We start from the raw sequence: 230686 nt of genomic DNA on the forward strand, positions 1-230686 counted from the left end.
GCTCACGGGCTGGAGAAAAAAGATCTATTTTCTCCTCATGAAATGAAATAACGAAATTCTCCCCTATAACTATGGATAGCTGACTGCTGCGGAAATATTCGGAATCCGGATCTATTGTAAGAAGTTTCAATATCAAAAAGAGTTTGTCATCATACTCTTCCATTTTCGATCGTTGGCCGGTATGGACAATATCTTCAAGTGCAAGAGCGTGAATACCGAAAATATCGCCGATTCCCTTGATAAGTGCGGGGGCATGGAGTCCATAGACACTTATCCATGTAACAGTTTTCGAAGCCAGAAATTCCCTGCAGTCCTCAGGGGTATCTGTTTCAATTTCCCTGAGGCTTACAGAATCAAAATCCATGATATGGATATGAGGATTATCGAGTTTTTGCTGTCCGACAAAAACAAGATCGTCCGGAGACTTTCCTACTTTGTTCTCGGTGTTTTTCAGAAATCTAGCCATGATATCTCCATCGCAAGTAACTCACGAGCAATCAAATAATTACAGTCACACGACCTTAAATAACAGACAGTTTTTTAGGAGGTAACTGTAATGCAAAGGTTGCGTAAAACATTATCTGATTACCATCGAAACTCAGTGTAAAAAAATACGGTGTTAGACTACTCACGCGACATTTCATAACTAACCGTATCTTCGTCATGATTGAGTGAATGAATTTTGAAATATCCTATATTCCTTACTCGTTACATCTGCCACATGACACTAATTACTTCCGTGCATTCGGGTATCAAATCGTAAAATCAGATATCCCAGAGTTGCACTCAACATAGATCCGCATATAATGCCGATTTTTGCGTATTCAATAAATTCCGGCCTCACAAACGACAAGTTTGAAATAAACAGAGACATCGTAAAACCGATACCTCCAAGAAAACCAATTGCAAGAACCCTCAGCCATGTGAATCCTTCAAAAAGTGGTAACCGAAGCAACTTTGCTGCAAGGAATGTCGCAAGAAATACCCCAATAGATTTACCGAAGACCAAGCCTGCCCCAACCCCGATTGAGATCGGGTGAAGTAATGCTTCAGAGATATTTACACCCCTAAGAACAAGACCAGTATTTGCCAAAGCAAACAACGGCAACACTATCAGTGATACCCACTGCGTATGTACAAGTTCAAGTCGCTGCAAAGGCGTCTCTACCTCAGTACAAGCCACATCTATAGCCTGAACAGCATTAAGGTGAGCGCGATTCAGCATGATATCGCTATTGGTCATATTATTTGCCCTGATAGTATGCAGATGGTTTTCAAGCACATGCATAAATATTTTCATATCATACTTGCCTTTAGCAGGGATAAACATTGCAACAATTACCCCTGCAACAGTTGCGTGCAACCCTGATACCGAAACAATCCCCCACAATATTGCGCCGACAAAAAGATATGGAATAGCGGAGCGAACCCATAAACGATTCATAATTCCCAAAACGATCATTACAGGAATAATACCTGCCAGATAGGTCAAATTTATCTCTGGTGTGTAAAACATTGCGATAACCACTACCGCCCCAAGATCATCGGCGATTGCAAATGCTGTGAGAAAAATTCGTATACTAAAAGGTATTCGCGAACCAAGCGTAGCGAGTACAGCAAGTGAAAATGCGATATCTGTGGCCATAGGTATTCCCCACCCCTTGGCCTCTGGAAGCTGCTGGTTGAACATATGAAAAATAAGGGCAGGAACAATCATCCCACCCGCAGCAGCACATATGGGTAGCATTGCTTTTTTGGTGTTTGATAAGGCACCTACCAGAAATTCCCGTTTTATCTCAAGGCCGACTGTGAAAAAGAAAAATGTCATAAGGACATCATTCACCCAGTGCTCAAGCGAAAGCGACAATGAAAATTTGCCAACTCCGATTGTAAACATCAGATGCCAGAAATGTTTGTATGTTTCCGGCGAAATGTTTGACCAGATGATCGCAATGATAGCTGCGGCAAACAATAAATAGCCACCGTGCGATATCTTGTGAAAGAACTTCTGGAATGTGCTTGATCGAAGGTGCTCCGGTGTTACCATTTGCTCAGGAACTGAATTATGGGTATCTGCTGTTGTCTGCATTGGAATAATTCCCAAAATGATTGATGTTTTTGCTCAGAACAGTCCTTCTATATTTAAGATATCCTCACATATACTAAAAATCTAATCCAGGCAAACGTGTAAATTGTTTTTTTGATCGTGACATAACATAAACCTCAAGTATACAGACGCTGTGATTGACATTTTTCTCTCCAGATTACAGGAGTTTCTTGTAATCACTCAACTAAGAGCATTACAATAGATATAACAGGATAACATCAAAAGACCACCATCTGTGTTTTATGTAAAAGTACTATTTTCGACCAGCCATCGTACCGCATTAATCCTTTAACATTGCAATTCATACCTATGTATTCGATGTGTTTGAAAGAGGGGTGAACCAAATAATGCCATCACAGATACAGCATGAAACTCCGCCTTACTGGCAGTATGTACCCGTTGGTGATTATCAAATACCAGCTACTCCGGTCACACAAAGTGCGCGAGAAAGACTTCATTTTTTCCGCAAACTTTTTGAACGAAATTCGCAAGACAAAAATTCTGTTTTCATTGAAAGCGAAACACTTAATCCACTACCTTCATGCGAGGCAAATTGTATTATTCCGGAACCGGACTGGTCTGATGCAGCCACAGTGCTTTTAAATGCCTTAGAAAACTGGCTCATTGATGGTGTCAAAGAAGGACGAAGTGTCGTTCTGGTTTTTCCGCCTCACAATGGCCTTATTGAAACGCTCAATATCCTTGCTCAACATTTGTCTTGGCGCGTTGTATCATCTCCTTCACCTGAACTGATCGCTGATGGGGGTGACAGTTGGCTTGGAGACCTATGTGCAGATCTCGGCCCCTGGATTTTACCATCCCTCGGAAAAATATATCTTCGCAATGCTTCTGGTCTTAAACTTGTCCGGCAATTTTTTCATACCATCTGTTCGGATAGCCCCGGACCTGGAATTATTGGTTGCGACAGTTGGGCCTGGGCATATCTTTCACAATTATGGAATGGCAGAAAACCACTCCTACTGACCTTTCAATCGTTTGATCAGGATCGGTTAACAACACTTCTGCAAAAATCTGCAGGTGGTACAGATTTGAATAGGAGAAATTTTCGCCAGACGGATAATGGCCGAAATATTTTAAAACAATCTTCCGAAAATCAATCAGCTGAAAGTTCGAGTAATTTTTTACAAATCCTCGCTGCCCACAGTCGTGGAAACCCTGGTATTGCCTGTAATATTCTACGTTCAGCCTTACGTGCGACACCTGGTGCTTCAATGTCTTCCGATACACGTTCAGAGGAAGGTGACACTCAATTCAATGACCTCTGGGTCACCCCATGGGATACGATCAATCTCCCTGCGATATATGCAGAAGCTGGACATGATGAAGCATTCGTACTCCAAACCCTGCTTTTGCATAACGGACTCCCCTTACACACCCTAGCCCAATTACTTCCTGTCTCTGCCGGACAGGTCACGAAGACAGTCTATACACTTGAAGATAATGAACTCATATATCAAGTTAACGATATCTGGCAGGTTACTCCACGTGGCTATCCTGCCGTGCGCCGTTTTCTGGAAACCAAAGGCTACCTTGTAGATCAATTTTAGGAGACAGTATGAACGGTTCTGTTAATCCCTCAGATTTATTCAACGCCATTAGTCAGGCGAACATACTGACAATTATTCTGATTCTTGCCGGATCCTGGCTATTGATATCGCTGAGTGAACGGTGTATACCGTGGTTCGCCGAAAAGGCCCCCAGCCGTTTCAGGTTTTCTATACTTTCATTGGTTCCGCTGCTCCGTCTGGGGATTATAGCAGGTGCTCTCACCCTTATCGTTACAAGTGTTATTGAGCCGACTGTAGAGAACCTTCTCGTCCTTGTCGGTGCGCTGGGCCTGGGCCTGGGCTTTGCGTTTAAAGACTATATCAGTAGTTTGCTTGCAGGTGTTGTAACGCTTTACGAGGCTCCCTATCGGCCAGGTGACTGGATCGAAATCGATGGCGCTTACGGCGAGGTAAAAGCCATAAACATGCGCAGTGTTGAGATTGTCACTCCTGATGACACAGTGGTGATTATTCCGCACATGAACTTGTGGAACAAATTTATTTTTAATGCAAACGATGGTGGACAGAATTTACAATGTACAGCGGACTTCTATCTCCATCCTCGTCACGATGCAGAACACGTGGTAAGTATCTTGGAAGATGTCGCCTTAACAAGTGCCTACCTACAAATTAAACAACCAATTAAGATTGTTCTGGTTGAAAAACCATGGGGGACCCATTATCGGCTGAAAGCATACCCGGTAGATCCCCGACAACAATTTGCCTTTGTTTCTGACTTAACCATTCGAGGAAAGGCAGCGCTCCAAACTCTAGGGATTACCTTTGCGGCTGTACTACCTCCAAGTTCCCTTGCTGATTAACCTCTAAACTTCCAAACAACCACTGCGGTCGTTGAATGATCGTTATGTATATATCCTTAATTATGAACCTAAATACGAGGTCATTATGAACTCACCAGCATCATCCTGGGAAATTCTCAGTAAACTCATTTCTACTGAAAATATCCCGGAGCTATCAAAATATATCGATACGCTGAGTGCACCTGAAACAGCGCGAGCAATTTCACGGCTTTATCCAGCTGACCAGCAACGACTGCTTGCTATGCTTAGCCCTGAAGACGCTGCAGATCTCATTGAGGATATTCCTGAAGAACAGGCTGCAGATCTTGTCGAAGAGATGAACTCTGAACAGGCAGCAGCAATTATGGAGGAGTTGTCCAGTGATCACGTGGTAGACGTACTCGCTGAGATGGGTGATGAGGCATCCCAGGCAATTCTTGACAAGATGGACCGTGAAGATGCTGATGAAGCACGAATGTTACTTGAATATCCTCCAGATTGTGCCGGTGGTCTGATGATTTCAGAGTTTCTGGCTTACAACGCTGACGCTACTATTCAGGATGTCCTTGATGATCTCCAGACAAACAGTGAAGAATATGCGGATTATCACGTTCAGTATTTCTATGTGGTCGAACGTAAAGAAAAACTGGTAGGGGTGCTCAGGGTACACGATTTGCTTTTCCCTGCCAGATCAACGTGTTTACGCGACGTCATGATTCCTGCTCCACTCAGGATGCAGGATAATGCCTCTCTTAGAGAACTACAGGAATTTTTCGATGAACATCCACTATTCGGCATCCCGGTTGTCGATGACAGTCAGCGACTTGTCGGAGTTGTACTGCCAGCGGCAGTTGAAGATGCGGCGGACAAAAAGAAGACATCCACGTTCCTGCGTATCAGCGGTATTATCGGCGGTGAAGAATTTCGTACAATGCCTCTCTACTCGCGCTCCGGCAGGCGTTTATCCTGGTTAAGTATGAATATCGTCTTAAATATTATAGCCGCAAGCGTCATTGCTCTCTATCAGGACACTCTTGCTGCAGTCATTACACTTGCAGTATTCCTGCCTATGGTAAGCGACATGAGCGGTTGTTCAGGAAACCAGGCTGTTGCAGTTTCTATGCGGGAGTTATCGCTGGGGCTGGTTCGACCGGGTGAGTTGCTCTGGGTGCTGGCAAAAGAAGCGAGGGTTGGATTGATTAACGGTGTTGTCCTTGGTGTCCTGCTTGGTTCTATAGCGTATTTATGGAAAGGAAACCCCTGGCTTGGAATTGTTGTTGGTGGTGCACTTGCAGCAAACACTCTCGTTTCTGTGACCTTAGGCGGCATGCTGCCCCTGTTGCTCAAGAGACTCAAACTCGATCCGGCTTTAGTTTCCAGCCCTCTGCTGACAACAGTCACCGATATGTGCGGATTCTTTTTTGTTCTGAGTTTTGCCTCTGCAGTATTGCCACAACTGATCGGCATGTAGGAAGAAGAACGGGATTAGAGCTTTCGAGGCTCCAATCCCGTTCTTCTTTATCAGTATCTATGCCTTAGCATCACCTACTCGGCCAGCCATTTGAGCTCATACAAATCTGTTCGGCGACTGGATGCATTACGGACACTTCCCTGTGAACGAATTTCTTTCACGAGATCAAGATCGAGATCAGTGATGAGCGTTGTCTCGATGCCAGGCGTTGCTTCAGATGCGATAGCATCGTGTGGAAATGAAAAATCCGAAGGAGTGAATATCGCAGACTGCGAGTACTGAATTCCCATAGTTTCAACTTTAGGAATATTGCCGACACTTCCGGAAATTGCCACAAAACACTCATTTTCAATTGCCCTTGCCTGAGCGCATCGTCGAACCCGAAGGTAACCGTTTTGGGTATCAGTCCAGAACGGCACAAACAGCATCTTCAGCCCTTTTAACACCTGGAGTCGTGCAAGTTCCGGGAACTCAACATCATAACAGATGAGTATGCCAATCTTACCCACATCGGTATCGAAGACTTTCAGATCATGTCCACCTGTAAATCCCCAGTGTTTCTCTTCATCCGGTGTGATATGCAGCTTGGACTGGTAGTCCCAGGTGCCATCTCGGCGGCAGAGGTAACTGACATTATACAGCTTGCCGTCATCCCGGAGCTCCGGCACACTACCGGTGATGATATTGATGTTGTAACCAAGGGCCATTTCCACCATAGCCTGGCGCAGATCTTCGGTATATCCTGCAAGTTGACGCATAGCCTCTGCAGGGTTATTTCCTTCATATGTGTGAATGAGCGGCGCATTGAACAATTCAGGAAACAGGATAATATCAGATTTATAATCACTGACAGTATCAACAAAGAACTCCACCTGCTGCATGAAATCATCAAATGAATTAAATCGTCGCATCTGCCACTGAACAACACCAATTCTCGCAATGGACTTTGTTCTACCGATCAGCTTGGTTTTCTTCTGATAGTAAATGTTGATCCATTCAAGAAGAACGGCATGCCCACGTGAATGGTGATCTTCAGGCCAGTAATTATCCAACAGGTTTCGAACATGAAAATCGTTGGATATCTGAAATGTAAGGACTGGATCAAACAACTCCCTGTCCTTTACCTTGAGAATATATTTCTGGGGTAACATTTCACTTGAGTATTTATGATATCCCGGAATCCTGCCACCAATAAGAATGCCCTTCAGGTTCAGGTTCTCTGCAAGCTCCTTACGTGCATCATACAGGCGCCTGCCAAGGCGCATCCCCTGATAATCGGGGTCAACGAATATTTCTATACCGTAGAGATAATCACCTTCACTGTCATGGGTTGTATATTTCCCACCGCCGGTAATCTGCTCATACGAATGGTTATCACCAAACAGGTTAAAATTCACAATGAGTGAAAGAGCAATCGCTACAGGTTTACCGTTATCCTCAATACACACCTGGCCTTCGGGGAAGGTCTGAATAAGTCGAGAAATCGGTTCTTTTTCCCATGGAGCTGCTACCTCTTTATACACCCTTCCACTAATATCTCTCAGTGACGCGTAATCGTCGATATTAAGGTGACGCACCTTTAACTTATGTTCTGTATCATTAGACATCGTACTTTCCTTTATGCACGTCTTTAACTACCAACACCATTGGACTATGGCAGTGTTGCTCATAGTTTTATTCAAGCTGGTAAATGCTGCTCTTAGCAATGTAAATCAGCCTGCCGCTATCTCTTTTATGAAAATTACGTGAATAACGCAGACTTTAAGAATCTGTTGATGCCCCTGCCACATACGTGTTTCGATTTCTAGCGGGATATGCCAGCACTTGATCAGTTGGGAAAAAGAGTTTTCCGATTTCGGAAAGACTGTCCATAACGTGAAGTCCTATAAACCGACCTTAGGTGGAATAAAATCTGACTGCTCAAAATCTGATGTCAGTTCTTCAACAATCTGACCTGCATCAGGGTCACCTTCCAGAACAGCGATATGAAAAAGTGCATCTCCCTGATAGACTAAAGGCAGCTGGAGACGACCAATAATGACACCTGAAACAGGAGCAGTAATTTTTTCCTCGGTCTCCCCATAGGGATCATGAACAATAGCAATGACATCACCTTTTACAACCTGTGCCCCAATTGCGGCGCGTCGTGAGAGGATACCGCTAATTGGCGATCGGACCCATTTAGACAAGCTTGAAGGAAATACTGCGTGGCTTCGTCTTGAGGCCTTTGCCGGTAGCATGCCGATGGAGCGCATAACAGAGACGATCCCGCGTAAACCTGTGCGGATTGACAGCTCATCGAACCGTAACGCCTCTCCCGCCTCATATAAAAGCATTGGAATACCCAACTCTGCGACTGCTTCCCTAAGCGATCCATCCCGTAGCTTGGAGTGCAGCATTACGGGTGCTCCAAATGCCTGCGCAAGCCGTTTCGTTTCTTTGTCTTTAAGTGATGCACGAACCTGCGGCAGGTTGAATCGATGGTTGGAACCGGTATGAAGATCTATTCCATGCGTACATTTTGAGGCAATTTCAGTCATGAAAAGATCTGCAATACGGGAGGCCAGCGAACCGGACACTGAACCGGGAAAAACCCGATTCAGATCACGCCTATCCGGCAGATATCTAGAGTGGTTGATAAAACCAAAACTATTAACCACAGGGATTGCTATAAGCGTCCCCTTGAGGCTGGCCAAAGTTTTTCGCTTAAGAAGCCTGCGAATTATCTCAACCCCGTTAATCTCGTCACCATGCAGAGCTGCAGATACAAATAGTCTCGGTCCCGGTCTTCTGCCATGAACCACATGGGCGGTCAGTGACATCTGTGTGTGTGTGTAGAGATGCGCGACCGGCAACTCTACAAGTTGCTGACTGCCTGGAACAATAACAGCATTACCGATACGAAACGATTCTTGTTTCACCCTTTGCTCCGTGTGCGGGTTCGTCCTACGCGAGCCTGCTTTTCAATGTATTCGATAATCCCGCCTGCAACATCTTTATTAGTAGACTTTTCGATACCTTCAAGGCCTGGTGATGAGTTTACTTCCATTACCACCGGACCATGATTTGACCGTAGAATATCTACACCTGCAATGCTAAGGCCCATAATTTTGGCGGAACGAACGGCTGTAGAACGCTCTTCAGGTGTCAGCTTTACAATGCTTGATTTGCCACCTCTATGGAGATTAGAGCGAAACTCACCTTCAGCCCCCTGCCGCTTCATTGCAGCTATTACCTTATCGCCAACAACCAGGCAACGCAAATCAGCACCTCCAGCTTCCTTTATGAACTCCTGAACAAGAATCTGCACTTTTAAGCCACGAAACGCTTCAATAATACTCTCAGCAGCATTCTGTGTCTCAGCAAGTACAACTCCAATTCCCTGAGTACCTTCAAGAAGTTTTACTACGAGCGGTGCACCGCCAACCTGATTGATCAGATCCTGAGTGTACATAGTTGAATGGGCAAAGCCTGTAACCGGCAGGCCAATACCTTTTCTGGCAAGAAGCTGCAAGCTGCGCAATTTATCGCGAGATCTACTGATAGCAACTGACTCATTGAGACTGTACACTCCCATCATTTCGAACTGTCGGACAACTGCAGTTCCATAAAATGTAACTGAAGCACCAATTCGTGGAATAATTGCATCATATCCGGTTAATTCTTCACCTTTATAATGAATAGTCGGTCTTTGGGATGCGATGGTCATATAGCAACGCAGTGTGTCGATTACACGGACTTCGTGTCCTCGTTCATGACCGGCTTCGACTAAGCGTTTGGTCGAATATAAGTCTTTATTTCTCGATAATATTCCAATTTTCATACTTTCCTCTTTTTATATATTCTTCCTAGTTCACGACCACCGCAGAAAGACGCTTCCGAATCTACAAGAAAACGACCCGCAAGAGCAGTTCTTCCCAACAACATGCGGAATTTCATATTGTCCCTGTTAGTAAGAGTAGCTTCTATTGGCCATCTGATATTTTTGAAAGACACCTCAACCTGAATGACATAACGCAATTCACTATGGCCACCTGAGTCTGTAACAACACGCTCATCCACTATGGGAGCTTCACAGATTATTTCAAATCTGCTGTTTCTTTGAAGCGGGTGAATCCCAAAGCGTACCATCTTTTCACCATCACGGTTAAACCGCTCTGTGAAAAATGCATGAATCGCTGAGGTGCGGGCACCTGTATCTATTTTAGCCTTAATTGCAGGGACGTTTAGAGTCGGCAACTCCAACCATTCGCGCCAACCAATTATTTCAAAACCACTTCTCATAATCAAACCTATCTACCATAGACATTTAAGGAGGTTGATTAAGTATCTCACAACCACTTCATTTAACAACACATTTCTGGACTCTCCTACAAGAGTTCGAGACATAACACAAACCATAAGCTATTGACTCATCAGAGTAAATCTCTAGTCTTTAAGGAAAAAGGGCTGAGTTTCTACCAGTTTTCTCAGGTAAGGGCAATTCGTTTTTTCAGCAAATATGATAAGTGGTTAATCAACCGTTATTTTAATGATTTTAAATACACATTCATTACTACTATATAATCAGGATAGTCCAAACAATCTCCCCCCCCCCCTCTATCATAAATACGCCTATATACCTCGACATTTTTATTGCTATACATACACTTACACTAACCCGTATTTCTCATTAGCATCAGCAGGTTTTCCGCAACTGCAACGGTATGAACCATTTGAGGTAGTGTACTACAGCGGCATGGCTTATTCTTAGACCTGCGAAAAAAATATAATAAAAAATCAGGTAATACGTCTGTCTAAAGATTTAACGCGAAATATTTTACGGCCAGAATTTTGAAAACCATTATATGCTGGCTCGCTTGCCACTGCTTTTTCTGATTTATATCATTTTTATGGCCCCGCTTCTAAAACAGTGATTACACTGTCTCATTTATATTGCTCCCAAAATCTTGAAAGGATTACGTATGACAAAACATAAGGAGACACTGCTGTTAGTTGATGACGAAGCACCGCATCGAACCATGTTGAAGGTTAATTTACAAAGTAACGGTTACCGGATACTTGAGGTTAGTGATGGGGATGAAGTTCTGCCTTTTCTTGCAAAAAATCGTGTAGATCTCATTCTCCTTGATCTAAAAATGAAACGGATGGATGGGATAACAACCCTCTCAGCCCTTCTACAAGCCGGTTATAGTTGCCCAGTGATCGTACTTACAGCATTTTCGTCAGTTGAAAGTGCTGTCGATGCAATGAAGAAAGGTGCTTTTGATTATATCACAAAACCGGTTGATATTGACGAATTACGATTAACTATCGCGCGGGCATTGAATTTCCAAAACCTCAAGGAAGAAAACGAATCACTCAAAACACGATTGAATGACCAGTTCCAATTCAGTAATATTATCGGCAAAAGCCCTGCAATGCAGGAAATGTTTTCAACTCTCGCAATGGTCGCTCCCACCGATGCCACAGTTCTTATCACCGGTGAATCCGGAACAGGTAAGGAATTAGTTGCCAATGCTATTCATCACAACAGTCCGCGCAATAACGGCCCGTTTATTAAGCTGAACTGCGCCGCCCTTCACGAAAATCTACTTGAAAGTGAACTATTCGGACATGAGGCAGGATCTTTCACCGGCGCTACCAGTCGTCGTAAAGGCCGCTTCGAATTAGCACATAAAGGCACACTATTTCTTGATGAGATCGGTGATATGAGCATCTCTACCCAGACAAAAATCCTGAGAATTCTTCAGGAGGGGGAATTTGAGCGGGTTGGGGGCACTACGACCAATACTGTAGATGTTCGTTTGCTGGCAGCAACACATAAAGATCTTGAAGCAATGATTTCCACAGGCGAATTCAGGCAGGATCTCTTTTTTCGTCTATCCGTGGTACCAATTCACATCCCTGCGTTGCGTGAACGAAGTATTGATATCCCTGAGCTGGCCAGTTTTTTCTTAAACCATTACGCAGCAAAAAATCGTAAGGATATTAAAGGAATTCATCCAGAAGCATTGAACCTGCTTATGCATCACACCTGGCCGGGGAATATCCGCGAACTTGAAAACACCCTGGAACGTGCTGTGATACTTTGTCTAGGCGAACAGATTACACCGCATGAATTACCACCACAGTTTTTCACAGGTGATATACAAACCAGACCAGCACTACCTGCCAACAGCGAGTTTACCCTCCGCGATATGGAGCGGGAGGTTATTCGGGCTACGCTTGAAAAAAACGGCAATAATAAAAGCCTTACATCTAAGAAACTAGGCATTGCCAGGCAGACTCTCCTGAACAAAATTAAAGAGTATAAGCTGGAATAAGGAGCAAGCACCGAACGATTTTTCAAAAAAAAAGCAGCCTACGTCTTTTAAAAGAGCTTGGGTTGCCAGGGGGCTGTCCAAGAATGACATTTTGGTCAAACATCCTATTCTCGGATCCCCCTCCTCGGTTAATGCCAGAATAATGTTTACAGTACCCTTCTGTACTTTTTATTCATTCCCTGAATGACCTACCTTTTTACTAATCCACTGATTCGCTTCTGTGTCTCGTCGGTTATTAATAATTCTTTAAAAACCTTAAGTTCTTCATTCACAAGATGTTCAACATCAGGCTGAGAAGCACGCATAAGTGCCTTTGTTGCAAGAAGAGAAGCTAATGGTTGCTGTAGAATTGGAGTGATATATTCTTCTGCAACTTCTACAGCCTTTCCCGGCTCTGCCACCCTATTTATCAGCCCCCAGGAATACGCTTCATCAGCGGAGAAAAAACGGCCGGTAAACAATACCTCTCTTGCCATCTTCTGACCTATTGCTCCAGGGAGAAAAACACTTGAACCACCCTCGGGGCAAACACCGAGGTTTGCAAATGGCAACCTGAACTTCGTTTTGCCAGAGGCTACAACGATGTCGCAATGCAGCAAAATTGTAGTGCCAATTCCGACTGCAACTCCTTCCACAGCCGCAATCAAAACTTTTTTAATGTTTGCAACACAGGCAAAAATCCCCTGAACACATTCCATCACCTGTTGCTGTTTGCCTCCAACCAAATCCGACAGGTCATTCCCCGCTGTGAAAATGCCCCCTTCTCCCTGTAAAACAATAACATTGCATTCAGGAGAAGCATCTGCACTTTGCAGAGCAGATATTAGTTCTTTGTAGGTTTGAATCCTGATCGCATTCAGTTTATCGGGTCTGTTTATTGAAATTCTGGCAACCTTATTTTCAATAGTCAGGCGGATGTCCTCATACTGTTCAACGTTCATTGTATTCCTCCGTAATGTATGAAATTGCAGGAAACATATAAAAGAATCTGTTTTTAAAAGAGAATATCTCTGAAAACATACTTCGAATATGACAAAACGCAAACTGTTAACGTCAACGTCAACACAATTAATGTTTCAGCTGGTGCGATTTGTTCTACAATTTTTATATTCTCTCCAACCTTCGTTCCTGATGCTGTGTTCTTTACCGATCGCTACTAATACGCATTTCATTCATATTCACTGCACATTGAGCACGTACAAAGGGATAGGCGCAATGAAATGAACCTCTCGTTCAACCAGAAGGCAAATCCTGTCCTGGGAACTTATCTATTAAGGAGCATGAAATGAATATTTGGAGAGGAATACCTATTACAATTATTATCATGAAATTTTCTGTATTTTCTATAGCCTGTGCCCATGCAAACCCAATTAATATGATGGAGAATCGAGTGGTCTCAGATAGCACTCAGCCTATCATTTCAAATCCGGCAGTTATCTATGTGAATCAGGCCAGCAAAGCAACATCACCCGATGGATCTTCGTGGGACACAGCCTATCAAACTCTAGCAGAAGCATTGCAAAGTAACGTATCCGGTAAAGAAGAAATATGGGTTGCACAAGGCACGTATTACCCGACAGAAGAATCAGATCGTAACGCGAGCTTTACCCTTCAATCTAATATTGATGTGTATGGTGGATTCAGCGGTCATGAACAGTTCAGGCGCCAACGTAACTGGATAAAAAACATCACAATTCTCTCGGGTGAAATCGGTGACACATCTGTTATGACCGATAATGTCTACCACGTTGTTGTCGGAGCAGATGATGCAATCCTTGACGGATTTGTAATACAGGATGGTTACGCGATTCTGGCAGAAGGTGAAACCGACAGTAGCGGCAGCCTTGTTGAAGTTCCCGCCGAGGCAGCTGCAATGGAGATCTTGCGAAGTGTAACCAATATCCGCTCATCCTCAGGAGGCGGACTGCTCAACGTTCATGCAGCCACTGCTACTAAAAATTGTATATTCCGAAACAATTACGCATCTAAAGGCGGTGCTGTCTACAATATGGTTACAACGTCATGGGACCCTGATGACATAGACAATACGGTGGTTGAGAATACTCCGACCTTTGAAAATTGCGCTTTTGACAATAATCACGCCACTGCGCGTGGAGGCGCAGTTACCAATGATTTTTTCACATCATCGACATTTGTAAACTGCGTCTTTTCAAACAATACATCCAAAGCCAAGGGCGGTGCTCTTTATGCTGATATGGGTAGCCCGGTAATGCTGATGAATGTGCTATTTCTTAAAAACGAAGCAGAACGTGGAGGTGCACTCGTCGCAGATGGCGTTTCTCCACATCGGATTGTGTATACAACCTTTATAGAAAACAGAGCATACGATATTGGTGCCGCGCTCTACCAGGGCACATATATGGGTGAACAAAATGATGGCCTGCCATATATAGGTAATGAAGTCCATCTCTATAGATCTGTTCTTATCGGCAACGAGAGTGAATCCTCAAACACCTCTATCAGCAACTGGCATGATGGCCTCGCCCTGTATGATGATGAGTCAGTAATTGAAACAGTTGACGGAAGCCTTATTGCAAATGCCTATATCAACCCGGAATCATATGTCTCGAAAACTGACGTTGGCTGGCACCCGGGAAGGCGAGTTAATATTGAATACTGGACCGAATTTTTCGAACAGGACGTTAACCGCACATATACAGCATTTAATTACGACACCAGGAGCCTGGATGGTATAGCCGAAGTAATTTATGTAGATCACGATGCCGCAGGTCTGGCCGATGGTACTTCCTGGTCAAATGCATTCACCACTCTCAATGAAGCGCTCAATATCGCTACTTCAGGTTCGGAGATTTGGGTCGCAGCAGGGATATACACACCGACCAGAGGCTCAGATCGGGCCGCAACCTTTGTCATGAAGGAAGGCGTTACGATTTTAGGTGGCTTTGTCGGACTAGAAACACACATTGAGGATCGTGATTACGATCGTAATCCAACAATTCTCTCCGGTGATATAGGTGTACACGATGACAATTCAGACAACTCGTACCACGTACTATTTGGTGCCACAGGCGGCGTACTTGATGGCTTTATCATTCAGGACGGTAACGCAAACGGCGATTTTCACCATAGCCGTGGCGGCGGACTACTCTGCTATAATTCAGCCTCACCTGATATAATTAACAGCACATTTACAACCAACAGTGCTATTGAAGGCGGAGCAATCGCAGCCTACTCACATTCTGCCCCCACACTTATTAACTGCAATATTACCGAAAACTCAGCAGAAAAAGGCGGGGGAATGCTCTTTCGAACCGGCCCTGACAACGAAGAAGATGGAGTAAAAGTCCTGGATACCAATATATTTGACAACACAGCCACAGATCGTGGCGGTGCAATGTATATCGATTATGGCGCATGGCCTGGTTTTGCAGACTGCACAATTGTCGGAAACACAAGCACTGGCAATGGTGGAGCTGTCTATGTAGATAACAACTCGTCTCAACTCTCTTCAATTGAAGCACGATTTACTTCATGTGCTCTTTCGAACAACTCTTCAAATCAGCGTGGTGGTGCATTTTCAATTTACGAAGGGAATGTTTTCCTGAACAACTCAACAGTTACTGAAAATTGTGCAGAGCTTGGAGGTGGCGGTATTGCCCTTAACTATATGGGACGATTTGTTAACGTGGACGACTTGACCACCATCACAAACAACACCAGCACATCCGGTGCGACTGATATTGATGACGAAAGTATACCAGAAAGATAACAAAAAGGACTGAGGTTATAGGGTTCAGGACTGAGGAAATTGCATTGAGAATACAATAAACTCCTAAAAATACTTACTCCTTTGCCTCCCTCACATTTCGATGCTGAGATTTAGGGGGGGATCATATAAATATTTTTTGTAACTACTTACAAGGGAAACGACTTGGTTTTATAAATCTTATTATTTGTAGCCACTTACAGGGTGACGAAGATTTTCCCAAGCAGATTGGTGAAGCCTATGTCATACGTAAGCCAGGCTGATCGCGGAAATATTTGGTGCCCTGTGAGCAGTTACTATTTTTTTATCCTGCTCTCCCCTACTTCCATAATTCCTCCCTATTTGCTGCTAAATTCATCGCTATAACTCAAAGCATCAAAGCAAAACATCGCATTTGATCTCGAAATGAAAAATCGTATCAAAAAAATAAACACAATCTGTACAGTTATACGAAAAATGATCCGGCATGTCAGGGCCCTCGGTACCGCCTTTCTTCTCCCCCTCTCTCTCTCAGGTACCGAGGGTCCTCGATACGGAAATAAACCAGCTCAAAAACTGAGTCAGTATGTATAAGGAATGCACCAATGAATAAACACACTTTAGCCAAACTCGTCTGGCCACTTTTTTTACTTGCTTCAATTCAATTAGCAGGCTGTGCCACGAATAGCAATCAGGACAACTCGCGTGATCAACAGGGGCCACCCTCTATGGGCGGCCGAGGCGGTATGCATCAGGGTCCTCCTTCGGGAAATCGTGATAATCAAAATGACAAGCAGGAAGATCGCGAACCTCCGGAAGAGGCATTTACAGCATGTGAAGGCAAACAGGTTGGAGACAACGTTGAATTTACCACTTCTAATGGTCAACTGCTTCAGGCAACCTGTCAGGATTACAACGATCATCTGGTCGCTATGCCGGTAAATAAAGATAGCAACAGAATCCACCGTTAACAAAAAGGTCAGACACAATGACAACACAAAGGAATACAAAGAAACGTGTATTTAACATACGCCATCCACTGATTATCACTACTTCAACACTTATGCTTGCTCTGACTACCGTTACCCCTACGACTGTTATGGCACGCCCTCCCGGTTTTCAGATGAGGCAGCTGCCTCTAGGTCACCATATAGTGCATGTAGGATCACTGGTTTTCTATTTCCTTGATGGTGTATTTTTCAGGAGAGCTCCTCATGGTTTTGTTGTTGCACCAGCCCCAATTGGCGCGGTTGTACTGACTATTCCACCAGAGTCGCTCCGTGTAACGGCAGACAAGACGGTCTTCTTTACCTATGACGGGGTGTATTATCAAAAAGTCCCTGAGGGATATATGGTAGTCGAACGCCCCTCAAAGCCGCATGCTCCCCTCATCGCAAAGGGTACTCAAATTCGTGTTGCTGTTGATATTCTTAACGTTCGCTCAGGGCCTGGCCTTGAACATTCTGTAGTCAGACATGTTAAGCACGGAGAAATACTCACCATTGAAGCATCGCAGATAGATTGGGCTTTTGTAAAACTGCCCGACTCATCATTTGGCTGGATTAAATTGAAATATGCTATTCCAGTAGAACCCGCTGCAATGGGTTAAAACAAACCTGCCAAATTTCCCGGTATCTTCCTTGATTTCACCATCTCAGGTGCCGGGGAGTTTGGTTAGGTTGTACGTAATACATGTCGATTTGACGGCAAACCTTACATTACACAATGTTCACAATGATATGTAATCACATCATATTGCATATTCGATTAGGCTGCACTGTCCGTAACCTGAAAATGAGGTGCTATATGATAGATTGTGTGTTGCGGGCATCAGCGCTGATGATCGCAATCTGGATAGTCTAACTGCCTGTTATTTTTTATAGTAATAACAAACAACATAACTCTAACTAAGCAACTCACTGATAACTCAAAACAGGATACATCCTATACGACAGACATCTGTCATAAATACTGGCTGGCATGAATAATCGCAGCAATCTGAGTTCCATATTTTCTCCTTATTTGCTGCTCATTTCTGACAGATCAATTAACGCATTGATGTATCTGAAAAATACAGATATCCAATGTGCAATCCAAGGATTACAGAAAGGACACTCGTCCTCAGAGGAGACAGATTCAGTTGGTGCCAGGCGATTGAAAGTAACTGAAGTTCTGACGAAGCTGAATACCACCCAAAGAAGTACTTCCTCTTGTTACTGTAATTCTCATCTCTCCTCTTTCCCCCGACCTCCCTTCCCCTCCTCTCCTGACAAAGGAAATGGTAGGATAATGACTTTTCCAGCATCCTGCCATTTCCTCATTTCCTTCATAATTCCTGCATGTTTTGCCACTAACAACCTCACATAAGCATAGAAAACAGATCCCGGGCCTTTACCAAACCGAGGAGGCTATCCGAAAATGCACTTTTACCCCACTTCTTCGTTATTTAGAAAAAATAATGCTCGAAATATCAAATATATGACTGCGCTTATTTTTTAGAAATGCCTCGATTTGTGAGAAAATCGCTATTGTCGGACAGCCTCCCAGGGGGGGCTTTTGTAGTTCAACACCTTTACTTGTGAGTTTTTATGATGTCCTTCAAGACCATCCTTACAACCAGTAGTCTTATATTCGTAGTTGCATATTGTACCGCCTGTAAACAGGTGCCTAGCAATGTGACAGATGCAGCTGCTCCCGAACAGATACAATCAGCAGTTCAGAAACCGCTGATCGAGGAAACAGTGGAAACTCAATTGCCCCTTACTCTGCCGGTACGATACCAGGTTCCTGAGTATACGATCGGTGCTGAAACTCTTGATACGTTATTTGAAGAAGAGACACCATTACTTAGGGTTGGAGCATCTATTCGTTCAACCCGTGGGCCCCAACCGCTCTGGGATATTTTGAAAAGATTGGCTTCTCTTAAAAAGATGAACGTTTCATGGGCAAGTGATGTTGATCAGAATGTGCTTGTGGATGTTGATATCAGCGCTAACGATGATTTTTATGATTCGATCGATAACCTTTTGCGTCAGGTTGATTACTTCCATCAGATGAAGGGCAATACCATTGTAGTTAAGTACAAAGAGACCAGACGTTTTCATATTGCCATGCCCTTTACCACACAGACCTACAAAACAGGAGCTGGTGGCAATGTGCTTGGCAGTGATGATACATCTAACAATATCGACGGAACAATTGAGTTAAAGAGTTCTGGTAACGAGTTTGATATCTGGAAAAATATTCAGGCAAATATGGATGCTATCCTTGGTACCTGGAATACATCCACCTCTGAATCAGAAGAGATCACGACAGCGCAGAAAGAAAATAGCAGCGATAAAGAACAGGATACTGCTGAGACTCAAGTAGCAACCCGTCAGCTCTCTAGTGGAGGGAGCATGTATATCATTGATAAACCGATCGGAATGGTTACAGTCACGGCGCCCCGCCCATTGCTTGAAAGATTGGAAACCTACTTTGATGCCTTACGCAACGAACTCTATAAACAAATTATTATCGAAGCAAAAATTATCGAAATTCAACTCAATGATTCTTCAAGTATAGGCATAAACTGGAGCAGTGTGCTTAAAAACTTTTCGGTAAGCGGCACTGTCGAATTTGCTGGAGATACCGGACAGATATATCCGTTTCAGGATCGGTTTGTATCAAAGGTAACACTTGACACTCAGGATTTCAGCCTGTTCCTTAATGCTCTTCAGGAACAAGGCGATACCAAGGTATTATCTAATCCAAAAATAAGTGTTATGAACGGCCAGCCCGCCCTCATTACTGTTGGCCAGAATGTGACCTACGTCGACTCCATTGAATCTGAAGTCGACTCTGACACTGGCACCACGAGTTACACCGTTGAAACAGAACGCATACTTTCAGGAGTTGGTATGGCGCTCACTGCTACGGTTCTAGGCAAAGATCATATCATTATGAATCTTGTGCCGGTAACATCCGAACTAGAAACACCTATCGAATATCTCACTGTTGGATCAGATGGCGGCCAGGTCGGCCTTCCTGTAGTTAATGTGCGGGAGATGAGTACCACTGTGCGCATGAAAAGCGGTGAGGTTCTCGTCATTGGTGGCCTTATCAGTAACACTGACGATACAACCGGTGAGTTTGCTCCTGTTTTAGGTGATATTCCCCTGGTGAAATACCTCTTCGGTTACGAAGAGAAGGTTTCAAGTAAACGCGAGTTGATCATACTTTTAAAAGCACGAATTACAAACTGGTCGCCCGAACACTGATGTGATTATCCATGAATAGTAGCCCCCCACCGCTCATCGCCTATCGCAAAATTGCAGCTGTTTGATATATACAAGCACTGCAATTTTGTATTTTCGATTGCTTTCAACCTTCAAAAATCGAGGTATCACCTTGGCTCAGGTCAACCAGGAGGCTTTCCGATATTAGCTATTTCTTCTCAAATCGAGGAATTTTGATAATGACAAGCGGAGTCATATGTCTGATATTTCCAGCATTATTATTATCGAAATGACGAAGAGTTGGGGTGGATAAGCGCAGACTTCGAGAGGGCATTGTCGAACAGCCTCCTAAGCATTGCTCCAAACCTGATTTGTCTGATATGTCCCATTAACAACATCTTTATAGATTCGTGAACAGCCAGCCCTCCGCAGAAACTCTTCTTGAGCATCCGGATTTTATCTTTGGTACTCACGCGAGCATATCTGAATCATGTTCCCATAAAATGAGACATCATTTTAACAGCATGTCACTTATACCTGCAAGGGACCTTAACAGGAAGAAAGTAATAGATTGGAATATTGAATAACGACAGACATTGGAGTTGGCAATATTAACGTTGGCATAAATGGCGAGTTTCAGCGAGTCCGAGCGGAACGAAATAGAGTGGTTTTAAAAGTCTTGTTTAGCAAGTTTGAGGAAACCCTTACGGGGGTACTCCACGAACTGAAGATCTCTACTCTGAGAGTTATCACGCTAAATTCTTCTAGTCCTCGTGAAGGTTACACTTGGCAATCTGCTGCCCTGTGTTTGCCCAGAGGAGGACTACTAAACTGGTGACTATTCGCTCGCTCTCACCATCAGCACAGGCGTAGTACCCCCTCGCATTACTTTGTCAGCAATACTGCCAAAAGCAAAACGGCTAATTCCGCCTCTTCCATGCGTTGACATAGCAACCAGGTCGGCATTTACTTCTTCTTCGGTCTTGATAATCTCATCAGCCGGATTTGTACTAACTGAAACTTTACATATGACGGTAAGCTTTTCATTTCGCAGACCGTCACTCACTTTGTTGAGATAGTCTGTTGCCCCATCCTTCATTTTGGTTAGTTCGTCCTCAGTATAGGGAATCGAGACCACCTCTCCCCCTCCTTGTAAATTGAGATCGTGTATGACTTCTGTAATGACATGAAGCAGGGTGATTGTAACCTTTTCCCCTGGGGCCATTCTGGAAATCAGCCCCTCAACGTAGGAAAGAGCGCTTTCGCCTAATTTAGAGCCATCCAATGGTATAAGTATTCTCTCAGACATATCTCACCTCTTTTATAATGGGATAATGTGGGGTGGGCAATCTGAAGCGTGACAGGGTAGAATCAGGTCTATGAGTTATGAGCCACAGCCCACCCACCATGAAAATGCTTAAAAAATGCTTCGTTCTACACATACCCAGGTCAACGCGGGACCGATTATTCCCAGTAGAGTATGGGTGGATGATAGTAATGATCCTTCTCGTCCGGTAATATTTCAGCCAGCTGGCAATGTGAATAGTGTAACAAACTCGATGGTAATTTAGGAGTATGCTAAGCTAAATTGTAGCATTCGGATAACGCGTAATGCAAGGCAACAACACCAGAACGCACAATCGTGTACGGCCTGTGACACAATGGTTAAGGTGTGATGGCAAGAAAATGACCGAGAGCTGGTGGCTAAGGTTCAGAGCGGCCTGAATAGGCAGCTACGAATATAGTTCAAGTGGTACGAGAAAATTAGGGTTATAAAAAGTAATCCAACCTGCTGGCCGCCTCCCTGACTGGTGATTACGTATCATCTTCTTTGAACAGAAGTAAAAGTACCTACCTACACCGAGAGATTATTTTAATAACACCATTTCAACGCCGACCAGAATCAGTATGATGCCGAATAGTTTTGTCAATAATGCTTCAGGAACCTGCATAACGGTATGGGCTCCCAGATATGCGCCAATTGTTAGACCAACGGAGGCGAATACTGCAAAAGGTATATTGACATGACCGGCTAAGTAGTATTTCCACACGGCAAAGAAAAACACTGGCGGCAGCATTATCGCCAATGTTGTCCCCTGAGCCTGATGCTGCGTCATGCCAAAGAAATAGAGCAGAGCTGGAACGAGAATAATGCCTCCTCCTATACCCAAAAATCCGCTAAACACCCCTGCAATCAAGCCAACTGCAAAATGAAGAATGTGCATATCCCCGTCCTCTTTTTCAATGAAATATCGCTGACAAATAAACCGGTCCTGGTGTAGGCAACATAATCATTTTGATCAGCGATCGTCCGAATATCAACACTGTTTACCAAATCATGAAGCTCCATCGACCTGACAGACCATAAGATGAAAGGAATCGCTAAGGAAAGCAGCCTGCATGGTCTGCAAGAGACAATAAATGCGGAAATTTTTCGTAGCCAAGTCCTGGGCTACGGTAGAGCAAGAAGAGGGAAGGCGTCATGATCAGTATAGATATCCATCAGATGTTGCGCGTCATTCTGCTGGAAACTCGAATGACCCTGAAGGCCACTGACCGGTCCGCAACTCAGTTGGCAGCTGCAAGACCATGGCTGCCATGTGTTATGGCTCCCAGATCCTGGTGTCGACAGGAGTACCTGACGATAGAAGAGCCACGTGTTACCGGAAACTGCAAGGGGTAAGGGGCGAATACATGGCCCACAGGGTTGTCGTTGACGGCAACCTTGAAGACACAGAAATAACCTCAGATGCTCCTTTTTACACCTGAGGTTAAGGTGTTCATGGATAGTATCGAATCTTGGATTTTTGATTTTTTGTTAGGATTTGGTGCCAGCAGGAATCTAGAGCAACAGTAAACATGGAAAGATCGCCGTGATGACTTAGACTTTTAGGTAATCCTTTGGAAATCTCTTTTTGGTAGTTACTCCAATTCTAACCATTTCCATTCAGAGATAACGATCTACCTTGTCAGGAATAAGGTGAATTTGCCTAATTTTTAAATATTTAACATTGCCCCAATACTAACCGCCTCCCTTAAAAATCCAACCAAGCATCAGGAGCCCGACTGCGGCGATCCAGCTGCCTGAGACCCGTACCGCCATTAGTGCCCAAGCAGCCCTAAGGGAGACGACGACGGCAGATGTTATGGAGATTAGGATAAAGAGCGTTGTCATGATACCCAGGAGGCCCGGTATACCCGGTCCGTTTACCATTGCCATACCATTATACAAGCCATGGGTGAGGCCGACAACTATAACCAGTATGGTAATAAGGGAACTGGGCAGGCTCAGGTCGGCAGCTATAAGTGCGCCCAATAGAAGAAACGAGATGAACGGCAGTTGCAGGGTCTGGTCGACTGATATTGTTATTCCGGCAAGTCCTCCTGTCAGCCAGGCTAACGGGAAGAAGAATAGCACCATTCTCCCCTGATCCTTGCCGCGCAACCCTGCATAGAGCGCTATGGCAATTGCCGGTATCAGGTCCTCCGGGGTCAGCAGCAGATGCCCGATGCCGTCGTAGACCGGCCCCATGCCGGTCGTCACCAGGTGAGCAGTGGCGTCACAAGGAACGAGCAACAGGGCAAACGGCGCTGCAAAGATAGATAATATTGTTTTTGCATCACTTGACCTCTTCATGAAACTGCCTGCCACAGAAAAAAAACTCCCATCGCCGCTATAAACGCACCGGAACCTCGCAAGGCAAGTTTTCCGACGGGCCAGCGATGGATCAGGCCGATGACAATACCGATACCATGCAGGCAGCCGGTGGCAATCACAAACCCCATACTGTAGAGTATACCGCTCTGCCCAGCCGGCAATTCAGTACCATGGGCATGACCGTGAAAAACGGCAAAGCAGCCGACAAGGAAGGCTGCCAAATACAGTTTTGCTCTTACCTCGCCGAAGATCATTATCCCAAGCACGATTGCGGAAACGGCAATACCGATCTCAATCCCTGGAAGCGGAATGCCTAAGAGTCCCATCATCGCGCCAAGGGACATCACCAGGGGAAAGGTAATCGGCAGGATCCAGATGGCGGGATTGCCAAGCTGCGCACCCCAGAGACCAACGGCGATCATTGCCAGGACATGGTCTAGACCGGACCAGGGGTGTTCGAGACCGGTTACGAAACTAACCGCCTGACCCTGCTGAACATGGGCATGTACAGAGTTTGGAAAAGTAACATATACGACTAGCGCAAAGAGCCATATAAAACAATGGACAGATCTTAGATGCATATTCACCCGCTCACCCTCCCAGAAGAATAATAGTACGTTGAATGGTCCAGAACGCCCCCAAACTCCCCACCGTATAGCCTGGCATTGCCGTAACCCAGCGCGGCCAACGGATCTCAAGCGTCCTGAACGACCATACAAGAGCAAGGGCGAGAAACACAAAAGTTAATTGCCCAAACTCGACACCGATATTAAAACAGAGCAGAGCCCATGGCAGTTCGGCCTTCGGCATCCCGGTTGTGGAGAGTCCACTGGCAAACCCAAACCCATGGAGCAAGCCGAACACAAAGGCAACGATCCAGGGATATCTGATAGTCAGGCTTGTTTCACCCCGCCAGGAACGGACAATCTCCGGCCCCAGGAAGAGGATGCTAAGTGCCACGGCGGCGTTTAACGGTGGCAAAGGTATGCTGGCATAACCAAGGGTGGCAATGGCCAGGGTAATGGAGTGGGCGACAGTAAAGGAGGTGATGGTCTTGATAAGCATCATCCTTCCCTTTACAATCAAAAACAGGCCGAGCACAAAAAGAAGATGATCAATCCCCATAAGGATATGGTGGAACCCCAGACCGATATATTCCTTAACTGTCGCAAACCATGTCCGCTCGCCCCGTAACTCGACAAACGGCGTTGTTGGCCGAACAACGGCCGTCATCATGGTGGTATCCAGCCGGGTCAAACGCACATAAACATCAGTTATGGTGGATTCTAGCCCGGGAAAACGAAGCTTTGCTCCTTCAATACTTTCCGGGCCGACATCAACCACCCTTTTGAAAACGATCGCATCTACCGTGCGCCGCTTGGTCGGCTGGACAATGTTCTGCCAATTATCCGGCAGTACCAGACTCGCGGGGTGGGGTTCTCCGTAATAGATCGGCGCCTTCCAGGTCACCTCGTACTTCTGAGGAGCCAGTTGTGTGATTTCCAGAGTACCGGGCTGGGATTCATGTCCAAAGGCAGGTGCTCCACCACACAGGAAAAACAGGAAAATCATAAGTAACCGATACCACCATATCATTACTTCATCTCCTGAGCAGCCTGTGCTACCGTAACCGTTTGAGCGTTTTTAAAGCCATCTCCAGATTCTTCAATCTCAATGGTATATTTTTCACGAAGTTTATTATAAATATTGTCCCGAACGGTTTTCTTATGGGCAGTGGACCATTCCCATTCCACAGTCCCCCTGACCTCTTCCAACCCAGGCAGTCTTCCTGCTACCCTGTCTGAGACCAATACAAGGTGCAGGCCGTAACCTGACTGGATTGGCCCTACCCATTGCCCCTTAGTGCACTTGATCAGCTCCAGGCTGAATTTTTCACCAAACATTTTAGCGATTTCACTCACAGCAACAAGGTTGAACTTTCTCGGGAGCATCAGGTTGTCTCCCACCGTGTCCAAGTCTAGTTTACTTTCCGTTTCAGACAGGAGAGCAAGCAGTTGTTCAGCCTCCATATCTGCAGCTATCCCACGTTTCTCGACATCAATGTATATCTGCCTAAACGCCACTTGTGGCTCAATCCTGAACAGCTCCGGATGACTCTCTAAAAAATCCTGGAGATCCTCATTGGATGGAATGGTAATCCCGGCGATATCATCGCTCATGAGCTCGAGTTTCTGTGTCATGCGACGGCGGACAACACCGTCATCCTTGTCCATACCGAGAGCCAGTGCTTCGCGGTAAAGAATTTCTTCGCGGACGTGGCCATTGATCAGTTCATCAAGCTCCTCTCTGGTTGGCTGCCGTTGCCAGGTTTTGACGAACCTTGCCTTCAGGGATTCGATTTGACCGTTCGTAATAACAACACGGTTGGATTGAGGTCCAACCGGATCATTGACGACTTCAAAAAGTATGAAAAGCGCCACCCCGATAATCAGAAAGTGAACCAGGGGCTCACGTAAAAAGGATTTCATGAGTTATTGAATGCTCCTATGGAGAATAAAATAATTTCTACTAATCAACAAAAATCATCCAGCTTCAGCTAACTTACGCCCTTTACTGCAACGGCACACTTGGAATAGGGAACGTCAAGGTGACAACAAGCGCTTCCCCCTCCAGGGTGCTCTGGGCGTCAAATTCCCAGAAATAGCGGGCATTCAGAAACCCATACAATTTCTTGGAGGTCGCTATCGGCAGCGTTAAATCAGGTCCGATGCCGTACACCTGATGTTTGCCGACATCCCTGTTACCTGGAAGCATATCAAGAGCTGGTGTATCGTCTTCTGTTAACTTCCACTGGGCGTAATAAGCTGCACCTACCGTTAACGCCCCATCCATGAATGATTTACCAAGCCCGCCTTCGAGGGTGAGGATATCCCCGACCGTGATGTCAGAATCTTCTTTTTCTGAATGTATTTCATAGAATGCGTTGGCCGAGAAGTGCCAACTCTTTGCCTCGTCCAGATAGAGGGTTGTACCAGCAAAGAACTCAAGGCTCCACATACCCAGGCCATTATTTGAAGAACCTCCATCCTCATATTCACCCGTCGGTGCATAGACCCCGATGCCAGCAACAAAGTCGGCACGGTCCGTATGCCAACCGAGGTTTACCGGCTGAATATAGAGATCGGTAAAGCCGGTGTCGACGGTTTCATCCAGGCCCAGTATTGGCACTTCCAGGGTGTTGTCCGTAAAGCCTGGATAAATCTGAAAACTATAATTCGCTCCCAAAAGCTTCATCTCCGAAACCCACAATAATCCGAAAATATAGGCATTGGCATCCAACGAGCCCCGTCCCTGAGGGTCAATTCTTACGCTGTTGCCATCTCGATCCCTTAAGGAGTCTGCCTCATATCGATAATAAACGGGAGCCACCACATAGAATCCCGGTGGCGGCTGACTGCCTGAAAGCACACCGAAATCACCTTTCATGTTATGACCTGAATACCCGGCAAACGAAGTGGGAGCTGAGAGCAGTGACAGAGCAACTATTGAAACCAGCGAGCAAATAAAAATATGTTTCCTTGTGATCATTTTTTATCATTCCTCCATGACGAACCCTGTCCGTATTGATATAAAAGCGAACAAGCTATCTATTTGCTTTGAGGCACATAAGGGTCATTCTGCCCGGTCGGGATCGGCGGGTATTTCCTTAAAGATACAATATGCTCCTCCAATTGAGGAAGCCCGGCTTTCGTTACCCACGTATTCGGAAAGAGTACATTGTCCCGTTCTTGAGGATCATTTATGAGATTATAGACCCGAGGCATGGTGTATTCACGCAGAGTGCCATTCCAGCCGGTCTGCTCCTTGAAATGGAGTTTCCAGTCGCGCCACTTAACCGCAAATATATCGTTACCCATATAAACGATGAATCCATCTCGACCGGATTTTTCTTTCTGTCCGACAAAGAACGTCGACATATCAATGCCATCAATCACCCGGTCAGCAGGAACCGAACCGCCGGCAAATTGGGCCAATGTTGGGAACAGATCCATTTCGTGGACAATTTCATCGCTTTCACTACCAGCTTTTATTTTTGCGGGCCAGCGAATGACAAAAGGTACCCGCAGCGCCCCCTCATAACCCGTAAAAAGTGTTGAGCGCCATGGCCCTGCTGAGCCATGCATGGCAGTTCCTACTGTCATTGACGTTTCACCCTCACTGAGAGCCTCAGGGCCGTTATCTGCAGTAAAAATAAAGATGGTATTATCGGCAATTCCCAGCTCATTGATGCTATTGAGCAACTCGCCTACATAGCTGTCGACCTGCATCAAGATATCGCCCCACAGCCCCTTGCCGGATTTACCTTCAAAGTCAGGGTGTGGCATGGTCGGGAAATGAGTAGCGGTGTAAGGAAGGTAGACGAAGAACGTTTTTTGGGCTTGCACCTGCTGCTTCATAAAGCTGATCGCCCGGTCGGTCAAATCACGATCGATAAGAGGACGATAATCGAGACGATAGGGGCGCACCTTTTTCGGAACCTCTCCCTTTTGGCCAGCCATCACATAAGCCTCTTTTACTCCACTCTCAGAAAATCCGTCGAGTGACGAGTAGACCGATTCATCCGTGGAGTTTGGCACACCGTACCATTCATCAAACCCCTGGTCAGTCGGAAACCTGCCAGGAGTTCGGCCGAGGTGCCATTTGCCGAACATCCCTGTTGCATACCCTACTTGGGAGAGCATCTCCGCCATAGTAACCTCCCACTGGACGAGGCCGTAAACTCCTTCACCAAGAGGAACGGTTCCGTTTCCACTTCGAACCGCATAGCGGCCGGTCATAAGGGAAGAACGCGACGGAGTACACTGAACTTCAACATTGAAGTTCGTCAGTCTGAGACCTTCGTCTGCCAGCTTATCCAATTCCGGGGTAGGTGCACCGCGAATAATGCCGCCCCCGTTAAAACCAGGTTCACCCCAGCCAAAGTTGTCCATGAAAACCATGACAATATTGGGTTTCTCCAATGAGAAAGACGGTGTCGAAATCAACATGACAAGAAAAATACCAGCCAAATGTGTTGGCATAGAGACGATATGCCTGGTGAACCGTTTTTTGATCAATTTCCACATTGCTTTCAGCCTCCTTGAATCTCTTTTCCAGGCCATTGGATGTCTGTCTTTCTATCCGAATTTACGGCGTATACCAGATCGGTGAAGTGTAGGCCCGCTCCTGGGTTGACACCGGAGCCCCTTCAGGAATTGGATTTCCAAAGCGAAAGGCATCAATGGTAGTCCAGCGTGGCGTTGGAATTTCAATAACCCGCGCGTAATAAAATGCTTTTTCATGAGGATCAAAGTCCGGGTCGGTCCAGACTGCGCCGAGCTCTGATGAACCTATAGTATTGCGGAAGCTCGCTGTCTTTGCGTCCACTGTGTTGCCAACAGGTGTTTTGCATCGGCCGTCCTTATCTATCTCCCGGCTATCAGATACTGCGACATCATAGATGATCTCATGGGTCTTGCTGTCTTTATCGAGCCAGCCCTTTATGATCTGTATCCGGTCCAGGTTCCCACCGATGGTGTCGCGGAGGGCATAGACCATGAAGGTCGGGGCCTTGCCTCCCATCTCCGAAGGCAGATCTCCGCCCATGGGCACGCCTTTCTGATAACCAGCAAAGGCCGGCTCGCGGCTCATGAGGTCTTCCTCCGTATAATCCCATCCACCGAAGAAACGTACTCGGATGCGGCTGCCTGTCGTCCCATATACCTCTTTACGCTTCATCGCATCGAAGATCGCCTCTCGGGTGTTGTCAGTTGCCCAGACCGCTCCCAAACCGGCAGCAACCTGGCCCCAGCTCATCATCGTGCTTGTGGAGCTTTTCATAAAAAGATGATTCCCCCTATTTGGATCGGGTTCATAACCGGAGTGTTTTCCAAAGAAGTTATCTTCCTCGGCGGTCGCGAGGCCGGTGTGGCTATCCGTGGCTCCTACAAAACCCATCTTGTAGGGGTTTGTCCCGAACTTTTTCTCAAGGGCCAATCCGTTTTTCAGGGCTTCACGGGCATATTCGTACTGCAGCATCTGGTCTTCTTTGGCAATCACCTCGTTACCAGGGACTATATTACCGAAATCCCAGGTTTCATAATCAGCAAACTCATCGTTAGGTGACAGGAAAGGGTGCGCCTCACCATCTCCCTTGATCTGCGTTATTTCATACAGCGGTTCCCATTTACTCCGCTCTTTGACATAGAATTCATCAAGCTTTCGTCCTGTGTATTGGGCATCCACCGGAAACATAAGGCCGTTCGACACATTGCCGTTGTGAGCCAGGGCAAGGACCTTTCCACCCGTCTCTTCTTCATACTGGGTCATCCATTTCCAGAGATTCATGGGATCATAGCTTCCCAGGGGCGCGGTGGTCGTGTAAGGCATCAGCCTGATTGCCTTATCCCCGTTGTCACGGTACAGGACATTTCTGTGCAGATTGTTACCATTTAATGTGGAGGTCCATTCATACCCGATGAGGGCTGTGAACTTGCCGGGATCATTGTGATGCTCGGCCGACTGTACAATACGCTCCCATGTCGATTTGTAACCGGCGCTGTCCGGACCATAATAGATCTCCATGGGAAACGTCTGTTCCACCATAAGAGCCTTGATTATTTCATAGGCTATTTCGGGCGCTTCATCTTTGCTGGCTGTTTTGAGACGGTCGTGCCAGTCTTTCCCCTCAGGGGTTGCCAGGATGTCCTTGTTACCGGCTTTGAGGTCAACAATGAAACCCATATTGTCGGTGTGGTCGGTTACGGCTAGCCAATCAAGGGGTCTGGAAAGTTTGACGGGAATCCCGAAAGAGGACTCCACCTCTTCACCCTTTGCAAACCGGTAGGCCGTGTCCGGGTCGAGAATACAGCCAGCCGTACCGGCATCGAACGAGTTTCCCGTGTGGAGGTGGGAGTCACCCCAGTACAGGCCGTTGGGAAAATCCCGTTTTGCATAGGGAGAATAGGATTTACCCTTATATTTTTCAGAGAGCATTTTGTCGGTAGTTTCCCACATTGGCCCATCTGTGGCGTACGCAGGAAGAGCAAACAGGCACAGCACTCCCAACACCCTCATAGAGATTGAAGCTTTTGTGTTCATTTTTTCCTCCTTTTTAGTAAACCCAATCAACTAAACATCAGGTTGCGCATGTGTTGTTTGATTCAGAATATCAAACACAAGAAGACAATCATCCGGCAAAATAAAAGATTCATATTCCATTACGGCGTATACCAGATGGGTGATGAGTAGGCCCGTTCCTGGTGAACCAGCCTTGTTCCCTCGGAAAGCTCCGCACCCAAGCGCACCTTGTCGTAGAGCACCCAGCGCGGCGTTGGGATTTCCAATACACGCACATAGAAGAAAGACCTTAGGCTCGGATCGAAATCTGGATCGGTCCAGACAGAGAGCAGCTCAGAAGCTCCGATGGTGTTGGTCCAGGTAGCTGCTTCCAGGTCAACAGTGTTGCCGACCGGGGTCTTGCAGCGGCCGTCTTCACCTATCGTGCGTCCGTCGGAGACAGCTACGTCATATATCTTCTCGTGAGTTTTGCCATCCTTGTCAACCCAGCCCTTAATGATCTGGACACGGTCAAGATTGGCGCCAATAGGATCACGCAGAGCAATCACCATGAAGGTGGGTGCTTTACCATTCGGCGCAGTGTGCAGATCGCCACCCATGGGCACGCCTTTCTCATAGCCGATAAAGGCTGGGGCGCGACTGCGCAAGTCATCGTCGGTATAGTCCCAACCACCGAAAAAACGCATCAGCATGCGAGGACCGGTTGTAGCATAGGTTTCCTTGCGCTCCATGGCATCGAAGATAGCCTCGCGGGTATTCTCAGTCGCCCAGACAGCCTGATAGCCCGAGGCAACAAGGGTGTCGCCAGGAATCTTGCCGAGTTTCGATTCGATAAATGGATGGGATATTCTTGTCTTCGAGGGTTCGACACTGACGGACTTGCCGAAGAAGTTTTCTTCCTCTGCAGTTGCTAATCCTGTATGGCTGTCCGTGGCGCCGACCATGCCAAACTTGTAGGGGTTTGTACCGAGTTTGGCTTCAAGGACAAGGCCGTTTTTCAAAGCTTCACGCGCATATTCATACTGCAGCATTTCCGGCTTCTTGAGTTCCGTGAGGTCAAGGTTGCCTGTGGCCCAATTCTCATAATCGGCAAACTCATCGGTGGGTGACAGACTGGGATGCGCTTCACCGTCCCCCTTTATCTGGGTCACTTCATACAGCGGTTCCCACTTGGCGCGTAACTCTATATAGTTTTTGTCCACTTTACCGCCGTGGTAGGTCTCAACCATGGGAAACATCCAGCCATTGGAAAGGTTGCCGTTATGGGCCAGTGCCAATGCCTGTCCGCCGGTCTTTTTCTCATAGTCCTCCAGCCACTTGTAAAGGTCCAATGGATTCGTGGTACCTACTGGTGGCTGGGTGGTCAAAGGGACAATCTGGCGAGCCCGATCTCCACCGTCGCGCAAAATGACGTTACGGTGCAGGTTCATCCCCTTGGGCACCGAGGTCCATTCATACCCTATCAATGCAGTAAAATGCCCCGGATCGTTGTAGCGTTCCGCAGCATCTATTATCATTTCCCATACCTTATTGAAGACCGCTGAGCCAGGAGAGTAATCTTTCAGAAACTGCTCGGGGAGCTTCATCTGGGCAAAATGAGTGATCAAGTCAAAGGCTGCCTTGCCTGCTGCCTCACCGCCCTCGGCAAAACCTTCAGCCCACTCCCTGCCTTTTGGTTCTGCCAGTATGTTAGGTGCGCCCTTCTGAATGTCTGTGGCAAGCCCCATATTATCGGAATGATCTGTCACTGCCAACCAGTCTAGCGGACGGCTCAGTTTGACGGGCTGACCAGTTGAGGAAGTAATTTCCTCCCCTCGGGCAAGCCTATAAGCATCTTCTGGCATCAGGGTGTTGCCGAAAAGTCCGGCATCAAGTGAAAGCCCGGTATGCAGATGTGTCTCACCCCAGAGAACCTTGCTGGGAAACGAACGTCTGGCATATGGGGAATAGGCCTTGCCAGGATAAAGCCCCTTAAGGGTCTCAACGTCAGCTGATCCTATGTCCTGTGACATAGCCGTACAGGGTATGGTCAAGAAAACCACGACCGGAACAACAAATTTCAACAGGTTTTGCATAGCTTTCATTTTCCTTCTCCGTTTATTGAGCTTGAACTTGAGATAGCGGTACTATTGCTGGACACCCCACCAGCCAAATTATTCCCTGAAATTACACAGTATAGGATGAGCCAGCTGCTGCCGAGATTGACTTATCACCGCAAACCGGCAACTCCGTCGAAACCTATGCGCTCTTTGCACTCGTTCTAAGGTTCGTACTGTCAAGGTCGAGTATATTGACATACGAACCTGCGAGAAACCGATTACCGACAGGGGGAGGTACGTTTTCGACTGATACTATGTGATAATTATTGTCAGTGATATTATTATTGCAAATCACTAAAACAAGCATATATTGAGCATACGCTATGCTCAACAACTACCTAACAAACTAAAAGCGCAAACTTATTCAAATAGAAAAAATGCCGGAAAATAGATACGATAATAGAGTTGAGCGGTTCCATTCGTTATCTGCCGAGAATCAACCAAATGGAATAACGTTCGAGCTGCTCCAGCCCATGCTCATGCTTTCTCCGTTGGGTTATGTCATAACCGCCATGAACGGGAAGGACACCCGCATTGTCTTCGTCAATCGATCATTTGAGGAAATTACCGGCTATGAAACGAACGAGGTCATTGGTCATAACTGGCAGTTTTTATTTAGAGATGATCACCATCAAGCACCTCTTCGAAGGTTTTTGGAAGCGGTTGAGCAGAAGAGACAGTACACAGAAGTGGTTCACAATTGCAGGAAAGACGGTTCTCTTTCTTATACCGAACTTACCGTATACCCTATCCTGGATAGTTACGGGGAAAACATTTACTTCATTTGGATTTTGCGAGATGTGACTTTTTCAATTGAGGCCGAAAAAAAGTTGACCAGGAAACTTGCTGAGAAGGATAAACGTTTCTCTGCGTATATGAAGCATTCAAACGAAGCACTCTGGTGTCTTGCGTTTGATCCTCCGATTCCACAGGATGATCCGCAAGCGGATCAACTTAGAGCGGTATTCGACCGCGGCGTGTTCACTGAAGCAAATGACGCCGCTGCCCGTGCATATGGCCTTGAAAAAGGAATCGATTTACAGGGCAGACCGCTGAAATATCATATGGATATCTCAGCCTCAGACAATTTGAAGGTGATTTCTTCTTTGGTTCACAATAGATTCCTGATGGAAAATGTAATGACCCATGAGAAAGAGGTTGATGGGTCTGATGTGATTGCTATGAACAATATAACCCCCGGTATAACAAATGGGGCGGTTACACATGTATGGGGTGCAAGCCTCGTGATAACCGAGCTGTCCATCGCCCAGAAAGATCTTCAACAATCGAAAAATGAACTTGCTGCAAAATCAAAAGCCCTTGAGGAAAAAAACATTGCTCTAAAAGAATTAGTTGCCCATATCGGCTTAGAGCAAAAAGACTTCAAGGATCGGCTCATGACGAATATTAAAGAAATAGCCTTGCCATCTCTTGAGAGAATAAAACTTAACAAAGGCGAAGAAGCCTATATCGATTTGCACCGCAGAGATCTTGAGAATTTGGCGTCTTCTTTTGGACTCAAGGTTAATGACATTAGAATTAAACTAACCCCGCGTGAGATGGAAGTATGTAACCTGGTCAGAAACGGTCTGGCGAATAAAGAAATCGCCGAAATCCTGAAAATTGCAGTTCACACAGTCGAGAAACATCGGAGAATGGCGAGAAAAAAGCTTGGCCTGAACAGGAAAAATGTCAATCTGCATTCTTACCTAAATTCCTTATAATGTGCTGCCTTTCAGGCTATCGAAACCAGTATTTTTGCTCAATCAGCTGATTATTTATATTGTTATCTTGTAGGTTATGTTCTTGGCAAAGACTTGAGGTGGCCCTGCTAAGCTTTGAACAACTGGCATTTGACTGTTATTAACATACTTTCTATGCAGGCAGACTTGGCTGATCAATCGGGAATGGCCAGAAATGGAGCAACTGAAAAGTAGAGACTACCAAAGATAAGCTTCTGAACTCAGTCCATAGAATGCTATCACCCTCTTGAATTTTGTATCTTGATAATCAAGTCGACAACAGATTCAAATGTGGTAATGCTTGACCACTGTTTATCTGGAATTAAAACATCAAAGTATTCTTCAACAGCCATGCATAACTCTAGCATATCTAGGTCGTCAGCACCGAGATCCTCACGAAAGTTTGTCTCAGGAGAAAGCTCTCCCAAGTTAATGGGCATTTGGTCGAACAATACACTGACAAATCTCTCTTCTATATCAGTCCGGCGACTTACTGAATTATCGGAATCACCGTACAAAGCAGTTGTTGTTGGTAAAATAAACAGAAATAATATCAGTATAATTCGGAGTACTTTCATTTGATCTCCATATTGGTACTTTGTTTCCTCAACCTTCGCACGAGTGCGAAAACCTATTAAACAATTTAAAGTCGGCTAAAATATATCTCTACTTGCTTATCTCAACAGCCTCTAATAATAATTTTTTAACTTTTTCAGCACCATCGTCATAAAGCAACATTGTGGCGCTTGAAATATAGCCACTTCCGTCACCAACATAAGCATTTTTTCTATTGATAAAGAGATACTTCACCTCTCTACCTGTTGGTGATGCAGAATAGTCGAAGTCGGAGGTTGGTAAATCTGATTTAAATCCATAAGGCTTTATGAACATATCTGTATTTTCCAATTTGCTAACATCTGTTGGGTCAAAAAATCTAAAGTCTGGTTTTCCGGGATTCCAATTTGAAGATTTATTTGTGTCATATTTGAACTCATCTGCACTTTTAAAAATTCCTTCACCATCATATTGAAGCTGGGCCCAATGACTATAATTTGTTAACCCATCATTTGTAGTTGCATTGATCCTGACATTGCTTCCATATTCATCAATCACAGTGTCAATTTGACGAAAAATTTCTGCCAATTGTGATTCGCTTGAGAATGATTTCTTTTTGGCATCATAAATAATTTCATATTCAGGCCGGTCATTACATCCCCAAACATATTTATCACAAACGATTCCATCACTTCGGCTGAGACACTCATCCATCGCTACCTTATCAGCCTGATACCGTAATGGAGCAACACCCCACCCATAAGCATTACCAGATTTATTATCAATAGTACGGTAAACACCACAGCCACCAGAAAATTTAAGCACAATCGAACATGATTCACTATTCTTTGCACATTCTTCCTTTGCTCGCTCAACTGCAGCATTCAAAGAATCATGCCCAACTGCCCAACCGTATGCAAAACTATTATTTTTATCTATAGCAAGTGCGCCGTATTTAGCATTAAACCTACTATTATCCGCATAAACAAATGTAGACATTGAACCAACGAGAATAAGACAAGGCATCAATAAACGTTTCAATATTCACTCCAATGAATTTAATTCAACTAGTCACTGTGCTTAGACAACCACTTATTTTTTATAATTAACTAAATTTATGTAACTAAACAACGATTTGTTGATAACTTACTGACGAAATTGACCTCTCCTCAGTAAAGTGAGTGTTAAGTGGAGTATTTGCCAAAAAATGTGTGGAAATGGAGTAACCCCTAGGCAAAGCTTACCAAAGAAAACCTAAAGAGCGAGAAGACTGACCCCACCTTGGTTTTTTTCCTGTATCCCTTCAAAACCGTCTCCACCTCGGCAAACTCCGTTTATCGGTCTGCCGAAAGCGACCTTAACAGGAAGAACCTTAAATTTGAGTCCTAGTGGATTTTTGAGAGGTGTGAGCTGGCAATCTCTACCTAAGCCACCATGAGCGATATGAAAGTAGTATCAACACCTGGACTATGTGGGAATGGAGTAACGTTCCGCATCACCGGTGATGTTGACCGCGCAGCGGGCGATGTGATTCGTATGCATGCACTTCTTATGTTTTTTGTAACTTCTTTGCCACAACAAAATAACTAGATGCTCCTTTATAAATCTCCTCAGATTCAATCGTTTGAAACTCGACAGCTTCTAATAGTTCGTCCACCTCAGAGCTCGTTATCCTTCTTATAGGAATTGGAATTAATCCAAATTTACACAATACCCGCACCAGCTGAATTTGAAGATTTACTAAAAACGACATTTTCTGGCGCAGGCAAGGTGTTACAGAAATAAATATGCCTTCTGGTTTTAACAATTCATTTATTCGCTGCATCACATCCCGAGGACTAGTGACGGTATGCAACATATTGAAGGCCAGAATTACATCATATGATTCATCAGAATATTTTTTATCAAAAATGTCAGACTGCTCAAATCTTACGTTCTCAATTTTACTGACAGCTGCTTTCTCTTTAGCGATTTCAATCATCTTCGATGATATATCAATTGCATGAATCTCTTTAACCTGACTGGAAAACTGACAGGATGCTGTTCCAGTCCCACATCCATAATCCAGAACAGTGTCGCTATCCTTCAGGAAGCTTTTAGTATTCTCTCTAGATTTATTATGAATGTACTCAAATCGCTCTTCAGTCTTGTCGTAGTTTTTAGACGCACTGTCCCAAAAATCTTCGGTTTTATTCATTCTCTATACCTCAATAGGTGAAAAACATAACAAGTAATTATATAGATCTGCATGACATCGGTTTTGTAATATTATAGAGACGAGGGTCATGTCAGGCAAGGGTGTTGATAGTACGGCAATATCTTGCAACTGGAAATCGAGATTTAAGCGGGCAAGGTTAATCATTTAAGAAAACCTGCGACTTCATATTTTTCCTGTTTCTAATCAGGCGCACCTTTTAACTTTTTAGAAAAGAAAGAGTTCTGATTTAATGATCATGATTGACCTTAAAAAATGATTCTTAGACAACACCCCATCCACAACCCACTATCCCTTGTTGCCAGGTAAATTGTAGCCAAGATAGTTTTGTGCAATGAAAAACACTACGTCAAGTTTATAAAAGAATTTGTTGACGGGCGCTTGTTCGACAAGGTTTATTACAACAGGTAAAGTCAGATCAACAATCGGTGAAGATTTGATACGATTAATTCTTGGTAAGAAAGAGAAATAGCAAAAATGTCCTGGCTAGATAAGATACCTTTTTCCGTACTTGTAATTCTGTCGTTAACTTTGGGGCTTGCTCCATTTACACCTGCACCGCATCTCATCGAAAAGATAGGGATGCTTGTCAGTGGCAACCTGAACAAATCTATTGATATCTTTGATTTAGTTATGCATGCAAGCCCAATGGCACTTCTTGTTATGAAAATGGGACGCAGTAGCGTTCGATAGTAGTCATCCAGGCAATACTGCAACTGGTTTTCGAGAGATGATGGCCTTTTCTTTTCGCCGTCTCTTAGGGGAGTTTTATAGGCGCAATCTACGACTAGATAGATTTGGGGCCAAAGCTTTCGTACCTACCCTATACTTTCAAATTTTAGGCAGAAGTATCCACTGAAGAGCTTAAATTTTGCTGCATAAGAAACGGGATTCTCATAATCTGCCCAACACAATCGCAGAATACTGCTATAAATTACACAGGATCATCGACCAATCATCGGACCTTACAATTTGCAAGCTAAAACAAGTGTCTGTCAGGACGAATTGATGTTAGTTCCTGTTAGCCCATCACCCCTCCTCCTGACATCAACCCTGCATCTGGAGTATCATTAAATGTGGCAATTTCTGCCCAATACTCACTCTATCAGGAGGTGCACTATGAAAGTTTCACAAGCAGTCGATTTCCATCTGCAGTATCACCGAGCTAACTCCAAAAAAAAATACCATTAAGACCTGCGAGTTTGTTCTTTCCCGTTTTACTGCACAGTTTGTTAAACGTGATTTCGCTAGTATCTCACCGGAAGAGGTGATGGCGTTTCTTCTATCCCTGACCAAAAACAACAAACAGGCGACAAAGAGAAACCGCTATTCTGTTCTTTCTTCTTTCTACAACTTCAGCATCAACAACGCATTACCCGCCCTGATGAACCCCTGCAATACTGCGGTTATTAAAAAGATTTTCAAACGCCCCCAAACCATTCAATGGCAAATAATAGATAAAGAAACGATCGATGAGATTATCTTCCGGACCATGAACATCCGTAACAGGATTATGCTTGAGCTAATGGCCAGGGGAGGGATGAGAATAGGAGAAGTTCTAAACCTCAAACCAGCTGATATCCAGGAGAGAACTCTGGCCGTCCAGAACCCGAAAAGCGGTCGAGTTGGGGAGACAGTTTATGTTCCACGGAAATTATTGCTAAGGTTAAACGACTACGTGAGAGCCAATAATTACAATAGCAGTGAGAGAATTTTTCCGATTTCCTATGTCGCAGCATGGTCGATGGTCAAGAAAGCAGGCAAGCTCGTTGATATTGAATTACGACCTCATGATCTCAGGCGACATGCTGCAACCTATGCTTCCCGATCTGGTACTCCTATTGAAATTGTCAGCAAAGTGATTTTGCGGCATGCTGATTTGTCGACAACACAGAAGTATCTGGGCAAGGTGAATGATTCTGAAGCAATCAGGTGGATCGAGACACTTTATGGTTAAATCCCGAGAAAATTGATGGGGAGCGGTAATAGGACCAACCTCCCCATCTGTAATCAATAATACTGCCAGGTTGAGAGCAACAGGAAAAACCTAAAGTTTCGGGTCTCCTCTCCCTTGTTAACCTTACATCAGCTAACCTTTCATGTCACAATAGAGCAACTACCTGGTTATCTGGGAAATTTGTATTCAAATTTTGTTACGATAAATATTAAGTTTGCATCTAATATGTTTAGTCAACATTGTCGTAACATATCACAACTGTCTGAGTTTAGATCACATGTCTATATCAACGGTAATTTCTAAAACACCGTTTCGTTTTTCATAATCCTCGTATGCTTTGATCAATGTTTGGAGTTTTTCCTGGTGCATTGAAGAAACATCCATCGCCTCACCGGGGTCATCCTTCATGTTGAATAGCTGCCATTTGCTATCACCGAAAGGTGGAATCAGCCTTGTGGCTTTCCAATCACCCTTGCGAATTGCTCGTAAGCCAATGAGTTCCCACCCAATGGTATCGTTCTCAGAACGAAATGCATTATTACTATTCTTTAGGATAGAGAGCATTGATTTTCCCTGCATCGGCAATACATCCCTCCCTTTGTATTGTTTGGGATGAGTGGCATCGGCAATTTCTAGAAATGTCGGGGCCATATCCATGACATGTACTAAAGCATCAGAGCGTTTTCCAGAGGCTATCCTTGGGCCGGTTACTATAAGCGGTGATCTTATACCACCCTCAGCGATTGTACCCTTTATAAGACGCAGAGGTGTGTTAGCTGTAATTGCCCACTCAAAGCCTATGGCATTGCGTGATCCTTTGCGACCAATATTTTCATAGCGGTTATCAGAATTCTTTGCTACCCATGCCTCGCCTGTGTCCGGATAGGCACCCATACTGGCACCGTTAGCCCCGTTATCCGAGAAGAACAGAATGTATGTGTTGTCGTACTGTCCTGTTGTTTTCAGGTAATTGATAAGGCGGCCAACCTCCTGATCCAAAAGCTCGATCATTGAAGCATAAACCTCCATAACACGGGCTGAATATGCCCGTACTTCCTGAGGCCTATCATTCCACTGCGGTACGTGTTGGGAGGAGGCTTCAGAGGGGTTAGGGATTTGCCAGATTTTGGTGTCTGTTGGAAAAAGTCCCATTTTTACCTGACGGGCAAACCGTTGTTTGCGGACAGCCTCCGGACCGATATCATATTGACCTTTATAATTGTCAATCCAATTGTCAGGCACATGTAGTGGGTCATGCGGTGCAGTAAATGAAACATAACCAAAAAAAGGTTTGGTCGTGTCCCTCGTCTCGAGGTAATCGATCATTTTGCTTACATAAAAAGTGGACGAATAAAAATCGTCCGGTGTGTGTGTTCGTACACCATCTTCTGCATAGATGGGATAGTAATTGTTACACATCCAGGCTTCGTCGCCAAAGTGGCTTGCACCTCCCTGCATAAGAGCGAATGAGCGCTGAAAGCCTCTTTTGTCTGGCCAGTGTTCCTCTTCGTGACCGAGGTGCCATTTGCCCGTCATAAGGGTCTGGTATCCGGAATCATTCAGTGTATCCGCTACTGATACAACTCTATCATTAAGGTAGCCCTCATACCCGGGTTCAGGATTTTCTTTTTGTTCCTCTGAAAGGATCTCTGCATTGGTTCCCATGCCGGTAAGGTGATGGTCTGTCCCTGTCATCAAAGATGAACGAGTCGGGGAACAGGCGGGGTTAACGTAAAACTGTGTTAGCATAAGACCGCTGTCGGCAAGTTTTTGCAAAGAGGGTGTGCGAATTTCTGCCCCAAAGGGGCCGATATCAGACCACCCCATATCATCTGCGACAATGACTAAGATATTCGGTCGATTATCTGCGAAGCTTTTATTTTGATTGCTCTTGCTGCGTGCCTGAACAGACTTACCCAACAATTTATTATTTTCTGAAGAGTCAGGAGCTTGGGCAAAGGTAGAACTTGCATTGAGATTTGCTATCAATAAAACACACAGGGCTGCTACAGTTATGGATAGCATTAAGGATCTATTTTTCATCTTCCTCCCCTCTTCAGCTGCAATGAACTCCTTGTTTACAATGAGAAATCGTTACTGATATTTTTTTCTTAAAAACGATAAGCATATCCGATTTCAAATCCGCTTGTCGTCATATCCCACCCAAACAGACCAACATCGCTTTCATCTTCGTAGTCCACATCCAACACACGATAACCAAACCAGAGTGTTGACTTTTCAGATAAATCATAGCCTAATGCAGTGTGTACATTCCAAGCAAAATCTGGTGCGCTGCCAATGCCAAACCCTCCAATATCACCTCTCAATAAGAGTTTAACTTTATTGGTCAGATCTGCTTGGAAACGAATCCCGACAAATGGATCGACCCAGTCTCCTTTCCCGTTCACTTCAGGTAACAAGTTGAAGTCCATGTCGATTTCTAAAGAAAAATATCGTCCACCGGCCAAAAGATCGATTTTGGCTAAGCGATCTCCAGTGTTACCTAAAGACCAGTTCGAAATTTCATATATCCCGCCTACTTCAACCAACCACTGTTCAACTTCGATCCCAACATTTAATGGGCCTGCTTCTTCATCCGCAGACATTTTCATGTACATCGGATCAACAAACACGCCCCATTTCCCTTTTCTTGCCTCAAGGTGAAACGAGCCGCCGAAATCAGCATTTTCGATAAGGTCGCTAAAGCTCTCGTTCACCTCGATCGTTTCCCCCTTGACCGTTACATCACCATTTATCCCAGCCAGATGAAGATAACCTATCAGGGTAAAACGCCATGAATCATTGGCTACATCGGAGCCATCGGCATAAGCAGGCAGGCATAAGATTGTGAGTAGCACTATTGTGGTTAAAGTTGATTTTCCAATTCGTTTCAAAGCGTGACTTGATAGTAGAAGTCCCACATTTAAAAAGTAACAAAGCTTCACGACCACCTCCCAATAATATTGGATGTGTCTCATTCAAAATAAAAAAGTATTAGTGGATTTTAGACTTTAGTGTATCACAGTAAGGCAAGGGTATGAAGTTTTGATCCATAAGCATTTACTATGGTCGAGTCACAGGGACTCACGATATCATGATGGTAGAGCCTTGTCTTGGCAGTGTTAACCTTCTAAGAGAATATGCAAGTTATTACTATTCCGGTACATCCTCAGTCAAAGATACTTTCTGATCATACCGACACCCCCCCCCTTCCCAACTTCCCAACTTCCCAACTTCCCAACTTCCCAACTTCCCAACTTCCCAACTTCCCAACTTCCCAAAAAAATGTAAGAAGCACTTGTGTCCCGTCAACGCTAATCTGTCAGCATCTTGCTTGTCTTTTTTCACTCCTGTGCTGTTGGTGTTATGTCGCGAATAGTTGTGCTATGTAACACATACACCAACAGCACCGGAGCATACAATTGCGGTGAAATATACCGACATTCCATCATTAAAGTGACCCTAGTCACCAAGACCCAATTTGCCGTTTCTGTGCATATTTCAACCTGACAACTATTTAAATTACCAGTACATCCGTTTCAAGAAGTGGTCTTTGGGGGGCCATAGAATGCTCTTTTTATTGGCAACTAGAGGTCTCTAAGGAAAGTGATAGCACATTTTCAGGCAACAACATCGTGAATGAGTTGATCATGAACTTCTGAATGATGTATCAAGACGACAATGTTTCTGAAGTGAGTCTGATGCTATAGCTACTGAACATTTCATACAGGATATACAGCAAAAACTGGCAGGTGGAATACCGGGACGTTCAATCGTATCAGAAAATGTATCGACAATCTTGAGAGAGCCTCAAACTCCTTACAGGACTCTTTTTGATACCCAAAAGAGCATTCTAAGCTTTGAAAACACAATTTTTTAGATATTAAATCATAATTTTTAGCGTATTCATGTGGTCTGCCCAAAGCAATGAATCGTGGCAGTAACATCCGAACATGAAACACCAATCGAATATCTCACTGTTTGGTCGGATGGCGGCCAGGTCGGTTTTCCTTTGGCTAATGTGCTGGAGATGAGCACAACTGTGCGCATGAAAAGCGGTGAGGTTCTCGTCATTGGCTGCCTTATCAGTAACACAGACGATACAACAGGTGAGTTTGCCCCTGTTTTAGGTGATATTCCTCTGGTGAAATACCTCTTCGGGTATGAAGAGAAAACTTCAAATAAACGAGAGCTGATTATACTTTTAAAAGCACGGATTACCAACTGGTCGCCCGAACACTAATTTGATTATCCTCGAATAGTAGCCCCCCGCCACTCAGCCCCTCAACGCCTCAATGCGTTAACCACTAAAGCAGCCGTTTCTTCTAACCCGAAGGAGGTGGATTGTTCAATGTCCTTGATTTCAGCTTCGGGTTGCGCACAAATAAGCTGAGGCAGTAACAAACATTGTGATAACAAGGAACAGGCACGAGCTGAGTTTGCAGCTAAGATGAGTGGAAATCCTTATTGAACCGTTACATGCCCGACCAGCTTCCAACCATCATTGTGTTAACGTTGCCTGCCTGCCAAGATGTTCAAGCAAAATGCGACGCACTTCTTCTATGGTGAACGGGTGTCCCTGAGAGGAGTGCCCGGAGCGAACGATGAATTCCGACCCCATCCCTTCGAGATGGGCACTGGTGTAGGCAACAACACCATCATCGCCAAGTTTTGGATCACCATCTCCTTTAACCGCGATAATCGAATGACCTACCACCCCGAGTGCCAGCGGAGTGTCAGCCAGCGTCTTTAGAACCGGATTGTCCGGTGACATGCCGTCGATGCTGGTTGCGCTCCTACTGTTGCCGATCATTTTTTTCACATCATCGGTGAAGTAGTCGCCTAGGCTGAGAGTTGTCTGGACAATTTTTATCGGCAGGGTTACGATTTTTCTCAACAGGGTTCGCACCCACTGTTTACTGAGGATACTCCCCCTGTGAGGGGTGGAAATAAAGACAACCCGTTTGACTTCTGGTAACGGTTCAACCACAAGGAGTCGGCGGGCCTCGGCCTTATTATCCTCTGTCAGTCTCAGAGAATCGAGATCTTTCCCAGTCAGTGCAAGAACTAGACTGTTACCTGAATCGACCACTGTCAGTTTGGTCAGGAGCCCCCCCTGGCTGTGACCGACAACCACCATCTCCCGGAGTGCCGGGTCTTTCCCTTCAGGATCGAGCTGAGCGATTTTGTTCCGAAGGGCATCGCGCAAATCTGCGGCCGAGGCAACAATCGGGGCACTACTGTTATAAAGGAAGGCCCAGAACTGGAACTTTTGCCGAAGAATGGGATCACCACGGAGGGTGTTGAGCATCTCCGCCCACCAGGCCGGGTTGCTGAAGGTGCCATGGACAAAGACCACAGGAATGCGGCCTGGCCTATAGGGCTGGGTCAAATACAGGCCATTGGGAATAGACTCGAATTCCTTGCCCCAAAATGCACCCAGGCCGAAACCCCAGACCTTCGAAGTCTCAAGCACGTAGGCAGTAGGTGTGGTGGTGTCTGTCTCGAGAGGAGGGTGGCGGTCTTTGACTACCAGAAGATTATCGTCGTAGGCCGAATAGAATTCCAGGGATGCGGTTGCCGTCCCCGCTGTCAACTCGACCAGGCTGGCGTTGATGCGCAGAAAAATGGTCGTAGGCACGGCCTGGGGAAAATGAGCATCCTGGCTTGCCTTCTTCACTCCAATAAGGGCGCTGCCCACCCCCTTTGAGCGGTTACGAATGGAAATGCCGCGTATCGCATATTTGTCCACCGGCTCGAATTGCTCAAACGCCTCCAACTTCCATGGATAGTTAGTCAGATCAACCGTGATGGCCAGAGTACCGACAGGCAACTTACGTACAGCCGCAGTTAGGTCAAGGGCCCCCTTATTGCCGGTTGCCATCCCCCGCCACAAGCCGAAATTGTACAGGTCGCAGGCCGTACGGGCGCGAATATCGAAAGCGTTGAGCACTGGCTCGCTACGGTCATCAAGTAGAAAGGAATAGGCATATATTGATGCAAGGAGAAAGTAATCGGGCGCCAACGCCTGCTCGGCCACCGGCACACTCTTCTCGAGGCGCTCACCATAGAGATAGGAGAGTTCCGCCAGGGCGTATAGGGTATCCCGCCGAGCGTCATGCAGCGCCTTGTCGTGAAGATATGCGACAACTGCGGCTGGGTCATTCTCGTATTCCTCGACAAGGTTGAAGCGGAGAAGCACAATGTTCGTCGCATTGCTGGCTACTCCCTCAGTGAGGGGATTGGCCATTAACTCCCTATACGAATCGCGCGGCGAAACCTGTTTAATACCAATTGGTGTTGCACAACTTGCCAACAGGATGGCTACCGAGAGAAACAAGCCGAAGCGGACAATCATCTTTGAAAAGTACATGCTTAAGGCTCCATTCCAGGCACCCCCACACGAATCAGTCGCGAGAATTCACTGGCATTGTCTGCAGCTTTGGCCCTCTGGTTGTTGAGGCTTCTCTTCTTCATTTCGGTAAAGGACAAAGCCTGGTGTATAGGCAGGCTCCAGGTTCTTTCGATTTAACCCTCGAATCCTTGTTTTGCACAGGTCGTGCATACATGTTCTATTCAACGGCTTGAGCATCTGGAAATGTCCAGGTTCCCTTCAGGATCTCAGGCCCTGGCTGATACATCCTGACGATGTAATTCCATCCCGGAACGACCGGCAGGAAGTTGTCCGCATCGGGATCACCGCCAAAGTGGATGGTGATACTTCCATCTTTTGCCTTCTTGGCAGTAACATTGTTGAAGGAATAGGCGTTGTATTCGTTTATGGGCATAAGCCCCTTGTCGTCATAGAGAGTCACAGACCAGAAGCCGTACACCGGTACATCCGTCACGGTTAGGGTGTAAGGGGTCTTGCCATCGTTCTTTTCGGGGACGACGTTTCCATAAGTCGCGGCGTCTGCTGGCAACCCGCCCCAGCCAAGTGCCGCACCCAGTAACCAGTAGACCGGGTCCAATTCCTCTTTCTTGCCGAAAAACTTAGAGCTGTCCGTGACCATGGCACCGACCACGTTGATCGTGTTCCGCATATGTTCAACTTCTTCCTTCTTCCAATCGGGCACTTCGAACTTTCCGATATCGGTCTGCTCGACAACAATCGCATCCTGAAGCCGATATGCTTCTTGCATATCTTGCTCATCATTGGGGTCCATAAAAGTCCGAAGGGCAAGGAGCACATATCTGGTGCCTACCTTCTCTTCTGTCAGAGTACCTGTCCTCGGACCGTAGAAACTCCAGATCGAATGGTCCTGACTTACGACCATCAAGGATTGATAGCGCCCACCGGTTTCCGGAAGTGTGATCGTGACCGGGGACTTCAGATCCCACACGCCGAATGAATACAGCGTATCCCGGTTACCCCTGATGGTAATCTGGTTGTTTACGTCATAGGGCTTCCGGTTATGGTGGAACTTGCCAAAGCAGTTGTAGCTCTCAATATAGCCTTTCATCTGGATGTCCGATTCGGCACGGACGTAGTTATCGGCGGTGACTTTAGGAGGCTCCGCGGCTTGAGCTCTCGCCAGGGTCAAAATTAAAATACCTGTTATCAACAAGGCCTTCAGGGTTCGCTGCATTATTAATGTTGTCTTCATGTCTGGCTTGCTCTCTATTGTTGTTATTTTGAACTCACTTAACCAATTCGATGTCACCCGGTCGCCAGGTTTTGTCAAACCATGGCTCCAGCGGCCCATAGAGGCGCAGGGCCGCGAACCAGCCTTTTCCGGGCACCGTCTGGATCCAGTTCGCCTCCTTGCCCTCGGGTGCTTTCGCCCCGAAGTAGAGATCCACCGAACCGTCCTTGTTAATATCCAGTTTATGCCGCTTATTGTTTTTGGCGGGGAACGGCTGACCCGTCTGCAACTGCGAGCGGGTTTGCGGGTCATACACCACTATCGACCAGAAGTCCTTGGCAGGAACATTGGCGGGGATATTCATTTTGTAGTTCTTACCGCCATCAAGATATTCGCTGTCTTTATCGACGGCAATAATCGCGTACTGCGAACCAGCTCCCACCATCTTGTTGACCATCGCCGGAGTGTTGACCGTTCCCATATAGAAGCAGAGGGTTCGTGCGTCGAGATATCGGCCTCCCTGGCCTTTGTCCTTCAACCACTCGTGGCTGCCCCCGACGAACGCGGCAAACCAACCACTGTCTTCATAGAGGAATGCTTCTTTCATCGGGCGGAAGAAGATAGCACGCGCAGTGGCGTTCCCTACGGCAACTGCCTTGGTGAGCAGTTCCTTTATCCGCGCATCCGGCTTGAACGGCTTTCCTTTTTGGATCCCAATGGAAGCGATCAATCCGCGCAGCTCCAGGTCAATCAGCGAAAGGGGCTCGCGTTGAATGATGTGGTTGAGCTCCTCGTAGAACTGGAAGTCATTGGCGTGGATAGTATTGAAAGGAACTTCAGAACCGCTGATGAACTTCATCTTTGGTGGGTCTTTCTTGTCTTTGAGCGGGTAGATCTTCAAGCCGTTCTTGAACATGGCATTGGCGGCATCCGGCTTGCCGTCTACGAGGAATCCACGAAGGACCAGCCAGTTCACGTAGGTGGGCGACTTAGCCACAATGTATTCCTCGCCGTCCACCTCAGCAAACTCACCTCCGACGGTTGGATTAAGATCCCCTTCGTAATCAGGTGGCAGGATAAGGTATTTTCCACCTTTTCCCTTATCGAGACCGGGGGCTCCCATATCGACTACGAAGCGTTGCCACGCGTCATCCAGGGTTCCCGGGCCACACTTTGGGGGGATCACAATGACCGTCGGCCCATCCCGATCCAACTCAAGGATGCCTGTCGCGTAAACTGTATCCGTGTTTCCGGTGAGGAAAAGCGGATCTGAGTCCATCAACTTATCGAAGATGACGACATGGTTGGCGCGCTTCGCTCCGACTTCGGCATTACCTAGACGAATCGCCTCGATGGACGTGGCAGGAATGCCGCTCAGGAAGACCTCGACCCCGCGCATGAAAAGTAAGTTGTCATAGAGCATTTCTACTGTTGCCTTATCCGGCATGCCATCGAAGAAGTTCAGCTCTCCGATCGGCGTCTTTACATGGTCGGGGGTAAGAATGGACTCTGGTATCTTGTTGTTGAAACCTGGGGTGTTCCGAGCATGAGATGCAGCGCTGCTGCCGAGTAATAGAAGACTCGATAGAAACAGCGAGCATAGAATCCGGACCTTTTTCTTCATTGTTCTCTCTCCTTCTTGCTTTGGCTCTTTTTTCTTGGAGCGTAGTCAGCAGAAAACTTTCGGATTTCAATGAATGAGATACTGTCTTTTACTTTTTCTTCAATTTACTTCCTTACAAGACTTGAGGATTTACTACCGAGCCACTCACTACCATATAGGGTTGAAACCCAGATATGACTCAAAGCCACCCGGACAGGTTCTGGCTTACGCCTGGGGTGCTGGCCAAACGCTTCGATAAGTGTATAGGTATCAAGACGATTAAGGGCAATTGCAACAGGACGGGCATCAAAACTCCGAATCAGCCCTTGTTCCTGGTCGGCCTCTATGCGGGCAGTCGCGGCATTATCAAATCCATTAAGAAATGTATTCCATGCTGTCTCTGAGTGGCCATCGGTTGCGGCGGCATCAGTAAATGCCCGGTAAATCGGGCCACGTTCGTACGCAATCTCCACCAACCCTCTGATTGCCTCATCAATTAGAGCAACAGGGTCACCTGTACCTGCAACCCACGGTTCTGCGGCGTTGAAGATCTCTTCTTTCAGCATGACCAGTATGCTCTCCATCAAATGGTGGAGATCTCTGAAGTATTGATAAAATGCAGAGCGGCCTGCTCCAGTTGAAGCCATGAGTGATTTAACAGTCATGTCGCGAAACGAATGTGTCCAGATGAAATCCAAAGCTGAATTGAGAATCGCAGCACGGGTACGCTCAGATTTAGCGATTTTGAGAACCGCATGTGGATTGACTCGTAATGGTGAGGATGATTTTCTGTTTTCAGACATAATATTAGAGTGTATTTGACACGGTGTCAGTTTGTCAAATTTATGTGTCTCTATTCAGCATACCTGTTTTTTCCGATAGCTTAACTAAGGTAAGAAACGAATATAAAAGCACGGATTACGAACTGGTCGCCTGGGAGACTGTCCGACAATGCTCTTTCCGCTCATATCTTCGTTAAACTCGAAAAATTATCCTCGGGATATTAACTATATGCCTGCGGTAATTTTTCGAGTTTGCCTCGATCTGAGCGAAAATTTTTATTGTCGGACACCCTCCTAGGAGCCTATCCGAGAATGGCTTTTTCTCAAACTCTTCGGAATTTACAAAAAATAATGCTCACAGATAAGCGAATGAAATGAGACTTCGATATCATCTATATGGCTGTGCTTATTTTTTAAAAACATCTCGATTTTGACCAAAACCCTTATTCTCGGACAGCCTCCTGGGCTTAATCTGAATCCTGTTAACCAGAATATTTCTGATATCTACTGCGTCTATAACCCAGGCATCACGGACATAGCCTGAATTTCTCATGAACATTGTGCGCCATTTGAAAATTTACTTTAAAAATTGAGAACATTGAATGGGTCACTCATTTGTATTTTTCCCAAATGTATACAAAGATTACCGAAGATCAGTCCATGCAGCGACATGCTGCTCTTTGAAAAATTATCTCAACTTCAACAGATCCATGAAATTTCTTACGGCAGGCCTGGCAGTTCTTCCCTGTACACGGACTTCCGGACTATTTATACGAATCATAACAAATAGAATCAGTTTTTCTGGGATAATTCCGTATACTGTTGCAAAATAGAATCACCTGTTGACGAGATTTCTGTCGAGCTTGACAATAAATGTACTATACTAACAGGTTGGTGCGTTCTTCCCGATACGAGCTTGGCCCTCTGTGCAATTCTGAGAAGAAAAATCTATGCCATTATTTCCATATTTCTTAGGTCGTTCTGGTAGAACTACAACCATTGGAATGGGTGTGTTCTTTTTCATTTTCATAACATCCTGCACCATGAAAAATACCCTTTTACAAGCAGATCCGAAATTACAGCGTGATGAGTGCGTTATAGTTCTTCATGGACTTGGCCGCAGTGCACACTCTATGAGCAGGATGTCGAAAGCTCTTGCTGCAAATGGCTATACTGTGGCACACACCTCATATTCTTCCCGAAAATATCCAGTCGAATATCTCGCCATGAAAGTTATTCCGGAAGCTATATCGAAGTGTGGAGACACTGTGAACACAATACATTTTGTGACGCACTCAATGGGAGGAATACTCACCCGATATTATCTCAATCAGACAAGTATTGATAACCTGGGAAGAGTTGTGATGCTCTCTCCTCCTAATCAGGGAAGTGAAGTTGTTGATAATCTGGCTGACTCAACTTGGTATGAAATGCTCTTCGGGCCTTCTGGTCAGCAACTTGGCACTGGTCCTGAGAGCATTGTACACCAATTGGGAGAGGTCTATTATCCAGTTGGTATAATCACCGGAAACAGACATACCTTTTTCGATGGATGGCTCAGTAGAATGATCCCAGGGGAAAATGACGGAAAGATCTCGGTAGAAAGAGCAAAACTTGCAGGGATGCAGGACTTTCTGGTAGTGCCGCATAACCATACGTTTATCATGAAGCAAGAGGAGGTAATTCAGCAAACATTACACTTCCTGCGTCATGGCAGGTTTCTACACAAGATGGAACTCTCTACTGACATACCAATTCAATGAACGCTCTCTTTCAACAAATTTTGGTACATTATTGTTTTTGCAACTCCTCATACAACAATTTCCTTACGGTAGAAGCAATACGTTCCGAATAATCCACTGGAAAACTCCAGAACTCTACGCCCTCCTCCGTCTCAAATTTTTGCAACCCCCTCTCTGCCGGTCCTGCGTGTAGTAGAAACTGAATAAGCACATCACTGCTGACCCATGGATGTGTATACCAGAAGTCATGAGTTCGCGGATTCTTGAGTGGCATAAACTCGCTATCAACCAGCAATACTGTAAATTTTGGCATCCAGGTAATACTGGTTGCCAACTGTTTTTGCTCCCCATTCAATTCTTTCGAACGTGGAAGCCCCAGACGAGCTTTTTTGTGATGCCCTTCAGCGTAGGCCAAAACTCTGTCTTTTCTGTTAAGTGCCAATGTTATACTCTTTACCCGATCTATATAATCCCAGATATCGTCAATAAACGCGGTGTAATCAAGATCCGGTGCTGCAAAATACAGTTCTCCGAGATTCAGCTCATCCGTCGAACGCATTGCAAGTTGTTGCAGGGCTGGGCTGACAATCTGTGCACCGGCACTGTAAGAGAGGATGTTAATGTTTCTGGCATTCGTATGCCTTGACAGCAGTTCGATAAAATTGGCAAATACAGGTGCTGTCTTGGCAGCATGTCGAACATCTGTTTCGTATTTCAGTAAGCTCTCTGCCGATGGCCACAGGAATGCAATAACAACTGAATTCCTCCCTGTGAAGTGCCGATATTGAGCTGCCTGGGCGCTTGCTCTATAAACACTGCTGTTAGCTCCGTGCACATAGATCATTATGTCCTTATCCAGACTCTCGGATAAGGCTGTATTTATTCCTTCAAAAAAATCTAATACTGCTTGCGGTAGATCTGTATAGCTCCCATCTTCTTGAATTTTAGCAAACTCTTTAATCTCATCAAGCAGAAGGACCGGTCGTTCGTTTTCATCCCATGAGGTAGACAGACTGTAAATGAGATCCCAGTTTACATCTTGTCCAATTCTGAAATCTGCAACACCAAGCCTTAACCCCCTGTCTCCGAAAATGGTATATGCAACCATATCATCCTGCCCAAGAGGGAAACGGTTTGTTGCATAATACACAGGCACACGATTACTCTCTTCAAGCACAGGATTAGCCTGAAAAGGATCATGCTCTCCTGTTGTCCAGAGAACAGGAGTAGGCATGAGGTAGACCTTTTTCTGGCACCCTGTTAGACATACAAGAATGATAGAAACCATTACGCTTATGGAAAAAAAACGATAGAGATTGTGTTTTGGATTTGATCGCATTGTTAAAATAGGCCTGTTTTCGAAATGAGTATCCGTTGAATATAAAACCTGTCAAAATTCCTGACAACCGTTCGTTTTTTAACATAACTAATAAATGGATTGTATCGTAATCTCAGAAGATTGGCTACAGATACCCGTAATACCCGGAGGTAAGGTTTTACAATTACCCCGTAAAAGTCCAACCACAACTGTCAGAATAACTCATGTTGCACCTCACATGTGTCAGTCGTATTTTCGCATTCAAATACAATCCGTTTGAGTTTTACGCCGAATGGCATCTGGCACCAGATACCTAACCACCATTTGACTTAGCCTTTTCACATCGTATAGACTTCAATCTGATTCAAAGTCAGAGACTTCAACTTCATCGGATTCTATTTAGCAAACCATGACTACACACGTTAACTTCAACTTCTTGAACTCCCGGCGCTGTCTCATTGTATTGCTACCAGTATTTCTGCTTTTTTCTGGTTGCAGCGATCCAGAACCTTTTATGGGTAAGCAATTTCGTGCAGATGACAACGGAACGTGGGCTTTACTCGAATCAGAATCGATCAGTGCAATTTACGGTGTCGGTCTAAGCTATGTTAAGCATATTGAGGAAACCGGCAGCACATGGGACCCGGATGCGATCCCGCCGATATTTAAAAAATCAATCTCTTCTCTGAACACGAGCGAGATTCTTCCCTACCCTGACCGTACCCAATTCCTTCAAGCAGCTGAGAACCTCGAAACCGGTTTAAGTAACCTGCTTAAGATCAAATTCCCTCAAATCAATCCTCTTCTCGATTACGAAGTTGAGCTCGGAATTGTTCTTCTTGAACCCTATGAACGGAAACGATCTCAGGATATCACCTATATGCCACGACTCGGCTTTGTGCTTGCAGGAGACTTCACCTCGCGTAGCTTTATGGTGCTTGGCGAGGGGCAGGCTGATATGTTTTCATACTGGGGAGCAGCGAAGAGCTTCAATGGCTTCAGTGTTGTTGGCAGCAAAATGTGGATACCGGGTGATTTCCAGCAAAATGGCTCTCTACACGTGCAGTTAGAGACATATGTCAATGGCAAACTCAGGCAAAGCGGCAATACCTCAGACCAGGTCTACTCACCGTACCAGATGGTTAGGTTCGTAGCAGAAGCGTTTCCTGACGACCCTCTCGCTGCAGGAACGGTAATAATGTCAGGTACTCCACCCGGCGTAGCCTTTCAGGCACCCGGCTGGAAGCGTACACTAGCAAAAATACTCGGTATTAACCGCATGACCCTTATGAAATCCGTCATGGAAAGCAACAAAGATAATGAGGATTTTCTAAAGCCCGGCGATATCGTCATCTACTCCGCAGGACCACTCGGACAATTGTCATTCACAGTTCAAAATGCTTCATTAATACTCAGGTAAAAACCGGCATTATCACGACCTACGCCAAGATCAACCCTGAGATTCATACGTTTCTGCAATTCAAACCTATAACCAATGCCCGCATTAGGCAGGTCATTTCCGGAAAAATCTCCATAGTCTTCGCCTATAAATCCCATCCCGACCCAGCCAGCCATTCCATGACGACTCAATTCACCACTGGAGGTGAGAAACTGGTGCCTGTACTCGAGCAATCCGTAGAGCATTGTCTTATCCCGAAAACGCCCCCAGGTATATCCTCTAAGATCAAAAGGACTGCCAACTTGAGACATCTCTGCCCATGGCACATCGCCCTCGCTATAGCGTGATGAAATATTCCAGGTCAGGGTAGTACCTTCCCTCCATAATTGTTTATATTGCCGGTAATCAACCTCAACTACGTCATATTCGTTGTCGCTGCCAATAGCATCAAGGTAATGCGTTGTTGAAAAATTCAGATAAATACCATTCCAGGCATTAACGGTCACATCACGTGTGTCGTATGACAATACCAGGCCAACACCGATATTCGTGTTATCTTCACCAAATTCCTGAAATGTAGCATCATTGAGCATCCCCTCTGCCTCATCCTCAGAGCCAGTGTGATTGAAATCAAAATTCACACCAGCAAAAAGATCTCCGAATGCGCGAAACAGCACAACCGGCTTAAACTGAAACCAGGTACGATCATATTCGGTCGTCGCAGGTCCGTCATCCACGTTCACACCATTATCATACCCTACGCCCCAGTAGTTATCCGGCATATCCTTAAACCACTGTTCAAAATTGACCCGAAGATTATCGTCAAGCCAAAATGAATCGAGAAATGAGCTGACCGTCATCGAACCATTAGTACTATAAATGAAAAATGCAGAAAACGATGATCTCGGCAGGTCTTCTTTTTTGGGATCTGTAGAAAAGGTAAGTAAACCGCCAAGTGCCAGACCAAACTCCATCTCCGGCGTATACATTGGTCCGATCACAGGTGACAATACATAATTACCGTCTTTACCGAGTGGATAACGAAGAAACTCCTTTTTCTGTTCTTCGGCAATTACTGATGAAGCAAAAAGAGTCATGATAACAGAACCAAACACCACTTTGTTAAAAGTCGTCATAAAATCCCTTAAAAATATAGTCATCCAAAATGTTATGGGGCTCCCGGTTCATATCGCATACAGCAAGTTAACCAATTGAATAAATATGAAAGATGAATATACAATAGGTCAGAACATTGAATTATTATCTGGTTTTATTGAGATGCTACTGATTTTACAGCAACTCTTAACGGATCAGCTTTGGGGTTCTGCACACTCTTTCTGATTAGAATATCTGCAGGGCTGACCTCTGACCCATAAAACGCATTATTACGTTTGTTTGCGGGCTTTACAACAGCTCCATCAAGAGAGACTCCTGCAAACGCGCCCTTTGCCCTGGCATACGAAAATATATCTGCAGTCTTTGCCTTAGCACCTACACCTACCGGACCTGCAGCCATCGTGACATCTGCCCCGATTTTAAATGAGCTGGTAAGCATACTTTCCATCCCGCGCTCACTCATCACCATCATCACAACCTCTGAAGATTCAGCTCCGGCCTGTAGACCAACAGATATAGCGCCAAGCGTATAGAACGCCGGATAGCTCCATTCCCCTGTGCTGCTATCACGTGCGAGTAAAACACCCGAACCTCCTGCACCACCGACTACAAATGCTCCTTTTAGATTTTGTGGGATAATGAGTACCGCCTTGGCGTTTCCAATATTTTTCCTGAACCACTCCAGATCAGGGTCGGCAGCAAAACTTGAGATAACAGTTGCAGCTTTATCCACAAGCCCTTCGGCCTCTATTTTCACATTGTCACTTGCCTGAACTGATCCAGCCCAAAACATACAACACGACAACATTACAAACCAAACAAGCTTTACCTTTTTCATAGCATCCTCCTTTGACATGCAGGTTGCGATTCGGGTATTTCCCCCCGAAAAAATATAAGCAAATTCAGGCCGAATCGATTAAAAACACTCTTTCTTTCATGCGTCACCAGGTGCCCCGTAATAATCCATCTAAATGATAGGCTACTCAATGCAATGATGCAAGTATGCTTTCTCACAAAACCTGTAAATACCTCGATGACACTAACGTCACATATACATGCGTACGTACGAACTACCATCAAATGATTTTCATCGAGGAGGCTGTCCGACAATGGCCTTTTCTCAAACTCTTTGGAATTTCCTAAAAACAATGCTCACAGGTAAGCGAAGACACTGATATCATGTATATGGCTGTGCTTTTTTTTGGGAAATGTCTCAATTTTGACAAAAATACCTATTCTCTGACACCCTCCAGGGATTATTAGTCATTGAGCTCAATTTGCCGTGTGTAAGAGTTACCCTTCATCGTATTTCAATAACATGCCACTCATTGCAGTGCATATTTAAGTCAGGCATGCCAACTCAGGTTAAACCTGTTTGGGTCAGAAAGTAAAAGATAAATCTCCTACCAGCCCCGGAGAAAACCTAACACATTTATGTTGTCATACATCTATCAATTGCGATATGCTTTCTCTGTTACTACAATGCGTGCTTCATAGCTCAATCCTGCTAATTTATAGAGATGTATATTCTCATGACATTTTTATTATACAAGCTAAAACCTCTTGATCTATTGCTCACAGATATCACTAGTGGTCTGAGCCTTCCCTAACCTCAAAACAGATGAGCAAGATCTATTCTAATTATTCAGAGGAATTGTTGAAAACGGATATTGCATACGCAGGACAGCAGATTCCAGGAATACGCGATCAACAGGAAGACTGCTATCGTATAGTCGAAGGTATTCAGCTGTCTGACAATACCAACGGACTGCTATGCATCATGTGCGATGGAATGGGTGGACACAGTGGAGGAGCAATTGCCAGTGAACTGGTAGTCACCACTATGACGGAATATTTCAGAAATAGTAGTGACATTCCGACAGTCAGGCGGCTGCATGAGTCTGCAGAGGCAGCCAACAACGCAATTGCTGATAGAATCTACTCAGAACCTGCGCTTAAGGGAATGGGTTCTACTCTCATAGCATTCGTAGTCAGTTTGAACCGGCTTTACTGGTATAGTATTGGTGATTCGCCGTTATGGTTGCTTCGAAATAGCAGGCTTACCCGACTGAACGCTAATCACTCGATGGCAGCCCTGCTTAAAAGCAAAGTAGAAAAGAATGAGATCAGCCCCGAAGAAGCTGCAAAAAATTCAACACGCAATTTTCTGCTTTCTGCTGTCAATGGTTATAAATTTGAGTTGGTAGACAACCCTCAGACGCCTTTTTTTCTTGATGATGGTGATCAACTATTGGCAGCCACAGATGGCGTAGAAACTCTCACTACTGACCGAATTAGTCACATCCTTTGCAATACAAAAGACCAACCAGTATCTACAGCTTTGAAAGTACTTTTTGATGAACTGGAAAAAATTCAACATCCAGCTCAAGACAATGCCAGCACAATTCTTGTTCGGATAGGCCCGTCTGTCACTACTGAGACTCTCGACGATCAAATTGCAAAGTCGATACCTCAGGATAAAGTCGGTCCAGCTGTACTAAAAAACGGATCATTTATGCTTTCGGCTTTGATCATCGGAGTAATTCTCGTGGCCATTGCTGCAATCGTACTTCTTTAAGAAGTGTGCGAACCCAAACAGGACCTAACAACTAAATAAATCACTATATTTTACCATCGCCGGAGGTCAACGCAATGTCAATTGCCAGCTTTATTATAGGCCTGACAATCAAGCAGTCCGCAAAACGGTTTGAAAAGGCAACACTTCACCCGGAAACGGTACAAGAAGAAAAATTGCTCTCAATTGTGCGGAAAAACAGTGGGACTGAATACGGGCAGCGCTATGGGTTTTCCTCTATCAGAACCATTGAAGATTTTCAGCAGCAGGTTCCCATGATTACCTATGAAGATATCAAAAGTGATATGCAAAGGGTCGTTGCTGGGGAAAAGAACATCTTCACGGCGGAAGATCCAATCATGTTTGCCCAAACCAGTGGCACCACCGGTGATCCCAAATACATCCCGGTAACCCCGACATGCCAGGGACGTGAGCATAGTGATCAGATGCGCACATGGACATACCATGCCAGGCAAAGTCACCCTGATGTTCTCAGTCGTAAAGTGGTGTCTCTTGTCTCACCTGCAATTGAAGGATATACCCCTTCTGGTATCCCATTTGGTTCAACTTCAGGGCATATCTATAAAAATATGCCTGCACTGATCCGCTCAACCTATTCGATTCCCTACGATGTATTTGAAATTGAGGACTATGGAGCAAAATATTATACGATCATGCGCATATCGCTGGAACATGATGTCAGCCTGCTTGCTACAGCAAACCCGTCGTCAGTTATCAAGATGTGTGAAAAGGCTAATATGCACAGCGAAGACATTATCCGAGATATTCGGGATGGCACACTTTCTGAGGCCTTCGCTATATCAACACCCCTCCGCAAGGCCATTGCAGGTAAGCTCAAGCCCAACGCCAGGCGAGCTGCCGAACTTGAGAAATTTCGAAGCAATCGGGATGGCGAACTTAGACCTGTAGATTACTGGCAGCAACTGAGTCTTATAGGCTGCTGGAAAGGCGGATCTGTTGGACATTACCTTAAACATTTCCCCTATTGGTTCGACCCTGACGGAAACCGTGCTGTGCCTGTCAGGGATATGGGGTACCTTTCCAGTGAAGCCAGGGGATCAATACCTCTGAGTGATGAAGGTAGTAAAGGCGTACTGACGATATCCACCAATTTCATGGAATTCGTCGCAGTTGACGATCTTGAATCAAAACGAGACACGCCATCATCCTGGCGTTTTCTGACCGTGGGTGAAATCGAACAGGATAAAGAGTATTACATTTTTTTCACCACAACTTCAGGACTCTATCGCTATGACATCAACGATGTTGTCAAAGTTGTGGGTTGCTATAATAACACTCCTGAAATCGTCTTTGTACGTAAAGGGCGTGGAATGACAAATATTACCGGTGAAAAGGTCAGCGTCAACCAAGTTATTACAGCATTCCAGAAAGCATCTGAAGTGACCGGTGCACATGCCGATCATTTCAAAGCTGAAGCAGACCAGAAGAACAGCAGATACATATTCAGGGTTGAATTCACCACCTCTGTCGAGCCTGCCATCCAACAGAAATTTATCAGTGAACTTGATCAGCAGCTAAAATCGATCAATATCGAATATAAAGCCAAGCGGGATTCTCAGCGACTCGGCTCTCCGATTATGCACATCATGCGTGAAGGGTGGTACGAACGTAATCGCAAACAACAGGTCGAAGGCGGCATGCGCGCATTTCAGGCCAAGACACAGCTATTGAGTCCAGACGTTCTTGCAACCCAGCACATACGACCGGAGCTCGAGAAAATTGTGGAATTGGAAGAGTAATAACTCGTCCGGTTTGAAGTTCACCGGCAACGTCACCAGGCTTTACGATGAAAAACAGAAACACCAGAAAAAGAGTCTCTCCACTGAGAGAAAGTACGTATGGCCAAAGCAAAAGTAATTGGCATGCGACAAAACGTATACTTTTAATTTCACTCCTACTATTAAGTGTTCTTGGAGGAATTGGTTATTGGACTTCCCATGCGGTACATGAAGCAATCGTCAATGTTTACTCAACCAATCTCCAGACAATATTAGATGCTGACATTGAAGCACTGGAAATATGGGTGAAAAACGAAATTGACTATGCCAAAGTCCATGCCAATGATCCTTCAGTAAGTACAGAGGTTGAGGAACTTATAGCGATTCACCGAAAATACCCGGGTCAGGTAGAAAAACTGCTAAGCTCATCGAATTTATCTATTATTCAGCAAAAAGCTCTGCCCCTGCAAGTAGATAAAGATTACATGGGATTTGTAGTTATTGACAGAAGTGGGTACATCGTGGCCTCAAATATCGCCGATCCACTTATAGGCATGAGCCTCTCTTTCGAACTCGAAAATTTTCTCAAGCGGATATTTGCTGGTGAGGCCATCTTAGGCAACCCACATTTACAAGGTGAATACGTTCCTGGTCTCGACATTGTGGCTAACAACCCTGTCATGATAACAACCGCTCCTATACGAAACAAAGAAGGCAACGTCATAGCTGCCCTCGGACTGATATTGAACCCTGATAAAGACTTTACCCGCATTCTGTCCGTAGCACGCATGGGAGACTCCGGTGATACATATGCCTTTGATAAGGAGGGGTTTCTGATTTCAGATAGTCGCTTTGAAGACCAGCTCAAAGAAATCGGCCTCCTGCAGGATATCCCTGATGCACGCTCTATTCTTGCTATAGAGATTCGGGATCCCGGCGGTGATATGACTCGTGGATATCGTCCGAAAATCCCTCTCTCTGAACGCCCGTTAACCAGAATGGCTGCATCTGCTGTTAACGGTCAGTCAGGCGTAGACAGCCGCGGTTATCGCGACTACAGAGGTGTGACAGTAATTGGCGCGTGGCGATGGTTGCCTGAATACGGATTTGGCGTTGCAACCGAAATTCGAAAATCTGACGCATTTGCCGGACATCGACCGGTTAAACTTGCATTTATAGGTATTTTCAGCATTCTGTTTATTGGTTGTCTATGGTTTCTCTATTCATCGGTATCTATTCATCGCCTGCGCAACAAAATAGAGAAAATCAAACAACTCGGTCAATACAAATTGCTCAAGAAAATCGGTGAAGGTGGAATGGGTAAGGTGTACGAGGCACAACATGCTCTGCTCAAACGGCCCACTGCTGTAAAGTTTCTCAAACCCGAGGCTATGAGCGAAGAGGCAATTCAACGATTTGAGCGAGAGGTCCAGCTAACCAGCAATCTCACCCACCCAAACACAATTCAGATTTATGACTACGGCAAAACTGAGGATGGAATATTCTATTATGCGATGGAATTTCTCAATGGTATTGACCTCGCCCAACTCCTTGAAATAGAGGGTAAAGTTCCGTTAGAAAGGGTCATATTTATTCTCAAACATGTTTGTCTTTCACTTGAGGAAGCACACAGTATCGGCCTGATCCATCGTGATATCAAACCAATGAACATTATGCTCTGCGATCGAGGCGGACGCCATGACGCGGTGAAGGTGCTGGATTTCGGACTGGCAAAAGAAATCAACACACCAAAAGAATTGAGCCTCACAACTCAGCAGGGGATTATTGGTACACCAGCATATATTGCACCTGAAAGGCTCAGTGAAGGGGAGGAAACAGATATACGCTCGGACTTTTACTCGCTCGGGTCAGTAGCATACAACCTGATTACCGGCGAAGATGTATTTATGGCTCCTACATCGGTAGAGGTATGTTATCACGTCATGAAAACAGTACCTCCACGTCTCTCTGAAAAAGTACACTATGATATTCCAGCATCTTTTGATCAGCTTATAGCTGACTGCCTCGAAAAAGAGGCAATCAATCGTCCACCTGATGCCGCAACAATAATTGCAATTCTGGAGTCACTGGAAACTCAATACACATGGGATCAGGAGAAAGCTCACAACTGGTGGCAAACCAATATTGACCGTATCAATGCTCTTCGTCCCACAGGCAGCTAATTGATTGTAGGCGCTCCATGAACGCCACCCTGCAGGCACTCGAATTCCCCGATATACCGAATGTATTATCGGGGAATTCGATCACGCACATGGCGGCGTCCCTGAAACGCCTACAGTTATGATGTTTTTCAGGCTTGAGTATGGTTAATAGATCGCGTTTACAATTGATTTATAATCAGTACATTCTAAATCAGAACATTACTTATTACTTATTACTTATTACTTATTACTGCCTTGCCTTCACTGTAACGATTAATAATCTCCTCATTTACACTGATTCCCAACCCCGGCCCTTCTGGCATTGCGGGTGGACTGCCACCGTAACCAAACTGCTTGAGCGGCGAGACCGGATCTTCACTCAGCAAGTGTAAGCCGAAACACCCTTCTGCATAGGTTACCTTTTCTACAGCTGAGATAAGAATGAGTTGCGCAGCAGAAAGCAAAGAGGTCTCCCCCACCTGGCAACCAATCTGAATAATCATACCTGCCTCCAAAGCGCGCAAACACCGGTTGTACGCAGCGATCAAACCGCCACACTTGGAAATCCTCACATTCACCGAGGTGCAGGCACGTTTGTTTATCAGAAGTTCCAGAGATTCAGTGTCATGCAGACTTTCGTCTGCCATCACCTCAAGGCCGGTCTCACTGACAAGCTGCGAAAGTCCATGTATATCATCTGCCTTAAGCGGCTGTTCAAACGAACGTATTCCGGATCCTGCGAGCAACTTCATGTTTCGCTGCGCCTCGTCCACATTCCAGGCCATATTGGCATCAACACGTATATCGAATTTCTTCCCAAGCACAAACCGGCAAAACCTTGCAGTTTCTTCTGCAGTCTCTTTTTCAACCTTGAGTTTAACCTGTTTGAAACCATACATTCTAAATTTTAGTAGAGACTTGAACGCCTTGAATCCCTTATCTGCAGAAAAGACAGCACTGTATCGCAAACCAGCTGGGAATTGGTTATTGCTTAATGAAACAGGTTCATCAAATTCCTGCCCAAATGCGTCAAGTAGTGCCAGATCAACTGCAGCCCAGGCTGCAGTCTGTGGAATATCAGGTGACAGCCATTCTTTGGGTGCCTTACCATTACAACGGCTGAGAAATGCGACAACCTCATCCATAGAGGAAAACTTCATTCCAATCAGTTTGGGCAGAATAATCTCCTTTAACTGTCTAAAGGTTTCATCCCGTTTTTCTCCTGTCACATAATCTCGCGGCAGACATTCACCATACCCAGTCGTATTTGCGTCTGTTATACACTTGAGCATTATGCTGCTGGAAGTCTTGCGACTGGCTGCAGCGTGTTTAAACGCATTTTTAAACGGAATATCTGTCTTATAAAGTTCGAAACCTTGTATTGTTGCCATAGCAAACCTTTTACCGACTCTTTAGCCAGTTAGATACTGTTGCAAAAAATGCATCTTTTTCAGGACTGAACTCCAGAATATGCCTGGCATCTGTAAACTCATCCAGGTGTTTATCTAATGCTGAGACTTTGTCAAAAAAACGTCTGTTACGCTCATTATCACAGATAGGATCTTCTCCGGCAATTACCATCAACAGTGGAGCCTGCAGTAAATCAGGGTTTCCGGTTATATATTTCCTTGCCTTATATACCTGATAGTAAAAATCGCCTGTTGCAGCTTTTAAAGACAATTGATCACTTCTTACAAACTCCTGATACTCTGGCAATTCTGTAAATGATTCAGGTTCAAGGGTTACCGGCACCAGGAAATTTCTCGCCCCTGATCGAGACAGAAAAATACGTATCATATCCCCAAAAGGTATACTCGTTCTGGTGTAAATAGCAGGAGTGGAGAGAATCAACCCTTTTAGATTGTCTGGAAACATGTACGCATACACTGTGGCAGGAATCGCACCGAAGCAGTGCCCTACCAGATAGAACCTATCACTCCTGTGACGTTCCCGAGCAAAACTGGCAACCACTTCAATCTCTCTGGCCCATTGGTGAAAATCCTTCACATCACCACGTTGCGCTCTACTCAACCCCGACCCCATTCTGTCCATTACGTACACAGGATGCCCTAAATCTGCCAAAAATGCAGCAGACTGAACGAACCAGCCTGAGTGACTCTGCAGACCGTGGGTGAAAATCACAGGTTCCTTTTCTCCTTCTGCACCAAAGACCCGAACAGGAATATCCGGATAATCTTCATGAGAAATAAAGCCAAGAGAAGCTTGAGAAAGAGCAGTACGGAATTCGTTCGGCCCATTAATTTCTGCCTGCCAGAGTTTATCGGATAGTGGTGCCTGATCTGTCGGAACAACCGGGTACTTCATACAGCCTGAAAAAAGCGACATCACCATCAGAATCATCAAAATCTTCAGCCTGAAATGCAGTATCCCGGTTACTTTCGCCATAGAATGTCACCCGATCTTTATTATTTGATAAGCACCAAAACCCAGCTGGTCTTCATCTGAACCGAGCATCGATCGTGAACAGGATACAAAATTTCAATATAGATCTGACAGATTCATTCAAGATCGATGCATGTAAGAAATGTAGCAGATTTATCTGTTTTAGAAGAAAACACTGAACATACCTAACATCATAGTGTAGAATCACATTCTCTAACAACAACATTTTAAGACAGGTAAAACATATGAATACTTTTCTATTACGGTTATTTTCAATGCCGGGTCTTTTGATACTGACAATTATTTTTCAGGCTCTTCTGCCTGCATCATCTTTAGCTGCCATTCCTGCATCGACATCCAGCGAAAATCTTCTAGAAAAGAACACGAAATTTACCGGTGATTTTGATGCTATGATTGAGCGTCGAATGATACGAGTGTTAGTACCCTACAGTAAGACCTATTTTTTTTTTGACGGTGCTAAACCTAAAGGCCTGAGTTACGAGGGTATTAAGGCATTTGAAAATTACGTTAACTCCCTGCAAAAAAAGAAATCTCATCTGAAGGTCGGGGTAATGATCATTCCGACTCCGCGAGCAAGTCTTTTGCAAAATCTTAATGACGGCATAGGAGATATAGCAATCGGCAACCTGACTATCACGGATAAGCGGTTGAAGATTGTTGATTTCAGTGATCCATTTCTTTCAGATGTAACCGAGATACTCATTACTGCCAAAACAGATGAAAAGTTTAAAAACGCTGAAGATCTTTCAGGACACGAGATCCACGTTAGAGAGTCGAGCAGCTACTACGAGAGTTTAAAACAACTGAATAAAAAGCTTAAATCCAACAACAAAAAGCCTGTCAAAATCGTTAAGGCTGATGAGCAGCTCGAAGATGAAGACCTTCTTGAAATGATTAATGCCAACCTGATACCAGCTATAATCATGGATAATCACAAAGCCGAATTTTGGGTACAGATATTAAAAAATATCACGATGCATCCTCATGTAGAAGTTGCACGGGAAGGAAATATCGGCTGGGCAGTTCGCAAAAAAAATCCGAAACTAAAAAAGGTCATTAATACATTTACAAAAAAACACAAAAAAGGAACACTGCTCGGGAATGTTGCCTTTAACAAATATCTTGAAAATACCAAATACATAACCGATTCATCTCATGGCGAAGACCTAAAAAAATTTACGGCTGTTGTTCAATATTTTAAAGAATATGGAAAGCAATACGATTTTGATTATCTCATGCTCACGGCTCTTGCTTATCAGGAATCCAGACTCGACCACAGTGTCAGAAGCAAGGTCGGTGCCGTAGGGATAATGCAAATTCTACCAGCTACAGCAGCCAGTCCCAATGTAGGTATTCCGAATATTGAAAAGCTTGAGCCAAATATCCAGGCAGGTACTAAATACCTGCGTGTTATAGCAGATAAGTATTTCCCTGAATCTAAAGGGTTGGATCCACTGAACCGTGCTCTCTTTTGCATGGCAGCCTACAATGCCGGGCCCTCAAGAATACAAAGCCTGCAAAAAGAAGCTGAAAAAGAGGGGTATAATCCCAAAATCTGGTTTAACAATGTGGAAGTGATAGCAGCAAAGCGTATTGGGCGTGAGACCGTACGATATGTACAAAATATTTTTAAATATTACATAGCCTACAAACTCCTGACCGAATCACTTGAACAAAAACCTCCAGCTAAAACGTGATTCGGGCATAGAGGGCGGCAAGATGATCTCAACCCTCTACGATGTATATCCCGAACCAGCGATTATTGTAACTATTCAGCAGCACCCCACCTGCCCCCGATCGGGACGCTTCGCATAGGCATACTATTGCCAATCGTCCCGCTTGAGGCCATCTGGAGAACTGCTAAAAAGTTACGGCATGCAAAAAAGGGTGCATATTAGGTCTTGACTGAATAGTTACCGACTATTTACGATAAACTTATATGTCATCAGGGGATATTAGAAAATCTCCACTGACGACATTATAATTTTTTCATCACTACGTTGAATCCTTCAGAGTCGATAACCAGCTGATCACCTTGAGCGCTGTACCGATAATTGACGATGTAATCCGGTCCATTCATGATCAATGTCTGTCCAACCACACGGTAATGCTCATTGTCGATATCAATTGTTCCGTCAAGATTGGTGGTTGATGTTATAACGTAGCCATTAGGAGTGAATTCAATCATCTTTGACGTGTAGGGGGGTAGCGCATCCTTTGGGTTGATACTTGTTACCTGCCAACGGGTACCACCCAGTACTCCCACCTCATTATGGCCATAGTCGTCAACCTTCGTTGAACTGTTGGTATAAACGACTTTTTTCTTGTCCATCTCATTCCCAACGATATATCCCATCCCAAGCCCTACCCCTGCTCCAATGAGGGTTGCTTGAGTACTCTTTCCGACAATCTGCCCTGCTATTGCTCCAAATCCTGCCCCGCCCAAAGAACCTTTCTGAGCACTATTGGTATTAGACAAACACCCTGTAAGGACTATCGACATACACAAACACATTGAGACACGCAAGACTCCTGCTTTGGAAAACTTCATCACAACTCTCCTTGAACTTTGAGTGTTGACGAGCATCTTGCCTACTGTTCCTGTAAATATCCGAACAATACTTCAGTTGCTTCACTCGTTCCCTTCTGAATCGGTAATTATGAGTATATTTGTCTGAATTAAAAACAAAAAATCCCGTTCACAAATCAGCTTAAAGATTACCGACTAAGACCATTTGATGTCATTATCTTACTTAAACTGCTTCTCGAAAGAAGCTAATGCATTCTCAGCAGGATGATCCAGACAATAATCGATAAAATTATCTGTTATTTCTGCTAGATTCTCTACAACATATACGGTTTGATTTTTCTTTCCGAGCATATAGCCATGCAACAATGCCAAGGCTATGTCCCGGTCTGAACCTGACAGTCGCATTGCATCTTTACACGTAAAATCTTTGAGGTCTGAGGTGGTTACTTCCTCACTGGCAAAGCTGTTCGTTCCAAGAATTGAAAAAATAATAATTGCTGAAGTTGCCAAAGCAACAAGATGTGATCTCAACATAGAAGTCTCCTTTTAAAATCATAAGTAGCTGTCAATGAATCATTTACCCCTCATGCAATCATCATAGGCACGTTTATAAATTTCATCCCGATTATAGGCACCACCGGCACCACCAACAACCGTTCCTAATGCTGCTCCGCGTTTGGTACCTTTAGAATTGCCACCTACAATGGCACCAAAAAGCGCCCCGCCTGCAGCTCCACGTGCAGCGCCGCCCATAATTCCTGTGGAATCCCGAGCCACACGATCAGCATGGGCAGCACAATCTGCTTGTGACCTCGCGTGGGCAGGCTGAATAATCAGGAATGTAGCTGCCACAACAACAAACGCAAAAAATGTTGATATTGAGTTTTTACTACGCATTATGATCCTCCTTGTTTATAAGGTACACACAGAGGTTAAAGCTATGGATTTCCACTTTTTTTAAACGCTGAAAAGTCTGATGTTCGTTCGAATAACGTATATCGGTATTACGATCGATCGAAATTCAACTTCCATGTTACAGACCTGTTTTAGTTGGAATCATTGTATGATTATCTTTAAAGCTGGACGAACTTCATATACTCTCTCTTATGCAACACCCTCTCTCAGGGATTATTTATGATATTAAACAAGATTACCAGTACAAACTGTATTGAATCTGGCTAAATACAAACAATTCGGTAGGAAAAGAACTGTTGATATTTACATCCTCAATGACCAGCATCAAAACAAGCCTAAACACCATATATTTGACAGGCACCGCAAGGTGAGATTGTTTCCTTCCATGCTAACAGTGAAATAGTATAGATCCAGAATAGCCCATGCATAGATTCTGGAGGAAACCATTTCAACACCCTTTCTCAGTCAAAAAACTCTCACCTTACCAGAGCATGCTTATTGCGAAAACTTACCAAAGGTATCGCACACATGGGCTGCCAAACCGGCTCCAGCCTCACTGTACATGTTAAACACAGTATCTACCCCGGCATCAAGAAGAGGTTCTACCTCATCATCAAATTGCGCTACAGCAGCAACCTTACCCTGAAATCCTTTTTTCTCCAGAAGCATCCGGGCCACAAATATTTTTGCATCCAGGTCATCTATTGCAAGAACTACAAGACGAAAATTTGTACTCACTTCATTCGGAAGTCGTCGCCAGAAATCGGGGTCAGAGATATCAGCCTGCTTTACTTCACGACCATTCAATTCATGATGAGCAACCGTCTCAGGGTTAAAATCAAGACCTAAAATCACATCGCCGTATCTATCCTTGAACATATCATAAGCTCCAGCCCCAACCCGCCCCATTCCTATTATGCCTATAGACCAGTCACCTCTTTCAAATGGCTGTTCTTCAGGGTGTCTTACTTTTCTCTCAAACTTCTTGAGAAACCCTTTCATACCATCAAATATTCGATCTGCATGTCTGTTTAGTGGAGAAGCTATAATGAGAGATATGGAGAGAGCAATAGCTAAAACAACCAGCCACTGCTGATCAACTTTACCACCTGCAGCAGCCAGTGTGCAGACTATCAGTCCAAACTCACTGTAGTTTGACAAGCTCATAGTAGTGCCGAATGACGTGCGTGCTTTAAATTTAAATCGGGTGAAAATGAGAAAATACATGATCATTTTTATTGGCAGCAAGAGCACAAGAAATCCTGCAGCTATCATCCCGGACATATCCGGCAAACCGGAGAGACCAATCTTCAGGAAAAAGCCAACCAGCAAGAGATCCTTTACACTCATGAGCGAATCTGCCATTTCCTTCGCTCTGGGATGCGGAGCAATAATTACACCAAGAATCAGCGCACCAAGATCAGCTTTCAGCCCTACCATGTCGAAAGTCGCAGCCCCGGCCGCCAGTGCCAGAAAGATACCGAACAGAACCTGGAGTTCACCGTGCCCTACCCGGTCCATCACATACATGAACAAACGTCTGGCCACGGGGAGTAAACTAATAACTGCAATTGCCCAAATTGACGGAACCTTGCCGGTAGACAGTGTCAGGTAAACAACAGCTACAATATCCTGAATAATGAGCACACCAATGGCAGTACGGCCATTAAGCGAGTTCATTCGTCCATTTTCTTCGAGAATCTTAACTGCAAAAACAGTACTTGAAAAGCTGAGAGCAAAGGCCAGAAGAAGTGATGTCGCTAAATCCAGTCCGATAAAAAAGGTCAATCCACTATGGGCAAGGCCAAATATGATGAATCCGCAGAATGCCAGAGTCAGTGACATGTGAATGGTTGCCCCTGCCCACACCTCAGGTTTAAGCAAATTCTTGACTTTAAGTTTCAGGCCGATGCTGAATAACAGCAGAGTAACGCCTGTGTCTGCAACTGTAGTAAGCAGCGGTGTATTTGTGTAACCGAGCGCGTGGAGCCCCAGGCCTGCAAGAAGAAAACCTACAAGAGGTGGAAGGCCAACCCTATATACCAGATATCCAAGACAAAAGATGAGCGTGATAACGACTGGATCCATATACGCCTTTCATTTGAGAATATACCGCCCGACATGGCTTTGAGGAGGCCAATTCAACATAAAAATCCTATGGGCAATCAATTACAATGACTCCCTGTTTTTCACCTCTGCTTCAACATCGACGACCAACTCACGCATAGTTTCAAGCAACACATAAATTACCGGAACAAGCATAGTGCTTATAAACGTGGCTGCAACCATTCCACCGAGTACAACAACACCGATAGATTTCATGGTCATTGCACCTGCGCCACTAGCGATCGCTAAAGGAAAAACGCCAAACACAAAAGAAAGGATTGTCATCATAATCGCTCGAAAACGGAGCTTAGCCGAGTTAACTGCCGCCTGGACAATAGGCACACCGTGTTCACGCTGTTCCTTGGCAACTTCAATGATCAGAATAGCATTTTTAGACGAAAGACCAATGAGCAGCACCAGGCCGATTTGAGCAAAAAGGTTATTATCAAGACCTGCAACATTTTGGGCAAGCAGTGCACCAAGCATTACCAACGGTACAGATATCATAATCATAACAGGTAAAATCCAGCTTTCGTACTGAGCAGCAAGAACCAGGTAAACGACGATCAGGGCAAAGGTAAATACAAATACCTGTGCATTACCTGCCAATTTTTCCTGATATGACATGCCTGACCATTCAAATCCATAGGTATTGTTGGCAGGAAGTACTCTTTTCGCAATCTCCTCCATCGCTTCCATCGCCTGACCTGAACTGTAGCCGGGTGCTGCAGAACCATTAATATTGATAGACCGATACATGTTATAATGGCCGAGGTCTGCAGGCCCTGTTATTTGATTTACAGCGACCAGAGCCGATACCGGCACCATATCTCCGGAACGATTCTGCACAAAAAGTTTTGAAATATTTCCGGATTCACTGCGAAACGATTTATCCGCCTGAACATACACCCTGAAAACCTTACCAAACTTGGTAAAATCATTTATATACATTGAACCAAGATAGGCTTGCAGCGTTGTAAACAGCTCTGACAAATCTACCCCGAGTGCAGCTGCTTTTTTCCTGTCTATCTTGAGGTCCAGAAAAGGGTAGTTAGGTGCATAAACAGTGTACGCGTTATTAATGCGCGGATCTTTGTTAGCCTCTGCAATAAGTTGATAGGCATAATTAACAAATGTATTTAGATCTCCTGCAAGATAATCCTGCAAACGCAGATCAAAGCCACCAACTGCACCTATCCCCGGTATGCCCGGCAGATTGAATGCAACCACCCTGGCATCAGCTATAGCAGCACCTCTCATGTTTATCTGATTCAGAACTGATCCGATCTGCAGTTCGGGTGTTTTACGCTCCTCCCATGGTGTAAGAGAAATAAACCCTGCACCTGCGCTGGAATCAAGTGTACTACTGAGCAGATTGAAACCATCAATGATCGCCATATCCTTTACGCCATCGATACTACGCAGAATCTCTTCAACTTCAGACCGTACTTCACTGGTACGGCTCAATGCCGTTCCGGGCTTAAGATTAAACATTACCAGAAATGCGCCCTTATCTTCCTCTGGGACAAATCCGGTTGGTGTTATTCTAAAGACCCACCAGGTAGCAAAAAGTAAGCCTGCGAAGGCGATAACAACAAACCAACGCAGTTTAATGAGGAGTTCTATGAGTCGGGTATATTGTCCCGTCAACCATTCAAAGAATTGATCGAACTTTTGAAACAGAATAAATTTCCCCTGTCCTTCTTCAAACCGTTTAATGACAATCGCCGCCAGAGCCGGAGAAAGTGTCATAGCGTTCAATGAAGAGATGAGGACAGCAAAAGAGATGGTCAGCGCGAATTGTCTATAAATACTGCCTGTCAGACCCGGCATCAACGAGACAGGAACAAAAACCGCGATCAGCACCAGAGTCGTCGCGATGATAGGTCCTATAAGTTGCAGCATGGCCTTTTTCACCACCTGGGGGATGGTCAGATCCTGATCTTCATTCATAATCCTCTCAACATTTTCCACCACGAGGATTACATCATCCACAACAATACCGATAGCGAGAATGAGACCAAAGAGTGTGAGGAAATTAATGGAAAAACCCGCTACCAGCATGGCACCAAAAGTACCTATCAACGACACCGGTATAGCAACCGAAGCAATAATCGTCGGTCTCCACGACCCTAGAAAAACAAAAACGATCAGGATAACCAGAGCAACTGCTATAATCAGATTCGTTATGACATTCTTGATAGCTACCTCAACAAAAAGGGTAGTATCGTAAGGTACTGAGTAGTTGATTCCTTCAGGAAATCGCTGTTTGAGTTCCTCCATCTTTTCAATAGCTTTCTTTTTTATTTCAAGTGCATTAGCACCAGGAAGCTGATAAAGCGCTATAGAAGCTGAAGGTTTCTGGTTAACACGGGCATTCCAGTCATACTTCTCTGCGCCTAGCTCAATCCTTGCAACATCACCCAGGTAAACCAATGTGCCATCATCCCGATACTTGATGACAATATTCTCAAACTGCCGGACATCCTCCAACTGGCCATTAGTTGTGAGAATGAACTGTATCTGCTGATCATCAAACGTTGGTGGAGCACCGATACGCCCCAAAGCAGCCTGACGATTCTGTGCTTGAATAGCAGCCACAATTTCTTTAGGACTCATGCCAATTGATTTAATACGATCCGGGTCGAGCCAAACCCGCATAGAATACTTCTTTTCTCCCATATTCTCGGCTTTACCAACACCTTTAATTCTTCGTAATTCATCGAGAATATTGATAGTTACATAGTTACTCAAAAAACCTTCATCGTATCGTTCATCACCCGTCAAGGAGAGCAGACATACTATTGATGGTGATTGTTTATCGACGATTACACCCTGCTGTCGAACCTCTGAAGGGAGTTGCGGCGTAGCCATAGAGACTTTATTCTGAACATCTACAGCAGCGATATCGAGATCATAGCCGGGCTCAAAATAGACGTTGATAGACGATGTTCCGGCACTGGTCGATGTGGACTGCATGTAAATCATTCCCTGCACACCGTTAATGCGGTCTTCAAGCGGACGGGTAACTGATTCCTCCACGGTGAAGGCATTTGCCCCGACATAACTGGCAGATACCACAACAGTAGGAGGAGCTACTTCAGGATATTCCTGAACGGACAGAAGAAATATGGAGACTATGCCGCCAAGAACAATCAGCAGCGATATAACCATGGCAAAGATCGGTCGCTTTATAAAAAAGACAGAAAACATTGCTACTCCCTTGGGCCAAGCATTCCCTGTTCGGCCAGTCTGGCCAGCACACCTTTAGTCTCAGTCACGTCGGTTGCAGCAAGTTTTCTACCGGGCATAATCTTGGTCAGGCCGGAAATAACAACGCTTTCTCCTCCCTGCAGACCTTCAGTTACCATAAGGTAATGACGGTTTTCATAGCCACGCTTTATATCAACCCTTTTGGCCAGGCTATTTTCATCAACGACATATACAAAGCTTGAGCGCTGATCCTCAGAAACTGCAGCCGGTGGAATCAAGAGTAGTTCTTTCTGGTCTGTTACCATGATTTCGACATAGACGAAGGTGCCTTCAAGAAGAGAGTGATCAGGATTTGCTACCTCTGCACGCATGCTTATGGTACCTGTCATCCGGTCAACCCGGTTATCACTGAAATTAACTTTCCCTTTGAGGTCACTGCGGTCTAAAAGTCCCTTTACATTTCCGGGAACTCTAACCACAGCATCCATCTCGTCCTGAGACTTATATTGACGCATGATCTGAACCTGACTTTCAGTCGGGTTGAAATAGGCATACATAGGATCATCTCCCACAATCGTCGTCAATACTGTCTGCTGATTATATCCGACAACATTACCAACATCTACCAACGTCCTGCTTATTCGACCTGAGATCGGGGCCACAATTTCAGTGTAACTCAGGTTCAATTCTGCATCCCTGACATTTGCCTCGTCTGATTTGATGGATGCATTCAGTTCTGCTACCTTAGCCTGATATTGCTCAAGTGTAGCTCTCGGTGCCAGGCCATCGGCAACCAGTGGCTTATAACGCTCTACATCTTTCATGGCCAGGGTCAGCGTTGCCCTGTTGCGCTCCAACTGTGCCTCCGCTTGCGCCAGTGCTGCCTGGTACTTAGCTTTTTCAACTACAAAGAGTATATCGCCCTCATTGACATATTCTCCTTCCTTAAAAAGCGCTTTCTCAAGTCGACCTGCAACCCTGGCCGTAACCTCAACTCTCTTGGTAGCTTCGGTCTTACCAGTGTATTCAATCCAGACAGGTACCTTTTCTGCCTTAAGGATAATTACTTCGACCGGCAATGGAGGCGGTTCCTGCGGAGCAATTGGCGTGTCTTTCTCTTCACTGCAGCCAGATATCACGAAAGCGACAAGAGGTATAAAAAGCAAACGACAAAACCGGACTATCATATCGTCCTTTCTCCTTTGGATTTCACTTAGTATAATCAAAACACAAAAAAACCTGACACATTGTTATACCTGATTCTTAACCCGTTTTACCATAAAAACAAAATATTATAGGGTGGTTTTTAATGTTAGGTTGTTTAATATATATTGTGATCTCAGCTTCTGCCGACCGTTTTCGCTTAAAGCATATTTTTAGAAACACCCCATCAAGAGGAACTTCAAATGCCATATCCCACAATCAGGATATCTCACATCATTGTGTTTTTCGTTCTTTTTACAGTAAACAACAGCATGGCAACCACGACATCATTAACACTCAATGATGTCATTGAACTAACCCTCAAGAACAACCCGCAGATAGAAATTGCCAGGCATCAGTATTCACAAAATGATGCTGTACTCACCCAATCCCGCTCACTTTATTATCCACAAGTCGGGACTGGTGCAGATTATAGTCGTATCCGAATAGACAACTTACAACCTACTGACGAGGACAATGTTGCCAGTATACAGTTGGAAGTTTCGCAACGTATTTATGATTTTGGCAAAACCACCGGCCTGATCGATGCCAGCTCCTTCAATCTCGAAGCCGCTTCCGCTAATTTGACACAGATATACCACGACATAGTTTTAGAAGTTAAAAGCAGCTTTTATTCGGTTCTTGAAAAACAACGCCTGATCATTGTAGCCAGGCAGGCAGTTGATAATTACGAACAGCAACTCTATCGTGCAAAACGCTATTTTGATGCCGGTGTTCGAACACGAATAGACGTTACAAATGCAGAAGTAAATCTCTCCAATCAAAAGCTTGGCCTGCTACGTGCTAAATCAGATCTGCAGACTGCCAGGGTTAAGCTTCAGCAGGTAATGGGCATAGTACCCAACAATGGAGAATATGAAATAATTTCAGAAGAATTTTCCATCGACGATCTGGCGGAGGGAAAACCTGAAATGCCCGAGGACATTGATACGCTTCTTGTTACTGCACAACAACTTCGTCCGGGCCTCAACCGCTTTTCACAACTTGTTAAAGCAGCAGAAGCAAGTGTAACACAAGCTAAAGGTGACTACTGGCCAACAATCGCCGCCAGCGGTGTCTATACATATTATGAGTCCGACCTATCGACATTCAATGATCAATGGCAACTCGGTGTAGGGCTACAATGGCAATTATTTTCAGGGTTTGCCACTGATGGCAAAGTAGCAGAAGCTAAAGCACGGCTGCGTGAGGTCAATGCATCACTCAGAGAGTTTGAACTCGCAGTAGTGCAGGATGTTAACGATAGCTATCTCCGTGCAGATGTAAACCGGGCGGGTGTCGATATTGCGGATCAGTCACTCGGTCTGGCCCGCGAGAATCTAGAACTTGCCGATAAACGATATCAATCCGGGCTGGGCGATTTACTTGAATTTAATGATGCACAGCTTCTTTATACCCGGAATCAATCTGACCTCGTCACGACATACTATGCGTATCTTATTTCCCTTGCACGCATCGAAAGAGCAACGGGCAACATCCCTGACTTGAAAGAATATGATCTCAAATGAAAGCTGACTATTTTGTTGGAATCTAGAGCAAAATGGGAATAGTAATTCATAATTCAAGTTAGTTTGCCGGGTCGTTTGTCAGCAAACCTTTTCAGCTGTCAAAACGATCCGTATCAGAAACGTGTAGTTAGCAAAAGCCGCCCCTTTTCGTCATCTGTAAATTTTGTCCTAACCAGTAATTTACTTTTCCCGATACTACCTCCAACAGCAATTTGTAACTGCTCTTTCACAAGATAAGAGTATCTATTCAAATCAACACCTGATCCTTCCCTTAAATGGTGAACACTCAGTTATGCAATAGAGTTAAAGAAGTCAAATCAGCCTTTGACCTTTCAAATGCTAGTTCCTTAACATTGCGTAAATTTGATGCTCAAGAAACATCTCTGATTTGAAGATTTACAGGAAGAACTGAACCGCTACGCGGAATGGTGCTAGACTGGTCACTCTGGATTTTCAAATAATCAATCCGTTGTAGTCACGTATGACACGAATCATCTCACTATAATTCTTGCTACAGGGCATTTTCGAGGATAAAATTAAGTTACGTCCTTGAGATACTGCTAAAGTCCGAGGAAGTTCGCCAGCCCCACTCCCGATATACGGCTGGAAGGAAGGAGGGCGTTGAAATTCACGGTCAAAGCGAAGGCCGCGTACGGCGGACGCAGGTATTGTCCTGGAGCATACAATACCCGTATTTAGGATAGTTGCGTCTTTTTTTGTCCCGCCCCCACTTTCCGGCGTTGTTAAAGTTTTTTCAAAACGACTCATGGAGAGTTCGTTCCTTGTCTTTTCAAATCGATCCCGCACTTCAGTTCTTCAGGTTTATCAATAATTGCTACAGGTTAATTTGAGCACAGGTTGTAATTCAAGACTCTGTACTTTGATTTACTGTTGAGGTCTATTCTGGTCGCAACAATTGATAAACCTATTCAATGAATCCTTACTTCTAGTCCCGCAGAAAATCTAAGAGCTTAGCAAAGGCAATAAAAAAGGCAGAGCATTGAAGCCTCGCCTCTTAATTCCAGTTATGCGGAAGTGATTACTTTCTTCTTCTGCCTACTGCAGCAAGACCAGCTATACCAGTACCGAAAAGCAGCATTGTTGTTGGTTCGGGGACCGCACGATCCCACCCCTCATCTAAAGGGTTTCCTAATGCAAAAACAAGATCTTGGTTGTTAGTATTTGTTACAGCTCTCCAAGCGCCTCCATCAAGATGGTTCCTTACAACTAAATATTCATCAGTATCCCATCCGCTCCAGGTCCAAGCGAAAGTGAGATTTGTATTACTGATGATGGAAATCCAATATACTCCTGGGTCAAACAAGATTGGGGTATTTAGTAGAAGTGAATATGAAAAACGTTCATGGTTGTTAATAATATGAGGGTCTCCGACAGCAGCTCCTGTTAAGCTATTAACTTCTATGTCGTAAAGAGGTGTACTGTCGGGTAAGCCTGAGTTATCATTGTAAAATCTTATATTGAACCCATTGGTGTAAGAATCCTGAACATATACATCCGTAAATGTGCCTAGCCATCCGATTTCAGAAACCAGAGTTGAATCGCTAAAATGAAAATCATCGGCAACTTGCTGTCTAATGAAATCTGGATCATCAGCATTACTGCTCCATGCTCCTGCAACATCACTTTCTCCTTCATCATTCCAGTAAATTACAGGAATAAATGGATTTTGATAAACAGTGGCTCCATAAGTCGAAAAGCTTAGCAAAAACAAATTGATGAAAATGATAGTTAAAATACCAAAATTTTTCATTAGGACCTCCTAGTTTTTTTACTAGCCTTTAAGAAAAGGCTTGATACAGCGATGTCTTTTTTCCAGATCTGTTTCGTGTTTTCATACAGAATCTACAACAGGACATGGCTATTATCACAATTCAACACATTGGCTGGAAGTATCTCTTACTGGAAAGCACTCGCTTTTCACCTCATCGTAATTGAAAGATATGAAAGTAGTATCAACCATTCACCAATTCGAAAATGGAGAAATTCTGAACTAGGATTTTTTAAGCCTTGCCTGGCCACACCCTTATAAGTTCTATTAGTTGAGAGCCAACTTTTTCCTTCTTCTACTTACACCGGCTAGCCCGGCAAGACCTGTTCCTAAAAGGATAATAGTTGCTGGTTCAGGGATGGGAGCAGTCCCTGGTGTTGAGCTTACCAAGTCGAACTGCTGAACATCAAGAGTGGCTATGTCCCCTAAGTAGTGGTAACGAATGTCAGTTGATACAATAGACTCTTCTTCTGCCAATTGTGTGTGATCTAATAGCGTAAAATTTGCTCTGTCAGGGAAAAAGAAGCTGAAATTAACATAATCCTGGTTAAACGTTCCTTCTCTGAAATTTTCATCATCAACAGTGATGCCTCTAACAAGTGCCCATACATCTTCATCGATTACATAATTTACATGAACGAAATTGTAATTATCGTACAGCGGGTCTATCTCCACGTCATTGATGATAAAATCAACCCAATTTCGATCAAACTGATAGTAGATATTGAAACCATTGTTATTCCGATTCAGAAGTCCTTCACCGTGAAAAACTATTTGACCAGTATAACTACCTTCTGAAAAATTGTAGGTTCCTGCATTATCAATTGCCTGTGTTATTTGTCCCTCAAAATCAATGGTGATGAATGGTGTAGCTTCTGCAGTGCTTATAGTTGAAGCTGTCAGAACTGAGGCAGCGAGTACAGAGAGAACTTTCTTCATAGGGGCTATCCGATAGAGGTTTTGAGACGGCATGTTTGATATCAAACAAATGGAGTCACTGTAAACTATCGAAAACCATGCAACAATAGTTAATTATATTTATATATTGTTTTCATAGTGGCATGTTTTAAAGTTAGGTCCACAGACATGAAATACGAGGAACTCGTTAGGCAGCATGACCGATACCACGACACTATCGTGCACGAATTTCGGCATTACTCAACCACTTTTTCTTACCATGATTACTTAAGAGATGTTTCCTGAACATTGCGAAAGATTGATGTTCAGGAAGCATCTTGGGTGCTATATTGTTTTTTCCTGTTAGGATAATATTATCTTTTAAAAGTTCAATAAGACCTGTTTGTGTTGCTAGGTTTTTGAGACTACTTATTGATTCCCTTCACTGTAGGAAGATTAAAATGGGTAAGAGATTACGTAGAGCTAGGTTTCTTCTGGCAATCCTTAACGCGTGACTTAGTTCCAGCTTAGTTGTGATTGCAAAATTTAAAGCATTTCTATTGCTGCGTTTTCCCCTCTGACTTTAATATAAAAACGCTTGGATACAACTTTTTCGAACAATCAGGACAGGTTCCATGGCTGAACTCTCTATTGTTTACTTCTAACCACGTACAGTAGTGTGCTGCCTTCGGTTTGAACACCTCGGATTAATTGCTTGCGGTTTCGTTTATCGAAAACCACGGATACTGGTTTGGGTTTAAATCATAATAGCTTCATCCGTTATTTTTATAAAAAACAGTTGTAACAGTTGGTCGATTCGGGCCAGTGACCCTTTTTTAGGAAGATCACGTTTGACCTCTACTGCTGAGGTGCATCCAGAAAATGGGCGTGTATTGGTAAATGGCTTTTAAAACACCAGAAATCCCTATGTGGATTGACTTTACACATAGGAGAAATCACTACCGGAATTAGTTGTCATTTTTCCAAAGGTTTTGTCTGGCAATATCGGATTAATGAGATACTATCTCGCTCTAATGCCCCTCACATCGGCACAGACCGTCTCTCAAGGAGTGTCAAGCATTGCAGGGAATCGCCATATCTGTCGATTTATTAATCTGGGGTCCATTTATTGGTGCAGATTTACAGCAGAATACACCAATGTCCTTGTCCGAATCAGCAGTGTTAGGTAAGTAATAATCGTAAGGCTTGGGAATACTCATTAAGGCGCTAACGGTTGCAGAATATAATAATCTTGATAGTCAACTCCGAATACAGTATCTAGAACAGATTTATTATTTAATGTATCATAAACATCTCCTCCCGTATTGTTTTTTCCACCCAATTGATTATCGAGAAAAGACACACCCTCTGAGGCGCCACGTAAAACCCACAGAGCCCCCACATAAAGAGATGCTTGTATAAATCCCCCTAAAGAGTGGCCTGAAATAGTGTTCGAAATAGTGTCAAAAACATCTGGTGCCAAACCTATGGCTGTCCAACCTATTGCTACGGCAACCATTGCAACGATCTCTCCTGCTTCGAATCCAAAACTGACAGCCGAGCCAATAGCCCCCCCAACTGCCCCGAAGGCAACTCCCCAGGCAATCCCTGAAAACATGGCCCAGAATAGGTTGTCTGGCCCACCTCCGTTTTTGAAATGGTCAATTGTGGAGTTAATCGCTCCAAATGCTGCGCCAATAAGAATTCCGGAAACTAAAGCTATAGCAAAACCACCAGCGGCAATCGTAGCCATAGACACAATTACTGCCAAGACACCTGCTGTAACGACAGTTCCTAACACAAGCCCGTTCAAAAAAGACAGCCCTGCTTCTTCTAAAGTTCCACCACTAACTGCTGTCGCTATGCCGAAACTAGCTCCCACGATTACCCCAATTGCAAGGGTAATTAATCCGGCGGCGACTCCAAGACCAATTGCCACGGTCCAGCTTGTAGCACCTAACGTCAACACTGCCCCCGCAACCAGTACACCGACTAAGACAACTGCAGCAACAACCACAAGAACTCCAATAACAATATCATACCATGCATGTCCCGTAGGGTCACTGTAGCGAACGGGATTACCACCCGCGAAACCATAGCGATTATGCGTCTTCGGGTTCATTGGGTCAGGGATTAGGTTATCGGCCGTCGTGAAACGGCCAAGTTCCGCATCGTAGTGTCGCGCCCCGAAATAATATAGCCCAGTGTTGTCATCGTAACGGTGGCCGTTAAATGTTAGGAGCAACTCACGGGGACCACCATTAGGGCCGGTCCAATTTACCGACTCGCCGTATGGGGTATATTCACGTCTTTCTACAATTTTACCTTTATGGTCGGTAACAACATTGATGCTACCCAGGTGGTTTGAATGGTAGTAATAGCGTTTTACCGAGTTGGAAGACCAATCAAAGTATCTCTGGTCCTTTGATTTCGCGCCGGCTGGCACACTAGTAACCGAAAGGAAAACAGGGATTAACACCAAAATCATAAGGGTATCTAAGGGCCGGATTCTCGCTTGTTTCCCAACTTCGATCACTTCTTTTGTCGCTCGACGTCGGATCGTGCAGGGAATTAAAAACCAAGGAAGAACAAAAGTACCCATGGCTCCAACCGAACCCAATACAAGACTGTGCCGCCGCAAAAAAGCTGACAATCCATGTCCTAGACCTGGTTGTGCACAGCTTATAAAAACCGGTTCAATATCATTGACCAAGCGGACGGTAGCTCTGGGGGTCACGATGGTGGAGACTAGAAGAGAACCAGCATATACATGTCTTGAGTCGTGGGTTTTTCCTCGTTCGTAGATGCCATCTATAAAAAATGTTTTTCCTTTCCGGGTCCATTGTATCACGCGCTGTCCTTGGGCATCATATACATTCTCTTCGAGAAACTTGCCTTTTTCATCGAACACTCGAATAAGGCTGTTTTCTGCGCTATATTGGTAGCGGATACCGTTTTTTGCCGTCATGTTACCGCGTTGATCATAATCGATGGTGTAAGCATGTTTACTGTCTGCTCCCTTCGGTTCCAGTTGTTGCACGCTGGCTACACGCTGCAGATGCGAAGGATCCATCTCAAAGATCATGTTGTTTTTACGTACAAGATTGTCAATGGCGTCATATTCATAAATTCGTTCCCCATACCCCCCATTAGCAAAGGTGAGCCTGCCTGCATCGTCATATTCAAATACTTGTGAAAAGCCGGCTGCTAAGTCATCAATTGCCAGAATATTTCCTTGAGGGTCATAGCTGTAGAGTGAATATTGCAGAGTGTCGCCTGCCTGAGTAGTGGTTTGAATGGAGTTCATCTGTGTTAAATCGCTGTACGAGAAGTTTGATTTAACTCCGTTTCTGTACTCTATGTTGAGCAGTTGTCCGGTTGCACTGTACCTGAAACCTGAAGCAATCAATTGCCCTTCGCCGTCAGTCAACTGCTTGACGTTGCTAGCTGCATCATAATCGTAATTGACGAGAAAACCGTCTGGATAGGTCACTCGTCGCAAGCGACCGAGGGAATCATAGGCATAGCCTGTCAGAAAGGTATTGTTCAGCACTTCTCTCTTACGTTGTATTACGTTACCACGCACATCATAACGGATTTCAGCGTTACCTGCTGCATCCTCAACCCTTGTCAATAGACCAACGGCATTAGCGTCTCCCGGTTTGCCGTAAGTGAACTTCACTTTTGACCCATCCTCAAACAATTTCTCCAGCAGATTTCCTGCACGATTATAGGTAAATGACGTTTCGTCACCTCCAGGACCCGTTTGGGCTACCAGCCGTCCCATACCATCGTAACGGTACGTGTAAATGCCAGCGTTAGGGTCTTCTTGCCGGGTGCGTCGGCCGAGCAAATCAAAGGCAATAGTGGTGACTTCCCCTAAGGCATTAATAATACTAGTCATTCTTCCATTGGCATCATAGGTGTATCGAGTAGTTTGCTCCTCCCCATCGACCCACCTGCTCATCCTGATTACCTTGCCATTGATATTGCGCCATGTCGAAATCTTATTTCCATCTCTTCCTATCAAATCGACGCGTTGCCCTAAATAAGTCATGTTCGTCTCGTAACCATCAGGATCTACAATGCGGGTTGGACGTCGTAACTCATCACGCGTGATGACGCTGAATACTGGTACATCCCCCTTGTAAAAAGGAAGGCTAGTTTTTATCGGATTTCCCTCATCATCGAACTCATTCATTGTTACAATAGTGCTGCCGTCGGCTCCCATCCGCTCGACCCTGTATGTCATCCCAATCGAGTCAAAGAACATTGTGGTATCGAGCGTTTTCGGATTGTCAGGAGACTGCGTTTCCGAAAGGACATAGTGCTGAGATGCAGGATTTCCAAATGGTGAGTATGTATAACTCCGTGTACCAGTGAAAGACTCTTCGTCACCCGGTTCTACAATTTTCTCCAGGCGTCCGAAAGCATCATAGTACCAATTTGTCTGGTTGCCACTTGCATTTATACTTTTCAACTTTGAACCGAACCGCGGATCATACTCAGTGAAGACCTCTCTTCCTTCTGGGTCTATAGCGCCCGTTCGGAATGTCGAGGTTATATCATATGAAAATTTTGAAATGCCCCCTCCTCGATCGTAAAGTGTTGTAACATTCCCATAACGATCATAACTCAGGCCTCGAAAAACATAAGTTGCTCCGTCGACGAGATCCTTTGATTGAGTTGGAAGTCCACGTATCACGTGTCCTTCTGGCTGGTTATCGTAGAAAACAATAGACTCCGTCAGCACTTCGTTTTCCGCTCCGAAGATCGTTGTCTTGGCAGGCAAGCTCCAGATACCTGACTGCTCGTTGGTAATCCACGTAAACTCTGTGATTATCTCGTCGCCAGCAATGCCAACCTCTGGGTCTTTGTAAATCGAAACCGGGTTCATTCGACCATCATATGAATATTTTACGACGGTCTTACGTGATTCACCAACCTCTATCAGCTCTTTCTCTGTACGCACAAGGTGTATTTGTTTTACTGAGGCATTCGCAGAAATTATTTCATATTCTGCGGATTGTTTTTCGCGTATCTGGTTTGTCGAATCAACTGCTATCTGTGATCTTAGTTGCCCCGCCAACTCCTCAGTTTGGTGGTATAGAGAGTGAACTTCTAAACCAGAGGGACGCCGTTCTCCGGACTGCATGAATCCTCTGAATTGGCGAGTTTCGAACAAACCTCCCAGGTAATCGAATTCGGTTGAATAGATAAAACCTCTGCCATGGTCACGACTTAGCGACTTGACAACTGGCATATTGATGGGAAGGCCTTCGATGCCATCGGCGTTCAGGTTATCTAACGAAGCCGACATGCCCCACTCCACTTTGGTGATTTCACCGAGTGCGTTGGTATTATCAACCATTAAACCACTGCGCATACCTGATGAAAAATGGATGGTTCGGAAGAATCCATCTTTCGCTTTCACAATATCAAAAAGACCGTCGCCGTCTATATTAGCAAAAACAATTCCTGTAGATTCAGTTCCTTCATCTTCGATAAAAGTCACATTGTTTTCGATAAACAGCTCCGCCAATATTGGGTCTTCTTCCCATCCGTTACCAATATTGCGAAAGACCTTTGTCTCCAGATCATTTGCCAGAACATAGTCGATCAGACCATCATCATTTAGATCGGTAGGCATCAACCCTTGGCCTCTGGGTTCCACCCCATCACCTGTGTCTATATACTTGATAGAGTAGATGCCATTGTCGATTAGCGACGAAGTGTAGTCCAGATCTTTGCTCCAGCCATGGCCTGTTCCGAGAAAGACAGACCGCTCCTCCACATTTTGATTATCCTTAGTCCGCACTATATCCGAAAGACCGTCACCGTTAATGTCTATAATTTCAAATCCGTTGATGTGGCTGTCGGTAACGAACTCAAAGCTTTGCAGGGCAACCGAAAGACCGTCATGACGCACCCAACCACTACCTGTATTAAGGTATGCTGCCCGGACCGAAATAGGTCTACGCTGGGCTAGGTAGTACAATCCCTCAGTGCTGCTCATCGACCAAAGGATATCCACCCGCCCATCACCATTCACATCAGCTAGCTTAACCCCCTGAGAATCGCCTTTATCACCAACAAGAGCCAAAGGTTCTATTCCTATATCACTATATTCGGGGAGATAGTCACATTCCGCTGGTAGGCAGCCTTCTTCTGATGTGTCCCCCTCACACTCAGGAGGAACACAATTGGGGTCGTCATCCGTTCCGGTGCAATGAGGTGGTGTGCAACCTAAAAACTCACCCCAGATTCCATCACAGTGAGGAGGTGTACAGTTTTCTATGGTGCCGGGAAATTCAGGATCGAAGCGCACTGGGCCATTCAATGATAAAAGGCTCGCCGTCCACCCTTCGTCGAAACTCCATCCTGAACCGGTATTTAACCAGACCTCTCTGCGGTCGTGTCTGGCGATAAAAAGATCAGGGAGAGCGTCTGAGTTGACATCAAGCAATCGAACTCCACCGTCTGCACCCTGAGTATCGATAAAAAGAATATCGGCCACTGCCAGTGAATAACTCCAGTCCTGATCAAATGTAAAGCCGCCTTGTCCATTACCTAAATAGACACTGCCTTTATATCCATCTACAATATCAGCATAATTATCTCCATTGACGTCAATAACTCTGCTTCCAGAATCACGACCGGCTGCATCCACAAGATCCACCGGAATATCGTTTGGCACGGAACCATCATCCCAGCCGAGAGTACGAATTGCATAATTTATTGTACGCAAAAGAATCCTTGATTTATCATCCGCACCAACCAGGGTCACCTTCGAAAGCATCGATAGACCATTCATTTCATTTTGGGTATAATCAAACTCATAACGACGGACAAGGTTGCCACTCGCATAAACGGAAAGACTCCGTAAGCGTTGAACCATCTCTTCGCGAAGAGGTTGGCCTGTTTGAACTAACCCGCTATAGATACTACGCACATCAGGGCGCATTTCATAATCAAAGACCACAAAGTTGGCACCAAGATCGTAGTCTGGAGCATAACCAGTATATCGAACTTCGATGGGATAGATTGCCCCATTAATATTCTCGTAAGTGTAGTTAATAGTATTACCGTGGGCATCTTCGACCTGGTCGAGCAACCAACGCTGACCTCCGATACGGCTTTCTGCAGTGCTGCCGAAGCGGTGAACCATACCTTCACCATTATGCATTTCCCAGCCCTCACCTTTGCGGACGAACTCACGATAGGCACTTTCCAGTTTTGCCCGGTACACACCATTGCCCGTGTCGACCAACTCGCCACCAGCTCCGACGAGTGAATATCCAAACGAGTTCGCTGGAGTTGCTTCTGGAGTCCCTTCCCCGCGCCATTTTTCCACATGACCAAGACCAAGCTGCCATCCAAGGCCTAGAATGCCTATACCACCTGATGAATTGTATGACATAACGAATTTAGGTTCCATATTCCGGCGCCCTGGGCTGACTACGATCGGAATCGAGTCGGTCAGCATACCCATGGATGGAGCTACGCGCACACTGCGCGGCTTGCCAACTGCTGTTGGAACAGGGGATAGCTCTTCGGAAGCAACTAAGATACTGCCTGCGCCTGAGACAAGAATCCAAAAGAGAAATAAAGGAATAAAAAGAGATATTTTTTTTGTGTAGGGTATGTATTTGGTGTTCACTCTTTCCTCCTTTAAAGGGATCAATTAAGAGTTTCAATTTTTATTGCCATTATTTATCTCTATGACAAATAATAATGGATCTTTTAAGCTATTAAGCCTAAAAAACGCCCAAAAACACCAGTAGCAAGATCAAGGGGAGACTAGCGAGATAGTATGTTCTGATATTCATAATACCTCCTGAAATGATTGAGAAAGAGTGGCATTGTCGTTTTCTGGACATAAAAAAAACCGAACCACCTCATTTTTAAGGCAGCTCGGCTATCATTTTAGAGACCCGCGGCTTTCCGTCCCTGCCTTGCGGCAGGTTTGGCTTTTTCTCGCATCAAATACAATGGATGATATAATCAAATATTATGATACATCCAGAGCCAGTCAATGCCACATTGTGACACATGCGTGTGTTAGGTTTAATACGTGGTATAAACGTATCTCCTAACTCCAGGTGAGATTGGTGGATATGGCAAAGACGTGTCCATTAAAATAAATACATTTTATTTTCTCAAAAGGTAGAAGATGTTTCCTGAGTATACGTAACAAAAAATATAACCGATTATATGGTATAGTTCGGTCATTAATGTCCTGTTTTTTCTGTAAAAAGAAAAGGAGAGGCACATGGCCGACAAAAGTTGTATACAGAATGATACCCCTTCCGCTGATTGGCTAGGTATAGCTGAAGATGAGACAAATCCCGGTAGCAGTTACCGTGACACTCCCGACGATGTATTTCCAGATATCGCCACACCTGCTCGCTATCAAGATTTTCCGAATAAGAGACGTCAAACGACTGATAGATTTTCTGTACGACTTCTGCAGAGTGATCTGCCAGGTAGTGACGTAGCTATTGAATACATTAAAGAAAAATATCTCAGTGGCTTATCCGTGCATACCATTAGGCAGGCAGGCGGTGTGATATTAGCCTTCCAACATTTTCTTCAGCACAACAGCTCCACTCTTTTTTCCATAACCCGAAAGGATATCGGCTCATTTGTCGAGCATGAACAGGATCGCGGATTGAGTAGCGTCTCAATTGCCGGATACTTGCGGTCTCTATATACATTCTTGGTTTACCTGGTTGGCAGAAAATTACTGCCTAGCAGTATTCTGCAAAAAAAGATCCGTTTAAAGCTGCCTGATATTCTCCCTAGAGCCATTCCTCAAGAAGACCTACAAGTCCTTCTCTCAGCAACTGAAACAGATAGAGATCGCGCCTTGGTGCTTATTTTACTCCGCACCGGTATGAGAATCGGTGAACTACTTAATGTTAAAGTTTCAGATGTCATACTACCGGAAAGGAAGATCCTGATTTATCTCGGAGAAAAGAATTACCAGGGCCGAGCTGTTTACATGAGTGAAGATGCAACCCAAGCCCTTCAAGATTGGTTTACTATTCGGAATACAAAAAAACGATATCTTTTCTATGGGACAAAGTACCCAAAGATGAGCTACGGAGCAGCATACTCATTAATGAGAAGTTGTCTGGCAAGAGCCTGTTTATTAGATAAAAACTACAGCCTCCACAGTCTGCGTCACACCTTTGCGACGGACATGCTCAATGCTGGATTGCGGCTAGAAGTACTTCAACAGATTCTCGGTCACGAATCTATTGAACTCACAATGCGCTACGCCAGGTTAGCAGATGTCACAAGAGAAGATGAATATCTCAGAGCAATGAACATCATCGAACAGGGGAAACATTATGAACCTTACAGAGTCAATTCTCAGCTACAGGCAGTATTTGAAGAGAAAAAATTATTCCAAGCACACGATTAGAAATTACCTACACAGATTACAATCTTTTCTTGTCTGGATCGCGGTTCCTGTAGAGGCAGTCAGGCCAGTTGATGTGAACTACTATATTGAGTATTTGATGGAAAAACGATTATCGGCCGAAACAATTAATGCTCATCTTGTAGTCATCCGTAGGTTCTACAGTTACTTGGGTGATGAAGAAGAAATAGAGATAGATAACCCCGCAGTTGAGGGCATTGCCTTACGGCTTCCAAAACCATTACCTCGACATCTCAGAGATAATGATTTGGCTACTTTTTTTGAAGTCGTCCACAAGTCGCGGGATATGGCAATGTTCGTACTCATGCTCCGATGTGGACTTCGAGTCGAAGAGGTTGCGAATCTGACCCTTGCTGCCATTGATTACAAACGACATCAAGTTCTTGTGAGAAACGGTAAAGGAGCAAAGGATAGAGTTGTCTATTTAAGTGATGATGCTGCAAACACCTTGGCAGTATACCTGCGGAGCAGGCCTCAAACCACGGAAAAACATATATTTCTTGTCGAAAAAGGGCCACATAAAGGTAAAGTTATCTCGGTCCGTGGGATTCAAAAACGAATTGAGTATTACTCAAAAAAATCAGGTACCTCAGTGTCGTGTCATAAGCTTAGGCATACAATGGCAACCCAATTGCTCAACGCTGGGGCAGGACTTGTAACTATCCAGAATTTGCTTGGTCATTCACGTATTAAGACGACCATGCGATACTGTAAACTCTCAAATCTCAAAGCAGAACGGGAGTATCATGAAGCAGTTGCAAAGATACTAATTAAAAGCGGAATAACTTTAGCCGGAAATCTGAGGTGTTAAGCCGCTACGCCAAGAACCGACAGTTCCGACGAGCGTTCAGTTGTGGCCCATTCTCACAGTCGGTCCTTAACTTCGCTCCCCATAGAGTAAAAACTTGCTTTTCGATAATTAATGAAAGAAAATACAACAGCATAACAATCTAAATTTATACAGAAAACAGGTTTTGTTACGTATACGCACTGAACATCAATATCTCACGATGTACACTGAACATTTTCTTTTTTAAGGTGCACAGTAGGCACCTTTCGTCATAGCATGCAGCAGAAATGATTTGCTTCGTTTTGGCAATGTTTAGATCAAAGCTATAAAGTTGACATTACGTGATCAGGAATATTTTCAACCTGAGTTCCTCTGTTATCTTTTATTCTTGATTGCGCAAATCTTGAATCCGAGATTGAAAGATAGTCATTGCTATCAACCAAAATCCCCCCAAGTCTACTCGCCCCCTCTACATAGGAAATATCTTGGCCTGCTATCTCTTGACAAAGCATATAATATCTGTAAATATTGCCACTTACAAAAGAACTAACATTTAAAGAACTAACATTTAAATCGTGGAGTTTAAGTGCCTTCTTCATCTAGATCTGACATGTCAAACAAGAAAAGAATTTCAGACACAATAAAGAGCGACTTGAAACAGGCTGTCTTGGACGGTGTGTATAAGCCAGGAGACAAACTTTCGCCCGAGATCGAGATTGCCCGAAAGTACGGGGTTAGTAAGGTCTCGGCCCGAGAGGCATTGCGAGAGTTAGAGAGTGAAGGACTGATCGTAAAGAAAAGAGGCATTTTCGGGGGGAGTTTTGTTGCTGAACCTGGAGCTGAGAAGATAGTTGATGTTGTCACCAATGCCTTTTTGTTTGGTGGAGTGACCGTAACAGACCTTGCCGAGTTCAGGCAGATTCTTGAACCGGGACTTGCCCGGCTTGCAGCGAAGCGAAGAACTGAGAGTGATCTTGCCCTCATGGAAGAATATATTGCGGCGATTCATCTTTCCATAGAAAAAGGCGATCCTGATCAGACGAAAGCTATAGGGTTTCATAAATTGATAGCTGATGCCTGCCATAACCGCTTTATCAGTGGGCTGATGGGCGCTCTTGTCCATGTCTTTCAACAGGTTCTCGATAAAGAACCTGATCTGGAAACAGCCCGAAAGGATGTTCGATTTAATGAACTTTTTTTCGAACATATCAAGGCCCGTGATGGAGAAAAAGCTGAAGTAGTTATGCAAGAACACTTTAACGCTTTAGAAGAAATAATCAGGCAGAGAAGAGAAAATGGCGAAACTATCACCTGATAGAACGGCTGGCAAAGGAAACAGAAAGAAATGACATATCCAAGCATATATCCAACAGGAGCAACCGTTTACGACTCTTCAAAGTGTTATAACGGTTACACTGTATTTCAGGCAAAAGAGCATGGCGCTCTGGTTATTGATATGAATGGGGGCGAAGTCAAATTATGGCGTGGTCTCCATGGGTTCCCTAACAAACTTCTTCCTGGTGGACAGATCCTTGGACATACCGGTGAGCGTTCGACCCTTTATGGTATGCAGGACTATCGTGATCTTATCCAGGTAGACTGGGATGGCAATGTAGTCTGGAAATTCAACAAATATGAGTTCATAGATGATCCCGGTGAAGAGCCGCAATGGATGGCTCGGATTCACCATGACTATCAGCGCCAGGGGAATCCGGTTGGTTACTATGTACCGGGTATGGAACCGCAGATAGATTCAGGAAACACCATGCTACTTGGTCATAAAAACACCCGGTGCAAGGCTATCAGCGATAAAAATCTCCTTGATGACACTGTATATGAGGTCTCCTGGGATGGGGAAATCCTTTGGGAATGGGTCTGTAGCGATCATTTCGAGGAGTTTGGCTTTCGGGAAGATGCACGCAATGCGCTTTCCCGCGACCCGAATATGAGGCCTTGTGGTGGAGGAATGGGAGACTGGATGCATCTCAACTCCATGTCATTGCTTGGGCCCAATAAGTGGTTTGATGCAGGAGATGCACGTTTTCATCCTGACAATATTATAGTGGATGGTCGGGAAACGAATATCATCTTCATTATCAGCAAGGCGACCGGGGAGATTGTCTGGAAGGTTGGGCCGTATTATGACACTACGCCGGAAAAAGATCTTGAGTGGATAATTGGCCAGCATCACGCTCATATGATCCCCAAGGGGCTCCCGGGTGAAGGTAATATCCTTGTCTATGACAATGGTGGCTGGGCAGGATATGGGGGGTGTCACCCATCAAGCCAGGCGGGAACCAAGAATGTCCTTCGAGATTACTCAAGAGTTCTTGAGTTTGATCCGGTTTCGCTGAAAATCGTCTGGCAGTATACACCCCATGAAGCCGGCCTGGTACATCCGACCGATTCCAATCGTTTGTATAGCCCGTTCATAAGTGCTGCACAAAGATTACCAAACGGAAACACCCTTATTACTGAGGGCAGCGGCGGGCGCCTTATAGAGGTAACGGCGGCTCACGAACTCGTGTGGGAATACATATCACCATACTGGGGCCGAAGTTTTAATATGAACATGGTGTATCGGGCCTATAGATATCCCTATGAATATATACCCCAGGTTGATGTACCGCAGGAAGTTGATATTAAACCCATTAATGTTGTTGATTTCAGAGTTGAGGGGGCCTCTCCAAGAGGTGCGAGATCTGAAAGTCTCGTAGACGGGGTTGTACCCTATCAGACGTCTTCGGCTCTTTGTGTGCTCTCTGATACAGATGATGGTGAATAGCAGGTACTCTCAGGTGCGGCTTTGCCGCGGCTCTGACGAAAAAAGTAAATTCAGGAGGAAGTTGATGAAACAGTTACTCTCTATTGCAATGCTCGCGTGTATGGTGGTTTTACCTTCTTTGGGGCACGGACAGGATTGGTCTCCAAAGGATTCTATTACGCTCCAAATCGGTTTTGGTGCCGGCGGTTCGACGGATATCATGGGCCGTCTTGTTGCAGCTAAGATTGAAGAGAATACCGGATGGAATATCGTGGTTGAAAACAAACCCGGTGGTGGTGGAATTGCCATGTTCTCTTCTCTTATGAGACAAAAACCGGACGGCCAAACCTTAGGTCTTGGCGTGAGTATGCCGATTTTCCTAAACCTTGCATCTAGAGGAGATAAAATTCCATTCAATATCGATACGTTTGATTACCTCGCTACAATTATGCGGGGGGAAATCGCCATGGTCGCTAAAGCTGATGCACCGTATAACAACCTTGAAGAACTTATTGCCTACGCCAAAAAGCAAAAAGGTGGAGTTGCAGTTGCATTCGATGCAAAGCCTCAGCAGATGGTGCTGGAGCCTGTTGCCAAGAATGCAGAAGTTAAGTTCAAGTTCGTAAAACACAAAAGTGGAGCAGAACAGGTTCAAAGCATTCTGGGTGGCCACGTTGATGTTGGTTGTACCGCTGGGGAACATGTTAAATATATTGAAAGTGGTGATTTGAAAATGATCGCTTCAATGAGTAAGGACAGACAAGCCTGCTCGCCGGATGCAAAGACACTGATCGAAAACGGTTTTGATTTGTATCTGGAACCGTATTTCTACATTGCAGCTCCAAAGGGTTTACCTGAAAATGCAAAAGCTGCTCTGGCTAAAGCATTCGATGATGCAATTAATTCAGACAGCGTCAAACAAGGCCTCTTGAATTCAATGCAGGCAAATGCTCATAATCTGGGACCGGAAGGCACATACACGATGATGAGCCAGGGAGCTGTTGATATCAATGCTCTTGTCACAGCAGCAAAGAATCAGCAGTAATGCAATAGGTGCTGAACTCATGGAAAATCGCATTTCAGGTATGCTGGTGTCGCTCTTTGGAATTGTCGTGCTCTTTTTTGTCATTCCAAGTCAGACAGAAGTTGTTGATTATGGGTGGCTGAAGCCTGCAACTCTACCATCCATTGCGGCTGTTATCATAACGTTATCGGGTGTTCTGCATTCGGTTTTCCCAAAAGGCGCTGTGGAGTTTGAACCTGCTTCGGCATTAAGAGCTCTTCTGTTTTTGTTCATTGGAGCTCTTGGAGTATGGCTGATGACGTTTAATTATTTGATAGCCGCTCCTATGCTGATGCTGGTGCTCATGCGGGTGGTTGGTGAGAGACGATGGGGATGGCTCTTTATTGGTGTTGTCCTGCTGCCGGCGTTTATCTGGTTTTGTGTAGATTATCTCCTGCAAAGACCTCTTCCCTGATTTCTGTAATAATTCAAGGTTAAAGCAATCAAGATGATTGATGTACACACTATTCTTGCAGGTTTTGCAGACGCACTCACTCTGCATAACCTGCTTTTTGTCTGGTTCGGTATTATTGTTGGCCAATTCGTCGGAGCCATACCAGGGATTGGGCCCGTTATGGCGATGGCCATAGCTATTCCATTTACATTTACCTTGAATCCATTACCCGCCATTGGTTTTCTAATGGGAGTTAGTAAAGGAGGACTTGTTGGCGGAGCCATTCCTGCAATTCTCATTAATACTCCCGGTACACCGGATGCCGCAGCTACGACTTTAGACGGGTATCCAATGACTAAGAATGGAAAACCTGAAAAAGCAACCAAGATGGCTCTTTATTCGTCGGTAACAGGCGATGCTTTTAGTGATATAATTCTTATAACCGTGGCCCCTTTTATAGCGATGGTTGCCCTGAAAATGGGACCCATTGAAATTTTTGCTCTAATGGTCTTTGCTTTTTCTATTATTGCAGGGCTGGTTGGGGATTCTATGGCAAAAGGAATAGCAGCTGCCGGGCTGGGTCTGCTCTGCGCGACTGTTGGTCTTGATCCTGAAAACAGTAGCCCACGGTTTATCTTTGGTTATTTCGAATTATACGATGGCATTCCCCTTGTCTCTATGGCTCTGGGCATGCTGGCTGTTGCAGAGATATTAAAGAGAATGGCTCGTATCCGGGGTAAAATCGAGTCGGCAGTTGTTGTCTCTCAAAATCAAAACAAAGCTGATCGGCGAGTGAGTTTTGTGGAGTTTTGGGCGTGTAAATATACGATACTCAGAGGATCAATTATAGGAACAATACTTGGCGCTATTCCAGGTCTTGATTCCTCTGCCGCTTCTTTTCTAAGCTATGCAACAGCAAAACAGGCTTCAGGAGACCCTGAGAGTTTTGGTAAAGGAAACATACATGGGGTAGCAGCGACGGAATCTGCAAACTCAGCAGTTGCCGGTGCAAATTTGATCCCGTTGCTCACTTTAGGTATACCAGGAAATCTTGCTGCAGCTCTAATTATCAGTGCATTGATGATCCACGGTATTCAACCGGGACCTCTTCTCTTTCAAGAACAGGGGCAGCTGATTTATGGGTTATTCGGGACTCTTCTTATGGCAAATGTCCTCAATCTGTTTTCCGGGTTACTGGGGCTTCGGCTATGGACCAAAGTTATTCAAGCCCCTGAGTCTATAATATTTCCAGCAGCCCTGTTACTCTGTGTGACCGGGGTGTATCTGGCAACCGGGGGAATGTTTGGTGTTGCTGTGATGTTTGTTTTTGCTTTTTTAGGGTACTTGATGAGTTCTTACGGGTACTCTGTGATCGTCTTTGTTATAGCTTTTTTTCTTGGTGAAAGGTTTGAACTATCCCTCTCACAATCCCTCAATATCATAGACGGGGACCTGACGATTCTCTTTTCTCATCCCGTTGCATTGTTGTTGTTTACCATGGCGATAATATCTATTTTCTGGTTCGGATTTGGCATTAAGATCAAAGGAAATCCAGCTGAGATCAAGTAATCCCGATCTGCTTAGCCCTAGTGCTGAATGAGCTTAGATTGCCCCGATAAGGGCTATACTAAAAATTTCTCACGGCCTACCTGACCTTTCTGACACTCGTCTTTTTCTAACCATACCGAACACATACCCTCCATATTCTTTTATCCAGCATGGGGGGGGGGCATACCTATTCTCATTTTCCTTAATTGCTTTCTAACGTAATATTCGTGCCTAAAGAGAAACAACATACCTTCGACTGTTTGGCATATGGAGATGGTAATAAAATCAGTCCAGACAGGCTCTGCATACCAAATGACCACCAACGTCAGTCAATTTTGTTTCCATAACCATCTCACCACAAATCGTGCATGGTACTGATGGGGCGCGAGGAGCTTTGGCTGGCAGATTAAAGTTATTTTTCCATTCAATGTCAAAAAAAGCCTCAGGTCCTTGGGAAAACAGTTCTTCGCCTCGTGCTCTATAGATGGTTTCGTATTCGTTTTGTTCTTCAGGAGTGGCGTCATAAGCGGCTATTTTTTCAGCCAGCAGTTTTTCCCTTTCTGGAATATTCCATATTTCAGACTTCAATTGCAACCGTACTGCCTGCTGGGTTGATCTGCCTGCAAAGGTAAACGCCATTTTGCCATGATCGAGATAAAAGAAATTCCCCTTACCGAAAGTGCACCCTGTAAGAACCTGAATGGCATCACAGCAACAGGCATCGGTTTCCACAATAACTATCAGCTCCTCATCTACTGCACGTCTTTCCTTAAGCAGGCGCATTGCCAACTTGGCTGCCTGATAGCCAATGGTTACACCCATACAGGTATGCCCATGAAACTCAATGCAGGTGCGGTAATCCTTTTGGGACTGGATGGATTCCGGAATAAACATGAAAACTCCTCGTGTTGTTATACGCATATGGTAAAAACACCATCAAACAATAGACTCATCCGAATTATTCTAATTTGAATTGATTGTTACGTAAATAACCACCATTTTATGATGATTCCATTCTGTAAAAGTCTAAATTTGAGGTTTTTCAGAATTACAGTCTGCTATCTACTAATCGTAGATCAACGTACATATGCTTGGCCAGGAGGTCGTCAGGCAATGCACCTTTTTCGATCATCATGATGGATATCGATTTTTTTTAAAGCTATTAACAACACTTATGGGCACATGGTTGGAGACAAGACGCTTATTGAAGCCTCCGATATTATGCAAAAAAGCGATGAGAAAATCAGACCATATCCGTAGATGGGGTGGAGAGGAATTTTTAATGATTTTGAGAAGTAGTAATTTAGAAGCAGCGAAACATGTGGCGCAAAAATTAAAAGGAACTTTAGAACAATTTCAGTTCTCGGTTGTTGGAAAAGTCACAGCGAGTTTTGGCGTTACAGCCTTCAGGGCAGGTGAAGATTTCAACACCCTGCTCTCAAGAGCTGATAAAGCACTCTACCTTGCTAAAAAGAATGGACGAAATAGAGTTGAAAGTATCACATGATTCTTTAATTTCTGCCCTGGCATGAGGCTAATCGCCTCATCCCAGACCAAATAACTGGTATTGCGTTGCAAAATATCCCAGGAGCCTGTCCAGCTAGATTGGATAGAGCACTGAAATACTTCCGATAAGAACCGCAGTGAAAATTATAGTAACTCCAAATCCTGCTTTAATATAATCTTTGGTGCGATAGCCACCGGGTCGCATGATCAGCGCATTAACCTGATGGGTAGGAAGTACAAAGGTATTTGATGCGGATATGGCCACAACCATTCCAGCAATGACCGGGTTGACATCAATGTTTGCAGCCATAGTCATGGCCAGAGGTACCATCAATACCACCGCCCCAACGTTGGAAGCGACCAGAGAGAAAAATGCAGTGAGTAAAGAAACGACCAACAACAATATTATCGGAGCAGGGGTGCCTACCCAACTAAGAATCTGTTCTGCGATATACGCTGCTGTACCGGTTTTCTCGAAAGCAGTGCCTAATGGAATCAGGCCTGAGAGCAGAAAAACTGTCCGCCAATCCACAGCTTCATAAGCCCTGTCTGCAGGAATGATGCGTGTTATTATCATTCCAAGCGCGCCTGTTAACAGAGCGATTGAAAGTTTTACTTTGAAACTGAGCGCCAGAATGAGAGAAAGAAAAAGAAATATCAATGCACAGCGTATTCTTTCTGGCTTGAGATCCTCTCCTTTAATTTCTTCGATAAAGGCAATATCCATTTTTTGAGAAAGCAACTGAAACTGCTGCCACCGTCCCTGCATCAATATGGTGTCTCCTTGTCGCAGTTTAGTAATATTAATGGAATCCATAATAATCTCGTCGCCCCTCACGATAGCCAATGGGTTCACCTGGTAAAGTGGACGAAACTGCAACTCTTCCATCGTGTGGCCGCTGAGGTTCGAATGAGGGATGACTACCCCCTCGATAACTCCTGACTCTTGAGGAGAATCCTCTTCACTAAAAATATCTGTTTCCGGCTTGATTACCCATCCCTGAATCTCTGCAACCTGTTTAATGTTTTTCTCTGAGCCTACAATCCAGAGGATGTCACCAGGCTCGACAATTGAGTCCTGCGTTGGAGCGAGTTCTTTTTGGTAGCTGGTATGTTTGGCAATGCCGATCACGGTGACATGGAACCGTGGCCGTAATTCCAGTTCCCCCAACGTCTGCATCGGGAAGTAAACCGGAACCTCGAGTTCATGACTTTCGCCAACCTCATTACCATAGATTTCCTGCAGCCGTTTATCCATACAGTCTTCATCAATACTGCAGGCATCAAGCGGGAGGAGTTTCCGCCCCAGAAAAACAAAGTAGAGCAATACCGAGATAAGCAATGCTATCCCAATGGGCGTTATGGAGAGTAAAGTCAAAGGAGTAAATGCCATACCATTCACTGCCTCACTGTTATTATTCCACCAGGCTCCCATAAGATCATTGAGCATAATAAGAGGGCTGGAACCGATAAGCGTCAAACAGCCTCCGGTGATCGCACAAAACCCCATTGGCATAAGGATACGACTGGCTGAGATATTTAATTGCCTGCTAATCCGCATAGTAGCTGGCAAGAAAAGTGCGGCTGCTCCGATATTCTGCATAAAGCTTGAAATAATAGCTACCGTAGTCGAAACGATTGTCATAATTCTCGTTTCGCTTTTTCCTGCCACTTTAATGATTTGCGCGGCAACGACATTCATGACACCGGTTTTGTTCAGGCCTGCACCAATAATCATCACTGCAATAATTGAGACCACCGCATTGGAACTGAGACCTGCGACTGCCTCTTCAGCAGTTATGACCCCAGAAAGCGGTAGCATAACCATCATTAGCAGTCCAACAAGATCGACACGCAATAACTCGAAGACAAACAGGATAATTACAAACCCTAACAGTCCGAAAACTATAAGCATATCCGTAGTAACAGGAGTCGGCTCCATCAAAGATAACCTCGTGTTCTGTTTTTGGGGGGAGGAGATAGGTATAGTCTACCCGAAGGATGCGCATCCTTTCACATTTTCTGTGAGTTCATTTCTATTCCTCAGAATGTAACAACATGCCCTGAAAAAAATCAGCCTGCGCAATAATTCAGAAAGCAATTCGTATGTTTCTGATGAATACCGGAAAATCTGTACTGTTTAGATATTATGGTAAGGGTTAATATACGATCCTTTGGTAGGGACTGGCTGATCGACAACTACAGAGGTCACCCCCTCAATATCCTTGGCATAGCCCTCTATACGTTCCATCTCATATGATTCAGTTTTCAAATCAATACCCACATTACTGATATGTGCGATGCCTTCCTTGACCACAACGACGGCATGAGGAAATCGATCAACCATTCTTGAATGCAATCGTGCAGCTTTCAGCATATTGTCCAGAATTGCGGACGACTCTGGAGTAGCCTGAAATATTGGTTTCTGAACCGTCTCGAATAAAATTTGCACAGCATCATCAACCGTCAACGTGCTGATATGCAAAACCATATCATATAGTCTGCTGTCCCAGGTATCAGTTCCATGTACATGAAGCCCCCATTTCCGTCGCTCATCATCATCTTTCTTCAATATATACAGAGCATTATCGGCAGAAATGTTCTCCCTTTTCATTTCCTCAAGAACACGGTCCTCCATGTTGGCTATAATTCTGACCTTCAAAACATGTGGAATGTCACGCAGGATGTAATGCCCGGCCAATCCGTGATAGACGATATTATCTTTCTTCATGTGCTTTAAGATTATATATCGGTAGTAACTCAAAAAGCGTTCTTTACCATGCTGAAAACGCTCAAGAACGGAAGGTGCATCGTGCAATGCCCGTACAAGTTTGACTTCGGGAATATTGAATTCAGAGCAAGCCTCCAATAAAATATCACGCGATGTGCACTCGTAGTTGAGTTTTTGGGCCAGTTTTTCAGCAACCTCTTTGCCACGACTATACGATCCTCTTGAAATAGTAACTATGCTCATAAGCCCCTCACAATCGTAGTTTATGAATCGTTATTACAACGTAACCCAACATGTCTTACAGCAACAACACACCAATAAAAGAGTACTATTCTTACTATCGTAATCAGAACGCTTTCATCAATCTGACAACCGCTGACATACTTTTTAAAAGGCAATCCAGATTGACTCATTGTCGTTTTCAATCAGAGATAACTGGGCAATCTTCCATTTCGAAGGACTGATGAAAGATGTGAGTTTTCCAGGAGACTGTCCGACTGAACTCTTTCTGGGCAGTCATCGACAGCCTGTTCAACTCGTCGTTATTGTAAAAATATATTGCTCACAGGATAGCGTAGACTACGATATTAACTCTATCGCTGTGCTTATATTAGGGGGACACACCATTAAAACCGCACAGGTATCGCGCTTTTTCAGTTAAGAATCTATCGGCATCACGTACTTTTTAACCACTGCATCAAGCAATGTTGTGTCAATGCCCTTCGCTATGGAAGTAAGAATTAGATCGTCAAATTTATGAATTAATTTAAGTATAGTCCTATCGTTTCCTATTTGCAATTTAATCGTTTGCTAAAACAATAACCATGTAAATATTCCGGCAAAAAATAGATATTAGCCTATATGTTGTACATATATCGGGAATGACAGGACACGTAATGATTTTCCCTGAAAAACCTGGAAAATGGACTCGCTCTTCCTTTGCCAATCAGCCCCATCAAGGCAACTTTTAATCTTCAATTTGGTATGATTGAGGGACTGCTGAAATCTACACGTAATTTGTGATTCGAAAACCCGGGACCACTTCTGAGCCAGTACTTCTTTATGTGCATTCCAACTCACTCACGGTAATGCTCTTGCCTTCGGCTAAGGTTTTATGTTATGCCGCGACGTAAACACATATCGTCGACAAAGGACGTAACCAAGATACGATCAAACCAACTCCAATCGATGGCTAAAGCACAAGATACAATAATGATGAAATGATGGATGATGTAAGCAAGACAGATTGTGCAAAAGAAACACGAGTAGTCTTTAAAGAAAAACCGATTCTGGAAATACTTTATCACGATGAATATTTAGTCGCAGTTAATAAGCCCTCGCGACTATTTGTGCACCGAAGTTATATGGATAAGGATGAAAAGTTTTTCGCCTTACAGTTGGTGAGGGACCAGATAGGACAACACGTATATCCGGTACATAGATTAGACAGACCAACATCAGGGGTTCTTCTTTTTGCCTTAAGTCCCGAAGTAGCCCGATTAATGAGTAAGGCTTTTGCTGAAAAAACTATTACGAAAACCTACTATGCATTAACTCGTGGTCACTTGCTTGGCAGTGATATTATAGACTATCCACTCAAAGAGAAGCTTGACAAGTTAGGTGATAAGCATGTCAGTCGAGATAAAGAACCCCAACAGGCACAAACTGGTTACCAATCAGTATTCACTGCATCTCTACCTATTCGTGTAGGTAAATTTGATACTGTTCGCTACTCATTGATAAAACTCGAACCAAGCACTGGACGCAGACACCAGATCAGACGACATTTAGCTCACTTACGACACCCTATCATTGGGGATGTCAATTATGGCGATAACAAACAAAATCCGTTTTTTCAAGAGTATTTTGGATTTAAACGACTGATGTTAATAGCCAAGATACTGAGGTTTATTCACCCAATCACCAATGAGAATATTGAAATTGAAGTAAAATTTGACGAACAATGGTTAAGCGTTTTTAAAAAATTAGATTGGGAATGCGTGCCACGATAGGATTTAATCATGATGCCCTTCCCAATCCTTTTTCACCAAGCCCTACGAGCTGCGTCTCAAGGCTGTTCTTCTTTTGTCTTTTTGATGATCAGTTGGCTTTTGTTTTCTGCTTCCATATCATCCTTTGCTACAACCGGAGTAACCGCCTTAGTCTCTTTTTGAATCAATTCATAATTGCCTTCACCAAGAGATTCCAATAGCCAATCTCTCCATTGGTGAACAGTTCTTCTTCGCATATCTTACCTCTCTCCAGAAATCTGGAAGTGTATATTTCTAATTATGAAAACGTATTTCGTGCACAATTAAAACGAGATAAAAAAACAGTATATTAAGCCGAGTACGATCTTCTAGAGGAAGAAATTTTTGAGGCCCAGCATACAGTATTCAGTTTCTCAATTATTTACGGCACGATGTAATCTTTATTGCCTTGTTTTACAGTTGTAAGGAATAAATCTCAATTCAAAGGCAAACTAGGTCAAATACAAAAACAACATATTACCGCACCCGATCAGGAATCCTAACAGCGCTCCAAACAAATTGATATATTTAAACTGCTCTTCCATAATTGACAGAAGCAACTTCTCAAGTCGCAACAAATCCAAAGAATTGAGTTTATCCTCTACAATCGAGCGAATATCCAGCGAAGCTACGAGGCCGGGAACTTCTTGTTCCAGCATATTCGAGGCCATTTTCTGGATAGAAACATATATTTCTTTTCGGACATCCGCAGGCAGTAGTCTGGAGAGTTTGCCGATACGCTTATTGACTATAGTAGTAACCATAGAGTCAATCATCGCATCGATGGTGTTAACGGTGTCAGGGGAACGCAACAGGCCGACGCTTTCTTTTCTTACCCAGTTTCGGGTAGTGGTAACACCTTCCTCACCAATGAAGTCGGTAAGCATTGTTCGGATTTTAACATTGCCTTCATCCAGATGGGTTTCTATATTACCCTTGATCATAGCGGTGAGACCATTGGTAATCTCTTTGCCCTGGAGCAGAAGGGTTATCTGTTTTGCCACCTGACTGCAAAAGCTTTCTACTTTATCGGTATCTTCCGCGTTAACGATATTTACCAGCGGTGTGTTTGCAAAGTTTGCGAAGCGCTCTGAGAGAACTACACCAACCTTTTCCTGCAGATCTTCAGATGACAGCCAGGCTGCAATATCATCTTCTTTTTCGTCAAGGTATTCACGGATCTTCTGATCAACCACGTCCATCGTTATGAAGTTCTGGACCATTGGTGCCATTGGGCCAAGCGAGACAATAAAATTCTCGACTCCACCGCATGCACCTCGAACTATGCCATCACGCACTTCCGGATCTTTTATTATTACAGCAAGTTTTTTCAGAAGATTCGGGGTTTGCTCCCGTATAGATCGCTCCAACAGTTCAAGCAGTGATTCGGGCAGAATCTCTTTGAGATTTTTCTCCTTCTGAAGTGCGCCATATACGTGCTGCTGGATAAATTCGTTAATCCATTGTTCCATTACCGGGCTTGCAAGCATTCTGGAAATAGAGGACTCAACAAATTTATAGGCAGCCTCACGCTCATTACCGCTCAGGACATCGCCAATTTCTCGATCAAGAAAACTATCAAGTTTGGTATCGACAGCTTCTTCAATCTTCGCGCCAAACTGCTCGGATTCCATGAACTCATGAACGCTCGCTTTGAGCTGATGCTTAACCGTCATCATTCCAAAACTGAAGTACATACCGAACTTATCAGGTATCAACTCAGGCAAAGACGGCAAATCACGGTGCAGTATATCTCCTACCCTTTCAGCAATGACATTGAGCAGATGCTGCTGAAATTTTTCTTCCTGTAGCGCGTTGCCTATTTCGGTTGAGGTAAGCAGGTGATCGCCAACAACTTCCCCCATATTATCGGCAAGCTGCCCCCGCTTTGAGGGAATTACACCCGGTGTCATCGGTACACGGATACCGAAAACATGCCATGGCCTAAGTGGACGAAAAAGCATACGAATAGCTACCCGATTAGTAAGGTAGCCGATAAACGCTCCGACAAGCGGTGGCGTGGCGTATTTAATATAGGGAATAAACTCAGCTGGCACTAATGACATACTCAACAATCTCCATAGGGCTGGTAACAATCAGATCGGCATTGTTAGCCTGCAGTTCTTCTAAATCACGAAAGCCCCAAAGGACCCCGATAGTAAACATTCCTGCAGCTTTTCCTGTTTGCATATCCACTGCGGTGTCACCTATGTATATGCACTCTGAGGGATGAACTCCCATTTTTTCTGCTATTTCAATTGCGCCTGCAGGATCCGGCTTCTTATTGACGCCTTCACGCTGCCCGAATACAACCTCAAATTCACTGTTCGGGAAAAAACGATCTACATAAATAGAAGTGAAGGCATGGGGCTTATTCGATAGTACGCTGCATCGAATATTCCTGTCACGCAATTGAACCAGCATCTCTTCGATACCGTCATACGGCTTACTGTTCTTATCCCAGTTTTCTGTATATATCGCGTGAAATGATTCACAGCACTGATCAATTTCTGAAGATGTTACATTATCTGGAGTAATGCGTTCCATGAGCACGCGAAGCCCGTCACCCACAAATATTTTGTAGGCATCAACAGGATGTTGAGGGTACTTGAAATCAGCAAGAACACGATTACCAGCATCTGCCAGATCCTGTAAAGTGTCCAGAAGGGTTCCATCCAGGTCAAATATCGCTGTTTTTATAGTCATATTATTCTTTATATTATGATTAAATCCGGAAGGATTTTATGATAAGATTAAGGGTCTTAGTGTAACAAAGTTACTCCAGCTCAATATACTGAACATATTAATAAATAAAAAAATATCTTTCTTTTTTTTCGCATCCATATAAATATGGTTCTCAGTAAACTTTTAGAATTGACATCATTTTTCTACCTTAAGTTGCCACCTTACCGGAAGGCAATTGTGCCTGTGGGCAACATAAGTAATAGGAATAAATATCTTTTCTAAAGTTATAATGCTTCACTTCCAAAAACCTTTTACCAAAGGGTGTGCGTATGTGGTTCATTAACTTGGTTAGATCTTCAATCGGTAAAAAGTTCGTCATGGCAGTGTCCGGGTTGCTGCTTGTTCTGTTTCTCTGCACCCACATTTTTGGAAACGCTACTATTTACTTAAGTAGTCATGCGTTCCAAAGCTATGCAGATGCTCTGCACAGCCTGCCGATCCTGGTGTTTCTCTTTTCTGTCTCTCTACTTGTACTTTTTTCAGCCCATATCAGTGTTGGCTTATTACTCTTTCTGGAAAACAGAAAAGTAAGCACTTCCAGATATGCAGTGAATGTAAACATTGTGGACGAAAAGAAATCAATTGCCGCCAGAACGATGCCCTACACTGGAGGGTTCATCCTGCTTTTTCTGCTGGTACACATTGCAGGCTTCACCTTCCCTACCGAAGGGGTGCCAATTTCAGAAACTGTCAAGGAGCAGTTAAGCGGATTTTTCACCAGTATATTCTACCTTGCAGCATTTGCTGCACTGGCTCTTCACCTGAGTCACGGATTCTGGTCCATGTTACAGACTTTCGGCGTCAATCACCCTCGCTATAACGGCCTAATTGAGAAACTCACATACATTGTTCCTGTGTTTTTCCTCATCGCCTTTGGTGGAATACCGTTATATTTCATGACTGGCCTGGGTGCAAGTTATTAGAATCGATCACGAACAGTTAAGCGAAACATACTATAAACAATATCTGCCCGCAGATGTTTACATGTTAGAGCAGATCCACGTCAAGGTTTTATAATATGGAACTCAATCCTCGCATCCCCTCAGGCCCTTTAGCAGAGAAGTGGGATAATCATAAATTTGCCAACAAACTGATCAATCCTGCAAACCGCAGGAAATTCTCAGTCATTGTTGTAGGTACCGGACTCGCAGGCGCAGCTGCCTCAGCCACACTTGCCGAACAGGGATATAACGTTAAAACGTTCTGTATTCAGGACAGCCCTCGAAGAGCACATTCAATTGCAGCCCAGGGCGGAATTAACGCTGCCAAAAACTACCAAAATGATGGTGACTCAATCTTTCGCCTGTTTTACGACACCATTAAAGGCGGTGATTTCAGGGCCCGTGAAGCAAACGTGTACAGGCTCGCCCAGGTAAGTAACAACATTATCGATCAGTGCGTCGCTCAGGGCGTTCCATTTGCCCGAGAATATGGCGGTACGCTTGCTAACCGCTCTTTCGGTGGTGCTCAGGTTAGTAGAACATTTTATGCACGTGGGCAGACCGGACAGCAGTTATTGCTCGGTGCTTACGGTGCACTCTCCCGCCAGATTAACAGTGGCGGTGTTACCATGTATACCCGCCGTGAAATGATGGATGTGGTTGTTGTTGACGGCAAAGCCCGCGGCATTACAACCCGAAACATTATTAATGGCAAGATTGAAAGCCACTCTGCCGATGCCGTTATTCTTGCAACAGGCGGCTATGGAAATGTGTATTTCCTCTCCACCAATGCAATGGCATCCAATGTTACTGCCGCATGGCGAGCTCACAAACAGGGTGCCGGATTTGCTAACCCCTGCTTTGTACAGATTCATCCTACCTGTATTCCGGTTCACGGAGACTATCAATCTAAACTCACACTGATGAGTGAGAGCCTTAGAAATGATGGTCGTGTCTGGGTGCCGAAAAATCCTGGCGATAAGCGACCAGCTGCAGAAATTCCTGAAAACGAGCGTGATTATTACCTTGAAGGTAAATATCCGAGCTTTGGCAACCTGGTTCCACGTGATGTTGCATCACGAAACGCCAAAGAGCAGTGCGATGCAGGTAAAGGTGTAGGATCGACCGGTCTTGCCGTCTATCTCGACTTTGAAGATGCTATTAAGCGCGATGGCGCTGCAACCATTACCCGGAAGTACGGCAACCTTTTTCAGATGTATGAAAAAATCACCGACTCGAATCCAATGAATGAGCCGATGATGATCTACCCTGCAGTACATTACACAATGGGTGGACTCTGGGTCGATTACAACCTCATGACGACTATCCCCGGCCTGTTCGCAATCGGTGAGTGTAACTTCTCTGATCATGGCGCAAACAGACTCGGTGCCAGTGCATTGATGCAGGGCCTTGCTGACGGTTATTTTGTCATCTCTCCTGCAATTGCAAACTATTTTGGCAACACTCAACTCAATAGTGTGAATGAAACTCTTGGTGAGTTCGCATCTTCCAAGATTATTGTTGAAGACAGAATCAACAAAATACTGAAGAACACGAGTAAAGGACCTGCCGGCGCAGTTACAGTTGATGAAATCCACAAAGAACTCGGTAAACTTATGTGGGACAACTGCGGCATGGCCAGAAACAAAGAAGACCTTGAGAAAGCTCTGTATAAATTACCTGAAATCAGACAGAAATTCTGGGACAAAGTATACGTGCCCGGATCTGGAAAAGAATTGAATCAGTCGCTTGAGCGCGCAGGTCGTGTTGCCGATTTCCTTGAGTTCGGTGACATCATGATACGTGATGCCCTGAGCAGAGAAGAATCCTGCGGCTGTCATCTGCGTGAAGAGAGCCAGACTGAAGAAAACGAGGCCAAGCGTGATGATGCAAATTTCACACATGTTTCTGTGTGGGAGCATAAAGGCCCGGACCAGATACCGGTCATGCACAAAGAACAGCTGTCTTTTGAAAATGTTACACCAAGTCAGCGAAGCTACAAATAGGCCCAGCAATTAAACAACGATCATTGTAGCCACCAACCAGAATTCAACAGCAGAGGTAGAAATACAATGAGTAGCATTGACCTCACATTACAAGTCTGGCGCCAGAAGAACACTGATTCTCTTGGTAACTTTGAAACATATACCGTAAATGGCATAAGCACTGATATGTCATTTCTTGAGATGCTTGATGTACTTAATGAACAACTCACTAAAGAAGGAAAAGACCCTGTAGCATTTGACCACGATTGTCGTGAAGGTATTTGCGGGCAGTGCGGTTCTGTTGTTAACGGTGTCGCCCATGGCCCTGAAAAAGAGGTTACTTTATGCCAGTTGCATATGCGTAATTTCGAGACAGGCGATAAAATTGTAATCGAACCATTTCGTTCAAGAGCCTTCCCGGTAAAACGTGATCTGCTGGTTGACCGATCCGCCTTTGACAGAATAATCCAGTCAGGTGGGTATGTATCGGTAAATACCGGCGGCGTACCTGATGGCAACGCTATCCCGATTCCGTCTCAGGTTGCAGAACTAGCCATGGATGCAGCAGCATGTATCGGTTGCGGTGCCTGTGTTGCCAGTTGCCCAAATGGTGCAGCTATGCTTTTTACCAGTGCCAAGGTAAGCCAACTTTGTCTGCTGCCTCAGGGAAGTACAGAGCGTAAACAGCGCGCTCTTTCCATGGTAGAGACAATGGATAAAGAAGGTTTTGGTAATTGCACCAATCACAAAGCGTGTGAAATTGTCTGTCCGAAATCTATTTCAATCAGAAATATTGCCCGTCTGAACCGCGAGTACGCAGTGGCTGCGCTTACTGAAGGATAGCGTTCCCCCAGCGTGTAGAGTATATTAGGCCTGTTTTGCATTGTATTGATCTATGTCAATGATGTGAAACAGGCCTTTTTTTATATATACAAATATGTTGCTCACAAGCAGACTTTTCGATTGTAAAACGACCCTCAGGAAAATCAGATATGCATTATAGCGTTGTAATAGCAGGCGGAGGCCCGGCAGGATTATCCTGCGCAAAAGTCCTTGCCGAAAATGGTATAGATGTTCTTCTTCTGGAACGCAAACCGCAGATTGGACCCAAGGTCTGTGCAGGTGGAATTACCTGGTCCGGTCTCATCAATAAAATCCCCGGCCATCTTGAAGAAAAACGTTTCCCTGTTCAGCATATATATACCCGTCGACAACATGCGACTATTACCGAGCAGGAACCTATAATTGCAACTGTTAACCGTGTAAAACTCGGTCAACACATGGCAGCTATCGCTATTGAAGCCGGAGCTGAAATCCAGACATCCTGTCAGATACGGAAGATTTCCAAAAATTCTCTTGAGTACACGGATAAAAAATCAGGAGAAGAAAGGACAATTACATTTGACTATCTTGTTGGCGCTGATGGGTCAACATCACTTGTCCGTCGCTTTCTTGGTCTCCCTACAGAGCATATCGGTATCGGAATTAATTATCAGATTCCGCGCTATGTGAACACGATGGAATGGCATCTTCAATCGAAACATTTTGCCAATGGCTACGGTTGGGTCTTCCCACACGCTACTACGGTTTCAATTGGTGCTTATGCAGATCAGCGGGCGATCTCTGCCAAGCAACTTAAAAAGGGATTATTACGCTGGGCTGCCGGACACGATTATGACTTACGCCGACACAAACCTCGTGCTGAATTTATTAATTTCGACTACCGCGGTTATGAATTTGATAATATTTTTCTTGCAGGTGACGCTGCAGGATTCGCATCCGGCCTTACGGGTGAAGGGATTTATCCGGCAATTATAACAGGTGAGCATGTTGGAAAATGCATAGCAAAAATCAATATGGATATGCAACAGATGCGACGACTGATACGTATGCAGAAGTTACATGCACGACTGGTAACACTGACTGGTAAAAGCAAATTTCTTTCAGAAGTGATGGCTGAATCTGTTACTTTCGGATTACGCTATAAGCTACTGAATTTCCGTAAGTTGGAAATGGCTCACTAAACTGCAATAACACTTTTTTTAATAATTATGACAAACCACTCGAAAAACAAAAAACTGCTCTTAAACATCGGCTTTGCAGTTATAGGTATCGCCATAGTTGCTTTCCTGCTTAACGCTCCGGACGAAACCACATCATTTTTACCTAAAGATGAGATTCACATCGCCTTTCATGCTATTGAAAGTAAAAAAGAGGCGGAAAAATCATGTATAGATTGTCATAGCGAGACTGGCGTTGCCCCGCTTCCGGAAAAACATCCACCTAAATATAGATGTCTTTTTTGTCATAAGCGGTAAAAGCTTGAGTAAAAAACTCCTTTATCAGAAACGCTCCCGCTTAACATTACTTTCGCTATCTTCAGTTTTTCTTGATTTGCCGCATTTCCAACATGCGGTAAATTGAGATTCAAGTGTTTCTCCACACCTGGAGCAGTTCCAGCTTTCTGACACTACGGGTGCCTCTTCCCTTTTCCTGTCTATTTCGTCAACAACCTTTCTAGCTTCTTCAAAATCCTCATCGTTAAAGATCCATACAGTCGGGAAAGTATCACCTACCATAGGTAACTCACCGCGTACGCTAAAAAGTGACTCCCCCCGTACCTCGCAACCGATTTCATACGACTCTAGAATACCCCGAACAATATGTGCATCAGCAGGATTTGCAGCAGTGTATATCTTTTTCATACAATCAACCCACTCGAAAATAGTTGAAATACAAAAGATTCTTTATTCCAATGTAGGCACTATTATCCGTCCTGAAAAGCCCACGAGAGAAACTACGGCTATATAAACAGAAACACCCGCTCAAAACAAAACCCGAGGGCTTGCTCTGAGCGGGTGTTAATTATCAAAAAACAACCTGATTACCACCGAAACTCAGCTTGAAAAAGTGAGCTATTAGGAGTGAGGTGCGAGGCGTTAACTACTACTCACGGAACATTCCATAACCAACCGTGGCTGCGTAATATTGAGTGACTGAATTTCGAATGTTTTTTTACTCCTCACTCCTCACTCCTTACACCTAACGCCTCACAATGCTTGCTGAGTTTCGGTGGTAATCATAAAAAACAATGTGATGCGTTGCTTTACCTATTTTATATCACAGGCTCTTTTTAACGATTTCGAAAACATCTCCTGAAAGATCGGGAGTAGTGATAATTCTTTCCAGTTGATCTCGAATCAGGTGTTGTCGCTCACCGTCATATTTTTTCCAGGTGGTAAATGGCGATACCAATCGGGATGCAATCTGCGGATTAATTGTATTCAACTCGATTATCCTGTCAGCAAGAAATTCATACCCTGCCCCACCGATATCGTGAAAACGAACATGATTCAGTGAACAGAAAGCCCCAATAAGCGATCGTACCTTGTTTGGATTCTTAATGGAGAAAGCTGGGCTTTTCATCAATTCCCGAACTTCTTCAAGAGTTGATTCACGGCTTGAGATTGCCTGAAGAATAAACCATTTATCCATAACAAGCGGATCATTCTCCCATAACTCATAGAAATCTTCAAGAATGTCGCCTCTAATATCAAGATCACTGTTTGAAATCATGCTGAGAGCGGCAATTACATCAGTCATATTCGCACGACTCTCATATTGCGCCAGGCAGAGATCTATAACTTCCTGCCTTGCAGGTTCGAGGGCCATAAGATAATTCAGGACAACGTTTTTTAAACTGCGCTGCCCCATAGCCTCTGGTGTAATCGTATATTCGCCATTCTGGTTATTTCGACGATATACAGTTATAAATTCGTCATATAGCTGATCAGCTAATTCCCGTTTAACGAAGTTTTTCGCAGCATGAATAGCATCCGGATCAATCACATCCATCTGGATTGCCAGATATGTCTCAGGAGGAAGTTGTAATGCCTGAGCCAATAAGGCTGTATCCGCCTTGGCGTTGGTGAGATTTTGTGAGACTGCAGTTATGTACTCTTTATCAAGTTCTGGCTTCCCACCTGCCTGTAGAGTTTTAACTACATCAAATATTACCTGTTCAGTTAATTTAGATGATGCTTCCCAGCGATTATACAAATCTGAGTCATTAGCCATAAGGAATGAAAGTTCCTCACGTGTCTGAGAAGACTCAACCTTAACCGGTGCTGAAAAGTTCCTGAGGAATGATAATACCGGCTTCTTTTCTATTCCTGCAAAACTGAACTGCTCACGCTCTTCACGTAGTTCAAGCAGGATCGAATCTTCATCAGTGATTCGGATATCGTTACCCTCTTCGTCAAGAAGACCTATCTGCAGCGGAATATGAAACGGTAGTTTAACTTTCTGGCCAGGTGTTGGTGGGCAGGATTGCTCAACGGTTATTATATATTCCTGCTTTTCGCTATTATATTCAGTATTGACCTTGAGTTGCGGTGTACCAGACTGACTATACCAGAGTTTAAACTGCTCAAGATCACATTCGTTAGCATCAGACATTGCCGCAACAAAGTCATCACAGCTCACAGCCTGGCCATCATGTCTCTCAAAATAGAGATCCATACCTTTTCTGAAGCCTTCAGCACCAAGAAGGGTGTGCATCATTCGGATTACTTCAGCACCTTTATTATAGACCGTAACCGTATAAAAGTTATTGATCTCCACATATGAATCAGGACGAACAGGGTGTGCCATCGGCCCACTATCTTCCCTGAATTGATTGGTACGCAATACTCGAACGTCATCAATTCGCTGAACCGCTCTTGAATTCATATCAGACGAGAATTCCTGATCGCGAAAAACAGTAAGTCCTTCTTTTAAACTGAGCTGGAACCAATCGCGACAGGTGATACGATTTCCAGTCCAATTGTGGAAGTACTCATGAGCAACAACACCTTCAATTCCAAGATAATCGTTGTCAGTTGCCGTCTCAGGGAGTGCGAGCACGTATTTTGAATTAAAAACATTCAGTCCTTTATTCTCCATGGCTCCCATGTTGAAATCATCAACAGCAACGATCATGAAAATATCGAGATCATAATCGAGACCGTACACATCTTCATCCCACTTCATCGATTTTTTGAGTGAACGCATGGCATGATCGCATTTAGTGATATTTCTTTCTTCCACATAAATACGTAAACAGATTTCGCGTCCGGATCGGGTGACAAACTGATCTTCAATATATTTCAGATCACCTGCAACCAGAGCAAACAGGTAACTTGGCTTAGGAAAAGGATCTTCCCAAACCGCAAAATGACGACCATTATCTAAATCACCCTCTTCGATCTTGTTACCATTTGAGAGTAAAACAGGACATGAAGAGACATCCCCCTCAATACGTGTAGTGAACTTCGCAAGAACGTCAGGCCGGTCGAGGTAATAGGTTATTTTACGAAACCCTTCGGCTTCGCACTGCGTACAGTAGTTTCCGCTCGACCGATACAAGCCTTCAAGAGAAGTATTTTTATCAGGGTAGATTCGAGTAGTTATTTCAAGAGAAAAAGCATCATCTTCTACTGATACACTGAGACCTTTTTCGTCTCTTGTGTACGTCTCAGCTTCCATCTTTTGATCGTTATACCTGATATCTATTAGCTCAAGTTCTTCTCCATCAAGAGCCAGTTTTTTCGTAATCTCTGAGGATTGAGGATTTTTACGCACCTCAGACTTTGCGATTACGTCAGTATAGTTATCTGTTAGCTGAAAAGTGAGTGAAATTGATTCGATCAGATATTCTGGTACCCGATAATCTTTCCTGAGAATTGTTGGATGCTCCTCGTTCTTCATTCTCGCTTGACTCCTGTATATTATTTATCAGTTCACGGAGAGTTGCCGTGATTTTGTTTGTTGACACAACGTATATGGCAATTATATTCATATACGATTATATATTTTCATTATCCACCGCCTTTCATCAACAACGGAAGCTGTGAATCCTGAAACATCCACTCGACTCTTTGTTAGTGCCTTTTACGAACAACTCTTCCAAGTCGCCTAAATTAAGCTCTTGAAGACAAGGAAGAAATCGGGTGTAGAATTAAATTTCAGGACCAACACTAATTACTTATACAATAGAATACAACCGGGAAGCATTCCAATGATTACAATCAATGAACATTATTTAAAGTTACAGGCGTCCTACCTCTTTTCTGACATCGCCAAGCGTGTAGCATCATTCCAGGCAAATAATCCCGAAAAAGACGTGATCAAACTTGGTATCGGAGATGTAACCAGAGCCCTACCTAAGGCATGCGTTGAAGCTTTTCATAAAGCTGTTGATGAAATGGCCTCAGATTCCGGATTCAGGGGATATGGTCCTGAACAGGGATATGATTTTTTGCGTGAAGCTATTGCTAAAAATGACTTTCAATCTCGCGGAGCTGATATCGCTGCAGATGAAATATTTGTAAGTGACGGTGCTAAATGTGATACCGGAAACATTCAGGAGTTATTTTCTCAGGATATCACCATCGCTATCCCTGATCCTGTCTATCCGGTTTACCTCGATACCAACGTTATGGCAGGTAGAACTGAAGAGTTTGCAGACGGACGTTTCAAAGGTATTGTCTATCTTGATTCCACCAAAGAGAATAACTTCGTCCCTGCCCTTCCAACAGAAAAAGTTGACCTCATCTATCTCTGCTTCCCGAACAACCCTACAGGATCGACTATCACCAAAGATGAGTTGAAAACATGGGTTGATTATGCACGAGATAATAAGGCCCTTATCCTTTTTGATGCTGCATATGAGGCATTTATCACTGATGAATCCCTGCCAAAGTCCATATATGAGATCGAAGGGGCCAAAGAAGTTGCAATAGAGTTTAGAAGTTTCTCTAAGAGTGCTGGTTTCACGGGGACACGTTGCGCTTTCACCGTTGTTCCGAAAGAGTGTATGGCATACGACTCCAAAGGTAACAAGCACTCTGTTCACACACTGTGGAATCGTAGACACTGCACCAAATTCAACGGTGTATCCTATCCGGTTCAGCGTGCTGCGGAAGCGGTTTACAGCGAAGCAGGAAAGGCCGAAGCCAAGGAACTGGTTGAATCCTACATGAAAAATGCTGCCCTCATCTGTGAGACCATGGATAGTCTGGGTTACAAATATGATGGCGGTACAAACTCTCCGTATATCTGGATTGAAGGCAAAATGGACTCCTGGGAGTTCTTCGACATGCTGCTTAACAAAGCAGGAGTTGTATGTACACCGGGTGCCGGCTTTGGTAAATGCGGTAACGGATATATCCGTATCTCAGCGTTTAACAGTTACGAGAATGTTGTGAAAGCTATGGAAAGAATTCGTGAAGCTCTCAGCTAACCCGAATTTCTTAGCAAAATAGTAAAAAAAAAGGCGGTCAGGATGCATTGTATATCCTGACCGCCTTTTGTGTTTTATGAAAAATGCCGTTATTTTTCAATAGCTGCAGCTTTAAAATGGATATTTTCCTGTAAGCCTTCCATAGTAATAACCTGCCCTGCTCCATGTTCTTTCAGGCAGTCGATTACCCCTTCTACAAGTCTTTCGGGAGCTGAAGCGCCAGCTGTAATGCCTATACATCCAACACCTTCCAGCCAAGATTCATCGATATCTGATCTATCGTCGATCAAATAGGCCTGAGTGCCAACATTTAAGGACACTTCCCGCAATCTGTTCGAGTTTGAGCTGTTCTTTGAACCTACGACGAAGATAAGATCAGTGTCCACCGCAAGCTTTTTAACAGCATTCTGACGATTCTCTGTAGCAAAGCAGATATTTGATTTCGGGCCTCGAAGAAGTGGAAAACGATTTTTAAGAATCATGTGAATACCGACGATGTCATCTTTGCTCAACGTGGTCTGAGTGACATATGCGACTCTGGATTCATTATCGACCTGAAGATTTTTCGCTTCTTTTTCACTGGCAATGATATGCACTTTCCCCGTTACCCGACCGGCGGTACCTTCAACTTCAGGATGCTTATGATGTCCAATAATTATCACATCATAATTCTCGTCATGATACTTCTCAACCATTCGATGAACGCTTCCCACAAGCGGACATGTTGCATCGATTGTTCGGAGGCCTAATTTTTTGGCTTTATTTTCGACAGAGACAGAGACACCATGAGCGCTGAAAATGCAGATTTCACCCGTTGGAATGTCCTGAAGTTCTTCTACAAAGATCGCTCCGAGTTTCTCCAACTCCTGTAGCACATGTTTATTATGAACTATTTCATGAAGAACATATACAGGGCTACCATGATCAATAATGGCCTGTTTGACTGTCTCAATTGCCCGCTCCACCCCTGCACAAAAGCCACGGGGTGAAGCGAGTACTATATCGAATTTACTCATTTTATTCCTTTATAGTGCTTGAATAAAGTCCAGCCCTACTGTTCTCGTCATTGAGCGGCGTTACTATGAAACGATTTTCGAAGCTATATATAAATCGAGTGAACAATATAAATTATCTACTTACTTGGAACAACATTTGGAACAACAAGAACCGGTATTTTTGACAGTCGATTAACACGCCTGGTAGTAGAACCCATAACTTTACTCCCACGTACTTTTCTCGACGATTTACCTATAACTATCATGTCCATTTCGTGTTCTTCCGCAACACGAAGTATTTCCTCACTCGGTTTTCCAGCAACTACAAGAATTTCTTCTATTGGTTCAGATTCAAGTGATTTACCGCCACATTCGTCATGTAAAAACTTATCAATACGCTTTTTCATATATTTCAGCACTTTCTTCATGCCGTCTTTGCGAACCTTTTTCACATCTTCTTCAGACAGATATTGCTGAATAACAGCACATGTCACTTCTGTCATTGGCTCGACGACATGCAACACATGCAACGAGGCATTGTTATTCGCTGCCTGTGCAAGAGCATGCAGAAACACAGGACGTGTATGTTTACCAAGGTCTGTTACATATAATATTTTTTTTACTTCAGGTGTCGTAAGCATCAATTATCTCCAGAATATATGAGTATTCATCCCAAAACCAGATAGCTACATATCAAATCTATCCTTTTGTGACCTATATGTTTTGCTTTAGAACCGGATAGAAAAGTGTTATCTGGTTCAATTTTCGTCACTCAAGGTTGTCAGGATTTTAAGAAACCATCTTATAGACTATAGGTCTTCTTTCTGGCAAGACAATTTGCTTAGAGATTACAAATAAAAAAAAATCCCCTTTAAAATTTAGCGTCAGCCAAATTTTAAAGGGGATTTAGAGTTACTCTATTTTTTCTTTATTTATCAAAACCCCTGCATCTTATCCAGCAGTTCCGGCAAAAAGAGCGATATCTGTGGGATATAGGTAATAAGTATCAGGAAGGTCATGAGAACCAGCAACCATGGAAGTGCGGCCTTGATAGCCCAGCCCATACTGTGGCCTGTTATGCCCGATATTACAAATAGATTGAGTCCGACAGGTGGTGTCAACATACCAATCTCCATGTTAACAACCATGATTATACCCAAATGAATAGGATCAATACCCAACTGAACCGCAATCGGAAAGAGAATCGGTGCCATAATAAGCAGAATCGCTGATGGCTCCATGAAGTTTCCAGCAATAAGCAGGAGAATATTTACCACTATGAGAAACATCCACCATGAAAGACCAAGGTTAACAATAATCTCTGCAATATGATGCGGGATACGCTCAGTGGTGAGCACATGTGCAAATAGCATTGCATTTGCAATGATAAAAAGAAGCATTATGCTCACTTTACCTGCATCAAGAAGAACCTTATTAACATCTTTGTCAAAAATACATTTTGGAAATGAGATAACTGTTTTAACTGTATTTCTGACAATCATCTGAGTAGTAGATTCACCTGATTTCTTCCACGGCTCATTTTTCATCGGCCCCATATCGCGGTAGCCAAAAATAGCTACGAGAAATGCATAAACCGCTGAAACAGCTGCAGCCTCAGTTGGACTGGCTATTCCACCATAAATCGAACCAAGGACGATGATAATCAGCATCAAACCGCCAAGTGCGCTGAATCCTGCTGCAAATATTTCTTTTACACCTGCCCATGGCTGACACGGTATATTTTTAACCCTCGCAACAATATAAATAACAAGCATCAGCATCAATCCCATCATGATACCTGGGATAAAACCTGCCATGAACATTCTCGCTGCAGACACTTCTGTTGCAGCTGCATACACCAGCATGACGATAGAAGGCGGAATCAAAATACCAAGAGTACCAGCATTCGCAATAACGCCAGCAGCAATTGATTCAGGATAACCAGCTTTCACCATACCTACTATTACTATTGAACCTATAGCCGCAACAGTCGCAGGAGACGAACCTGATACAGCTGCAAAGATCATACAGGCCAATACTGAGGCCATAGCAATACCACCCCGGATATGCCCGACAACACTCAGCGCAAAACGAATAATTCGTTTTGCTACTCCACCTGTGGACAAAAAAGCGGAAGATAAGATAAAGAAAGGAATGGCAAGCAGGGTGTAATGTTCTGAAAGAGCCTCAAACAATTTCAATGCAATCGATGCCAAAGAATCACTTGAAAACATGAGAATAGTTGCAATACTTGAAAAACCAAGTGCAAGGGCAATTGGCAGCCCTAACATCATACAACCAAAGAGCAGGATAAAAAGGCATGCGGTCGTCATTTGTTGGCCTCCTCTCTCTTCAGTTCTTCTGCAATCTCCATGCTTTCCTTAGCCTCATTTGCGTGTTTAAATCCATCTGATTTGTCGATGATGATAGACCAGATTATCTGACAAAGCCGTATAGTCAAAAATCCAAAACCAACCAACAACATTCCGTGAGCCAACCAGGTCTGGATGGGCAGATCTTCGAGTTCAATGCCGATCATCTTCATCTTTTTCAGATAAATCCAGCTTCCGTATAGTACAAGCCAACAATAAGCAAGACCAACAATACCAGCTATCCCACTGAGGATTCTACGACCTTTCCTGGGGAAGAGCTTCACGAATGCGTCCATCCCGATATGGGATCCTACTTTCAGGCCATACGATGCTCCAAAAAGTACAAACCACGCAGACATATGCAGCGTGAGTTCCTGTGACCACATAAAACCTGTGTTAAAACCAAATCGCATGATAACGTCGACAAACACGAGCAGTGTCGTCAGCACCAGTAGCAATGATATAATTGCTTCCTCGGCACGATTCAGGATACGCCAAAACATATTTTTCCCCTCTTCAAGACGAATTGCAGGGACAAGGACCAGCCATGTCCCTGCAAGGATATCTTCACCTTCTCCTCAGATGTTACGTATTCAACAATTACTTGTTGGAAGCATAGGCAGCATCAATAAGTTCTTTGCCAATTTCTTTTTCAAACTGCTTCCATACTGGTTTCATTGCCTGTACCCACTGAGCACGCTCTGCATCGTCAAGGGTGATAACCTCTGAACGTTTGGAGTCGATAATCTTCTGCCTATCTTCAGCACCTTTCTGGGCAGCAACCTGATTGCCGTATAAAATTGCCTCATCAAGAGCTGTTTTAACTTCAGCGCGGATATCTTCAGGCAATCCGTACCAGAATTCTTTTGATGTAACGACCATATAGTCAAGAACACCATGATTAGACTCTGTTATGTAAGGTTGAACTTCAAAGAATTTTTTGGAGTAAATATTAGACCACGTATTTTCCTGACCATCGATGGCTCTGGTCTGCAAAAGTGTGAAAACCTCTGAGAACGGCTTTTTGAGAGGGTTGGCGTTAACAGCATGGAACTGTGCCTCAAGAACTTCTGAAGACATAATACGGAATTTCAAGCCATTAGCGTCTGCGGGAACCTTCAGCAACTTACTAGCGGAGAGCTGCTTCATTCCATTATGCAGGTAACCAAGACCAACCAGTCCTTTCTTTTCAAGAGACTTGAGCAACTCCTGACCGTCTGCACTTTGCTGGAAGGTATCAACGGCATTCATATCTTTAAACAAAAATGGCAGATCATAAATTTGAAGTTTTTTGGTATAACGGCTGAACTTGGAAAGACTTGGAGCGCCAATCTGAACATCACCAAGTAACATAGCTTCAAGTACCTTATTATCACCGAAAAGCTGTGAGTTCGGGAAAACTTCAACAACTACTTTTCCGGCTAGGCGCTCTGCGACTAAATCTTTAAATTTGTTTGCGGCCTGGCCTTTCGGTGTGTTTTCTGCGACGACGTGGGAGAATTTAATAGTGATTGGTGCAGCGAAGGTGGAACCTGCAACTAACATAGCGGATACTGCAGCTGTAGCTAATAACGTGCTGACTTTACGGAACATACTTTTCTCCTCCAAATTAATTTTAAAGTACTCCATGCATTACGGGCAGTCAAAATGACATAAAAATAACCGCTCCATAAATGACAAACTCTCTTGCCTGCCATCACCTAACACAAAGCAACAATTAGACCAATTTGTTGAAAAATATGTAATTACCTCATATTACTAACTTTCATCATTTTTTATGATACAAACCATTCATCCAGTTGGCGGAATTCGGCCACTTTACCAATTGGCTTTAGAGGAATTCCGCCAATTGGTATATTAACAAGACCTCATTGCCAAATTATTTCTAAACAGATTTTCTTCAATTCTCTCATTCATTAACCGTTAGTCACACTCAGTCACTTCAATCGAAGAGAAATATACATAAAGGTATTATTTGTAATCACTCTTATCCAGACCGTGCTTTCGCATTTTGTCGGACAATGTCTTTCTAGGAATTGCCAGCGCGTCCATAACATCTTTTATACTGCCGTTTGCAGCAACCAGAGCCTGCTCTATAAGACTGCGTTCAAAACAATCGACCTGTTGTGGCAGACTTCTGTGATGCTCTACTTCTCCTCCAGACAGCAGTGCATCAATGGACCAGTCAACCTGCCCACCTAGCAAAACATACCTCTCAGCAAGATTCCTTAACTCGCGAACATTACCTGGCCAGGAATAAGCCATGAGAGAGTTCATCTGAGCACCATTGGGCTGGGGAGCTTCCTGCTGATACCTATGTCCTGCAACAAGCAAAAAGTGATGAAATAACAAAGGAATATCTTCTCTCCGCTCACGTAGTGGCGGAATTTCTAAACTCACAACATTGAGGCGGTAATAGAGATCCTCACGAAATTCACCCATTTCTGCATGAAGCCTCAAATCTACCTTTGAGGCAGCAACTACTCTGAGATCCAGATTTATCAACTCATTGGAGCCCAAACGCTCTAATGATCTCTCCTGAAGCACTCTCAGTAAATGAATTTGAACTCTCAAAGGCATCGATTCAATTTCATCGAGCAACAAGGTGCCACCATTAGCATATTCAATTTTGCCGATCCGTTGAGACTTTGCATCCGTAAATGCGCCAGCCTCATGGCCAAAAAGCTCGCTCTCAATCATTGTTTCAGGCAATGCACCGCAGTTAACAGCTACGAAATTTTTAGTTCTTCTTTTGCTGTGTTCATGCAAAGATCTGGCAACCAATTCTTTTCCCGTTCCGGTTTCCCCGAGAACCAGTACATCTGCGCCGGTATCAGCCACCTGGGAAATTGTTGCTCGTAATTTCTCCATTGCATTGGTTTTACCTATAATCCGAGGTCCTGGAGTCGAGTGCGCTTCAAGTTCCCTCCTGAGATTTCTATTCTCTATGGTCAGGGCCCTTTTCTCTAAGGCCCTTTGCACTGTTTTTACAAGACGTTCAGCAGAATAGGGTTTTTCTATAAAATCATAGGCGCCATCACGCATCGCCTGTACTGCTGTAGAGACATCACCATGTCCTGTTATGAGAATAACAGGCAGATCTTTGTCTAACTTTTGCGCCTCAACAAGAAATTGCAAACCATCCATTTGCGGCAAACGAATATCACAGACAACCACACCGGGCCAATCGTTTATCAATAGACCAATTGCATCTTCAGCATTCTCGTGGCAAATAACTTCGAGGTCTGCGAGTTCAAGAGTCTGTCTGTTTGCAAGCCGTATATGTTTTTCATCATCAATAAACAGGACCTTTTTACTAATCTCCATACCGAATTACGCCCTTTCTAAAGTTATTTCAAAACAGGCTCCTGATTCTGCCTGATTTGCAAGTCGTATGTTTCCGCGCATTTCACGCAATATCCGTTCTGTTATTGTCAGCCCGAGCCCCAATCCCTGACCTGATTTTTTAGTCGTGAAAAATGGATCAAAGATGTGCGCTTTATCATCTTCACCAATTCCAGGCCCACTATCTGTAACTAGAACCTTAACCATCTTATCGACAGTATAGGCTTCAATTTCAATTTCCCGTTTTTCACATTCTTCAACAGCCTGGATAGCGTTGCCTATCAGATTAACCAAAACCTGCTGTAACAAAACATTATTTGCCATAACTTCAATACTGTCCGGTCTCAGATCAACGCTAATCTGTACACCTGATTTTCGAATTGCCGGACGAAGGATTTCCAACGCCCCGTCAATAACTCCATGTAAAGGAACGATTCCAATCTGGCCACTCGTCTTCCTTGAGAACAATTTCAACTGGATACCGATTTGAGCCATACGTTCGGTGAGTTCACCAATCTGCTCAAGGTTCCATAATGCTTCCTGATGTCTTCCCTTTTTCAGGAACTGTTTTCCATTATCAGCATAGCTTCTAATTGCTGCAAGAGGCTGATTAAGTTCATGGTTGATACCAGCAGACATTTGTCCAAGAACTGCCATTTTGGCGGCATGAATCAGCTCATTTCTCGTTTTCTTCAGAGCAACTTCTGTGCGTTGGCGATCCTTTATTTCTTTTCGTAGAAGCTTATTAGTCTCTGTAAGCTCTTTTGTTCGCTCCTGTACCCTGATTTCAAGTTTTTCATTAGCTCGTTGTAATGCCTTCCTGGTTTTTGCCCTCATCAACCCCAATTCGACCAGGCGGTACTGCCTTTGTACCATTAACAGAATCATCATATAGATAAGCAGCAATACGCCACCAACCATAATATTTACCCACATTACATTTTCTCGTATCGGTAATGTGTCTTTCATTATGTGCACACTCCAGCCAGCCTCAGGCATATTTCTGGTGAGCAGCAGGTGATCCCGCTTATTCTGTGGATCCTGTTGATGTAACTGAACAAGTTTCAAATTAGAATCAAGCTCCTTCCGAACATCAGACAGCACTTCAAGGTCAGTGTTAGGATACCTATTGCTGTCAATTATCCTCTGCCTAACCTCTTTTGCGAGAGGGCGAAGAGTATGATATCGCCAGTCCTGTCTGGTGGTTATAAATACAACGCCATCGGGGTCTGTAACTAAAAAGTTATCCCCCCGGTGTCCCCACTTTTGTTCAACCGAATCAATATTTACCTTGATTACTACTACCCCGAGAATTTCTCTGTCTTTTCGGACAGGATATGCGAAATAGTAGCCCCTTTTAGAAGATGTGGTGCCAAGTGCGTAGTATCGACCAAGTTGGCCCTTCATCGCTTCAACAAAGTATGGTCGATACGAAAAATCTCTTCCGACAAAAGGCCGTTCTTCCTGCCAGTTGCTGGCGGCAATTGTCAACCCGTCCTTATCCATTAAATATGTATCCGCTGTATCACTTATACTGTTAATGGTTTCAAGGTATCTATTGAGTTTAGCTATTCGCTGATCTTCCTGAGGATTAAGTAAAGCACTCACGAGATTACTGTCTGTAGCTAAAAGCTCAGGAAGACTTTCATACGTTTTGAGAACTCCCTGAAGATAGGTGACAAAAAGTTCAAGCTGATCTGCCCCATCTTGGGATTGTCTGGTTAATCCACGTTGATACATCACTATAGATGTCAGCCAGATAATGGAACCGGTTATAAGCAGAAAAATAAACCCGCTAATAAAGAAAAATTGTTTCTTAGGTTTTTGGGTCAGAATCATAAGTAGTCAGAATCCGGTATGCAGGGGAAATGAAAATTTAACAGCTATGACCTCTTTAATATATCGCAATGTAACAGTATTTCTAATTTTATTCTATGAAGGAAGAGCTCTCGACAGTGATGCATATTGACCCGATGCCATTCAGCTACTGTAGCAATTATTTCTAAAATATCTTGATACTACACGATATAAAGTGTTTTCTAAACCAACTACATAATTAGTATTTCTTACTCAGCCATTTTACAATCCCCCGTGATTTTGATGAAATTCATACCACACTGCATACTCGTGACATATCTCGTTGTTTCCGTTTCCGGTTGTTCGCAAAAAACAAATTATTATCCTGTAAGTGATAAGCATCCAAGGAAAAGCAGTCTTGGTTTTAGTGTATCGCCACCGACCGGAAAATCCTGGTTTGAAAAACTCCAGGGACCAAGCTTGATATATTATAAGAAAACTGAACGTGACGATTATTTGCTTTATGCAAAAGCATCAGAGGTGAAACTGCCTAATGCACCTAAAAATACCGAGGAGTTTATCGCCTGGGTAAAATCGGAGAAAGAGGTGTTTCTTCCTCCCGAACGTTATAAAAACATCACATTTTCATTTCAGGCCGAACCTGACATTTCTGAATATTGCCTGCGATACAGCAGGACATATGAAGACCACGGGCAGGTCGTCGAAAACGCTAAAGACGATCAGTTCTTCGCGATAGAAAACAGCGGATTATACTGCTTACACCCCGATTCAGAAAAAATAGGGGTAGATGTATCATTTGTGGAAAGATTGCCTCAGGGCTTTTCACACAAACAGTTTCGAGATGAAGTGAACAGCTTTATGCAAAGTCTGACATTTCAATCGCTGAATCAATCATAGCAGGAATGATTGATAGAACCTGCAATAAAAACGGTGCCATGTGGTAATACGCCTACATGACACCGTTAATACATTTTATCGTATTTCTATCCCCGCATTTGCAACAGTGGATTTCACCTTAGAGATAGGGACCTCTTCTCTATGAAAAATACCGGCCGCCAGTGCAGCTTCAGCATTGGTTTCCCTGAAAACATCTGTGAAGTGATCTGCGGTCCCGGCACCACTTGAAGCGATTACCGGAATCTTTACAGCACCCCTGACCATATTTATCAATTCATGATCAAATCCGCTGTTAGTGCCATCTTTATCAATACAGTTTAAAAGAATCTCACCAGCCCCCAGCTTTTCACAGACAGTGACCAGTTGCACAACATCTATATCACGACCTTCCCTGCCACCACTCACCGTACATTGATACCAGCAGTATTTTTCTCCGTTCGGGCCGGGTGTTTTTACTGCAATCGTTGCGTGGGTAGTCTCATCAGGAGTGTTAACATATACCCTCCGAGGATCTACAGAGATTACAACAGCCTGCGCACCATAGACTATAGAAATCTGTTCTATTGCACTTGTGCCGTCTTTACTCTTCTTTTCAAGATATTTTTCAACTGCATAGACCGCGTCACTGCCTATTGAAATCTTATCAGCACCAGATCGGAAGTATCGTGATGCAACATCCAGTGCTGAGTAGAAATTACCATCACTATCGGTAAATTCACGAATACCTCCACCAATTGTCAATGGGACGAAAACGTTTTTTGAAGTTTCTCTAAGAACTTCAAGCATCGGCTGATCATTTAATGGAAAATTCCGAAACCCTGTAATATTCAGGAATGTTACTTCATCAGCGCCCTCATTATAATACCTTCGAGCGAGCTCAACCGGTTTACCGAGATTCCGAACCTCTCCTTCCTGGCGGACATCATACTGGTCGCCCTTGGTAACAACAAGATCTCCGGCATCATTGCTCCGAACATCAAGGCAGGCAATAATCCGCTTGGCTATCTTTGTCGGTCGATTATCCAGCTGAGGTTTCACACCTGATTCGACAATTTCTTTCCCTTTTAAAAACTGCTCTAACAATCGCAAACCCGCATCTCCACTCTTTTCGGGATGGAACTGGGTCGCAATAACCTGACCTTTGGCAACAGAGGAGACAAACTCCTCACCATAGTCGGTAGTAGTGAGAATCCAGTCCTTATTCTCTTCAGATGCGACTGCCTTAAAAGAGTGGACAAAATAAAATTTCTCACCGTTGTAGCCGTCAAATATCGAATTGCTCTTATGAATTTTGACACCATTCCAGCCAATTTGCGGTACGGAAAGCTCAGAATCGGAAAATCTTTCAATCTGTCCAGGAATAATACCTAACCCTGCAACACCTGGAGACTCAGCACTCCCTTCGAAGAATGTCTGTAATGCTACACATATACCAAACGTTGCTTTATCGAGATGGATTCGTTCTATCAGCTTTTCTGCATAGCCGTCACGGACAAGACGCTCCATAACAACCCCGAAATTACCTACTCCAGGAAAAATCAGCTTTTCTGCGGTTACGATCTCTTCAGGGGTTTCTACGTCTTTAACTTCAAACCCAAGTTTTCGAATCGCATTTCTGACGCTGCGGACATTTCCTGCGCCATAATCAAGAAGTGTTATCATTGCAATCTACCTTAAATATAAATTCAATTCCTGCTACAGGAGAGAAAAGTATTGTTTGCCGGAACATCGTCGACAGAGTACCTGGCCATCTTTAACCACGTCGCGATTATCCTGTACCCAGTCACCACAGCCCTGGCACTGTACTCTTTTGATTGGTCTTCCTGGAAGATCTTCCGGGGGGATCTTAGCTTCAACATGCTGAATAGAAAACAACTCTGCATCAGGCATTATTTTGTAGGCTTCAAGTTGCCTTACACGCTTATCAAGAATATGACCGCAATATTTTTTAGATAATTCGCGGGATTCTTCCAAGGCTGTAATTCTGACAGCTTTATCATTTTCAAGGTTAACAAACGTGGCCGCCATGACTCCATGATCTATAAGCTTGAGCGTACGTTTGCCTGCGCTACATCCAGTTACCGATTGAATTGCATCAGTAGCACATCTGTCTATCTCTACAAAGACATAGATATTTTTGCGATCCCGCCCTTTCGGATCAGTTACATTGATCAACTTCAATCCCAAAAGGGACATTCGAACACCAAGTACCTGGCCAGGGCAGACATGACCGTGAATACGCGTAGACTCTTCGAGCAATGCGTCAAAAGATTCCATTACAATAGCTGTACTCTTTATGTGGAATGTTGATATCTGGAGGCCGACCCAAAACCGCCAATTCCCCCAATTTCTTCGCTGATCTCAGATTTTAATCATCACAATACGTTGTATATTCATCTGGTTATAAATATCGGCCGCTTTGAGCTTGAAAAAAAATGCAGGTTTTCGTTCAGGTACTACCTAAAAGTCAAAACCTTTCTGAGCTGGTATTCCAGATGTATATGGATGTTTAATTTCCTGCATTTCTGTTACAAGGTCAGCAGCTTCAATGAGATTATCTGAAGCATACCTACCGGTAAGCACGATATGCATTCCTTCAGGCCTACTTTTGATAGCAGTTAGAATTTCTTCTTCAGGGACCATATTGTAACGAATAAGATAGGTTAACTCATCCAGTATTACCAGTCTTGAATCACCCTTCTTAATAATTTCAACTGCAAGTTGCCAGGCTTCTCGCGCGAGAGCAGTATCTTTACTTAGATCTTCAGACTTCCAGGTAAATCCCTGCCCTGTAACATGAAGATCAAGCAACTCAGGAAATTTTCCCGCAAGTTTATGCTCTCCGCATCGCCAGCCACCCTTAATAAACTGAACAACCGACACTTTGTGGCCGTGCCCAAGAGCTCTAAATACTAACCCGAGAGCAGCCGTAGTTTTGCCCTTTCCTTTTCCGGTATGGATAGCGAATAGCCCTTTAGTCACAACGAGCCTCACGGGTGCCATGACTGAAGGTCGGGTCATAAAGCTTAGAAACAGCCTTAAGTTCTTCCTGGCCAAAGACTTTACCTACACAGATCATTGCAGTCTTAACAATCCCTTCCTGCTGAACCTTTTCTGCAATGGTATTCAGATTACCTCGAATAATTTTTTCGGTATCCCAGGTCGCCCGCTCGACGACAGCAATAGGAGTGTCCTCAGCATAACCACCGGCAGTCAGTTCCTGCACAACTTTCTCAAGCATACCTACTGATAGAAAAATCATCATTGTCGTCTGATGCCTGGCCAGATCTCTCAATTTTTCCATTTCAGGTACAGGGGTTCGTCCTTCCTGTCTGGTAATTATGATGGTCTGGGCAATTTCAGGAAGTGTTAATTCAGCATTTAAAGCTGCCGCAGCACCTGAGGCAGAGGTAACACCAGGAATTACTTTATAGGGAACTTGGAGTAAATCGAGCTGTTGCATCTGTTCTTTTATTGCTCCATAAATCGCAGGATCACCCGTATGCAGCCTAACCACGTTACCACCTTTTTTCCAGGAAGCATGCATAACTTGAATAATTTGCTCCAGGTCCATTCCTTTTGAGTCAAATATTTCAGCCTTACAGCCGGAAAGAATCTCAGGATTAACCAAACTACCTGCAAATACGATGCAATCAGCATCATCAAGTAATCGTCTTCCCTTCACGGTAATAAGTTCAATATCACCAGGCCCTGCTCCTACAAAATGAATCGGGTTATTAGGCATTTCGTTCAAGGGGTTTATCCTTTAAGTTAACGTTTATGACCAACAATAATTGTAATAGGATTAAATGACTGCTCCTGTCTATCTGGATAAGAAAGTCTAGTCACTTCAATACGACTCATTTCTACATCTAAGCCGCACTTAAACATATATTCAGGTGCTTCCTTGTAGGTCTTATCAATTACAGCTGTTACAACCAGGCGGCCGCCCTGCTGCAACTGTTCGTTGCTCAGCTGTATAATTTGTTCTAAATTACCGCCATTCCCTCCAATAAACACTCTGTCAGGTCGGGGTAAACCATGTAGCTTTTCAGGAGCCGCACCTTTAATCAACTTAAGATTGCAGGTATCATATCTGCTCTTATTCCTGAGGATATTTTCATGTTGCTCCTCAGATTTTTCCACTGAATAAACAAGGATTTCCGGATAAAGCCTGGCAGCCTCTAGACCTATTGAACCTGAACCGGCACCAACATCCCACAAAATTCCATTTTCAGGAATAGCTAAAGAATGTAATACAGCAGCTCTCACTTCGCGTTTTGTTATGAGGCCCCTGCTATGGGTGATATCATCCTCGGTTAATCCAAACGAAGGTAGGCCCGGTTGCTGATTGGATTTTCTTACAAGAATCATGCAGCATAAATTGCCAAATTCAGCTGATGCTATTTCTTGAAGAGTTCCGGAAATAAACCGCTCACCCACCATACCGATATTCTCAGCCACATATGCAGTAAAGTATCGGGTATCTTCAAGAAAATCTATAAGACTGGCAGCTATCACCTCCGGCCGCATTTTGGCATCAGTAAGTAACACCGTTTTATGGCGGGATAGCAATTTACCTACAAAATTCCTCTCGGACCTACCATGCAGGCTCAAGACAGCAGTGTCGTCCCAATTGATCAAGAATTGTGCAAAAGCATGCTGTATTGAAGAGAGTGCAGGATGAACAACAACTGCATCACGACCAAAATCTTCTACCAGCCGTTTTCCTATACCGAAGAACATCGGGTCACCTGAAGCTATCACAGCAACATCACCATCTTTGAGGTGACGTTGGATCTTGTCGATTGCTTCAGTGAGTGGGGCAATTGAAATGATTTTCGCTTGTTCAAAATCGGCTAAAACATGAGTAAGCTGAGTCTGCATTCTGGCAGAAATTACAATAGTGGAACAACCGGCAACTATGTCTATAGGAACAGAGGCTGAATTCTGTAAATCGACGCCAATAAGCTGAATACATCCTTTACTCATATTGCTCACCCCGCTATTACTTTAACGCTGCCGTCATGATGCACCAGATATACTATCACAGGAATTTCTGAAACCTGTTCATGATAGGCTTTGGCGGCATAACATACCTTTTCAACGAGTTCAAAACAATCTCTGTCAACCAGTCGTTCGTATATCTCCCTGGCAGTATTCGATCCTGACAAAAATGAAAGATCCTTTCCTGGAGCAAGCCCCTCAATGCAATCAATAGCATTACTAATCTCAAGCGCACCAAATCGTACATGGGTTTGAGGAATTTTCAAGGCCGCCTTTAATGTTTTTGCCCACATGCCGGCCATATGCAAACGTGAAAATCTGTAATTACGAGCCTCTTTAAGTGAAAATTCAAGATAATCACCCATCTCAACAAACGCTTCAGGTTTAAGCGTCAGCCTTTTCTGCAATGCTTTTTCAGATGTGCGTCCAGTTGAAAGAACAATTTCAGTGTTCCCACCGGCATCAGCAACATCCATAGCTGCAGTGATGGTAGCTGTCCATGCTTCTGCAGAAATAGGTCGTACAATACCTGTGGTGCCAAGAATAGATATGCCGCCGATGATGCCTAATCGCTCGTTGAGAGTTTTTTTAGCTAATTCTCTACCATCTGGAACCAGTATTTCTACAGTTAGAGATGGGTGATTGGCAGAACAGTGCCCTGCTATCGCTTCTTCCACAGCTTCACGGATCATCTGCAGAGGTACGGGATTTATAGCCGGCTTTCCAATTTCCACCGCAAGACCTGGCTTTGTAACTACTCCTACGCCTTCACCACCGGTTATTTCTATAGAAGCAGAGTGACCAGGATTGGTATTGAAACGTACTGATGCAGCTATAGTTGCACCATTCGTACAATCTGGATCATCACCAGCATCTTTAATTACCGCGGCAAATTCTCTTTCCCCGTTATTAATTTCGGGAGTGAACGGTATAAGAGAAAACCACACTCTCTTTCCATCAGGAAACGGTATTTCCACCTCAGTGACTTCCCGGCAACCAAACAAGCGTAATGCTGCACCTTTAGCGGCAGCTGCGGCACACGCACCTGTTGTATATCCTGATCGTAATTTTTTCATAAGATTATAAAAAAAAAAGGTCGCCCCTTGCAGGAACGACCTTTCTCAAGCAATCACATATCTAGTATCGACATGTATTTACTGTCTTATTTCTCCAGTCCTGTAACTGAGGCAGGGGATATAGTGAAAGCACTTTACTGATATCACCCGCCAAACCAAATTAACTGATAGCAGTTGAAGTAGTCAGACTAGCAGTAAAACTTCCGCAAATCCATGATCGTTAGACAGGGACCAGGGACTTAGTTGATAGCTTCAGACAGTTTGCTGCCAGCTTTAAATTTTGCAACTTTCTTAGCTGGTATTTCGATTGTGGTGCCGGTTTGTGGATTTCTTCCCTGACGTGCTTCACGGGTAGATACAGAAAATGTACCAAATCCAACCAAAGTCACTTTGTCACCTTTCTTGAGACTCTCTGCAATTGCAGCCAGAGTACCGTTTAAGGCTTTTTCCGCAGCAGCTTTGCTAATGTCGGCTGCACCTGCTATGCTCTCAATCAGTTCCTTCTTGTTCATGAATTCCTCCCTGCTAATCGTTCTTTGCTTTTACCAGGACAACGTCGCTGTTGCCTTTCTCCTGAGTATGATGCTTTACTCAAACAACATCGGATTGTCAAAAGAAAAAACCCATTTTCGCCTTTTGACGTAAAACAATTAAGTGCCCTACAACCCTTTATAATCAGGCTTTTAGGGCCACAACCAAATCACAATAATTGAATAGAAGCGCAGAATCAAGTAATAAATCACTTATTCTCATAAGAAAAGCAGCCTTTCCCTAACGACCGGACAGCCCTATGTATACTGGCCCCAGGCTTGCTGATTCAAAATATTCGATAATTTGCAGTCTTATGTCCATTGTAGCCGCTGTTGAGATATCTTTTTCCTGCAGTTCTATACAGACACCATATCTCCTCAACCTAACCCGAGAGCCCCTAAAACCCAAGGTAAACAAGAACAATTCAGCCTGTTCAATTTGATAGAGTGCTTCAAGAGCTATCGGTGTACCGGTATCGACCCGCGTTGCCAGGCATGAGTTGGATGGAAGGTTGTGATTCTCGAGCCCCATAGATCTTGCGTACTCGCGGATATCTGTCTTGCTGAAACCAGCTTCAAGCAAAGGTGACCTGACACCTAATTCTTTGACTGCCTTCAGGCCCGGCCTGTCTTCCCTCAGGTCATCAGTGTTCGTACCATCAAAGAGCACTTGCTGACCACGAGCATTGATCATCTCAATAATAGTTGTATAGCTTGATTTCTTACAATAATAGCATCGCTGCTCATTGTTGATGACAACTTCATTCAGCAGTAAAGGATTGAGCTCAACAATAACGAAGCCTGATGAATCACTAAAATGTCTGGCAATAAGATTTTCAACATTCTCTTTTGAGGCTGCAGATTGCAGACATGAGTTCACAAAATAGGCTGTGACACTGTCTTTAGTTAAATGATTTGAGCAGATATGCAGAAGAACTGTTGAATCAACCCCTCCAGAAAAAGCTATTGCCACAGAATCAAATTCCTGCAAAATCGTTTTTACACGTTCAACTTTTGCAAGAATCTGATCTGGCAAATCTGTTCTAACTGCCATTAGGCAAAGTCTCAGCGGGTTTATTGAGCAGGAACTTCCCTTGCTGAATCTGTTCTTTAAGGATATTTGCGATTTCACGCGCTTTAGGAATGCTGGAGAGCGGAGCAGTCGGCACTTCTCTGCCATTGACGATTATAGAACCGGATTTAAGCTGTGCATAGCTTACCTCGCCATAATTACGAGCGATACCATTGGTATAATCATGTCCGTAGTCTACAACCTGGGTAAAAAGCTCTTCATCAGAAACACCTGTGAATTTAGCCATATCAACATCCAGAATCGGGATGGGAATGCCCAGTCCGACAGCCAGCGTATTGCCATAGCCTAAAATTGAAACTCCACGTATCCAGTCTGCAGACATCTGCTTCAAATCACCCTGTACCATAATGGTACCTGCCGGCTTCTTGGGGGCACCACCCTCAGTACGCGGAACATTTGGATTATGCTGGGTGCCATGCCAGGTAACATAGCCTGTAGCACCACCGAGGAATATTTTTGTACCTATGCCGATTGTTCGGTAAAGCGGATCATTCAAGAGCGGACTGAGCTCGCCGGCACTGCAAAAATTAGCATTTCTGCAATGAGGTTTAAGCATACCCATATATGTATAGACAGCTTTCTCTGAAAGATTTATGGCACAGTTATAATTCTGATAACCGTTTCTGGGGTTACAGAGCAAAGCGTACGGTAAATCATCAAGAGTGACTTCCTTCTTCATTTTCTTGCCGGCGTAACAATCTGTTCCGTATGCTTTAGCCTCAAGCAAAACTTTTTTCCCGCGGAGCAGGTCTTCGATAACATGACCACCACCGTACCTGAACTCGCCTGGGTAAATTTTATTCAGCGGATCATCTTCAGTAGGCTCAGTAGCACCGATGTAGCTGTCTACAGCAGCGAGGCCGGCATACGCCGAAACCTTATTCAGCCATACTTTCGAAGCCTTTATAGTCGGGGTCATCTGGCCAAAATTAAAGAACATCCCTGAAGAACACATTGGGGCAAACGTTCCTGTTGTAACCACATCAATATCACGCGCAGCCTGCTCAGGCCCACGATCACGAACAATGCCGACCATCTCTTCGGCGGTAACGACTACAGCTTCACCAGCCTTAATACGCGCATTGATTTCTTCGTATGTTTTTTTAACTGTATTTTTGCTCATATATTATCCGTTGATCTTGTAGTTATCTTTATTACAAAATATGAAATAGATAGATTGATACCATGACAACCGATATATTGGGAAGAGGGAAATCTTAAACCACTTTTTTTACACCTTGACATACTTTCTTGTTTTGCCTAATCTTGTTTACTCTAGATTACCCAAGTGTCATTCTTTTGTGACCGCCTCCCAACTTTCCGTTTACTACAGGACCGTTCATGACCAGCAAAAAAAATCCGGAAATATCTAAGGTGCGTTCCCGCATCGATGAAATAGACAACACCATCCTTGATCTTATCAAGGAAAGACTCGGACATGCTAAAGAAATTGGCAAGCTCAAAGATGAAGGCAACCGAGCCAAATGGGACCCGTACAGAGAAAGACAAATATATGAAAGGTTGATGAGCAACAATGAAAAAGTCTTTCCCGAAGATGCGTTGCGTTCAATATTTCATGAAATTATAACCACCTGCCGCTTATCTCAGCGTAAAGCTGAAGTGGCATATCTCGGACCTGAAGCTACATTCACCCACCTTGCAGGTGTGAAATATTTCGGTCATTCAGCAACATACAAGCCAATGGAGACCATTGACGATGTTTTTGCTGAAGTAGAAAAAGGCAGAACCACCTACGGCATTGTCCCTGTTGAAAACTCGATTGAGGGTGCTGTTTTTAATACTCTTGATTCATTCATGAAATACAAGGTCCAGATTTGTGGTGAAATACAGTTGGAAATCAGTCACAACCTTGTTTGCCGCTCAGGCAACATTGAGGATATTCAGACTGTAGCCTCACATGCTCAGGCTTTGGCTCAATGCCGTGAATGGCTGAGAAAAAATCTACCGTCAGTGCCTACCTTACAGGTATTTTCAACAGGCGCAGCGGCCCAGATGGCCTCAAACAATCCTAATATTGGCGCAATTGCCTCTTCACTTGCCATCAAAACTCATGAACTCCAGGTAGTTGTAAAAGGCATCGAAGATTACATGGGGAATACCACCCGATTTCTAGTGATCGGAAAGCGCTCCCCTACTCCGAGCGGTTCTGATAGAACGTCGCTGCTCATCGGCCTTATGGATCGTCCAGGTGCACTTAATCAGATTCTTACCATTCTTTCTGAAGAAGAAATCAATCTGGCTAAGATCGAATCGCGTCCCATAAAAGGAAAGCAGTGGAAGTATCTGTTTTTCCTCGACATGCTAGGACACATTGATGAAGACAGAATTGTCCGTGGCTGTGACAGGATTCGAGAACATTGTTCATATTTTGAATGGCTCGGCTCATATCCACAGGCAGATACCGATTCCTGATCAGCAATTCAAAGCTAAAGCCTAGTGTCATGTCATGCGTCAGGTGTCGTAATAATGTGAAGTTTTTTTCTTCCTGCAAGGCATGACAGGACACCAGGAGGCTGTCCGAGAATAGGGGTTTTCGCTCAGATCAAGGCAAACTCGCAAAATCACCGGAGGCATATAGTTAATATCCCGAGGATAATTTTTCGAGTTTAACGAAGATATGGGTGACAAGAGCATTGTCGGACAGCCTCCTAGCATCAACTTCCTTGCTTCGACGCTGAGGTTGAGAAAAAGAACAATTCCGGACAACCTACTGGTTGCGTTGCAGAACGTGTCGTAAGGACATACTGTCTATGTGGTGAAGCTGTATAATTATATTGAATCCTCCCAGCGGCATTGACTTTATGGGCAGGGTTCAATATGTTTGCCCATTTTTACCAGCTGGAAACACCCATACGATTCGATACGATTCGATCAACAACATTGTAGGTACGATACACGCACCATGCGAATACTTGGAATTGAAAGTTCTTGTGACGACACTGCAGCCGCTGTTATTGAAGACGGCAATAAATTACTCAGCAACGTACTGAGCAGTCAGGATGAAATACATAGCCGTTATGGTGGGGTAGTACCCGAACTTGCCTCACGTAACCACCTTGAAAACATCCATCCTATTGTATTTGAAGCACTTGCCAGAGCTAATATCACGCTTGACGATATTGATTTAATTGCCACAACACAGGGGCCGGGACTCATAGGTTCCCTGCTTGTCGGATTCTCTTTTGCGAAGTCTCTCGCATTCCAGAGCAATACGCCCTACATAGGAGTTGACCACATGAGCGGCCATCTCCTTTCTGTATTTCTTGAACACACTGTCGAATTTCCATATGTCGCACTGATCGCATCAGGTGGAACCAGTTCAATTTTCCTGGTTAAGAGTTTTACAGAGTTTCAACTCCTTGGACGAACACGGGATGATGCTGCTGGCGAGGCTTTCGATAAGGTGGCAAAACTCCTGCAACTGCCCTACCCCGGTGGACCACACGTCTCGAAATATGCATCCAGCGGTGATGGTAAATTTGTTAAATTTCCTCGTGCCTGGCTAGAGGAAGATTCCCTCGATTTCAGTTTCAGTGGTGTGAAAACAGCCGTCCTTAACCATTGTAATCAGCAGCAACAAAAAGATCTCCCCCTGCGGGTTGAAGATATCTGCGCATCTTTTCAGGAAGCGGTTGTCGACGTTCTTACAGTAAAAACAGTGCGAGCTGCAAAGAAGCATAAGGTTAAATCGGTTGTTCTTGGAGGGGGTGTCTCTGCCAACAGCAGATTACGAGAAGTTTTTTCAGAGATCTGCGGCAAAAATGATCTTAACTTCCATGTGCCTCACCCGAAATTTTGTACAGACAACGGTGCTATGATAGCTCTCGCCGGTTATCACAAATTCAATGCATTTGGTCCGATGATGCCGGAGGAAGATGTTTACTCTAGATCAATATTGGGTTAAGAACCGTAATCTATGAAACTAGAGCGAATTGGTAAGTATTATTATCGGCGTGTTCAACGATTGAAAGGGAATCCATATGCTCTTGCAGGCGGATTTGCCATAGGCGTATTTATTGGTATTACCCCTACAATTCCTTTGCATACCGTCACTATAATTGCCTTCACTCTATTAACCAGAACATCTACAGTAGCCGGAATTCTCAGTAGTTGGCTGGTCTGTAATCCGCTAACATATTTCCCGATATATTATTTCTCTCTTGTCATCGGGAATATGGTTACCCCATATCATCTTAATTGGGATAAGATAAGAACTACACTTGATATTCTGCTATCACCGGAATCATTATCCCATTCAATGCAGATTATAATGGGATTGGGCTACGAAGCAATTGCTGTTCTCCTCGTTGGAGGCTGCATCCTGGCTCTACCCTTCACCATAGTCAGTTATTACATGTCGCTACGATTTTTCTTCGCGATAAAGAAGAAGAGATGCGAAAAGCGCATCCTCCACTAATAGATACATTCATATATACGCATATCATGACAAGATACGGAGAGACCAGAAACTCCCTCGACAAACATAACCTTGCTCCCAAAAAACGCTTTGGGCAGAACTTCCTTGTAAACAAAAATACTGCAGAGGCGATTGTTCGGGCAGGTAATGTTTCAGAAAATGACACCATACTCGAGGTTGGAGTTGGCCTTGGCGCTTTAACCCAGCCAATTGCAGAGAGGGCAAAAAAAGTCATTGGGCTTGAAATTGACAGCGGTCTTGTTCGCTTTCATGAAGAGGAAGGAGATCTGCCCGAGAATGTCACCCTCATTCATCAGGATGTACTCAAGACCGATTTTGCTGAATTAGCCAAGACTTGCGGAGGCCCGCTAAAGATTATGGCAAACCTCCCCTATTCCATTTCCAATCCGTTCATTTTTAAGCTCATTGAAAATCGCGAATATGTCTCTTCAGCAACAATCATGTTGCAAAAAGAAGTTGGAGACAGGTTAATGGCTGTCCCAAACACCAAAGACTACGGTGTTCCCTCGATACTGCTGCAATGTTGTGCTTCTATTAAAAAATTAATGACCTTAAAACCCGGAGAGTTTCACCCACGTCCAAAAATCGATTCCGTTGTAATACGTATTGATTTTTCGACACAATCTCTCAAGTCCGCTGATGGAACACCTTACTCTTACAGGATGTTGCAAAAACTTGTCAGAACAACGTTTAATCAACGTCGTAAAACGATCCTCAACACCCTTTCTTCAGCTTCATTGTTCCTCGAATCGGATAGTATAGACAAGCAGACTAACAAGCGACTGACTGAAGAAACAATCCTTGAGGCCGGAATTCAGCCGACCGTCCGCCCTGAGTCATTATCACTCGAAGAGTTTATCAAGCTTGTCCATTCATTTACTAAAAAACTGAATCCCTGAAAAGGGATAGATCTTCCCCAACTACACATGCATAATTTTGTTTTCCATAACCCCACCAAAGTGCTCTTTGGGAAAGGAACCATACAACACGCAGGAAAAGAACTCGCTTTTTATGGAAAACGTGCGCTGCTTATCTACGGACAGAATTCAGCCAATAAAAATGGCTTGTTACATACGGTTAAAGGATCTCTGACTGAAGCAGAAATTGAATTTGTAGAACATGGGGGTGCTAAGGCTAATCCAACAGTTGAACATGTTAGAAAAGGAATTCAAATCGCTAAAAGCGAGAAAATTGACTGCATTTGCGCCCTGGGTGGTGGCTCTGTCATAGACTCGGCAAAAGCTATTAGCGCAGGCGCTCTTGTTGAACATGATGTCTGGAAATTCTTTACAGGTAAGAAGAGTGTAAAAAATGCTCTCCCGTTAATTGCAATCAGTACACTCGCTGCATCCGGTTCGGAAATGAATTCGGGAATGGTCCTGACAAACCAACATACTTTGCAAAAATTTGGTTTTGCACACAGGTTGCTTTTTCCTAAAGTTGCTATCATGGACCCTGAAACCACTTACACGGTTTCACCTCAACAGACAGCATATGGAGCAATTGACTCACTCGCCCATATTCTCGAATTCTACATGACATCTGTACAAAACGGTACAGTTGTTCAGGATCGCTATATGGAAGGCCTTGCTATGGCGATACTTGAAAGTTGCGACAATGCTCTAAAGAATGCAGAAGACTATGAGGCCAGGTCATCACTCATGTGGTCCGCTGCCCTCACTCTTAACGGCCTATCGTCTTCCGGGCTTGGCAAAGTCGGTTTTCCTATGCACCTGATCGAACATTCCCTTTCTGCAATACATGACATTCCTCACGGTGCCGGATTAAGCATCATCATTCCGGCATGGTTTCGCTATCAGGCAAAACACATTCCCGAGCGAATGAGTCAATTTTTCAGCCGCATTTTTGGTATTACAGGAACGCCGCAAGAAGTATCAGAACACGGCATACAAATCCTAACCACATGGCTTACAAATTCCGGTGCACCTACAACACTTGGCGAAGTTGGTATCTCTACCGCAGAAATCCCACGACTTGCCGAGAATGCCCTGCCACTGGCAAAGGTATGGAGAATGAGGGAGTACGACCAGAAGAAAATCGAAGAAATACTTCAGTTGTGCGGTTAATTCAGCTACACATCAAAACAACAACAGCCGGAAAACCATCACAGGCTTCCCGACTGAATAGACCATACTCAACGCTACAAAACTAATTAACAGGTTCACCAAACGGATTGAGTCTACCGGCTGCTGCAACATCAACTGTTACATACAACGTAGCTTTTGTGTAACCGTATTTTCCACCAAAACCTTCTTCTAAAACGACCATGCATGTTTTATTCGGCTTGGTGAAAGCAAGAAGAATGTTGTCTGACTGAGCTTCGCCAACCAGCTTCCACTTGCGATTTTCCATTGTTGAAACGATAAACTGCTTGAGCGAGCTTACTTCAACCCTGCCGCTATAGGTGAGAATACCACCTTCAAACGAGTCAGTTTTGATAGCCATGCTTTCATCGTTTATCCATTTCATATCGACTGGCAACTCTATATCTGAAAAGTTTCCAACCTGAGTTGACATCGGCCCGAGATCAGTCGGAGACATCTCTGTAGATGAGGATCCGTTATAGGAGGATGATCCTGTACATCCGCCAAGTACCAGGAGACCCATCATACAGGCAAGAGAGAATGTTCGTATAGCTGATTTCATGTATCAACCTCCAATCTGTTTAAGTATAAAATCGTTAACGTTTTTTCTGTGTGATTTCTGGTTTCTGTGTGCAGGATAGCCGATAGCCATCATGGCTGCAAGTTCATACTGTTCGGGAATAGCCAACTCCCTGTTCACAGATTTTCCATTTTCTCTGATTTCGCCAAGCCATACAGCTCCCAGCCCTATAGAATCTGCAGTAAGAAGCATATTCTGCATTACTGCACCTACTGATTGCTGCGCCTGGACTTCATCAAATTCCAAATCATATTCAAGAAAAATAGCAATCAAAGCCTGCGACTCAGCAACTATTGTCGAGTACACAGTAAGTTCTGATAAGAGTGAAATAATCCCCTTATCCCTGATGATTACAAATCTCCAGGGTTGACTGTTCCCAGCTGATGGAGCCCAGCTACCCGCTTCGATAACAGTCATTAAATCTATTTCCGAAACTGCATCACTCGTAAACTCTCGAACGCTTCTTCGTTCTTTTAGCTCTGTAAGGATATTTCTCTGCATTATTTCTTGATGTTGATTATTTTATAGTAATTAGTTAACAGCGTTTTAGTTAGTTTACTTTTCGTATAATGTCTAGAGTTTTATATACCTACACTCTCCGAACAGCTTAAAAACAATCCCCTCACTTCACTTCATTTCTTCCACAAGAATATGGCACATTGCAACAATACAACTCGCCTATTGCAATCACGATAAAATTGAGTTCTAACCACCAATACATTTTATTTAGACACCAGGAGGGTGTCCAAGAATAGACAGTTCTTCTCAAATCGAGAATTGTTGATAATAACAAACGGAGATATGTGTCTGATATTTAGAGAATTGTTATTGTAAAAAATGACGACGAGTTGTGGAGGGATGCTCTTTTCGATCACCCTCCCAGGAGGCTGTCCGACAATCGCCTTTCGATGTCTACGCAATCTGCCCAAACTCTTCGGAATTTACAAAAAATAATGCTCGCAGGTAAGCGAAGACTCCGATATCATCTATATGGCTGTGCTTATTTTTTGTAAATGTCTCGATTTTAACCAAATTTCCTATTCTCGGACAGCCTGCTAGCTGACTACCTTACATAAACAAACGACATTATTTTCACATAGTATATCGAATATGAACACACAGAAAAAAATAGAAGTAAATGAATTACCTATACGCTTGGGACAATTGCTCAAATTTGCGAATCTGGTACAGGATGGCTTTGAAGCAAAGATCAGAATTCAACATGGAGAAATACTCCTTAACGGTGAGATTGAATGCCAGCGCGGAAAAAAAATTATTGATGGCGATATTATCACCTTCAATGAAGAAGAATACCTGATTGTAAAGGATAAATAAGACAGTGGGTGGAGTGAGGTAATTGTAATTCAGAACTAACCCGCATTTATCATCAATACATTTTTTCGCAGGTCAGGCACAGGCGATGCCACTTATGTAAGCCACCACAAGTGGCTTCTAACACTGCAGCTACAGAAAATATATTGACAAAAAGGGCTCGTTTAAATTTTAAATGAACAACACTCCAACATTCGATTTGGTGTTTTTCAAATGTATATTCAATCAGTTGAGCTTAGAACAAAAAAAGATAATGGCAATGCCGGTTATACTTTATCGGAGGGCAGTACTGAATAGACTTGGATAGGTTGTTCAAGGCCTCGTAACAAACGTGGCCCCTCATCACTGACATCATAGAAATCGTCTAAAACATTCTTAATACTCTCGGTGATCAATATCTTACCAGTATCGGTTTCAGCAGCAAGACGCTGCACGATATTTACATCGGTACCTATTACCGTGAAGTCCAGTCGTTGCTCAGACCCTACATTTCCCAGGTAGACTTCACCACTCGATACACCTATACCTATGCCTATCTTCTTAAACCAGGATGATTCCTCACTCCATTGGCGTTGAAGATTTTCAAAACCCTGAAGGATCTTAATGGCTGTTTCTACAGCAGATCTCCCAGGGTTTTCAATCGGCACTGGTGCCCCGAAAAGTACTAAAGCGGCATCTCCCATAAACTTATCAAGCGTTCCTCTCGCTGCAAATACTGCATCAACAAAGAGTTCAAAAAATTGATTTAAAAAAATACGTAACTGTTCTGAAGAGATGTGCTGCACCAGCATTGTGAAATTTCTGATGTCGGCAAACATAACTGTTAGCTCTCGAACCTCCCCGACATCAAGCATGCTCTCTTTCTGATTTAGCAAAAACTCAGCTACTTCAGGAGCAACGTATTGCTCAAAAAGAGTTCTTAGCTTGATCGCTCTTTCCCTTTCCTGTAATGCAGCTACATTTTCAAGAGCCATCACAGCCTGGCTGCAAATTACAGAGAGCATTTCTATATCTGCTTGACTGTATTCTTTTTTTGTATCGTTATGACTTATATTGACAACACCTTCCACTACTCCCCGAATTACTAGCGGGAATGAAATCGACGCGGCAATATCCTTGCGCTTTAGGTATTCTGAAAATGGTGTGTTGTTCTGGGTTCGTCGATTGAGTATTACTGGCTTAGCATTGGCATACACCCATCCGGCAATTTTCTCGCCTGATTTTAGACGTACACCACTTGCTATGGTTTCTTTAATGCCGAGCGAAGCTACGATCTTCAGGCTCTCACTCGTACTTTCATAAATCATCACCGAGACACAGGGTACACGTATTTCTTTATGTATTGCGTCAACTAACTCACTGTAAACCTGTTCAGGCGATATCGCCGACATAAATTTCTGGCCGAGCTGATATAGTGGGAAAAGCGTCTTAAGTCGCGTGTTTTCTTCACGTAAATGAGCTACAGAAAGTGCTTCCTGAACTGAATTTATTAACTTAACCGCATCGACCGGCTTTTCAAGGACACCATTAAATCCTGTGTTCATCGCATCAATAACCATACGCAAATCTGCATGCCCGGTTATAAGAATCCCGATCAGGTTTGGTTCCATCTGGCGCAACATTGAGAATGTTTCCAGCCCATTGGCACCAGCAAGCAACCCATTAATCAACGTCAAATCAAAATTGATCTTCTCAGCAAGCTCAACAGCCTGTTCGCCAGTATGTGCACAAAACACATTAAACCCAAGATTGCCTAGAATCGTTCTGCATGAATCTGCAAAGAGTGCTTCATCATCAACAACAAGTATTTTTCGGGTGATCATAGAATCACGTACTCCACAAGATTTATCCAGGCACCTGAAGAAATGCTATCACTCCTCAAAAGGATCGAAAATACAAAACCATGTCGCAACTCAATAGTAGCACCCTCATACGATTGATTCAAGTTGACACAGTTATTGCATTATCAACCTAGTTGCATAGATATACCAGAAAAAATCATTGGGATATTTTGATAGACATCACCCCGGCCTATAATAATTATTCTGATCGTCAAAATATTCTAGAAGAGTGACTTAAAGGATGTTAGCCTGATAACGCTTACTACTTGAAACAACAATGACTTTAAAATTTCACATTCAACCTATCCATTTATGTATACAAAATTTCGTTTCGTATTCTCGGCCATTGTTTTATCTCTAGGAATGTTTGCAGCACCATCATACTCAACTGCACTCGCCTCAAATTTCCAGATTTTTCACACTACCAATCTTTTAGGTGAAGTTGATCCTTGTGGATGAAAATCGAATCAACTGGGCGGGCTGTCCAGAAGAGCATATCTCATAGAGACTCTCAGCAAAAATTCAGCAACAAACCTGCTTCTGGATTCTGGAAACATTCTCTTTAGCAGTAACAATTCTTCTAACGTAAGAACTCAGGATTTGCTGACAGCAGATGCCATCCTAAATATCTATAATACCATGGAATATACAGCAATGGCCGTCGGGCCACTTGACCTTACTGGTGGAATTGAATATCTGAGAGAATCTGTCTTAAAGGGTAGTCCATGGGTATCTGCAAACATAATGACAGCGGATAACGAACCCTTTTTCCCGCCCTGGATTATTCAACAGACTTCCAATGGAAAAATCGGCATAATCGGCATAACCTCGTACAAAGCTCAATTACCGGAAGGTTTCACCGCAACAACATGGCAGGATGTACTGCCGGATCACATCAAGAAACTTTCAGGAACCTGCGACTTCATACTACTGCTTTCCAACCTTGACGATGAACAGAATGCAAACATTGCAGCAAAGTATCCTCAACTACACCTTATAATTTCAGCAAATAATCGAAGTGGAAATAAGCCTCCTAAATTGTTCAACAATACCATCATCACTCAGACGCATACTAAAGGGAAATATCTTGGAATTCTAAAGATTGACTGGTCACCGGAACTAAAGATATGGGAAAACACTGAGCAGAATACATCTACTATCATTGCCAAACTAGAACATGATTTACAAAACCAAATAGTGGATCTAAGAAGAGATATTGAGAAAAATAAGACTGCGATAACGATGATGACCGATCAAAAAAAACATCTCGCGGCTTTTAGCGCAAACAGTAATGAGCAACTGACATCAACATTTAGTTACAGGTTTCGTGCCTTATCATCAAAAATCACGGAAAACAGTGAGATATCCAGCCTGACTGCTCAACTAAAAAAACATATTTCAAAAACTAATAAGAAAATAAGCAAAAGCCAGGTGACACGTTACACCTCCTCATTACAACCACCTTCTCATGATAATTATATTGAGTTTGCCGGAAGTAAGAGTTGTTCAACATGCCATGACAAGCAATATACAGCATGGGAAAATTCAGACCACGCAAGAGCATATTCCACTCTGGAATTAAAAAATCAGCACTATAATCTTGAGTGCCTCGGCTGTCACGTCACCCACAAGATGGAATCGAATTCAATCCAGAATGATGACATATATCTTCTAGGACTCCCGAAACAGTTGCAAAGTGTAACTTGCGAATCATGCCATGGCCCGGGAAAGAGCCATGTGGATAGCCTTGGCCAAGAGAACACGTTTCGCACTATTGACGAATCTGTCTGCAGACAATGTCACACCGTTAAAATGGATAATACGTTCAATTTTAATACCGCCTTACAGCATCTTAGCTGCAAGTAGTTGCAGACTATCTGGATAGAAAACACCTCAAAAAGACAAAAAAAAGGGGAGCATGAAATTCATGCTCCCCTTCAGAACAGTTGAAGATTACCTGAAGTAATCAGTTAATCTTCAAACATTTACAACAGTATTAGCAACCAAAAGCGGTCTGCAGATTAGGTACGGTCTGCTTTTTACGGCTCATCATACCTTCAACCCACATAGAGCTGTTTTCAAGTTTACCACCGAATGCGCCTTCAACAAGTGCAGGATCATCGGAAAGTACAACGAGATCGGTTCCCTCTTTAACAACATCGGTAAGCATAAGAAGAACAGAGTGACGTCCATCAGCTTTAACTTCTGCCATTGCTTTCATCAGATCTTCACGGATATCTGCAACCTGATCAAGAGTAGCAAGCTCAAGCTGTCCAACACCAACTTTATTGCCTTTCATATCGAAATCTTTGTAGTCACGGAAAAGCAGGTCTTTTGCAGGAACGCCGTCTACAGAAGATTTAGCTTTCAGCATAGCCATGAAGAGTTCTTCAGTGTCAGAAACGCCAGCAACTTCTTTCAACTCCGCAACAGCAACTTTATCATCTTCTGTACAGGTAGGGGATTTGAAATTTACGGTATCACTAAGAATAGCTGCGAGCATACCACCTGCAACATTTTTAGGAATAGCAACGCCAGCTTCTTTGAACATTTTGTTCAAAACGGTACCGGTACAACCAACAGGCTCTGCTCTGAAAAGGATTGGGTTGTTAGTAGTTACATCACCAATTTTGTGATGGTCTACGATGGTAACAACTTCAGCGTCAGCAAGTCCTGCAGGACCCTGAGCGATATCACTGAAATCTACAAGTGCAACCTGTTTTCCAGCTGCATCAGTGATTTCTTCAGGAGCAGTCAGACCAAAACGCTCGATAACCATAGCTGATTCTGGGTTGAGATTTGCTGCTACAGACTGCATACAAGCTTTAGCGTCCTGACCCTGTGCGTTCAAAAGGGTTGCAAGCGCAATTGCAGCTGTTACTGAATCGGTATCCGGATTAGAATGTCCTACTACACAAATTGTCATTTGAGTCCTCCAATAAATTAAGTTAATAAATTTAAACTACTAAATAAAAATACGTAAAGCCCTACAAGGCGGTTTTTCATTAAAAATTGACAGCTTAACATAGTGTCTTCATTCAACTGAGTCAAGCAGAAAAAACAGTGGTTTATACTGCTTATTCAACGCAAATAACCAAACAGATAACATGCTGAATATATAGCAATTGTTATAATCCAGCCGGTGCAGGATTTAATGGTGACTTTGCAGCAATGCTGGTATATATTCTCCTAGTATCAGAATGTTAACACATCTCATCACTGGAAATTGTCTATGAGCGAAAAGTTATCAGAACAAGAAACCCGCCCCCGGCGAAAGAGAAAGAAAAAAAACGCCTCACCACTCCCCTATTTCCTTATTATTTCCGCTGTAGTAGCTACAGGATTTATATATTTTCAATATCAACAGAAAACTATAAAAACGCCTGTTATTACTGAGCCCTCTACCCTTCCTGAAACAAGTGTCGGCGGCGAAAATACAGATCTACAGAATGCTCAGGTATATACTGAAAACGAGGTACTGCCAGAGAAAACTGAAAATCAGCAGGAAACTGAATCAATCGACCAATCTGATTTTTTTACAGTAATTGATTCCCCAGAGCAACCAAATCCCAAATTTGACTCACTTAAGGAATCTGCCCTGAATGATAAACTCTGGGCTGAAAGTCAACGGGCACTGACAGACCTTGAACTTTTCTACTCGCATCTTGATGAGCAGGATTATATGCAACCCACCCTCATCAATACGCCTAGCAAGGTTTATTTTTCAAAACTCATTCAGAAGGTGATTGATAATCCACCTATTGTTTCTGGCGAAACAGACGACCTTTTCAATATTTTACAAAACACTGCACATTTTTTCCGAATTGTTGGAAAGAAAAACATATTCACAATAAAAGCGATACTCTTTAAAGAGAAAGATTCTTTCGAGGAGGTTCTTGCTGATTATTATATACTTACTAAAGATGCTGCCTACCTCGCAGAAGAATTTTCGCTTAATCTTGATCAGGAATCGCTATATGATTACGCAGGGTTCTTTCTCACGACCATGGGTGGCAGGCTCTATCTGTTTAGAAGAGATTCAGTTTCTCGTATGGTTGTCAGTTATTACTCCATTCTTATAGTTGATGAAGCAAATAATCGAGGGACAAACAGACATGGGATAGATATTCAACCTGCTATCACCACTCTCATAAGTGAGTTGGAGAATAGCAGTGCCCAGCTTAAACTCAAAGATACCTACCTCGACACACTTTACGAGCTTAAAGAAAAATACATGTAGGTATTGCTACCCAGATAACGGTTTTGATATGGATAACTGGTACATAGCGGTTAACGGTCAGCAGCATGGTCCATTTTCCTCCCAACAGATTCTTCAAGGACTCCAGACGGGGATATACAATCAGGAAACACTTGTTTGGAGACAAGGATATCAGGATTGGATACAGATTTCTCAGGCAAAGGAATTAGATAACCAATCCACAGCAGCAACCCCTCCACCTCCTGGACCTGTGGGAGTTATTGCCCATGAAATCGACTACCAAATATTTGGCTCAGAAATGCAGTTTGTCGAGATTGAGCTCGACCCGCAGGAGAGTGCAGTAGCTGAGGCTGGAGCCATGATGTATATGACTGACGGTATCACCATGGAAACAGTCTTTGGTGACGGAAGCAACGCATCTGCTTCCGATGGTCTCCTGGATAAAATGCTCGGGGCAGGTAAACGGCTCATCACGGGAGAGAGCCTATTTACAACAGTTTTTACTTTTAACGGCCAGGACAAAGGCAAAGTAGCTTTTGCTTCTCCCTATCCAGGGAAAATTATTCCACTTGATCTGCGCAATTATAATGGCAAAATTATCTGCCAAAAAGATGCCTTTCTCTGTGCTGCCAAAGGCGTTGCTATCGGAATTGAATTCCAAAAAAAGATAGGAACAGCTCTTTTTGGTGGTGAAGGCTTTATCATGCAGAATCTGATAGGTGACGGCCTTACGTTTGTTCATGCAGGTGGAACAATCGTAGAGAAGGAGCTCCAGGCAGGAGAGACACTGCGTGTAGATACCGGTTGCCTTGTGGCATTAACCCAGACAGTACGTTATGACATTGAGTTCGTAGGCGGAGTAAAGTCTGCACTCTTTGGTGGGGAAGGGTTCTTTTTTGCTACTCTGAGAGGACCTGGTCATGTATGGCTTCAATCGCTGCCCTTCTCACGACTGGCAGGCAGAATCCACGAATCTTCGCCACAGAATAATGCTGGATTTTCAACAAGTGGCGAAGGATCAGTTCTCGGAGAGTTGGGAAATCTTTTCCAGCGTTAACATAGACGTTACATGTTATTTTTTTCACACTGCTCAAATGTTGATAATTATGGTGCACGCCGGAATTAAAGGAAGATTGCCTTTATCGCCCGGCCGCATTATAATCTAAGGATAATTGGTATTACAGCAGGGTTATATAATGGACGTATTTTCATCAACAGGCAGTTCTCTAATTGCTGGTATCCAAGTCATTTCAGGTGCCGCACAATCTACTACTGGCCCCCAACCCAGTACACGTGGCGAAGATACGCGCGATAAAGGGCCGGAAGATAAAGTCAGTTTATCGCCAGAAGGCCGTCAGGCGGCACAGGAAACTTCCAATCCCCAGGATCAGTCTGAAGAGGCATCTAACGCCGAACAAAATACAGCCCTGACAGCTGAAGAACAAAAACAACTCCAGCAACTCAAATCACGTGATCGAGAAGTTCGTATTCACGAACAGGCACATCTGGCTGCAGCAGGTCAATATGCGGCTGGCGGCCCAAGTTTCACCTATCAGCAGGGACCGGATGGCAACCGCTATGCAGTTGGCGGCGAGGTACCTATTGACGTAAGTAAAGAAGCAACACCAGAAGAAACACTTCAGAAGATGACTGCCGTTCAACAGGCTGCTTTAGCTCCAGCTGAACCCTCCAATGCTGATAGACAGATAGCCGCACAGGCAGCGATTACTGCCGCACAGGCACGACAGGAACTCACTGAACAAAATAGTGAATCGATTGATGACGTTTCGAAACCCGGAGATGTTGACACCGGTGAAAATGCTGATAGCGAATCTCCAGACCAAAACAGTCCAAGTGAATCTGCCTCAAGCGCCAATATCATAGATAATAGCACAATAACTCGACGGGCAATGATTGATGCGTACAGCGCAATCCAGGCCTTAGGATAATTCATCTGATGCACCGCCTTCCCGGATGTGCATTTTCCACGCCCCTTTCAACGAACCCATCCACCCAACATGACAAAATACCAGGAATATAATACAGGTCTGTTTAATTTCATAAACAACTCTCCAACGGCGTTTCATGCAGTTTCCGAGATTCGCACCCTCCTTCTGCAAAAAGGATTCTCAGAGTTATACGAGAACCAATACTGGAAATTGGAAAAGGGGAAACCGTATTTTGTAATACGAAACGACAGTGCACTCGCAGCCTTCACACTCGGTAGCGAAGAGAATCCTGAAAGTGGATTCAGAATGATCGGTAGCCATTCTGATAGCCCTGGCCTTCAAGTAAAGCCTGCAGCTGACACTGCGTCTGAACCATATTTACAAATCGGTGTCGAAATATATGGCGGTCCGTTGCTTAACCCGTGGTTTGACCGCGACCTGGGCCTGGCCGGACGTGTATGCTGTACTGATGGCTCAGGAAAACTCTGTGAATATCTCATCGATTTTCAACGTCCTTTGCTTACCATCCCCAGCCTGGCAATCCATTTCGATCGTGAAGCAAATGACGGAAGACCCATTGATAAACAAAAATTCCTTCCTCCCCTCTTTGCCCAGACATTAGAAGACCAACTTCCTGATTTTACAACCGTCTTGAAAAACAGAATTTCTGAGCAATATCCTCAAGCAAAAATCGTAGATATTCTCGGCTTTGACATGTTCTGTTATGACCATCAAAAAGCCTCGTACCTAGGTTTGAATAACGAATTTATTACCTGCAGCCGACTTGATAACCTTTTGAGTTGTTTTGTTGGAACGAGTGCGATGGGAGATGCAGGGGGTCAGCGCAATACACTTTTTCTCTGTACCAATCATGAGGAAAATGGTTCGACCTCAACAAGCGGTGCGCAATCATCATTTGTTGAAAACATTTTCGAACGACTCATCCCGGCTCCTGAAACACGACAGATAGCCCTTAGAAACTCTCTCTTTATATCTGTTGATAATGCTCATGCAATTCATCCAAATTTCAGGGAAAAATCTGACCCTAATCATAATGTTATTTTAAATGGCGGCCCGGTAATTAAAAATAATGCCAATCAACGCTACGCAACAAACTGCAAATCTTCGGCACTCTTTAAACTCATAGCCAGGGAGGCTGATGTTCCGGTTCAGGAATTTGTTATGCAGACAGGTATGCCCTGCGGAAGCACAATTGGTCCTATGACTGCTGCAAAACTCGGGATAGAAACCATTGATATTGGTGCACCAACATTATCCATGCACTCCATAAGAGAATTGACTGGTAGTCAGGACCCATACCTGATGCATAAAGTTATTCACAGCTTCCTGTCTTCACCTGAATTACAGAGAAGATAAATAATGGGTTTGTATGGTAATAGACTGTTTTTTGCAGGGGCATCAGCATGGATAATCCTTGGTATTATCCTTTCGGCTCCTGCAAATGCAGACCTCTTTACGTACGTCAATAAATATCAGTCGACCTCTGTGTCTGAAGATGCGATGAACCGCCTTCAACGTTATGACTACCTCATAGACTATTTTACGAGTTTTAGTTATTTCGAGCCCAATCACAAAGTAAGCGCTGACTTTATAAGAGCACTTATTCTAGCTGAATCTTCGGCAAACCCACGTGCCGTATCACACAAGGAAGCTTTTGGTCTCGGCCAGATAATTTTAACAACAGGTCAGCAGGCTGGTCGTGAATTATACAATGCCAAAAAGCTATTTAAGTATGTCCCACAGGCTTCACTTAAAAACATCTCGAATGAAGATTTGTTTGACCCAGCAGTAAATATACTTCTTACCTGTTACCTGATAGCAAAATACAACTACAAGTTTGAAGGAAAGTTAGAACTTGTGATATCTGCATGGAACGCCGGCGAGAACACAAAATCACTCGCCCAAGGTAGACACGCGCCGTATATCGAGACCCAAAACCTCATTGGCAAAGTTAACGGGTATTATCTCTTTCTCTTAAAAAATAAAGGGGCACTTCGCTATTAAACGAATGCCCCCGTATTTTTTCTGTGTCGTTTTAACTGATACTATACAGCCAGATCTATCTGCTGAATCGTTCCGACAGTTCCGTCGTCCTTAACAAACACGCCTGTATTCTGTACCTGACCCAGCAATTCATTGTTTTTATCTTTTAAAGCAAAAGGGGAATCTATATGGTTAAGGTAAATTGCCCCTATCCCTTTCTCCCCGAGAGAGAAGAGCTGGTTTGCACCTTCACTGTTTTTTGTCCAAATGCGAAGATGTTCAAAGATTGAATCATTCTCATCGATCCATCTATTTCCATCTGAGTCGTATTCTGCCAGTTCAGCAAATCCGTCGCCTGTGTTAGGCCCAAAGAGCTCACTGCCATCATTTACTTGCCCATCCATATTCATATCCAGGGCTAAAAAACCACTGCCGGGATTAACAAAAGCTATCTGATCATCTCTACCATCCATATCAATATCAAATTCAAACATTGTCTGCGTGAGTTCAGCAGCATTGCCAGAGAAATTGATAGTCAATGGATCCTTTAATGCCTCTCCGGCTCTGATGCTGATACTTTGCTCAGTCATGAATTCACGTGTCATATTCAATTGCACATTGAAATCTATCTCATGTCCATCTGCTGTGGCAATGATTCCTTCAGCTGTAAAACTCGTTGACTCATACTCATAATGAGACTCGTAGTAATCATATTCAAGTCCAAATCCATTCCCAAGGATTGCCGGTTCCACACTTCCAGCATTTTTAGATGCTATATCCTGACCTACTTCCTGTGGCGACACACCATCCTGAGGAATATGAACATCTATTACCTTGCCAGTAATCCGTTCAATCATGGATCGTAATATCATGATATTCAAATCTGCTGATTTTATCTGATCATGCTCTACAGGAGTTACCAATGCACGTTGCGGTCTACCTTTGTTGCTATTTGCAGACAATCGCACCATATCTGCCTGTTGTATGATCGTGTTCTCGATTTTAGTTTGAGATACATCGTCTTCATCACGTTCAAAGGCTTTTGCATTACCCCCCCAAACGTTAAGAGACTCGTGAATTGTATGTTTTTCTATTGACTTACGCTCGGAAGAGAGCTGAATGGAAGAGTCACTGATAATCATGATACGCCCTCCTTGGCATCTTTTGTGGCAAATGATACCCGAATGGCCCTCCATGACTGTCCGGATACACCTGTGACTATTCTGTCTCGGTACAGTTTTAGTAAAGCTTTAGAAAAAATGGTTGATTAATTTCAAAATATATATTTAAGTTTTTCATTATATTCTTACACGCTTTTTTTACTTGCCTATTTTCATTATATAAATTTTATTGAACAAGGCAATTATGTGCAAATACTCACTTTTTTCTTATACCACACCTAACCTCCCACTTAGTGGTAATTGACAGATAGGGTACTCGTATGTAGCTTTGCTTTTTGCTTATAATACGCTGTGTCAATAATACGAATGACACACAATTGAACAACAACCATTAATATACGATATATGACAGATAGCATATCAAGCCAAATCAACGTAATATATAGATTTTGTGCTCAAAGCCTTCAGTATCCCGATCGCAGTTGGCTTACAGCTGAATACGAAAAAAGTCTTTTCATCCTTCTCGATACGCTCGACGCTCAGAAAGAAAAAGAGGCAATTCAAAAAAGATTCAGTACAGATAATGACCCACTTGAAGCCCTGCAGATAGAGTATACACGGCTTTTTATTAATGGATTTCCCCATGTCGTTGCTCCACCCTATGGATCTGTATATCTCGATAAATCCCTACTTGGAAAGCACACCGAAAAAACCATGAGCTTTTATAAATCTCATGGATATATGCTGAAAGAAGGTACTGATCTGCCTGATCACATAATTTATCAACTTGAATTTCTTTCACTGCTCGCTGAGAATAACGATGAAGCTGCAGAGACAGAATTCCTTAAAACTATATTCCTACCATGGTTTTCGAAATTTCATGCCAGAGTAAGACAAGAAACAACGCATCCGTTTTATTCTGTAATTGTTCAATTCATTGATTATTTAACGAAGGAGGAAGACGAACATGGCATTCAACTTGACGAGGCGTAGATTTCTTCAATCCGCCTCTTTGGCAGCTGTTTCCATACCGCTTTCCAAAGTTGTTTCTGCTGAAACGGGATTTACGCAATCTCCACTTGAAGCTAAAGGTTCTCTCAATGAAGAGACTGTTTCGGGTGGAATCTGCGAAATGTGTTTCTGGAGATGTCAGCTTATCGGCAAAAAGCGTGAAGGCAGACTTATAAAGCTTGAAGGTAATCCAAAATCTATTGATAACGGCGTATCAATCTGTGCCCGTGGAAATGCTGGCATAAAACTACTATACGATCCAGACAGACTTAAATACCCACTTAAAAATGTCGGTGAAAGAGGAAAACCTGTCTGGAAACGTATCAGCTGGGATGAAGCACTGGCAGAATGTTCAAGCCGCCTTAAAGGTGTTGTAGACAAGTATGGCCCTCAGGGAATCAGTGTATTCCCGCATGGCTCTACCGCCAAATATCCAATGCATTTCTTTGAAAGAACCGTTGGAACCCATAACGTCAGTGAAGCCTCTTTTTTCCAGTGTCGTGGTATTCGTGATACTGCGTATCTTGCGACAATAGGCAAGGCACCTGGTGAGAAAGTGGATATGGCAAACTCCAAAGCGATTTTTCTGCTTGGTTCACACATCGGTGAAAACATCCACGTCTCTCATGTTAAGAATTTTGCCAAGGGCCTGCAAAACGGTGCAAAGCTGATAGTTGTCGACCCACGCTACTCCGCTGCTGCGGCAAAATCTGATATCTGGATTAAAATCAAGCCAGGCACAGACACCGCTTTTCTCCTTGCTGTGATGAACTATCTCGTTAAAAACAACAAATATGACGCAGAGTTCGTTGAAGAATATGGAGACGGATTTGAAGAATTCACTGAAGGCATCAAAGACTGGAGCCTTGAGAAGGCAGCAATAGAGTGTGATATAACCCCGGATGAAATAAAGCAGGTAGCTGAAATGCTTGCAGTCAATGCCCCTAATGTGTCCATCCATCCAGGCAGACACGTATCCTGGTATGGCAACGATTTTCAGCGACAGCGATCGCTTGCCTGCCTTACCGGTCTTTTAGGTGCATATTATGTTAAGGGCGGCTGGGTACCGGGAAAAACTCCAAAAGTTGGCAAAGTAAGCTGGGCTAAGCACGAACATGATACCGAGCATAACCTCAACTACGATGAAGATGAGGAAATGCGTCACCCTTTCACCCCTCCTGGGACACCTACCGAATTGATACGGGATGCTGCTCTTACTGGCAAACCATACCCAATCAAAGGTTGTGTTATCTGGGGACAAAATCCGATTCAGACCATTCCTGGTCAGGAGAAGATGAAAGATGTTCTTCGCCAGATGGACTTTGTCATGTGTGTTGATGTTATGCCAACAGATGCAACAATGTATGCTGACATCCTTCTTCCTGAAGTAAGTTATCTCGAACGGCATGATCTGGTTAAGACCGGTACACAATGGGACTTCTCTGAGAAACATCAGCAATACATCGCTGCAAGACTTCCGCTTGTCGAACCTATGTTCGAGCGCAAAGATCAGGTTTTCATTACCAACGCAATCGCTACAGGTCTTGGCCATAAAGATGAAATCCCTGTAAAATCGGTTGAAGAGCTGGTTGAAAAAACCCTTGAGGTCGCCGGATTAAGTCTCAAACAGATAACCCAAGAAGGCGGAATACATTTACAGGACGGAAAAGATCCATATGGAGTACCTGAGGACTTCGAAGTGCTCTTTTATAACGAGGACATCGAAGATGCAGGCTTCCCGGGCGTACCGACCTATATACCAATAGATCAACCACCAGCTGGCTACGCACGACTACTCTATGGTCGCGTACCGGTGCATACGTTCAATCGGACCCAGAATAATGCATGGCTTCATTACGCCATGCCTGAAAATCCTGTCTGGATAAACGATGAAACTGCTGTAAAGCTTGGCCTAAAAGACGGAGATGTTGTCGGACTGGTTAACAGCGAGGGCTTTAAATCGCGAACAACAACCACCCTCAAAGTAACTCCAGGCATCAGAAAAGACTCAGTCTATATGGCTCATGGCTATGGTTCAGTCAATCCGTTGTTGAGTGTTGCCGTCAATGCCGGGGTCGATGATCAGAGCCTGATTACCAAAATTGCAGTAGACCCGGAAACAGGTGCCCATGGCATGCGAAATAACTTTGTCAAACTCATTAAGGACGGCAAAGTGCTGGACATTCCGGCATAACTTTCATCCATCGCAATTTTAAGTCTTCAGGGAGGACGTAATGCAATACGGAATGATAATAGATCTTGAAAAATGTGTCGGATGCCACGCCTGCACCATCGCCTGCAAGGCGGAGTGGGAGGTTCCTGTTGAATCCGGCAGAAACTGGGTTAAACGTCTCGGCCCTTCACTTGTGAAAGGTGAAATGGCTTCAACATACTACCCCGGATTATGCAATCACTGTGCAGATCCTGTATGTGTACCTGAGTGTCCTGCAGACACAGAAGAGGTAACGTTTATAGACGCAAAAACTGGAAAAACAGTCGTTGAGGAAGTTGCAGCTACATGGAAAGATCCTTTTGACGGCACAGTCCAGATTGATAAAGCCAGATGTCTAGGCTGCGGCGCATGTGTAGATGTCTGCCCATACAATGCACGATATATCAATCCCGATCTTACTGATGATGTATCAGAAGACGGTAAAGCTGATAAATGTACATATTGTAAGCCACGGGTTGAAGCTGGCTCTGAACCAGCTTGTGTTCAGACCTGTATTACCGGTGCTCGTATTTTCGGTGATCTTTCAGATCCGAAATCTGAAGTATCTCAATATGTAAAGAATGGTGCCAAAGGTATTGAACCTGTTGATGGCAATCTCGGGCCGAATTCACTTTACTATGGTAAAGCAAAGGATATCAGCCTGCTGTTCGACACTTCAACACCCGAACTTGCCGATCTTGGTATGGTTCGACGACGCGCAATGCTTGCTTCACTGAAGCGTTCTGCAACGAAATCCATTCGCAATGTTGGATTAATTGGAATGGCTGGTGCAATATTAGCTGCATCGTCGAACGATAAAGAGAGCAATAAAGGGTAAATTTACCATAATTCTCCACATAGCTGTTGATGGCCATAATCTCTTGTTTGATTATGGCCATTTTTTTTTGTATGATCGTTTCACACTACAAATGACACCTTCGACAAATTCGCCGAAGAAACGAACATGAACCTTACAAAGGAAACATATGAGTACCGACGATAAAAAAATCATCTATTCGATGATGAAAGTATCAAAATATTACGACAACAAACCTGTCATTAAAGATATATCGCTGTCTTACTTCTACGGTGCAAAAATCGGTGTTCTCGGACTTAACGGTTCGGGTAAGAGTACCCTGCTTCGAATTCTTGCAGGAATAGATACCGAATTCAACGGCAAAACTGTTTTATCTCCAGGCCTTACAGTCGATTACCTTGAACAGGAACCTCAACTTGATCCGGAAAAAACAGTCCGCCAGATTGTTGAAGAAGGCGCTCAGGAAACCGTTGACCTGCTCAACGAGTTTAACGAAATTAACGAAAAATTTGCTGAACCAATGACTGACGATGAGATGCAGGATCTAATCGACCGCCAGGCCAAGGTTCAGGAAAAACTCGATAACATGTCAGCATGGGACCTGGACAGTCGCCTCGATATGGCCATGGATGCACTGCGATGTCCTCCAGCGGACAGTCTTTGCGGAGTGTTATCCGGTGGTGAAAAACGTCGTGTAGCATTGTGTAAAATTCTTCTCAGAAGACCAGACATCCTCTTGCTTGACGAACCTACAAACCATCTTGATGCTGAATCAGTCGCATGGCTTGAGCACCACCTGCAGGAGTATGAGGGAACCGTGATTGCAGTTACCCATGATAGATACTTCCTCGACAATGTTGCAGGCTGGATTCTTGAACTTGACAGAGGTGTTGGAATTCCGTGGAAAGGTAATTACTCTTCATGGCTTGAGCAGAAAGAAAAGCGTCTCTCCCAGGAAGAAAAGACTGAGAGCAGTCGTCGTAAAACCCTCAAGCGCGAACTTGAGTGGATCAAGATGTCCCCCAAGGGAAGGCGTTCAAAATCCAAGGCCAGGATCAGCGCTTATGAAAAACTCATGGGGCAGGAAACTGAAAAACTTGAGAAAGACCTTGAGATATTCATCCCACCTGGACCACGTCTTGGTAAGGTTGTTATTGAGGCCACTGAGGTGCAAAAGAGTTATGGCGACAGAGTTCTTGTCGACAAAATGAATTTCAACCTTCCTCCAGGAGGCATTGTCGGCGTTATCGGTCCTAACGGAGCTGGTAAAACAACATTGTTCAGAATGATCACCGAACAGGAACAGCCTGATGCCGGTACGATTCGTAAAGGTGAAACTGTAAAGCTCTCTTACGTAGATCAGAGCAGGGATTCGCTTGATCCTGAAAAAACCATCTATGAAACAATTTCAGAAGGTCAGGATACTATCTGGTTGGGAACTCGTGAAGTCAACAGTCGAGCATATGTAGGGAAGTTCAATTTTGCAGGATCAGATCAGCAGAAGAAGGTGGGATTACTTTCAGGTGGACAGAGAAATCGTGTTCATCTGGCAAAAATGTTAAAAGAAGGAGGCAACGTCCTTCTTCTTGATGAGCCAACAAACGATCTTGATGTTAATACCCTACGGGCACTGGAAGAAGCTTTAGAGAATTTTGGCGGCTGCGCGGTTATCATCAGCCATGATCGCTGGTTCCTGGACAGATTGGCCACACATATTCTTGCCTTTGAGGGCAACTCGGAGGTAGTCTGGTTTGAAGGCAACTATTCCGATTATGAAAAAGATCGAAAAGCCCGTCTTGGTGCAGAAGCTGACCAGCCTCATCGGATCAAATACAGGCAGTTGACCCGCTAGGACTTTTATCACCCATACGTCAAAACCTCAACCTTACAGATTACGTTAGGGTCCTAAAAATAGGCCAAAAGGACTGAGGTTGAAGAGATTAGGACTGAGTGCTTCAGAAGCACTCAGTCCTTTACCTTTGGGCTAATTCCTTGTGCACGCGTCCAGCCTGTACAGAATACTGGAAAAGCAACAGATTTGGCAAAAAATGAAAAGGTATGGGTAACGGACTGCTCTGGTAAACTACCGGTATGTTGAAGTAAACCCTTTAGGCGTTCCGGCAAATAATTGCCTTTTGCTTCTAGAGGGTCATATTCATTATTTCCTGCAGCATATGATCAAGCTGCGGTATCAGATGTACAGCCTCTTCGATACTTCCTGATTTCCCATCATCCTCAATTCGCCGTGTTACTTCAGTAATACCTTCAATTCCCAAGCTGGAAGCAGCTCCTTTGATTGAATGTGCTGCAGCCGCAACAACTTGTGCATCTGAAGATTTGATCCCGTCTTTTATGCGCAGAATATCTGATTGAAAAGACGTTTTAAAGATGTCGAGAAGCTCATTTAACAACTCCTCATCTTCTGCTGCCTGCTCAAGAGCAAACTCCTTATCCCATTTCAATAGCGACATAGTCACCTTCCCTGTATCGTGTAATCAACAGATACGACAGGTAAACAAGCACCTGACGACCACAGGTTATGGTATCATGATTTTACAGCAAATAACAAATTCAATACCATATTGATATTCATGACTCTGTTTTTACGTCAAAAAAACACATATATTCACGTAAATTTCGGCCGTTAATTAGAAATCTGTACATTCAGGTATACCAGGAATGGCTATACGTCCACGCCTCAGCACGCAAAGCTTGCCACGCGAAAAACTAATGACTGTAGATCCCGGCCCTTCTGTTGAAGGACCACCGTCTATCACTCCATCAATACCGGAACCAAAAGCATTTCGTACGTCTCTTACATTTCGAGCCGGTTCATAAGCTGAAATATTTGCACTCGTTGCAGTTATCGGTTTTCCAAACTCATCAATAAGTGTACGTGCATACTCATTCGGTGTAAGCCGTATCCCAATGGTCCCGGTTCCACCGGTCAAAAGTGAGGAGACATGTGGTTTAGCCTCAAATATCAACGTTAGCGGCCCCGGCCAATACCTGTTGATAAGAGACTCGTAAACCTTTGGGATCTCTTGTGCATAGAGCAACAGCTGTTCAACTTTTGAGATCAGTATAAGTATCGGTTTGTTCGCGGGACGCTGTTTCAGGGCAAACAGACGTTGAAGAGCTTCCTCGTTTTCGGGATCTACTGCGAGGCCATAATAGGTTTCAGTAGGAATGGCAACTACACCGCCACACCGTATTGCGTCAACAGCCAGACTGATTGTCTCAGTCTGGCTGTTATTTACACTAGCATGATGCTTCAAGTTTTCGCGCCTTTTCTTCAACTTCCTTGATCATATTCTCCTTGAACTCAAGAAGTTTGGCTGCAACCTTTTCGTCATTTAACGCAAGCATCTTACCCGCAAATACCGCTGCATTTTTAGCACCAGCTTTACCAATACCCATAGTAGCAACAGGTATACCCGGAGGCATCTGAACTGTTGCGAGCAAAGCATCCATTCCCTGCATTGGTGAAGCATCAAGAGGAACACCAATTACAGGAAGATCAGTGTGCGAAGCAATTACACCTGCAAGATGAGCGGCCATGCCTGCCCCTGCAATGATGATCTTCAAACCTCTTTCCTGTGCAGTCTTAGCATATGTCGTAGCTCGCTCAGGAGTTCTGTGCGCTGATGCTACTGTCATTTCATATGAAATACCCAGAAGGGTAAACATGTCAGCTGCAGCTTTCATTACAGGCCAATCTGAATCACTACCCATCAATATACCTACGACAGGTTTACTCTTATCTGCTTCAAACCTCTTCATCGCTTTTGCTCCAATATCTCTTCTAAAATATGCACCGGTCCAATTGATACAATCTACAGCCTTATATGATGCCTCTATAGCAGATTTGAGGCTATCACCAATAGCAGTTACACCAAGAACCCTTCCACCATTTGTTACAACCTTCCCATCCTTCAGGTCAGTACCTGCATGAAAGACAACAACACCAGGAACTTCACCTGCCCGTTCGAAACCGGACATTTCAATTCCTTTTTCATAGCTTCCGGGATATCCACCAGACGCCATCACGACACACACTGTTGGGCGTGGGTCAATCTTCATGTCGATTTCATCAAGTCTGCCGTCAATTGCTGCCTCAAAGATATCTATAATATCCGACTCAAGTCGCATAAGTAGAGGTTGAGCCTCAGGATCACCAAATCGACAATTGAACTCCAATACCTGAATCGAGTCTCCATCAATCATGAGGCCGGCATACAACATACCTTTATACGGCCTACCCTCTTTGGCAAGGCCTTCAACGGTAGGTAACATTACATTCTTCATGACATAGTCACTGATCTCATCAGTAACTACCGGAGCCGGAGAATATGCGCCCATACCGCCAGTGTTCGGTCCTTTGTCATTTTCATACGCAGCCTTATGGTCCTGAGACGTTGGCAAAGGCAATACAGTTTTACCATCAGTAAAAGCAATAAACGACGCTTCCTCTCCCTTAAGACATGCTTCTATAACTATGGTGTTGCCTGCAGTTCCGAAGGCCTTGTCCTGCATTATCAAATCTACAGCTTCTTTAGCTTCATCTTCGGTAGCAGCTACAATCACCCCTTTACCTGCTGCCAGCCCATCCGCCTTAACAACAATTGGTGCCCCGCACTTATCTATGTAGTCTTTAGCCGGTCCACTCTCGGTAAACACTTCAAATTCTGCCGTAGGGATGTTGTATTTAGCAAGAAATTCCTTGGTGAACACTTTGCTGCCTTCAAGAATCGAGGCGGCTTTGCTCGGCCCAAATACACGAAGATTGTTTTCTTCAAAAAGATCCACAATACCTACAACAAGCGATGCTTCAGGCCCGACCACAGTAAGATCTATTTTTTCTTTTAAGGCGAATTCGAGTAATGCATGTATATCAGTAGCATCAATATTTACACATTCGGCCATGCCTGCTATACCCGCATTCCCGGGTGCACAGAATATTTTTTTAACTTTGGTGCTCTGGTTAATTTTCCAGACCAGAGCATGCTCTCTTCCACCTGAACCAACGACAAGTACTTTCATATCGGCAACTCCAGTATTTAGTGTATAATGTTAATGGGAATTTTTAAAAAAACAGGTATATAAACGAAAGCTTTGTTGTTGATAAACTTCAATTTTGCACGTTGACAAACACAGTTCGAGCTATTACATGAATGAATAGCCATTCATAAAAAGCCAGGCTGAGATAAAACGTCCACCCGAGCTTCCTTTAGGTATGAAAGCAGTTAACAAACATTCAAGAATTATAACGGCGGCCACGAAAGTTTTTGCCAAAAAAGGATTTTTCACCGCAAGAATATCCGATATCGCCAAAGAAGCCAAGGTTGCAGACGGTACAATATACCTCTACTTCAACAACAAATACGATATTCTCATATCTGTTTTTGAAGAAGAAATTGGCAAACTTGTCATTCAGGTGAAAAAAGCTCTCGAAAAAGAGACCAATCCGCAAAAAATGCTAGAGATTTTTGCGGATAAACACCTCCGAACGATGAAGAAAAACAGGAACCTGGCCGAAGTCATTCAGGTGGAATTGCGACAGACCAATAAAGTGATCAAAGATTATCGCAATAAAACCTTTACAGAGTATATCGACATTGTCGCAGATATTATCCGATCTGGCCAGGATGCTGGTGTCTTTCGTCCGGATATTCAGCCAGATCTAGCCAAACGCGCGTTCTTCGGTGCTCTTGATGAAATTTCCAGAATATGGAACATTTCCCTGGAAACTCACTATGACGTTGATGAAACCACCAGCCAAGTTCTACTCATCTTTCTCTCTGGATTAACTGCGGACAACACTCGTTGAGATATTTCTTCTCAGAACCTCCACAAATTACGCAAAATCCGACCTGCCGATCTCCATCAATTCAAATTCCCGATTTCCACCAGGAGTTACTACCAGCACCTCATCGCCAACTTCTTTACCTAGCATAGATCGACCAAGGGGAGAGAGAACCGAAATTGAACCTTTCTTTACGTCTGATTCTTCAGGTCCCAGCAACTGGTAACGTACTTCTTCATCCGTATCAAGATCCAGCAGCGTTAAAACCGTGCCAAAAACGGCTCTTTCAATGGATACTTTTGAGCAGTCAATTACTTCCGCACGGGATAATTTGTCTTTTAGTTCAAGAATTCGTCCTTCAATATGTCCCTGTCGTTCTTTCGCTGCATGGTATTCGGCGTTTTCTTTGAGATCGCCATGTTCGCGTGCAACCTCAATTGCTTTTACTACTTCAAACCGATCAATCTTTTCAAGCTTGTTTAATTCTTCGCGCAATCTTTGATTTCCAGCCTTAGACATTGGAATTCGCTCAACCATTACTGCCTCCATAAAAAAAAAATCCTGCCAGGTATCTTTACTTCCTCCCTGGACAGGAAAACTGTGTTTTCTTAATTAGTAATTATTCAGTCACCAGCCCGACCTTGCCTCACTCAGGAGCTGAATCGTATCAGGAATGCTCCAGATGTATACAAACAGGCGTGTTAACGAGTTCCTATCCTAAACTACCCTTCTGCCCAATATCAGCGTTGTGGCCCTGATTTTTATCCTCAGAATATCAGCAATATGCTTGCGGTTAAAATCTGAGTCGCGCCTCGATCTTGAACAGAATACTGAGTTTCAGGATTGAAACTAACTATAAATGTTTATGGTGAACAATTACCTAAATTGTAAAATTACCAACGATACATAAGGGAAAGACCTGCACTGTGCTCTCTATAATCATCGCTTGTCGAATATAGCAACTCTCCTTTTAATAGGAAATTGCTGCTCATTTCAAGGAAAATATCAAAGTTACCAGAGTAAATAAATGTTTCATCCATCTCATATCCAACAGAAAAACCTAGCGAATAATAACTTGGAGCCTTCTCGAAAACATCTAACTGCTTGAGCAAATGATGAAATCTAACAGACACCAGGTGCTGCCAGTAGTCATCGGGGCTCCAGTAATCAAGAGTTACTGGAACAGCTATTTCAACAGCATCACCAGTAGACTCAGAAGCATCAAGCGTATCAATTTGCATTGAATCCAAACCGCTGTTTACTAGTTCATAGCTGTACTTCAGTTCGACAGTAGTAAATTCACTGAATATTGAATAGGTTGTCCACAGATAAATTCTATCCTGACTGTTATCATCATTATACCAACGCTTTCGATATTCACCACCCAGGTTAAAACCTGATGAGCCTTCTATTAATAAGCCCCCAGTGATTTCCTGACTGTACAGATCACTTTCAAGAGATTCCAGAGTATCATCTACAACATCCTGCTGATAGCGAACGTACCCAGACAACAGATCATCGAGTTGATACTGGACCTTCATATCAGAAAGAAGTGTCCCGTTTCCCCCTGAGTCAAGATAGTGGTAACCAAGACCTAAATCCACTGTTGTCCTGTTATTTATCTCAAAAACAGATTTTCCATGTATTACACGACCCTCTATTTCACCATCGCCTGAAGCTTTTTGGTATTCCAACTCATTGTAGTTAAATTCAATCTGACTGGTAATATCTGGATTGAACCTGAAACTCGGTCCAACACCTGTTTTAACCACATTTATAGAATCATCGCGGCCTTCTTTACTCAAATACACATACTCAAGCCCGAGCGTAGGGGATCTGGTGATTTTGTTTCGCTCAATAGACTCATCCAGTTCAGGGTACTTTTCTCCTTGAGCTTCGAGGTAGCTGTATACTTCAGCCTCCTTACGATAATCACCTAGTCTTTCATATATTTTGGCAAGATCCTTCAACCCTTCTGCAGACTGATATTCACGTAAATTATGTCTATAGTTTTTCTCAGCAGTTATGTATTTGTTCTGCTTCACAGCCTTCCTAACCATATATTCACTCTTAACAAGCTTTTCCCAACGATACCGGTCATACAAATCTGCAGCAATCTCACCAACAGCTGTTTCGATATTGAAAAGAAAACCATGGTCAGCGGTCATAGAATTCAACTTATCCAGCTGATCTGGTTGCTTATAGGTAAATAACTTCCAGAAGATTTTTTTATCTTCTTCCTGCCACCTGAAATCTAACTTTTTCTCTGATAGCCGCTGTTTAAATAGGGAAACAACAGGAGGATTAAGGAGTTCACGATAGAGAGACAAAGCCTTGTCGTAATCTCCCATTGCCCAATATGTTCGTGTTTCTAATAATTTAAATTCAATGGGCAGTTGAGCTATTTTTTTGTCGGTAAGTTCGGCAATAACGAGCGAATAGTTTGCCTGTTTAAACTCCAATTGCAAATACCTTTTGTAAAAAAAGATTTCTTGCGGGTATTCAGCATGCAATTGCTTATAAGTCTCTGCAGCACTATCTATTTGGCCAAGATTGTTGAGCCTTTCAGCCTGGGCAATCCTCGCTCGCGGGGATTGAGCAGTTGAAGCGAGAATTTTATTATACATTTCCAGCGCTACTCTTTCCTGTCCCAGCTCTACAGCATTTTCTGCATCGGTATAGATGCGAGCAATGGACACAGCGTCTTTTCTGTTATAGGAGTTCTGGAAATACTTGCTTATGTCGACCCGACCTTTCCCTTTAACAATAGCACGAATAAACTCCGCACTGGTAATATTACGACCAGCTTTCTCTGATCTGACAAGCACATCCGAACAAAGTTCATATTCATCTTCTATGATATATAACCTGCACAATTCCTGCTCAAACCGCGATAACAGAGAATTACGTTCTTTGCTATTAATTGCTGTCTGCTTCTGTTTAATGTAAAGTTCCACTTCATCAGCTGCAACCGAATATTCTTCTTCAGACTCCAACAGGTGAATGTAGGTTTCAAAGAGATCCTGACTTGCAGGGTCAGTTTGTTCCTGCCATGATTTACCAGCAGGATCATTACCAAAATATCTGAATAATGACCATCCATCCTCAGTTACACCTGAGTCAATTGCATGTTCGATAAGTTGAAAAATTGTAGCTTTATTAGCACCATCAGAGATCAATAGTGATCGTAATATTTTTTCTGATTCAAAATTTGCACCCATCATTTTCAGGGTAATGGCTCTATGGAGTAATATTTCTATTCGGCCTTCTTTACCAGCCCAGTCAGTATTTAACATTCTGGAGTAAATAGATTCAGCAACAGAATATTGCCCATTCAGTCGAAGACCTTCAATATATAAAAGATATAGATTGAGATATTTTTTTTCTAATGAGGTAGCGGTCAAAGGCCTGCCCAACTCTATCAATTCCTTGAGTAAACCGAAGTCTCCAGCTTGACGTAATAGCTTCGTATATAGCGTACCCAACTCTCTTGAACTCTTCCAGGCCTCCATTGAAGAATAAAAAGCTCGTATATCATCTCCAGCCTGCTCTTCAATCATGGCTTTCAAGAGATAATATGAAGCACTCCCGGCCATATTTCCCTTAATGTTTTTAAGATATACATTCGCTTTAGAACTATCGCCGGTGCGAAAATAGATTTCTGCTAACCTGTAAGCAACATCATCCTTATTCCTGCTATGAGTATAAATTACTTCAAGCAGGCTGGTAAGTGCTTTGGTCTTGCCTGAATGTTCTAATTTCTTGGCCATCAACCTATATATTGAAAGCCGGTTATCTGTAAATTCGAGCAGATCGTTCCAAAGTATCTCCGCCCCATCATTTTCAACTATTGCGAGTAGATCATTTGCAATTGTATCCCGTATAATATCAAGTTCTTTTGCTGCCTGTTTATCTTTGGGAACAAGTTTAGTATACCGCTCATAAAATCTAAGCGCTTTATCAGCCCTACCGAAATCTCTTACATAAATCCTAGCAGCAGTCAGCAACAAGTTTTGATTTAAATGCTTGTCATTATTTAAAATTGATAAAATATGAGGAAGTGCCAGGCGTGAATTTCCAGTATCCAGAAAATAATTACATGCTTTCAAATGATAGGTAATGTTGTCCGGGTCTGTTTCAAGGATGCGTTTCCAAACGGGCAAAGCTTTCTCTTTTTCACCCGCTTGCACGAAAAGCTCAGCAGCTTTCTGAAGTTGCTCTTTCTCTAACCCAGCATCGTTTAATAAGAGCGAATAATAGTCACTTGCTTTTCTGAATTGTCCTAAATTCTGAGCAACATGAGCAAGCATCTCAAGAACACGCGTATCATCAGGCTTACGTTGCCTTAGCTGTTCAAGCAAAGTAAAAGCCTGTGCGTCACGACCTAATCCCAGCAGTCCATCTACGAGACCTTTGAGAGCAAGAACCCCTTCATCTCCACCCGGTTCTCGCGAATACACTTGGCCAAGATATTTAACAGCCCGTCTATATTCTTTGGTTCTAAGAGCCACATGGCCCGCCATTGAAATATATTCAAGACTATACGGATTTCCTTCAATAAGGCTTTCAAGAATTGACGTAGCCAGGTCAAACTCTTCAAGTGTAAAAAGTATTTTGCAATATTCCCATTTGGCCTCTTCAATCCGAGGTTTTTTAAGAACTAATTCTTTGTAATACTCGGCAGCTGCGACGTAATTACCCTGACGTGCAAGATCTCTTCCGGCATCCCAGTAACTTTTCCATAACGGAGTATCCGGAGCATCTACAGTTACTATTTCACGGTCAGGAGTAATGGCGGAATACAGATGGGGCGGCAAGGCCAGTGCAACAGCCAGAATAATGAGAAAAACATGACTGTTAATTTTCAAACCCAGCCTTTTTAATACCATGGACTTTGCCTTTTCAGGCAGAGAAAGGATTTATAGATGTATCAGGAATCGGCTATTGCAGCCGATTCCTGTGTTTGAATCTGCTGGATTATAGATAGTATTTTTTTATGGTCTCTACAACATATGTCTGCATCTCATCAGTCAATTCAGGATATATTGGAAGAGCAATCGTCTCATTGGCGGCCTTTTCTGCCTCAGGCATCGACCACTTTTTCGCATCAGTTCCAAGGCATTCCTGTAGATGAAGAGGAACCGGATAATAAATTTCGCAACCGATATCGTTTTTAAGCAACCAATCACGTAGACCATCACGATCCTTAACCCGCAGGATATATTGATTGTAAATATGACTGATCCCTCTTGAACCATCTTCAAATTGCTTATACACCGATGTCGGAATAGCAATTTTTTCACCACCGATAAGCCCTGAGTCTGTAAACATAGAATTATACAATGCTGCGTTCTCAGTCCGTTGCCTATGCCATTTATCCAGATGTCGAAGTTTTACACGTAAAGCTGCGGCCTGCAATGCATCCAATCGGAAATTTCCTCCTATCATCGAATGATAGTATTTAGGATATGCACCGTGGTTTCTTAAAAGCTCGATCGTATTAGCAAACTCTTTATCCTGAGTGATGACCATACCGCCATCACCGATACCACCGAGGTTTTTGCTCGGGAAAAACGAAAAACACCCGGCAACACCCATAGAACCAGCCCTCTTCCAAGTGACCTGGTCTCCATCGACTTCCGGATATTCGGCGCCAATAGCCTGCGCTGCATCTTCCACTACCGGCAGTCCATACTCTGCAGCAATACCCATGATCGCAGTCATGTCAGCACATTGACCGTAGAGGTGCACTGGAATAATCGCTTTTATTTTCTTTGAGGTATCTGCCGCAAGCACTTCCCGCATTTTTTCGGGATCGATATTAAAACTTACAGGGTCAATATCGGCAAATACCGGGCGAGCACCAAGCCTGAGCACAACACCCATGGTTGCAAAAAATGTGTACGGTGTAGTCAGGACTTCATCACCCTCACCAATTCCAAGAGCCATCAGGGCGACCAGAAGTGCATCAGTACCACTTGAAACACCAATTCCGTGTTGTGCTCCTGAGTATGCTGCAATTTCCTGCTCTAAACCAACGACCTCAGGTCCGTGAATATATCGCGTTGAACGTAATACCTGGTTAACAGCGTCTACCAGATCAGATTCAAGACAGGCAAACTGTGCCTGCAAATCAAGTAAAGGTACTTTCATGGCTCTTTTGAATGTAAATTTTGAAAATTAACTACAGATATCAAGTAAAAACCTGACAGCTATTAGTCCTTTGAATTTATAACGATTTTTTCGCCATCGAAGAAATCAATAATGTCAGGCATCTCGGCTTCAAGATATTTTTTCATCTTTTTCAGCAGATTCACTTCAATCTGCCTCACCCGCTCTCTTGAAATTGCAAATTTATCAGCAATATTCTGCAGAGTCATGGGTTCGTCGGTAAGTAAACGCTTTTCAAGAATCATTTTCTCTTTGTCGTTTAACTTATCTTTCAATACTTCCAGTAGCTCAGCAAGTTTAACGCGAATCTCTTTTCCTGCTACTGTGGACTCGATATTTGGACCTTTGCTGGGAATAAAGTTTTTCTGTTCATCATCAGAATCACTACGAACAGGACTCTCAAGTGACACATCCCAGTTGTCCATCCTTTGGCTCATCTCTATAACTTCGCGCTCTTTGACATTCAAACGTTCGGCGAGAAGTTTAGGTTCAGCCGCAAACCCTTGAGCTTCAAGGAGTTTTTTCTCTTTATTTAAACTAAAGAACAATTTTCGTTGAGCCTGTGTTGTACCAATCTTAACCAACCGCCAGTTGTCCATGATAAACTTCAACACGTAAGCTCTAATCCAGTAGGCGGCATAATAGGAAAACTTTACCCCTCTATAGGGATCAAATTTTTTGGTAGCCTGAACAAGACCGACGTTTCCTTCCTGAATGAGATCCATAAAATTCTGCATCCAGTATTTCTGGAAATCCATTGCAACCTTAACTACAAGTCTAAGGTTGGCAGAGACAAGTCGATACGCGGCTTCCTGATCACCTTGCTCACGAAACCGAATTGCAAGCTCATCAGTTTCTTCACGGGAAAGCAGCTCGTACTGGCTTATCTCCTGCAGATATCTATGTAATGCCGGGTTACTTAAAGCGGGAAGGTTCTCATCGTCGGAAATGGAGACAAGCTGATTCCCATTAAACACATCATTGGGGTCAACTTCTATTTCTACTTCTAAATCTGCGGAACTTTTACTCATATCGATCAGTCTCCTGACTGTTGTGGTGCGATGATTCCCAAAAAAGATTACAATCTTACCTTCCTAGGGTGAAAGTGCAATATTTATATGCTAAACGCTGTATGCTTGGTGAAAATGTGCTACTATCGTTCCAGACTAGCCTTGTGTGTATTATATATAGAATTATATTTTAATATTTACCCTTTTATGCTAGAAACAACCGATTTCCAAGGACACTCGTTCTTAAGTATACTCTTTTGACTGGAATTTTACCAACTGCACACGATGAAAAATATCAGAAACTTTAGCATCATTGCTCATATAGACCATGGCAAATCCACGCTTGCCGACCGCATGATACAAATATGCGACCTAATTTCAGACAGAGACTTCAAAAATCAGCTGTTAGACAGCATGGATATCGAGCGGGAAAGAGGCATCACCATCAAAAGCCAAACCGTCTGTCTCCCTTTTAGAGCATCTGACGGGCAGGATTATTCCCTGAATTTAGTCGACACCCCTGGCCATGTGGATTTCAGCTATGAGGTGTCACGTGCACTTACCTCATGCGAAGGTGCTTTACTTATCGTAGATGCTGCACAGGGGGTCGAAGCCCAGACCCTGGCAAATCTCTATCTTGCGATGGAGAATGAGCTCGAAATCATTCCTGTTATAAACAAAATAGATCTTCCTTCAGCAGAACCGGAAAAGGTCGCTATGCAAATCGAGGAAGATCTCGGCCTCGATGGAGAGATGATCCAATACTGTTCTGCTAAAAGCGGTAAAGGTGTTCAGGAGATTCTTGAAGCTATCGTAACACATCTGCCACCTCCTGAAGGGGATCCAAAGGCAGAACTTCAAGCACTTATTTTCGACGCCAACTACGATCCGTTCAGGGGCACTATAATTTCTGTACGAATCATTAACGGAACCTTGAAAAGTGGCGACACTATACGATTCATGTCAAACGACATAGAATATCGCGTAGAAGAAGTCGGTACATACAGGGTAATCCGAAGAGAAGAAAAACAACTCACTGCTGGAATGGTCGGATATATCATAGCAGGGATTAAATCGATTCAGGACGCCAAACCTGGTGACACCATTACTCATAGGGACAGACCAGCTGCTTCTGCACTTCCTGGGTTTAAAGAAGTTCAGCAGGTTGTTTTCTCATCTATCTATCCAATCTCAACAGATGATTACGAAGACCTCGCAACCGCCCTTGAAAAACTGCAATTAAACGATGCTGCTCTTACCTTTGTAAAAGACTCTTCAGCAGCTCTGGGTTTTGGTTTCCGTTGCGGCTTTCTGGGGTTACTTCATCTCGAAGTGGTTCAGGAACGGCTTGAACGTGAGTTTGACGTTTCCCTCATTCTAACTGTACCTTCTGTACGATATACATGTTTCTTAAAAGATGGCTCCTCTAAAGATGTTGATAACCCGGCCTATTACCCAGATCCGGCTAACATAGAGCGCACTGAAGAGCCATACATCAAAGCAACCATTCTCATGCCTGAAAAGTATATGGGAGCAGTAATGACGCTTTGTATAGAAAGACGTGCTGAGAACACTAATTATCACTACCCAACTCCAGGACGAATAGAATTCACCTGCGAAGTTCCTCTTGCTGAAGTCATTTATGATTTTTATGATCGCCTTAAATCTATTACCCAAGGGTATGGATCTTTCGATTATGAAATACTCGACTATAGAGCTTCAGATCTCGTTAAACTCGACATTCTTGTAAACGGCGAACGTGTGGATGCACTCTCTCAGCTTGTGCACAGCAAAAATGCCAGAGCACGAGGTTTACACGCCTGTGAGATGCTAAAGGAAGAGATCCCCCGTCAGATGTTTAAGATTGCTATTCAAGCTGCCATAGGTGGTAATGTCATTGCCCGTACCACCATTTCAGCCCTCAGAAAAGATGTAACAGCGAAATGTTACGGTGGTGATATCTCCCGTAAACGCAAACTACTTGAGAAACAGAAAGCAGGTAAGAAGAGGATGAAAACTGTAGGAAATGTTGATATTCCACAAACTGCATTTCTAGCTGTTCTTAAATCTGATCAGAAATAAGTCCCAAAAACACAGTTGCAGACCGCAAGATCACTAAACCGCAATTCCTTGTATAGGTATTGCGGTTTTCTTTTAAACTTCGACCCGCTTTGCCCCTCTTCCCTGCACTATCAATCCTGCAACAATAAAGAGCAGACCTGCCAAGGTGGACGGCATGATTTCCTCACCCACCAGAAAATAGATGAATACCAGAGATAAAAACGGTGATAAGAATATAAGATTCGCTATTTTTGCAGCACTCTCTGTTAATTTCATCGCGGTAAGCCATAGTAGAAAAGCGACTCCCATTTCAAAAAAACCAAGATAGACTGCTCCGGCTACACCTCTGATATCTGGTATATGCACCTGCTCAAACATCAACACATATATGGCGACACAAGGTGTTGCACACAAAAAATTCATAAATAAACCGACAACCGGATCACGGGAGTCACGTGTATTAGCTATCCAATACAGAGACCAGAAGAGTGTAGAAAGCAGAGCCAACAGAACGCCTGCGGGATTATCGAAATGTAATGATAACGGATTACCATTCGTCGAGATCACCAACACCCCAAAATAACATATCAGAATCGCAATCAGTTGCTGCTTTCCAAGCTTTTGCTTCAGTAGTGGAACAGAAAGCAGGGAGAGCGTAACCGCCCAGGTATAGTTCAGGGGTTGTGCCTGTTGAGCAGGCAACAAATCATATGCTTTAAAAAGAACAAGGTAATAGAGAAATGGATTAAGAAAGCCAAGTTTGCACGATAGAATCCAATCGGCAATCGTTAATTCTTTAACCAGGTGAATTTTCCTTTTCCAGCAGACAATACCTCCCAGTACAATAGTGGAAGTAAGCGCGCTGTAGAAAACTAATTCAGCAGGTCGTAAATACTCTAACGAAAGTTTACATGCGCTGGCCACAGTTGACCACAAAGCTATAGTCGATAAAGCGTACAGATACGCTTTGCGCTGCTTTTTCATAGTTTTTTCAGATTATAATAATTGAAAACAATAATCGAATATCTGCTGCTTACAGATGCATGTAAAAGGTCGCCAAAGGAACAAAAAACCTGCCACAAACAGAGCCGTTTTGGCGGTCTTGAGGCAGGTTAATAACGATTGGGAAACAGGTTCTCTTTCAATGTCGCTTTTTACCGAGATACGCCTCCTGAATTTTTGGCGAAGCCAATAATTCTTCAGATGTTCCAGAATAGACAATTGTGCCAACTTCAAGAACGTATCCACGATCTGCAAGTTTAAGTGCAGCACGTGCATTTTGCTCTACCAGGAGGACTGTCACACCGCTTGCAGCAATCTTTCTGATCTGCGCAAATATTGCTTTGACAAGAATTGGCGCTATGCCAAGGCTCGGCTCATCAAGCAGCAACATGGATGGTTTGCACATAAGAGCCCTGCCTATGGCCAGCATCTGTTGTTCACCACCTGACAATGTTCCAGCCAACTGAGTTTTGCGCTCTTGAAGTCTTGGGAATAAATCGTATACCCAGGCAAGGATTTCCGGATCCATTTTGCTACGCGTATAAGCTCCCAGCATCAGGTTTTCTTCAACAGTAAGAATACCAAACACTCTTCGCCCTTCAGGTGACTGACTAATTCCAAGCGAGACAACCTTGTGGGCAGGGAGCTCAGTCAACTCGGTTCCATCAAATACGATAGAGCCACTTTTGGCTTTCAGTAGCTGACTGATCGTTCGCATGGTTGTAGTCTTACCAGCACCGTTGGAACCAAGAATGGTGACTATCTCCCCTTTCTTTACCTCAAGCGATATTCCCTTGATTGCAGCAATAGAACCGTAGGAGACTTCCAGGTTAGAGATCGAAAATAATACATCATTAGAAGTCGTCATCATCACTCCCGAGATATGCTTCAATTACCGCTGGATCTGACTGAATCTGAGCAGGTGTGCCTTCGGCAATTTTACGACCGAAATTGATAACCGTCAGATATTCGGTCACCTCCATTACCAGATCCATATCGTGCTCGATAAGTAATATCGTGACACCCTTTTCCCGGATCTTGTAAATTGTCTCGATCAATGCAAGTGTTTCATTATCATTAAGGCCCGCAGCAGGTTCATCAAGAATAAGCAATGATGGTTCAGTAGCCATGGCTCTAGCCATTTCAACCCTGCGTTGGATTCCATAGGAAAGCGCTCCAACCGGATTGACCATATATTCAGAGAGATCAAAAAAGTCGAGCAACTCAGCAACTTTTGCCCAATTCTCCTTTTCATCCCTCCTCGACCAGGGAGTATGGCAGATTCCGTGCCAGAACCCCTGACTGCTCTTGATATGCCGACCACTCATTACGTTTTCGGCAACACTCATCTGGCCGAATAAACGAATAGTCTGAAATGTGCGGACAACTCCTCTTTTAGCAACTTCATGAGGTGGAAGAAGTCGTATCTCTTCATCACGCCAGCGAATAGACCCTTCCTCACAAGGATGTATACCTGTAATACAATTAAAAACAGTGGTCTTCCCCGCTCCGTTAGGGCCGATTATTCCGTAAATCTGCCCTTCCGTAACCTTAAAACTCAGGTCATCTACAGCTACCAACCCACCGAATCGTTTTGTTACATTTGTTAATACGAGTTCATTACCGGCCATCACTTCCTCCCTTAATCAGTTCTTTCGGGATTTTTCCAAATTTCGCCGGCCAGATACCACGTGGTCTCAAAATCATTGTGAAGATCATTGCAAAACCAAAGATAAAATATCGCCAGGTAGCAAAATCACGAAAGATCTCAGGCAAGACAAACATAACGAAAACACCAAGGAGAATACCCGGCACTGATGACCCACCAACAATGACGATACTGAAAAACAGTACAGACTGCAGAAAATCAAACGCCTCAGGACTCACAGCCGAATACTGATTAGCAAACACGGTGCCTGCCATTCCTGCAATACCAGCCCCAAGAGCAAAAGCAAATATTTTGTAAGCCCGAACGTTAACGCCGATGGATCCCGCAGCGAGTTCATCCTCGCGAAGGTAATGCAGCGCTCGGCCAGCTTTACTTTTCGCAAGATTATGCATCACAAGAAATGTGATCAAAAGGGCTATAAGTGCAGTATAAAAGCCACCTGCACTTGGATTTGAAGTGAAGCCGGGAAGATTGATTACATCAAGTCCGAAAATACCATTAGGCCCCCCAGTCACTCCGCCGAGATTATTCTGTAATACCTGAATAAAAACTATATTGAATCCAATGGAGGTAACAAGAAGATAATCTCCCCGCAGATGCACTATAGGACCGGCAAGGATAATACCTAAGATAGCAGGGACAATGATTGCGAGAGGGACCGTTGCCAACAACGGCCAACCGAATTTAGCATTAAGGATTGCACTGGTATAGGCACCAAGACCAAAGAACAAGGCTTGGCCCATGTTAAACATACCAGCTTTCCCAAGAACAATATCCATGCTGAGCGCAACTATTGTAAACACAACAAACGTTGTCGCAACTGCAAGCCAGCGTGAGTCGAGGAGTGCAGGCAGGCTCAGCATAACAAGAAAAAATAGGGGATAACCCAAACGTTCTAATTTTTTCATCATACTTTTTCCGCCACCCTTTCTCCGAGAATTCCGGTAGGTCGTACAATCAGAATCACAATCAGGAGTATAAATGTAAATGCATCAGACCATGTACTTGAGACATATCCGGCAATAAATGCATTAAATAGTCCAAGTAAAATACCTCCGAGCATCGCTCCGGGAATATTTCCAATCCCGCCAATGATTGCCGCAACAAAGGCATAGAGGCCATACTGCCACCCCATGTTGAAGGTAATCCCCTTGTAATAGAGACCGATAAACAGGCCACCAACCGCACCCAGTGAGGTACCGATAACAAAGATTGTTACGATAATATTGTTAACGTTGATTCCCATTAACCGTGCCGCATCCTGATCGATAGAGCTTGCCCGGATAGCAGTACCAATCTTGGTTTTCTCGATAAAGACATAGAGTGTAATCATAAGTACAAGAGAAAGTACCATGATAAGAACCTGAATAAGGCTAATCACCACGCCGCCAATATCCCAGTATATCTGAGGTATAAGGTCAGGAAAGATCTTCATCTGAGGACCCCAGAGCAGCATTATACCATTCTGGATCACCATTGATGCACCAAGTGCAGAGACAACTGCAGATAACCTCGGGGCAGTTCGAAGTGGACGATAGGCTACACGTTCTAACAGCACTCCACAGGCAGCAATTACAACTGCAGTGAGCAGGAATACGGTCACAGCCCGAAAAATGGAACCACCCTCTCCAAACAATTCGGTAAAAATGAATAGGCCGACAAAGGCGGATGCTGCCACGAGATCGCCATGGGCAAAGTTAATGAGTTTCATGACCCCATAAACCATTGTGTACCCGAGTGCGATCAGGGCAAACATTGATCCTATGGTCAACCCATTTACGAGTTGTTGTAAAAAAATATCCATATCTTCCTGAAAAAAAAAAGAGACAGAGATCAGGGCAGAAAGCAGAACAGATCTACCCTGATCTCGATATCATAAACAGACTACAAAATTACTGGTTGTAGACTATTTTATAGCTGCCGTCTTTCTGGATCTCGTAGGCCATGTAACCACTGCCTACTCTGTTTCCGTCAGGAGCGAAAGAAATGGGTCCGGTGATTCCCGGGTAATCTTTTAAGGTATGAAGATAATCTGCGGCTTTCTTGGTATCAAAGTCGTTGTTTGTCTCCATTGCATGAATGATTGCGCGCATTCCATCAACATTAAGAAGCGTCCAGATGGAAGGTGGCATCATGTTGTATTTCTCTTGATAAGATTTAAGAAAATCTTTGGCAAGGTCATACGGAAGCAACTCAGGAGTAGGAACATTAATCAGGTAAGCTCCTTCTGCTGCAGAGCCTGCAAGCTTCATGAAGTCTGGATTGTCGTTAGCATCACCACCAATAAAATCAGCTTTAATACCAAGAGCTTTCTGCTGTGAACGAATCAAGCCGCCATCCGAGTAGTAACCTGCGTAAAAAATCACATCAGGTTTTTTTGACTTCATCTGAGTAAGAACAGGAGTAAAGTTTTGAGCACCTGCTTTTACTTTTTCTCTGGCCACAATGTTCCCACCGGCGTCCTTAACTGCACCCTCTACGGCGGTCGCAAGTCCATCAGCATAGCTGGAGAAATCGGAAAGTATAGCAATTCGCTCATACTTTTTTACATTTACGATATAGTCAGCAGCAAAAAGTGCTTCTGCACTATTTGGGAAGGAATTTCTGAAAAATGTCCAGTAACCATGCTCTGTCAGAGTATCACTTGTACCATCACTGGTTTGCAGAACACCAGCTCTGAAATATGTGGCCTGTGCAGCTTCAGCGCAGGTGGATGTGTAAGAACCAATGACCATTTTTACGCCTTTATTGACGAGATCTTTGGCACAAATTGCGGCTTTCATGGCAGTACCTTCGTCGTCACAAGTGACAACTTCGATCTGTTTGCCCATAACTCCGCCTTTGGCATTTATCTGTTCTGCCATCAAACGAGTTGCATTATCAATACCCTGGCCTTCATTGGCATAGCTACCGGTGATAGGTGCTTGAACTCCTACCTTTAAGGTATCATCTGCAAATGCAGATCCAGCGATAAGGGAAAAACTCAGCAATGACACGAACAATGATTTCTTTCTCAACATGCTCTCCTCCAAATTGAGTGTGGTTTTTGCCTGCAGGCAATATGTTAATAATTGGTAAACTCTATATTCTTCCTCCGCTGCAGGCTTCTCTTGACAACGTCATACGAGACCTACAATTATTATATTCCTCTACTTTTTGCTGTATTTTTTTCAAAACAGCCTGGAATCGTGCAACTGTTTGAAAACCTACATAACCTTCGAGGGCAGCAAAACTCAACTTGCAAACCGACAAAGAGAGATTTACTACCCTTGATCCTGAAAGTAAATTATTCCTCTTCCATGAAGGGATAACCGAATTCTGTTGCCGGAACAAAAGTTTCTTTGACAGTTCTTGGAGAAACCCAGCGAAGAAGGTTTGTTGCAGCTCCTGCTTTATCATTGGTACCGGAGGCCCGACCGCCACCAAACGGCTGCTGCCCAACGACTGCTCCGGTGGGCTTATCATTGATATAAAAATTACCAGCAGCATGCTCAAGTTTTCGTAAAGCCACACTTGTAGCCAGTCGATCTCTTGAGAATATCGCCCCTGTCAGTCCATACATTGAAGAACTGTCACATACATCGAGTGTTTTTTCATAATCCGCATCATCGTACACGTAAACTGTCAATACAGGTCCAAATATCTCTTCAACCATTGTTTTAAAGTGTGGATCAGAAGCAAGAATAACTGTTGGTTCAATGAAATAGCCTGTGCTGTCATCAAAATTTCCACCTATCAGGACATCACCACCTTCATTTTCTTTTGCAAAGGTAATATATGAGGTGATCGATTCAAATGCAGCTTTGTCAATAACCGCCCCAACAAAATTCCTGAAGTCAGTAGTCGGGCCCATCGTGATCTTACTCATTTCAGACTTGAGACATTCCTCTACTGCAGGCCAGAGGCTTTTCGGTATATACGCTCGACTTGCTGCTGAACATTTTTGCCCCTGATATTCAAAAGCACCTCTTACCATCGCAGTAACGACTTCTTTCACGTCAGTTGAAGAATGAGCAAAAATAAAATCTTTTCCGCCAGTTTCACCTACCAGGCGAGGATAGGATTTGTATTTGGCAATGTTATTACCAATGGTCTTCCACATTTTTTGGAATACCGGTGTTGAACCTGTAAAATGGACACCTGCCAAATGTGAATCAGCAAGACAGATATCACCTACATCACGTCCTGACCCTGGAACAAAGTTGATAACTCCTGGCGGCAATCCGGCCTCTTCAAGGATTCGCATGATGAGATACGGAGTATATACAAGGGAGGATGCAGGCTTCCAGACTACAGTATTCCCCATTATTGCAGGTGCAGTTGCAAGATTTCCAGCAATTGCAGTGAAATTAAATGGGGTAACAGCAAAGACAAAACCTTCTAGTGGTCTGTGTTGAACAAAATTCCAGACACCTGGAGATGATTCTGGCTGGGTTTGATAGATCTGTTCGGCATACTTCACATTAAACCTTAGGAAATCAATGAGCTCGCATGCCGCATCAATCTCTGCCTGAAAGGCAGTCTTTCCACCACAGAGCATCGCACCTGCGTTTATCTGATAACGATATTTAGTAGCAAGCAGATCTGCAGCTTTAAGAAAAATTGCACACCGCTCTTCCCATCTCATTGACTGCCAGACAGATTGAGCATTAACAGCAGCATCGATTGCTTTTCGAACTTCAGCTTCTCCAGCTTTATGATAGGACGCTAAAACCTTCTGATGGTCATGCGGCACTACAACGTTCGCAGTATTTCCTGTACGGATCTCTTCGCCACCAATAACCAGCGGAATATCGAGAAGTATTTCTGACATTTCCTCCAGTGCTTCTTTAAGCAACTTTCTCTCATTACTTCCCGGTTCGTAACTGTATATCGGTTCATTAACCGGTTTGGGAGTTCTTAAAATCGCATTGTTCAACAGGTTCATCACGATCACCTCATATAGAAATTTGTAAAGTTAGAATTGTATCGCGTACACAGATCACCAAGCTAGATGAAAATCTCAGCCTTAGCATTGGTATCCTTAACTTTTCTTGAAAATTGCTTTAATTATAACACCTGCCATCTTTGGATTTTCTTTCAAACGTCTAGTGCAGTAACCGAACCATTGTTTACCGAAAGGTACATAAACCCTCATCCTGTGACCGTCATCAACAAGAGATTTACGTAAAGCTGGCGTCACACCATAGAGCATTTGAAATTCATACATATTTTTAGATACTTTATATTTTTTGACTAGCTCAAGAGTGCCATTCACGACATTTTTATCATGGGTTGCAATAGCTGGATACATTTTCTGCTGAAACATATATTCGACATCTTCGAGGAAATGTTTATTGATGTTTTCATATTGTTTATAGGCTATTTCCGGGGATTCATTATAGATACCCTTACAGATCCTGAAATTCAGAGGTATCTCCTTGCTATTCAGGTCGGAAAGGTTGTGAAGGTCGTTGTGTGTCCTCTTTAAATACGCCTGAAAAACAAGACCTATATTTTCAGGAAATTCCTCCTTGATTCTGCGTAGCAAATCAATTGACAAATCAGTACATGGTGAATCTTCCATGTCAATTCTTACGAAATTTCTATACGACGCCGCTTTTGCAACAACTTCCCGAATATGATTGTAAGCGACTTCAGGGTCGATGAGTAATCCAAAAAATGTCGGTTTTAATGAATAATTACCATTCACCCCTGCAGCTTCAGATTTTGCTATAACCTCAAGATATTCCTTTTTGTTTGCATCAGCTTCTTCAAGAGTTGAAATACATTCACCAAGGACATCTATGGTGGTCATCATACCATCACTATTGAGTTGTAGAGCATTTACAATAGCCTGCTCAATGGTCTCACCAGCTATATAATCTTTCGAAAAAAGCCAAACAAGTTTCTCAGGCATAAAAGGAAGGATATTAGAGATAAGCGTGTTAATCATTTCAATCACCCGATTGTTAATGGATATCCAGATAATGGACAGAAAATTGAAACAGATTCACTGACACTATTACTATGTTAACAAAAGAACGTTCTGAATCGGCAGAGAGGAATACACAGACATTTAAGCGATTAATCCCCTCACCTTTACAACAGGTAAGATAGCACACCCACATTGTATACAATATGTGAATACAACGAAAAAATACGCCATTCCCCCCCATTGTGTCAATCGTTTTTTTTTACTGTTTCAAATAAACAGTAGAAACTGACTACTACATAAGCCTTCAATTGTTATCTACATTCATTGTATGTCACTACACTTTGAAATTAAAATTTTTATGGTATGGAATTAAGAATTCATAAACACTACAGACTGAGAAACAAGAAAGAAATTATAGGGTACGGATCTGAGTAATGATGAGTAAACATGGTCAATATGATTACACAAGGATTGAACATTTCGACAGAAAGACACGTATTACACGATAACCAAGCTTAAGATATCCTGAACTATAGGATTTATAGTAAAAAACAAAAAAATAAGCCGTACAGATTTCAAGAATCCGTACGGCTTTCCCAGGTGCAACAATGTCTGCCAGCCATATTTCAGGGATTCACGATCCCGCCTACAGCCAACAACGTGTACTGCTTTTCTTTATGCTTCATCTAACATCTGCTTTCACGACATAAATAATACTCTCCTCCTTACCTTGTTTAACAACACCGGTGATATGAACTTCTTTGCCAATTATTTCATCAAGACTCAAGCCTTTTAGCCGATAGGCACCATCATCAGTTTCCAGTATCAGTCCTTCCGGAGTTTTTTTAACAACTCCTGATAGTGATTTTTGGATTTTCTCGAGGTTTGACTCAAGTGCAACTGTTGTTTTTTCAGTAGTTGCTTTAATGGTTTCAGCTGAACTTGAAGCCATTGCTAAAGTTGATGAAGCTACCATAGAACCAATAAGTATTGCGGTAAAAAATCTCATAATTTGTTTCTCCAGCATTTGTATTTGACATCCACTCTATAAGGAATAAAATCTTCCCGAAGGGTATTTTTTCAAAAAATCGCCTGCAAACCACATCGCATATAGCCTAACAATGCAACGTGCATGCCAAAATTTCAAATGTCATAATGCCAGGTAGATAGAGCAATAAATGCGTTGTCGCAAAATGTAAGGTTACATTTATTGCGCACTGAATGTGCAAAAAGAGATAAATTGCTCTTAGCGCAATTCGGAACCCATCCCTATGGGTCATAGATAGAAAATTTATATACAGCAATTCTTCATAAGAACACATCGCTTAAAATGTCTGATTTCTTTCTCACCTCGTAACCATCCTCACCTAACCACTCGCTTTAGTTCGCTGCTTCTGTTAAGCTTCGCAGGAAAAAATGGAATTAAAAGGGGTAGACCTCTCTGCCTGACCACCACTATGCGTACATGTTGTTATCTCACCGTAATAATCTACTCAACTAATTATTGTGAAAATACCAATACCCAGACTCACTATCACGACCAAGCTTTCTTTGTTTTTGCTCACCTTTGTTCTTATTTTTTACGGAACAATAGTACTTGTATTTATTCACATACAAAAGATGATGAGCATCTCGGAAGAAATTGTCAGTATAAACAACGTTGTTGCATCACAATCGAAGGTACTGATCGAAAATTTGCTTGAAATGGACTCCAATGCTAAAAAATTGAGTGTCCTTAAAAAACCGGTATATAGGGAATATTTCGAAACATCGTTAGCAAACATTGACACGAGTGTCCTAACTATTGAACACTTATCATCACGAGGGTACACTGCACCTGCGGCCTATTCGTTATTCCTTGATGAATTTACCGCTCACATAAATCTAATGCGAAAGGAACTGACAGTAGACCCGGAGGTCATTTTCTGGGTTGATGAAGATACATTGAACACATGGTTGGCACTGTTAGTGCAACTTCGCGACCTCAATCAGGCGCATACCGAAGATTCTTTAATGTCTATTCATGAGAGATCACTGCAATCCACGCAAAACGGTCTACTTGGTTTTGGACTCTCTGTCCTCGCCGCAATATTCGGCGTTTGGTTTATTTCAAAATCGATCCTGATCCCTTTAAAAGAATTAACCCATGGATTACGAACATTATCCCAGGGAGATTATACGAAGAAAATCCACGTAACCTCTAAAGATGAATTTCATGATCTTGCGGTAGCGTATAATGATATGAACTCTGAACTCAGTGAACAGGAGAATATGAGGACGGATTTTATTGCAACACTGAGCCATGAGATCAGAACCCCTCTATCTTCAATCCAGGAATCTGTTAATATGCTTGCAGAGGAGGTTCTTGGTAGTATCAATCAAAAGCAGCATAAATTTTTAACACTTGCCAGCTCTGAGTTGACACGAATAACGCAGTTACTCAATCACCTCATGCATGTTTCGATGCTTGAATCGTCAACGAAGGGCATGATTACTACAGAAAAGATCAATCCTGTCCATTTGATACTGGACTGCACAGAATCACTGAGCACAGCAGCTGAGACGAAGAGCATCCAAATCAAACATACATTTCAGGAAAATCTCAATCCTGTTCGCGGCAGGCGTTCTGAACTACAACAGATTATTATTAATATACTTGGAAACGCATTGAAGTTTTCTCCAATAGGCAGTGAGGTGCTCATATCTGTTCTCAAATCTGAAAATTCAGGGTATGTTTCCATTGAGATCACTGATAGCGGTCCGGGGATATCAGAAGATGAAAGATCGCTTATTTTCAATAAATATTATCGGTCTAAATCAGTCCGAAAGCATATGGACGGAGTAGGTCTCGGACTCTACATTTCCAAAAGATTAGCAAAAGCCGTTGGTGGAACAATTCAAGTGAAAAACAATCCTGATAATGGGTGCACGTTCGCAATCATTATGCCAGAGGCAAAATAGGATAGGTAAATTTTTTTATTCTAAATTTCTATTTCCAAAACCTTTCACCCTGACTATCATTATCTGCCATGCAAGTTTTACACTATCTCATATTATCCATAGCCCTGCTTATCTCACTGTCCGGTTGTAATGCTGTGCAGCTCGTCGTTTCCTTTGACCCAGAGCTACAACAGTTACGAGACGGGGAAAGAGAGTTTATTCTCGGCAATTATGAAGAAGCTGAAGAAATTTTTTCAGAAATCTACGATAGCAATGTAAGTAATCAAACAAAAAACACAGCACTATATAATCTTGCCTGTACCCGCATAATTACCTCAAATACCACAGATGATTTTATTAATGCTGTTGAACTCTTAGAGGGTTGGGAGAAGACCTATCCAAGTGTGATTTATGTTGAAAACCCTGACCTGGTAATTTCTGCCCTCAAAAAACGGGCCTCTTTTATCACACAAGCCCAGGCTAAAGAGCTTAAGAAAGATATTATGACTAAGGAAATCCTCAAAAAAGAGCTCAAAGATAAAGAACTTGAAAGTATAGAGATTATTACTCGACAAAGTCAAACTATAACGGAATTAGAAAAATCCCTCTTTACTCTCCAGCATCAGATTGCTGAACTTGAAGCAATTGACCAACAACTTCAGGAGAAGAAAAAGCCATTATGAAAACTTCATGTTCTCTCCTACTGGTCGATGACGATCCAAGTATTCTTGAAGTGCTTGATGCCAGATTCAGTGCGGCAGGATTTAATCTCTATAAAGCTACTTCAGGAGCAGCTGCCCTCGACATACTCCACGCAAACAAGGTTGATCTTGTTGTTTCCGACGTGAAAATGCCAAATATGAGCGGCATTGAGCTCTACTCTGAAATCCAGTCTATTTCACCGGAGTTACCGGTTATTTTCCTCACAGCTCATGGGAGTATATCAGAAGCTGTTGTTGCCGTCAGATCCGGCGCCATTGATTACGTGGAGAAGCCTTTTGACGGTAAAAGCCTTGTAAAAAAAGTTAAAGATTTTTTCGGGAAATCACACTCCAAGAACCGTTTTGATAAGCCCTCGTCCCATGAAGGCATTAGCTTTGAATGGGGAAAAAGCAAAGAAATGCTCGATTTACGCGAAATGGTTGAGCGTGTTGCTTCAAGTGAAGTCAATACTCTGATTCTAGGCGAAAGCGGAGTTGGTAAAGAGTGTATTGCACAAGCGATCCATACCAACAGTAAACGAAAAAATGGCCCATACATAATTGTTGACTGTGGTTCAACCCCACCGGGAATACTTGAGAGTGAATTGTTCGGACACACAAAAGGTGCTTTCACTAATGCCATTCAGGATAAGAAAGGCCTCATTGAAGCAGCTGACGGGGGCACCCTCTTTCTTGATGAAATTGGTAATATCTCTGCTGACATGCAGCACAGGCTACTGCGATTTCTAGAGGACAGAAAAATTCGAAAAGTCGGTTCTATTGAAGAAAAACGTATTGATTGCAGAGTAGTCGCAGCAACAAATGCAGATCTCAATGCTGACATAGAATCAGGAAAGTTCAGACAAGACCTGTATTATCGACTCCGAGTCGTGACACTCACCATTCCACCTTTGAGGGCACGGCCTGAAGACATACCTGATCTTGCTACGCTCTTTGTGAATAAACATTGCGCATCATATGGAATGGCTCCAATAGAAATACCTGAAAAAACTATGAGATGGATTCAGGACTTTGATTGGCCAGGTAATGTACGCGAACTCAAAAATGCTCTTGAAGCCGGCGTAGTCCTTTGCAATGACGGCATTCTCACACCTGAAGATTTACAACTTGAGCACGAAATGTATGAACGATCTGAGCAGAACCCTTCTGAACCTGACTCATTTTCTCTCGAATCAAGTGAAAAAGAAGCAATTATCAGAGCACTTCGTGAAACAAATGGAATTCAGAAGAGTGCCGCTGAACTCCTTAACATCAGCAGGCGATCAATCCATTACAAATTAAAAAAATATAACATTCAACCTTCTGATTACAAATAACTGTAAAGCACAGGTACCCCAGCAATATTTATCACAATTTGCTACATAAAGTTACTCGATGTGAGTTACAACCTATGTTCAGGTCTTGAATGTGCCGAAACCATACCATATACTTAATTGCATAGAACTTCTCTTTGCGAATTCAATGGTATGTCAATTCAGCACGTCGAGGAACTCCGATTAATGGAATCTCCCTCCGAGCCCCTGGAAAGGGAGCCGATACAATACATCGAACCGACCCTACTCTTTACTACCCAACGTATAAAAATAGGTGAAGGTGATTTTTTTAGTGAGGTCGCGGTATCTGAACTCGTCAAGAAAGATCAGCCTCTGCTTGAATTTACAAATACTGAGCAATTCGAAGAGTATATAGTACAAAAACAACCCATTGAAACAGGAGGCAACTGCTACTTTTCTGAAGATGAAAACGTTCTGTTTTCATCTATTGCCGGATACCCTAAGATTGAATATAGAAATTCATTCAAACTCGCTACACGTATTCTACACATATCTGTCGAACCACTCTTTCGCATTACCTCTGACAGAATGAAATGTTCCATATCTATCCATCCTCCATTAGAAAATGCACATTCTCTTGCTGATGAAGATCTGTACGAACTCATCGCTCGGGAAGGCATTACCTCTGGCCTGATACCAGATCAGATTCAACTTGCAGAAGAAATAATTCAACAGCGCCTCCTCGAATTCAATGTAATTGTTTTTGCAAAAGGCAAAAAAGCAGTCAACGGCACCGATGCATACCTGAAGTTTGAGATGGAAACGGGTCCACTGCCTGGAAAAATACTTAAAGACGGCACTATTGACTTTAGAGAGCGGAAAATTTTTGTTCCTGTTTCAAAATCCCAGGTGATAGCTAGAAAAGTGCAACCAACGCAGGGTACATCAGGAAAGACCATCATGGGAGAGAGGATCGACCCCAAACCTGGTATAGATATCGCAGTAAACACCCTAAAAGATGCCACATATTCTCTAAAAACGCGCAAAGTTACGGCCACCGCCGATGGCGTTCTCTCAATAGTAGGTGATACTATTATTAAAGTATGTAGCCGTCAGGAGATTATGAGTGACATTGATTATGCGACAGGGCACATTGAATCACGAAACTCTGTACTGATTCACGGCTCGGTTCAGCCTGGATTCAGGATAAAAACAGATGGTGATCTTGAAATACGAGGATCGGTCATGTCCACTCAAATTTCAAGCCTTTCTAATATTGTCATTAAATCTGGTATAACCGGCAAAAACAGTTCTGTTACAGCTGAAGGTGATATTGATATTTATTTTATTGAACAAGGAAAATTACAGGCGGGGAGCAACTGTATTATTAGAAAGCAGAGCTATTACAGCAGAATCATTGCAGGTAAGAATATACACTGTACCAAAGACAGTACGATTGTTGGCGGTAAAGTCATAGCAGGAGGCAATCTCATTCTGGGAAGCATCGGCTCCGCAAATGCCTCTCCTGCTCTAATTTGCGCAGGAGTAGATGGTCACCGGCTGCTGCAATATTACGACCTTCAAAAAAAATTAATTGAGCAGCAGGAAGGGCTGATCCAATGGCTTCAAATGCACAAAGGGTCCGCCAACGCCAGAAAAATCAGAAAAATGGAGAAAGGTGTAGAGGATACCAAATTAGAATTACTGCGTATGAATATGATACCTGGAACCGGCATTTATTCACGTGCTGCAGAGGGAGATAACCCAAAAAAACTCCGTGGTGAAAAGTATTCAGATAAAGGAGGTATCGATATAGCAGAAATCTACATAGAGATTTATGGCATTGTCTATGGTGGCACCAAACTTCAAATTGGTAATAGAACGTTGAAAATTGAACACACCATAGCCAATAGACTATTTAAACTTAACGATACGCTCACCGAAATTTCAGCTCACCCTCTCAAACACAGGAAAAGCAGATAGTAATCGTATCGTTCGGTACCCAAGCCCAGCCACTAATGGCTTATACTGCTTACTCTCCCTCAACTAGCTGAATTTGTCTCTTCAACCACCCGGAACGTATATAGTATTGCTGGCCACTTGTTTTCCACATCTCACAAATATCACCGTGAGCGGTGACCTGATAATCAGGCGCCAGTGACGTATCTTTACGACAGAGACCATCAGTAATAGTTTTGGGTCTGAAATATTTGCAACTCAGACATCTTTTCTTTAAATGTTCCATACAATATCACCAAGGCATTAACACATCTGAAAAGTTTATATATTTTTGCACAACACAGTGAAGGGAAGACAACTTCCTGACTCCCGGTACATTTCCTCACCATACATTTCTACTATTGGGCTGTCATATCCATATTTACGCATATATAGTGTAATCATCTTAAGAGAATCATCGGCTATGTGTTGCTCACTGTTGCCAAATCTGTTGTAAACGATTCCGGCGAGTTCAATGTTTCTTGTCTTAAGTGCCTCAAGCGAAGCCAGGGTGTGATTGAGTGATCCAAGGCGCGAACTGGTTACAAGTATTACAGGTTTCCCTATATCCTGAAAATAATCGATCAGAGTGTAATCCAGTGTTAACGGAACAAACAGGCCACCAGCTCCTTCAAGCAATACGAGTTCATATTCTGCCTGTAGCTTTCGGGTTGCCGCCCCTATTTTATCTGGGTCGATTGTATCGTTATCTATGTCTGCAGCAAGGTGAGGTGAACAGGGAGTCGAATAGATATATGAGCACGTCAATCCTTCTCGATCAACATTCTGCAAGCCTGTCCCCATCATTTCACGATGCTTTTGAATATCTTCGCTCATCCCTTCACAACCGGTCTGAACGACTTTCTGAGTGATAACATTAATCCCGGCCTCAAGAAGACCACGGGCGATAAGACCGGTCGCTATTGTTTTACCAATATCTGTGTCTATTCCTGACACACAAAAAACATTTCCTTTATTCACGGATAATTACCCTGTTTTTTCTTGGCGATCACTGATATTGACACATAATCGAGCGGCACCCCCTGCCCGTCCCCGAATTTATGGATATAATCACTTTCAAATTTTCGCAATCTTGTAGGTGTCCAGCAAAAATCACCGGCCCCGCCTACACCGGTTTTCTGAATATGTCGTAAAACTTCACGTGGATTTTTAAAATGAAGCGTATGGGGAGTGGTTTTAATGTGCTCAATAACAAAATTACGCTTTAAGATATTTGCCAGTTCAATCGCATCCAGATAAGAAAGCCCTATCCCGAGAAGTTCCCTCACCTGTTGCATGGTTCCCTTTGCAAATAGTGAAAATACCAGATACCCCCGATCATTTAAGCTTTTGTAAAATGTATCAAAGCACCGTGGTAAATCTTCAATCCACTGAAAGGTCGACGCTGATATCACCAGATCAAGATTATCAGGGATTGCAGTTGTACTGATTTCCCCTCCAAGGCAATGCGTCTGGACAACATGAGAGCCAATTCTTTCAGCCGCAACCTCTGTACATTCTGCGACAAGATCGTTAAGCCATAACTGTTTTATCATGTTATTCCGGCATAGCATTTCTGTCATAGAGCCGGTACAACAGCCGATTTCAAGAACCCGATCGTAGTATATTTGTGGGAAGTTATCCAGAAGGCCGATGAGATTTGAACCAACATTTTTTTGCACCACCGCCCCATCATCATAGGTACCGATACTGCGTTTAAAATGGTCTGATACTTTTTGGGGATCAATGGTATTCATATTTCTCTATATTGCAGGCAGTAAACTATCTGGAATGTGAGTTGAGTTCGCTCAGCATATCATCCCAACTCTTCCATGTATAAAACAGGAAATGACTTCCCTTCATCATTGCAACATTGCTACTGCCCCAATACTCGACCTGATTAGCTGTGGGAACGATTCGATCTTTGTCGGCAATCACAATTTCAGTATAGATACTCTCGCGTTGATCGATACAATCAGCATGATTAAGGTAATACCCGAGTTCATCCTGCTGTTCTTTTAGTGCTCTGCCAGGTTGACAATCAAGAAATATTGAACTCACGCTTTTACTACCACATGCCCGACGGTAAAATTTTTCACGGGACAGTTCAGACCATGCTTCCATCGTCCCTGTAAATAGATCACGCGGGATACCGTAACGACTGTCTACCGGACATAGCGTCCCGTTTATAGCTATCTTTCGTGAAAAAATAGTCGGATCAGCACAGAATAGACGTTGTCCAGCCCACACCCCCATCGACCAGGAAAGTAATATCCTCTCAGAATAATTGTCCAGAAAATCCCAGTTATGATCTTCGACTAGAATATTGGCGAAATCATATAGATTCAAAACGTCATAATCAGAAGACTCTATTGCCCGAAAGGGAGCAGAGTCCATTCCCCAGCCATTGCAGAATATGAGTATCTTCTTCCGTTGCTTATTATGCAGCCATTCAAGGTTCATGCGTGCATTCTCATTTCGAACAGCTATCAAGACATGCTGCAATATCTTTGGCTACATTTTCAAGGTCGATCCACTGCATATCCGCTGTTAGAGAAAGCCTGAAGCGCGCAGTACCTTCAGGAACAGTAGGAGGCCTTACAGGGAAAACCAGATAACCTCGCTCCTGCATACACTGTGCAGCCTTTACAGCCACACCATTATCACCAATTAAGACCGGTACAATGTTCGTGGTACCATCAGTTTGCAAGCCATGATCGATCAAATTCTGCCGAAGATTTTGATGAAGATTTTGCAAATGATTTCGCTCAGAACCCATTTTTTGAATCAATTTAAAAACAAAAAGATTCCAGCTAATAACTACCGGTGGAAGAGCCGTGGTAAAAATAAGGGAACGACTATGATTGATCAGATAATTACGAATTTCATCAGTGCAGAGTACAAAACTTCCTACAGAAGCAAAGGCTTTGCCAAAGGGACCAACAAGCAAATCTATTTCACCCAGAACGCCATATTCTTCAGCTTTACCTAAACCTTTATTCCCATAGAGTCCAATAGCATGTGCCTCATCAATATATACAAGGCAATCATACTTCTCTTTTAGTCGTACTAATTCACGTAAATCTGCTACATCGCCATCCATACTGAAGACTGACTCACTGACAATCACCACTCTGGCATATTTTTCTCGGTTCTTTTCGAGTAAATTCTCAAGATGCTTGTAATCACAATGATTATATCGCTTATGGGCAGCACGGCATAACATCATTCCGTCATGGATAGATGCGTGATTGAGTTTGTCTGAAAGAATCAGATCTCCTTTACCAAAAAGAGCTGGCAGAAGACCTATATTGGCATGATAGCCAGAGTTAAAGAATAAGGCGGCAGGGTAGCCATAGGCAGAGGAGAGTGCTTCTTCCAGCTCATGGGTTGAGGTATAGTCCCCGCTTAAAAGACGTGATGAAGCTGCTCCGAGACCATATTGTTCAAGTAGATTTTCACTATTCATACCAGCATAAAAACTGGCCTGAATTGAGCTATCACCTGCGATACCGAGATAATCGTTAGAGATCAGGTTAAGCATGGTTTGACCATGCATCTCTGCCCGGCATCCGTGACGTCCGGTAAGAGGTCGAAGTTCTCTCAGTCGTCCATCGTTTTTGAGTTTCAACAACTGATCATGATAGATCGACATCAGGAATTTCCTTCCAGACTTACAACCTCACAAATAGCATTTGTAAGAATCGCGAGATCCTCATTAGTCATGCAATATGGAGGCATTACATAAACAAGTTTACCAAATGGCCGAACCCATACGCCACGCTCTACGAATTTTGCCTGAATATCAGCCATATCAACAGGAGATCTCAATTCTACTACTCCTATAGCCCCAAGCACTCTGACATCAGCTACACCCTGCAGATAACAGCAGGGTGTAAGGCCTTTCAGCAGAGCGCCTTGAATTCTTTGAATATTGCTTTTCCAGTTAGATTCGAGCAGAAGATTAAGTGATGCTACTGCCACACTACATGCAAGCGGGTTTCCCATAAAGGTTGGACCATGCATGAATACTCCGGGGTCAGTTCCGGATATTGTCGTCCCTACCTTATCGGTGGCCAGTACAGCTGCTAATGTCAGATAGCCTCCGGTCATCGCCTTGCCAAGACATAAGATATCAGGGGAGATACCTGCATGATTACAGGCAAAGAGTTCTCCGCTACGCCCAAACCCTGTTGCAATTTCATCAGCTATCAACAACACATCACTTTCTGTACAAAGCTTACGGGCCATACGTAAATATTCGGGATGATAAAATCTCATCCCACCTGCCCCCTGTACGATGGGCTCAAGAATTACTGCACACAACTCGTGCTTGTATTCCTTAATTAGACACCTGAAAGATTCTATATCATCTGGATTCCAGCTGTCTCCGAATCTGCACTCTGGTCTGTCCGCAAAATAATATTCAGGCAGCACCCCTTTATAAATCTGATGCATACCGCTAACAGGATCGCACACAGACATGGCATGAAAAGTATCACCATGATAGCCGGATCTAATCGTTAGAAACCTGTTCTTTCCTTTAAAGCCACGCGCAAACTGATACTGCATAGCCATCTTCATTGCAACTTCAACAGCCACCGAACCGGAGTCACAAAGAAAAACTTTATCGAGCCCTTCAGGGGAGTGATCAACAAGTAGTTTTGAAAGTTCTACCGCAGGTTTGTGCGTCAATCCCCCAAACATTACATGAGAGAGTTTAGCAGCCTGTTTTTGGAGTGCTGATGTGAGTACAGGATTATTATATCCATGAATAACCGACCACCATGATGCCATACCGTCGATCAGCTCTCTGCCATCAGTAAGACGAATTCTAACTCCTTCAGCAGATTCAACAGCATACACTGGAAGCGGTTCGGTAATCGAAGTGTATGGATGCCACAAATGATTACGGTCGTAGTCCAGTAACTCTTTTGTAGTAACCTGTGACTTTTCCAACTTAATCTCTCCCAAGGGAGTCTTCAACGTTAAAACCAAGCTTTTTAAACATCTCAATATCCTGCTTGAGATTGTTACCGGCTGTTGTCAGGTAATTACCAACTATTGCTCCGTTGGCGCCTGATTTGAAACATTGCGCCTGCTCAGTACCCATCATTCCACGCCCTCCTGCCAGCCTGATAACTGCATGTGGATTGATAAACCTGAATATCGCAACACAGGTTAATACTTCAGAAATGCTAATCGGTTGTATATCTGCAAATGGAGTATTGGGGATGGGAGTAAGTACATTCAGCGGAATTGACCGAATGCCGAGATCACATAGCTCAAACGCCAGTTCTATTCGCTGTTCAAGAGTTTCACCCATACCGATAATTCCGCCTGAGCAGACATCAAGACCAGCTTCTCTTGCCAACTTGATAGATTCAACCTTTTCTTCCCAGGTATGGGTTGTACAGACTTTAGGGAAAAAGCTTCTGCTGGCCTCAAGATTACAATGATATCTCGATACCCCAAAAGATTTGAGTTTTTCAGCCTTTTCTTTTGTCAGCAGTCCCATAGACGCACAAAACGATAAACCGGTTTTACTCGCCAGGTCTTTATACAGCCGGCCAAAAAGATCTAGATGACTATCACTTACCGTTCTTCCGGCAGTTACCAATGAGAAGCGTTTGACCCCGTGGGCTTCATTTTCCTGCGCCATTTCAAGAGCCGTATCGGTATCGACGGTTTCATATGTCTCAATCGAGACATCGTACCAGGATGACTGAGCACAAAATTTGCAGTCTTCTGAACATTTGCCTGATTTGGCGTTGACTATTGAGCAGAGGTCAAGATTATCGTTATGAAATTCACGCCGCAATTGATCTGCGGCGTCGAATAGTTGCTGCGGGTCTTCATGAGTAGCAAGATCGACAGCCTGCTCGAAAGAGAGCGTTCCCCCACCTCGAACACGCTGCATAAGTTCTTTCAACATATCATCTTACCTGGCAATGTCCCTGCCGCCCTGCCGGGCCAACAAGAAAACAATAAATATTTCTTAATCTTCCATAAACAGTAATACAGCAGCGACATACAGCAACATTGAAAAATTACTTCAGTTTTTCAATGCATGCAGCCAAGGTATCAGGAGTATCACATTGCAGGGCAGTTAAGGTTACACCTTTAGGTTTGATCTTCTTCATCATGCCCTTCAGGACAGTCTTCGGACCAACCTCAATAAATGTATCCACACCATCTTCAATCATTGCGGTAATAATCTCACACCACCTGACGCGGGATGCAATCTGCCTCCCCATCATTTCCTTAATCTCAGCAGGATCGGTCGAAACTTCAGAGGTTACGTTAAAAATCACAGGTGTTTTTGGTGAGTTGAACTCAACGCCTTTCATAAACTCACTAAAATCAGGAACAGCCTTGGCTACAAGCGGGCTATGATTTGCAACACTCACGTTGAGCGGAATAACTTTTGCACCAGCTTCTTCCATTGCAGGAGTAATATCATCAAGACCTTTCATATTTCCTGAAATAACAACCTGCTGTGGCGTGTTATGATTTGCTGCAGTTACGATACCGTCTCCCGTATAATCAGCAAGAATCTTTTCGACCTCGTCTATTTCAACACCAAGAATGGCACGCATGCCACCTGGATTTGCGATTCCTTCCCGCTCCATCAGAGCACCGCGTTTAGCAACGAGACGAAGTGTATCTTCAACGCTGAGTACTCCTGCAGCACACAAAGCAGAATATTCACCGAGACTGTGGCCGGCAAAATAGCTGACTTCAATGTCACCAAGTGATTTCTTTAAGCTGTTCCAGCAGATAAGATTTGTTGTGGTGATTGCAGGCTGCAGATTAGCGTTTCTGGTAAGATCTTCCATCGGGCCTTCCGCGATCAGCGATCCAAGTGGAATTTCACATACCTTCTCAGCTAGCTCGAGGATTTCTGCATTTTCTTTATCTGCAGCTATGAGTTCAGTTCCCATTCCAATATATTGTGATCCCTGGCCAGGAAACAAAATAGCGAGTTTCATCAATTTTCCCTTTAGTTCTTTTTTGACTGTAACAATGAGATGGTAATAAAAATTGCGGCGCCGATGCAAATGGCTGAATCAGCTATATTGAAGGCAGGCCAATGATACTTCCCTACGTATACATCAAGAAAATCGACAACAGAACCAAACCTCACCCTGTCAATCAGATTACCTGCAGCTCCGCCGGCAATGCATGCGAACGCAGGCATATACCATTTGTGTTCTTTCCTGATAGCAAAATAGCCTATAGTCAAACCGACTACTGCCACCAGTCCGATACCAAGAAAGAAATAATGACGCCATGGGGAGTCAATATCAGCAAACAGACTGAATGCTGCACCTGGATTTGTCACATACACCAGATTAAAGAATCCAGGGATAACCTCCCTGGATTCATATAGGTGAAATGAATTCAATATCATCAGCTTGGTAAGCTGATCAGCAACGATTACAAGCGCTGCCAGAACGAAATATGGCACAATTATTCTTCGGTAGAAAGGTCCATGCCAGCGACAACACTTGAACATCGCTCACAAATGAGAGGATGATTACTGTCCTCGCCTACGCTGGTGGAACGAATCCAGCAACGTTCGCATTTTTCGCCCTTAGCGGCTTTAACCGCAACCCTCAATCCTGGAATTTCTTCGCTCACAACAATAGTTGCAGGATCGATATCAGCAGGCAATTCTGAAAGTTCAGAAATAATACAGGCCTCTTTAATAGACTGCCACTCACTCTTTGCAAACTCGGCAAGATCACCTTCAACAGACAACAAGACCTCTGCTTCCAGCGGGTGGCCGATTACCTTTTCTCTTCTGGCAATTTCAAGTGCTTTTGTGATTTCTGAACGTATCTTTAACAGGTTGCTCCAGCGCAGATCAAGATTCTCGTCAAACCCTGTCTCTCGTTTTTCAGGAAACTCTGCAAACAATATGCTTTCTGAAAGAGGAGTCTTCTCGTTGTGATTGTGGAGTGACTCCCAGGCTTCCTGTGCCGTAAAGCTCAACACCGGGCTCATCAACCTGAGCGTTCCATCAAGGATATCATACAGCGCTGTCTGTGCAGATCTTCTGGAATGAGAATCAGTTCCAGAGGTGTACAACCTGTCTTTTAAGATATCGAGATAAAATGCACTCATTGTCGTACCACAGAAATAGTTGAGTCCGTGATAGATTGAATGAAACTCATACTTCTCATATGAGGAGGTGATCTTCTCGCGTAACTCTTCAAACCGTGTAAGGGCCCAACGATCAAGCTCAGAGAGCTTTTCGGTTGGCACCCTGTTGGTATCAGGATTGAAATCACTGAGATTACCAAGCATATACCTGATAGTATTTCGAATTTTCCTGTAGGAATCTGAAACCTGGCGAAGAATTTCGTCTGAAACCTTAACATCATCACGATAATCTTCACTGCTGACCCAGAGCCTGAGAATCTCTGCACCGTACTTTTCAATTACTTCTTGCGGCGCGACAACATTACCAACTGATTTGGACATCTTTTTACCAGCGCCATCAACAACATAGCCATGAGTTAAGACGCCAGCAAATGGTGCTGTTCCACGGGTACCTACAGAAGTAAGCAATGAGGACTGAAACCAGCCGCGATGCTGGTCGCTTCCTTCAAGGTACAGATCAGCAGGAGCTCGTAATTCATCACGAATTTCACACACAGCGGCGTGGCTTACGCCGGAATCAAACCATACATCAAGAATATCTTCTTCTTTGATGAAATCGGTAGATCCACAGGAACAGGCAGTTCCTTGACTGACAAAGGTGTCAACGTCATGGCGGAACCACGCATCTGCACCTTCTTTTTTGAAAAGCTCATCGATCTTTTCAACCAGCTCTTTGCTCTTTAAGATCTCACCGCAACTGTTACAGCTCACTACGGTTATAGGCACACCCCAGGTTCGCTGACGAGAAAGACACCAATCCGGTCGGCCTTCTACCATAGAGTGAATTCGCTGCTGTCCCCAGGATGGAGTCCAGGTGACTTTGGTGATCGCCTCAAGAGCGTTTTTACGGAGATCGTTATTATCCATTGAAATGAACCACTGCGGAGTCGCACGGTACATAACCGGTTTTTTACATCTCCAGCAATGAGGATAACTATGATTAATCCCGCTATGCTTGACCAGCATTCCGGATGCTGTCATGTCTTCTATAATGCGGCTATTAACCTGAGGTACTTTTTCACCTTCATATGGCCCGGCTTCATTGGTGTAAATACCTTCGTTATTAACAGGAGAAAGAATCTCAAGCCCGTAACGCAGACCTGTCTGGTAATCATCAGTACCGTGGCCCGGAGCTGTATGTACACAACCGGTACCGGCTTCTGTGGTTACATAGTCTGCAAGAACAATAAGTGAATCACGGTCCATAAATGGATGGCGACAATTCTTACGTTCAAGACCCGCTGCTGAAAATGTAGAAACGATTGAATACTCTTCAATTCCTACCTCAGTCATCACGGTCTCAACAAGCTCCTTGGCAAGCACCCACGTTTCTTCACCAACTTTAACTGCAGCATATTCAAAATCAGGATGAAGTGCGACCGCAAGGTTTGCAGGTAAAGTCCACGGAGTTGTTGTCCAGATAACGACAAAAACCTTATCTCCAGCCAGTGCCGAATCAACATCTGAGATGTCTTCTTTTACCGGGAATTTAACATAAATGGATGGAGAATTATGATCGTGATACTCTACTTCGGCTTCGGCTAGCGCAGTGGTACACGTAGAACACCAGTAAACCGGTTTCTTATTACGTACTACAGATTCAGAAAGCAGAAATTTATTGAATTCACGGGCAATTGCGGCCTCATACTCATAGGTCATTGTCAGGTATGGTGCATCCCAGTCTCCCAGAACACCTAGCCTTTTAAATTCGGCCTTCTGAGTTTTTATCCATTTTTCAGCGTATTTCCGACAGGCACCACGCTTAGCGAGCTTAGGAATTACTTTTTTCTTATCACCAAGCTCTTTATCGACATTGTGTTCAATCGGCAAGCCGTGACAATCCCAGCCCGGTATATACGGAGCATTAAACCCTGCCATCCGGCGTGATTTAAGAATTATATCTTTGAGAATTTTATTGAAAGCTGTACCAAGATGAATATGTCCGTTTGCATATGGAGGGCCGTCATGAAGAACAAACAACGGCTTGTCTTTCGCGGATTCCTGCAACATCTTATAAATATCTTCTTTATCCCAACGTTTGAGATATGTAGGCTCTTTCTGGGCCAGGTTCGCCTTCATCTTGAACTTGGTCTGGGGCAGATTAAGAGTTGCCCTATAGTCCATGGTATTCTCCTTTAATGGTAACTCACTTCAACCAATATGAATATTCGGGATCGAAGTAGATTATTTCAAATTGGCTGAAAGCCATTGATCGAATTCACGTAAAACAGATAAAAATAACAATTGCGCTTTAAGTTGCAAGGTTAAAAATCAGGCACTTCTGAACCAGCACTGAATCAGACTGGTTTTGACATAGAACTCTGGCCTATTACACCCCGGATAATCTCCAATTAAAATTGACATAATGCTTTGAATTATCTAAAATAGTTAACAAATTCTTATCATTTTTTATAGTGAATGAATACTGATGTTTTTCTAGACAAATTAGTCACAATATTAAAAAATATAATATGTTGAACGCAAACTGACGCTTTCACCTGTGACGTTATGAATTGCATATGGTATAGATGCAGACTCTTAGAATGTAGCGTTCTCACATGGCTTTATTGTATTTATTAATGCAAACTGCCTGTATGACATACATCTGCATTGCTATCTCAGAAAAATTTTACACCAATGACGTTTAAATCTATGAAAGACCACAAAGCCTCTGCTGAATCACCAATGGTCGAAATGATCAAAGTATCAAAACGATACCCGCCAGATATCAATGCATTATCTAACATTTCGCTATCAATAGGCCGAGGTGAGATGTTTTTCATAATCGGGAGAAGTGGAGCTGGAAAGACAACATTACTTAAACTGATTTCCAGTATGGAGCCTCCCACAAACGGCCTCATTGAAGTCTCCGGTCACCAGATACATAAAATCAAAGGCGGAAAGCTTGCACGACTCCGCCAGAAAATCGGTGTTGCCTATCAGGATTTCAAACTGCTTACAGATCGAACAGCAGCTGAAAACATTGCAATATCAATGGAAGTTTCGTACAAAAAACCTCAAATAATTCAGAACAGAGTACGCTCCCTGCTTGATCAACTCGACCTTTCAGATAAGCATGATAGCATCACCGGAGAGCTATCTCGTGGAGAGCAACAGCGCATAACACTTGCCAGAGCTGTGGCCAACTCTCCCACGATGGTTTTAGTTGATGAGCCAACCGGTAACCTCGACGCCGACACCACTGATCGCGTTGTAAAATTGCTCAACAACAGTCACAAAGCAGGTGCAACTGTAGTCATAGCAACCCACGACCTTACAATTTATCGTAATAATTCATACCGAATCATGGAATTAAAAGGAGGGGCCATCCACTCATTATCTGGAGGGCCGCGCGTATGAGTTTCTGGTTAACAGTTTTACGCCAGGTTGGCCGAAATCTCCGACAAACATGGATGTCACAGTTAATGACACTACTCACAGTCAGCCTGTCAGTATTGATGTTCACCCTGTTTTATCTCATATATGCAAATATGCTTAATGTCGGGGACCAGCTGGGTGACGACCTTCGCCTCATAGTCTACCTCGAAGAGGAACCCGGTCCGGAGATGCAGGAGCAACTTAAGAAAAAAATCCTTTCCTTTGATGAAGTAGAAAATATACGTTTTATATCTCGTGAAGAGGCTTTTGACAGCTTCGCATCTCAATTGGGAAATGACAGAGATGTTCTCGAAGATATGCCTAATGACTTTCTTCCTCCATCAATTGAAGTTACACCACTACGCACCCTCAGAAGCCTGACCCAGATGAAACTCTTTTCAGGCTACCTTTCGCGGCTTCCCGGTACACTCAAGGTTCAGTATGGTCAGGACTGGATGGAACGTTTTTACAGTTTCACACGGCTTCTTTCTATTGTAGTTCTTTTGAGTGGCAGTCTGCTCATCTTAACAACCATCTTTATGGTGGCATACACTATCAGACTAACGATTCTCGGCCGTCAGGACGAACTTGAGTTATTAAAACTCGTTGGGGCCACAAACAATTACATCCGCACACCGTTTCTTCTTGAAGGATTCTTACAGGGTTTTCTCGGCTCAACCCTTGGTCTTGCGTCACTTTACCTACTTTTCCACTGGATCACCGAACGATTCTCAGGTCCTGGTTTTTTAAACCTTATTGAATTTACATTTTTTCCGCCGCTTACAGTCCTGACTATCATCGGTGTTTCGATACTGCTGTGTACTGTTGGCAGCCACAGTTCGATGCGTAAATATCTCCGCATATGAATATCCATCACAGAACCCTATGAGATATTCAACACTCAAATTATTTTTTTCTTCCATGCTGATTAAGAAGTTCAATTATGTCTATCCGCATTTTCCGTTATCGGCACTGATAATCTTCACCATTGTATACTGTTCATTGGCACCATCACCTTCAATTGCTGCCGATCAATATAAAAAAGACACGTCTTCGGAAATACATCAAAATATAGAACAACACAAAGTCAAGATTCAAAGACTGCAAAGAGGGATCAGAGAGCAGCAGAACAAATCTCAAGAGAGCGACACACTTGAGAAAAACATTCTCCTGGAAATTGAGGAAATTGACTCGCGCCTCAAGGCTCAACTCGAAAAAGTCAGCAATTTACAACACCAGGTTGAGGAACAGGAAGAACTGATCAATGCCAAACAAACTGAAATCAATTCTTTGCAAACTGAAAAGAACAAGGTTCTTGACCATCTTAAAAAACGCACAGGGGCATATTACAAAATGGGCAAAGTAGGGTTCCTTAACGTTACTTTTTCCTCAAAATCACTGCCTGAGCTTCTCAGATTTCATGACTCATTCCAGACTCTCATAGCCTATGATAAAGACGTTGTCAGTCGCTATAGAAATAAAATAGTAGCTCTTGAACGAGCAAGAGACGCCTACTCACTGGAAAAAGAACTCCTTCAGGAATTTGTCTCTACAGCTCTTGCCGAAAATACTGCGACTGACAAAATTCGCGATGAAAAAGAAGATCTCCTCTCCCACATACGAACGCAAAAGCATTTACATGATCAAGCCATCAAAGAGCTTGAACTTGCCTCAGAATCTCTTTCTTCATCTCTTATTGCTCTAAAAAACAAGGAGTACGACCTCAAGCAGACATTCGCTAAAAGTAAGGGCAATCTCCCATCCCCCCTTACAGGTGAAGTGATTACTTTTTTCAATCAGGTTAAGGCTAACAAGCTAGGAATCATGCGCAAATCTACCGGAATAGCTATTAGCGCTCCTGATGGTTCTGAAGTGAAAGCTATTGCAGAAGGCACCGTAATATTTTCTGGATATTTACGCGGATATGGGAATACTGTAATTATACATCACGGGTTTCAATATTATTCCGTTACTTCCAGGCTGGAGAAAATTACAGTCGGAAACGGCGAAAACGTTCAAGCCGGGCAATTTATCGGCCTATTAAGCGATACAGCCACCTTGATAGACGAAGGTTTGTATTTTGAAATTCGCCACGGGAAACAATCACTGGACCCTCTTAAATGGCTAGAAGCCAGTAACCTGCAGCTGCCAGATCCCGATTCTTCGAAAAATCGAGGCTAACAACTGGCAACCTCCCCCTGCCTGGAGTTCAAACATGCAAAGTGCAGCTTTCTTTAAGCAAGCTCTCGTTATTATCACCCTTCTCTTCTTTACGATACCAGCAGATTCCAATGCTGAAATCACACCCAAAGAACGCGAAAAGACCTATAAGCAACTTGAGGTTTTTGCAAACGTCCTCAGCATTCTTCAGGATAACTACGTCGAAGAAATCGATTCTTCCGAGACTATTAACGGAGCTATCCGCGGTTTGCTTTATTCGCTTGATCCGCATTCAGCATATCTTCCACCAGAAGGGTTTCAGGAACTGCAGGAAGAAACACAAGGACAATTCTCAGGGATAGGAATTGAGATTACAATAAAGGATAATATTCTTACAATTATCAGTCCGATCGAAGGAACCCCTGCTGACAAAGCCGGCCTTAAAGCCAAAGATATTATAGTTGAAATTGGCGGCGAAAAAACAAAAGAGATGGGGGCAGTTGAGGCTGTAAAGCGATTACGAGGTCCTCAGGGGAGCACAATCACCATCTCTGTATATCGTGAAGGCTGGAGTGATCTTAAAGAAATGACTTTGACAAGAGACATCATACCTCTTCAGTCTGTTAAAGCCTTTTTCATTGCTCCTGGTTTTGCTTACACCCGAATCACTAATTTTCAAAGTCACTCCACTCAAGACTACCGGGAAGCTATAGGAAGGCTGTCAGAAAAAGATAAAATTAAAGGCCTGATACTCGACCTCAGAAACAATCCAGGTGGTTTGCTCAATCAGGCCGTCAGCGTAGCAGACACGTTTCTTAGCGATGGACTCATCGTCTATACGAAAGGAAGAACAGATGATCAAAACATGTCGTTTAAAGCACATAAATCCTCTGAAGACCTCCCCTATCCGCTCATAGTTCTCGTTAACGAAGGCTCTGCCAGCGCTTCTGAAATCGTTGCAGGAGCCATCCAGGACCATAAACGCGGACTCATAGTCGGCACCCAGACCTTTGGTAAGGGTTCAGTACAAACGATTATACCGCTCCCCGGCGGCGCAGGTTTACGAGTTACCACTGCACGGTATTATACACCTGCAGGCAAATCTATCCAGGCTCTTGGCATCACGCCGGATGTCGAAGTTCCGTTTGTAGCGTGCAACGGTGCTTCAAATGAAGAAAACGTAGAAAAGACACGACTCCGTGAGTCCGACCTCAAAAACCACATACCAGGAAATGACCTGAGTGACAACAACAGCTCAGAAGGCACAGATGAGGACGAAAACGCACATGAAGTGCGCCTTGCACAGGACAATCAACTACGTACCGCTCTGAACATACTGAAAAGCCTTAATCTCTATTCTCAATTTGACCTGGTGAAATAAATATCTTATGGATTGTCTTGCATTTATAGCTGAACAACGAATCTCACAAGCCATTGAAAAAGGTGAGCTTAAGACTGATGGCTGGAAAAATAAACCGCTCAAACTCGATGACGATCACCTCGTACCAGATGACTTAAAAATAGCGTATAAGATGCTTAAAAATGCGGGCTATGTTCCACCGGAAATTGAAACTCGCAAAGAAATCACTCGACTTGAACAGCTAATAGCAAAAACAGAAGATGAGCATCAGCGGGTTCAACAAATGCGAAAGCTCAGTGTCCTGTTGATGAAAGTTGATAAAAATCGCCCTTCACCAGCGAACATATCACATGACGATGAATACTACAGAAAGATAGTTGAAAGAACTTCTCTGGGTACCAAAAAAGACTGAATATAATCTATTAAGGGTAGCTATAGGAGGGTGTCGGGTTATAGCTATTTTTTCAAAGATTAAGGTATTTTAAAAATATCAAGACACAGCCATATACTTGATATCGAAGTCTTAGCTTACCTGCAGCATTGTCTTTTATAAAATAATGCAGATACGGGGAAAAGGGCATAACCAGGCAGACTCCTAGAAAAAATCAGTACAACCATTGCTCCTAAAGCAGACTATGCTGCTTCTTCATCTCCTCGTACACAAGGGTTGACACTTGGCGTATCACATTCCCACGAGCCAGCATCCAACGGCCATAATCAGAGGGACGTGAACTGCGCTCAATTATCCCGACAATAGCGTAGGGATATCGTTGTCCTTTAGCTGTTTTTGGTACAAGAATCCCCATATCACCGCAAAGATGCGCGGTGGATCCTGTCTTGTTGTATACCAGTGTTCCTTGTGGAATTGGTGTGCCATGATACAGACGATCCCTACCGGGGAGTGCCATTATTCGACGCAATTCCTTGCCATAAGGTAACTCTTTATTCCACATTGCCCGCAGAAACCGAATGTAGTCTGAAGGGAGAGCGCTATTCTTGTATGTACGTCCACCTGCAGGGATATACTCTTTTATTACTGTGTTTTTGAATATGGAACTGTAATACTGACGAAGGATCTGCTGACATTTTGCCGGCCCTCCCGCCTGTCGAATCACCCAGTTGGTCGCGGAATTACTGCTTCGTTGAATCATCGCCTCAAGCATTCTTTTACTCTTGGGTCCGTAGGTCAGCTTGCCATTTTTTACCTGATGAAAAAAAGCCAAAGCCACAAAAGGCTTGATCATACTTGCTGCCTGAAATATCTCATTGGCGTTTATGTCCAGCAGGCTGCGGTCATTTTCAAGATCGTAAACCATCCAACCTGTTTTTTCGTCGCTCCGTATCTTTCCTGTGCGTCGTAACTCCTTGATAAAATCTTCGACATTCATTTCAAAAGCAGTGCGTGAAGCTACTGATACTACACGTTTACTCTTATCTTTTTTTATCAGGGAAATAACAACAGGATCAGGATTCCTCTTATCGGTGGTATCGTCGGTGCTATTTCCGCTTCTTATGACAATGGCCATTTTTATCGGGGATGTATCTACAACATCATTCCCGTCATCAAGCAGACTTGATTCACCGTAGACGATTTCGTTATTATTTTCGGCGGTAATGGAAGTTCGGATTTTTTTTGATCGGAGCAGTTTACGGTGCTTCTGAGCGACAGCCATTGTGGTTTTCCGATCTCCGCGCCTGCGATAAATAAGGGCGTAGTTATCGGCGTGTGTTTTTTCTATAAGAAGATTTTTGCCTACTTCTTCACCGAGATATTTATAGAGTTTTTCATATGTCTTTTTTAAAGAATCGAGATTGGGGCCTAGTCCATAACTGACATTATACAACAGATGATACCCTTCATCTCTAATTGCCCAAGCCTCATCCAACCCTTCTTTTCTTAAAATTTCACCATGATAGGCGATATCCTGCCCAACCGTTCTGGCGGAACCGTTGGTATCATAAATGACACCATACTCATCGCCTCTGCCGACTATCTTGAGTCTTTTAGAGACAGCATCATCAAAGATCTCCTCAAGCTTCTCTTTATAATCAAGCACATTCTCGATATCGGTATCCCAGATATAAACAAGATCATATTGTTCATTTTCTGCTACTCCCGTTACAGGACTAATCAACAGATAACCAAGCAATAAAAACAGTGCGGAGAAGAGCGTCTTACATCGTTTCATGAAACAGGTATATTCCTTGCTGTAACAGGTTGATACTGTGTTACAGTATTAAAATCATATGTGGTATTATTTAAAACAGATAGCCGTTCGAATTTCTGGTCGAATCGCAACATGGTAACATGTGCGATTCGACCAGTACAACAACTAATATTCTGCAGACAACGAGACTATCTCAAAACCCAAGTTCTTTCAGAAACCTTTCATCCTGTGACCATTTCTTTTTAACTTTTACCCACAACTTCAACAGGACTTTTTCACCTATAAGCTTTTCAATGTCATATCTTGCGGCAGTTCCGATGCTCTTAAGTTTACTACCACCCTTGCCTATTATAATACCTTTCTGAGATGGACGTTCTATGACGATTGTCGCATGAATTGTGACAAGTTTCTTTTTCGTGTCCTCTTTAAACGATTCAATTGTTACAGCTGTAGAATAAGGGATTTCCTGACCCGTTTGCAAAAACACTTTCTCCCTGATTATTTCCGCAACCAAAAAACGTTCGGTTGCATCTGTCGGAATATCTTCAGGAAAGTATCTCGGCCCCAGAGGGAGAAGTTTGAGAACCTCGTCTACGAGATTATCCGTTCCGTCGCCTTTAAGAGCAGAAAGCGGAATAACTGCCTGAAACGGGAACAACGACGAATATGAGGCTATCATCGGCAGCAGTTTTTCCTTTTCAAGCAGGTCTACCTTATTCAGCACCATAATTGCTGGACAGGTCACCTTTTTCATGATTTCCGTAAATTCTTTTTCTTTCTCTTCCCTGATCTTCTCAGGTAAGGGCAATGAAATATCGACAAGAAACAGGACGACATCCACCTCTGACAAGGAGTCCATTGCAATACGAACCATTTCCTGATTCAAGGGAACTCTTGAATTATGCAGACCAGGAGTATCGAGCAGAACAATCTGATAATCATCCTCATTGACAACACCAAGTATTCTATTCCGTGTTGTCTGCGGCTTGGGTGTCACTATTGAGATTTTTTGCCCAAGCAAGTTGTTCATTAAGGTTGATTTTCCCGCATTCGGAGGACCAACGATTGCCACCATTCCGGATTTTACCGGTTTTCCAAACATATCCATAGATAAACAAATCAAATTTAAGGTAATAAAGAAAATACAGTGCTACAAATCGAGTTTCACACTATACTGAACGTTCGTGTGTTAAACATTGGTTAACAATATTTAACGTACTATAATACTCATTATTTGACCATGGCCGACGTATCTTCTGTCATGTACACTGTAGATAATATCTGCTTACCAGTGCTGTGAAGCACTTAAAGTATAGCGCGATGATAAATTCTGGAAAACTTATAGAATATCTAGACAACGGCAAGTTCATATGTGCTTTCATCACAGAAGCACAGCCGAAACGAGTCCGTTTGATAAACCAAAATGGGCGTGAAGTTAATCTGCCCGTATCCAGAATCGTGCATTGCTCAAAAGATAATCATACCATAGATTGCACCAGAGAATTACTCGTAAATGCTCTTAAAGAGACAACAGAAAAACGGGCACTTCTGATGGAGCAGATTAACTTACAGGAAATATGGGAACTTACAGTCGATGAGAATTCCAACGTCTTTGATCCCGTCTTTTTAGCCGAACTCTCCTTTGGTCAGGAGGCTACTGATGACATTATCGCAGCCCTGCTCCGTTCTGTCTTCATAGACAAACTATACTTTAAGTACAAAGAAGGCAAACTCCGATCCCACACTAAAGATCAAGTCGAACAGATCCAGATACAGCGTGAAAAAGAAGAACAGAAGGCTGAACTTATCCATAAAGGGGCTCATACCATTGCTGAGATAATGCAACAAGGCAAATGTATCAACGAGACAAATCGCTGGCAGGAAGAGTGTCTTAAATTGCTTAGAGATTTCTATCTCTATGGTAACGATGCTGACAACGCCGATATCGCACGGCAAATGCTTAAAGAGGCCGAACTCAACCGTCCTCATGACCCTTTCGACATTCTTGTTAAATCCGGAGTGTGGAATAAAAACGAGAATATTCCACTACTTCGCAGCGATCGACCAGTAAGCTTTTCACTGGCAGCCAGACAACAGGCTGAATCAATTCTTCAATCCAGAAAAGAAGAATTGTATGAAGATGCTGGTAGAGTTGACTATACGCATCTCAAACCTATAACAATTGACGGAGCAACAACACTCGACTTCGATGACGCTCTGACTATCGAGAAAAAAGATGAAGGTTATCTTCTCGGTGTTCACATCTCAGATGTTGCTCATTATGTTCGGCCCGGCGATCCGCTTTTTCAGGAAGCCATGCAACGCGGCACCTCTATATATTTCCCAGAGGGCCAGATTCCAATGCTTCCACGCCACCTGTCACAGGGTATCTGCAGTCTGATCCAGAACGAAATCCGTGCAGCATTTAGTTTTATGATTCTGCTGTCACCAGATGGCGAGGTACTCAGGGTAAGAATTCGTCCGTCTATCATCAAGGTGGCCCGTCGCCTTACATATGAAGAAGCGGATAAGATCATTGACACTGATAATGAACTACGCATCCTCAACATGCTCAAGCAGAAATTGAGGAATCGTCGACTCGCAAACGGTGCCTTACTCCTGCCGTTTCCAGACGTAAACATCTTTATAGATGTTGGCGGCAAAGTACACATCAGTCTCGGCAGAACAGACACACCTGCCCGCACCCTGGTTTCTGAGATGATGATTCTTGCAAACAGTGAAGCTGCCAGATACATCTCAGACCGCATGACGCCTGGGCTCTACAGGTCACAACCGACCTTGAAACAGCGAATTGTTCACGGTGAAGATGATGACCTCTTTTTAAATATCAGGCAGCGTAAGAAGCTTCCCCGAGGAGAGCTCAGCACAAACGCTAATCCGCATAGCGGTTTGGGCGTTTCTCATTACACAACGGTAACCTCTCCTATACGCCGCTTACTTGATCTTGTAATGCAGCATCAGCTTAATTCGGTAACACGACGTCGAGAACCATGCTTTTCAGATGAAATGTGTAAGGATTTTTCCGCCGTTATTACCCGAACGCTATCTGCTGCCAATAATGTTAAGCAACAACGACACAGATACTGGCTACTAAAATACCTCAAAGAACGAAAGGGACAGCTAGTCACTGCGCTTGTCATTGATTCTGGCCCTAAAAGAATTAACATGGTACTTGTTGATATTCTTATGGATGTCGACCTTGCAACACCTCCAGGGTTCAAACCAACCCCTGGAAGTACCATCAAATTACGCATCTGCAAAGTCAGCCCAAGAGATAACACTGTCAGATTCGATTGGTCATAACACATAGCGCTAAAATACCACTTAGCGCTTATTTTACTTCTTATCCCTGTCAGTCTTGATCTTAACCTTTGATTTTTCATCAAACCCTTTGGACTGTTTTCCACAGTCCATTACAAGTAAGTCGCCATCCTTGCTGACTACTTCACATCTTGCACTTGCAGCAAACGAATATCCTGCAGATCCAACTAAGCAAAAGCACACTAACAGCATCGACAAGTATTTCATAACCATCTCCATATTTCCTACGTTCATAATCTATAACAAACTTATATTAGAAACATATATTATATGCCGAGGAAATCATCAGACGCCTATAGATATCACCTGACATACGACCCGACATCCAGTCGGATTCCTTCTTTATATTGTCGAATTCACATCTAACACTTTGCTGCAAACCTCTGAGTTGGTATACTTTGCTTCAATTGCTGCATACTATTTCTCCTAAAAACAACAATCAAACATGACCGAAACAAAACACCAGGGCGTTATGGCGATGGTGAACATTGATGGTGGAAAGGCAAAACTTTTGCGGGAGCAAAAAGGATTAACCCAACTCTACGTCGCTACTGCTGTTCAGGTAACAACCGACACCATCTCCAGATGGGAAAATAAGCGTTATCCGACCATAAAAAAAGAGAACGCATTACGCCTTGCAGAAGCACTCGAAGTCGAACTTGAGGCTATTCTTGAAGATACCAACGAAGAGATCGAACCACCTACTCCTGAAGCAAAACATGAGCAGCACGATTCATACCCGCCAAAAGGGCTGAAGAAAATCTGGCCACTCCTACTCCTCTCATTGACGATAGGTGCTCTCATAATAGCTGTCAGTTGGTTCTTTTATTCACAACCAAAGCCAATACAAATCAAAGCGACTCGAATATTACCTGCCCACGTTATCGCAGATCAGCCTTTCCCGGTAACCATTGAGGTGGCAGGAGTTGATAACCAGCAGGTTACAGTAATCCTCAAAGAACACTTCCCTGAAAGTGTCAATATTCACAAATCAAATCCACAACTCCAGCAAACAGGAATCAAAAACAATACGCTGAAATGGCTCCAAAAGACCCAAGGAAAAGCACTATTTACCTATATCGCCACTATCTCCAAAACGACTTCTAATCAAAATATATTTGAAGGTTCTGTTGCAGCTGGTACTAATGCAGACAACCCTGTGCAAACAGAAGGAAATAACAGCATTATGATCAGCAATCATCACTGGGCGGATGAAGATAAAGATTCCATAATAAATGACAAAGAGATTCTAACTGTTTACGACCAGTATGGTGATCTGGAAAAGCTTGGAATTGACGTCGATCTTATTGAGGAGATCTGGCTGGGATCAGGGTATCGGTGGGATCCAGAGTCCCGTTCTTTTCACATTCTCCCCTAGTGCTCTGTAAATCTTTAAATGTCGCAAAGATTGTTCCGCAATTTTAGTGCATTGCGAGGCACGAATGAAGGAGCATAGCAGCGATATGTGACTGAATGAGAAACGAAGTCAGTGTGCTAAAAGGGCGAACAAGATCCGATAGGTAAAGGTTTACAGAGTACTAAATACATTCAGAAACACCACTTGAGGAAATATGAAATTTTCAGATATTCATAAAACACTATCACTTACAACATTTACTACGTTGCTTTTTCTACTGCTGACAGGCTTCTTGCTATGCTCAACACAGGAGGCTTCAGCTAGTCCAGTAAGTGGCCGATACCTACAGACTTCTGGCGGAATGATCAAACTCCAAGTCAATATTGGCTCCCCTGCACCACAGAGCATCATACTTGAGCAATACCTTCCTCCCGGCACCACGGTCACAAACACTTTACCAAAAGCCAGAAAAATAGAAAGTGCATCGGGAAAAGTCATCTGGCTATTTAAGCGTGTAAATAGCGGGAATATGAATGTAACTATGAATGTTAGTCCCAATTCAGCGGCCAATTCTGTAAGTGGCATACTCAGATATCGAGTCCCGGGTGGTGGCAGTCTTGTTGAAATACCGGTCTCCAGGTAATACTCTATTCAACCAGTGCTCTGTAAATCTTTAAATGTCGCAAAGATTGTTCCGCAATTTTAGTGCACTGCGAGGCACGAATGAGGGAGCATAGCAGCGATATGTGACTGAGTGAGAAACGAAGTCAGTGTGCTAAAAGGGCGAACAAGATCCGATAGGTAAAGGTTTACAGAGCACTGGTTAATATATGCTTTTTCACTATAACGGTACAATCTGCCAGGCAATTACCCACATTGTCATGCACACCAGAAAATCCAGAACACGCCAGGCATTCCTGCTCTTAAACACAGGTGCCAACAGAGAGCCGCCAAGACTTAATGCGTAGAACCATATAAACGATGCGACACTTGCACCTAAAGCAAACAGGTATCTGCCATCGGCATCGAACTGCCCACTGAGACTACCTATCAGTACTAGAGTATCAAGATAGACATGGGGATTCAGCAATGTCACTGCAAGGGTTGCAACCAAAATCGCCCATCGCGATGAGTAAGTATCTGTTGTACTATCGTCTAAAGCTTCAGCTTTAAAAGCTGCTTTCATTGAACAGAAACCATAATAAACCAGAAACAGCGCTCCGCCCCACCCCGCAATCTCACGAAGCATCGGATTCTTTGCTACTGCCAACCCAACTCCGGCAGCACCAATGAAAATCAAAACGGCATCACACAAACTGCAGATAAAAGCAACCAGCCAATTATGTTCTCGTCTAACGCCTTGTGATAACACAAAGGCATTCTGGGCCCCAATCGCAATTATCAGACCTGCTCCGGTACCCATACCCTGCAAAAAAGCTATCATCACTGTCTCCTTATATTGTGTAGAATGCGATACTATAGTAGGAGTATGACAAAGAAGTAAAATTAAACATTTTCAATATGCATTAGATTTTCTAATACTATGTTCGACTATAAAAATATTGAAGCATTTGCTATGGTGATACTCGAAGGCGGTTTCGAAAAAGCCGCTCACAAACTTCACCTCACACAGTCTGCCATATCGCAACGGGTCAGACTACTGGAAGACACATACGGCCATGTGCTCTTAAAAAGATCCACCCCGCCAGAAGCCACTGAAGCAGGCCTTCCTTTGCTGGTACATTACCGCCAGGTCAAGCAGCTTGAAGAAGACTTCCTGCTTTCAGCAAAAAAAACAACCGGGTCTCGATTTGCTTCTATTTCTATAGGATTGAATGCTGATACTCTTGCCACATGGTTTTTATCGTCCATTGAGGAATTACTCAGAAATAACAATATAGTTCTGGATATTCATGTAGATGACCAGGAGCGCACCCATGAACTCATGAAAGACGGTAAAGTCTGGGGATGTATAACAACCAGAAAAAGACCCCTCCAGGGGTGTAAATCAGAATTTCTAGGAACTGTCAGATATGGAATATTTGCGACTGAAGAATTTCAGAAAACCTGGTTTGAAAATGGGCTGACACTCGAATCACTTGAGCATGCACCAATGGCTCGTTACAATAGAAAAGATGACTTGAACAGTCGCATGTTTAGTCTCCTGCTCAAAAAACAGCCTATGAATCCGCCTACATTTTTCCTTCCGTCAACAGAGATATACGGCATCTTTGTTGCCAACGGTTTGTGCTACGGTATTATTCCGGATCAGCAAAGCAGACCTTTGGAAAATGCAGGTGAAATCATTAACCTCAGCCCACAGCACTCTGTAGATGTTGATTTATACTGGCATAGCTGGAATTTGAAATCAGAAATAATAGAAACCTTCAATCTCCACTTTATCCGAAACGCTAAAACAATACTCCAATTCCATCAACCACAGTAACTGTGACTACCGACAATGACACTAGAAGGCTGTGCTTATTTTTTGAAAATGTCTCGATTTTAACCAAAATCCCTATTCTCGGACACCCTCCTACCATGAATGACAACAGGATCGAATTGCTGCTTGAATATGCCAGACAAAAAGGTGCAACAAAAGCCAGCTGCATTCAGCCGGATAAAGTTACGATTGAGAACCGGCTTTCCGCCTTTTGCAGAGAACCAAAGTGTCCCCATTTCGGCCAATCTGCAAGTTGTCCACCGCATATATCCGGCCCTTCCATGTTACGAAATCTTCTTAAACAATCTAAACATGTCATTGTTGTCCGAATAGAAGTAGAGGGCGACTCCTTACATGGTGAAGAAAGACCGTTCGTCATGCAGCTTCTCCATGAAATTACAGCAGAAATAGAATTAGAGGCTCAGAGGATTGGCTTTCCAAACTCACTGGGACTTGCTGCCGGCTCATGCAAGAAGAGTTTTTGCGATGAACACCTGGTTTGCAATGTAATTAACGGAGATGGAACCTGTCGACACCCAACCAAGGCACGACAATCCATGTCGGGTTATGGAGTCAATGTCGGAGAGTTAATGAAATCTGCCGGCTGGTCAACCGAGTTATTCAGCAATGCAGGTTCAGATGAAAATGAAGAGTTAGCCTGGGTAGCTGGTCTCATAATACTTCTTTAGTCTAAAAAACGATGAATCATTCAAGTGACCTTATTGCAATAGACGATTTCACGAATTTCGTATTGATTAACCACTCTGATCCCATTCTTCTCAAGTAAAGCAGCAGAAACTCCTGCCCCTTCCATCGTCAATCCATCAAAAGAGCCTGAATAAATAGTTTTGCTACCGCATGAAGGGCTCCGCTCTGTGAGAACCGCAAGTTTAATGCGGTATTTCTTACATAACTCCAATAGCTTTTGAGCACCTGAAATAAATTCAACTGTCACATCATCTCCAAGTGCCGTGATCACTCGTGCTTTGTGGCAAAGAACATCCTCACCATCTCCACCCTGAATTTCTGCAGGCTCACGTGGAACAGGTAAACCTCCTTCAAGCTCGGGGCAGAAAGAAAAAATCTGATAATGCTCTGCTATTGCTTTAAGCAGCCAATTATCAAGTTTTAGATCCGTTCCATCATAGCGAACGTTTTCTCCAAGCAAACATCTGCTTATGGCTATAGGATTATTCATAGTCGACCTGACATATCTTCAGATATCCATCAAACAAAAAGTCAAATTCATCAACACAAATCGGGACAAACAGACCAACACCTCCAACCTACCGGTATATGTAGCATATTCGCTAACACCGCAACCCGACATCGACCCAATATCGACTCGAATCCAGCCCCATTTCACCTGATGTCCTCTAGGTTAACTCTCAATTCAGTTTTATATAAAAGGCACAGGAAACAGAACCACCAACGAACAATTTCACCAGGAGGAATACCATGAAACGCCTACTCGTAATAGCCTGTGTCGTATTATTAAGTGCAACAATTAACTCTAATGCAAAGGCAAATCACAATACAACCAACGGAGTAATCATAGGTGCTGGTAGTGGCGCTATTCTCGGCCAAGCTATAGGCAGAGATACAGAGGCCACTCTTATAGGCACTGCAGTTGGCGGCCTGTTCGGTTATATGATCGGCAATGAAATGGACCACCAAGGCCAGCGCGTTGTTCACCATCGAACATATCAACCTCCACGAACCTACTCACACACCCAGAAATTTGGCAAACCATTCGCTCCTAATCATATGAAAAAAGTCCGAAATACAAACAAAGTATGCAAAAAGACAATAAAAATCAAGGAACGACATGGTCAAACAAAACGGGTCGTAACCAAAACCTGCTGGTCTAACAATCCCTATGAAAGCAGATATAACAATCATCGCCATGGGAAAAAAAACCGAGTCAAAAATAGTTGGGATTACTAAGTCACACCTGATCTTGTAGGCGGATTAATCACACGCAACCCTTGCAGCAAAAATCATCATCCTCTTCAGCCATTAGCGCCTGTAGAGGATGAGTTGTACTCATATAGGCCGATTCAACTTAATCCAATTTTTCCGCAAGGATCAACTGATAAAGCGAAATTTATACGCACCTCATTGTTGAGTCATGGCAGGCAACTTTCGGATCAAGTGTTTTTTGTTCTTAAATGAAGGAATTGCTGGAAAAGTAGGTGCAGTCATATAGGTATTATCTTATCAAAATCAACATTTACCTGTGAGCATTGATATTTTTTCAATAACGCTGAGTTAAACAGGTAAATGAAGACTCAGCACAAAGGGTACAATCAGACAACCTCCTTGAAAATCGTATAACTTTCAGTAAAACTCAAGGTAAATTGTTTTTTCAATTGTTGCAGAGCTTTAACCTTCTCTCCTTACAGACTTTCTCGTAATAACTATGATACAACAATCCTGATGGCTGGATTGTTCCCATTTATATCTACACTTCCAGTAAACCTCATTATCATTATAAATTTTATGCATGAAATATATAATGATATGGTAAGTTAATCTAAATAGACAATCTACTTATACTCTTACATATACTAATCCTCATCATGACCATATCTCACACTTCTGACTTTGCAGGTCGCTGCATCAATGACACGCTTGCCGGGTTACGCGAAGGTTTATCACGATTTTCAGGAAGCAGTCGAAGTGCTGTGATATTCGCTTTAGACCCCAAAACCCCACTTCATATTTGCGATCCCCAAAATCTTTTACGTGGTTATGAACCGATACTTCATGATATTTACATTCAAAATGACGACTGGAAAAGTGCGTCCTATCGTCGATATGACCGTAAACTTTTCAACCACATAGATCCGGTAGACAACCTCCAGCTAGACGGATTGATTAGCTATGGAGGAAGGTCTGGTGCAGTATATTACCAAATGTGGTTTACTGAACATCATCCTGACATGTGCTCAGTGGGCCCTACTGAAAGATGGCTTGAGCATTCAGTATTGAGATTCTCACATGACATTGCAAATGAAAGTAGTCTTTATACAGGAATATCTGGGAGTTTTCTAAGGGAATATACCAGCCATGCGGTCCACGACTATATCGTCGACCGCATCAACCTACACCTTGGACTTGATTCTTATATTAGGATATATCAGGTACTTGAATCAGTGCTCGGCATTTCCAAAACACCGGAAGAAGGCGCAGTACCTCACGGTGAATTAATTTTCGTCGAACCACGCCTTCTTGATCAGGTAGTTTTTATTGCCCGGTTTCAAGCAGATCAACAACCACACCTACACCATCACAAACACATTAGAAAACTCTTACTATCAGTTGAAGACACAAATAATAAGCTCGTCTCTGATGGCTCACGAATCCTTGGAGTATGCGACCATAACCTACCAGAATTCTGTCTTGTAGCTGACTTTCAAGGAAAATTAGGCTTTTTGCGTTTGAACAATGATCCTGTGTGCAGTTTTGAGGATGGAAGTTTCAGCTCATCAACCCATAGGGCGAAACTGTTTGAAGTTGAAGAAATACTCCTGGACTACGAACTGGATACTACAACCAGAAACAGCTTGTTCCAGGTTGTTTCCGCATTAGTTCACAATGCTGAAACAAACGGATTTGGCTGCACGCTGGTGATAGACCTGGAAAACATGCACATGCCTATTTCCGGTCAAATTCTTGATGGTCCAATCAATTTGCTTGACGCTAAAAGACTTGCACTCGCTGCTGGTCTCTCTAAAACTGATGGAGCACTGCATATCGGCAAAGATATACATCTCCATGGTTTCGCATGCCTTTTAGACGGATTACATGTCAATTCGGAAGATAGAGCACGTGGCGCCCGGTACAACTCAGCACTGCGATTTACTGCAATAAGAAGAGATACAATCGTAGTTGTTGTCTCATCAGACAGACCTGTTTCTGTTATTCACCGAGGGCTGGAAGTCAGAAAAAGACATGCCTACAATGCATTTGAACGATGCTCACTCTTCCCGGACTTGCTTTTAACCTGGCTTCAGTCGGACCTTTAGAGATTCCTATCTAAACTTCCCCCGGCAGAACAAGTAAACATTGCATAAAAAAAAAGCACAATTGGCTAGCATAGCCAATTGTGCCCTTCTACAAACTCAACTGATCAGATTAATATCAGATTTCCAATACCCAGTCGGGGATATGATTCAGCACATAATTCTGTACAGCTTCTTTCTTGTCAGCTTTGTTCACTTCACCTACGGCAGCGAGGGTCTCTTCAAAGTCAAACCAGCATAGCTCTTTATCTTTTTTGCTGTAAACTGTGAGAATACGCTTGTTAGGTCGCTCAATATCTTCTTCTTCCTGAATTGCACCAACAAGATTTATAGCCTGCTCGTAAGGAAGAAAGGTAATTTTATCGTCACTCATGGATTTCCCTCAAACCTGAAAAAGGCGAGTCAGGAATACCCCACTCGCCTTTCTTTACACAAATAATATAAATTTTATTACGCAGGTTTTACAACAGAACCGGAACGGATACAACGGGTGCAAACTCGTGCACGTTTAACACCACCAGCACCAGTAACCATACGAACACGCTTAAGATTTGGCAACCAACGTCGTCGTGTCTTATTGTGAGCGTGAGAAACATTATTTCCTGTAACCGGGCCTTTTCCGCAAATTTCACATACCTTAGCCATCGTTAACTCTCCTTATATGCTATTCTTCTTCCAAATCTTAGCCAAGACTGAAAAAGAACGAGAAAATGTGTGTGATAAAAATTCAATCCAGAACTCTCTCTATTACCTTCTTTCGGTAGCTAAAGCAAGTTTTTTTCCAGGCTCTGACATGATTATATCTTGCGAAGGCTTCAACATGCCACGAGTTTCTGGTTCGTAAACGTTTTGGATCGATATTGCCACGTAACTCTTCCTCAAAAGGAAGAGTTACGTGGTTGGTGCTTAGAAGCTCAACTATTTTTTGCTATAAAATCTTAATTAAAGGTCGATTTTGTAATTGCTTGAACACTTATTGACTAGAAGCATCTATTTCATTTGTCACAATTTAACTCGTACTATGCTGCATATGCTTTATCCATGAACAGCGTTATAAAACACCTCCAATAAATCTACAATTGTTGACTTCACTCCTATGTTCTGGTTTGACGACGATTACAGAAGCGAAACCTTCTTGAATACTTCTGACATCAGATACCTCCAGAATCCTGTCACACATACCCCTGCCCACTCAATTCAGTGTTTTGGTCGAAAAGTTATTACTCGCAGGTAAGTGTAGACTCAAAAATCATTTATCTGAAAGTTCTTTTTATGTGGATACGCCAGAATATTGACCAAAACTCCTATTCTCGAACATTCTCCAACTCTCAATATTATTGTACCAGATCCCGGAAAAATATTTTGTCATGTTATAATACACAAAAATTCAGAACAGAACCATACCATGATCACACCACAACGTGCCGTTACCTGAGTTCAAATCTTAATTCATTGACTTAAGCTAAGAAACTACGAATCAGTGTTTTTTCTAAGGCTTTAGAGGGATAGGATATTACTGGATTATTGACTAATAGATTCTTCCATATATAATAGGAACCGCGTTTGAAATATTACATAAAGACAACTCAATCCTTGTACCATTTGACAGGAAATTGTTAAAATCGGCTACGCATTATTATCGCTGCTATACAATAACCTAACAATAATTCTAAATAAACAGGTTGTAAATGAAGATCCTAAACCAGGTCTGGAACTTTTTTGCCTCGGTAAAGCTTGCTCTTTTCACCATTTGCGCAATCGCCATTACCTCAATTATCGGTACAGTTATACCGCAAAACAATTCATTTGCTTTTTATGCAGAGAGGTATGGGGATAATCTTGCCCGTTTTTTCTTCCTTTTCGATTTTCAGGAAATGTACACCTCATATTGGTTCCTGGCATTGCTCGGTCTACTCAGTGTCAATCTCATCATCTGTAGCCTCGATAGATTTCCAGCTGTATGGCGTCAGATAGTTGCTGATCAGACACAGGTTTCCGGAAATAAACTTGAGAGTATGCCCTTCAAAAGTTATGTCACCTCCAACCCCTCTCAAACTGAAGAACTATTCTCTACTATCTTAAAAAAAGAGGGATGGAAAACCCAACTGCGTAAAGAAAAAGATTCGTTTCTAATTGCTGGGCAGAAAGGTGCCTGGACGCGCACAGGGGTTTACATTGTCCATGCTTCGATACTCATCATCTTTTTTGGTGCTACAGTTGGCTACTTTCTTGGTTTCAAAGGAAGTGTAATGATCCCTGAGACCAAACAAACGTCTAAAATATTCTCTCATGATACTCAGCAACCTATTGAACTTGGGTTTGATGTTCGCTGTGATTTTTTTGATATAGAGTTTTACGACAACGGCATGCCTAAAGAATATACATCCAGGCTTGTGGTTATCGAAGACGGCAAAGAAGTACTCGAAAAAGAAATTGAGGTTAACAAACCCCTCGTCTACAATGGCATCACATTTTACCAGGCAAGTTATGAGGGGTATCGTGATTTTGTTATAAACATCAAAGATCCCACAGATAATAGTGAGCGGACTTTTGTTGTGCCTTATCAGCAACAAACAATCTGGAAAGAAAAAAATATCCGGTTCGGAGTAATAAAAGCGGAAGTTATTCGTGACAGAGTAGTTAGATCGAAAGTATGGCTACAGGCTGGAGACAATACTCCTGCAGAGTTCTGGATTGAGTCAACGGCTGAGACAGATGTAAAGCAAGGCGACGGCAATATCTCTATCAGTGTAAAACAGATGTATGCAACCGGTCTTCAAGTTGCAAAAGATCCAGGTGTATGGTTAGTCTATCTTGGATTCTTCCTCATGATGCTGGGACTTTATCTTGCTTTTTTCATGTCACACCAACGCATTTGGGTATATGGTTCGACTACTGCAAAAAACAACGATATTATTTTAGCAGGAACCACCAATAAGAATAAAATCGGGTTTGAGAAAATGTTTTCGCAATTGACTGCAACTGTTGAAGATGCAGCTAAAAAGTAGAAAGATCCAGTATACCTAAACAACTACGAAGACGATTAATACGTTTATAAATACGTACCAGACCATTGATTAATACGGAGTCTCTCGAATGGATAGCTCGCAATTACTAGGCATCACGACTTTTACTTACCTCTTCTCTACACTGCTATATGTTGCCATCCTGGTCTTTAAAGCTGAAAAGCTCGGTGCCATAGCAACCACCTTCACAGCGATTGCGCTGGTAATCCAGACTGCTGGTCTAGGTTTGCGTTGGTATGAATCTTACGAATTGGGATTTGGCCATGCCCCTTTAACCAACATGTACGAATCTGTAGTTTTCTTTGCCTGGACAATTATCATCCTGTATCTGATAATTGAATGGAAATTCAAAACTAAAATTATCGGAGCCTTTGCAGTACCTTTTGCTTTTCTGGCAATGGCTTACGCCTCATTTTCAACAGAGATCAATAAATCTATCAGCCCACTGGTTCCTGCCTTGCAATCCAACTGGCTTATTGCTCATGTTGTGACCTGTTTTGTTGGCTATGCCGCTTTTGCAGTGGCTGCCGGGCTTGGTTTGATGTATCTGCTTAAAAGTAGTTCTAAAAATCCTGGACCGATCTTATCAACACTTCCTGAGCTTAAAATCATTGATGACATAACCCATAAAACTATGGTCTTTGGTTTTATCTGGCTAACAGCAGGAATTATCACTGGAGCTGTATGGGCTGATTCTGCATGGGGAACCTACTGGAGTTGGGATCCTAAAGAAACATGGTCTCTTATTACATGGTTCGTTTATGCGTTTACTCTTCACGCTCGTTATACTCGTGGATGGAGTGGAAAAACCATCGCATGGTTGGCGCTTATTGGTTTTATTTCCGTGATTTTCACTTATTACGGCGTGAACTTCTTGTTGTCTGGCTTGCACAGCTATGGTTCCAATTGACCAAAATACGACATCGTGGTGTTTTTCAACCTGTATTATTAACCATTTAAGCTGTTTGACAAGTGTAAGGAAAGGCTGTATATCTAAAAAAAATATAGTAGTCCAAACCCTAAACACACCAGATCAACTAACTTAAAAGGGGAAGATATTATGATAAAAAAAGTACTAGTAACGATTGCTGCAGCAACTTTCGTATTTGGTGGTATTGCAAGTCTGAGTGTTGCTGCTGACATGGGTCCTGCTGAGATGACTCTTGAAACAGCAGGGTCAGCAAAACCAAAACCAGCATTCTTTCCACACAAAGCTCATCAGGACCTATTAACATGTGCGGAGTGTCATCATGCAATGACTGATGATGGCAAACAGGTTGCCTATGTAGATGGTCAGGAAATAGGCAAATGTCAGTCCTGCCATAACGAGGAAAAACTCGCTGGGAAGAAAAGTGGCAAAGAGAAGCTTGATACCTTTAAAGGTGCTGCTCACGCTAACTGCCTTACATGTCACAAAGAAGTCGCCCAAAAAGATGAGGCAAAAAAAGCTCTCAAAAAGTGTAATACCTGTCACGTTAAAAAATAGTTTTTTGTAACCTATTTTTTAAATACAAAAAAAAGGGTGTCATCCTCAACAGGATGACACCCTTTTTATTTTGTATTGATTACGATTACTTTCAGTACTGAAAATACCCGTAATCAAACCGTCTGCGAATATTCAAACAATTAACTTTCCTGAATCCGCGAAATATCACCAACCTTCAGAATCAACTCACCAATAGCTGTAAGCAGATTCAATCGATTCTTACGTACAACCTCGTCATCGACCATAACCATTACATCATCAAAAAATCCGTCTACGGGTTGCTTCATTTTCAGCATTACCTGAAGCGCTCCAGCATAATCTCTTCCTTCAAGGTACTTATCCATTTCAGTGTGTACCTGAACATACGCAACATAGAGTGATTTCTCAGCGTCTTCAGTAAAATGAGCCTCATCAACCAAGACATCGCTGTTATCTTTAATTATATTACGAATGCGCTTATATGAAGATGCAAGCACATTGAAAGCTTCATCCTTACGTATTTCGCGAAGAGCATCGATTCGAGCAAGAACATCATTAACAACATCAAAAGAAACTGAAGTTGCAGCTTCAACAACACCTGCATCAACACCTTTTGCAACACAATCGTTGACAAACCTTCCCTTAATGAAATTAACAATGATATCTACTGTAGCTGAACTGCCATCAACCTTGTCACCGTATAAAGCAAGTGCTTTGTGGATAACTTCTTTAAGAGAAATATCCCACCCGCCTTGAGCAAGGATATTGAGTACAGCAAGAGACAAGCGCCTAAGTCCAAATGGGTCTGCAGTTCCGGTGACCTTTAATCCTATTCCGAAACAACCAGCAAGTGTATCAAACCTATCAGCAAGAGCAACAATCGCACCGACTTCAGAAGATGGCAGCTCAGAACCCGCCCGCTTAGGCATGTAATGCTCTTTGATGGCAAGCGCTACATCTTCATGCTCGTTGTCATTTTTAGCGTAGGCAGCACCCATTACCCCCTGAAGTGAAGGAAACTCACCGACCATGTCTGAAATAAGATCAGCTTTGCAAAGATATGCAGCCCGATGAGCTTCTTCAATTTTTGAAGGAGCAATTTTCTCAGCGAGGATACGGGCGAGCTTTACAAGCCTGTCGCTCTTATCAATCATAGTACCGAGCTTTGCCTGAAAAATGATACCATCAAGTCTGGCTCGCTTTTCTTCCAAACTTCCGCCTCGGTCACTATTAAAAAAGAAAAGAGCATCTTCGAGTCGTGCTCTCAATACACGCTGATGACCCTTTCTGGTCATATCTGTGTCTTTTACTTTCGTATTGTTTACAGCAACAAATGCAGGGAGCAGATTACCTTCCGGGTTAACAACCGGAAAATATTTCTGGTGTTCCCGCATTGATGTAATCAGCACCTCATCGGGAAGCTGAAGGAATTTTTCATCAAAGCTTCCACATACACCATATGGAATTTCCACAAGATTGGTCACAAGATCGACAAGTGCCTCATCGACTGCTACTTTAGCATCGTCAGGAAGGTCAGAATCAGCGACTGCTTGATTAATTTCTTCAACCACCATTGATCTACGGGTTGGGATATCAGCAACAACAAAATTGGATCGCAGAACCTCTTCGTACGCCGAACTATCCTTTATAACGAATTCACTGTTAGCTAAGAAACGGTGCCCCCGCGTAACATTAGATGAAGAAATACCTTCATGCTCAAGCGTGATTGCCTCAGTACCAAACAGCGCGAGTATCCACTGGATAGGCCGGGCAAATGCGATATGATTTGCTCCCCAGCGCATGGACTTGGCAAATGATAGCTCAAGCAAAAGCTCTTTGAGTATTGTTGGTAACAACTCAACTGTTTCTTTTCCTGTAACTTCTCTCACAAGCATCAGATATTCGCCTTTTGCGGTATCAACCTTTTTGAGATCAGTTACATCAGCACCCTTAGATCTGGCAAAACCAATTGCAGCCTTGGTGAAATTGCCATCCGGGTCCAATCCAGCTTTAACCGATGGTCCGAGAAGTTCTTCGCAGATATCTTCCTGCTTAACCATTAGGTCGCTTACAATCATTGCAAGGCGTCGAGGCGTGCCTTTAACGACTATAGATCCGTGCTGAATTTTCAGCTCAGCAGCTTTTTTCTCAAAGTTTTCCTGAAGTTGCTTAAGGGCAGGCTTCACAAAGCTAGCAGGCAACTCCTCTGTTCCAATCTCATAGAGTAGATCACGCATAATTTATCTATCTGGTAATGTAATTAATAAGAAATGTTTGTCTGGCCAGCGGGCCGACCTGCCATTAGGACTCGAGCATTGCAAAGGTTGAATAATCTTCTGACAAATTCTCAACACGTACAGAATAACTTTTAACTTCATTCAGCTCGTAAAGGCAGGTCCCAATACTACGTGTTACTTCCTCAACTGACAAGTATTTCTGTTCTAAAGATGAGAGAGATTCTATTTCCTTCTCGATACACTTCTCGATTTCAAGAATAAGATCCTCAATCCACATGAATGTACTAAATCTTACAGAAACCTTTGCCTGCCCCCAATTGCCTAATGAACGAGGCAGTGAGTTTAGCTTATGTTTACTTGCCATAGGTAAGGATATCGGTACCTTAACTCTGAACTCCAAATCTGGATCATTACCAACAGACCCGCACATCATACAGTCATAGTGTCTAATGATGAGTGATTCGTCTGTACTGCCATTCCGAAGGAAATATGGAAACTCTATTTCCATGTGAGAGGCTTCGGCTTCTAAACGATTTTTCATATCTTCAAGGATATGATGAAAATTCTGCAGGTCAATCGCACCATGATACTGGTTAAGAATCTCCACAAATCTGCTCATATGTGTTCCCTTAAAGCAGTGAGGAAGATTAACATACATATTAAAGGTGGCTATGGTCTGCTGATGCCTTTTTTCTTTATCACGCACAGTAACGGGATAAGAAACAGTTTTTACACCGACCTTTTTAATGTTAATTCGACGGTGATCAACTTGACTCTGAATGTCTTTCATGTATAACAATTTGTCGGTCTGCCTGGCTCAAGCATTTAAATCCAGATCAGTTAATTCATAGAACTTCAGGCACTTTTATATACACATGTATATCTTTTGCCCCTTCTCTATCCAATCAGCTTCTTTACCGCCTTTTTCAAATCATCAATATCAGCTGATTTCACAATGTATTCATCAGATGCCCATGTTCCAAGATCCTGTTTATATTCATGGTAGGCACTGCTCAAGATAACAGGAATTTTCTCATTCATCATCTTCATTTGCCTGAGAACTTCAATTCCGTTCATTCCAGGCATCTGAATATCCAGAATCACAAGATCGGGTGGGTTCTCTTTATATTTCTCAAGAGCTTCCTCCCCATTCATGGCAGAAATTACCTCATATCCGTCATCCTGGAATTCTTCATGATACAGTAGTTGTATACTTTCTTCATCATCTACAAGCAGAATCTTTTTCACACAATTCTCCTTCTATTTGAGTTCAAGAGATTGACGTAAATATGTGGCAGCTTCTTCAGGTGGCATCGGATTAATATAAAACCCGGACCCCCATTCAAAGCCTGCGATGGAGGTTAACTTAGGAACTATTTCGAAATGCCAATGATAATGTTCAAGCCCGCCTGAACGCAGTGGTTCAGTATGCAGAACAAAATTATACGGAACATCAGGAATACAGGTATCAAGTCGTTTAAGAGTATCCGAGAAAATTTCTGCAAGAGAGTAAAGGGTTCGGTCATCCTCTTTACAAAAAGCAGAAGAGTGGTTCTTAGGAAGAATCCACATTTCGAACGGAGTACGGGGAGCAAAGGGTGTGAGTGTAATAAAGTTGGCGTTTTGACAAACTACACGAACATCCTGCTGTATTTCCTGTCGGATAATATCGCAGAATATACAACGTTCCTTATACTTGTAATATGACATCGCCCCGTCCAACTCAGAAACTATCATTCGTGGAAGGATCGGAAGTGCTATAAGTTGCGAGTGTGAGTGTTCGAGCGAAGCCCCAGCAGCTTTTCCGTGATTTTTGAAAATCATCACGTATTTAAATCGGGGGTCACGCCCTAGATCGGTAATTCTTTCTTTGTAAGCCTTGAGAACATAAAGCATATTCTCAGCGGACAGGGTGGAGAAGGATTCTTCATGGTTAGGGCTCTCAATAATAACTTCATGAGCACCGATACCGTTCATGCGGTCATACAACCCCTCTCCTTCTTTATCAAGTCCGCCTTCAATGACCAAAGCAGGGTACTTGTTTGGTACTACTCGTACCTGCCATCCTGAGGTATCACCATGAGAATGGATGCCAGGTCTGAAGGCGAGTACTTCTGGCGGTGTAGTACTCTCGTTACCGGGGCATAGCGGACAAAACCCACCGCTGCTTGTGTGTTTATCAATCAGGAAATCAGTCGGTCGTTTCCGTCGTTCTTTGGAAATTATGATCCACCGGCCGAGAATTGGGTCTTTTCGCAGCTCCGGCATCGCAGGCTATTGTCCTTTTGCCTTTTCTTGTGTTTCCTGAAGTGTTTTACAGTCTATGCATAGAGTAGTCACTGGCCGTGCCTCAAGCCGCTTATGCCCTATATCTTCACCGCAGTCTTCACAAATACCAAATGTTCCTTCGTCAATTCTGCCTAATGCTTCCTCAATCTTACTTAGAAGCTTACGTTCTCGATCACGAATACGCAACTCAAAACTACGGCCGGACTCTACTGTTGCACGATCATTAGGATCAGGAATATTCGTAGTCTGATCCGTCATTTCGTTCAGCGTTTTTCCAACTTCCTCAAGGATCTCCGCCTTTTTTTCAGCAAGCTTTCCTTTGAAAATTTCTACCATTTCCTTATCCATCCAGCCTCTCCTCTAAAACCGAAAAAAATAAAGCTACATATAAATATCTTATTTATCCCTGACGGATATAGGTCCCACTTTTCCCGCCAGTTTTCTTTAACAGTTTGATATCACTTATAACCATTGATTTGTCAACAGCTTTACACATATCATAAATGGTTAGGGCAGCAACTGAAACCGCAGTAAGCGCTTCCATCTCCACGCCTGTCTTACCGCAGATACCAACTGTTGCAAAAATTTCTACCAAATTATCCTCATCTTGAAGGCAAAAGTCAACGCTAACCTTAGTAATTAAAAGAGGATGAGTAAGAGGAATGAGATCGTCTACTTTCTTGGCTGCCATAATTCCGGCAATTCGTGCTATACCAAGAACATCCCCCTTGCTCATATTGCCGCTCTTAACCTTTTCAAAAGCCTCTTTGCTCATGCTGATTTTACCGGTAGCGTGAGCAACACGAGTAGTCTCGTCTTTTTTGCTCACGTCAACCATCACAGCATTACCTTCAGCATCAAAATGGGTAAATTTACTGTCTGAATTTTCGACCATAGTTATCGTCACGTATTATTTTTTACCCATAACTTCATTAAACAACCGACCAAAAAAGCTTTCTGTTTCTTTTTGCTGGCCATGCTTTTGGCATAAAGAATCGAAATCTTTGAGAACATTTATCTGCTCTTCACAAAGGTTTGTTGGTGTCAAGACCTGAAGTTCAACAATCATGTTTCCACGACCACCGCCACGCAACCTCGGGACCCCCTCATTGCGAAGAGTGAAACGCTCACCAGATTGACTCCCTGCAGGTATCTCAAGTTTCTTCTTGCCATGGATTGTCGGCACCTCAATATTGGCACCAAGCGCTGCATTTACCATTGATACAGGTAAACGGGCAAAAATAATATCACCCTCGCGCATAAAGAATTCGTGATCTTCAACATGGACAATTACGTAGAGATCACCGGAAGGACCACCTTTTCGCCCACCCTCACCTTCTCCACGCAGGCGCATCCTGGCACCATTATCAACGCCTGCTGGGATCTTGATAGCTACAAGTTTGCTCTTATGAACAAGACCGGAACCATCGCAATCAGTACATGGATCTGTAATTATGTCCCCTTCCCCATGACATTGCGGGCAGGTTGAACTGACCTGAAAAAAGCCCTGAGAACGAATTACCTGACCTCTGCCATTACAGCTCGGGCAGGTCTTTTTCGGATGTCCAGGCCTGCTACCAGTTCCTTCACATGTCCAGCATGTATCACGCCTACTGAGTTCGACCTCTTTTGAGACACCGTGGACGGCTTCCATAAAAGAGATATTTACATCGTAGCGAAGATCATTTCCGGGTACAGGTCCATCTTTATGACCGCGGCTTCTGCCACCGCCAAACCCGAATAGATCACCGAAAATATCACCAAAGCTGGAAAAAACGTCTTCAAAATTACCTGGACCACTGTAGCCACTACTTTTCAAACCTTCATGGCCATAGGTGTCATAAATCTGACGTTTTTTCTCATCGCTCAACACTTCATAGGCCTCGGTACACTCTTTGAAAAGTGACTCGGCCTCTTTATCATCCGGATTTCTGTCCGGATGATATTTCATGGCAAGCTTCCTATATGCTTTTTTTACTTCACCAGCGGATGCGTCTCTAGCTACTGATAAAACCTCGTAATAATCTTTGCTCATTTCTATTAACTACTTTATCATTACGCGATTGCGGCAGAAGCATCTACTGCTTTGCCTGATTCTATATCATCTGCCTCAAGCTTCTCAGGCAATGAATCGATATTTTCCATTGTCACCTTTCCTGAGGCAATTTCTCTCAAGGTCATAACAATTTCCTTGTTTTTGCCTTCAACCACAAAAGGTTCTCCCTGCCTGTGCTGCTTTACTCGCTGTACAGCCAGGTGAATAAGATTAAATCTGTTATCATCACCAACTATTTCCAGACAATCTTCAACGGTAATTCTCGCCATAATTTTCCTTTTTTCTATTTATGCAACTGTAATCACACAACATAAAGTTTTTCCAACGTGATTAAAACTTTATTCGATTACTTATTTTTCAAACGGGTTTTCGAGTAAAAGAGTTTCTCGTCTATCAGGTCCAACAGAGACAATTTGGGCTTTGATCCCTGTAAAGTCCTCAATTCTTTTTATGTAATCTTTTGCCTCTGCAGGCAGATCATCAAAATCTCGAATTCCGTCAATTTCACTGTTCCAACCAGGCATCTCTTCATATACTGGCTTTACAGAGGCCGCCTGTTTAATATTAGATGGCATTGCATGGCATGGTTTGCCATCAAGATCATACGCATTTGCCATCTTGATCGTCTTCTGACCACTCAAAACATCAAGCTTAGTCAATGCAAGACCGGTCAAGCCGTTTAAGCGTACTGCATCGTTAGCTACAACGCCATCCAACCAACCGCATCTGCGCCTACGACCTGTTGTTGCGCCAAATTCATGTCCCTTCTGCTGTAACTCTTCACCAGTAGCATCAAAAAGTTCAGTAGGGAAAGGACCAGCACCTACACGGGTGGTGTATGCTTTCATGATACCTACAACTGCATCAATATGTGCCGGCCCAAAACCTGCGCCATTACATGCGTTACCGGCAATAGTATTAGAAGATGTAACAAAAGGATAGGTGCCGTGATCGATATCAAGCTGAGTACCCTGAGCACCTTCGAATAGTATATTTTTACCGTCCTTTCTGGCAGTATCAAGAACTACAGAAACATTACCGATATACTTTTCGAGTTGTTCAGCGTGCTTCATTGCAACAGAATACACATCTTCGAACGCAATAGGATCCGCATTGAATTTCTTGGTCAACAGGAAATTTTTTTCTTCAAGAGCTGCATTAAGCTTTTCTTTAAAGAGCTGTTCATCAAGAAGATCCCCTACCTTGATTCCGATGCGGCCAACTTTGTCCATGTAACATGGACCAATGCCCCTACCGGTAGTGCCAATTTTTTTCACATCTGAAAGTGCAGCTTCTTTAACCTGATCAAGTCGAGCGTGATAGGGCATTATAAGATGCGCATTTTCACTAATCATCAACCTGTCAGCAGTAACTTCAAGCTGCTTATCTTTTAAATGTTCTATCTCTTCAAGCAAAACGCCTGGATCAATAATGACTCCATTACCGATCATACACATTTTGTCTTCATAGAGAATACCTGACGGGATGATGTGGAAAATAAACTGTTTCCCGTCAACAACTAGTGTATGACCTGCATTATTTCCGCCTTGAAATCGAACAATATAATCTGAGTACTGTGTAAGCAGATCGACAATCTTCCCCTTACCCTCATCACCCCATTGTGAGCCGACAACTACAACGCTGGACATCTATATTCTCCTGAAGTTTTAACTGCAGTGCTATTTTATGTTGGCAGAGCACAGAGCACACCGAACCGGTTGCAACCCAAGGTCTGCATGAGACAAACCCGTAAATATAGCTAACTCTCTTAGTAAAGTCAATCTCCCAAAAAATTACCTCTGAAAGATCTATTTGACAGAAAAAAAAAAGAAAAATACCAGTAGGTTGGATAATAATATTTATAATACTAGAATGAGCGTATACATCTATTGCCTTATCGTTGACACTGTTCTGCAAATACCTTAAAGTTGGGCCACCCAGATGTATAGTACTTGTATACAAGTAAGCATATTCCGACAATCCGTCAAATGGATGCACGAAATTGCAACTGTGCCCGAATACGTATTAGAATATTTTTTGAAAATTCACCTCACTGACATTAAACCTAGACTTATGGTTTAATAGGTGTATGTAAAAGAGATTTTTCGCTCAAATCGCCTGACCTCACTATTTGCGTTATGGTTCAGTAGATAAAAGGGCAACATGTAATTAGCGTAATGCAAAGATGACAGGTCAAATCAGTTCTATAGATCCAGTCTAAAGAATTGTAACTACGATCTGCTGGTCCCGTTCTATATGACCGGGAGAACTGCTTTAGAAATCTTGTAATAATTTGCCGTCCTGCCAAGGGCGACACAGTAACTTTGAGGCTACACCTATGTTTGGTATTGGCTTGCCGGAAATGATTTTAATCCTGGCACTTGCACTCATCGTGGTTGGCCCGGATAAACTTCCGGATCTTGCACGTTCGCTTGCTAAAGGTATTATGGAATTGAAAAAAACAGCTGAGGGACTTAAAGACCAGCTGCAGGAAGATGGTAATCCGCTTGATGATATTCGCCCCGACCTCGAAGATGCGGCAAAATCATTCAAGAGCCACATGCTTGACCACCCGGATAAGGGTAAATCTGACCTTTTCCCAACCAGCGGCGTCAATCCTGATACTGACAATGCGGCAAAAGCGTATGAGGAACTTAAAAAGGCCGGACTTGATCCACGCAATGTCCCAATGGACAATACAGGCGAAAGCAAGATAGTCGACCTGACAACTGACGATCTCACTGAAGTTGTCAGCCCGGAACCTGAAAAGGCAAAATCGGCGCCATCAGAAGACAGCTCCCAAAATGATATTGACCCTGCATCTCCAAAATGAGCAATTACAATCTTCAAAAAACCATCCCTGCCCTTGAGCGGAGTCTTGCCTTCTTCAGGCCGCACCATCTAGAACTTCGCAGCAGGATGATCAAGGTATTCGCTTCAATAATAGTGAGTACAATTGTCGCGTATATGTTTTCTGAACAGATCGCGAAGGTTTGTATTTCACCTCTCATTGCAGCCAGCCCCCTGGTCAACAAACTTGTCTATACCAACCTGCCGGAAGCGTTTATCAGCTATATAAAGCTTGCTCTGCTTGTCGGGATTTTTACAAGCTTTCCGGTAGCCCTTTATCAAATGTGGGTATTTGTTTCTCCAGGACTTAGAAAAGAAGAGAAAAAGCTGGCAGTAATCATTGTCTTCTGGGCGACTATACTCTTTGCTGGCGGCGGCACTTTTGCTTTCATAGCTGTGCTCCCAAAAATGCTGGTCTACCTTATGAGTTATGCCAATGAAGGCCTTGAACCACTGCCCAAACTTGGTCTATACCTTACCTTTGTCGCACGAACTGTTCTGACCTTTGGCATCAGCTTTCAGATACCATTTCTGATGGTTATGGCTGGAAGGGCTAATCTGGTAAAAGCCGCGTACTTTAAAAAGAAGAGGATGTATTTTTATATAGCTATTCTTGTTCTTTCCTTTTTGCTTACTGCGGGCGACTTTATGGCTACCGCCTTATTGGCTATCCCTCTTTTCTTTTTATATGAGATAGGCATATTTCTCTCTGCGCTTTTTAGTAAAAAAGAAACACCACAAGAGCAAATTTGAAATCGTATTCGCGTAGAATCGATTCCTATATTCTCCGCGCCATGCCTTTCCATCCGGACGGAGTAACTACGCCATAATCTATTGTATCCGCATACGTTCCGGCGGATACAATTTCCACACTATCCTATCTCCTGCTTAAGCAGGCAGCAGGAGATGCGGTTAACAGGATTCCCATCTTGGTCATAGTCTATAATGTCCGGCTGAAGCAATTTGTTCATCACACACCCTTCAGCAATTGACAGTTGAAAGAAATTATCTTCATTCAAACCATCACATTTAACCAGAACATTATTCTCAATTCTGTAACTGTTTATCGCGTGATCCTCACAAAGCGGACATTGATACACCCTCCCGTTAGGAAAGATAAAGTAATTCTCTGCCACCAATCCTGCACATTCAAAAACTTCATCACTTTCAAGAAAAACTTTTGGAAAGGTGACATGAATTCCAGCATCAGCAGCTGATTTAGCAACATCGGGTACAATCGACAACCACTCTTCGCGACTCACCTGAACATTTGCACCACTGTCTTTAACTGGTGCCGACTTTCCTCGCAGACCTATAACCTGAATAAAAAACTTCTTTATTCCCAGTTCTATCAATAACGGAACCATATCCTTGAGGTGGGAGATGTTTTTGCTACTTACAGTGTAAATCAAACTTACGTTAAATTTCCGCTCGACTGCTTTTTTGATATTTGAAACACAAACATCAAAAACACCCTCTCCCCTGATAGGATCATTTACATCAGCTTCAGGCCCATCAAGGCTAAAACTCAGGAAATCGAGCTCCTGAGGAGAAACATTATCAAGAAAGTCATGAAAGAGATATCCGTTTGAATCGACAGTAACGTCAAACCCTATTTCTTTAGCAAACCTCACAGCAGTGGGTAAATCAGCATGCATGGTTGGTTCTCCGCCAAGAAAAATGACATTACCTTTCTTCTGCGGATCATTAAAAATCCCTAACCACGATTTAATGGTGTCTATTGATAATGTCTGGGTGCCATGCTGAGCAGGGTTGATATAGCAGTGACTACAGGAAAGATTGCACGCTGTCAGAATATGAAAAAAGATATTTCTTTCTCCGCGTCTGAATCCGACTGTTCGCGGCGTATTACTCATGACTATGTTCCTCGGTACGTAATGTGTTTCTTCTATGGTTGTTGCAGCGTATATTCTGCAAGCAATGTGCCCTTCAGGTAATCATTTGACGCAGATCCGAAAAATGCCTGAAACAATCTCAGGCTCTCTTGACGCATGATATGCTTGGTTACAGATATTTCGAGCGAGGCATAAAGTGGAGACAATTGCCGTATCGGCAAATTTGTACCTCCCCCCATGACATCCTCATATGCGTAGACCATTTTTGTTATATTATTAACAAGCAGTGTTGAGAAGCACATAAGGCACGGTTCCATGGTCGTGTAAATAGTTACAGAACTCCTGTCTATATCCGGATGAGTTTTCTGCAAATTCCTTAGAGCTATTATCTCGCCATGGTCAATTTCACTAAATTCAATCGCGCTATTTGCTCTCTTGCCCGTTGCCAATATGGTATTTCCTGCAACTATCACACAACCTACCGGAAACTCACCTTCCCGCAGGGCATCTGCAGCCTGTTCAAGTGCAATTGACATATATTTTTCATGATTGTTCATCGTGTTTCTAGTCCAATACGTTAACTGTAATCATTTATTGCTATTACTGCGATTTGTTCGGGTAACCATTAAACCAGAAATGGTGACAAAAAGATGCAAATTAAACCAAAGAATGCGATATCTTCACGACTACAAGCTTCGACCAAACCTCAGCGCGGCAGCAGGTATACTCATTCCAGTATGATGTTCAATCAAGTCATGACCGGCATTCCTAAACGGCAAATAGATCAACTTCGTGGTTTCCACATTAAAGGTCATCGACTCCATAACCCCTCTTACCAGCCTGTAACTCAGGGCTGAAGCAGCCAACACGGATTTCAATGACTGAACCGCTTCTTTATGTTCAAGGGTCACAGGATAAATATTCGTTAATCGCTGCGTAATCGTATTCTCAAAAGCGGATTGAAGAATAGTGAGGTTTTTTGCGGTGTTCAGGTAGATAGTCGGATTAACCTTAAATGCTGGAACGATAAAAGACAACTTTTTCCTGTAATGATATTCCTGAGCAACTACGGGCTGATTAGTGAGCTTTAAAAAGTCAGCAAGACTTTCAAGCCTGCAACCGTCAACTTCAGGTTCCAGGCACCAAAATGGAATATACTTCGCTTTTTCATATAAAGCTGGCATAACCCTGTATTCAACGGCCTTGAATCTGCCGCCGTCTTCATACCACTGAGTTTCACAGTTTTCACAATTCATTACAAGGGTACCTGCACTCCCGTTCATCGAATCGCCACACTTAGGACATATTGTGGATAAAAACCGGGGTTCCCACTCCGAACTAAATGCTATTACATTCGAAATGAGTTGTTTGGCAGCCGCAGATGAACCTATTTCATAATTATTAACTCCATCAAAAAGACTGCCATTGTGAGTATATACTGGAAAATATATGCGGGAAATCGTTTCTCCGATAAACGCTCTGTGAGTGATTGTGTTTGTTCTATCCGTATTAAATAGAGAAGTTAGCCTGGCAGCTTCAGCAAATATCTTTTGGGCTTTCACATTCTGCCTGATGTACTGACCCGGCAATTGCCTGGTCACAGGAAGAAGCCTCATAGCCTGAGGCCGAAGACCAAGCGAGACAGGAAATTGATCAATATTTGCACCTATACGTGTGGTATCGATAAGTTTATGCCGAAGATGTTCACCCTGACAGTAGTAAATACATCCCTTAAATCTGAGATAAGGTAC

At 43.5% G+C, this 230686-nt stretch carries 192 protein-coding genes and 1 riboswitch (2 of these 193 only partly in view); of the genes, 77 read left to right on the plus strand and 115 right to left on the minus strand.

Features of this window, described 5'->3' with window-relative positions:
• Positions 1-466 carry the beginning of a magnesium/cobalt transporter CorA gene (corA, locus tag FCL46_RS11240; protein WP_136808224.1) on the minus strand. It extends 599 nt beyond the left edge of the window, so 466 of the gene's 1065 nt are visible here — the first part of the coding sequence; it begins with the start codon at positions 464-466; its stop codon lies beyond the left edge, outside the window.
• Positions 467-727: 261 nt separating this feature from the next.
• Positions 728-2089: a Na+/H+ antiporter NhaA gene (gene nhaA, locus FCL46_RS11245; protein WP_136808225.1), complete on the minus strand. Its 1362-nt coding sequence runs from the start codon at positions 2087-2089 to the stop codon at positions 728-730.
• A gap of 365 nt (positions 2090-2454) precedes the next feature.
• Here nhaA and FCL46_RS11250 point away from each other — a divergent pair, with 365 nt between their 5' ends.
• The 3 genes from FCL46_RS11250 (at position 2455) to mgtE (ending at position 5946) form a co-directional block, all read left to right on the plus strand.
• Entirely contained in the window at positions 2455-3675 is a 1221-nt protein-coding gene (locus tag FCL46_RS11250) for a hypothetical protein (RefSeq protein WP_136808226.1), read from the plus strand.
• 8 nt (positions 3676-3683) lie between these two features.
• Entirely contained in the window at positions 3684-4496 is an 813-nt protein-coding gene (locus tag FCL46_RS11255; protein WP_136808227.1) for a mechanosensitive ion channel family protein, read from the plus strand.
• 85 nt (positions 4497-4581) lie between these two features.
• A complete protein-coding gene (mgtE, locus tag FCL46_RS11260; protein ID WP_136808228.1) occupies positions 4582-5946 on the plus strand; it encodes a magnesium transporter in 1365 nt (454 codons plus the stop codon).
• A gap of 74 nt (positions 5947-6020) precedes the next feature.
• On the opposite strand, the gene FCL46_RS11265 is transcribed toward mgtE, so the two are convergent.
• The 4 genes from FCL46_RS11265 to FCL46_RS11280 form a co-directional block, all read right to left on the minus strand.
• A complete protein-coding gene (locus FCL46_RS11265; RefSeq protein WP_136808229.1) occupies positions 6021-7553 on the minus strand; it encodes a GNAT family N-acetyltransferase in 1533 nt (510 codons plus the stop codon).
• 276 nt (positions 7554-7829) lie between these two features.
• Positions 7830-8867, minus strand: coding sequence for a succinylglutamate desuccinylase/aspartoacylase family protein (locus FCL46_RS11270; protein WP_217909612.1), 1038 nt, complete (start codon positions 8865-8867; stop codon positions 7830-7832).
• Positions 8864-9769 carry a 30S ribosomal protein S6--L-glutamate ligase gene (gene rimK, locus FCL46_RS11275; protein WP_136808230.1) on the minus strand — a complete coding sequence of 302 codons (906 nt, stop codon included), beginning with the start codon at positions 9767-9769 and terminating at the stop codon, positions 8864-8866. Before rimK ends, FCL46_RS11270 begins: the two co-directional genes overlap by 4 nt.
• Positions 9766-10230, minus strand: coding sequence for an ATP-dependent zinc protease family protein (locus tag FCL46_RS11280; RefSeq protein WP_136808231.1), 465 nt, complete (start codon positions 10228-10230; stop codon positions 9766-9768). Before FCL46_RS11280 ends, rimK begins: the two co-directional genes overlap by 4 nt.
• A 680-nt stretch (positions 10231-10910) precedes the next feature.
• Between FCL46_RS11280 and FCL46_RS11285 the strand changes: the two genes are divergently transcribed.
• Positions 10911-12272 carry a sigma-54-dependent transcriptional regulator gene (locus FCL46_RS11285; RefSeq protein WP_136808232.1) on the plus strand — a complete coding sequence of 454 codons (1362 nt, stop codon included), beginning with the start codon at positions 10911-10913 and terminating at the stop codon, positions 12270-12272.
• Positions 12273-12460: 188 nt separating this feature from the next.
• On the opposite strand, the gene FCL46_RS11290 is transcribed toward FCL46_RS11285, so the two are convergent.
• Complete coding sequence (locus FCL46_RS11290; RefSeq protein ID WP_136808233.1) at positions 12461-13213, minus strand: enoyl-CoA hydratase/isomerase family protein; 753 nt, start codon at positions 13211-13213, stop codon at positions 12461-12463.
• Between the two features lie 344 nt (positions 13214-13557).
• Between FCL46_RS11290 and FCL46_RS11295 the strand changes: the two genes are divergently transcribed.
• From FCL46_RS11295 to mshL, 4 genes are all read left to right on the plus strand, one after another.
• The gene (locus tag FCL46_RS11295; RefSeq protein WP_136808234.1) at positions 13558-16023 is read left to right on the plus strand and encodes a right-handed parallel beta-helix repeat-containing protein; all 2466 of its coding nucleotides are present in this window, start codon (positions 13558-13560) and stop codon (positions 16021-16023) included.
• A 581-nt stretch (positions 16024-16604) separates the two neighbouring features.
• A complete protein-coding gene (locus tag FCL46_RS11300; protein ID WP_136808235.1) occupies positions 16605-16970 on the plus strand; it encodes a hypothetical protein in 366 nt (121 codons plus the stop codon).
• Positions 16971-16987: 17 nt separating this feature from the next.
• Positions 16988-17608, plus strand: coding sequence for a DUF6515 family protein (locus FCL46_RS11305; RefSeq protein ID WP_136808236.1), 621 nt, complete (start codon positions 16988-16990; stop codon positions 17606-17608).
• 979 nt (positions 17609-18587) lie between these two features.
• Entirely contained in the window at positions 18588-20258 is a 1671-nt protein-coding gene (gene mshL, locus FCL46_RS11310; RefSeq protein ID WP_136808237.1) for a pilus (MSHA type) biogenesis protein MshL, read from the plus strand.
• Between the two features lie 796 nt (positions 20259-21054).
• Here mshL and FCL46_RS11315 read toward each other — a convergent pair.
• Positions 21055-21525 carry a universal stress protein gene (locus tag FCL46_RS11315; RefSeq protein ID WP_136808238.1) on the minus strand — a complete coding sequence of 157 codons (471 nt, stop codon included), beginning with the start codon at positions 21523-21525 and terminating at the stop codon, positions 21055-21057.
• 559 nt (positions 21526-22084) lie between these two features.
• Positions 22085-22441: a sulfite exporter TauE/SafE family protein gene (locus tag FCL46_RS11320; protein WP_136808239.1), complete on the minus strand. Its 357-nt coding sequence runs from the start codon at positions 22439-22441 to the stop codon at positions 22085-22087.
• Positions 22442-22698: 257 nt separating this feature from the next.
• On the opposite strand from FCL46_RS11320, the gene FCL46_RS28220 reads away from it, so the two are divergent.
• Together FCL46_RS28220 and FCL46_RS28840 are read left to right on the plus strand one after the other, a co-directional pair.
• Entirely contained in the window at positions 22699-22899 is a 201-nt protein-coding gene (locus tag FCL46_RS28220) for a hypothetical protein (protein ID WP_228723379.1), read from the plus strand.
• Entirely contained in the window at positions 22836-22985 is a 150-nt protein-coding gene (locus tag FCL46_RS28840; RefSeq protein ID WP_420811272.1) for a hypothetical protein, read from the plus strand. The genes FCL46_RS28220 and FCL46_RS28840 overlap by 64 nt, the downstream gene beginning before the upstream one ends.
• A 253-nt stretch (positions 22986-23238) precedes the next feature.
• Here the strand turns inward: FCL46_RS28840 and FCL46_RS11330 are convergent, their stop codons facing one another.
• From FCL46_RS11330 to FCL46_RS11365, 8 genes are all read right to left on the minus strand, one after another.
• Positions 23239-23853 (minus strand): HupE/UreJ family protein, encoded by a 615-nt coding sequence (locus tag FCL46_RS11330; protein WP_136808241.1) that lies wholly within the window; start codon positions 23851-23853, stop codon positions 23239-23241.
• Positions 23850-24455 carry a HupE/UreJ family protein gene (locus tag FCL46_RS11335; RefSeq protein ID WP_136808508.1) on the minus strand — a complete coding sequence of 202 codons (606 nt, stop codon included), beginning with the start codon at positions 24453-24455 and terminating at the stop codon, positions 23850-23852. Before FCL46_RS11335 ends, FCL46_RS11330 begins: the two co-directional genes overlap by 4 nt.
• 10 nt (positions 24456-24465) lie before the next feature.
• On the minus strand, positions 24466-25470 hold the full coding sequence (locus FCL46_RS11340; protein WP_136808242.1) for a HupE/UreJ family protein: 1005 nt from the start codon (positions 25468-25470) through the stop codon (positions 24466-24468).
• Positions 25470-26363, minus strand: coding sequence for a peptidyl-prolyl cis-trans isomerase (locus FCL46_RS11345; protein WP_136808243.1), 894 nt, complete (start codon positions 26361-26363; stop codon positions 25470-25472). The genes FCL46_RS11340 and FCL46_RS11345 overlap by 1 nt, the downstream gene beginning before the upstream one ends.
• An 82-nt stretch (positions 26364-26445) precedes the next feature.
• Complete coding sequence (locus tag FCL46_RS11350; RefSeq protein WP_136808244.1) at positions 26446-27423, minus strand: SphA family protein; 978 nt, start codon at positions 27421-27423, stop codon at positions 26446-26448.
• Between the two features lie 59 nt (positions 27424-27482).
• Positions 27483-28961: an arylsulfatase gene (locus FCL46_RS11355; RefSeq protein WP_217909614.1), complete on the minus strand. Its 1479-nt coding sequence runs from the start codon at positions 28959-28961 to the stop codon at positions 27483-27485.
• Positions 28962-29022: 61 nt separating this feature from the next.
• A complete protein-coding gene (locus FCL46_RS11360; RefSeq protein ID WP_136808245.1) occupies positions 29023-30975 on the minus strand; it encodes a DUF3604 domain-containing protein in 1953 nt (650 codons plus the stop codon).
• Between the two features lie 119 nt (positions 30976-31094).
• Positions 31095-33029 carry a DUF3604 domain-containing protein gene (locus FCL46_RS11365; protein ID WP_167505936.1) on the minus strand — a complete coding sequence of 645 codons (1935 nt, stop codon included), beginning with the start codon at positions 33027-33029 and terminating at the stop codon, positions 31095-31097.
• Positions 33030-33430: 401 nt separating this feature from the next.
• Between FCL46_RS11365 and FCL46_RS11370 the strand changes: the two genes are divergently transcribed.
• Positions 33431-34777, plus strand: coding sequence for a PAS domain S-box protein (locus tag FCL46_RS11370; protein ID WP_136808246.1), 1347 nt, complete (start codon positions 33431-33433; stop codon positions 34775-34777).
• 257 nt (positions 34778-35034) lie between these two features.
• On the opposite strand, the gene FCL46_RS11375 is transcribed toward FCL46_RS11370, so the two are convergent.
• The 3 genes from FCL46_RS11375 to FCL46_RS11385 form a co-directional block, all read right to left on the minus strand.
• Positions 35035-35373 (minus strand): acyl carrier protein, encoded by a 339-nt coding sequence (locus FCL46_RS11375; protein ID WP_136808247.1) that lies wholly within the window; start codon positions 35371-35373, stop codon positions 35035-35037.
• Between the two features lie 88 nt (positions 35374-35461).
• A complete protein-coding gene (locus tag FCL46_RS11380) occupies positions 35462-36391 on the minus strand; it encodes a DUF4189 domain-containing protein (RefSeq protein WP_136808248.1) in 930 nt (309 codons plus the stop codon).
• A 508-nt stretch (positions 36392-36899) separates the two neighbouring features.
• Complete coding sequence (locus FCL46_RS11385) at positions 36900-37547, minus strand: class I SAM-dependent methyltransferase (RefSeq protein ID WP_136808249.1); 648 nt, start codon at positions 37545-37547, stop codon at positions 36900-36902.
• Between the two features lie 495 nt (positions 37548-38042).
• On the opposite strand from FCL46_RS11385, the gene FCL46_RS11390 reads away from it, so the two are divergent.
• Both FCL46_RS11390 and FCL46_RS27975 read left to right on the plus strand, forming a co-directional pair.
• Positions 38043-38258 (plus strand): RND transporter, encoded by a 216-nt coding sequence (locus FCL46_RS11390; protein ID WP_136808250.1) that lies wholly within the window; start codon positions 38043-38045, stop codon positions 38256-38258.
• 577 nt (positions 38259-38835) lie between these two features.
• Positions 38836-39522: a tyrosine-type recombinase/integrase gene (locus FCL46_RS27975; RefSeq protein ID WP_167505916.1), complete on the plus strand. Its 687-nt coding sequence runs from the start codon at positions 38836-38838 to the stop codon at positions 39520-39522.
• Between the two features lie 273 nt (positions 39523-39795).
• Here the strand turns inward: FCL46_RS27975 and FCL46_RS11400 are convergent, their stop codons facing one another.
• Entirely contained in the window at positions 39796-41565 is a 1770-nt protein-coding gene (locus FCL46_RS11400) for an arylsulfatase (RefSeq protein WP_136808252.1), read from the minus strand.
• Positions 41566-41633: 68 nt separating this feature from the next.
• The gene (locus FCL46_RS11405; RefSeq protein ID WP_136808253.1) at positions 41634-42467 is read right to left on the minus strand and encodes a hypothetical protein; all 834 of its coding nucleotides are present in this window, start codon (positions 42465-42467) and stop codon (positions 41634-41636) included.
• 989 nt (positions 42468-43456) lie between these two features.
• On the opposite strand from FCL46_RS11405, the gene FCL46_RS11410 reads away from it, so the two are divergent.
• Positions 43457-43765, plus strand: a complete 309-nt coding sequence (locus FCL46_RS11410; RefSeq protein WP_136808254.1) for a hypothetical protein — start codon at positions 43457-43459, stop codon at positions 43763-43765.
• Between the two features lie 258 nt (positions 43766-44023).
• On the opposite strand, the gene FCL46_RS11415 is transcribed toward FCL46_RS11410, so the two are convergent.
• The 4 genes from FCL46_RS11415 to FCL46_RS11430 all read right to left on the minus strand — a co-directional run bounded on the left by FCL46_RS11415 (position 44024) and on the right by FCL46_RS11430 (position 49514).
• Complete coding sequence (locus FCL46_RS11415) at positions 44024-45547, minus strand: esterase/lipase family protein (RefSeq protein ID WP_136808255.1); 1524 nt, start codon at positions 45545-45547, stop codon at positions 44024-44026.
• A gap of 547 nt (positions 45548-46094) precedes the next feature.
• Positions 46095-47129, minus strand: coding sequence for a DUF1214 domain-containing protein (locus tag FCL46_RS11420; protein WP_217909616.1), 1035 nt, complete (start codon positions 47127-47129; stop codon positions 46095-46097).
• Positions 47130-47163: 34 nt separating this feature from the next.
• The gene (locus FCL46_RS11425; RefSeq protein ID WP_136808256.1) at positions 47164-48732 is read right to left on the minus strand and encodes a DUF1254 domain-containing protein; all 1569 of its coding nucleotides are present in this window, start codon (positions 48730-48732) and stop codon (positions 47164-47166) included.
• Between the two features lie 104 nt (positions 48733-48836).
• Entirely contained in the window at positions 48837-49514 is a 678-nt protein-coding gene (locus tag FCL46_RS11430) for a TetR/AcrR family transcriptional regulator (RefSeq protein WP_136808257.1), read from the minus strand.
• Positions 49515-50443: 929 nt separating this feature from the next.
• On the opposite strand from FCL46_RS11430, the gene FCL46_RS11435 reads away from it, so the two are divergent.
• The gene (locus FCL46_RS11435) at positions 50444-51256 is read left to right on the plus strand and encodes a lipase family protein (protein ID WP_217909617.1); all 813 of its coding nucleotides are present in this window, start codon (positions 50444-50446) and stop codon (positions 51254-51256) included.
• 28 nt (positions 51257-51284) lie between these two features.
• Here the strand turns inward: FCL46_RS11435 and FCL46_RS11440 are convergent, their stop codons facing one another.
• Positions 51285-52574 (minus strand): alpha/beta hydrolase, encoded by a 1290-nt coding sequence (locus FCL46_RS11440; RefSeq protein ID WP_136808258.1) that lies wholly within the window; start codon positions 52572-52574, stop codon positions 51285-51287.
• Positions 52575-53067: 493 nt separating this feature from the next.
• On the opposite strand from FCL46_RS11440, the gene FCL46_RS11445 reads away from it, so the two are divergent.
• Positions 53068-53973: a fumarylacetoacetate hydrolase family protein gene (locus tag FCL46_RS11445; RefSeq protein WP_167505918.1), complete on the plus strand. Its 906-nt coding sequence runs from the start codon at positions 53068-53070 to the stop codon at positions 53971-53973.
• Here FCL46_RS11445 and FCL46_RS11450 read toward each other — a convergent pair.
• Positions 53946-55088, minus strand: coding sequence for a BamA/TamA family outer membrane protein (locus tag FCL46_RS11450; RefSeq protein ID WP_167505919.1), 1143 nt, complete (start codon positions 55086-55088; stop codon positions 53946-53948). The two genes, FCL46_RS11445 and FCL46_RS11450, sit on opposite strands and share 28 nt — an antisense overlap.
• A gap of 134 nt (positions 55089-55222) precedes the next feature.
• Positions 55223-55906 (minus strand): lipid-binding SYLF domain-containing protein, encoded by a 684-nt coding sequence (locus FCL46_RS11455; RefSeq protein ID WP_167505920.1) that lies wholly within the window; start codon positions 55904-55906, stop codon positions 55223-55225.
• A gap of 819 nt (positions 55907-56725) precedes the next feature.
• Here FCL46_RS11455 and FCL46_RS11460 point away from each other — a divergent pair.
• The 3 genes from FCL46_RS11460 (at position 56726) to FCL46_RS11470 (ending at position 61586) form a co-directional block, all read left to right on the plus strand.
• Positions 56726-57646 carry a PP2C family protein-serine/threonine phosphatase gene (locus FCL46_RS11460; protein WP_167505921.1) on the plus strand — a complete coding sequence of 307 codons (921 nt, stop codon included), beginning with the start codon at positions 56726-56728 and terminating at the stop codon, positions 57644-57646.
• 74 nt (positions 57647-57720) lie between these two features.
• Positions 57721-59424, plus strand: a complete 1704-nt coding sequence (locus FCL46_RS11465; RefSeq protein WP_136808263.1) for a GH3 auxin-responsive promoter family protein — start codon at positions 57721-57723, stop codon at positions 59422-59424.
• 47 nt (positions 59425-59471) lie between these two features.
• A complete protein-coding gene (locus FCL46_RS11470; protein WP_136808264.1) occupies positions 59472-61586 on the plus strand; it encodes a protein kinase domain-containing protein in 2115 nt (704 codons plus the stop codon).
• A 212-nt stretch (positions 61587-61798) separates the two neighbouring features.
• Here FCL46_RS11470 and FCL46_RS11475 read toward each other — a convergent pair whose 3' ends face one another.
• Complete coding sequence (locus FCL46_RS11475) at positions 61799-62956, minus strand: mandelate racemase/muconate lactonizing enzyme family protein (protein WP_136808265.1); 1158 nt, start codon at positions 62954-62956, stop codon at positions 61799-61801.
• A 10-nt stretch (positions 62957-62966) separates the two neighbouring features.
• Positions 62967-63971: an alpha/beta fold hydrolase gene (locus tag FCL46_RS11480; protein WP_136808266.1), complete on the minus strand. Its 1005-nt coding sequence runs from the start codon at positions 63969-63971 to the stop codon at positions 62967-62969.
• Positions 63972-64213: 242 nt separating this feature from the next.
• Here FCL46_RS11480 and FCL46_RS11485 point away from each other — a divergent pair, with 242 nt between their 5' ends.
• Complete coding sequence (locus FCL46_RS11485; RefSeq protein WP_136808267.1) at positions 64214-65686, plus strand: MltF family protein; 1473 nt, start codon at positions 64214-64216, stop codon at positions 65684-65686.
• A 281-nt stretch (positions 65687-65967) separates the two neighbouring features.
• Here the strand turns inward: FCL46_RS11485 and FCL46_RS11490 are convergent, their stop codons facing one another.
• From FCL46_RS11490 to FCL46_RS11515, 6 genes are all read right to left on the minus strand, one after another.
• Positions 65968-66540, minus strand: a complete 573-nt coding sequence (locus tag FCL46_RS11490; RefSeq protein WP_228723380.1) for a glycine zipper domain-containing protein — start codon at positions 66538-66540, stop codon at positions 65968-65970.
• Between the two features lie 198 nt (positions 66541-66738).
• Entirely contained in the window at positions 66739-67053 is a 315-nt protein-coding gene (locus FCL46_RS11495; protein WP_136808268.1) for an HdeA/HdeB family chaperone, read from the minus strand.
• A 39-nt stretch (positions 67054-67092) separates the two neighbouring features.
• Positions 67093-67416: a hypothetical protein gene (locus FCL46_RS11500; protein WP_136808269.1), complete on the minus strand. Its 324-nt coding sequence runs from the start codon at positions 67414-67416 to the stop codon at positions 67093-67095.
• Positions 67417-67929: 513 nt separating this feature from the next.
• On the minus strand, positions 67930-69522 hold the full coding sequence (locus FCL46_RS11505; protein WP_136808270.1) for a cation:proton antiporter family protein: 1593 nt from the start codon (positions 69520-69522) through the stop codon (positions 67930-67932).
• Positions 69523-69603: 81 nt separating this feature from the next.
• A complete protein-coding gene (locus FCL46_RS11510) occupies positions 69604-72753 on the minus strand; it encodes an efflux RND transporter permease subunit (protein ID WP_136808271.1) in 3150 nt (1049 codons plus the stop codon).
• Positions 72754-72755: 2 nt separating this feature from the next.
• Positions 72756-73940 carry an efflux RND transporter periplasmic adaptor subunit gene (locus FCL46_RS11515; RefSeq protein ID WP_136808272.1) on the minus strand — a complete coding sequence of 395 codons (1185 nt, stop codon included), beginning with the start codon at positions 73938-73940 and terminating at the stop codon, positions 72756-72758.
• 219 nt (positions 73941-74159) lie between these two features.
• Between FCL46_RS11515 and FCL46_RS11520 the strand changes: the two genes are divergently transcribed.
• Positions 74160-75485 (plus strand): TolC family protein, encoded by a 1326-nt coding sequence (locus FCL46_RS11520; protein WP_136808273.1) that lies wholly within the window; start codon positions 74160-74162, stop codon positions 75483-75485.
• Between the two features lie 1039 nt (positions 75486-76524).
• Here the strand turns inward: FCL46_RS11520 and FCL46_RS28225 are convergent.
• From FCL46_RS28225 to FCL46_RS11535, 3 genes are all read right to left on the minus strand, one after another.
• On the minus strand, positions 76525-77256 hold the full coding sequence (locus FCL46_RS28225; RefSeq protein WP_228723381.1) for a PEP-CTERM sorting domain-containing protein: 732 nt from the start codon (positions 77254-77256) through the stop codon (positions 76525-76527).
• 285 nt (positions 77257-77541) lie between these two features.
• The gene (locus FCL46_RS11530) at positions 77542-78213 is read right to left on the minus strand and encodes a PEP-CTERM sorting domain-containing protein (protein ID WP_136808274.1); all 672 of its coding nucleotides are present in this window, start codon (positions 78211-78213) and stop codon (positions 77542-77544) included.
• 1177 nt (positions 78214-79390) lie between these two features.
• Positions 79391-85831: an RHS repeat-associated core domain-containing protein gene (locus FCL46_RS11535; RefSeq protein ID WP_136808275.1), complete on the minus strand. Its 6441-nt coding sequence runs from the start codon at positions 85829-85831 to the stop codon at positions 79391-79393.
• A 245-nt stretch (positions 85832-86076) separates the two neighbouring features.
• Positions 86077-86152: riboswitch (cyclic di-GMP riboswitch) on the minus strand.
• 291 nt (positions 86153-86443) lie between these two features.
• On the opposite strand from FCL46_RS11535, the gene FCL46_RS11540 reads away from it, so the two are divergent.
• The gene (locus tag FCL46_RS11540) at positions 86444-87601 is read left to right on the plus strand and encodes a tyrosine-type recombinase/integrase (protein ID WP_136808276.1); all 1158 of its coding nucleotides are present in this window, start codon (positions 86444-86446) and stop codon (positions 87599-87601) included.
• On the plus strand, positions 87528-88430 hold the full coding sequence (locus FCL46_RS11545) for a tyrosine-type recombinase/integrase (protein ID WP_136808277.1): 903 nt from the start codon (positions 87528-87530) through the stop codon (positions 88428-88430). The genes FCL46_RS11540 and FCL46_RS11545 overlap by 74 nt, the downstream gene beginning before the upstream one ends.
• Positions 88431-88732: 302 nt before the next feature.
• Here FCL46_RS11545 and FCL46_RS11550 read toward each other — a convergent pair whose 3' ends face one another.
• Complete coding sequence (locus FCL46_RS11550) at positions 88733-89008, minus strand: hypothetical protein (protein WP_136808278.1); 276 nt, start codon at positions 89006-89008, stop codon at positions 88733-88735.
• Positions 89009-89019: 11 nt separating this feature from the next.
• Between FCL46_RS11550 and FCL46_RS11555 the strand changes: the two genes are divergently transcribed.
• The 5 genes from FCL46_RS11555 to FCL46_RS11575 all read left to right on the plus strand — a co-directional run bounded on the left by FCL46_RS11555 (position 89020) and on the right by FCL46_RS11575 (position 94199).
• A complete protein-coding gene (locus FCL46_RS11555; protein ID WP_136808279.1) occupies positions 89020-89724 on the plus strand; it encodes a FadR/GntR family transcriptional regulator in 705 nt (234 codons plus the stop codon).
• Between the two features lie 30 nt (positions 89725-89754).
• Positions 89755-91194 (plus strand): aryl-sulfate sulfotransferase, encoded by a 1440-nt coding sequence (locus tag FCL46_RS11560; protein WP_136808280.1) that lies wholly within the window; start codon positions 89755-89757, stop codon positions 91192-91194.
• A gap of 64 nt (positions 91195-91258) precedes the next feature.
• The gene (locus FCL46_RS11565) at positions 91259-92218 is read left to right on the plus strand and encodes a tripartite tricarboxylate transporter substrate binding protein (RefSeq protein WP_167505922.1); all 960 of its coding nucleotides are present in this window, start codon (positions 91259-91261) and stop codon (positions 92216-92218) included.
• A 19-nt stretch (positions 92219-92237) separates the two neighbouring features.
• Entirely contained in the window at positions 92238-92651 is a 414-nt protein-coding gene (locus tag FCL46_RS11570; RefSeq protein WP_167505923.1) for a tripartite tricarboxylate transporter TctB family protein, read from the plus strand.
• A 33-nt stretch (positions 92652-92684) separates the two neighbouring features.
• Entirely contained in the window at positions 92685-94199 is a 1515-nt protein-coding gene (locus FCL46_RS11575) for a tripartite tricarboxylate transporter permease (protein WP_136808283.1), read from the plus strand.
• Between the two features lie 264 nt (positions 94200-94463).
• Here FCL46_RS11575 and FCL46_RS11580 read toward each other — a convergent pair whose 3' ends face one another.
• Complete coding sequence (locus FCL46_RS11580) at positions 94464-95072, minus strand: FmdE family protein (RefSeq protein ID WP_167505924.1); 609 nt, start codon at positions 95070-95072, stop codon at positions 94464-94466.
• A 288-nt stretch (positions 95073-95360) separates the two neighbouring features.
• On the opposite strand from FCL46_RS11580, the gene FCL46_RS28845 reads away from it, so the two are divergent.
• Together FCL46_RS28845 and FCL46_RS11585 are read left to right on the plus strand one after the other, a co-directional pair.
• Positions 95361-95438, plus strand: a complete 78-nt coding sequence (locus FCL46_RS28845) for a hypothetical protein (protein WP_420811273.1) — start codon at positions 95361-95363, stop codon at positions 95436-95438.
• A complete protein-coding gene (locus tag FCL46_RS11585) occupies positions 95413-95685 on the plus strand; it encodes a GGDEF domain-containing protein (RefSeq protein WP_167505925.1) in 273 nt (90 codons plus the stop codon). Before FCL46_RS28845 ends, FCL46_RS11585 begins: the two co-directional genes overlap by 26 nt.
• Before the next feature lie 93 nt (positions 95686-95778).
• On the opposite strand, the gene FCL46_RS11590 is transcribed toward FCL46_RS11585, so the two are convergent.
• Both FCL46_RS11590 and FCL46_RS11595 read right to left on the minus strand, forming a co-directional pair.
• On the minus strand, positions 95779-97626 hold the full coding sequence (locus FCL46_RS11590; protein ID WP_136808286.1) for an SLC13 family permease: 1848 nt from the start codon (positions 97624-97626) through the stop codon (positions 95779-95781).
• Positions 97627-97824: 198 nt separating this feature from the next.
• Positions 97825-98658, minus strand: a complete 834-nt coding sequence (locus FCL46_RS11595) for a cytidylate kinase-like family protein (RefSeq protein WP_136808287.1) — start codon at positions 98656-98658, stop codon at positions 97825-97827.
• 1043 nt (positions 98659-99701) lie between these two features.
• Between FCL46_RS11595 and truC the strand changes: the two genes are divergently transcribed.
• The gene (gene truC, locus FCL46_RS11600) at positions 99702-100427 is read left to right on the plus strand and encodes a tRNA pseudouridine(65) synthase TruC (RefSeq protein ID WP_136808514.1); all 726 of its coding nucleotides are present in this window, start codon (positions 99702-99704) and stop codon (positions 100425-100427) included.
• A gap of 56 nt (positions 100428-100483) precedes the next feature.
• On the opposite strand, the gene FCL46_RS11605 is transcribed toward truC, so the two are convergent.
• From FCL46_RS11605 to FCL46_RS11615, 3 genes are all read right to left on the minus strand, one after another.
• On the minus strand, positions 100484-100663 hold the full coding sequence (locus FCL46_RS11605) for a hypothetical protein (protein WP_136808289.1): 180 nt from the start codon (positions 100661-100663) through the stop codon (positions 100484-100486).
• A 234-nt stretch (positions 100664-100897) separates the two neighbouring features.
• Positions 100898-102511 (minus strand): DUF445 family protein, encoded by a 1614-nt coding sequence (locus FCL46_RS11610; RefSeq protein ID WP_136808290.1) that lies wholly within the window; start codon positions 102509-102511, stop codon positions 100898-100900.
• The gene (locus FCL46_RS11615) at positions 102492-103151 is read right to left on the minus strand and encodes an HAD family hydrolase (RefSeq protein ID WP_136808291.1); all 660 of its coding nucleotides are present in this window, start codon (positions 103149-103151) and stop codon (positions 102492-102494) included. The genes FCL46_RS11610 and FCL46_RS11615 overlap by 20 nt, the downstream gene beginning before the upstream one ends.
• Positions 103152-103459: 308 nt before the next feature.
• Between FCL46_RS11615 and FCL46_RS11620 the strand changes: the two genes are divergently transcribed.
• The 5 genes from FCL46_RS11620 (at position 103460) to FCL46_RS11640 (ending at position 108434) form a co-directional block, all read left to right on the plus strand.
• Complete coding sequence (locus tag FCL46_RS11620) at positions 103460-104113, plus strand: succinate dehydrogenase cytochrome b subunit (RefSeq protein ID WP_136808292.1); 654 nt, start codon at positions 103460-103462, stop codon at positions 104111-104113.
• Between the two features lie 95 nt (positions 104114-104208).
• Positions 104209-106137 carry a fumarate reductase/succinate dehydrogenase flavoprotein subunit gene (locus FCL46_RS11625; protein ID WP_136808293.1) on the plus strand — a complete coding sequence of 643 codons (1929 nt, stop codon included), beginning with the start codon at positions 104209-104211 and terminating at the stop codon, positions 106135-106137.
• Between the two features lie 66 nt (positions 106138-106203).
• Positions 106204-106959, plus strand: a complete 756-nt coding sequence (locus tag FCL46_RS11630) for a succinate dehydrogenase/fumarate reductase iron-sulfur subunit (RefSeq protein ID WP_136808294.1) — start codon at positions 106204-106206, stop codon at positions 106957-106959.
• A gap of 149 nt (positions 106960-107108) precedes the next feature.
• A complete protein-coding gene (locus tag FCL46_RS11635; protein ID WP_136808295.1) occupies positions 107109-108140 on the plus strand; it encodes an NAD(P)/FAD-dependent oxidoreductase in 1032 nt (343 codons plus the stop codon).
• A gap of 27 nt (positions 108141-108167) precedes the next feature.
• Entirely contained in the window at positions 108168-108434 is a 267-nt protein-coding gene (locus FCL46_RS11640) for a hypothetical protein (RefSeq protein ID WP_136808296.1), read from the plus strand.
• Positions 108435-108458: 24 nt separating this feature from the next.
• Here the strand turns inward: FCL46_RS11640 and FCL46_RS11645 are convergent, their stop codons facing one another.
• Both FCL46_RS11645 and pepN read right to left on the minus strand, forming a co-directional pair.
• A complete protein-coding gene (locus FCL46_RS11645) occupies positions 108459-108821 on the minus strand; it encodes a putative signal transducing protein (protein WP_136808297.1) in 363 nt (120 codons plus the stop codon).
• 415 nt (positions 108822-109236) lie between these two features.
• Positions 109237-111864, minus strand: coding sequence for an aminopeptidase N (pepN, locus tag FCL46_RS11650; RefSeq protein WP_136808298.1), 2628 nt, complete (start codon positions 111862-111864; stop codon positions 109237-109239).
• 310 nt (positions 111865-112174) lie between these two features.
• On the opposite strand from pepN, the gene FCL46_RS11655 reads away from it, so the two are divergent.
• Positions 112175-113398: an LL-diaminopimelate aminotransferase gene (locus FCL46_RS11655; protein WP_136808299.1), complete on the plus strand. Its 1224-nt coding sequence runs from the start codon at positions 112175-112177 to the stop codon at positions 113396-113398.
• A gap of 89 nt (positions 113399-113487) precedes the next feature.
• Here the strand turns inward: FCL46_RS11655 and ispH are convergent, their stop codons facing one another.
• The 7 genes from ispH to FCL46_RS11690 all read right to left on the minus strand — a co-directional run bounded on the left by ispH (position 113488) and on the right by FCL46_RS11690 (position 121949).
• Positions 113488-114414 carry a 4-hydroxy-3-methylbut-2-enyl diphosphate reductase gene (ispH, locus tag FCL46_RS11660; RefSeq protein ID WP_136808300.1) on the minus strand — a complete coding sequence of 309 codons (927 nt, stop codon included), beginning with the start codon at positions 114412-114414 and terminating at the stop codon, positions 113488-113490.
• Positions 114415-114530: 116 nt separating this feature from the next.
• Positions 114531-115034 carry a universal stress protein gene (locus FCL46_RS11665; RefSeq protein WP_136808301.1) on the minus strand — a complete coding sequence of 168 codons (504 nt, stop codon included), beginning with the start codon at positions 115032-115034 and terminating at the stop codon, positions 114531-114533.
• A gap of 294 nt (positions 115035-115328) precedes the next feature.
• On the minus strand, positions 115329-116726 hold the full coding sequence (locus tag FCL46_RS11670) for a TRAP transporter large permease (RefSeq protein ID WP_136808302.1): 1398 nt from the start codon (positions 116724-116726) through the stop codon (positions 115329-115331).
• Positions 116723-117268, minus strand: a complete 546-nt coding sequence (locus tag FCL46_RS11675) for a TRAP transporter small permease (protein ID WP_136808303.1) — start codon at positions 117266-117268, stop codon at positions 116723-116725. Before FCL46_RS11675 ends, FCL46_RS11670 begins: the two co-directional genes overlap by 4 nt.
• A gap of 97 nt (positions 117269-117365) precedes the next feature.
• Positions 117366-118310: a TRAP transporter substrate-binding protein gene (locus FCL46_RS11680; protein WP_420811274.1), complete on the minus strand. Its 945-nt coding sequence runs from the start codon at positions 118308-118310 to the stop codon at positions 117366-117368.
• Positions 118311-118736: 426 nt separating this feature from the next.
• Positions 118737-120092, minus strand: a complete 1356-nt coding sequence (locus FCL46_RS11685; RefSeq protein ID WP_136808305.1) for a sigma-54-dependent transcriptional regulator — start codon at positions 120090-120092, stop codon at positions 118737-118739.
• Positions 120093-120098: 6 nt separating this feature from the next.
• Positions 120099-121949 carry a sensor histidine kinase gene (locus FCL46_RS11690; protein WP_136808306.1) on the minus strand — a complete coding sequence of 617 codons (1851 nt, stop codon included), beginning with the start codon at positions 121947-121949 and terminating at the stop codon, positions 120099-120101.
• 261 nt (positions 121950-122210) lie between these two features.
• Between FCL46_RS11690 and FCL46_RS11695 the strand changes: the two genes are divergently transcribed.
• Complete coding sequence (locus FCL46_RS11695) at positions 122211-122825, plus strand: hypothetical protein (protein WP_136808307.1); 615 nt, start codon at positions 122211-122213, stop codon at positions 122823-122825.
• Between the two features lie 75 nt (positions 122826-122900).
• Here the strand turns inward: FCL46_RS11695 and hisF are convergent, their stop codons facing one another.
• The 9 genes from hisF to FCL46_RS11740 all read right to left on the minus strand — a co-directional run bounded on the left by hisF (position 122901) and on the right by FCL46_RS11740 (position 131654).
• Positions 122901-124487 carry an imidazole glycerol phosphate synthase subunit HisF gene (hisF, locus tag FCL46_RS11700; RefSeq protein ID WP_136808308.1) on the minus strand — a complete coding sequence of 529 codons (1587 nt, stop codon included), beginning with the start codon at positions 124485-124487 and terminating at the stop codon, positions 122901-122903.
• A gap of 33 nt (positions 124488-124520) precedes the next feature.
• Positions 124521-125102, minus strand: a complete 582-nt coding sequence (locus FCL46_RS11705) for an FmdE family protein (RefSeq protein ID WP_136808309.1) — start codon at positions 125100-125102, stop codon at positions 124521-124523.
• Between the two features lie 183 nt (positions 125103-125285).
• On the minus strand, positions 125286-125807 hold the full coding sequence (gene cobO, locus FCL46_RS11710; protein WP_228723382.1) for a cob(I)yrinic acid a,c-diamide adenosyltransferase: 522 nt from the start codon (positions 125805-125807) through the stop codon (positions 125286-125288).
• Positions 125800-126570, minus strand: coding sequence for a precorrin-4 C(11)-methyltransferase (gene cobM, locus FCL46_RS11715; RefSeq protein ID WP_136808515.1), 771 nt, complete (start codon positions 126568-126570; stop codon positions 125800-125802). The genes cobO and cobM overlap by 8 nt, the downstream gene beginning before the upstream one ends.
• A 26-nt stretch (positions 126571-126596) precedes the next feature.
• Positions 126597-127817: a precorrin-6y C5,15-methyltransferase (decarboxylating) subunit CbiE gene (gene cbiE, locus FCL46_RS11720; protein ID WP_136808311.1), complete on the minus strand. Its 1221-nt coding sequence runs from the start codon at positions 127815-127817 to the stop codon at positions 126597-126599.
• Positions 127818-127822: 5 nt separating this feature from the next.
• Complete coding sequence (gene cbiD / locus FCL46_RS11725) at positions 127823-128908, minus strand: cobalt-precorrin-5B (C(1))-methyltransferase CbiD (RefSeq protein ID WP_136808312.1); 1086 nt, start codon at positions 128906-128908, stop codon at positions 127823-127825.
• A gap of 239 nt (positions 128909-129147) precedes the next feature.
• Positions 129148-129420, minus strand: coding sequence for an HU family DNA-binding protein (locus FCL46_RS11730; protein ID WP_136808313.1), 273 nt, complete (start codon positions 129418-129420; stop codon positions 129148-129150).
• A gap of 259 nt (positions 129421-129679) precedes the next feature.
• Positions 129680-130492: an ATP-dependent sacrificial sulfur transferase LarE gene (gene larE / locus FCL46_RS11735; RefSeq protein WP_136808314.1), complete on the minus strand. Its 813-nt coding sequence runs from the start codon at positions 130490-130492 to the stop codon at positions 129680-129682.
• Positions 130482-131654: a homocysteine biosynthesis protein gene (locus tag FCL46_RS11740; RefSeq protein WP_136808315.1), complete on the minus strand. Its 1173-nt coding sequence runs from the start codon at positions 131652-131654 to the stop codon at positions 130482-130484. The genes larE and FCL46_RS11740 overlap by 11 nt, the downstream gene beginning before the upstream one ends.
• Positions 131655-131872: 218 nt before the next feature.
• Here FCL46_RS11740 and pheA point away from each other — a divergent pair, with 218 nt between their 5' ends.
• From pheA to FCL46_RS11765, 5 genes are all read left to right on the plus strand, one after another.
• Complete coding sequence (gene pheA / locus FCL46_RS11745) at positions 131873-132964, plus strand: prephenate dehydratase (protein WP_136808316.1); 1092 nt, start codon at positions 131873-131875, stop codon at positions 132962-132964.
• 490 nt (positions 132965-133454) lie between these two features.
• Positions 133455-134456, plus strand: a complete 1002-nt coding sequence (gene tsaD / locus FCL46_RS11750) for a tRNA (adenosine(37)-N6)-threonylcarbamoyltransferase complex transferase subunit TsaD (protein WP_136808317.1) — start codon at positions 133455-133457, stop codon at positions 134454-134456.
• A gap of 12 nt (positions 134457-134468) precedes the next feature.
• Positions 134469-134969, plus strand: coding sequence for a DUF2062 domain-containing protein (locus FCL46_RS11755; RefSeq protein ID WP_136808318.1), 501 nt, complete (start codon positions 134469-134471; stop codon positions 134967-134969).
• 26 nt (positions 134970-134995) lie between these two features.
• Positions 134996-135889, plus strand: coding sequence for a 16S rRNA (adenine(1518)-N(6)/adenine(1519)-N(6))-dimethyltransferase RsmA (gene rsmA / locus FCL46_RS11760; protein WP_136808319.1), 894 nt, complete (start codon positions 134996-134998; stop codon positions 135887-135889).
• Positions 135890-135916: 27 nt separating this feature from the next.
• Positions 135917-137077 carry an iron-containing alcohol dehydrogenase gene (locus FCL46_RS11765; RefSeq protein WP_136808320.1) on the plus strand — a complete coding sequence of 387 codons (1161 nt, stop codon included), beginning with the start codon at positions 135917-135919 and terminating at the stop codon, positions 137075-137077.
• A gap of 82 nt (positions 137078-137159) precedes the next feature.
• Here the strand turns inward: FCL46_RS11765 and FCL46_RS11770 are convergent, their stop codons facing one another.
• Positions 137160-137657 (minus strand): hypothetical protein, encoded by a 498-nt coding sequence (locus FCL46_RS11770; RefSeq protein ID WP_136808321.1) that lies wholly within the window; start codon positions 137655-137657, stop codon positions 137160-137162.
• Between the two features lie 3 nt (positions 137658-137660).
• Positions 137661-138176 (minus strand): nitroreductase family protein, encoded by a 516-nt coding sequence (locus FCL46_RS11775; protein WP_136808322.1) that lies wholly within the window; start codon positions 138174-138176, stop codon positions 137661-137663.
• 609 nt (positions 138177-138785) lie between these two features.
• Here FCL46_RS11775 and FCL46_RS11780 point away from each other — a divergent pair.
• Positions 138786-139010 (plus strand): RNA-binding S4 domain-containing protein, encoded by a 225-nt coding sequence (locus tag FCL46_RS11780; protein WP_136808323.1) that lies wholly within the window; start codon positions 138786-138788, stop codon positions 139008-139010.
• Between the two features lie 263 nt (positions 139011-139273).
• On the opposite strand, the gene FCL46_RS11785 is transcribed toward FCL46_RS11780, so the two are convergent.
• Positions 139274-140830 carry a response regulator gene (locus FCL46_RS11785; RefSeq protein WP_136808324.1) on the minus strand — a complete coding sequence of 519 codons (1557 nt, stop codon included), beginning with the start codon at positions 140828-140830 and terminating at the stop codon, positions 139274-139276.
• 489 nt (positions 140831-141319) lie between these two features.
• Between FCL46_RS11785 and FCL46_RS11790 the strand changes: the two genes are divergently transcribed.
• Positions 141320-142714: a UshA-like (seleno)protein gene (locus FCL46_RS11790; protein ID WP_267313784.1), complete on the plus strand. Its 1395-nt coding sequence runs from the start codon at positions 141320-141322 to the stop codon at positions 142712-142714.
• 130 nt (positions 142715-142844) lie between these two features.
• Here FCL46_RS11790 and FCL46_RS11795 read toward each other — a convergent pair whose 3' ends face one another.
• Entirely contained in the window at positions 142845-143774 is a 930-nt protein-coding gene (locus tag FCL46_RS11795; protein WP_136808326.1) for a manganese-dependent inorganic pyrophosphatase, read from the minus strand.
• Between the two features lie 306 nt (positions 143775-144080).
• Between FCL46_RS11795 and FCL46_RS11800 the strand changes: the two genes are divergently transcribed.
• From FCL46_RS11800 to FCL46_RS11820, 5 genes are all read left to right on the plus strand, one after another.
• Positions 144081-145088: a hypothetical protein gene (locus tag FCL46_RS11800; RefSeq protein WP_136808327.1), complete on the plus strand. Its 1008-nt coding sequence runs from the start codon at positions 144081-144083 to the stop codon at positions 145086-145088.
• A 28-nt stretch (positions 145089-145116) separates the two neighbouring features.
• The gene (locus tag FCL46_RS11805) at positions 145117-146124 is read left to right on the plus strand and encodes a TIGR00266 family protein (protein WP_136808328.1); all 1008 of its coding nucleotides are present in this window, start codon (positions 145117-145119) and stop codon (positions 146122-146124) included.
• Positions 146125-146263: 139 nt separating this feature from the next.
• Positions 146264-147016, plus strand: a complete 753-nt coding sequence (locus FCL46_RS11810) for a putative metalloprotease CJM1_0395 family protein (RefSeq protein WP_136808329.1) — start codon at positions 146264-146266, stop codon at positions 147014-147016.
• A 69-nt stretch (positions 147017-147085) separates the two neighbouring features.
• On the plus strand, positions 147086-148393 hold the full coding sequence (locus tag FCL46_RS11815; protein WP_136808330.1) for a M18 family aminopeptidase: 1308 nt from the start codon (positions 147086-147088) through the stop codon (positions 148391-148393).
• 3 nt (positions 148394-148396) lie between these two features.
• Positions 148397-149041, plus strand: a complete 645-nt coding sequence (locus FCL46_RS11820; RefSeq protein ID WP_136808331.1) for a lytic transglycosylase domain-containing protein — start codon at positions 148397-148399, stop codon at positions 149039-149041.
• Between the two features lie 41 nt (positions 149042-149082).
• Here the strand turns inward: FCL46_RS11820 and FCL46_RS11825 are convergent, their stop codons facing one another.
• On the minus strand, positions 149083-150162 hold the full coding sequence (locus FCL46_RS11825) for a VCBS repeat-containing protein (RefSeq protein WP_136808332.1): 1080 nt from the start codon (positions 150160-150162) through the stop codon (positions 149083-149085).
• A gap of 384 nt (positions 150163-150546) precedes the next feature.
• Between FCL46_RS11825 and FCL46_RS11830 the strand changes: the two genes are divergently transcribed.
• The 4 genes from FCL46_RS11830 to ettA all read left to right on the plus strand — a co-directional run bounded on the left by FCL46_RS11830 (position 150547) and on the right by ettA (position 156033).
• Positions 150547-151134: a TorD/DmsD family molecular chaperone gene (locus FCL46_RS11830; RefSeq protein ID WP_136808333.1), complete on the plus strand. Its 588-nt coding sequence runs from the start codon at positions 150547-150549 to the stop codon at positions 151132-151134.
• Positions 151109-153346 (plus strand): molybdopterin-containing oxidoreductase family protein, encoded by a 2238-nt coding sequence (locus tag FCL46_RS11835; RefSeq protein WP_136808334.1) that lies wholly within the window; start codon positions 151109-151111, stop codon positions 153344-153346. Before FCL46_RS11830 ends, FCL46_RS11835 begins: the two co-directional genes overlap by 26 nt.
• Positions 153347-153386: 40 nt before the next feature.
• Entirely contained in the window at positions 153387-154202 is an 816-nt protein-coding gene (locus FCL46_RS11840; protein ID WP_136808335.1) for a 4Fe-4S dicluster domain-containing protein, read from the plus strand.
• Positions 154203-154350: 148 nt separating this feature from the next.
• On the plus strand, positions 154351-156033 hold the full coding sequence (ettA, locus tag FCL46_RS11845) for an energy-dependent translational throttle protein EttA (protein ID WP_136808336.1): 1683 nt from the start codon (positions 154351-154353) through the stop codon (positions 156031-156033).
• A 289-nt stretch (positions 156034-156322) separates the two neighbouring features.
• Here the strand turns inward: ettA and FCL46_RS11850 are convergent, their stop codons facing one another.
• The 3 genes from FCL46_RS11850 to purD form a co-directional block, all read right to left on the minus strand.
• Positions 156323-156652 (minus strand): Hpt domain-containing protein, encoded by a 330-nt coding sequence (locus FCL46_RS11850; protein WP_136808337.1) that lies wholly within the window; start codon positions 156650-156652, stop codon positions 156323-156325.
• A 177-nt stretch (positions 156653-156829) separates the two neighbouring features.
• Positions 156830-157459: an L-threonylcarbamoyladenylate synthase gene (locus tag FCL46_RS11855; protein ID WP_167505926.1), complete on the minus strand. Its 630-nt coding sequence runs from the start codon at positions 157457-157459 to the stop codon at positions 156830-156832.
• Positions 157443-159224 (minus strand): phosphoribosylamine--glycine ligase, encoded by a 1782-nt coding sequence (purD, locus tag FCL46_RS11860; RefSeq protein WP_136808339.1) that lies wholly within the window; start codon positions 159222-159224, stop codon positions 157443-157445. Before purD ends, FCL46_RS11855 begins: the two co-directional genes overlap by 17 nt.
• Before the next feature lie 193 nt (positions 159225-159417).
• Between purD and FCL46_RS11865 the strand changes: the two genes are divergently transcribed.
• Positions 159418-160011: a TetR/AcrR family transcriptional regulator gene (locus FCL46_RS11865; RefSeq protein ID WP_136808340.1), complete on the plus strand. Its 594-nt coding sequence runs from the start codon at positions 159418-159420 to the stop codon at positions 160009-160011.
• A 27-nt stretch (positions 160012-160038) separates the two neighbouring features.
• Here the strand turns inward: FCL46_RS11865 and greA are convergent, their stop codons facing one another.
• From greA to FCL46_RS11885, 4 genes are all read right to left on the minus strand, one after another.
• Positions 160039-160524: a transcription elongation factor GreA gene (greA, locus tag FCL46_RS11870; protein ID WP_136808341.1), complete on the minus strand. Its 486-nt coding sequence runs from the start codon at positions 160522-160524 to the stop codon at positions 160039-160041.
• A gap of 356 nt (positions 160525-160880) precedes the next feature.
• Positions 160881-164876 carry a tetratricopeptide repeat protein gene (locus FCL46_RS11875; protein ID WP_136808342.1) on the minus strand — a complete coding sequence of 1332 codons (3996 nt, stop codon included), beginning with the start codon at positions 164874-164876 and terminating at the stop codon, positions 160881-160883.
• Positions 164877-164964: 88 nt separating this feature from the next.
• On the minus strand, positions 164965-166140 hold the full coding sequence (locus FCL46_RS11880; protein ID WP_136808343.1) for a DegT/DnrJ/EryC1/StrS family aminotransferase: 1176 nt from the start codon (positions 166138-166140) through the stop codon (positions 164965-164967).
• 62 nt (positions 166141-166202) lie between these two features.
• Complete coding sequence (locus FCL46_RS11885; RefSeq protein WP_136808344.1) at positions 166203-167189, minus strand: sigma-70 family RNA polymerase sigma factor; 987 nt, start codon at positions 167187-167189, stop codon at positions 166203-166205.
• 264 nt (positions 167190-167453) lie between these two features.
• Between FCL46_RS11885 and lepA the strand changes: the two genes are divergently transcribed.
• Positions 167454-169250 (plus strand): translation elongation factor 4, encoded by a 1797-nt coding sequence (gene lepA / locus FCL46_RS11890; protein ID WP_136808345.1) that lies wholly within the window; start codon positions 167454-167456, stop codon positions 169248-169250.
• Positions 169251-169322: 72 nt separating this feature from the next.
• Here lepA and FCL46_RS11895 read toward each other — a convergent pair whose 3' ends face one another.
• The 9 genes from FCL46_RS11895 to FCL46_RS11935 all read right to left on the minus strand — a co-directional run bounded on the left by FCL46_RS11895 (position 169323) and on the right by FCL46_RS11935 (position 178826).
• The gene (locus FCL46_RS11895) at positions 169323-170213 is read right to left on the minus strand and encodes a DMT family transporter (protein WP_136808346.1); all 891 of its coding nucleotides are present in this window, start codon (positions 170211-170213) and stop codon (positions 169323-169325) included.
• Between the two features lie 157 nt (positions 170214-170370).
• Positions 170371-171102: an ABC transporter ATP-binding protein gene (locus FCL46_RS11900; RefSeq protein WP_228723383.1), complete on the minus strand. Its 732-nt coding sequence runs from the start codon at positions 171100-171102 to the stop codon at positions 170371-170373.
• A complete protein-coding gene (locus FCL46_RS11905) occupies positions 171086-171862 on the minus strand; it encodes an ABC transporter ATP-binding protein (protein ID WP_136808347.1) in 777 nt (258 codons plus the stop codon). Before FCL46_RS11905 ends, FCL46_RS11900 begins: the two co-directional genes overlap by 17 nt.
• Positions 171852-172811 carry a branched-chain amino acid ABC transporter permease gene (locus FCL46_RS11910; RefSeq protein ID WP_136808348.1) on the minus strand — a complete coding sequence of 320 codons (960 nt, stop codon included), beginning with the start codon at positions 172809-172811 and terminating at the stop codon, positions 171852-171854. The genes FCL46_RS11905 and FCL46_RS11910 overlap by 11 nt, the downstream gene beginning before the upstream one ends.
• Entirely contained in the window at positions 172808-173704 is an 897-nt protein-coding gene (locus FCL46_RS11915) for a branched-chain amino acid ABC transporter permease (protein ID WP_136808349.1), read from the minus strand. Before FCL46_RS11915 ends, FCL46_RS11910 begins: the two co-directional genes overlap by 4 nt.
• An 88-nt stretch (positions 173705-173792) precedes the next feature.
• Positions 173793-174920, minus strand: coding sequence for a branched-chain amino acid ABC transporter substrate-binding protein (locus FCL46_RS11920; protein WP_136808350.1), 1128 nt, complete (start codon positions 174918-174920; stop codon positions 173793-173795).
• 266 nt (positions 174921-175186) lie between these two features.
• Entirely contained in the window at positions 175187-176827 is a 1641-nt protein-coding gene (gene pruA, locus FCL46_RS11925) for an L-glutamate gamma-semialdehyde dehydrogenase (RefSeq protein ID WP_136808351.1), read from the minus strand.
• Between the two features lie 96 nt (positions 176828-176923).
• Positions 176924-177835, minus strand: a complete 912-nt coding sequence (locus tag FCL46_RS11930; protein ID WP_136808352.1) for a proline dehydrogenase family protein — start codon at positions 177833-177835, stop codon at positions 176924-176926.
• A 664-nt stretch (positions 177836-178499) separates the two neighbouring features.
• Complete coding sequence (locus FCL46_RS11935; RefSeq protein ID WP_136808353.1) at positions 178500-178826, minus strand: DUF5818 domain-containing protein; 327 nt, start codon at positions 178824-178826, stop codon at positions 178500-178502.
• 497 nt (positions 178827-179323) lie between these two features.
• Here FCL46_RS11935 and FCL46_RS11940 point away from each other — a divergent pair, with 497 nt between their 5' ends.
• The 4 genes from FCL46_RS11940 (at position 179324) to FCL46_RS11955 (ending at position 184736) form a co-directional block, all read left to right on the plus strand.
• Positions 179324-180778, plus strand: a complete 1455-nt coding sequence (locus FCL46_RS11940) for a HAMP domain-containing sensor histidine kinase (RefSeq protein WP_136808354.1) — start codon at positions 179324-179326, stop codon at positions 180776-180778.
• Between the two features lie 68 nt (positions 180779-180846).
• Positions 180847-181440, plus strand: coding sequence for an outer membrane protein assembly factor BamD (locus FCL46_RS11945; RefSeq protein WP_136808355.1), 594 nt, complete (start codon positions 180847-180849; stop codon positions 181438-181440).
• Positions 181437-182795 carry a sigma-54-dependent transcriptional regulator gene (locus FCL46_RS11950; RefSeq protein ID WP_136808356.1) on the plus strand — a complete coding sequence of 453 codons (1359 nt, stop codon included), beginning with the start codon at positions 181437-181439 and terminating at the stop codon, positions 182793-182795. Before FCL46_RS11945 ends, FCL46_RS11950 begins: the two co-directional genes overlap by 4 nt.
• 183 nt (positions 182796-182978) lie before the next feature.
• Positions 182979-184736: a DUF342 domain-containing protein gene (locus tag FCL46_RS11955; RefSeq protein WP_167505927.1), complete on the plus strand. Its 1758-nt coding sequence runs from the start codon at positions 182979-182981 to the stop codon at positions 184734-184736.
• Positions 184737-184785: 49 nt separating this feature from the next.
• Here FCL46_RS11955 and FCL46_RS11960 read toward each other — a convergent pair whose 3' ends face one another.
• The 10 genes from FCL46_RS11960 to ileS form a co-directional block, all read right to left on the minus strand.
• The gene (locus FCL46_RS11960; protein ID WP_136808358.1) at positions 184786-184998 is read right to left on the minus strand and encodes a hypothetical protein; all 213 of its coding nucleotides are present in this window, start codon (positions 184996-184998) and stop codon (positions 184786-184788) included.
• 35 nt (positions 184999-185033) lie between these two features.
• The gene (bioD, locus tag FCL46_RS11965; RefSeq protein ID WP_267313765.1) at positions 185034-185708 is read right to left on the minus strand and encodes a dethiobiotin synthase; all 675 of its coding nucleotides are present in this window, start codon (positions 185706-185708) and stop codon (positions 185034-185036) included.
• A gap of 20 nt (positions 185709-185728) precedes the next feature.
• A complete protein-coding gene (locus FCL46_RS11970; RefSeq protein WP_136808360.1) occupies positions 185729-186508 on the minus strand; it encodes a methyltransferase domain-containing protein in 780 nt (259 codons plus the stop codon).
• A 25-nt stretch (positions 186509-186533) separates the two neighbouring features.
• On the minus strand, positions 186534-187214 hold the full coding sequence (locus tag FCL46_RS11975; RefSeq protein ID WP_136808361.1) for a pimeloyl-ACP methyl esterase BioG family protein: 681 nt from the start codon (positions 187212-187214) through the stop codon (positions 186534-186536).
• 10 nt (positions 187215-187224) lie between these two features.
• Complete coding sequence (locus tag FCL46_RS11980; protein ID WP_136808362.1) at positions 187225-188406, minus strand: aminotransferase class I/II-fold pyridoxal phosphate-dependent enzyme; 1182 nt, start codon at positions 188404-188406, stop codon at positions 187225-187227.
• Positions 188406-189710, minus strand: a complete 1305-nt coding sequence (gene bioA / locus FCL46_RS11985; RefSeq protein ID WP_136808363.1) for an adenosylmethionine--8-amino-7-oxononanoate transaminase — start codon at positions 189708-189710, stop codon at positions 188406-188408. Before bioA ends, FCL46_RS11980 begins: the two co-directional genes overlap by 1 nt.
• Position 189711: 1 nt before the next feature.
• On the minus strand, positions 189712-190686 hold the full coding sequence (gene bioB, locus FCL46_RS11990; RefSeq protein ID WP_136808364.1) for a biotin synthase BioB: 975 nt from the start codon (positions 190684-190686) through the stop codon (positions 189712-189714).
• A 115-nt stretch (positions 190687-190801) separates the two neighbouring features.
• Entirely contained in the window at positions 190802-191743 is a 942-nt protein-coding gene (gene fabD / locus FCL46_RS11995) for an ACP S-malonyltransferase (protein WP_136808365.1), read from the minus strand.
• 11 nt (positions 191744-191754) lie between these two features.
• The gene (gene lspA, locus FCL46_RS12000) at positions 191755-192222 is read right to left on the minus strand and encodes a signal peptidase II (protein ID WP_228723384.1); all 468 of its coding nucleotides are present in this window, start codon (positions 192220-192222) and stop codon (positions 191755-191757) included.
• A 2-nt stretch (positions 192223-192224) separates the two neighbouring features.
• On the minus strand, positions 192225-195044 hold the full coding sequence (ileS, locus tag FCL46_RS12005) for an isoleucine--tRNA ligase (protein WP_136808367.1): 2820 nt from the start codon (positions 195042-195044) through the stop codon (positions 192225-192227).
• A 528-nt stretch (positions 195045-195572) separates the two neighbouring features.
• On the opposite strand from ileS, the gene ftsE reads away from it, so the two are divergent.
• Genes ftsE through FCL46_RS12030 form a run of 5 tightly spaced genes read left to right on the plus strand, consistent with a single transcriptional unit; the run spans position 195573 to position 200230 of the window.
• Complete coding sequence (gene ftsE / locus FCL46_RS12010; RefSeq protein ID WP_228723385.1) at positions 195573-196280, plus strand: cell division ATP-binding protein FtsE; 708 nt, start codon at positions 195573-195575, stop codon at positions 196278-196280.
• Complete coding sequence (gene ftsX, locus FCL46_RS12015; RefSeq protein WP_136808368.1) at positions 196277-197164, plus strand: permease-like cell division protein FtsX; 888 nt, start codon at positions 196277-196279, stop codon at positions 197162-197164. Before ftsE ends, ftsX begins: the two co-directional genes overlap by 4 nt.
• A gap of 19 nt (positions 197165-197183) precedes the next feature.
• Entirely contained in the window at positions 197184-198479 is a 1296-nt protein-coding gene (locus FCL46_RS12020) for a murein hydrolase activator EnvC family protein (RefSeq protein WP_136808369.1), read from the plus strand.
• Between the two features lie 34 nt (positions 198480-198513).
• A complete protein-coding gene (locus FCL46_RS12025; RefSeq protein ID WP_136808370.1) occupies positions 198514-199839 on the plus strand; it encodes a S41 family peptidase in 1326 nt (441 codons plus the stop codon).
• Positions 199840-199846: 7 nt separating this feature from the next.
• Entirely contained in the window at positions 199847-200230 is a 384-nt protein-coding gene (locus FCL46_RS12030) for a DnaJ family domain-containing protein (RefSeq protein WP_136808371.1), read from the plus strand.
• A 211-nt stretch (positions 200231-200441) separates the two neighbouring features.
• On the opposite strand, the gene FCL46_RS12035 is transcribed toward FCL46_RS12030, so the two are convergent.
• Together FCL46_RS12035 and era are read right to left on the minus strand one after the other, a co-directional pair.
• Entirely contained in the window at positions 200442-202007 is a 1566-nt protein-coding gene (locus FCL46_RS12035; protein ID WP_136808372.1) for a serine hydrolase, read from the minus strand.
• Between the two features lie 172 nt (positions 202008-202179).
• A complete protein-coding gene (gene era, locus FCL46_RS12040) occupies positions 202180-203088 on the minus strand; it encodes a GTPase Era (protein ID WP_136808518.1) in 909 nt (302 codons plus the stop codon).
• 308 nt (positions 203089-203396) lie between these two features.
• Here era and FCL46_RS12045 point away from each other — a divergent pair, with 308 nt between their 5' ends.
• Entirely contained in the window at positions 203397-205310 is a 1914-nt protein-coding gene (locus tag FCL46_RS12045; RefSeq protein WP_228723387.1) for a ribonuclease catalytic domain-containing protein, read from the plus strand.
• A gap of 33 nt (positions 205311-205343) precedes the next feature.
• Here the strand turns inward: FCL46_RS12045 and FCL46_RS12050 are convergent, their stop codons facing one another.
• Entirely contained in the window at positions 205344-205535 is a 192-nt protein-coding gene (locus FCL46_RS12050) for a hypothetical protein (RefSeq protein ID WP_136808374.1), read from the minus strand.
• A 238-nt stretch (positions 205536-205773) separates the two neighbouring features.
• Between FCL46_RS12050 and FCL46_RS12055 the strand changes: the two genes are divergently transcribed.
• Both FCL46_RS12055 and FCL46_RS12060 read left to right on the plus strand, forming a co-directional pair.
• Positions 205774-206706, plus strand: a complete 933-nt coding sequence (locus FCL46_RS12055) for a helix-turn-helix domain-containing protein (protein ID WP_136808375.1) — start codon at positions 205774-205776, stop codon at positions 206704-206706.
• Between the two features lie 193 nt (positions 206707-206899).
• On the plus strand, positions 206900-207328 hold the full coding sequence (locus FCL46_RS12060; protein ID WP_136808376.1) for a hypothetical protein: 429 nt from the start codon (positions 206900-206902) through the stop codon (positions 207326-207328).
• A gap of 198 nt (positions 207329-207526) precedes the next feature.
• Here the strand turns inward: FCL46_RS12060 and FCL46_RS12065 are convergent, their stop codons facing one another.
• The gene (locus FCL46_RS12065) at positions 207527-208129 is read right to left on the minus strand and encodes a LysE/ArgO family amino acid transporter (protein WP_136808377.1); all 603 of its coding nucleotides are present in this window, start codon (positions 208127-208129) and stop codon (positions 207527-207529) included.
• Positions 208130-208228: 99 nt separating this feature from the next.
• Between FCL46_RS12065 and FCL46_RS12070 the strand changes: the two genes are divergently transcribed.
• Both FCL46_RS12070 and FCL46_RS12075 read left to right on the plus strand, forming a co-directional pair.
• Complete coding sequence (locus FCL46_RS12070; protein WP_136808378.1) at positions 208229-209131, plus strand: LysR family transcriptional regulator ArgP; 903 nt, start codon at positions 208229-208231, stop codon at positions 209129-209131.
• A gap of 95 nt (positions 209132-209226) precedes the next feature.
• Positions 209227-209817: a DUF2284 domain-containing protein gene (locus FCL46_RS12075; RefSeq protein ID WP_136808379.1), complete on the plus strand. Its 591-nt coding sequence runs from the start codon at positions 209227-209229 to the stop codon at positions 209815-209817.
• 20 nt (positions 209818-209837) lie between these two features.
• Here FCL46_RS12075 and FCL46_RS12080 read toward each other — a convergent pair whose 3' ends face one another.
• The gene (locus tag FCL46_RS12080) at positions 209838-210326 is read right to left on the minus strand and encodes a 2-thiouracil desulfurase family protein (protein ID WP_217909619.1); all 489 of its coding nucleotides are present in this window, start codon (positions 210324-210326) and stop codon (positions 209838-209840) included.
• Positions 210327-210586: 260 nt separating this feature from the next.
• On the opposite strand from FCL46_RS12080, the gene FCL46_RS12085 reads away from it, so the two are divergent.
• Both FCL46_RS12085 and FCL46_RS12090 read left to right on the plus strand, forming a co-directional pair.
• Positions 210587-211075 carry a glycine zipper domain-containing protein gene (locus FCL46_RS12085; protein WP_136808380.1) on the plus strand — a complete coding sequence of 163 codons (489 nt, stop codon included), beginning with the start codon at positions 210587-210589 and terminating at the stop codon, positions 211073-211075.
• A 635-nt stretch (positions 211076-211710) separates the two neighbouring features.
• Positions 211711-213159, plus strand: coding sequence for a DNA integrity scanning protein DisA nucleotide-binding domain protein (locus FCL46_RS12090; RefSeq protein WP_136808381.1), 1449 nt, complete (start codon positions 211711-211713; stop codon positions 213157-213159).
• A 115-nt stretch (positions 213160-213274) separates the two neighbouring features.
• On the opposite strand, the gene FCL46_RS12095 is transcribed toward FCL46_RS12090, so the two are convergent.
• Together FCL46_RS12095 and rpmB are read right to left on the minus strand one after the other, a co-directional pair.
• Positions 213275-213529, minus strand: a complete 255-nt coding sequence (locus tag FCL46_RS12095) for a hypothetical protein (RefSeq protein ID WP_136808382.1) — start codon at positions 213527-213529, stop codon at positions 213275-213277.
• Positions 213530-213606: 77 nt separating this feature from the next.
• Complete coding sequence (rpmB, locus tag FCL46_RS12100; protein ID WP_136808383.1) at positions 213607-213801, minus strand: 50S ribosomal protein L28; 195 nt, start codon at positions 213799-213801, stop codon at positions 213607-213609.
• A gap of 1043 nt (positions 213802-214844) precedes the next feature.
• Between rpmB and resB the strand changes: the two genes are divergently transcribed.
• From resB to FCL46_RS12115, 3 genes are all read left to right on the plus strand, one after another.
• Complete coding sequence (gene resB / locus FCL46_RS12105) at positions 214845-216164, plus strand: cytochrome c biogenesis protein ResB (RefSeq protein WP_136808384.1); 1320 nt, start codon at positions 214845-214847, stop codon at positions 216162-216164.
• 88 nt (positions 216165-216252) lie between these two features.
• Positions 216253-217092 carry a c-type cytochrome biogenesis protein CcsB gene (gene ccsB, locus FCL46_RS12110; RefSeq protein WP_136808385.1) on the plus strand — a complete coding sequence of 280 codons (840 nt, stop codon included), beginning with the start codon at positions 216253-216255 and terminating at the stop codon, positions 217090-217092.
• 150 nt (positions 217093-217242) lie between these two features.
• A complete protein-coding gene (locus FCL46_RS12115; protein ID WP_136808386.1) occupies positions 217243-217668 on the plus strand; it encodes a cytochrome c3 family protein in 426 nt (141 codons plus the stop codon).
• 140 nt (positions 217669-217808) lie between these two features.
• On the opposite strand, the gene glyS is transcribed toward FCL46_RS12115, so the two are convergent.
• The 9 genes from glyS to FCL46_RS12160 form a co-directional block, all read right to left on the minus strand.
• A complete protein-coding gene (gene glyS, locus FCL46_RS12120) occupies positions 217809-219884 on the minus strand; it encodes a glycine--tRNA ligase subunit beta (RefSeq protein WP_136808387.1) in 2076 nt (691 codons plus the stop codon).
• 64 nt (positions 219885-219948) lie between these two features.
• The gene (locus FCL46_RS12125) at positions 219949-220674 is read right to left on the minus strand and encodes a GTP cyclohydrolase I FolE2 (RefSeq protein WP_136808388.1); all 726 of its coding nucleotides are present in this window, start codon (positions 220672-220674) and stop codon (positions 219949-219951) included.
• Positions 220675-220781: 107 nt separating this feature from the next.
• The gene (locus tag FCL46_RS12130; protein ID WP_136808389.1) at positions 220782-221132 is read right to left on the minus strand and encodes a response regulator; all 351 of its coding nucleotides are present in this window, start codon (positions 221130-221132) and stop codon (positions 220782-220784) included.
• Between the two features lie 12 nt (positions 221133-221144).
• Complete coding sequence (gene galT / locus FCL46_RS12135) at positions 221145-222152, minus strand: galactose-1-phosphate uridylyltransferase (protein ID WP_136808390.1); 1008 nt, start codon at positions 222150-222152, stop codon at positions 221145-221147.
• 6 nt (positions 222153-222158) lie between these two features.
• The gene (gene dksA / locus FCL46_RS12140) at positions 222159-222521 is read right to left on the minus strand and encodes an RNA polymerase-binding protein DksA (RefSeq protein ID WP_136808391.1); all 363 of its coding nucleotides are present in this window, start codon (positions 222519-222521) and stop codon (positions 222159-222161) included.
• Positions 222522-222573: 52 nt separating this feature from the next.
• Complete coding sequence (gene moaC, locus FCL46_RS12145; protein ID WP_136808392.1) at positions 222574-223068, minus strand: cyclic pyranopterin monophosphate synthase MoaC; 495 nt, start codon at positions 223066-223068, stop codon at positions 222574-222576.
• A 15-nt stretch (positions 223069-223083) separates the two neighbouring features.
• A complete protein-coding gene (gene dnaJ / locus FCL46_RS12150; RefSeq protein ID WP_176371600.1) occupies positions 223084-224208 on the minus strand; it encodes a molecular chaperone DnaJ in 1125 nt (374 codons plus the stop codon).
• 20 nt (positions 224209-224228) lie between these two features.
• Positions 224229-224498, minus strand: coding sequence for a DNA-directed RNA polymerase subunit omega (gene rpoZ / locus FCL46_RS12155; RefSeq protein WP_136808394.1), 270 nt, complete (start codon positions 224496-224498; stop codon positions 224229-224231).
• Positions 224499-224579: 81 nt separating this feature from the next.
• Entirely contained in the window at positions 224580-225878 is a 1299-nt protein-coding gene (locus tag FCL46_RS12160) for an adenylosuccinate synthase (protein WP_136808395.1), read from the minus strand.
• A 689-nt stretch (positions 225879-226567) separates the two neighbouring features.
• Between FCL46_RS12160 and FCL46_RS12165 the strand changes: the two genes are divergently transcribed.
• Positions 226568-227062: a twin-arginine translocase TatA/TatE family subunit gene (locus FCL46_RS12165; RefSeq protein WP_136808396.1), complete on the plus strand. Its 495-nt coding sequence runs from the start codon at positions 226568-226570 to the stop codon at positions 227060-227062.
• A complete protein-coding gene (gene tatC / locus FCL46_RS12170; RefSeq protein WP_136808397.1) occupies positions 227059-227832 on the plus strand; it encodes a twin-arginine translocase subunit TatC in 774 nt (257 codons plus the stop codon). Before FCL46_RS12165 ends, tatC begins: the two co-directional genes overlap by 4 nt.
• Positions 227833-227951: 119 nt before the next feature.
• Here the strand turns inward: tatC and FCL46_RS12175 are convergent, their stop codons facing one another.
• The 3 genes from FCL46_RS12175 to FCL46_RS12185 all read right to left on the minus strand — a co-directional run.
• Entirely contained in the window at positions 227952-228956 is a 1005-nt protein-coding gene (locus tag FCL46_RS12175; RefSeq protein ID WP_136808398.1) for a radical SAM protein, read from the minus strand.
• A gap of 32 nt (positions 228957-228988) precedes the next feature.
• On the minus strand, positions 228989-229471 hold the full coding sequence (locus FCL46_RS12180) for a nucleoside deaminase (RefSeq protein WP_267313766.1): 483 nt from the start codon (positions 229469-229471) through the stop codon (positions 228989-228991).
• A gap of 150 nt (positions 229472-229621) precedes the next feature.
• A protein-coding gene (locus FCL46_RS12185; protein ID WP_136808400.1) for a TFIIB-type zinc ribbon-containing protein crosses the window boundary here: on the minus strand, positions 229622-230686 show its 3' portion. 183 nt of this gene lie beyond the right edge of the window; 1065 of the gene's 1248 nt are visible here — the last part of the coding sequence; the start codon falls outside the window, past its right edge — the gene reads right to left on this strand; the stop codon is at positions 229622-229624.

Origin of the sequence: Desulfosediminicola flagellatus, from assembly GCF_005116655.2 — a bacterium.
Taxonomy (GTDB): domain Bacteria; phylum Desulfobacterota; class Desulfobulbia; order Desulfobulbales; family Desulfocapsaceae; genus Desulfopila; species Desulfopila flagellata.

Coding starts and splice junctions, on each gene's coding strand:
- FCL46_RS11265 (WP_136808229.1), bottom strand. CDS start 7,553: ATGTCTAATGATACAGAACATAAGTTAAAGGTGCGTCACCTTAATATC.
- FCL46_RS11250 (WP_136808226.1), top strand. CDS start 2,455: ATGCCATCACAGATACAGCATGAAACTCCGCCTTACTGGCAGTATGTA.
- FCL46_RS11340 (WP_136808242.1), bottom strand. CDS start 25,470: ATGATATGGTGGTATCGGTTACTTATGATTTTCCTGTTTTTCCTGTGT.
- FCL46_RS11665 (WP_136808301.1), bottom strand. CDS start 115,034: ATGCTTACGACACCTGAAGTAAAAAAAATATTATATGTAACAGACCTT.
- FCL46_RS28220 (WP_228723379.1), top strand. CDS start 22,699: ATGATCAGTATAGATATCCATCAGATGTTGCGCGTCATTCTGCTGGAA.
- FCL46_RS12085 (WP_136808380.1), top strand. CDS start 210,587: ATGAAACGCCTACTCGTAATAGCCTGTGTCGTATTATTAAGTGCAACA.
- FCL46_RS11950 (WP_136808356.1), top strand. CDS start 181,437: ATGAAAACTTCATGTTCTCTCCTACTGGTCGATGACGATCCAAGTATT.
- FCL46_RS11365 (WP_167505936.1), bottom strand. CDS start 33,029: ATGCAAAACCTGTTGAAATTTGTTGTTCCGGTCGTGGTTTTCTTGACC.
- FCL46_RS11935 (WP_136808353.1), bottom strand. CDS start 178,826: ATGAGATTTTTTACCGCAATACTTATTGGTTCTATGGTAGCTTCATCA.
- FCL46_RS27975 (WP_167505916.1), top strand. CDS start 38,836: ATGGCGTTTCTTCTATCCCTGACCAAAAACAACAAACAGGCGACAAAG.
- purD (WP_136808339.1), bottom strand. CDS start 159,224: ATGAAAGTACTTGTCGTTGGTTCAGGTGGAAGAGAGCATGCTCTGGTC.
- FCL46_RS11345 (WP_136808243.1), bottom strand. CDS start 26,363: ATGAAATCCTTTTTACGTGAGCCCCTGGTTCACTTTCTGATTATCGGG.
- dnaJ (WP_176371600.1), bottom strand. CDS start 224,208: ATGAGCAAAGATTATTACGAGGTTTTATCAGTAGCTAGAGACGCATCC.
- FCL46_RS12060 (WP_136808376.1), top strand. CDS start 206,900: ATGAAATTTTCAGATATTCATAAAACACTATCACTTACAACATTTACT.
- FCL46_RS11915 (WP_136808349.1), bottom strand. CDS start 173,704: ATGGATATTTTTTTACAACAACTCGTAAATGGGTTGACCATAGGATCA.
- FCL46_RS11480 (WP_136808266.1), bottom strand. CDS start 63,971: ATGGCGAAAGTAACCGGGATACTGCATTTCAGGCTGAAGATTTTGATG.
- FCL46_RS11420 (WP_217909616.1), bottom strand. CDS start 47,129: ATGAAGACAACATTAATAATGCAGCGAACCCTGAAGGCCTTGTTGATA.
- mgtE (WP_136808228.1), top strand. CDS start 4,582: ATGAACTCACCAGCATCATCCTGGGAAATTCTCAGTAAACTCATTTCT.
- ileS (WP_136808367.1), bottom strand. CDS start 195,044: ATGGACTATAGGGCAACTCTTAATCTGCCCCAGACCAAGTTCAAGATG.
- FCL46_RS11620 (WP_136808292.1), top strand. CDS start 103,460: ATGTGGTTCATTAACTTGGTTAGATCTTCAATCGGTAAAAAGTTCGTC.
- FCL46_RS11975 (WP_136808361.1), bottom strand. CDS start 187,214: ATGAACCTTGAATGGCTGCATAATAAGCAACGGAAGAAGATACTCATA.
- FCL46_RS11490 (WP_228723380.1), bottom strand. CDS start 66,540: ATGAAGTTTTCCAAAGCAGGAGTCTTGCGTGTCTCAATGTGTTTGTGT.
- FCL46_RS11695 (WP_136808307.1), top strand. CDS start 122,211: ATGAAATTCATACCACACTGCATACTCGTGACATATCTCGTTGTTTCC.
- rsmA (WP_136808319.1), top strand. CDS start 134,996: ATGACAAGATACGGAGAGACCAGAAACTCCCTCGACAAACATAACCTT.
- FCL46_RS11560 (WP_136808280.1), top strand. CDS start 89,755: ATGACATATCCAAGCATATATCCAACAGGAGCAACCGTTTACGACTCT.
- FCL46_RS11730 (WP_136808313.1), bottom strand. CDS start 129,420: ATGAACAAGAAGGAACTGATTGAGAGCATAGCAGGTGCAGCCGACATT.
- FCL46_RS11285 (WP_136808232.1), top strand. CDS start 10,911: ATGACAAAACATAAGGAGACACTGCTGTTAGTTGATGACGAAGCACCG.
- FCL46_RS11430 (WP_136808257.1), bottom strand. CDS start 49,514: ATGTCTGAAAACAGAAAATCATCCTCACCATTACGAGTCAATCCACAT.
- FCL46_RS11825 (WP_136808332.1), bottom strand. CDS start 150,162: ATGATTATCAGTGACTCTTCCATTCAGCTCTCTTCCGAGCGTAAGTCA.
- FCL46_RS11470 (WP_136808264.1), top strand. CDS start 59,472: ATGAAAAACAGAAACACCAGAAAAAGAGTCTCTCCACTGAGAGAAAGT.
- FCL46_RS11875 (WP_136808342.1), bottom strand. CDS start 164,876: ATGGTATTAAAAAGGCTGGGTTTGAAAATTAACAGTCATGTTTTTCTC.
- FCL46_RS11625 (WP_136808293.1), top strand. CDS start 104,209: ATGGAACTCAATCCTCGCATCCCCTCAGGCCCTTTAGCAGAGAAGTGG.
- FCL46_RS11435 (WP_217909617.1), top strand. CDS start 50,444: ATGCCATTATTTCCATATTTCTTAGGTCGTTCTGGTAGAACTACAACC.
- FCL46_RS11320 (WP_136808239.1), bottom strand. CDS start 22,441: ATGCACATTCTTCATTTTGCAGTTGGCTTGATTGCAGGGGTGTTTAGC.
- FCL46_RS12020 (WP_136808369.1), top strand. CDS start 197,184: ATGAGATATTCAACACTCAAATTATTTTTTTCTTCCATGCTGATTAAG.
- FCL46_RS11355 (WP_217909614.1), bottom strand. CDS start 28,961: ATGTGGAAATTGATCAAAAAACGGTTCACCAGGCATATCGTCTCTATG.
- FCL46_RS11895 (WP_136808346.1), bottom strand. CDS start 170,213: ATGAAAAAGCAGCGCAAAGCGTATCTGTACGCTTTATCGACTATAGCT.
- FCL46_RS12035 (WP_136808372.1), bottom strand. CDS start 202,007: ATGAAACGATGTAAGACGCTCTTCTCCGCACTGTTTTTATTGCTTGGT.
- FCL46_RS11765 (WP_136808320.1), top strand. CDS start 135,917: ATGCATAATTTTGTTTTCCATAACCCCACCAAAGTGCTCTTTGGGAAA.
- FCL46_RS11755 (WP_136808318.1), top strand. CDS start 134,469: ATGAAACTAGAGCGAATTGGTAAGTATTATTATCGGCGTGTTCAACGA.
- FCL46_RS12090 (WP_136808381.1), top strand. CDS start 211,711: ATGACCATATCTCACACTTCTGACTTTGCAGGTCGCTGCATCAATGAC.
- FCL46_RS11540 (WP_136808276.1), top strand. CDS start 86,444: ATGGCCGACAAAAGTTGTATACAGAATGATACCCCTTCCGCTGATTGG.
- FCL46_RS11440 (WP_136808258.1), bottom strand. CDS start 52,574: ATGCGATCAAATCCAAAACACAATCTCTATCGTTTTTTTTCCATAAGC.
- FCL46_RS11255 (WP_136808227.1), top strand. CDS start 3,684: ATGAACGGTTCTGTTAATCCCTCAGATTTATTCAACGCCATTAGTCAG.
- glyS (WP_136808387.1), bottom strand. CDS start 219,884: ATGCGTGATCTACTCTATGAGATTGGAACAGAGGAGTTGCCTGCTAGC.
- FCL46_RS11630 (WP_136808294.1), top strand. CDS start 106,204: ATGAGTAGCATTGACCTCACATTACAAGTCTGGCGCCAGAAGAACACT.
- FCL46_RS12025 (WP_136808370.1), top strand. CDS start 198,514: ATGCAAAGTGCAGCTTTCTTTAAGCAAGCTCTCGTTATTATCACCCTT.
- FCL46_RS11515 (WP_136808272.1), bottom strand. CDS start 73,940: ATGATAGTCCGGTTTTGTCGTTTGCTTTTTATACCTCTTGTCGCTTTC.
- FCL46_RS11615 (WP_136808291.1), bottom strand. CDS start 103,151: ATGACTATAAAAACAGCGATATTTGACCTGGATGGAACCCTTCTGGAC.
- era (WP_136808518.1), bottom strand. CDS start 203,088: ATGTTTGGAAAACCGGTAAAATCCGGAATGGTGGCAATCGTTGGTCCT.
- pruA (WP_136808351.1), bottom strand. CDS start 176,827: ATGAACCTGTTGAACAATGCGATTTTAAGAACTCCCAAACCGGTTAAT.
- FCL46_RS11375 (WP_136808247.1), bottom strand. CDS start 35,373: ATGAAAGTACTCCGAATTATACTGATATTATTTCTGTTTATTTTACCA.
- ftsX (WP_136808368.1), top strand. CDS start 196,277: ATGAGTTTCTGGTTAACAGTTTTACGCCAGGTTGGCCGAAATCTCCGA.
- FCL46_RS11555 (WP_136808279.1), top strand. CDS start 89,020: ATGTCAAACAAGAAAAGAATTTCAGACACAATAAAGAGCGACTTGAAA.
- FCL46_RS11910 (WP_136808348.1), bottom strand. CDS start 172,811: ATGATGAAAAAATTAGAACGTTTGGGTTATCCCCTATTTTTTCTTGTT.
- FCL46_RS12080 (WP_217909619.1), bottom strand. CDS start 210,326: ATGAATAATCCTATAGCCATAAGCAGATGTTTGCTTGGAGAAAACGTT.
- FCL46_RS11300 (WP_136808235.1), top strand. CDS start 16,605: ATGAATAAACACACTTTAGCCAAACTCGTCTGGCCACTTTTTTTACTT.
- FCL46_RS11390 (WP_136808250.1), top strand. CDS start 38,043: ATGTCCTGGCTAGATAAGATACCTTTTTCCGTACTTGTAATTCTGTCG.
- rpoZ (WP_136808394.1), bottom strand. CDS start 224,498: ATGGCGAGAATTACCGTTGAAGATTGTCTGGAAATAGTTGGTGATGAT.
- FCL46_RS11425 (WP_136808256.1), bottom strand. CDS start 48,732: ATGAAGAAAAAGGTCCGGATTCTATGCTCGCTGTTTCTATCGAGTCTT.
- ccsB (WP_136808385.1), top strand. CDS start 216,253: ATGGATAGCTCGCAATTACTAGGCATCACGACTTTTACTTACCTCTTC.
- FCL46_RS11290 (WP_136808233.1), bottom strand. CDS start 13,213: ATGAACGTTGAACAGTATGAGGACATCCGCCTGACTATTGAAAATAAG.
- FCL46_RS11505 (WP_136808270.1), bottom strand. CDS start 69,522: ATGGATCCAGTCGTTATCACGCTCATCTTTTGTCTTGGATATCTGGTA.
- FCL46_RS11840 (WP_136808335.1), top strand. CDS start 153,387: ATGCAATACGGAATGATAATAGATCTTGAAAAATGTGTCGGATGCCAC.
- bioB (WP_136808364.1), bottom strand. CDS start 190,686: ATGTTGAAAGAACTTATGCAGCGTGTTCGAGGTGGGGGAACGCTCTCT.
- FCL46_RS11955 (WP_167505927.1), top strand. CDS start 182,979: ATGGAATCTCCCTCCGAGCCCCTGGAAAGGGAGCCGATACAATACATC.
- lepA (WP_136808345.1), top strand. CDS start 167,454: ATGAAAAATATCAGAAACTTTAGCATCATTGCTCATATAGACCATGGC.
- FCL46_RS11780 (WP_136808323.1), top strand. CDS start 138,786: ATGAACACACAGAAAAAAATAGAAGTAAATGAATTACCTATACGCTTG.
- FCL46_RS11495 (WP_136808268.1), bottom strand. CDS start 67,053: ATGTTGAGATCACATCTTGTTGCTTTGGCAACTTCAGCAATTATTATT.
- moaC (WP_136808392.1), bottom strand. CDS start 223,068: ATGGTCGAAAATTCAGACAGTAAATTTACCCATTTTGATGCTGAAGGT.
- FCL46_RS11810 (WP_136808329.1), top strand. CDS start 146,264: ATGGACGTATTTTCATCAACAGGCAGTTCTCTAATTGCTGGTATCCAA.
- FCL46_RS11835 (WP_136808334.1), top strand. CDS start 151,109: ATGGCATTCAACTTGACGAGGCGTAGATTTCTTCAATCCGCCTCTTTG.
- FCL46_RS11315 (WP_136808238.1), bottom strand. CDS start 21,525: ATGTCTGAGAGAATACTTATACCATTGGATGGCTCTAAATTAGGCGAA.
- FCL46_RS12125 (WP_136808388.1), bottom strand. CDS start 220,674: ATGAAAGACATTCAGAGTCAAGTTGATCACCGTCGAATTAACATTAAA.
- rimK (WP_136808230.1), bottom strand. CDS start 9,769: ATGAAAATTGGAATATTATCGAGAAATAAAGACTTATATTCGACCAAA.
- FCL46_RS11565 (WP_167505922.1), top strand. CDS start 91,259: ATGAAACAGTTACTCTCTATTGCAATGCTCGCGTGTATGGTGGTTTTA.
- FCL46_RS12180 (WP_267313766.1), bottom strand. CDS start 229,471: ATGTCAATTGCACTTGAACAGGCTGCAGATGCCCTGCGGGAAGGTGAG.
- FCL46_RS11360 (WP_136808245.1), bottom strand. CDS start 30,975: ATGAACACAAAAGCTTCAATCTCTATGAGGGTGTTGGGAGTGCTGTGC.
- cbiE (WP_136808311.1), bottom strand. CDS start 127,817: ATGAGTAAAGGATGTATTCAGCTTATTGGCGTCGATTTACAGAATTCA.
- FCL46_RS11655 (WP_136808299.1), top strand. CDS start 112,175: ATGATTACAATCAATGAACATTATTTAAAGTTACAGGCGTCCTACCTC.
- ftsE (WP_228723385.1), top strand. CDS start 195,573: ATGAAAGACCACAAAGCCTCTGCTGAATCACCAATGGTCGAAATGATC.
- FCL46_RS11740 (WP_136808315.1), bottom strand. CDS start 131,654: ATGAGCAAAAATACAGTTAAAAAAACATACGAAGAAATCAATGCGCGT.
- FCL46_RS11585 (WP_167505925.1), top strand. CDS start 95,413: ATGAGAAAATCAGACCATATCCGTAGATGGGGTGGAGAGGAATTTTTA.
- FCL46_RS11530 (WP_136808274.1), bottom strand. CDS start 78,213: ATGAAGAAAGTTCTCTCTGTACTCGCTGCCTCAGTTCTGACAGCTTCA.
- FCL46_RS11640 (WP_136808296.1), top strand. CDS start 108,168: ATGACAAACCACTCGAAAAACAAAAAACTGCTCTTAAACATCGGCTTT.
- larE (WP_136808314.1), bottom strand. CDS start 130,492: ATGGCAGTTAGAACAGATTTGCCAGATCAGATTCTTGCAAAAGTTGAA.
- FCL46_RS11335 (WP_136808508.1), bottom strand. CDS start 24,455: ATGCATCTAAGATCTGTCCATTGTTTTATATGGCTCTTTGCGCTAGTC.
- FCL46_RS28845 (WP_420811273.1), top strand. CDS start 95,361: ATGGTTGGAGACAAGACGCTTATTGAAGCCTCCGATATTATGCAAAAA.
- FCL46_RS11485 (WP_136808267.1), top strand. CDS start 64,214: ATGAATACTTTTCTATTACGGTTATTTTCAATGCCGGGTCTTTTGATA.
- FCL46_RS11450 (WP_167505919.1), bottom strand. CDS start 55,088: ATGACGACTTTTAACAAAGTGGTGTTTGGTTCTGTTATCATGACTCTT.
- nhaA (WP_136808225.1), bottom strand. CDS start 2,089: ATGCAGACAACAGCAGATACCCATAATTCAGTTCCTGAGCAAATGGTA.
- FCL46_RS11920 (WP_136808350.1), bottom strand. CDS start 174,920: ATGTTGAGAAAGAAATCATTGTTCGTGTCATTGCTGAGTTTTTCCCTT.
- FCL46_RS11590 (WP_136808286.1), bottom strand. CDS start 97,626: ATGGAGCCGACTCCTGTTACTACGGATATGCTTATAGTTTTCGGACTG.
- FCL46_RS11400 (WP_136808252.1), bottom strand. CDS start 41,565: ATGAAAAATAGATCCTTAATGCTATCCATAACTGTAGCAGCCCTGTGT.
- FCL46_RS12055 (WP_136808375.1), top strand. CDS start 205,774: ATGACCGAAACAAAACACCAGGGCGTTATGGCGATGGTGAACATTGAT.
- FCL46_RS11850 (WP_136808337.1), bottom strand. CDS start 156,652: ATGTCGCTATTGAAATGGGATAAGGAGTTTGCTCTTGAGCAGGCAGCA.
- FCL46_RS11520 (WP_136808273.1), top strand. CDS start 74,160: ATGCCATATCCCACAATCAGGATATCTCACATCATTGTGTTTTTCGTT.
- FCL46_RS11635 (WP_136808295.1), top strand. CDS start 107,109: ATGCATTATAGCGTTGTAATAGCAGGCGGAGGCCCGGCAGGATTATCC.
- FCL46_RS11675 (WP_136808303.1), bottom strand. CDS start 117,268: ATGTTTTGGCGTATCCTGAATCGTGCCGAGGAAGCAATTATATCATTG.
- FCL46_RS11570 (WP_167505923.1), top strand. CDS start 92,238: ATGGAAAATCGCATTTCAGGTATGCTGGTGTCGCTCTTTGGAATTGTC.
- FCL46_RS11545 (WP_136808277.1), top strand. CDS start 87,528: ATGAACCTTACAGAGTCAATTCTCAGCTACAGGCAGTATTTGAAGAGA.
- FCL46_RS12115 (WP_136808386.1), top strand. CDS start 217,243: ATGATAAAAAAAGTACTAGTAACGATTGCTGCAGCAACTTTCGTATTT.
- hisF (WP_136808308.1), bottom strand. CDS start 124,487: ATGATAACACTTCTTGATTATGGCGCAGGAAATGTCCGCAGCGTCAGA.
- FCL46_RS11605 (WP_136808289.1), bottom strand. CDS start 100,663: ATGCGAAGAAGAACTGTTCACCAATGGAGAGATTGGCTATTGGAATCT.
- galT (WP_136808390.1), bottom strand. CDS start 222,152: ATGCCGGAGCTGCGAAAAGACCCAATTCTCGGCCGGTGGATCATAATT.
- FCL46_RS11705 (WP_136808309.1), bottom strand. CDS start 125,102: ATGGAATCTTTTGACGCATTGCTCGAAGAGTCTACGCGTATTCACGGT.
- cbiD (WP_136808312.1), bottom strand. CDS start 128,908: ATGAAAAAATTACGATCAGGATATACAACAGGTGCGTGTGCCGCAGCT.
- FCL46_RS28225 (WP_228723381.1), bottom strand. CDS start 77,256: ATGAAAAATTTTGGTATTTTAACTATCATTTTCATCAATTTGTTTTTG.
- FCL46_RS11830 (WP_136808333.1), top strand. CDS start 150,547: ATGACAGATAGCATATCAAGCCAAATCAACGTAATATATAGATTTTGT.
- FCL46_RS11385 (WP_136808249.1), bottom strand. CDS start 37,547: ATGAATAAAACCGAAGATTTTTGGGACAGTGCGTCTAAAAACTACGAC.
- FCL46_RS12165 (WP_136808396.1), top strand. CDS start 226,568: ATGTTTGGTATTGGCTTGCCGGAAATGATTTTAATCCTGGCACTTGCA.
- FCL46_RS11800 (WP_136808327.1), top strand. CDS start 144,081: ATGAGCGAAAAGTTATCAGAACAAGAAACCCGCCCCCGGCGAAAGAGA.
- FCL46_RS11880 (WP_136808343.1), bottom strand. CDS start 166,140: ATGAAAGTACCTTTACTTGATTTGCAGGCACAGTTTGCCTGTCTTGAA.
- FCL46_RS11295 (WP_136808234.1), top strand. CDS start 13,558: ATGAATATTTGGAGAGGAATACCTATTACAATTATTATCATGAAATTT.
- FCL46_RS11610 (WP_136808290.1), bottom strand. CDS start 102,511: ATGTCATTAGTGCCAGCTGAGTTTATTCCCTATATTAAATACGCCACG.
- FCL46_RS11680 (WP_420811274.1), bottom strand. CDS start 118,310: ATGTTAGTTGCAGGTTCCACCTTCGCTGCACCAATCACTATTAAATTC.
- FCL46_RS12030 (WP_136808371.1), top strand. CDS start 199,847: ATGGATTGTCTTGCATTTATAGCTGAACAACGAATCTCACAAGCCATT.
- FCL46_RS11900 (WP_228723383.1), bottom strand. CDS start 171,102: ATGATGACGACTTCTAATGATGTATTATTTTCGATCTCTAACCTGGAA.
- FCL46_RS11330 (WP_136808241.1), bottom strand. CDS start 23,853: ATGAAGAGGTCAAGTGATGCAAAAACAATATTATCTATCTTTGCAGCG.
- FCL46_RS11645 (WP_136808297.1), bottom strand. CDS start 108,821: ATGAAAAAGATATACACTGCTGCAAATCCTGCTGATGCACATATTGTT.
- FCL46_RS11595 (WP_136808287.1), bottom strand. CDS start 98,658: ATGAGCATAGTTACTATTTCAAGAGGATCGTATAGTCGTGGCAAAGAG.
- FCL46_RS11930 (WP_136808352.1), bottom strand. CDS start 177,835: ATGATTAACACGCTTATCTCTAATATCCTTCCTTTTATGCCTGAGAAA.
- tsaD (WP_136808317.1), top strand. CDS start 133,455: ATGCGAATACTTGGAATTGAAAGTTCTTGTGACGACACTGCAGCCGCT.
- FCL46_RS11510 (WP_136808271.1), bottom strand. CDS start 72,753: ATGTTTTCTGTCTTTTTTATAAAGCGACCGATCTTTGCCATGGTTATA.
- FCL46_RS11865 (WP_136808340.1), top strand. CDS start 159,418: ATGAAAGCAGTTAACAAACATTCAAGAATTATAACGGCGGCCACGAAA.
- FCL46_RS11475 (WP_136808265.1), bottom strand. CDS start 62,956: ATGGCAACAATACAAGGTTTCGAACTTTATAAGACAGATATTCCGTTT.
- FCL46_RS12160 (WP_136808395.1), bottom strand. CDS start 225,878: ATGTCCAGCGTTGTAGTTGTCGGCTCACAATGGGGTGATGAGGGTAAG.
- FCL46_RS11350 (WP_136808244.1), bottom strand. CDS start 27,423: ATGATCACAAGGAAACATATTTTTATTTGCTCGCTGGTTTCAATAGTT.
- FCL46_RS11885 (WP_136808344.1), bottom strand. CDS start 167,189: ATGAGTAAAAGTTCCGCAGATTTAGAAGTAGAAATAGAAGTTGACCCC.
- pheA (WP_136808316.1), top strand. CDS start 131,873: ATGACCAGCAAAAAAAATCCGGAAATATCTAAGGTGCGTTCCCGCATC.
- FCL46_RS11670 (WP_136808302.1), bottom strand. CDS start 116,726: ATGACGACCGCATGCCTTTTTATCCTGCTCTTTGGTTGTATGATGTTA.
- FCL46_RS11795 (WP_136808326.1), bottom strand. CDS start 143,774: ATGACAATTTGTGTAGTAGGACATTCTAATCCGGATACCGATTCAGTA.
- FCL46_RS11960 (WP_136808358.1), bottom strand. CDS start 184,998: ATGGAACATTTAAAGAAAAGATGTCTGAGTTGCAAATATTTCAGACCC.
- FCL46_RS11905 (WP_136808347.1), bottom strand. CDS start 171,862: ATGGCCGGTAATGAACTCGTATTAACAAATGTAACAAAACGATTCGGT.
- FCL46_RS11770 (WP_136808321.1), bottom strand. CDS start 137,657: ATGAAATCAGCTATACGAACATTCTCTCTTGCCTGTATGATGGGTCTC.
- FCL46_RS11815 (WP_136808330.1), top strand. CDS start 147,086: ATGACAAAATACCAGGAATATAATACAGGTCTGTTTAATTTCATAAAC.
- ispH (WP_136808300.1), bottom strand. CDS start 114,414: ATGAGTAAATTCGATATAGTACTCGCTTCACCCCGTGGCTTTTGTGCA.
- FCL46_RS11820 (WP_136808331.1), top strand. CDS start 148,397: ATGGGTTTGTATGGTAATAGACTGTTTTTTGCAGGGGCATCAGCATGG.
- pepN (WP_136808298.1), bottom strand. CDS start 111,864: ATGAAGAACGAGGAGCATCCAACAATTCTCAGGAAAGATTATCGGGTA.
- FCL46_RS12070 (WP_136808378.1), top strand. CDS start 208,229: ATGTTCGACTATAAAAATATTGAAGCATTTGCTATGGTGATACTCGAA.
- FCL46_RS12050 (WP_136808374.1), bottom strand. CDS start 205,535: ATGAAATACTTGTCGATGCTGTTAGTGTGCTTTTGCTTAGTTGGATCT.
- FCL46_RS11465 (WP_136808263.1), top strand. CDS start 57,721: ATGTCAATTGCCAGCTTTATTATAGGCCTGACAATCAAGCAGTCCGCA.
- FCL46_RS11575 (WP_136808283.1), top strand. CDS start 92,685: ATGATTGATGTACACACTATTCTTGCAGGTTTTGCAGACGCACTCACT.
- FCL46_RS11370 (WP_136808246.1), top strand. CDS start 33,431: ATGCCGGAAAATAGATACGATAATAGAGTTGAGCGGTTCCATTCGTTA.
- greA (WP_136808341.1), bottom strand. CDS start 160,524: ATGGTTGAGCGAATTCCAATGTCTAAGGCTGGAAATCAAAGATTGCGC.
- FCL46_RS12075 (WP_136808379.1), top strand. CDS start 209,227: ATGAATGACAACAGGATCGAATTGCTGCTTGAATATGCCAGACAAAAA.
- FCL46_RS11580 (WP_167505924.1), bottom strand. CDS start 95,072: ATGTTTATTCCGGAATCCATCCAGTCCCAAAAGGATTACCGCACCTGC.
- FCL46_RS12065 (WP_136808377.1), bottom strand. CDS start 208,129: ATGATAGCTTTTTTGCAGGGTATGGGTACCGGAGCAGGTCTGATAATT.
- FCL46_RS11280 (WP_136808231.1), bottom strand. CDS start 10,230: ATGAGAAGTGGTTTTGAAATAATTGGTTGGCGCGAATGGTTGGAGTTG.
- FCL46_RS11980 (WP_136808362.1), bottom strand. CDS start 188,406: ATGTCGATCTATCATGATCAGTTGTTGAAACTCAAAAACGATGGACGA.
- FCL46_RS11685 (WP_136808305.1), bottom strand. CDS start 120,092: ATGGAGATTAGTAAAAAGGTCCTGTTTATTGATGATGAAAAACATATA.
- mshL (WP_136808237.1), top strand. CDS start 18,588: ATGATGTCCTTCAAGACCATCCTTACAACCAGTAGTCTTATATTCGTA.
- cobM (WP_136808515.1), bottom strand. CDS start 126,570: ATGCCTAATAACCCGATTCATTTTGTAGGAGCAGGGCCTGGTGATATT.
- tatC (WP_136808397.1), top strand. CDS start 227,059: ATGAGCAATTACAATCTTCAAAAAACCATCCCTGCCCTTGAGCGGAGT.
- FCL46_RS11945 (WP_136808355.1), top strand. CDS start 180,847: ATGCAAGTTTTACACTATCTCATATTATCCATAGCCCTGCTTATCTCA.
- FCL46_RS11455 (WP_167505920.1), bottom strand. CDS start 55,906: ATGAAAAAGGTAAAGCTTGTTTGGTTTGTAATGTTGTCGTGTTGTATG.
- FCL46_RS11805 (WP_136808328.1), top strand. CDS start 145,117: ATGGATAACTGGTACATAGCGGTTAACGGTCAGCAGCATGGTCCATTT.
- rpmB (WP_136808383.1), bottom strand. CDS start 213,801: ATGGCTAAGGTATGTGAAATTTGCGGAAAAGGCCCGGTTACAGGAAAT.
- FCL46_RS11690 (WP_136808306.1), bottom strand. CDS start 121,949: ATGATTCTGACCCAAAAACCTAAGAAACAATTTTTCTTTATTAGCGGG.
- ettA (WP_136808336.1), top strand. CDS start 154,351: ATGAGTACCGACGATAAAAAAATCATCTATTCGATGATGAAAGTATCA.
- FCL46_RS12175 (WP_136808398.1), bottom strand. CDS start 228,956: ATGAGTAATACGCCGCGAACAGTCGGATTCAGACGCGGAGAAAGAAAT.
- FCL46_RS11970 (WP_136808360.1), bottom strand. CDS start 186,508: ATGAATACCATTGATCCCCAAAAAGTATCAGACCATTTTAAACGCAGT.
- FCL46_RS11550 (WP_136808278.1), bottom strand. CDS start 89,008: ATGAAGAAGGCACTTAAACTCCACGATTTAAATGTTAGTTCTTTAAAT.
- FCL46_RS11500 (WP_136808269.1), bottom strand. CDS start 67,416: ATGCGTAGTAAAAACTCAATATCAACATTTTTTGCGTTTGTTGTTGTG.
- FCL46_RS11775 (WP_136808322.1), bottom strand. CDS start 138,176: ATGCAGAGAAATATCCTTACAGAGCTAAAAGAACGAAGAAGCGTTCGA.
- resB (WP_136808384.1), top strand. CDS start 214,845: ATGAAGATCCTAAACCAGGTCTGGAACTTTTTTGCCTCGGTAAAGCTT.
- fabD (WP_136808365.1), bottom strand. CDS start 191,743: ATGAAACTCGCTATTTTGTTTCCTGGCCAGGGATCACAATATATTGGA.
- FCL46_RS11305 (WP_136808236.1), top strand. CDS start 16,988: ATGACAACACAAAGGAATACAAAGAAACGTGTATTTAACATACGCCAT.
- FCL46_RS11445 (WP_167505918.1), top strand. CDS start 53,068: ATGGGTAAGCAATTTCGTGCAGATGACAACGGAACGTGGGCTTTACTC.
- dksA (WP_136808391.1), bottom strand. CDS start 222,521: ATGGATAAGGAAATGGTAGAAATTTTCAAAGGAAAGCTTGCTGAAAAA.
- FCL46_RS11785 (WP_136808324.1), bottom strand. CDS start 140,830: ATGATCACCCGAAAAATACTTGTTGTTGATGATGAAGCACTCTTTGCA.
- FCL46_RS12095 (WP_136808382.1), bottom strand. CDS start 213,529: ATGAGTGACGATAAAATTACCTTTCTTCCTTACGAGCAGGCTATAAAT.